Annotated in this window: 217 protein-coding genes and 2 tRNA genes (1 of these 219 cut by a window edge); 74 read left to right on the forward strand and 145 right to left on the reverse strand. The window is 32.6% G+C overall.

From position 1 onward, the window contains the following. From DMB71_RS18985 to DMB71_RS18995, 3 genes are all read left to right on the forward strand, one after another. The coding region (locus DMB71_RS18985; RefSeq protein ID WP_204251806.1) for a tail fiber domain-containing protein at positions 1–1,829 on the forward strand (1,829 nt) is incomplete at its 5' end. Positions 1,830–2,464: 635 nt separating this feature from the next. Then, positions 2,465–5,749 carry a tail fiber domain-containing protein gene (locus DMB71_RS18990; protein ID WP_111368951.1) on the forward strand — a complete coding sequence of 1,095 codons (3,285 nt, stop codon included), beginning with the start codon at positions 2,465–2,467 and terminating at the stop codon, positions 5,747–5,749. A gap of 6 nt (positions 5,750–5,755) precedes the next feature. Continuing rightward, the gene (locus tag DMB71_RS18995; protein WP_111368953.1) at positions 5,756–6,988 is read left to right on the forward strand and encodes a gliding motility-associated C-terminal domain-containing protein; all 1,233 of its coding nucleotides are present in this window, start codon (positions 5,756–5,758) and stop codon (positions 6,986–6,988) included. Between the two features lie 67 nt (positions 6,989–7,055). Here DMB71_RS18995 and DMB71_RS19000 read toward each other — a convergent pair whose 3' ends face one another. From DMB71_RS19000 to DMB71_RS19010, 3 genes are read right to left on the reverse strand one after another with little or no spacing between them, the layout of a single operon-like run. Continuing rightward, complete coding sequence (locus tag DMB71_RS19000) at positions 7,056–7,583, reverse strand: ExbD/TolR family protein (RefSeq protein WP_111368955.1); 528 nt, start codon at positions 7,581–7,583, stop codon at positions 7,056–7,058. Between the two features lie 12 nt (positions 7,584–7,595). Then, positions 7,596–8,126, reverse strand: a complete 531-nt coding sequence (locus tag DMB71_RS19005; RefSeq protein ID WP_111368956.1) for an ExbD/TolR family protein — start codon at positions 8,124–8,126, stop codon at positions 7,596–7,598. A 23-nt stretch (positions 8,127–8,149) separates the two neighbouring features. Continuing rightward, positions 8,150–8,674 (reverse strand): ExbD/TolR family protein, encoded by a 525-nt coding sequence (locus tag DMB71_RS19010; RefSeq protein WP_111368958.1) that lies wholly within the window; start codon positions 8,672–8,674, stop codon positions 8,150–8,152. 212 nt (positions 8,675–8,886) lie between these two features. Here DMB71_RS19010 and DMB71_RS19015 point away from each other — a divergent pair, with 212 nt between their 5' ends. After that, entirely contained in the window at positions 8,887–9,441 is a 555-nt protein-coding gene (locus tag DMB71_RS19015; RefSeq protein WP_066034571.1) for a fasciclin domain-containing protein, read from the forward strand. Positions 9,442–9,526: 85 nt separating this feature from the next. On the opposite strand, the gene DMB71_RS19020 is transcribed toward DMB71_RS19015, so the two are convergent. The 7 genes from DMB71_RS19020 to DMB71_RS19050 all read right to left on the reverse strand — a co-directional run bounded on the left by DMB71_RS19020 (position 9,527) and on the right by DMB71_RS19050 (position 16,352). After that, positions 9,527–10,372: an EamA family transporter gene (locus DMB71_RS19020; RefSeq protein WP_111368961.1), complete on the reverse strand. Its 846-nt coding sequence runs from the start codon at positions 10,370–10,372 to the stop codon at positions 9,527–9,529. 63 nt (positions 10,373–10,435) lie between these two features. Next, positions 10,436–10,579, reverse strand: coding sequence for an SsrA-binding protein (locus DMB71_RS19025; protein ID WP_111368963.1), 144 nt, complete (start codon positions 10,577–10,579; stop codon positions 10,436–10,438). A gap of 141 nt (positions 10,580–10,720) precedes the next feature. Continuing rightward, complete coding sequence (locus DMB71_RS19030; RefSeq protein ID WP_111368965.1) at positions 10,721–12,580, reverse strand: M56 family metallopeptidase; 1,860 nt, start codon at positions 12,578–12,580, stop codon at positions 10,721–10,723. Positions 12,581–12,590: 10 nt separating this feature from the next. Next, positions 12,591–12,959, reverse strand: a complete 369-nt coding sequence (locus tag DMB71_RS19035) for a BlaI/MecI/CopY family transcriptional regulator (protein ID WP_111368968.1) — start codon at positions 12,957–12,959, stop codon at positions 12,591–12,593. Between the two features lie 27 nt (positions 12,960–12,986). Further along, the gene (locus tag DMB71_RS19040) at positions 12,987–14,591 is read right to left on the reverse strand and encodes a M56 family metallopeptidase (RefSeq protein ID WP_111368970.1); all 1,605 of its coding nucleotides are present in this window, start codon (positions 14,589–14,591) and stop codon (positions 12,987–12,989) included. Between the two features lie 8 nt (positions 14,592–14,599). Further along, the gene (locus DMB71_RS19045) at positions 14,600–14,968 is read right to left on the reverse strand and encodes a BlaI/MecI/CopY family transcriptional regulator (RefSeq protein ID WP_066034576.1); all 369 of its coding nucleotides are present in this window, start codon (positions 14,966–14,968) and stop codon (positions 14,600–14,602) included. A gap of 166 nt (positions 14,969–15,134) precedes the next feature. After that, the gene (locus tag DMB71_RS19050; RefSeq protein WP_111368973.1) at positions 15,135–16,352 is read right to left on the reverse strand and encodes an MDR family MFS transporter; all 1,218 of its coding nucleotides are present in this window, start codon (positions 16,350–16,352) and stop codon (positions 15,135–15,137) included. A gap of 99 nt (positions 16,353–16,451) precedes the next feature. On the opposite strand from DMB71_RS19050, the gene DMB71_RS19055 reads away from it, so the two are divergent. The 5 genes from DMB71_RS19055 (at position 16,452) to DMB71_RS19075 (ending at position 20,303) form a co-directional block, all read left to right on the forward strand. Continuing rightward, positions 16,452–17,051, forward strand: coding sequence for a DUF1684 domain-containing protein (locus DMB71_RS19055; protein WP_111368976.1), 600 nt, complete (start codon positions 16,452–16,454; stop codon positions 17,049–17,051). After that, positions 17,051–17,698: a TatD family hydrolase gene (locus tag DMB71_RS19060; protein WP_111368978.1), complete on the forward strand. Its 648-nt coding sequence runs from the start codon at positions 17,051–17,053 to the stop codon at positions 17,696–17,698. Before DMB71_RS19055 ends, DMB71_RS19060 begins: the two co-directional genes overlap by 1 nt. Positions 17,699–17,846: 148 nt before the next feature. Then, complete coding sequence (locus tag DMB71_RS19065) at positions 17,847–18,560, forward strand: tRNA threonylcarbamoyladenosine dehydratase (RefSeq protein ID WP_111368980.1); 714 nt, start codon at positions 17,847–17,849, stop codon at positions 18,558–18,560. Positions 18,561–18,727: 167 nt separating this feature from the next. Next, positions 18,728–19,390 (forward strand): HAD family hydrolase, encoded by a 663-nt coding sequence (locus DMB71_RS19070; RefSeq protein ID WP_111368983.1) that lies wholly within the window; start codon positions 18,728–18,730, stop codon positions 19,388–19,390. Between the two features lie 70 nt (positions 19,391–19,460). After that, positions 19,461–20,303 carry a DUF2911 domain-containing protein gene (locus tag DMB71_RS19075; protein WP_111368985.1) on the forward strand — a complete coding sequence of 281 codons (843 nt, stop codon included), beginning with the start codon at positions 19,461–19,463 and terminating at the stop codon, positions 20,301–20,303. Between the two features lie 228 nt (positions 20,304–20,531). Here the strand turns inward: DMB71_RS19075 and DMB71_RS19080 are convergent, their stop codons facing one another. The 14 genes from DMB71_RS19080 to DMB71_RS19145 form a co-directional block, all read right to left on the reverse strand. After that, positions 20,532–21,158, reverse strand: a complete 627-nt coding sequence (locus DMB71_RS19080; protein ID WP_111368987.1) for an MCP four helix bundle domain-containing protein — start codon at positions 21,156–21,158, stop codon at positions 20,532–20,534. Positions 21,159–21,182: 24 nt separating this feature from the next. Beyond that, positions 21,183–21,785 carry a hypothetical protein gene (locus DMB71_RS19085; RefSeq protein WP_162614850.1) on the reverse strand — a complete coding sequence of 201 codons (603 nt, stop codon included), beginning with the start codon at positions 21,783–21,785 and terminating at the stop codon, positions 21,183–21,185. A 109-nt stretch (positions 21,786–21,894) separates the two neighbouring features. Beyond that, a complete protein-coding gene (locus DMB71_RS19090; protein WP_111368991.1) occupies positions 21,895–22,428 on the reverse strand; it encodes a hypothetical protein in 534 nt (177 codons plus the stop codon). Positions 22,429–22,431: 3 nt separating this feature from the next. Beyond that, a complete protein-coding gene (locus DMB71_RS19095; protein ID WP_111368994.1) occupies positions 22,432–24,156 on the reverse strand; it encodes a sodium:solute symporter in 1,725 nt (574 codons plus the stop codon). Positions 24,157–24,270: 114 nt separating this feature from the next. Then, complete coding sequence (locus tag DMB71_RS19100; protein WP_111368997.1) at positions 24,271–26,802, reverse strand: PIG-L family deacetylase; 2,532 nt, start codon at positions 26,800–26,802, stop codon at positions 24,271–24,273. Positions 26,803–26,971: 169 nt separating this feature from the next. After that, a complete protein-coding gene (locus DMB71_RS19105; RefSeq protein ID WP_111368999.1) occupies positions 26,972–28,597 on the reverse strand; it encodes an LVIVD repeat-containing protein in 1,626 nt (541 codons plus the stop codon). Between the two features lie 209 nt (positions 28,598–28,806). Further along, entirely contained in the window at positions 28,807–29,322 is a 516-nt protein-coding gene (locus tag DMB71_RS19110) for a hypothetical protein (protein ID WP_111369001.1), read from the reverse strand. Between the two features lie 185 nt (positions 29,323–29,507). Then, on the reverse strand, positions 29,508–31,340 hold the full coding sequence (locus DMB71_RS19115; protein WP_111369003.1) for a BamA/TamA family outer membrane protein: 1,833 nt from the start codon (positions 31,338–31,340) through the stop codon (positions 29,508–29,510). Between the two features lie 78 nt (positions 31,341–31,418). Then, entirely contained in the window at positions 31,419–32,519 is a 1,101-nt protein-coding gene (locus DMB71_RS19120) for an AI-2E family transporter (RefSeq protein WP_111369005.1), read from the reverse strand. Positions 32,520–32,621: 102 nt separating this feature from the next. Beyond that, positions 32,622–33,152, reverse strand: coding sequence for a mechanosensitive ion channel domain-containing protein (locus DMB71_RS19125; protein ID WP_111369007.1), 531 nt, complete (start codon positions 33,150–33,152; stop codon positions 32,622–32,624). A 10-nt stretch (positions 33,153–33,162) separates the two neighbouring features. After that, positions 33,163–33,747: a Maf-like protein gene (locus tag DMB71_RS19130; protein ID WP_111369008.1), complete on the reverse strand. Its 585-nt coding sequence runs from the start codon at positions 33,745–33,747 to the stop codon at positions 33,163–33,165. After that, positions 33,740–34,666 (reverse strand): geranylgeranylglycerol-phosphate geranylgeranyltransferase, encoded by a 927-nt coding sequence (locus DMB71_RS19135; RefSeq protein ID WP_111369010.1) that lies wholly within the window; start codon positions 34,664–34,666, stop codon positions 33,740–33,742. The genes DMB71_RS19130 and DMB71_RS19135 overlap by 8 nt, the downstream gene beginning before the upstream one ends. An 86-nt stretch (positions 34,667–34,752) precedes the next feature. Then, positions 34,753–35,280: a KdsC family phosphatase gene (locus tag DMB71_RS19140; protein ID WP_111369012.1), complete on the reverse strand. Its 528-nt coding sequence runs from the start codon at positions 35,278–35,280 to the stop codon at positions 34,753–34,755. Further along, a complete protein-coding gene (locus DMB71_RS19145) occupies positions 35,264–36,025 on the reverse strand; it encodes a Rossmann-like and DUF2520 domain-containing protein (protein ID WP_111369014.1) in 762 nt (253 codons plus the stop codon). Before DMB71_RS19145 ends, DMB71_RS19140 begins: the two co-directional genes overlap by 17 nt. Before the next feature lie 288 nt (positions 36,026–36,313). Here DMB71_RS19145 and ccsA point away from each other — a divergent pair, with 288 nt between their 5' ends. Further along, positions 36,314–39,529 (forward strand): cytochrome c biogenesis protein CcsA, encoded by a 3,216-nt coding sequence (ccsA, locus tag DMB71_RS19150; RefSeq protein ID WP_111369015.1) that lies wholly within the window; start codon positions 36,314–36,316, stop codon positions 39,527–39,529. Positions 39,530–39,595: 66 nt separating this feature from the next. On the opposite strand, the gene DMB71_RS19155 is transcribed toward ccsA, so the two are convergent. The 4 genes from DMB71_RS19155 to DMB71_RS19170 all read right to left on the reverse strand — a co-directional run bounded on the left by DMB71_RS19155 (position 39,596) and on the right by DMB71_RS19170 (position 42,130). Beyond that, complete coding sequence (locus tag DMB71_RS19155) at positions 39,596–40,327, reverse strand: DUF3667 domain-containing protein (protein ID WP_111369017.1); 732 nt, start codon at positions 40,325–40,327, stop codon at positions 39,596–39,598. 18 nt (positions 40,328–40,345) lie between these two features. Then, the gene (locus DMB71_RS19160) at positions 40,346–40,732 is read right to left on the reverse strand and encodes a DoxX family protein (protein ID WP_111369019.1); all 387 of its coding nucleotides are present in this window, start codon (positions 40,730–40,732) and stop codon (positions 40,346–40,348) included. Between the two features lie 79 nt (positions 40,733–40,811). Then, a complete protein-coding gene (locus DMB71_RS19165) occupies positions 40,812–41,600 on the reverse strand; it encodes an anti-sigma factor (protein ID WP_111369021.1) in 789 nt (262 codons plus the stop codon). Further along, positions 41,600–42,130 (reverse strand): RNA polymerase sigma factor, encoded by a 531-nt coding sequence (locus DMB71_RS19170; RefSeq protein WP_111369022.1) that lies wholly within the window; start codon positions 42,128–42,130, stop codon positions 41,600–41,602. Before DMB71_RS19170 ends, DMB71_RS19165 begins: the two co-directional genes overlap by 1 nt. 775 nt (positions 42,131–42,905) lie before the next feature. On the opposite strand from DMB71_RS19170, the gene DMB71_RS19175 reads away from it, so the two are divergent. Beyond that, a complete protein-coding gene (locus DMB71_RS19175) occupies positions 42,906–43,493 on the forward strand; it encodes a glutathione peroxidase (protein WP_111369731.1) in 588 nt (195 codons plus the stop codon). Positions 43,494–43,626: 133 nt separating this feature from the next. Here the strand turns inward: DMB71_RS19175 and DMB71_RS19180 are convergent, their stop codons facing one another. Both DMB71_RS19180 and DMB71_RS19185 read right to left on the reverse strand, forming a co-directional pair. Then, a complete protein-coding gene (locus tag DMB71_RS19180; protein ID WP_111369024.1) occupies positions 43,627–44,124 on the reverse strand; it encodes a GNAT family N-acetyltransferase in 498 nt (165 codons plus the stop codon). 14 nt (positions 44,125–44,138) lie between these two features. Further along, complete coding sequence (locus tag DMB71_RS19185) at positions 44,139–45,314, reverse strand: thioredoxin family protein (protein ID WP_111369025.1); 1,176 nt, start codon at positions 45,312–45,314, stop codon at positions 44,139–44,141. 177 nt (positions 45,315–45,491) lie between these two features. On the opposite strand from DMB71_RS19185, the gene menD reads away from it, so the two are divergent. Both menD and DMB71_RS19195 read left to right on the forward strand, forming a co-directional pair. Next, on the forward strand, positions 45,492–47,153 hold the full coding sequence (menD, locus tag DMB71_RS19190) for a 2-succinyl-5-enolpyruvyl-6-hydroxy-3-cyclohexene-1-carboxylic-acid synthase (protein ID WP_111369027.1): 1,662 nt from the start codon (positions 45,492–45,494) through the stop codon (positions 47,151–47,153). Positions 47,154–47,239: 86 nt separating this feature from the next. After that, a complete protein-coding gene (locus DMB71_RS19195; protein ID WP_111369028.1) occupies positions 47,240–47,581 on the forward strand; it encodes a DUF2853 family protein in 342 nt (113 codons plus the stop codon). Positions 47,582–47,648: 67 nt separating this feature from the next. Here DMB71_RS19195 and DMB71_RS19200 read toward each other — a convergent pair whose 3' ends face one another. Then, on the reverse strand, positions 47,649–48,059 hold the full coding sequence (locus DMB71_RS19200; protein ID WP_111369030.1) for an immunity 70 family protein: 411 nt from the start codon (positions 48,057–48,059) through the stop codon (positions 47,649–47,651). A gap of 174 nt (positions 48,060–48,233) precedes the next feature. On the opposite strand from DMB71_RS19200, the gene DMB71_RS19205 reads away from it, so the two are divergent. The 6 genes from DMB71_RS19205 to DMB71_RS19230 all read left to right on the forward strand — a co-directional run bounded on the left by DMB71_RS19205 (position 48,234) and on the right by DMB71_RS19230 (position 55,067). Further along, positions 48,234–49,088, forward strand: coding sequence for a CvfB family protein (locus DMB71_RS19205; protein WP_111369032.1), 855 nt, complete (start codon positions 48,234–48,236; stop codon positions 49,086–49,088). Positions 49,089–49,889: 801 nt separating this feature from the next. Beyond that, on the forward strand, positions 49,890–50,723 hold the full coding sequence (locus DMB71_RS19210) for a 1,4-dihydroxy-2-naphthoyl-CoA synthase (protein WP_111369033.1): 834 nt from the start codon (positions 49,890–49,892) through the stop codon (positions 50,721–50,723). A gap of 85 nt (positions 50,724–50,808) precedes the next feature. Further along, positions 50,809–51,771, forward strand: a complete 963-nt coding sequence (gene menA / locus DMB71_RS19215; protein WP_111369035.1) for a 1,4-dihydroxy-2-naphthoate octaprenyltransferase — start codon at positions 50,809–50,811, stop codon at positions 51,769–51,771. A 33-nt stretch (positions 51,772–51,804) separates the two neighbouring features. Next, positions 51,805–52,482, forward strand: coding sequence for a metal-dependent hydrolase (locus tag DMB71_RS19220; protein ID WP_111369037.1), 678 nt, complete (start codon positions 51,805–51,807; stop codon positions 52,480–52,482). A 212-nt stretch (positions 52,483–52,694) separates the two neighbouring features. Further along, on the forward strand, positions 52,695–53,933 hold the full coding sequence (locus DMB71_RS19225; RefSeq protein WP_111369038.1) for a tetratricopeptide repeat protein: 1,239 nt from the start codon (positions 52,695–52,697) through the stop codon (positions 53,931–53,933). A gap of 81 nt (positions 53,934–54,014) precedes the next feature. Then, positions 54,015–55,067, forward strand: a complete 1,053-nt coding sequence (locus DMB71_RS19230; RefSeq protein WP_111369040.1) for an o-succinylbenzoate synthase — start codon at positions 54,015–54,017, stop codon at positions 55,065–55,067. Positions 55,068–55,111: 44 nt separating this feature from the next. On the opposite strand, the gene DMB71_RS19235 is transcribed toward DMB71_RS19230, so the two are convergent. Continuing rightward, on the reverse strand, positions 55,112–55,636 hold the full coding sequence (locus DMB71_RS19235) for a hypothetical protein (RefSeq protein WP_111369041.1): 525 nt from the start codon (positions 55,634–55,636) through the stop codon (positions 55,112–55,114). 258 nt (positions 55,637–55,894) lie between these two features. Between DMB71_RS19235 and DMB71_RS19240 the strand changes: the two genes are divergently transcribed. Both DMB71_RS19240 and DMB71_RS19245 read left to right on the forward strand, forming a co-directional pair. After that, entirely contained in the window at positions 55,895–56,368 is a 474-nt protein-coding gene (locus tag DMB71_RS19240) for a CYTH domain-containing protein (RefSeq protein WP_111369043.1), read from the forward strand. 1 nt (position 56,369) lies between these two features. Next, positions 56,370–57,338 (forward strand): YpdA family putative bacillithiol disulfide reductase, encoded by a 969-nt coding sequence (locus tag DMB71_RS19245; protein WP_111369045.1) that lies wholly within the window; start codon positions 56,370–56,372, stop codon positions 57,336–57,338. A gap of 72 nt (positions 57,339–57,410) precedes the next feature. Here the strand turns inward: DMB71_RS19245 and DMB71_RS19250 are convergent, their stop codons facing one another. Together DMB71_RS19250 and msrA are read right to left on the reverse strand one after the other, a co-directional pair. Next, entirely contained in the window at positions 57,411–58,979 is a 1,569-nt protein-coding gene (locus DMB71_RS19250) for a protein adenylyltransferase SelO (RefSeq protein WP_111369046.1), read from the reverse strand. Positions 58,980–59,067: 88 nt separating this feature from the next. Then, a complete protein-coding gene (msrA, locus tag DMB71_RS19255; RefSeq protein ID WP_111369048.1) occupies positions 59,068–59,601 on the reverse strand; it encodes a peptide-methionine (S)-S-oxide reductase MsrA in 534 nt (177 codons plus the stop codon). A 184-nt stretch (positions 59,602–59,785) separates the two neighbouring features. Between msrA and DMB71_RS19260 the strand changes: the two genes are divergently transcribed. Further along, positions 59,786–61,273: an aminotransferase class V-fold PLP-dependent enzyme gene (locus DMB71_RS19260; RefSeq protein ID WP_111369049.1), complete on the forward strand. Its 1,488-nt coding sequence runs from the start codon at positions 59,786–59,788 to the stop codon at positions 61,271–61,273. A 210-nt stretch (positions 61,274–61,483) separates the two neighbouring features. On the opposite strand, the gene DMB71_RS19265 is transcribed toward DMB71_RS19260, so the two are convergent. From DMB71_RS19265 to DMB71_RS19285, 5 genes are read right to left on the reverse strand one after another with little or no spacing between them, the layout of a single operon-like run. Beyond that, positions 61,484–61,951 carry a nuclear transport factor 2 family protein gene (locus tag DMB71_RS19265; RefSeq protein ID WP_111369051.1) on the reverse strand — a complete coding sequence of 156 codons (468 nt, stop codon included), beginning with the start codon at positions 61,949–61,951 and terminating at the stop codon, positions 61,484–61,486. A gap of 47 nt (positions 61,952–61,998) precedes the next feature. Beyond that, on the reverse strand, positions 61,999–62,523 hold the full coding sequence (locus DMB71_RS19270) for a hypothetical protein (protein WP_111369053.1): 525 nt from the start codon (positions 62,521–62,523) through the stop codon (positions 61,999–62,001). An 11-nt stretch (positions 62,524–62,534) separates the two neighbouring features. Further along, positions 62,535–63,011, reverse strand: a complete 477-nt coding sequence (locus DMB71_RS19275; protein WP_111369054.1) for a hypothetical protein — start codon at positions 63,009–63,011, stop codon at positions 62,535–62,537. Between the two features lie 6 nt (positions 63,012–63,017). After that, positions 63,018–63,695, reverse strand: a complete 678-nt coding sequence (locus tag DMB71_RS19280) for a peptidoglycan DD-metalloendopeptidase family protein (protein WP_111369056.1) — start codon at positions 63,693–63,695, stop codon at positions 63,018–63,020. A 3-nt stretch (positions 63,696–63,698) separates the two neighbouring features. After that, a complete protein-coding gene (locus DMB71_RS19285; RefSeq protein ID WP_111369057.1) occupies positions 63,699–64,364 on the reverse strand; it encodes a spermidine synthase in 666 nt (221 codons plus the stop codon). Between the two features lie 64 nt (positions 64,365–64,428). Between DMB71_RS19285 and DMB71_RS19290 the strand changes: the two genes are divergently transcribed. Continuing rightward, positions 64,429–64,980, forward strand: coding sequence for a 1-acyl-sn-glycerol-3-phosphate acyltransferase (locus tag DMB71_RS19290; RefSeq protein WP_111369059.1), 552 nt, complete (start codon positions 64,429–64,431; stop codon positions 64,978–64,980). Between the two features lie 84 nt (positions 64,981–65,064). On the opposite strand, the gene DMB71_RS19295 is transcribed toward DMB71_RS19290, so the two are convergent. Then, positions 65,065–65,520: a helix-turn-helix domain-containing protein gene (locus tag DMB71_RS19295; RefSeq protein ID WP_111369061.1), complete on the reverse strand. Its 456-nt coding sequence runs from the start codon at positions 65,518–65,520 to the stop codon at positions 65,065–65,067. Positions 65,521–65,832: 312 nt separating this feature from the next. Here DMB71_RS19295 and DMB71_RS19300 point away from each other — a divergent pair, with 312 nt between their 5' ends. The 5 genes from DMB71_RS19300 (at position 65,833) to DMB71_RS19320 (ending at position 72,108) form a co-directional block, all read left to right on the forward strand. Continuing rightward, positions 65,833–66,987, forward strand: a complete 1,155-nt coding sequence (locus DMB71_RS19300; protein WP_111369062.1) for a M14 family metallopeptidase — start codon at positions 65,833–65,835, stop codon at positions 66,985–66,987. A gap of 77 nt (positions 66,988–67,064) precedes the next feature. Then, positions 67,065–67,544, forward strand: coding sequence for an Lrp/AsnC family transcriptional regulator (locus DMB71_RS19305; protein WP_008468989.1), 480 nt, complete (start codon positions 67,065–67,067; stop codon positions 67,542–67,544). A gap of 92 nt (positions 67,545–67,636) precedes the next feature. Continuing rightward, positions 67,637–70,222: a phosphoenolpyruvate carboxylase gene (locus tag DMB71_RS19310; RefSeq protein ID WP_111369064.1), complete on the forward strand. Its 2,586-nt coding sequence runs from the start codon at positions 67,637–67,639 to the stop codon at positions 70,220–70,222. 9 nt (positions 70,223–70,231) lie between these two features. Continuing rightward, positions 70,232–70,747: a DinB family protein gene (locus DMB71_RS19315; RefSeq protein ID WP_111369065.1), complete on the forward strand. Its 516-nt coding sequence runs from the start codon at positions 70,232–70,234 to the stop codon at positions 70,745–70,747. Between the two features lie 239 nt (positions 70,748–70,986). After that, a complete protein-coding gene (locus DMB71_RS19320; protein ID WP_162614851.1) occupies positions 70,987–72,108 on the forward strand; it encodes a hypothetical protein in 1,122 nt (373 codons plus the stop codon). 22 nt (positions 72,109–72,130) lie between these two features. Here DMB71_RS19320 and recQ read toward each other — a convergent pair whose 3' ends face one another. The 6 genes from recQ to DMB71_RS19350 all read right to left on the reverse strand — a co-directional run bounded on the left by recQ (position 72,131) and on the right by DMB71_RS19350 (position 81,116). Continuing rightward, positions 72,131–74,245 (reverse strand): DNA helicase RecQ, encoded by a 2,115-nt coding sequence (recQ, locus tag DMB71_RS19325; RefSeq protein ID WP_111369068.1) that lies wholly within the window; start codon positions 74,243–74,245, stop codon positions 72,131–72,133. A 138-nt stretch (positions 74,246–74,383) separates the two neighbouring features. Continuing rightward, positions 74,384–74,797 carry a DNA primase gene (locus DMB71_RS22015; RefSeq protein WP_162614852.1) on the reverse strand — a complete coding sequence of 138 codons (414 nt, stop codon included), beginning with the start codon at positions 74,795–74,797 and terminating at the stop codon, positions 74,384–74,386. Between the two features lie 8 nt (positions 74,798–74,805). Beyond that, positions 74,806–75,774 (reverse strand): deoxyhypusine synthase family protein, encoded by a 969-nt coding sequence (locus DMB71_RS19335; RefSeq protein WP_111369070.1) that lies wholly within the window; start codon positions 75,772–75,774, stop codon positions 74,806–74,808. A gap of 100 nt (positions 75,775–75,874) precedes the next feature. Next, positions 75,875–77,278, reverse strand: a complete 1,404-nt coding sequence (locus DMB71_RS19340; protein ID WP_111369071.1) for a type III PLP-dependent enzyme domain-containing protein — start codon at positions 77,276–77,278, stop codon at positions 75,875–75,877. A 304-nt stretch (positions 77,279–77,582) separates the two neighbouring features. Beyond that, positions 77,583–78,650: a 3-dehydroquinate synthase gene (gene aroB / locus DMB71_RS19345; RefSeq protein ID WP_111369073.1), complete on the reverse strand. Its 1,068-nt coding sequence runs from the start codon at positions 78,648–78,650 to the stop codon at positions 77,583–77,585. A gap of 129 nt (positions 78,651–78,779) precedes the next feature. Then, the gene (locus tag DMB71_RS19350) at positions 78,780–81,116 is read right to left on the reverse strand and encodes an O-antigen ligase family protein (protein ID WP_111369074.1); all 2,337 of its coding nucleotides are present in this window, start codon (positions 81,114–81,116) and stop codon (positions 78,780–78,782) included. A gap of 160 nt (positions 81,117–81,276) precedes the next feature. Between DMB71_RS19350 and DMB71_RS19355 the strand changes: the two genes are divergently transcribed. After that, positions 81,277–82,446, forward strand: a complete 1,170-nt coding sequence (locus tag DMB71_RS19355; RefSeq protein ID WP_111369076.1) for a proline dehydrogenase family protein — start codon at positions 81,277–81,279, stop codon at positions 82,444–82,446. 177 nt (positions 82,447–82,623) lie between these two features. On the opposite strand, the gene DMB71_RS19360 is transcribed toward DMB71_RS19355, so the two are convergent. After that, the gene (locus DMB71_RS19360; protein ID WP_111369077.1) at positions 82,624–84,408 is read right to left on the reverse strand and encodes an ABC transporter ATP-binding protein; all 1,785 of its coding nucleotides are present in this window, start codon (positions 84,406–84,408) and stop codon (positions 82,624–82,626) included. Positions 84,409–84,675: 267 nt separating this feature from the next. Here DMB71_RS19360 and DMB71_RS19365 point away from each other — a divergent pair. Together DMB71_RS19365 and DMB71_RS19370 are read left to right on the forward strand one after the other, a co-directional pair. After that, positions 84,676–84,750: transfer RNA gene (locus DMB71_RS19365), tRNA-Val, on the forward strand. A 79-nt stretch (positions 84,751–84,829) separates the two neighbouring features. Then, positions 84,830–84,910, forward strand: a tRNA-Tyr gene (locus DMB71_RS19370). A gap of 44 nt (positions 84,911–84,954) precedes the next feature. On the opposite strand, the gene DMB71_RS19375 is transcribed toward DMB71_RS19370, so the two are convergent. Next, complete coding sequence (locus DMB71_RS19375; protein ID WP_111369079.1) at positions 84,955–85,446, reverse strand: hypothetical protein; 492 nt, start codon at positions 85,444–85,446, stop codon at positions 84,955–84,957. Between the two features lie 210 nt (positions 85,447–85,656). Here DMB71_RS19375 and DMB71_RS19380 point away from each other — a divergent pair, with 210 nt between their 5' ends. Together DMB71_RS19380 and DMB71_RS19385 are read left to right on the forward strand one after the other, a co-directional pair. Continuing rightward, the gene (locus DMB71_RS19380; RefSeq protein WP_111369732.1) at positions 85,657–86,232 is read left to right on the forward strand and encodes an HD domain-containing protein; all 576 of its coding nucleotides are present in this window, start codon (positions 85,657–85,659) and stop codon (positions 86,230–86,232) included. Positions 86,233–86,402: 170 nt separating this feature from the next. After that, positions 86,403–86,987 carry an RNA polymerase sigma factor gene (locus DMB71_RS19385; RefSeq protein WP_111369080.1) on the forward strand — a complete coding sequence of 195 codons (585 nt, stop codon included), beginning with the start codon at positions 86,403–86,405 and terminating at the stop codon, positions 86,985–86,987. Here DMB71_RS19385 and DMB71_RS19390 read toward each other — a convergent pair. Further along, positions 86,984–87,487, reverse strand: a complete 504-nt coding sequence (locus DMB71_RS19390) for an endonuclease V (protein ID WP_111369082.1) — start codon at positions 87,485–87,487, stop codon at positions 86,984–86,986. The genes DMB71_RS19385 and DMB71_RS19390 overlap by 4 nt on opposite strands. Positions 87,488–87,668: 181 nt before the next feature. Between DMB71_RS19390 and DMB71_RS19395 the strand changes: the two genes are divergently transcribed. The 3 genes from DMB71_RS19395 (at position 87,669) to DMB71_RS19405 (ending at position 89,567) form a co-directional block, all read left to right on the forward strand. Further along, positions 87,669–88,511, forward strand: coding sequence for a chromate resistance protein ChrB domain-containing protein (locus tag DMB71_RS19395; protein ID WP_111369083.1), 843 nt, complete (start codon positions 87,669–87,671; stop codon positions 88,509–88,511). Positions 88,512–88,595: 84 nt separating this feature from the next. After that, the gene (locus DMB71_RS19400) at positions 88,596–89,093 is read left to right on the forward strand and encodes a hypothetical protein (protein WP_111369085.1); all 498 of its coding nucleotides are present in this window, start codon (positions 88,596–88,598) and stop codon (positions 89,091–89,093) included. A 78-nt stretch (positions 89,094–89,171) separates the two neighbouring features. Further along, positions 89,172–89,567, forward strand: a complete 396-nt coding sequence (locus DMB71_RS19405) for a VOC family protein (RefSeq protein ID WP_111369087.1) — start codon at positions 89,172–89,174, stop codon at positions 89,565–89,567. Here DMB71_RS19405 and DMB71_RS19410 read toward each other — a convergent pair whose 3' ends face one another. Further along, complete coding sequence (locus DMB71_RS19410) at positions 89,568–90,089, reverse strand: serine O-acetyltransferase (protein ID WP_111369088.1); 522 nt, start codon at positions 90,087–90,089, stop codon at positions 89,568–89,570. Between the two features lie 52 nt (positions 90,090–90,141). Next, complete coding sequence (locus DMB71_RS19415; protein WP_111369090.1) at positions 90,142–90,540, reverse strand: VOC family protein; 399 nt, start codon at positions 90,538–90,540, stop codon at positions 90,142–90,144. A gap of 119 nt (positions 90,541–90,659) precedes the next feature. Here DMB71_RS19415 and DMB71_RS19420 point away from each other — a divergent pair, with 119 nt between their 5' ends. Beyond that, positions 90,660–91,010, forward strand: coding sequence for a DUF2200 domain-containing protein (locus DMB71_RS19420; RefSeq protein ID WP_111369092.1), 351 nt, complete (start codon positions 90,660–90,662; stop codon positions 91,008–91,010). A gap of 167 nt (positions 91,011–91,177) precedes the next feature. Here DMB71_RS19420 and DMB71_RS19425 read toward each other — a convergent pair whose 3' ends face one another. The 15 genes from DMB71_RS19425 to DMB71_RS19495 form a co-directional block, all read right to left on the reverse strand. Beyond that, on the reverse strand, positions 91,178–91,735 hold the full coding sequence (locus tag DMB71_RS19425; protein ID WP_111369093.1) for a DUF4256 domain-containing protein: 558 nt from the start codon (positions 91,733–91,735) through the stop codon (positions 91,178–91,180). Between the two features lie 12 nt (positions 91,736–91,747). Continuing rightward, positions 91,748–92,125 carry a DoxX family protein gene (locus tag DMB71_RS19430; protein ID WP_111369095.1) on the reverse strand — a complete coding sequence of 126 codons (378 nt, stop codon included), beginning with the start codon at positions 92,123–92,125 and terminating at the stop codon, positions 91,748–91,750. A gap of 5 nt (positions 92,126–92,130) precedes the next feature. Beyond that, complete coding sequence (locus tag DMB71_RS19435; RefSeq protein WP_111369096.1) at positions 92,131–92,598, reverse strand: SRPBCC domain-containing protein; 468 nt, start codon at positions 92,596–92,598, stop codon at positions 92,131–92,133. 3 nt (positions 92,599–92,601) lie between these two features. Then, positions 92,602–92,919 carry an ArsR/SmtB family transcription factor gene (locus tag DMB71_RS19440; RefSeq protein ID WP_111369098.1) on the reverse strand — a complete coding sequence of 106 codons (318 nt, stop codon included), beginning with the start codon at positions 92,917–92,919 and terminating at the stop codon, positions 92,602–92,604. A gap of 138 nt (positions 92,920–93,057) precedes the next feature. Then, on the reverse strand, positions 93,058–94,110 hold the full coding sequence (locus DMB71_RS19445) for a linear amide C-N hydrolase (protein WP_111369100.1): 1,053 nt from the start codon (positions 94,108–94,110) through the stop codon (positions 93,058–93,060). 145 nt (positions 94,111–94,255) lie between these two features. Beyond that, on the reverse strand, positions 94,256–95,842 hold the full coding sequence (gene abc-f / locus DMB71_RS19450; RefSeq protein WP_111369102.1) for a ribosomal protection-like ABC-F family protein: 1,587 nt from the start codon (positions 95,840–95,842) through the stop codon (positions 94,256–94,258). A 208-nt stretch (positions 95,843–96,050) separates the two neighbouring features. Beyond that, on the reverse strand, positions 96,051–96,416 hold the full coding sequence (locus tag DMB71_RS19455) for a hypothetical protein (RefSeq protein ID WP_204251807.1): 366 nt from the start codon (positions 96,414–96,416) through the stop codon (positions 96,051–96,053). A 216-nt stretch (positions 96,417–96,632) separates the two neighbouring features. Next, positions 96,633–97,565, reverse strand: a complete 933-nt coding sequence (locus DMB71_RS19460) for a hypothetical protein (protein ID WP_035691036.1) — start codon at positions 97,563–97,565, stop codon at positions 96,633–96,635. An 18-nt stretch (positions 97,566–97,583) separates the two neighbouring features. Beyond that, positions 97,584–98,435 (reverse strand): substrate-binding domain-containing protein, encoded by an 852-nt coding sequence (locus DMB71_RS19465; protein WP_111369104.1) that lies wholly within the window; start codon positions 98,433–98,435, stop codon positions 97,584–97,586. A 67-nt stretch (positions 98,436–98,502) separates the two neighbouring features. Further along, a complete protein-coding gene (locus tag DMB71_RS19470) occupies positions 98,503–98,979 on the reverse strand; it encodes a DUF4265 domain-containing protein (RefSeq protein WP_111369106.1) in 477 nt (158 codons plus the stop codon). After that, complete coding sequence (locus DMB71_RS19475) at positions 98,979–99,371, reverse strand: VOC family protein (RefSeq protein ID WP_111369108.1); 393 nt, start codon at positions 99,369–99,371, stop codon at positions 98,979–98,981. The genes DMB71_RS19470 and DMB71_RS19475 overlap by 1 nt, the downstream gene beginning before the upstream one ends. Before the next feature lie 3 nt (positions 99,372–99,374). Then, positions 99,375–99,815, reverse strand: a complete 441-nt coding sequence (locus DMB71_RS19480) for a DinB family protein (protein ID WP_111369110.1) — start codon at positions 99,813–99,815, stop codon at positions 99,375–99,377. An 11-nt stretch (positions 99,816–99,826) separates the two neighbouring features. After that, positions 99,827–100,696, reverse strand: a complete 870-nt coding sequence (locus tag DMB71_RS19485; RefSeq protein ID WP_111369111.1) for a nucleoside phosphorylase — start codon at positions 100,694–100,696, stop codon at positions 99,827–99,829. A 103-nt stretch (positions 100,697–100,799) separates the two neighbouring features. Continuing rightward, positions 100,800–101,132 (reverse strand): translation initiation factor, encoded by a 333-nt coding sequence (locus DMB71_RS19490; RefSeq protein ID WP_008464140.1) that lies wholly within the window; start codon positions 101,130–101,132, stop codon positions 100,800–100,802. Positions 101,133–101,244: 112 nt separating this feature from the next. After that, positions 101,245–102,195 (reverse strand): isopenicillin N synthase family dioxygenase, encoded by a 951-nt coding sequence (locus DMB71_RS19495; protein ID WP_111369113.1) that lies wholly within the window; start codon positions 102,193–102,195, stop codon positions 101,245–101,247. 189 nt (positions 102,196–102,384) lie between these two features. Here DMB71_RS19495 and DMB71_RS19500 point away from each other — a divergent pair, with 189 nt between their 5' ends. Further along, positions 102,385–104,361 (forward strand): alpha-ketoacid dehydrogenase subunit alpha/beta, encoded by a 1,977-nt coding sequence (locus DMB71_RS19500; RefSeq protein ID WP_111369114.1) that lies wholly within the window; start codon positions 102,385–102,387, stop codon positions 104,359–104,361. Between the two features lie 83 nt (positions 104,362–104,444). Here DMB71_RS19500 and DMB71_RS19505 read toward each other — a convergent pair whose 3' ends face one another. From DMB71_RS19505 to DMB71_RS19520, 4 genes are all read right to left on the reverse strand, one after another. Next, positions 104,445–105,416 carry a quinone oxidoreductase family protein gene (locus DMB71_RS19505; RefSeq protein WP_111369116.1) on the reverse strand — a complete coding sequence of 324 codons (972 nt, stop codon included), beginning with the start codon at positions 105,414–105,416 and terminating at the stop codon, positions 104,445–104,447. Positions 105,417–105,541: 125 nt separating this feature from the next. Continuing rightward, a complete protein-coding gene (locus tag DMB71_RS19510) occupies positions 105,542–106,117 on the reverse strand; it encodes a Crp/Fnr family transcriptional regulator (protein ID WP_111369117.1) in 576 nt (191 codons plus the stop codon). 27 nt (positions 106,118–106,144) lie between these two features. After that, entirely contained in the window at positions 106,145–106,612 is a 468-nt protein-coding gene (locus DMB71_RS19515; RefSeq protein ID WP_111369119.1) for a hypothetical protein, read from the reverse strand. 5 nt (positions 106,613–106,617) lie between these two features. Then, positions 106,618–107,025, reverse strand: a complete 408-nt coding sequence (locus DMB71_RS19520) for a glyoxalase (RefSeq protein ID WP_111369121.1) — start codon at positions 107,023–107,025, stop codon at positions 106,618–106,620. Between the two features lie 82 nt (positions 107,026–107,107). Between DMB71_RS19520 and DMB71_RS19525 the strand changes: the two genes are divergently transcribed. Further along, entirely contained in the window at positions 107,108–107,521 is a 414-nt protein-coding gene (locus DMB71_RS19525) for a hypothetical protein (RefSeq protein WP_111369123.1), read from the forward strand. A gap of 156 nt (positions 107,522–107,677) precedes the next feature. On the opposite strand, the gene DMB71_RS19530 is transcribed toward DMB71_RS19525, so the two are convergent. Both DMB71_RS19530 and DMB71_RS19535 read right to left on the reverse strand, forming a co-directional pair. Next, positions 107,678–108,925, reverse strand: a complete 1,248-nt coding sequence (locus DMB71_RS19530; RefSeq protein WP_111369125.1) for a mechanosensitive ion channel family protein — start codon at positions 108,923–108,925, stop codon at positions 107,678–107,680. Further along, complete coding sequence (locus DMB71_RS19535; RefSeq protein WP_111369126.1) at positions 108,918–109,211, reverse strand: DUF3817 domain-containing protein; 294 nt, start codon at positions 109,209–109,211, stop codon at positions 108,918–108,920. The genes DMB71_RS19530 and DMB71_RS19535 overlap by 8 nt, the downstream gene beginning before the upstream one ends. A 141-nt stretch (positions 109,212–109,352) precedes the next feature. Here DMB71_RS19535 and DMB71_RS19540 point away from each other — a divergent pair, with 141 nt between their 5' ends. The 4 genes from DMB71_RS19540 (at position 109,353) to DMB71_RS19555 (ending at position 114,416) form a co-directional block, all read left to right on the forward strand. Next, on the forward strand, positions 109,353–109,886 hold the full coding sequence (locus DMB71_RS19540; RefSeq protein ID WP_111369128.1) for a DUF6155 family protein: 534 nt from the start codon (positions 109,353–109,355) through the stop codon (positions 109,884–109,886). Between the two features lie 109 nt (positions 109,887–109,995). After that, positions 109,996–111,531 carry a DEAD/DEAH box helicase gene (locus tag DMB71_RS19545; RefSeq protein ID WP_111369130.1) on the forward strand — a complete coding sequence of 512 codons (1,536 nt, stop codon included), beginning with the start codon at positions 109,996–109,998 and terminating at the stop codon, positions 111,529–111,531. Between the two features lie 204 nt (positions 111,532–111,735). After that, entirely contained in the window at positions 111,736–113,070 is a 1,335-nt protein-coding gene (locus DMB71_RS19550; protein ID WP_111369131.1) for a DEAD/DEAH box helicase, read from the forward strand. An 80-nt stretch (positions 113,071–113,150) separates the two neighbouring features. Then, positions 113,151–114,416, forward strand: a complete 1,266-nt coding sequence (locus DMB71_RS19555; protein ID WP_111369133.1) for an NAD(P)/FAD-dependent oxidoreductase — start codon at positions 113,151–113,153, stop codon at positions 114,414–114,416. A gap of 141 nt (positions 114,417–114,557) precedes the next feature. On the opposite strand, the gene DMB71_RS19560 is transcribed toward DMB71_RS19555, so the two are convergent. Beyond that, positions 114,558–114,857 carry a DUF4242 domain-containing protein gene (locus DMB71_RS19560; protein WP_239453000.1) on the reverse strand — a complete coding sequence of 100 codons (300 nt, stop codon included), beginning with the start codon at positions 114,855–114,857 and terminating at the stop codon, positions 114,558–114,560. A 131-nt stretch (positions 114,858–114,988) separates the two neighbouring features. Beyond that, positions 114,989–116,218 carry a multidrug effflux MFS transporter gene (locus DMB71_RS19565; RefSeq protein ID WP_111369134.1) on the reverse strand — a complete coding sequence of 410 codons (1,230 nt, stop codon included), beginning with the start codon at positions 116,216–116,218 and terminating at the stop codon, positions 114,989–114,991. Positions 116,219–116,363: 145 nt separating this feature from the next. Here DMB71_RS19565 and DMB71_RS19570 point away from each other — a divergent pair, with 145 nt between their 5' ends. Together DMB71_RS19570 and DMB71_RS19575 are read left to right on the forward strand one after the other, a co-directional pair. Next, on the forward strand, positions 116,364–116,780 hold the full coding sequence (locus DMB71_RS19570; RefSeq protein ID WP_111369136.1) for a hypothetical protein: 417 nt from the start codon (positions 116,364–116,366) through the stop codon (positions 116,778–116,780). Positions 116,781–116,868: 88 nt separating this feature from the next. Next, positions 116,869–117,252 carry a hypothetical protein gene (locus tag DMB71_RS19575; RefSeq protein WP_111369735.1) on the forward strand — a complete coding sequence of 128 codons (384 nt, stop codon included), beginning with the start codon at positions 116,869–116,871 and terminating at the stop codon, positions 117,250–117,252. A gap of 191 nt (positions 117,253–117,443) precedes the next feature. Here the strand turns inward: DMB71_RS19575 and DMB71_RS19580 are convergent, their stop codons facing one another. Beyond that, a complete protein-coding gene (locus tag DMB71_RS19580; RefSeq protein WP_111369137.1) occupies positions 117,444–117,887 on the reverse strand; it encodes a hypothetical protein in 444 nt (147 codons plus the stop codon). Positions 117,888–118,018: 131 nt separating this feature from the next. On the opposite strand from DMB71_RS19580, the gene DMB71_RS19585 reads away from it, so the two are divergent. Both DMB71_RS19585 and DMB71_RS19590 read left to right on the forward strand, forming a co-directional pair. Next, positions 118,019–118,501, forward strand: coding sequence for a hypothetical protein (locus tag DMB71_RS19585; RefSeq protein WP_111369139.1), 483 nt, complete (start codon positions 118,019–118,021; stop codon positions 118,499–118,501). 116 nt (positions 118,502–118,617) lie between these two features. Next, entirely contained in the window at positions 118,618–118,827 is a 210-nt protein-coding gene (locus tag DMB71_RS19590) for a hypothetical protein (RefSeq protein ID WP_111369141.1), read from the forward strand. A gap of 235 nt (positions 118,828–119,062) precedes the next feature. Here DMB71_RS19590 and DMB71_RS19595 read toward each other — a convergent pair whose 3' ends face one another. From DMB71_RS19595 to DMB71_RS19635, 9 genes are all read right to left on the reverse strand, one after another. Then, positions 119,063–119,914, reverse strand: coding sequence for a hypothetical protein (locus DMB71_RS19595; protein WP_111369142.1), 852 nt, complete (start codon positions 119,912–119,914; stop codon positions 119,063–119,065). Between the two features lie 6 nt (positions 119,915–119,920). Further along, positions 119,921–120,442 carry a hypothetical protein gene (locus tag DMB71_RS19600; RefSeq protein ID WP_111369144.1) on the reverse strand — a complete coding sequence of 174 codons (522 nt, stop codon included), beginning with the start codon at positions 120,440–120,442 and terminating at the stop codon, positions 119,921–119,923. 157 nt (positions 120,443–120,599) lie between these two features. Then, positions 120,600–121,145 (reverse strand): hypothetical protein, encoded by a 546-nt coding sequence (locus tag DMB71_RS19605; protein WP_204251808.1) that lies wholly within the window; start codon positions 121,143–121,145, stop codon positions 120,600–120,602. Continuing rightward, the gene (locus DMB71_RS22020) at positions 121,138–121,314 is read right to left on the reverse strand and encodes a hypothetical protein (protein WP_162614853.1); all 177 of its coding nucleotides are present in this window, start codon (positions 121,312–121,314) and stop codon (positions 121,138–121,140) included. The genes DMB71_RS19605 and DMB71_RS22020 overlap by 8 nt, the downstream gene beginning before the upstream one ends. A gap of 101 nt (positions 121,315–121,415) precedes the next feature. After that, positions 121,416–121,811, reverse strand: coding sequence for a hypothetical protein (locus tag DMB71_RS19610; protein WP_111369146.1), 396 nt, complete (start codon positions 121,809–121,811; stop codon positions 121,416–121,418). Between the two features lie 111 nt (positions 121,812–121,922). Next, positions 121,923–122,402: a hypothetical protein gene (locus DMB71_RS19615; protein ID WP_111369148.1), complete on the reverse strand. Its 480-nt coding sequence runs from the start codon at positions 122,400–122,402 to the stop codon at positions 121,923–121,925. 3 nt (positions 122,403–122,405) lie between these two features. Then, positions 122,406–123,125, reverse strand: a complete 720-nt coding sequence (locus DMB71_RS19620) for a hypothetical protein (RefSeq protein WP_111369149.1) — start codon at positions 123,123–123,125, stop codon at positions 122,406–122,408. Positions 123,126–123,402: 277 nt separating this feature from the next. Further along, a complete protein-coding gene (locus tag DMB71_RS19625) occupies positions 123,403–124,596 on the reverse strand; it encodes a hypothetical protein (protein ID WP_111369150.1) in 1,194 nt (397 codons plus the stop codon). Positions 124,597–124,888: 292 nt separating this feature from the next. Continuing rightward, complete coding sequence (locus tag DMB71_RS19635; RefSeq protein ID WP_111369152.1) at positions 124,889–125,215, reverse strand: hypothetical protein; 327 nt, start codon at positions 125,213–125,215, stop codon at positions 124,889–124,891. A 960-nt stretch (positions 125,216–126,175) separates the two neighbouring features. Here DMB71_RS19635 and DMB71_RS19640 point away from each other — a divergent pair. The 3 genes from DMB71_RS19640 to DMB71_RS19650 all read left to right on the forward strand — a co-directional run bounded on the left by DMB71_RS19640 (position 126,176) and on the right by DMB71_RS19650 (position 129,254). Next, positions 126,176–128,092 (forward strand): DUF294 nucleotidyltransferase-like domain-containing protein, encoded by a 1,917-nt coding sequence (locus DMB71_RS19640; RefSeq protein WP_111369153.1) that lies wholly within the window; start codon positions 126,176–126,178, stop codon positions 128,090–128,092. A 3-nt stretch (positions 128,093–128,095) separates the two neighbouring features. After that, positions 128,096–128,692 carry a 3'-5' exonuclease gene (locus DMB71_RS19645; RefSeq protein WP_111369154.1) on the forward strand — a complete coding sequence of 199 codons (597 nt, stop codon included), beginning with the start codon at positions 128,096–128,098 and terminating at the stop codon, positions 128,690–128,692. Positions 128,693–128,855: 163 nt separating this feature from the next. Then, a complete protein-coding gene (locus DMB71_RS19650) occupies positions 128,856–129,254 on the forward strand; it encodes a hypothetical protein (RefSeq protein ID WP_111369736.1) in 399 nt (132 codons plus the stop codon). A 60-nt stretch (positions 129,255–129,314) separates the two neighbouring features. Here DMB71_RS19650 and acs read toward each other — a convergent pair whose 3' ends face one another. The 7 genes from acs to DMB71_RS19685 all read right to left on the reverse strand — a co-directional run bounded on the left by acs (position 129,315) and on the right by DMB71_RS19685 (position 140,004). Next, positions 129,315–131,225 (reverse strand): acetate--CoA ligase, encoded by a 1,911-nt coding sequence (gene acs, locus DMB71_RS19655; RefSeq protein ID WP_111369155.1) that lies wholly within the window; start codon positions 131,223–131,225, stop codon positions 129,315–129,317. Between the two features lie 495 nt (positions 131,226–131,720). Next, positions 131,721–133,190 carry a ketol-acid reductoisomerase gene (ilvC, locus tag DMB71_RS19660; protein ID WP_111369156.1) on the reverse strand — a complete coding sequence of 490 codons (1,470 nt, stop codon included), beginning with the start codon at positions 133,188–133,190 and terminating at the stop codon, positions 131,721–131,723. 60 nt (positions 133,191–133,250) lie between these two features. Then, positions 133,251–133,772, reverse strand: coding sequence for an acetolactate synthase small subunit (gene ilvN, locus DMB71_RS19665; protein ID WP_095929307.1), 522 nt, complete (start codon positions 133,770–133,772; stop codon positions 133,251–133,253). An 89-nt stretch (positions 133,773–133,861) separates the two neighbouring features. Next, entirely contained in the window at positions 133,862–135,550 is a 1,689-nt protein-coding gene (gene ilvB, locus DMB71_RS19670) for a biosynthetic-type acetolactate synthase large subunit (protein ID WP_111369157.1), read from the reverse strand. A 172-nt stretch (positions 135,551–135,722) separates the two neighbouring features. Continuing rightward, positions 135,723–137,396, reverse strand: a complete 1,674-nt coding sequence (gene ilvD, locus DMB71_RS19675) for a dihydroxy-acid dehydratase (protein WP_111369159.1) — start codon at positions 137,394–137,396, stop codon at positions 135,723–135,725. A gap of 269 nt (positions 137,397–137,665) precedes the next feature. Next, positions 137,666–138,784 (reverse strand): 3-isopropylmalate dehydrogenase, encoded by a 1,119-nt coding sequence (leuB, locus tag DMB71_RS19680; RefSeq protein WP_111369160.1) that lies wholly within the window; start codon positions 138,782–138,784, stop codon positions 137,666–137,668. 53 nt (positions 138,785–138,837) lie between these two features. Further along, the gene (locus tag DMB71_RS19685; RefSeq protein WP_111369737.1) at positions 138,838–140,004 is read right to left on the reverse strand and encodes a 2-isopropylmalate synthase; all 1,167 of its coding nucleotides are present in this window, start codon (positions 140,002–140,004) and stop codon (positions 138,838–138,840) included. A 155-nt stretch (positions 140,005–140,159) separates the two neighbouring features. Between DMB71_RS19685 and DMB71_RS19690 the strand changes: the two genes are divergently transcribed. After that, entirely contained in the window at positions 140,160–141,704 is a 1,545-nt protein-coding gene (locus DMB71_RS19690; protein ID WP_111369162.1) for a hypothetical protein, read from the forward strand. 104 nt (positions 141,705–141,808) lie between these two features. Here the strand turns inward: DMB71_RS19690 and DMB71_RS19695 are convergent, their stop codons facing one another. Continuing rightward, positions 141,809–142,663: a penicillin-binding transpeptidase domain-containing protein gene (locus DMB71_RS19695; protein WP_111369164.1), complete on the reverse strand. Its 855-nt coding sequence runs from the start codon at positions 142,661–142,663 to the stop codon at positions 141,809–141,811. Positions 142,664–142,690: 27 nt separating this feature from the next. After that, complete coding sequence (locus tag DMB71_RS19700; RefSeq protein ID WP_111369165.1) at positions 142,691–144,346, reverse strand: M1 family metallopeptidase; 1,656 nt, start codon at positions 144,344–144,346, stop codon at positions 142,691–142,693. 169 nt (positions 144,347–144,515) lie between these two features. Here DMB71_RS19700 and DMB71_RS19705 point away from each other — a divergent pair, with 169 nt between their 5' ends. Then, positions 144,516–145,214, forward strand: a complete 699-nt coding sequence (locus DMB71_RS19705; protein WP_111369167.1) for a carbohydrate-binding family 9-like protein — start codon at positions 144,516–144,518, stop codon at positions 145,212–145,214. Between the two features lie 68 nt (positions 145,215–145,282). Here DMB71_RS19705 and hisIE read toward each other — a convergent pair whose 3' ends face one another. From hisIE to DMB71_RS19760, 11 genes are all read right to left on the reverse strand, one after another. After that, positions 145,283–145,885, reverse strand: a complete 603-nt coding sequence (gene hisIE / locus DMB71_RS19710) for a bifunctional phosphoribosyl-AMP cyclohydrolase/phosphoribosyl-ATP diphosphatase HisIE (RefSeq protein ID WP_317048401.1) — start codon at positions 145,883–145,885, stop codon at positions 145,283–145,285. A gap of 107 nt (positions 145,886–145,992) precedes the next feature. Next, entirely contained in the window at positions 145,993–146,748 is a 756-nt protein-coding gene (gene hisF, locus DMB71_RS19715) for an imidazole glycerol phosphate synthase subunit HisF (protein WP_111369170.1), read from the reverse strand. A gap of 81 nt (positions 146,749–146,829) precedes the next feature. After that, positions 146,830–147,555 carry a 1-(5-phosphoribosyl)-5-[(5-phosphoribosylamino)methylideneamino]imidazole-4-carboxamide isomerase gene (gene hisA, locus DMB71_RS19720; protein ID WP_111369171.1) on the reverse strand — a complete coding sequence of 242 codons (726 nt, stop codon included), beginning with the start codon at positions 147,553–147,555 and terminating at the stop codon, positions 146,830–146,832. A gap of 85 nt (positions 147,556–147,640) precedes the next feature. Beyond that, a complete protein-coding gene (hisH, locus tag DMB71_RS19725) occupies positions 147,641–148,222 on the reverse strand; it encodes an imidazole glycerol phosphate synthase subunit HisH (protein WP_111369738.1) in 582 nt (193 codons plus the stop codon). Positions 148,223–148,321: 99 nt separating this feature from the next. Beyond that, positions 148,322–148,672, reverse strand: coding sequence for a nuclear transport factor 2 family protein (locus DMB71_RS19730; protein WP_111369739.1), 351 nt, complete (start codon positions 148,670–148,672; stop codon positions 148,322–148,324). Between the two features lie 94 nt (positions 148,673–148,766). Then, complete coding sequence (gene hisB / locus DMB71_RS19735) at positions 148,767–149,903, reverse strand: bifunctional histidinol-phosphatase/imidazoleglycerol-phosphate dehydratase HisB (RefSeq protein WP_111369173.1); 1,137 nt, start codon at positions 149,901–149,903, stop codon at positions 148,767–148,769. 153 nt (positions 149,904–150,056) lie between these two features. Then, positions 150,057–151,106, reverse strand: coding sequence for a histidinol-phosphate transaminase (hisC, locus tag DMB71_RS19740; protein WP_111369174.1), 1,050 nt, complete (start codon positions 151,104–151,106; stop codon positions 150,057–150,059). Between the two features lie 98 nt (positions 151,107–151,204). Next, complete coding sequence (gene hisD / locus DMB71_RS19745; protein WP_111369176.1) at positions 151,205–152,488, reverse strand: histidinol dehydrogenase; 1,284 nt, start codon at positions 152,486–152,488, stop codon at positions 151,205–151,207. Positions 152,489–152,608: 120 nt separating this feature from the next. Beyond that, positions 152,609–153,466 carry an ATP phosphoribosyltransferase gene (hisG, locus tag DMB71_RS19750; protein WP_111369177.1) on the reverse strand — a complete coding sequence of 286 codons (858 nt, stop codon included), beginning with the start codon at positions 153,464–153,466 and terminating at the stop codon, positions 152,609–152,611. A gap of 312 nt (positions 153,467–153,778) precedes the next feature. Further along, entirely contained in the window at positions 153,779–155,179 is a 1,401-nt protein-coding gene (locus DMB71_RS19755) for a sensor histidine kinase (protein ID WP_111369179.1), read from the reverse strand. A 3-nt stretch (positions 155,180–155,182) separates the two neighbouring features. Next, positions 155,183–155,845 carry a response regulator transcription factor gene (locus tag DMB71_RS19760; RefSeq protein ID WP_111369180.1) on the reverse strand — a complete coding sequence of 221 codons (663 nt, stop codon included), beginning with the start codon at positions 155,843–155,845 and terminating at the stop codon, positions 155,183–155,185. 199 nt (positions 155,846–156,044) lie between these two features. Between DMB71_RS19760 and DMB71_RS19765 the strand changes: the two genes are divergently transcribed. Then, positions 156,045–158,189: an LTA synthase family protein gene (locus DMB71_RS19765; RefSeq protein WP_111369182.1), complete on the forward strand. Its 2,145-nt coding sequence runs from the start codon at positions 156,045–156,047 to the stop codon at positions 158,187–158,189. A gap of 65 nt (positions 158,190–158,254) precedes the next feature. Here DMB71_RS19765 and DMB71_RS19770 read toward each other — a convergent pair whose 3' ends face one another. Next, positions 158,255–159,250, reverse strand: a complete 996-nt coding sequence (locus tag DMB71_RS19770; protein WP_111369183.1) for a zinc dependent phospholipase C family protein — start codon at positions 159,248–159,250, stop codon at positions 158,255–158,257. Between the two features lie 175 nt (positions 159,251–159,425). On the opposite strand from DMB71_RS19770, the gene DMB71_RS19775 reads away from it, so the two are divergent. Continuing rightward, the gene (locus tag DMB71_RS19775; protein ID WP_111369185.1) at positions 159,426–160,376 is read left to right on the forward strand and encodes a hypothetical protein; all 951 of its coding nucleotides are present in this window, start codon (positions 159,426–159,428) and stop codon (positions 160,374–160,376) included. A 169-nt stretch (positions 160,377–160,545) separates the two neighbouring features. On the opposite strand, the gene DMB71_RS19780 is transcribed toward DMB71_RS19775, so the two are convergent. The 20 genes from DMB71_RS19780 to DMB71_RS19875 all read right to left on the reverse strand — a co-directional run bounded on the left by DMB71_RS19780 (position 160,546) and on the right by DMB71_RS19875 (position 185,885). Beyond that, positions 160,546–161,511 (reverse strand): YeiH family protein, encoded by a 966-nt coding sequence (locus DMB71_RS19780; RefSeq protein ID WP_111369187.1) that lies wholly within the window; start codon positions 161,509–161,511, stop codon positions 160,546–160,548. A 75-nt stretch (positions 161,512–161,586) separates the two neighbouring features. Continuing rightward, positions 161,587–162,483, reverse strand: a complete 897-nt coding sequence (locus tag DMB71_RS19785; protein WP_111369189.1) for a LysR family transcriptional regulator — start codon at positions 162,481–162,483, stop codon at positions 161,587–161,589. After that, on the reverse strand, positions 162,484–164,313 hold the full coding sequence (locus DMB71_RS19790; RefSeq protein WP_111369190.1) for an AAA family ATPase: 1,830 nt from the start codon (positions 164,311–164,313) through the stop codon (positions 162,484–162,486). It abuts the gene before it with no gap. Positions 164,314–164,334: 21 nt separating this feature from the next. Then, positions 164,335–166,362, reverse strand: coding sequence for a hypothetical protein (locus DMB71_RS19795; protein WP_111369192.1), 2,028 nt, complete (start codon positions 166,360–166,362; stop codon positions 164,335–164,337). Positions 166,363–166,501: 139 nt separating this feature from the next. After that, positions 166,502–167,248, reverse strand: coding sequence for a 3-oxoacyl-[acyl-carrier-protein] reductase (gene fabG, locus DMB71_RS19800; protein ID WP_111369193.1), 747 nt, complete (start codon positions 167,246–167,248; stop codon positions 166,502–166,504). Positions 167,249–167,589: 341 nt separating this feature from the next. Beyond that, positions 167,590–168,951 (reverse strand): DUF4302 domain-containing protein, encoded by a 1,362-nt coding sequence (locus tag DMB71_RS19805; RefSeq protein ID WP_111369195.1) that lies wholly within the window; start codon positions 168,949–168,951, stop codon positions 167,590–167,592. 30 nt (positions 168,952–168,981) lie between these two features. Then, positions 168,982–169,839, reverse strand: a complete 858-nt coding sequence (locus tag DMB71_RS19810) for a zinc-binding metallopeptidase (RefSeq protein ID WP_111369196.1) — start codon at positions 169,837–169,839, stop codon at positions 168,982–168,984. Positions 169,840–169,858: 19 nt separating this feature from the next. Continuing rightward, positions 169,859–171,346, reverse strand: coding sequence for a RagB/SusD family nutrient uptake outer membrane protein (locus DMB71_RS19815; RefSeq protein ID WP_111369198.1), 1,488 nt, complete (start codon positions 171,344–171,346; stop codon positions 169,859–169,861). Between the two features lie 13 nt (positions 171,347–171,359). After that, positions 171,360–175,070: a SusC/RagA family TonB-linked outer membrane protein gene (locus tag DMB71_RS19820; protein ID WP_111369199.1), complete on the reverse strand. Its 3,711-nt coding sequence runs from the start codon at positions 175,068–175,070 to the stop codon at positions 171,360–171,362. Between the two features lie 231 nt (positions 175,071–175,301). Next, on the reverse strand, positions 175,302–176,417 hold the full coding sequence (locus DMB71_RS19825) for a FecR family protein (protein WP_111369201.1): 1,116 nt from the start codon (positions 176,415–176,417) through the stop codon (positions 175,302–175,304). Between the two features lie 90 nt (positions 176,418–176,507). Beyond that, positions 176,508–177,113, reverse strand: coding sequence for an RNA polymerase sigma factor (locus DMB71_RS19830; RefSeq protein WP_111369203.1), 606 nt, complete (start codon positions 177,111–177,113; stop codon positions 176,508–176,510). Positions 177,114–177,623: 510 nt separating this feature from the next. Further along, the gene (locus DMB71_RS19835) at positions 177,624–178,052 is read right to left on the reverse strand and encodes a hypothetical protein (RefSeq protein WP_111369204.1); all 429 of its coding nucleotides are present in this window, start codon (positions 178,050–178,052) and stop codon (positions 177,624–177,626) included. 150 nt (positions 178,053–178,202) lie between these two features. Further along, entirely contained in the window at positions 178,203–179,075 is an 873-nt protein-coding gene (sucD, locus tag DMB71_RS19840) for a succinate--CoA ligase subunit alpha (protein WP_057118027.1), read from the reverse strand. Between the two features lie 86 nt (positions 179,076–179,161). Then, positions 179,162–179,524: a nuclear transport factor 2 family protein gene (locus tag DMB71_RS19845; protein WP_008464044.1), complete on the reverse strand. Its 363-nt coding sequence runs from the start codon at positions 179,522–179,524 to the stop codon at positions 179,162–179,164. 1 nt (position 179,525) lies between these two features. Beyond that, positions 179,526–180,455: a UDP-3-O-(3-hydroxymyristoyl)glucosamine N-acyltransferase gene (locus tag DMB71_RS19850; RefSeq protein WP_111369206.1), complete on the reverse strand. Its 930-nt coding sequence runs from the start codon at positions 180,453–180,455 to the stop codon at positions 179,526–179,528. Positions 180,456–180,679: 224 nt separating this feature from the next. After that, the gene (gene efp / locus DMB71_RS19855; protein ID WP_111369208.1) at positions 180,680–181,246 is read right to left on the reverse strand and encodes an elongation factor P; all 567 of its coding nucleotides are present in this window, start codon (positions 181,244–181,246) and stop codon (positions 180,680–180,682) included. Positions 181,247–181,331: 85 nt separating this feature from the next. Beyond that, on the reverse strand, positions 181,332–182,117 hold the full coding sequence (lpxA, locus tag DMB71_RS19860) for an acyl-ACP--UDP-N-acetylglucosamine O-acyltransferase (RefSeq protein ID WP_091497682.1): 786 nt from the start codon (positions 182,115–182,117) through the stop codon (positions 181,332–181,334). Between the two features lie 74 nt (positions 182,118–182,191). After that, positions 182,192–183,580, reverse strand: a complete 1,389-nt coding sequence (locus DMB71_RS19865; RefSeq protein WP_111369740.1) for a bifunctional UDP-3-O-[3-hydroxymyristoyl] N-acetylglucosamine deacetylase/3-hydroxyacyl-ACP dehydratase — start codon at positions 183,578–183,580, stop codon at positions 182,192–182,194. After that, on the reverse strand, positions 183,573–184,616 hold the full coding sequence (gene lpxD, locus DMB71_RS19870; RefSeq protein WP_111369210.1) for a UDP-3-O-(3-hydroxymyristoyl)glucosamine N-acyltransferase: 1,044 nt from the start codon (positions 184,614–184,616) through the stop codon (positions 183,573–183,575). The genes DMB71_RS19865 and lpxD overlap by 8 nt, the downstream gene beginning before the upstream one ends. A 39-nt stretch (positions 184,617–184,655) precedes the next feature. After that, positions 184,656–185,885, reverse strand: a complete 1,230-nt coding sequence (locus DMB71_RS19875; protein ID WP_111369212.1) for an HD domain-containing protein — start codon at positions 185,883–185,885, stop codon at positions 184,656–184,658. A 223-nt stretch (positions 185,886–186,108) separates the two neighbouring features. On the opposite strand from DMB71_RS19875, the gene porX reads away from it, so the two are divergent. The 4 genes from porX to DMB71_RS19895 all read left to right on the forward strand — a co-directional run bounded on the left by porX (position 186,109) and on the right by DMB71_RS19895 (position 189,998). After that, complete coding sequence (gene porX / locus DMB71_RS19880; protein ID WP_111369214.1) at positions 186,109–187,662, forward strand: T9SS response regulator signal transducer PorX; 1,554 nt, start codon at positions 186,109–186,111, stop codon at positions 187,660–187,662. A 177-nt stretch (positions 187,663–187,839) separates the two neighbouring features. Beyond that, positions 187,840–188,247, forward strand: a complete 408-nt coding sequence (gene tsaE / locus DMB71_RS19885) for a tRNA (adenosine(37)-N6)-threonylcarbamoyltransferase complex ATPase subunit type 1 TsaE (RefSeq protein ID WP_111369216.1) — start codon at positions 187,840–187,842, stop codon at positions 188,245–188,247. Positions 188,248–188,387: 140 nt separating this feature from the next. After that, positions 188,388–189,587: an alanine dehydrogenase gene (locus tag DMB71_RS19890; RefSeq protein ID WP_162614854.1), complete on the forward strand. Its 1,200-nt coding sequence runs from the start codon at positions 188,388–188,390 to the stop codon at positions 189,585–189,587. A 36-nt stretch (positions 189,588–189,623) separates the two neighbouring features. Then, entirely contained in the window at positions 189,624–189,998 is a 375-nt protein-coding gene (locus tag DMB71_RS19895) for a DUF4258 domain-containing protein (protein WP_111369218.1), read from the forward strand. Between the two features lie 143 nt (positions 189,999–190,141). Here the strand turns inward: DMB71_RS19895 and DMB71_RS19900 are convergent, their stop codons facing one another. Next, positions 190,142–190,807: a uracil-DNA glycosylase gene (locus DMB71_RS19900; RefSeq protein WP_111369220.1), complete on the reverse strand. Its 666-nt coding sequence runs from the start codon at positions 190,805–190,807 to the stop codon at positions 190,142–190,144. 154 nt (positions 190,808–190,961) lie between these two features. On the opposite strand from DMB71_RS19900, the gene DMB71_RS19905 reads away from it, so the two are divergent. Further along, a complete protein-coding gene (locus DMB71_RS19905) occupies positions 190,962–193,127 on the forward strand; it encodes an endonuclease MutS2 (protein WP_111369222.1) in 2,166 nt (721 codons plus the stop codon). A 263-nt stretch (positions 193,128–193,390) separates the two neighbouring features. Then, complete coding sequence (locus DMB71_RS19910; RefSeq protein ID WP_111369224.1) at positions 193,391–193,804, forward strand: thiol-disulfide oxidoreductase DCC family protein; 414 nt, start codon at positions 193,391–193,393, stop codon at positions 193,802–193,804. A 241-nt stretch (positions 193,805–194,045) separates the two neighbouring features. Here the strand turns inward: DMB71_RS19910 and ettA are convergent, their stop codons facing one another. From ettA to holA, 3 genes are all read right to left on the reverse strand, one after another. After that, the gene (gene ettA / locus DMB71_RS19915) at positions 194,046–195,737 is read right to left on the reverse strand and encodes an energy-dependent translational throttle protein EttA (protein WP_111369226.1); all 1,692 of its coding nucleotides are present in this window, start codon (positions 195,735–195,737) and stop codon (positions 194,046–194,048) included. Positions 195,738–195,806: 69 nt separating this feature from the next. Beyond that, the gene (locus DMB71_RS19920; protein ID WP_035643908.1) at positions 195,807–195,989 is read right to left on the reverse strand and encodes a CAL67264 family membrane protein; all 183 of its coding nucleotides are present in this window, start codon (positions 195,987–195,989) and stop codon (positions 195,807–195,809) included. Positions 195,990–196,050: 61 nt separating this feature from the next. Continuing rightward, the gene (holA, locus tag DMB71_RS19925; RefSeq protein WP_111369228.1) at positions 196,051–197,055 is read right to left on the reverse strand and encodes a DNA polymerase III subunit delta; all 1,005 of its coding nucleotides are present in this window, start codon (positions 197,053–197,055) and stop codon (positions 196,051–196,053) included. Between the two features lie 68 nt (positions 197,056–197,123). Between holA and DMB71_RS19930 the strand changes: the two genes are divergently transcribed. From DMB71_RS19930 to DMB71_RS19940, 3 genes are read left to right on the forward strand one after another with little or no spacing between them, the layout of a single operon-like run. After that, a complete protein-coding gene (locus DMB71_RS19930; protein ID WP_111369229.1) occupies positions 197,124–197,576 on the forward strand; it encodes a type I restriction enzyme HsdR N-terminal domain-containing protein in 453 nt (150 codons plus the stop codon). Between the two features lie 25 nt (positions 197,577–197,601). Beyond that, a complete protein-coding gene (locus DMB71_RS19935; RefSeq protein ID WP_111369231.1) occupies positions 197,602–198,621 on the forward strand; it encodes a glycosyltransferase family 2 protein in 1,020 nt (339 codons plus the stop codon). Positions 198,622–198,653: 32 nt separating this feature from the next. After that, positions 198,654–199,487, forward strand: a complete 834-nt coding sequence (locus tag DMB71_RS19940; protein WP_111369233.1) for an OmpA/MotB family protein — start codon at positions 198,654–198,656, stop codon at positions 199,485–199,487. A gap of 178 nt (positions 199,488–199,665) precedes the next feature. Here the strand turns inward: DMB71_RS19940 and DMB71_RS19945 are convergent, their stop codons facing one another. The 4 genes from DMB71_RS19945 to DMB71_RS19955 all read right to left on the reverse strand — a co-directional run bounded on the left by DMB71_RS19945 (position 199,666) and on the right by DMB71_RS19955 (position 204,098). After that, entirely contained in the window at positions 199,666–200,286 is a 621-nt protein-coding gene (locus DMB71_RS19945; protein ID WP_111369235.1) for an L-threonylcarbamoyladenylate synthase, read from the reverse strand. An 84-nt stretch (positions 200,287–200,370) separates the two neighbouring features. Beyond that, the gene (locus DMB71_RS19950; protein WP_111369237.1) at positions 200,371–202,707 is read right to left on the reverse strand and encodes an ATP-dependent helicase; all 2,337 of its coding nucleotides are present in this window, start codon (positions 202,705–202,707) and stop codon (positions 200,371–200,373) included. A gap of 234 nt (positions 202,708–202,941) precedes the next feature. After that, on the reverse strand, positions 202,942–203,100 hold the full coding sequence (locus DMB71_RS22025; protein ID WP_162614855.1) for a hypothetical protein: 159 nt from the start codon (positions 203,098–203,100) through the stop codon (positions 202,942–202,944). A 230-nt stretch (positions 203,101–203,330) separates the two neighbouring features. Then, positions 203,331–204,098, reverse strand: a complete 768-nt coding sequence (locus tag DMB71_RS19955) for a sulfite exporter TauE/SafE family protein (RefSeq protein WP_111369239.1) — start codon at positions 204,096–204,098, stop codon at positions 203,331–203,333. Between the two features lie 124 nt (positions 204,099–204,222). Here DMB71_RS19955 and DMB71_RS19960 point away from each other — a divergent pair, with 124 nt between their 5' ends. Continuing rightward, positions 204,223–204,747, forward strand: coding sequence for a DUF7935 family protein (locus tag DMB71_RS19960; protein ID WP_111369742.1), 525 nt, complete (start codon positions 204,223–204,225; stop codon positions 204,745–204,747). Positions 204,748–204,805: 58 nt separating this feature from the next. Here DMB71_RS19960 and DMB71_RS19965 read toward each other — a convergent pair whose 3' ends face one another. Both DMB71_RS19965 and DMB71_RS19970 read right to left on the reverse strand, forming a co-directional pair. Continuing rightward, positions 204,806–205,714, reverse strand: a complete 909-nt coding sequence (locus tag DMB71_RS19965) for a patatin-like phospholipase family protein (protein ID WP_111369241.1) — start codon at positions 205,712–205,714, stop codon at positions 204,806–204,808. 136 nt (positions 205,715–205,850) lie between these two features. Beyond that, positions 205,851–207,911 (reverse strand): M1 family metallopeptidase, encoded by a 2,061-nt coding sequence (locus DMB71_RS19970; RefSeq protein ID WP_111369243.1) that lies wholly within the window; start codon positions 207,909–207,911, stop codon positions 205,851–205,853. A gap of 95 nt (positions 207,912–208,006) precedes the next feature. Between DMB71_RS19970 and DMB71_RS19975 the strand changes: the two genes are divergently transcribed. Genes DMB71_RS19975 through DMB71_RS19985 form a run of 3 tightly spaced genes read left to right on the forward strand, consistent with a single transcriptional unit; the run spans position 208,007 to position 209,637 of the window. Beyond that, positions 208,007–208,750 (forward strand): Dph6-related ATP pyrophosphatase, encoded by a 744-nt coding sequence (locus DMB71_RS19975; protein ID WP_111369244.1) that lies wholly within the window; start codon positions 208,007–208,009, stop codon positions 208,748–208,750. Continuing rightward, complete coding sequence (locus DMB71_RS19980) at positions 208,751–209,131, forward strand: hypothetical protein (protein ID WP_111369246.1); 381 nt, start codon at positions 208,751–208,753, stop codon at positions 209,129–209,131. A 2-nt stretch (positions 209,132–209,133) separates the two neighbouring features. Continuing rightward, positions 209,134–209,637, forward strand: coding sequence for a hypothetical protein (locus DMB71_RS19985; protein ID WP_111369247.1), 504 nt, complete (start codon positions 209,134–209,136; stop codon positions 209,635–209,637). 2 nt (positions 209,638–209,639) lie between these two features. Here DMB71_RS19985 and DMB71_RS19990 read toward each other — a convergent pair whose 3' ends face one another. The 4 genes from DMB71_RS19990 to DMB71_RS20005 form a co-directional block, all read right to left on the reverse strand. Next, complete coding sequence (locus tag DMB71_RS19990; protein WP_111369249.1) at positions 209,640–210,041, reverse strand: DUF4348 domain-containing protein; 402 nt, start codon at positions 210,039–210,041, stop codon at positions 209,640–209,642. Beyond that, positions 210,041–210,580, reverse strand: a complete 540-nt coding sequence (locus tag DMB71_RS19995) for a DUF1697 domain-containing protein (protein WP_111369251.1) — start codon at positions 210,578–210,580, stop codon at positions 210,041–210,043. The genes DMB71_RS19990 and DMB71_RS19995 overlap by 1 nt, the downstream gene beginning before the upstream one ends. Positions 210,581–210,610: 30 nt before the next feature. Then, positions 210,611–212,377, reverse strand: a complete 1,767-nt coding sequence (locus DMB71_RS20000; protein ID WP_239453001.1) for a hypothetical protein — start codon at positions 212,375–212,377, stop codon at positions 210,611–210,613. A gap of 136 nt (positions 212,378–212,513) precedes the next feature. Further along, a complete protein-coding gene (locus DMB71_RS20005) occupies positions 212,514–212,945 on the reverse strand; it encodes a hypothetical protein (protein WP_111369253.1) in 432 nt (143 codons plus the stop codon). 256 nt (positions 212,946–213,201) lie between these two features. Here DMB71_RS20005 and recG point away from each other — a divergent pair, with 256 nt between their 5' ends. Beyond that, on the forward strand, positions 213,202–215,310 hold the full coding sequence (gene recG, locus DMB71_RS20010) for an ATP-dependent DNA helicase RecG (protein ID WP_111369255.1): 2,109 nt from the start codon (positions 213,202–213,204) through the stop codon (positions 215,308–215,310). A 200-nt stretch (positions 215,311–215,510) separates the two neighbouring features. Here recG and DMB71_RS20015 read toward each other — a convergent pair whose 3' ends face one another. The 4 genes from DMB71_RS20015 to DMB71_RS20030 all read right to left on the reverse strand — a co-directional run bounded on the left by DMB71_RS20015 (position 215,511) and on the right by DMB71_RS20030 (position 218,060). Beyond that, complete coding sequence (locus DMB71_RS20015; protein ID WP_111369257.1) at positions 215,511–216,116, reverse strand: PAS domain-containing protein; 606 nt, start codon at positions 216,114–216,116, stop codon at positions 215,511–215,513. A gap of 62 nt (positions 216,117–216,178) precedes the next feature. Further along, complete coding sequence (locus tag DMB71_RS20020; RefSeq protein ID WP_111369259.1) at positions 216,179–216,523, reverse strand: hypothetical protein; 345 nt, start codon at positions 216,521–216,523, stop codon at positions 216,179–216,181. A gap of 50 nt (positions 216,524–216,573) precedes the next feature. After that, positions 216,574–217,428, reverse strand: a complete 855-nt coding sequence (locus DMB71_RS20025; protein ID WP_111369261.1) for a hypothetical protein — start codon at positions 217,426–217,428, stop codon at positions 216,574–216,576. Positions 217,429–217,460: 32 nt separating this feature from the next. Then, positions 217,461–218,060, reverse strand: coding sequence for a DUF6436 domain-containing protein (locus tag DMB71_RS20030; protein ID WP_111369263.1), 600 nt, complete (start codon positions 218,058–218,060; stop codon positions 217,461–217,463). A 475-nt stretch (positions 218,061–218,535) separates the two neighbouring features. On the opposite strand from DMB71_RS20030, the gene DMB71_RS20035 reads away from it, so the two are divergent. The 5 genes from DMB71_RS20035 to DMB71_RS20055 all read left to right on the forward strand — a co-directional run bounded on the left by DMB71_RS20035 (position 218,536) and on the right by DMB71_RS20055 (position 226,151). Continuing rightward, positions 218,536–219,594 carry an efflux RND transporter periplasmic adaptor subunit gene (locus tag DMB71_RS20035; RefSeq protein ID WP_111369265.1) on the forward strand — a complete coding sequence of 353 codons (1,059 nt, stop codon included), beginning with the start codon at positions 218,536–218,538 and terminating at the stop codon, positions 219,592–219,594. A 97-nt stretch (positions 219,595–219,691) separates the two neighbouring features. Next, positions 219,692–222,790: an efflux RND transporter permease subunit gene (locus DMB71_RS20040; protein ID WP_111369267.1), complete on the forward strand. Its 3,099-nt coding sequence runs from the start codon at positions 219,692–219,694 to the stop codon at positions 222,788–222,790. Positions 222,791–222,826: 36 nt separating this feature from the next. Next, complete coding sequence (locus DMB71_RS20045) at positions 222,827–224,137, forward strand: TolC family protein (protein WP_111369269.1); 1,311 nt, start codon at positions 222,827–222,829, stop codon at positions 224,135–224,137. A gap of 155 nt (positions 224,138–224,292) precedes the next feature. Next, on the forward strand, positions 224,293–225,156 hold the full coding sequence (locus tag DMB71_RS20050; RefSeq protein WP_111369271.1) for a bestrophin family protein: 864 nt from the start codon (positions 224,293–224,295) through the stop codon (positions 225,154–225,156). Positions 225,157–225,227: 71 nt separating this feature from the next. Further along, on the forward strand, positions 225,228–226,151 hold the full coding sequence (locus DMB71_RS20055) for an AraC family transcriptional regulator (protein ID WP_111369273.1): 924 nt from the start codon (positions 225,228–225,230) through the stop codon (positions 226,149–226,151). 74 nt (positions 226,152–226,225) lie between these two features. On the opposite strand, the gene DMB71_RS20060 is transcribed toward DMB71_RS20055, so the two are convergent. Beyond that, positions 226,226–226,597 (reverse strand): DUF779 domain-containing protein, encoded by a 372-nt coding sequence (locus DMB71_RS20060; RefSeq protein ID WP_111369275.1) that lies wholly within the window; start codon positions 226,595–226,597, stop codon positions 226,226–226,228. A gap of 228 nt (positions 226,598–226,825) precedes the next feature. Next, positions 226,826–228,331 carry an aldehyde dehydrogenase family protein gene (locus DMB71_RS20065; RefSeq protein WP_111369744.1) on the reverse strand — a complete coding sequence of 502 codons (1,506 nt, stop codon included), beginning with the start codon at positions 228,329–228,331 and terminating at the stop codon, positions 226,826–226,828. A 274-nt stretch (positions 228,332–228,605) separates the two neighbouring features. Here DMB71_RS20065 and pheT point away from each other — a divergent pair, with 274 nt between their 5' ends. Next, on the forward strand, positions 228,606–230,686 hold the 5' portion of the coding sequence (gene pheT, locus DMB71_RS20070) for a phenylalanine--tRNA ligase subunit beta (protein WP_111369277.1). It continues 340 nt past the right edge of the window; 2,081 of the gene's 2,421 nt are visible here — the first part of the coding sequence; it begins with the start codon at positions 228,606–228,608; its stop codon lies off the right edge, out of view.

Raw genomic sequence — 230,686 nt, forward strand, 5'->3', positions numbered from 1 at the left:
AGAATTTAATTACTGCAGGAACCGACGGAGGAAGCTTTGTTGACCATGCGGCAGTTACGGCAAATGAAACCGTTACCACAATTACTCCTGCTGTCACTGCAGGAAATGCAATAGCAAGCTATTCAAACGAGAAAGGTATCCCAGTTTCAATTCAGGAAACGATAACGGCACAGTCCCAAAATCCTGCTACGGGAGATATATCTTACACAAATGAAGCGGGAAAAGTTTCGACATCAAAAGTTATAAGCGCTGATGCAGGGAATTTAATTACTGCAGGAACCGACGGAGGAAGCTTTGTTGACCATGTGGCAGTTACGGCAAACGAAACCGTTACGTCTGTAACTCCTGTTGTCACTGCAGGAAATGCAATAGCAAGCTATTCTAACGAGGAAGGGATTCCGGTTTCAATTCAGGAAACAGTAACATCTCTGTCTTACGATCCAACAACTAGTTCATTAAGTTATAGTAGCGAAAATGGAACTACAACTCCCTTTGATTTAAGTGGGCTAAAATCTTTAGTAACTGCTGGAGCTAATGTTACAATTACTGGTGATGGTAAAACAGGAACTCCATACATCATAAACTCTCCAGTTGAAACTGCATTATTGACACCTAGTACACCTATTGTAGCATCTGCGACAACAATTGCGGTACCTTCTACTAATGTGCAAGGGGCTATTGGAGATTTAGCTACAGAATTAAAGCAAAAATGGGATATTAGAGGTAATTTAGGTACAAATGCAAATACAAATTTTATTGGAACAAGAGATGACAATGATTTAGTTTTTAGACGCAATAATGTTAGAAGTGGTTTGTTGAGCTTATATAACACTTCTTTCGGAGTTAATGCTTTAAACCCATCATCTACCGGTGCTAATAATACAGCATTTGGTTCTAGTGCTTTGAATCTTAATACTACTGGATCATTAAATACTGCAATTGGGGCAGAAGCACTAAAAAGTAATACTACAGGACAATGGAATACAGCAATTGGTTATGGAGCTTTAGCTTTTAATACAAACGGGCAGCAAAATATAGCAGTAGGAACAAAAGTTCTATTTAATAATGGTTCAGGTTCTGCTAATATTGGTATTGGTATAAATACAATGAATGCGAATGTTTCTGGGAATGATAATATTGGCGTTGGAAATTATGCAACGAACTTAAATAAAACTGGGAGCGGTAACATTGCATTTGGGACTAATGCATTAAGATATTCAGATGTTGGAAATAACAACATTGCCATTGGAACAAACAGTGGGGCGTTCATTGGCGTATCTGGAGGTGCTCTTGCAACTTTAGTAGATAACTCTATTTTTATTGGTATAAATACATTAGTTAATGCTGATGGAAATACTAATCAAATTGTGATAGGAAATAACGCGGTGAGTAGAGGGAGCAATACTATTCAGTTAGGAAATGCTCAAGTAACTGGTGTATATACAAGTGGTTCAATGACAGCTAGCGCATTTTTGACAAGCTCAGACAAACGTCTTAAGAATAATATAAATGACAGTTCTTTTGGTTTGAATTTTATAAACAAATTGCGACCTGTAACGTATTTTATGAATAATGAAAGTACTAATCTGAGGTCTGGTTTTATTGCTCAAGAAGTTGAAGCAGCGGCAAATAGTTTAAACTATGAATTTAGTGGTGTTTCTAAACCAGCTAATGCAAATGATTTTTATAGCCTAAATTACGCAACTTTTGTCGTTCCTTTAGTAAAAGCAGTTCAAGAACAACAAAATATTATTGAGGATCAATATAAAAAAATCAATGATTTAGAGAGCAGATTAAAACGATTAGAAACATTATTAGATAAACAATAAGTACTAATAAATTTCTGAATGATTTTTTAATTTATAGATTAAAAAGAGGAATTCAACTTCCTCTTTTTTATTTTCTGCACATACAAACATACCAACTACTACTTTAGGTGACAACAATAATCTATTGGCTGCTTTAAAAGCTAAAATGGAAAAAACTGAGAAAAATAATTATTAAGTTTTTATAAATAGAAAGTTCCATAGTAATGTGAGACTTTTATTTTATATTAAAAAATATTGCTGGATTTTTCAATTTCTGGCATCAATGTATTATATTTTTTTTGTAAGTTTATAGTATTGAAAAACAATTAGTTATGTTTTTTTTTTTTATGATAAACTGCTTGAATGATCTGATTTTATATATTTTATAGATAATTCATTCAATGTTTTTCTGAATTAACTTATTGGGTAGCTTTGTTATTTAGGTTCAATTAAATCAATATTAATCTTGTCATTAACAAAAATAATTACATTTTAAGAAACTCACTATTTATGCCTATAAACATCTAATTATATCTCCCTTTAAAAATTCCAGTTTTTTGATTTCTGTATTTCTTTTATGAATATGTAATTAATATTTTGATTATGATATTATAAAATTTTCTCCTGTTTTATTTTATTAATTTAAATCAAAATCTATGAAAATTAAACTTTTACTTTTATTCATTATTTTTAGAGGTTTATGTAATGCACAAGTTGGAATTGGAACTCCTTTACCAAATAATTCTTCTCAACTGGATGTCGTTGCTGCTAATAGGGGAATTTTAATTACGAGAGTTCAGCTGCAAAGTACAACTAGCATGAGTCCAATTATTAATGCAGGTTCGTTACCATCAAGTCTTTTGGTTTTTAATGAAGCAACAGCTGGTACATCGCCATTAAATGTTACTCCAGGTTATTACTATTGGTTTAATAATAAATGGAACAGGGTAGTGATTTCTTCTGAGACTACAATTCCAGAAGGATCAGTGATTTATAATCCTGTTACGAACACATTTTCTTATATTGATCAAAATGGAAATCAGCAGACAATTAATTTTCAGGATATAGTAAAAGATAGTGAGACGATTACAACTCTGGTTAATGCTGTAGATGGCAAACATACCTACACCAATGAAAATAATACAGTAACTGTAATCGACGTAGTGAGCGATGTAACCAATAATGCCTCTACTATATTTAATAATCCAGCGGTTGTAACCGAGCTGACAAACATCATTAAAAACGATGAAACTTTGACCAGTCTGGTTTATGATGCTACGGGAAATACACTTACTTATACTCCAGAAAATGGAGTGCCTACTGTTGTGAATTTATTAAATTTAGTTCAGGGTGCCGAAACTCAGACAAGTTTGATATACGATTCAACAGCTCAAACGCTTACTTATAATCCGGAAAATGGAATTCCGACAATAATAAATTTATCCAATCTGGTAAAAGGTTCAGAAACGATTACAACTTTGTCCAACGCTACTGACGGTAAGCATACCTACACCAATGAAAATAATACAGTAACTGTAATCGACGTAGTGGGTGATGTAACAAATAATGCTTCTACTATATTTAATAATCCAGCGGTTGTAACCGAGCTGACAAACATCATTAAAAACGATGAAACTTTGACCAGTCTGGTTTATGATGCTACGGGAAATACACTTACTTATACTCCAGAAAATGGAGTGCCTACTGTTGTGAACTTATTAAATTTAGTTCAGGGTGCCGAAACTCAGACCAGTTTGATATACGATTCAACAGCTCAAACGCTTACTTATAATCCGGAAAATGGAATTCCGACAATAATAAATTTATCCAATCTGGTAAAAGGTTCAGAAACGATTACAGCCGTAACTCCTGTTGTTACCACTGGAAATACAATAGCAAATTATTCTAACGAAGTGGGAACTTCAGTTGCAATTCAGGAAACAATAACTACACAATCTCAAAATCTTACCACTGGAGATATAAGCTATACAAACGAAGCAGGAACAATTTCTGCATCAAAAATTGTAAGTGCTAATTCAGGCAATTTAATCACAGTTGGAACCGACGGAGGAAGTTTTATTGATAATGCTGCAATTGTGGCAAATCAAACAGTTACGACAATAACTCCAATTATAACTGCAGGAAATGTAATAGCCCAGTATGTTAATGAAGCTGGAGGAACACCAGTAGATATAAGAGAGACCACAACCAAAATTACTCCAGTCGTACTAAGTGGAAATATAATTGCTAATTATTATAATGAAGAAGGTTTACAAGAGAATATTCAGGAAACGCTAACATCTTTATCTTATGACTCAGCAACTAGCACATTAAGCTATAGTAATGAAAATGGTACAGCAACTCCTCTTGATTTAAGTGGTTTAAAATCTTCAATCACAGCTGGAGACAATGTTACAATTACTGGAAATGGAGAAACAGCGACTCCATATACAATTAATTCTCCTATTGAAACAGCGTTACTAACACCTAGTACAGCTATTATAGCCTCTGCAACAACGGTTGCTGTTCCTTCGACAAATGTGCAAGGGGCAGTAGAAGATTTAGCAACAGAATTAAAACAAAAATGGGATATAAGAGGAAATTCAGCCACAGTAGCTGGTATAAATTTTCTAGGTACTACAGATAATGTTGATTTAGTTTTTAAACGAAACAACATTCAAAGTGGTCTTTTAAGCACAAACAATACTTCTTTTGGAGTTGGAGCTAATCAGGATTCGGGAGGAAATTCAAATGTTGCAATTGGAACTTCAAGTTTAAATTTAAATAATAGAGGAAATTATAATACTGTATTAGGTTATAATGCGTTAGCAAAAAGTGTTAGCGGAAGTTTTAATGTTGCCATTGGAACTAATTCATTATCAAATAGTACTGTTAATAATAATACAGCAATAGGTTATAGTGCACTAATTGAAAATACTATAGGAACTAGGAATGTGGCAATTGGAGTTTTGACTCTTTCTTCAAATACAACAGGGAGCAATAATATTTCAATTGCAGATTTTTCTCTTGGTGCTAATACAACAGGAAGTAATAATATAGCATCAGGACTTAATGCACTTGAATCAAATACAACTGGGAATTACAATATAGCCACTGGTGTAGAAGCTATGATAGCCAATCAGACAGGGAGCTTAAATGTTGCAATTGGTTATCGAGCCTTGGCAAATAATTCAGTAGGGAACAATAATACGGGCATAGGAAATAGTGCTGGTAATAGTGGTAGCACAGGAAGCAATAATACAGCCTTAGGAGATTCTGCATTATATTCAAATTTTTCAGGAGGCAATAATACAGTTATGGGAGCTAATGCTTTATATGGTAATGCAAATGGCTCAGGAAACGTAGCAATCGGGTTTGAAAGCGGAAGATATTTTGGTGCTTCGGGAACGAATAATTTAAACACAGTTAATAATTCTGTTTATGTGGGCAATCAGATAAGAGCACTTAACAATTTTGCTACTAATGAAGTTGTTATTGGTTACGCAGCTCTTGGTAGAGGAAATAATACTGTACAGATAGGAAATGATGTTATGACAAGCATTGGTGGTCAGGTGGCATGGTCCAATCCTTCAGATTTACGTTTAAAAAAAGATATAAAAACGAGTTCTTTTGGTATAAATTTCATCAATAAACTTCGTCCTGTTACCTATCATCTTAAAAAAGGAACAACCGATTTGCAATCGGGGTTTATTGCTCAAGAGGTAGAGTCTGCAGCGAATTCTATTGGTTACGAATTTAGTGGAATTGTTAAGCCTGCAACTGATAAAGATTTTTATAGTCTTCGTTACTCAGAATTTGTTGTTCCGCTTGTAAAAGCTGTACAAGAACAGCAGTTGGTAATTGAAAAACAAAGTCAAAAAATTACTGATCTTGAAACTCGTTTACAACGTTTAGAAGAAGTAGTTAATAAATTAAAGTAAGAAATTATGAATAAAATAGTAATATACTTGCTTGTATTATCAATATGCTGCATAGAGAAAATAAATTCGCAGACTTCAAACATAGGTGAGTTAACAGTTGCATCAAATACGATACTATCTACGATACAATCTTTTGATAATAAAACAACAGGAAATTTTGTAAACGACGGAACTTTTTATGTTTATGCTGATTTCAATAATGATGGGTTGGTGACTTTTTCTCAAAATTTGACTACAGGATTAACTTATTTTAAAGGAAGCTCTGCGGCACAAACTATTTCTGGAGAATCATTGAGCGAATTATATAATGTAAGATTCGAAAATAATTTTATTCAGCCAGCCTTTTTATTGTCTGGAGATATTAGTGTTTTTGGCAATTCTGATTTCTTTTATGGAATTGTAGATAATGTAAGTCAGCCTGGGAATTTTTTGTTTGAAGAAAAAGCCATACATAAAAATACAAGCAATAATAGTTATGTTGCGGGTTACGTAGAAAGAAATAAAAATAATCAGTTTGAATTTCCTATCGGTGATGGAGGTTTTTTTAGACCTTCTGCGATAAGTCAAAGCAATTCGTCTACTAATTTTTTTAGCAGTAGGTATTATCTAAAAGATTCAAATGCTTTACATCCTCACAATCAGAAAGATCCCTTAATTCAGATTATTGATCAACCTGAATATTGGAGCTTCGAAAGCAATCAGAATCCTGTAGATATTGCACTCACTTTATCTTGGAATGAAGAAACAACTCCAGACCAAATCATTAATGGCGCTTCTGGAACGCAATTAGCAATTGTAAGATGGGATGAAACGGCAAATAAATGGATGTTTTATGCAACTGCTGTAGATGAAAGCAATAAAATAGCAACTGCATCTATTGATAATGATGGGATATTTACTCTTGGGCGAATTTTATCTAATTCTTCTAACGATATTATAGTACACAACGCCATCTCTGCAAACGAGGATGGTAAAAATGATTATTTGCAAATAGACGGAATTTCTAATTTTCCTAATAATAAACTCGAAATATATAATCGTTGGGGCGTAAAAGTATTTTCAACAACAGGTTATGGAATTGATAATAATTTCTTTTACGGATATTCTGATGGAAGGGCAACAGTAAAAAAATCCAGTATATTGCCAGACGGAACTTATTTTTACATACTTAGTTATGAGGCTGCAAATGCTGTTTGGAAAGAAAAGGCAGGGTACCTTTATCTTACTTCATCTAATTAAATTTGGTTGTTTTAATTTTGAATGTTTTGAATAAAAGAATTCATATACAACTAAATATTTTAATGCACTATCTTGAAGCTAATAATTTTGATTCTTCTGGTGTAAACTGAGGAACAATTGCATACGAAGTTATATTAGCCATTTTTATCTCATCTAATATATCTACAAGATTTCCATAATTAGATTTTTCTGTTGGTTTTATAATGACTGTAACTCCTCTTCCTGGTCTACCAAGTCTTGCTGAATATTCTAAAACCATTTTATTTTTTTCTATTAGCTCTTTTCGTATTCCATTTTTCTCATAGTTAACTTCTTTAGGGGCTTGTATAGGAAATGCTAGTAGTCCATGGTAAGTTATTATTTTGTCGTTTTTATCAAGTAATAAAGTTAAAACAATATTTTCGTCGGGTTTGTTACATTCAGGCTCAGGACCGCAACCTCCTCTTCCAGAATATAGTTCCATAAGTTTTGGCTTCGATAATTCCCCAACAACCATAAAAAATATAATCAATAAAAAGGAAACGCTAACCATTGGAGTTAAATCTACTTTTGAGTTTAACTTTTTGCTTCTGACTTTTTGGGGTAAGTTTTTCATAAGGCTTTGATATTAATTTGAAGCTAATAATTTAGATTCTTCCGGACTGAAATCACTTACAATCGCATAAGTATCTATTTTTGCAATAGCCATTTCGTCTAAAATGTCAATTAGATTTTTAAAATTACTTTTTTTGCTTGGTTTAATAATAACAATAACTCCGCTTTTGGGTTTGCCAAGAGAACTCATATATTCACTCACTTCCTTCTTTTTACGAAATACTTCTTTACGAATAACATTATTTTCAAATTTCATTTTTTTTAGAGTACTTATATCGTATTCTAGTATTCCAGAATACGTTATTATTTTGTCATCTTTATCGAGTAAAATTGTATATAAACGACTTCCTTTAATATGTCCACAAGAAAAATTTTTACATCCTGGGTCTTTATCTGGTAAACTCAAATCCATTACTTTGGATTTTGACAATTCCCCAACAACCATAAAAAATATAATCAGCAAAAAAGAAACACTGACCATTGCAGTCAAATCAACTCTTGAGTTTAACTTTCTGCTCCTAACTTTTTGAGGCAAATTTTTCATATAATTTTGATTACTAAGTGAGACTAATTAGAGGCCAATAATTTTGATTCTTCAGCAGTAAAATCGTCAACTATTGAATAGGTTTCAATATTGGCAATTTTCATTTCATTCACTATATTTACTAAACTGCCATAGTTTGAATACTTGCTTGGTTTTATAATAACGACAACACCACTCATTGGCTCTCCTTCAGAAATCATATAATCTTTAATTTCTTTCTTTTTGCGAAAAACTTCTCGTCTTATATCATTTTTTTGAAATTTAAACTCTTTTGGTTTGTCTAATGGAAATTCTAACAGACCTGAATAAGTAATCATTTTACCATTTTTATCTAATAATATTGTAAACATTTGATCAGCTTTGACACATCCAATATTTTCTAGACAAGCATATTTCTCTGGCAGATACAAATTCATTTTTGGAGGTTTTGATAATTCGTTAACAATCATAAAAAATGCAATAAGTAAAAAAGAAATACTAACCATTGCAGTTAAATCAACTCCTGATTTTAATTTTCTATCTCTGAATTTTTGAGCTAAATTTTTCATAATTGATGATTTTTGTTTTTAAATTTAACAATAAAAGAAATGCAAAAATCAAATATTTTAAATTTTTTAAAGAAAAATTAAATTAAGTTAATGCCTTGTTTTGCTGGAAATTTAAAAGAGAATCTGCGCTTTTTTACATAAGATTAGTTTCATGTGAAAACCAAAACAAGTTTATAACCGTAAATGAGCTTATAACTTAAAATCATTTAAATATGAAAACTAGAAAATTTTTAGCCCTTGCAGTTTTAGCTTTAGGATTTGCATTTACATCAAATGCACAAAAATCAGTAATGGTTGGTGGTGCAGCGATGTATCCAAACAAAAATATTATTGAAAACGCTGTAAATTCAAAAGATCATACAACATTAGTTGCAGCTGTTAAAGCCGCCGATTTAGTTGAGACTTTAAAAGGAAAAGGCCCTTTTACCGTTTTTGCTCCAACAAATGAAGCCTTTGATAAATTGCCAAAAGGAACCGTAGAAACATTGTTAAAACCAGAGAATAAAAAGCAACTTCAAAACATTTTGACTTATCATGTTGCTGCTGGAAAATGGAATGCTTCTGATATTGCAAAAGCAATAAAAGAAGGTAAAGGAAAAGCTACTATAAAAGCGGTAAATGGCGGAACCCTAACAGCTTGGATGAAAGGAAAAGACTTATACATTACGGATGAAAATGGTAATAAAGCAAAAGTTACTATCGCAGATGTAAATCAATCAAATGGGGTAATTCACGTTGTTGATGCAGTACTGCTTCCTAAAAAATAAGTAGGCTTAAATTCCAAAAATTAAAATTCCAAACTCCAATTTTTGCATTGGAATTTGGAATTTTAATTTTAGAAGTTTTCTAAACTTATTTTTTAGCCGTTAGTGTACTTCCTGCAGAAGCAATTACAACGCATATTACGGCTAGAATTTCATAAAAATTCAAACTTTCTTTAAGGAAAATAAACGCGCAAATAGAAGCTGCTGCTGGTTCTAAACTCATTAAAATGCTAAAAGTACGAGGCGGAAGTTTTCCTAAAGCATTCATTTCTAATGTAAACGGAATTGCACTCGATAAAAGAGCAAGAGCAACACCCATTCCGAATAGTTTTGGCGTTAGATTGCTTAATCCGTTTTCTAGGAAACCAAAAGGTAAAACTAGAAGAGCTGCAAATAACATTCCTGTAGCCACAGCATCACCATCATTCATTATTTTTGAAACTTTTCCGCCTAAAACAATGTAAGCACTCCAAAAAGCTCCAGCCAAAAGAGCACATATAATTCCCAAAGGATCTAAACGGTCATTTGTCCAAGGTGCAATTAACAAGATGCCAATTGCGGCTAGTAATACCCAACAATAATCGACTAAACGTTTAGAGCCAGCTATTGCAAGCAATAAAGGTCCAACAAATTCTAAGGTTACTGCCAACCCAATTGGAATTCTTTCTATAGCGAGGTAGTAAATTAAATTCATAGCCCCAAGTGATAAGCCGTAAGGAATTACCACCTTCCATTGTTTTGGAGTTATGGTTTTTAAATTGGTTCGATAAGCTAATAATAAAATTATTGCCGAAATGCCAATACGCATGGATGCTGTGCCTGCTGCTCCGATTGTTGGAAAAAGTGTCTTTGCAATCGCGGCTCCGAATTGCACACTGATAATTGCTAATAATACTGCTGGAACAGGAGATAAGCTGATGTCTCTGTTTTTCATAAAAAGTATGACAGAATCATAAAAAGATTTGCTTCTGTCGGGATAAAAAAAATGTATTCTAAATTAATTGCCTAAAGCTTTTTTTGTTACATAGGCGCGATAACCAATAATTGCCATTTGCCATTTCTTTGCTTTAGAAATATCTAAACCTTGTTTGGTAAAGCTTGGCAAAAGTAATTTATTTAGTTTAGCTAATAATTTATACATAGTAGATTTGTTTCGGCAAAGATACAAAAAAAAGACTTTGTGTTTGAAGCAAAGTCTTTTAGTAGTAAAATGTGAAAGTATTTAAATTCTGAAAAACCAGCGTTTTGAGCGCTGGTTTTTCTATATTTCAAAATAATGCAATTATGCTTTTTTGTTTTGTTTTTCCATTTCTTTCATGTCTTTTTCATGCTGTTTCATATCTTTCTCATGTTGTTTCATGTCTTTCGCATGTTGCTTCATGTCTTTTGCATGCTGTTTCATATCAAGCTCATACTGTTTCATGTCTTGTTCGTATTGCTTCATATTGCTTTCGTACTCTTGAGAATCTTCTCCAAAGTTAAATTTAAAGTCATAGTTAAATTTTCCCATTTGAGCATTGAATTTTTCCATTGCAACTTGGTATTTCTCCATTTCCTTTTCATAAATAGCTTCACGTTTAGACATGATTTCGCTAACAGCATCTCCATAAGCAGACATAGCATCAATGTTTGGTTGGAATTTTTCCATTTTCTTTTCAAATTCTTCCATTTCTTTCTCAAACTTCTGCATAGCTACCTTGTCCTTTGGATTTCTAGGAGCAACTGGAGGTTTTGGCATTTTTGACATGTCAACTGCAGGAGCAGGAGGTAGTGGTCCTGAAGGAAATGCTGGTGGCGTTGGCGGTGTTGGAGGAGCGATATCTCCATTACGAACAATAACTCTTTCGTTTCTAATTATTACAGGTACTTTAAAGTTTTTGTCTGTGTTAATGTTGATCGATTTTGCTCCATTTTCGTCTGTTCCAATGGCCAGTTCGCAATCTTTTATAGCTTGGTCTCCGTCAATTTTGATAGTTTGTTTTTTTCCAGAATCTGATTTTACTTTGATCTGAATTGCAGTTAATTCTTCTTTGGTATTTCTTTTTACATCCGAAATCTCAACGTCAAGATTATGATTTGCTTTTAACTTTCCAGGAAGTTCGTTTAATTCCTTGTCAGTTGTATTTTTTGTTATTTTAATTGTTTCATCAGAATCTTTGATGGTATCTCTTTGAATAGCAGCTTCATTTTGTTTCTTTTCTTGGGCAATGGTCTTTATTTGGAATAAAAGGACAAATGCCCCAAGAGCAGGAATTACTGCCGAATATTTCCAGTAGTTTCTTTTCTTTGATTGATTTTTGTTTAACATGACAATTCGTTTTTTGATTAATGATTGATAAAAATGATTGGTGATTGCAACACAAGTTTCATGCGTTGTGATTTTTAAAAGTGTGTACTGATAGGCTTTCTTGTCTGCAATTTTTTTAGAAGCTTCGCTGTCTGCAATAAATTCTAGATTTTGCAAAATTGCTTTTTTGTAAAGCCAAACAATTGGATTAAACCAAAATAGGATACAGAAGATTCTCGAAATCAAAACATCTACAGTGTGTTTTTGATCGCTGTGTACTTTTTCATGTTCCAGAATATTCTCCAATTCTGCAGCTGTATATAGTGATGAGTTATATACAATATAATCGAAATAGGAGAAGGGAGCTATGTTTTCATCCACATCTATGAATTTAAAATCATTTTGCTGTTCAATTTTCTTTCCTTTCAAAACAGCGTTTAAGCTGTAAAAATCAAGAGCAAATTTGATCATGAAAGCCAAGAAGCCAATTCCGTAAACTACAGCCAGCACTAAATTCCAGTTGATTACAAAATTTTCTTCTTCAACAACAGTAACCGTTGTTGGTTTATATTGAGGTGTGTAAGCAATGACATCTTGACTTGAAACTGGAATGTTTTTTACAGCATTTTCTGTAGTTGTAATAATTGGAGCAGGAGAAAGCGCAGGCGGTGCTTCGACCCAAATTACTTTGGTGTAAACTACAAAAGGAAGTACAACAGAAGTAATTAAACCAGCAATTAAAAACCAACGGCTGCTGTTGAAAAAAGTCTCTTTGCGAAGTAAAAAAATGTAAGCAAAATAAAACATTGCCAATAATCCGCTTGATTTTAGGATAAAAATGAAAAGTGCTTCCATACTATTTTGATTATTTATCTTCTTTTGGATTTTCGATCATATTTAGGATTTCACGTAATTCGTCTGCCGAAATTTTTTCTTCTTTGGCAAAAAATGAAACCATACTTTTATAAGAACTATTGAAATAATTGTCAATAGCAGTGCTCATAAAGCCTTTTCTGTAATCTTCAATGCTTACTGCTGGATAATACTGATGTGTATTTCCAAAGGCATTGTGCGCTACATAACCTTTCTCTTCCAGATTACGAACAATGGTAGACAAAGTATTGTAATGTGGCTGATCTTCTAAAATCTCTGCTTGGATCTCTTTTACAAAAGCCTTTTTTAGCTTCCATAAAATATGCATGATTTCTTCTTCTTTGTTGGTTAGTTTTTGCATTTTTTCTATTTAAAAATTAGAAACGAATTATTTCTTGGTTACAATTTCGATTACTCCGTTTGAAGCTTTATCTCCATATTGTCCAGTTGCATTAACTCCATCTAAAACATTTACAGATTCAATATCAGTTGGTTTAATGCTATTGTAATCATAATTAGAAGGCATTTCTTCTCCATCAACAATTATAAGTGGGCTAGATGCTTTAACATTCTTTTTTGTGCCATTTGAAACAGCGACAGTTGCGCCTCCAGTTGTAATAACTTTAGTGTTATTATCTTTATTTATAATTACAGTAGTGCTAATATTTGAATTAGTATCACTGTCAGTTTTTGTACTAGTAATAGAATTAGTGTTAACATGGGTTTCTGTATTAGTAATTGTATTTTTAATTTCTGTAGCGTTTTTAGCATTGTCATTTACTGTAACTTTTTTTCTGATAGTGATTTTTTCATCAGAAGTTTGAATGCCAGCTTTCTTAGCGCCAGTTTCATCTGTAGTCACAATTATTCCAAAATCTTTGATAGCTTCTTTTCCGCCTGTTTGGATAGATTGAGATTTTTCTTTCCCGTTAATTAAATCAACTTTAATTGAAGTTAATTCATTTTCTGAGTTTCTTTTTAAGTTAGAAACTTCAAAATTAATGTTGTGCAGTTTTTTTAACTTTTCTTTGATCTCTTTAAGCTCAGCATCTGTTGAGTTTTTCCAGATTTTGTAAACATCAACAGATTTAATTTCATTCGATGCTGATTTTAAAGTTTGAGGCCTTTCTTTTGCAATTACTTCAATTTGAAATAATAGTACAAATGCTGCAAGAGCTGGGATTACAGCATAATACTTCCAAGAGTTTCTTTTTTTTGATTGACTTTTGTTTAACATGACAATTCGTTTTTTGATTAATGATTGATAAAAATGATTGGTGATTGCAACACAATTTTCGTGTGTTGTTATTTTTAAAAGCGTGTATTGGTACGCTTTTTTGTCTTGTAGTTTTTTTGCGGCCTCGCTGTCGGCAATAAACTCTAGGTTTTGAGTTATCGCTTTTTTGTAAAACCAAACAATCGGATTGAACCAGAAAATAATGCTAAATACTCTCGAAATCAAGACATCAAATGTGTGATTTTGATCGCTGTGCACTTTTTCGTGTTCAATTATGCTTTCCAATTCTGAAGCTGTGTACAGTGATGAGTTGTATACGATATATTCAAAATAGGAGAAAGGCGCAATGTTTTCGTTTATATCTATGAATTTGAAATCGGCCTGCTGTTTGATTTTTTTTCCTTTAATAATGGAATTCAAACTATAAAAATCAATTGCCAATTTTATTAAGAATATCAAAAGGCCAATGGCGTAAAAAACAAGTACGAAATAATTCCAATTAAATTCAGAAGATTCGTTTTGAGATGTGTTCGATATAATATTCTGAAAATCGGTATTAAATTCGGGAGCAGCATTTATCCATATTATCTTTGTATAAGTCAATAATGGCAGAATTGCCGATACAATTAAACCTGACAAAAGAAACCATCTGTTGCTGTTAAAGAATGTCTCTTTGCGCAACAAGAAAAAGTATGCGCAATAAAACAAAAACATTAAACTGCTTGATTTGATAGTATAGATGAAAAGTGCTTCCATAACCCGAATTATTTATCTTCTTTTTTATTTTCGATCATCGATAAAATTTCACGCAATTCATCAGCAGAAATTTTTTCTTCTTTCGCAAAAAAGGAAACCATGCTCTTATAAGAACTATTAAAGTAATTATCGATAGCGGTTTTCATAAATCCTTTTCTGTAATCTTCAATCGGCACAATCGGAAAGTATTGGTGTGTATTTCCAAAAGCATTGTGCCCAACATATCCTTTCTCTTCCAAATTACGCACAATAGTAGATAATGTGTTGTAATGCGGCTGATCTTCTGTGATTTCGGCTTGAATTTCTTTTACAAAAGCTTTCTTTAGCTTCCATAAAATCATCATAATTTCTTCTTCTTTGTTTGTTAACTTCTGCATCTTCTCTAATTTTAATTCAAACCTACAACTATTTTTTTAGTTATGCAACTATAAAAATAGTTATTTAACTAAAAATTAAGTTTGCTTTCGGTTTAAGACGCAAAAAAGCTATTCAAATTTAATGGTAATAAATTGAATTATAATGATTTAAAAAGTTAAAAGTTGTTTATGAAGCTTTTTTGTTGATTAAAGCATTTTTTATCCAAATGCAGCATCCAGTTGCGACAACACCAATGCAAGCCATGAAAAGCCAGTTAATTTGATAGCCGAATCTGGTAATAATTTCAAAACCAAGTTTAGAACTCACAATGTGAGCAAGACTAAAACTCATGGTATAAAGTGCCATATAGCGGCCTTCTTGTCCGCGCGGTGCACGGCTCAGTGCAAATGCATTGGAAAACGGGAAAGTAAGAACTTCGCCAATAGAAATGCAAACCATGCTAACAACCAGTATTCCTGCCCAGAAATTAATAAGCAACAAAAAGAAACTGGACGCCATTACAAAAGAACCGACTATTATAATTCTAATTTTAGGAAAAGCTTTTCGTTCTAAAAACCCAACAGTTGGCATTTCGAGAGAGAAGATTAAAAGACCGTTTAAAGTCATTAAAAGACCAGTTTGAAATTCGCTTAAGCCAAATTTTTCATTATGATATAAAGGAAGAGTTGTAAAAAGCTGGAAGAAAATCATAGCTGTAATGAAACTTACAAACAAGAAAACCCAGAAAATCTTATCATGAAAAACCGATTTCACATCAGAAGCACTTTCTGCTTTATCATCGTGAGTGGCCTTTTTCTTTTCTTTTACCAATAAAGCAAAAATGGAGATTGAAATGATACATGAAGCTCCATCAACCCAAAACAAACCAGAATAACCCATTCCCATAATAATCAAGCCACCTAAAGCTGGCCCTGCAGCAAAACCTAAATTTACGGCAAGACGTACCAATGTTAGGGCACGAGTTCTGTTTTCTGGTTTGGCATAAGCTCCTAGAGATACGAACATGGCGGGGCGAAACATATCTGCAATTGTCATAAGAATGAACATAGCAACACAAAGCGCCCAGAAAGTAGTAATATATTGTACAAAGAAAAGAGAAACTCCACTGGTAAATAAGCTAAAAATCATGATTTTATAGAATCCTATTTTATCTGATAGTTTACCTCCTAACCAAGAGCCGAGCATTGACCCAAAACCAAAAGCCACCATAATCCATCCAACTTGATTGTAAGTAAAATGTAAGTCTTCTTTTAAATATTTTGATAAAAAAGGAAGAACCATTGTTCCAGCGCGGTTGATAAAAGTAATGATAGCAAGAATCCAAACTTCTCTGGTAAAACCTCGAAAGTTGTTGATGTAGTGGGTTAGGGCGTTTTTAAGCATTTTGTGTGATAGATTATCGTCACAAAGTTAGCAAACTTTGTCTCGTTAAGTGGTTGTTGTTTTGTTACTTTTGAACTATTTTTGCAGAAAATTTCTAAGATGAAAACTATAAACGCCCTAGCTTTATTGTTGGTTTTTAATTTTGGCTTTGCACAAAAAAAGTTTAGTAAAACTGATGTTCAGAAGTTTCAAAAGAAAATCAACTCCGAATTTGCTGATCCTAAGACAAGTCCGTTAATGGCTGAAGATTTAAAAACTTTTAAAAGCTTAGATTTTTTTCCTATTTCTGAAACTTATTTTGTGAACGCCACTTTGGTAAAAGCCAAAGGCGGAAAAGTTTTTGAAATGAAAACTTCTGGAAAATATACTCCAAAGTATATTAAATACGGAACTTTAAACTTCAAAATAAACGGAAAAGCTTTTCAGCTTGCTGTTTATCAAAGTTTAGAGCTTATAGTTCAGGAAAAGTATAAAAATCATCTTTTCTTGCCTTTCTCAGATTTAACAAGTGGTAAAGAAAGTTACATTGGCGGTCGTTATATTGATTTAGAAATTCCGAAAGGAAATACTATAGCTGTCGATTTCAATCAAGCTTATAATCCGTATTGTGCTTATAACTACAAATATTCTTGTCCGCTTGTACCGCAGGAAAACGATTTGAAAATCGAAATCAAAGCTGGTGTAAAGACTTTTCATTAATGGAATATTTTAATTTTCATACCCATCAATTTACCAATCAATCAGATGTTTTAGAATTGGTTAATCAATATCCAAAAGATTTTGATGCGTCAATTCCGTTTTATTCGATAGGAATTCATCCTTGGTATATTGACGAAAGTCGGCTTGATGAAGATTTAAAAATTATTGAAGAAAAACTGCAAACCCAAAATTGTTTGGCAATAGGCGAATGTGGGTTAGATAAAAGAATAGAAGTTCCGTTTGATTTACAAGTTTCTGTTTTTGAAAAGCAATTGGAACTAGCGGAAAAATTTAAAAAACCTTTGGTAATTCATTGCGTTGCTGCTTTTCAGGAAGTCATGGCAATCAAAAAGAAAATGAAGATAAGTGTCCCAATGATTATTCATGGTTTTTCAAAAAATAATCAATTGGCAGAACAATTAATCAACGCTGGATTTTATCTTTCATTTGGAAAATATTTATTAAAAAATCCAGATTTGAAATCGGTTTTTCAAAATGTTCCAAATGATCGTTTTTTCTTAGAAACAGATACTATTGAAGAATCAATTAAGCAAGTTTACGAATTAGCTTCTGAGTATAAAGGATTAAATTTAAAAGAATTAGAAAGTATTATTTCAAGCAATTATAGAAGTGTGTTTGGATTGTAAAATGTCAACTGTGAGAAATGAAATATTGATTTATAAGTCGTAAATCTTGCCAATTGGAGCGCCCTTCTACTTCGCTCAGGGTGACAACAAAAAAAAATTGAAACATTAAACTTGAAACAAAAAGAATAAAAACAACAAAAAAGAATATATGGCAGAATGGACAGAAAGAGCTGAGCTTTTGTTTACTAAAGAAGGATTAGAAAATTTGCAAAAATCTAATGTTTTAGTCGTAGGACTAGGAGGAGTTGGATCTTTTGCAGCTGAATTTTTAGCAAGAGCAGGAGTAGGGAATATGACAATTGTAGACGGAGACGTTGTGGATATCACCAATATTAACCGTCAATTACCAGCTTTACATTCAACAGTTGGTCAGCCGAAAATTAAAATTGTAGGTGATCGTTTAATGGATATTAATCCAGAATTAAATTTAACACGTGTTCAGGAATTTCTTTCTCCAGAGCGTGCTTTTGAGATTGTTTCTCCAGAATTTGATTATGTTTTGGACTGCATCGATAGTATTACTCCGAAATTAAATTTGATTATTGCTGCAAAACGCAAAAGAGTAAAAATCATCAGCAGTATGGGTGCTGGAGGAAAAATGTTGGCTTCTAAAGTAAAAGTAGCGGATATTTCAAAAACAATTAATTGCTATTTCTCAAAAACAATTCGTAAGCGTTTAAAAGAAGTAAAAATCAATAAATTGAAAGTCGTTTTCTCTTCTGAAATTCAAGATGAAAAAAGCTTAAAATTAACAGACGGTAAAAACTTCAAAAAGTCATTCTACGGAACAAACAGCTATATGCCAGGATTATTTGGTTTGCACGCTGCTGAAACGGTGATTAGATATTTGCTTAAAAAATAAGGTTCTAAGATGCTAAGATTCTAAGCTACTAAGGTTTTTGTAGCTGAAAAGCAGAATCTTAGTTTTTTGAACTTAAAAAAAAGTTAAAAGAACTTTGTCAAAGTAAAACACAAAATAAGCAGACCTTTGAACCTTTGTCCCTTAGAATCTTAGTACCTTAAAAAATAATGATTAAAACAGTAATTTTTGATATGGACGGCGTAATCGTTGACACGGAACCCGTTCATCGTTATGCATATTATTTACAATTTTCAGAACTGAATATTGAAGTTCCTGAAGAAATGTATACCACATTTACAGGATTTTCAACTCGAAATACATTTCAAACTCTAAAAAGTTATTTCCCGACTGTAGAACAGGAAGTTGAAGATCTGATTCAGAGAAAAAGAACAATTTTTAATGATGCTTTTGATACTAAGGAAGATTTATATCTTTTAGACGGTGTTGAAGATCTGATTAAAGATTTGTACAACAATGGAATACAATTGATTTTAGCTTCATCAGCTTCAAAAGTTACTATCGATCGCGTTTTTACAAGATTTAATCTTCATCAGTATTTCACGCATATTGTAAGCGGCGAAGATTTTCCGCAATCAAAACCAAATCCAGCCATTTTTATTCATGCGGCTTCCTTGTCGATTGCGCCAAAAGAAGAATGCATCATTATTGAAGACAGTACAAATGGTGTGAAAGCGGCAAAGGGTGCCGGAATTTATTGTGTAGGATATAATAGCGAACATTCTCATCTTCAAGATTTGTCTGAGGCTGATCTAGTTATAGAACATTTTAATGAATTAAATGCTGAGAAAATATCACAGCTTAAGCCTTGAATTATATAAAATTTAACATTTGTTAGCTGATTGAATTTGTAAATTTGAAATAAAATAAAAACGTAAAATAATGAAGAAACTACTTATTGCTTTAGCTCTGATTATAGCTCCGTTAGCATCAGAAGCGCAAGTAAAAACTCCGCAAGCAAGTCCAAAAGGATATATTAAACAAACTGTTGGTTTAACCGATGTTGAAGTTACGTATTCAAGACCGGGAGCAAGAGGAAGAGCTGTGTTTGGAAATTTAGTTCCGTTTGGGAAACTATGGAGAACTGGAGCAAACGAAAATACTATCATTAACTTCAGCGACGATGTTATTATTGACGGAAAAACGCTAAAGAAAGGAAAATATGCAATTTATACAGTTCCTAGAATTGAAAGCTGGGATATCATTTTTTATCTTTCTACAGATAATTGGGGATTGCCAGAAAATTGGAGCGATGCTTATGTAGCACTGAAAACTACAGTAAAAGAAGAGGCATTGCCAACTCCTGTTGAAACCTTTACAATCGGAATTAATGGTTTAGATCCAAATTTTGGATATTTAGATATTTCTTGGGAAAACTCTCATGTAGCCTTAAAATTTGAAGTTCCGACTGCAAAAATCGCTACAGCAAGTATCGATAAAGCTTTAGCTGGTCCAACTTGGAATGATTATTTTGCAGCATCTCAATATTTATTTCAATCAAACGGAAATATCGAAACTGCTAGAAATTATGTAGATAAAGCACTTGACTTGAGTTCAGATAAACCATATTATGTAACAAGATTGAAGTCTCAAATTCAAGCAAAACAAGGTGATAAAAAAGGTGCAATCGAAACTGCAAAAGCTTCTTTAGCATCTGCTGAAGCTGCAAACAATGCTGATTACGTAAAATTGAATAAAGACAGTATCGCTGAGTGGAGCAGATAATAATTCTTTCAAATTATAAATTCCGATTTTATAAAATTCCAAATTCCAAAGCTCTCGGGTTTTGGATTTTTTTTTGTGCTTTTAATTTAACCGCAAAGAACGCAAGTTTTTTTGATTAGCTGGATTCATTAAATGCGCAAAGTTCGCAAAGCCTTATCTGAAATAAACTTTGCGAACTTTGTGTTCCCGATAGCTATCGGGAGTGCATCCTTTGCGGTTAAATGATTTTTAATTTAAACTTGGCGGTTCAGGAATCTTCACTGTTTTTTTGATTTTCTTTATCAAAAGATAAAAAGTAATCCCTCCTAAAATAATGAGCAATGCAATCTGCAGCTGACCAAGAGCATTGTTCCTATTATACATTGCATTTGCAGCAGCAAGTTTTGCTTTTCCTTCTTCAATTTGAATTTCTGAAAGGGATTCAAGCGTTTTTAAGGCTTGAGCACTAGAATTGGCTATTTTGTCCCAATTTTTACTTTCAACCTGTTTATTTATTTCTTTACAGGAAAGCAAAAACGCATCAAAATACTGTTTCTCTTTGTTTGTTAAAACTGTTTTAGCATATAAATCGTCAATATTATGAATAATATCAAGAGTTTGAATAATTTCATCTTTTTTGATGTTGTCGCTCAAATTCAATTTTTCAGCTTCTGATTTTATAAAATGCAACTCTTTTGAATATTGAAAAATATAATGTGCAACAACCAATCTATCTTTATAAATCGCATTGATATTATCGTTTACGTTTTTGGAGTTTCGTAGCGTATTAAAATTTCCAAGCAGAATGATAAGCATTACGATAAGTAATATAAAAGCAGCTTTGGTTTTGTTGCTATATCTTTTTTGATCTTTCATGACGTTTTTTTGGAAACTAGAATTTTAATCAATCATTTTGTTTTCTACCAGCGCAATGTTTTTTATGGATGCCAAAGGAGTAATTTTTATTTTTTTGTCTCCTTTAACAAGATAGAAATAGTACAAACTATTATTTCCAATAATAAAAACATTTTTAGATTCGCCTTCGTTAAAATCAAGCTGATAGCTGTAATCCAATCTGTTTTCTTTTAGCTTTTTGGTAGTAAAGTAGCCACCAGCAAGTCCGTAGCCTAAAAAAAAGGACAATAGAAAAACTACAAGAGATTTTATGGCAATACCATTATAATAGCTTTTAGTTTCTTCTGGAGATAATTCATCAGTCGATTTTAATTCGAAAGATTTTTTTACAAATGGTAAATCTTTATTCTTAGCCAAGAAGGAAGGAAGATAAAAATGAGCTAAAAAAAGAATAGTGATTGCTGCTAAAATAATCGGGTTCGAAGTAAATTCAGCGATTGGACTAATTAAGATATCCATTATTGTGGAATACCTCAATATATTGATTCCGAATTGGTAGTAAAATATGCTATCCTTTAGTATTCCCATTAATATTAGAAATAGATATCCAAATGGCAATAGCTTTTCTAAATCGTCTGAAATCTTCATGAAACTAATTTTTATCTAAAATAGTATTTTAGTTTAAATTTTCAAGAAGTTTTATAAAGGAGCACAAAAATATTTTTTAGAATACGAAAAAAAATAATTATTTTTTAGTTTATAAAGTTTTTTGAAATTTATCTCCAAGATAAATAAAAAATAGGCCAAAAAGCAATAAAAAAAATGTTGTTATTTGAGACCTAAAACGTTTGCCTTTATAATTATATTCATTTCTTCCATCGATATCAATTTTAAAAATTTCAGGAGTAATTTCTTTCTTATCTAATCCTTTTATCCAAACAGTTATATTTTTTGATCCTTCTAAATATGAAGAAATCTTATCATTTTCTGTATTGCCATTGTACAAAGGACTAGGAGCCCCGCTTTCTAAAATAAAAGTTTTATTGTATTCATTTAAAGTGAAAATTAAAGTTGAGTTTCTACTCAATCTTTGATTACCAAATCTTTCTTTGTGTGAAACTATTTCAGAAGAAGAATTAGCTGATTTAATAGTGCCTTCAAGAGGGATTAACATATCATCAAATGTCAATGCTAATGGTAAAAATAAAAATAAAGCAACTAAAATCATTCCTGTTCCTAATGATGAAACTTTATTTTGATATAATAATTTTAATTTTGAAAAGAATAGCATTTATTATTCTAAAATTAATTCATTATCATCTGATTTTCCTCTAAAAAACAAAAAATGCAATAAAAGCGCCAGTACAATTGTCAAGATTGCTCCAATGAAATTAAGCCATAAATAACCCAGTTTTTCCTGTCTGTAAATCATAAAGTAATAGATTACAAAAATAGTAAGCTGACTTATGATAGCACTAATAAACATTGGCTTTGCTTGAACTCTCTTTGTATAAAAAGCTACAAGGAAAATCCCTAAAACAGTTCCGTAGAAAATAGAGCCAATAATATTTACAAGCTGAATTAAATTTTCGAATAATGTGCCGACACAAGCAAAAAGTATTGCTACAAGTCCCCAAAAAAGGGTGAAAAACTTAGTAACATGCAAATAATGTTTCTCAGATTTTTCTTCGGTCTGATTTCGTTTATAAATATCAATTGCCGTTGTAGAAGCCAAAGCTGTTAGTCCAGAAGCTGTAGATGACATAGCTGCCGAAAGAATAACGGCCAATAGCAATCCGATGAGACCTTTTGGCAAATAATGCAGAATGAAATGAAAGAATACATAATCTTTGTCATTCGTTTCTGAATTGCTATCGGCTCTCGAAATGATTTCTTTGGCTTTATCACGAAGATCTTTTTCTTTATTAGATAAAGCAACTAATTCTTTACGTAAAATTGGATTATCATAATCTTGGTTTAGCTGATCGATATATAATAAGTTTATAACTTTTTTATCTTCTGAAAGCTTTACTAGCTTTTCTTCTAAAACATGGTATTCTTGTTTAAAAGCAGATTTTTCAATAGCAATTTTATTATTCGGATTAAAATTTAGCGGTACTGGATTGAATTGAAAAAATACAAAAACCATAACTCCCGTTAAAAGTATAAAGAATTGCATTGGTACTTTAAGCAAGCCATTCATAATTAATCCCATCTGACTTTCACGAACTGATTTTCCAGATAAATAACGTCCAACTTGTGATTGATCTGTGCCAAAATAGGCCAGAGCCAGAAAGAAACCTCCTGTAATACCGCTCCAAAAAGTATATTTTTCTTCTGGATCAAAAGAAAAATCAACAATATTCATTTTATCATTTGCACCAGCAATATGCAAGGCGCTATTAAAAGTCATATCGTTTGGAAGATAATGCAGAATCAGAAAAAATGTAATAAACATTCCAGACATGATAACAAACATCTGCTGTTTTTGCGTAACGTTAACTGCTTTTGTACCACCAGAAAAAGTATAGATAATTACCATAACTCCAATAATGATATTCATTACTGTTAAATTCCATCCTAGAAGTGCAGACAAAATAATGGCTGGAGCATAAATAGTCAAACCAGTTCCTAAACCTCTTTGAACTAGAAATAAAATTGCGGCAAGTGAACGTGTTTTAACATCAAATCTTCTTTCTAAGAATTCGTATGCGGTAAAAACTTTACTTTTATGATAAAGCGGAATAAAAGTCAAACAAATGACAATCATGGCAATTGGCAATCCAAAATAGAATTGAACAAAGCCCATTCCGTCATGATAAGCTTGTCCAGGCGTAGATAAGAAGGTAATCGCACTGGCTTGCGTCGCCATTACAGAAAGTCCTACAGTATACCAAGGCGTTTCATTATTTCCTAAAATGAAATCTTCTACGTTTTTACTGCCTCGGGTTTTCCAAGAGCCATAACCAACAATAAATAATAATGTTACAATAAGTACGATCCAGTCAAATAGCTGCATAGGTTAGGAATATAATTGCATGATTAAAAGAAAAATAGCTATGTAAATCGCATTAACGATCAAGACATAAGTATAGCTTTTTTTCCATTTTTTTGTTTTTTTGGCTTCCATATTTTATTGCTTTAAATCTGGTTTTGGAGCTTCAATTGGCTGTTTTAGAGATATAATATTCGACAATAATCTATATGCTCCAGAAACACCTTCTGGCAATTCTCTAAAGAAACTTAAACCAGTGTAAATATAATATCCTTTTCCGTAAGGCGCTACAAGTAAAGCTCCGTCTTTTGCAGATTCGCCTTTATCATGCGACGAGATAATAGGAGTGAAGGCAGGATCGTATTCGTTCGGATAATATAAACCTTGTTCTTGTGTCCAACCTTGAAAATCTTTTTCAGAGATTTTATTTGGTGTATTCAAAACAGGATGATTTGGTGCTAAGAATGTAATTTTGGCGTTTTCTTCTGTCACGCGATCATTTGATAGTTTTAGCGGATATGGTGCAATTTTATCAGTAACCAGTTTACCATTTGTATTGTACTGTACAATCATGTTTTTACCGCTTTTTACAAAATTGAAAAGTATATTTTGTTTGTTTGCTAAAGCGTTTACAGTATTGTAAGCACGAACTCCTGTAATTACAGTATTGAAAGAATCTAGTTTTTGAGGCGTAATTTCTTCTGGTTTCAGAATCGAAACTTTATATCCCATTTGGGTTAAACTTTCTGGAACTTCGTCGCCTGCACCCATAATATATGCAATGGCATCACCAGAAATTTTCAAATCAATTCTTATGCATTTTGATTCTGCAGGTTTCAGAACCATTTGTTTGGTAATATGAGGAAAATCAATGATCGTTTGGTCTTTATCAAAACGTTTATTGTCAGCAATAGCAACACTTTTTGCTATAACTTCTTCTGGATTTACTGGCGGCGTTACTTCAAAGTAAAAGATTTGTTCTGTGCCTTTTTTGTCTAAAGCAAACGGAATTTCTTTTGGGGAAACTGTCCAGCTTTTTGGTAATTCTAATTGCAGATTTCCTTTTACATCATCTTTTCCAGCACGAACTTTTACTGGAACCATTTTGCTTTTGGTGTTTCCGAAAATCAAAACCCTTTCTAATATCGAAGTAGTAACTTCTGGCACAATATCAAGGAAATTATACATTTCGCCTTTTACGCCATCATTATATTTGTAGACAACAGTTCGTTCAAACGGAATTTCAACATCATTAATTTTTACGTTAAAAACTACTTTTGTGTCGCGTATAATATCTGGAATGCCAATGTTTTCTTGATTAGAAACCGTGTACATTCCAACTGTAGCTTTTTCTTTAAGCCAATATGGTTGTGTGTATTCAATATCGTTAGGAAGCTGTAATTGCAGATTGATTTTATTATCGTTATTATTTTTTAAAACAATGTTCTGAATCGTTGTTTTATGATCTGGAAGGGTGGTTACACTCATCAATTCCATTCCTACAGAGCATCTGTTAATAGCTTCAAGACTTAGTTTAATAGTGCTTCCCGGAGTTGCTTCCTGTTCGTTGGCAACAGCTTCAAGATACAAACCAGAACAAGATGCGATAATGTTTTTTATGGTTGCCGATTTAATTTCTTTCCAATGCGTATCATCTAAAGCTTGAATCATGGTATAAGCTTTAACTAAATCTGGAATACTTGCAGAAGGATGGTTGAAATCGTATTTTAAAATTATTGAAGAAATTAAATCGCCAACTGGTTTTCCGTTTTTAACACGGTTCCAGCTTGTATCTATTCCGTCAAATAAATTATCGCGTTCTTTTGGAGTTTCGCCATTTATAAGTTCCAAATACTCAGTTTCTTCACCTCGAACGCCTGTGCTTCCAAATCCTTGCGATTGGTGACGGCTTCGGCTTAAAGCAGCAATTTCTTGATTTGATTTTCCGATTCCTGTGTAGTAAACACCGGTTTCAAGTTTTGTGAATTTAGATTTATTAGCAGCATCAAATTTTTCTTGGCTTCCGTAAAACCACCAAGACGGATTGAAGAATTGACGTTTTACCTGCCAAGGCGAAACGTATTTTAATTGTTCAGGATAAACTTTTGGATCGTTTGTTAATTTGAAGCTTTCAACACTCAGCATTGCAGATGATGTATGATGTCCATGTGTTGTACCAGGCGAACGATGGTCAAAGCGATTGATGATAATATCTGGCTGGAATTTTCTGATTGTCCAAACGACATCGGCAAGGACTTTATCTTTGTCCCAAATATCTAAAGTTTCGTCTGGATTTTTAGAAAAACCGAAATCATTTGCTCTTGAGAAAAATTGTTCTCCGCCATCAATTTTTCTAGCTTCAATTAATTCCTGAGTTCTTATTACGCCAAGTAATTCACGCAATTGCGGGCCAATTAAGTTTTGCCCTCCATCACCGCGAGTCAATGATAAATAACCAGTTCTGGCATTCATATCATTGGCCAAATACGAAATCATTCTAGTATTTTCATCATCAGGATGTGCGGCAATATACAACACAGAACCTAAAAAGTTTAACTTTTTGATTTGATTGTAAATTTCAACTGAATTTGGTTTTTGTGGCTGCTGTGCAAATGAAACCTGAAAACCGATAAAAAATAAAAGAAAGATCTGAATCTGTATTTTTCGCATGGTGAATGTTAGGTGTTTTTTGAAATCATTCCAAAAATAGTAATTATTTTATGTAAGATTATTTAAATGAATTGTTAACGCGCAATAATTATACCTTTCTTCAATCTGATGCAACAAAAAAAGCTGTTAGAAACTAATCTAACAGCTTTTATGTAAGAGGTTTGAAATTTTATTTCAACTTGTTTTCAGTGTCTTTGTAAGTTCCTGTAATGATTACGTTACTTCCTTTGGTAACTTTTCCGTAGATTGTTATAGAAGAATTATTTCCGATAAAATTAATCTTAGCGCCGCTATTTAATCTTAAATCTCCCCAGATTACAACAGAACCTTCAATTTGTAGAAGCGAATTGTTATTAATAATTAATTCTGTCGGATTAGATTGCTGGTATTTACCTTGAGACAAACTTCCTGTCATGTTGAAAGTGCCACCACTATTTAAAGTTAAGTTATTAAGAATTGCAATTGAACCGCAATGTGTTAAAACAGCACCAGAATTAACAATTGCCGAATTAATAGCAGTTGCTCCTTGGTACGATTTTATTTCGTTTGAATTCAAAATCAAATCCTTCCCTTGATTGTAAATGCTGTAAGATGTGCAATTTGCAAAAGTAGTATTTGGTTTTTCCATTTTAATGATTTTCAAACCACCTGTTCCGCTTGCTACATAAATATAATTGCCGCTTGATTTTACATAGTTTGAAGAACCTGCAATTCCAACAGAACCTAATAAATTAAGTTGTGTTGCAGATTGGTACACATTCAATCCAAGAGCACCGTTTGCCACAAAAGCATAACCATCATTAAAAGAAACAGCATTTGTTACATTATCTTCTCCAGCTGTTGCAATTGCAATGCTTTGTAATTTAGATCCGCTGTTGATATCGTAAACGCCAAGACCGTTTGGACCTTCAGAAACAAAAAGTTTTGTTCCGTCAATATCCATTGTTCTTTTTGCGCCACTTACATCTGTTGATGTTGTAAAGCTTTTTTGCAGAGCAAGAGTCGATTGATTGTAAACATTAACGCCTTTTGTACCGCTTAAAGTTACCACTTTGTCGCTTGTTAAAGCAATAGAACGTAAATCGGTTGCAGCAACTTTTCCTGTAATTTCTTTTGTAGAACTGCTTAGTTTAAATAAACTTCCGTTGTCTCCCGTTACAGCAAAATAATAAGAAGTATTAGCCGCAACATCTGTTGTAACTCTATTTTCTAAATAATTGGTTTTGAATTTATCTGCAAGCATTCCTGAACTTAATTCCATGTTAAGAACAATGGCAGGATTTGTAGTCAGAAGCGGATCTTTATCTACATCTTTTGCCGCTCCGATAATTAAATTTGATCCAGAAAAAGTAAGAGATGTAATATCTGTATTAGGAATTAAGGCAGAGGTAACCAATTTTGGTTTATACGGATCTGAAACATCAATCACATCAATTGCCCCAGAATACGCGTCACCCCTCATGATATAGGAAACATAAGCATAATTTCCGTTTACTGTAACATGACTTGCCTGCAATGTTCTTCCGCTGGCGTCAACTGGTGGTTTGACTTCAGCAATTTGAACCAAAGGAAATGAAGTGTTGGCAGTCTCTGCAGCTTTTCCTGTTAAAGAACCATTTTCGATCGAAATTACCCCTGAATTAGTTAAGTCAAGCCTTTGATTTAAAGCAGATTGATCTGAGGTAATAGTAATGTTATTTGACGATTGTCCATCGTTTTTGTTGTCATTGTTATCGTCACAACCAATTAACAGTGACATTGCTAAAAATGAAAGCAAATAAACATTCTTTTTCATAAGATTTTAATTTGGGTTTTGAAAATTCGGTGCAAATATATATCATAATCACATTAAACAAAGGTTAATTTTACTAAAACTATCTGTTTTACAGTGATTTATATACAAATTACAAATTTTTAACAAAACTTCAAAGTTAAATTATCATAAAAAAAGAGAGTATCATTTTTTTTGATACTCTCTTGTGTTGATTACTAATAATTTAGCATTTATCTTCTTCCATGTCCGTGATCGTGGTGATCATCATGATCGTGGCGATCGTGTTTGTCATGGTGTTTATCGTAGTGTTTATCATGTTTGTCGTAACGTTTGTAATCTCTACGATCATTGTATCCATATACAGGTCTTGGTTTGTATGGTCTTTGTGGACCTCCATGATATCCTTTATAGTATTTTACTCTATGACGATCAAAGTATGTATATGGAGTTCTACCGTGATAATCTGTCAAAACTACTTTATAACCTCCATACAAATCATAGTTTCTATATTGTCTTGGCAAGTAAGTTGTTCTTACCCATCTTCCACCTCCGAAATAGATAAATTGAGCAGCACGAACATCGTAGTAAGCTTCAATATCAGGAAGATAGTAATATTCCATTTCTGTATATCCGACTGGTCCCCAAGCAGGTGGAGCACCTATATTTACATTTACTGATACTTGGGCTTGTGTGGCGTTTGCAACCATTAGAAATAATCCGGCGATTGCTAATTTTATCGTTTTCATCTTTTTGTTTTTTTTAATGTTAATCTTGAATAGGGATATTCATATACTGTGCCAAAAAAAATAAAGAGATGCATTTTGTCGAATAAAAATGCATTTCGTCGAATAAATTAAAATTAAAATATATTTAATTTGTTGATATGTAGTAGTTTGTGTGTTTTTTGAATTTCTTAAAAAAATAAAAAAAATTACTTGTAATTGACAATTCTTGGTTTTGCAAGTTCAAAACTTTGCAGTCCATAATCGGTAGTTTCAAAAGTGTTTGTTTTGAAAACATTATCTCCCTGTTGCGGAATACTTGGGTAATATGATAAAGAAAGCTGGAACGAGCTGAAAACCAAGTAGTCATTACTAATCAATAATCCTATAGTCAATTTAGAATAAGGCTTGTTTTTTGTCATTGCAATTTCTGGGCTTCCCAATACTGCAATTGAGTAATTGAAAAATGGATTTAAACGGAATCCTAATAAAGAATGAGGAGAATATGTCTGAGTTTGTAGCGATAAAACTGCTTTACTAGTTCCGTACAAATAAGCGTTAAATCCTGCGAGTCCGTTCTGTTCATTTATATTTAATTGATCGCCAATAATATCATCCCGATTTATTCCAATTACAACTTTCGGATTTACGAATTGTCTAATTTTCCAATTCCCTATGCTGTATAATTTTGTGAAATAGTTTGACTCGAACAAAAATGAGGTTTGATAGGTTTTGGATTGATGAAAAAAAGTTCCAGCTTCAAAATTCATACTCAAAAAACCTAGACGGTAATAATTTCCAAAAGAGAATTGCGCACCAACATAAGGCCTCCAAAACGTGTTTTTATATTGATATCCAAAAGTTACCCCATAAATTCGTCCTATTGGAACGTCTTCTGTTTGTCCATTTCTAAAAATATAACTGTCTTTGATAAATTTTCTTGTATTCAATCCGATTCCGCTGAGAATTAGTTTTTCAGAAGAATAAAAATGATTTGGATCATAAAGATCTGAAGGCGATTCGCTATAATTTACATTTAAAAACCTCGCTGTAGTAACAAGATTTGTTATCGCTTTGTTAGTATCTTCAAAGACTTTAAAAGCATGTCCAACCCAAACATCCTGAGACGTATATTTTTTAGGCTGATACGCAAATGTAGAATCAGGAGCCTGAAGCGTGTCTTTTCTAAAACTTTCATCGATATAGAATCCGCCAGCCCATTTGGTCAGAGGAGAGTAGAAGTCTCGTTCAATATCTATACTTTTAATATAGTTATTATCCAAATCCATATTGTAATGCAAGACCGTACCAACATAAGTATTTTTAATATTTGGAACGGTATAAGTTGCTTCATTACCATTTCGCCCATCATCAAAACGATTGGTAAAACGATATTCTAATTGCTGTCCTGTTCCAAAAAAGTCTTTTTCTTTAAAACCAATCGACATTTGATTGCTTGAAATTGAAAATCTAGGAATGGTACTCCAAGAATCTAAAACTCGTATGGTAACATCTACAGAATCTGAAGCTTGCCCCACACTTTGATTGGAAATTCTAACTGCTGTGACATAACGTTGTGCACGAATTAAACGCTCAGACTCCAATACTTTATAAGTATTGTAAGGTGTATTTTTCTTAAAAAGCAATAAATTGTAAATAGCAAATTTTTTAGTTTTCAAGTGAAGTCGATTTCCCATTCTTTCTCCCCAGTTTCTGGGCATTTGTGTGGTATCGGCAACAGAATGCCCAAAAGGATCTAAAGTAATAATATTGATTTTTCGAATAATTTTCCCTTCATAATTTGTTGAATCAATAGGAACAAGCAATTCGTCTTTTTTCTTCGGTTTCTTAGATCTAAAAAATAATTTATGCATGGTTTGCGTAAACTTATTTTTTTTAGAATAATTCCTAATTTTAGTATAGATTTCCGTGGTGTCTTTTTCCTTTTTAGGATCTTTTTTATTTTGATCTACCTGAGCATGTCCGCTTTGTAAATAAAAGCAAAGCAAAATAAAAAACAGTATTTTGTTGTTTAGAGACATTCGGTAGTTTTCTGCTAATAGTTTTAAGCTTTATAATATTAAGGAATAAATAAATGCTATGCTAGCATAACGCTTTTTTTAATTTTCTGTTGTAATTTTTCTTTTTCTCCAGACAAAATTTCTTGGAACGTGGTTTCCCATCAAATATCCCCAAGCCGAGAGTGATTCAATTCGGTCAAAGATGATTTTAAGAATTGCTAATAGAGGAATTGCTAAAAACATTCCCGCGATTCCGGCAGCGGCGCCTCCAACAATAATTCCCATAATCGAAACAAAGGCGTTTATTTCGACTTTAGAATTAATGATTAATGGCACAAGCAGATTATTATCTATAAATTGAACTATAATATTTACGATAAGAATTCCGAGAATTACAGATATTTCTCCAGATCCGGTTAACGATGCGAGAACAGTAATAACTCCAGCGATAAAAATTCCAATGTATGGAATAAGATTCAGAATTCCTGTAATTAATCCGAGAAGGATAAAATATTTTACACCAATAATCCATAAACCTAGACTGGTCAATACCGAAACAACAATCATTTCGATAATTAAACTCACTATATAATTGTTGATCGAAACTTTTATCTGAGACAAAATATCCTGCAAAACAGCATGATTTTCCTGTTTGATTAATTTGGCAAAAAACAGTTTAAAATGTTCTTTATAAATAAGAAATAAAAAGGTGTAAATAATCATAATCGTACTATCTAGAAGAACATCGCTTATAGAAATTATAAACGAGCCTAGTTTTGCCTGACCTGTTTTTACAGAATCTTTTGTCACAGAATCCAGATATTTTTTCTGTTCTCCAATGCTTACCTCAAAATTTTCTCTTATAAATTTATGAATTTCAAGAATAAATGAGTTTGCGTTTTTCTTTATGGTTTCAAAATCATTTGCCATATAAGTGACTTGATAGGAGATAAAAACCAAAATCCCTACAATAATTGAGATGAAAATAGCAAGACAGATTATTGCTGCAAGATGCCTTGGAAATTTAAGCTTTGTATTTAGAAAAGTAAAAATTGGAAGCAATAAAACGGCAAATAAAAATGCCATTAAAATAGGGGTAAGGATATCTTTTCCGATGCAAAAAATAAATGCAAAACAAATTAAAGTAACAAGAATAAAAGAAAGTTTTGCATAAAAGGGTAATGTTACGGGCCGAGTCATTTTTTATTTTATTTAGCTGAATTTATAAAACAAATATTACACTTTATTTGTCCTTTTGCGTTCCAGCTTTTTGACTGCCCGTTATAAAATTCCCATTATATTTTAGTCGAAAAACTCACGCTCTTCATACTTTGCAGGTATTATTGAAATTCCTTTTTGAAGTAATAAATTATTAGGAAAAACTATTTTTTCTCCTTCTTTTGTTTTTAAACTTACATGAAAGGTGTTTATATCTTCAATTTCAGCTTCGATAGGGAAATCTTTATCATGAATTTTAATCGTATCACCAATTCTAAAAGGAAAAGAAAAGAATAAAACCATTCCGGAAGTAATGTTGCTTAAAATGGACCATTGGGCAAACATCGCAACCCCAATTACAGTTGCAATAGAAGAAATAGTAATAAAAATATCTTCTGTTTGAACTCCCCAAATTACTATTAAAGTAGTTACAACCAATATATTCATTAAAATATTAATATACTTGATAACTAGGTTTGTGCGGTGTTCAAATAATTGGCTTGTAGCGGCAAAACGTCTTATTAGTTTAGCGATTACCATTCGCAGAACAATCAAAATTGCGATAAGAATGATTGTTGCTATTATTTCTCGACTATACTCTTTAAAAGAAAACATAGATAAATTTTTACACTAATGTAGTCAAAAATTCATAAACTTTGGCTGTTGGAAGTCCCATAACATTGGTATAAGAGCCTTCTACTTTTGCAACTGCCATAAAACCAAACCATTCCTGTATGCCATAAGCACCAGCTTTATCGTAAGGTTTATAGTTTTCAATGTAATATAAAATAGCTTCGTCTGACAAATCATTAATAGTTACTTTTGTAATATCGTGCAAAAGAGTTGAAGAGTCTTTCGTTTTAAAACAAACTGAAGTAATTACTTCATGCGTTGCATTAGACATTGATTTTATCATAGCAAAAGCTTCCTCAGCATTTTTTGGCTTGCCTAAAGCTTTATTCTGATGCCATACAATCGTGTCACTTGTAACTAGAATTTCATTTGCTGCCAGTTCGCCTTCAAATGCATTCGCTTTTAATTCAGCAAGATAATCGGTGATTTCCACTGCTTTTAATTCTGGCGGATAAATTTCTTCAACATCTTTTAAACGAATTTCAAAATCAAGATCTAAATCCTTAAAAAACTGTTGTCTACGAGGAGAACCCGAAGCTAAAATGATTTTATATTTTTTTAATTTTTCTTTAAGCATTGTATTGAATGTTTAAGGCAATAACCAGGATTGATAAAATTCCGAAGAATAAAATAAGTTTTAAAATAGTGCTTAAATGATGGAAATCTTTCTGAGATTTGGCACTAAATATCTTTACAATAAAATAAAGCAAAGGCGCCAAAACAGTTGCAAAAGTGTAAAATACAGCAATGTAAAGTTTGTTTTGCATGAAGTAAGTATTGCAGTAAAGACCTGAGAGAATAAACGCAATAACAGCAAAACCTAAAGCTATTTTTGCTGCTCGGCTAACTCCAATTGCTACTGGTAACGTATTCATTCCCATATTGTAATCGCCGTTTACATCCTCAATGTCTTTTACAATTTCTCGAATAAAATTGATCATGAAAGCAAACAAGGCATAATCTGTTAAAATAGAAAAAAGACTCGCCATTTGTGCTTGATTTTCGCCTGTAGTGGCAGGAAAAAGATCAAAAACTCCAATAATTAAAACGCTAAAAGCCAAAAGCAATGCCACAACAAAATTGCCTAAAATCATAATCTGTTTCAGAGTTGTTGCGTAAAAATACAACAACGATGCTATCAAAATAAAAAGCGAAGCAAAAGTTGGCCTCATAATGATATTAGACAGAATAAAACCAATTGCAACTCCGGAAATATTCAGACCAATATAAATGTTATAAGCGGCAGTTTCTGTAATTCCTTTTCCAACGACAACATCATTTGGTTTGTTGATGCTATCAGTTCCTACATCGTAAATGTTATTGATAACGTAACCTGCAGCAGCCAGCAAAACAGTGCTTAAAACTAATAAACCGTATTGCCAATCAGCCAATGCCAGTGGAACTTGCTGTTGTTTTAAAAAAGCATAACGGAATAAGAGCTGCATAAAAGCAAGCATTAATAGGTTTTTATAACGAATGAGTTTTAAGAATTTCATTTTTTTTCTAAGGTTCTAAGGGGCTAAGATTCTAAGATGCTAAGTTTTTTCAGTTAACAATTTATAATTAACAATTCACAATTAAATTAATCGTGTTGTCCGTTAAAGTACTCCATCCATTTCCCTTGCACTTTCATTACTTGCTCGATAACATCTCTTACAGCGCCGCGTCCGCCTTTTACGTGTGAAATGTATCGGCAGATATTCTTGATTTCTGGACTTGCATCTTGAGGACAAGTAGGAAGACCAACTAATTTCATGACATGAAAATCTGGAATATCGTCTCCCATATACAGCACATTCTCAGGTTTAATATTATGAGTTTCTGTGTAAGCTTTAAAAGTTTTAACCTTGTCAGGAGTTGCTAAATGAATGTCATTAACGCCTAGATTTTGAAGACGAATGCGAACACCTTCATTGCTTCCGCCAGAAATAATGCAAACATGATAACCGCTTTCGATTGCAGCTTTCATTGCAAAACCATCACGAATATTCATTGTTCTCAACATTTCACCTTCATTGGTTACAAAAACAGAACTGTCTGTAAGTACGCCGTCTACATCAAAAACAAAGGTTGTGATGTCATTCATTATTTCTTTATAACTTTTTGCCATTATGCTGTATAGATTGTGTTAGGATTTTATAGATATTTTTTTTGTTTTCGTCTTGTAAAAAAGCCAGATGTGCGTCAATCGTATTTGAATCGCGGCGAATGGCTGGCCCCGTTTGGGCATCAATAGGATCAAGCGTATTGATTTTATCAGCAGTTTCTTGAATTAAAGGTTTTAAAACAGAAAAAGGAACTTGATTTTCTTCACAGATTTCTTGTCCCATTTGATACAAATGATTCGTAAAATTGCTAACAAATACCGCTGCTACATGAAGCGCTTTTCGTTGTTCTGAACTAATAGGGTAAACTGCTGTTGAGATACTTTTGGCAACAGTTTCCAAAAGTTTAAAATCAGCTGTGTTTTCTGCTTCTAAGCAAAAGGGAACTACAGAATAATCTAATTCTTTACTCTTAGAGAATGTCTGAAGCGGATAAAAAACGCCGCGTCGATTCTTCGGATTCAAAAGTTCTATTGAAGATGTACCAGATGTATGAACCACCAGCTGATTGTTAAACGGAATTTGTTCTGAAACTTCTGAAATAGCATTGTCAGAAACTGAAATAATATATAAATCGGTTGGTTCTAATGCTGCAAAATCGGTTGCAATCTTTTCAGAATCAATCAAATGAAGCAAGGATTCTTTCTTTCTCGAAAAAACCTGTTTTATTTCAACAATTTTGCTGGCAGAAAAAGCCTTTATCAAATGCTGTGCAACGTTGCCGGAACCGATTATTGTTATCTGAATCATGAAAGCAAAATTAGTATTATTTTTTTTAATGCAGGAACCTATTGGATATTGATAATGCTTTTTTGAAGTTTTTATTGTCTTCTGTTTTTTATTAGAATTCTTATGCTTTTTCGTTAAACGGAACTATCCAAAAAATACATTGCTGTTTTGTAGGTTTAAACTTTCTCTATTATCAATTCGTTTAAAAAATAGTCTTTATTTTTGGTTTTTATTAACAAAAGGCAAAGCCTGCTAATCAACATTTTTAAGTACTTTTGTCGCACTTTTATACAATGTAATCCCTAAGAAATGGATAAAAAAATATTCTCTTTTTTGTTTTCTACACGATTAATGGCCGTTCTTTTTTTAACATTTGCAATTGCAATGGGTGTTGGAACTTTTATCGAAAGTAAATACAATACCGATACAGCCAGAATACTAATTTACAATACTTGGTGGTTTGAAGCGATTATGGCCATCTTTATGATCAATTTCTTCGGAAATATCAAAAAATACCAATTGCATAAAAAAGAAAAATGGGCAACGCTGTTACTGCATCTTGCCTTTGTTTTTATCATTTTAGGGGCTTTTATTACTCGTTATATTAGTTACGAAGGAATGATGCCAATTCGCGAAGGCGCGGCAGAAAACCAAGTGTACTCAGATAAAACCTTCTTAACTATTTTCGCTGATGGTGAGTATAAAGGTGAAATGAAAAGAAGAGTTTTTGAAAAAAGCCTTTTACTTTCTCCTGCTACCAATAATGATTTTAGTATTTCAGGAAAATTTGACGAAACTCCTTTTGAAGTTACCTATTCAAACTATATCATGGGAGCTAAGGAAGTGGTTAAACCAGATCCAAACGGAACCTTATATCTTAAATTAGTTGAAGCTGGTGCTGGCGGACGTGAAGAACATTATCTTAAAGAAGGTGAAGTTCAGAACATTCACAACGTTTTATTTGCTTTAAATAAGCCGACAGACGGAGCTATTAATATTAATACAACTGGAAAGGAATATACGATTCAAACCCCTTTTGAAGGTGAGTTTATGCGAATGGCAGATCAGTTTAAAGGAAAAGTTACAAAAGATAATGTACAGCCTTTAATGATGCGTTCTTTATACAGCATTGGAGATATTAGAATTGTATTTCCAGAACCTCCATTGAAAGGAAAGGTTGACTACGAATCTAATAATGATTTTAAAGCAAAATCTCATACTGATGCTTTGGTCGTAAAAGTAAAAGCAGAAGGACAAGAAAAAGAAGTAATGCTTTTTGGTTCTAAAGGACAAATTGGAGAACCAAAAACAGTGAAAATCGGCAAGATTGAATATTCTTTATTCTACGGAAGTAAAGCTTATGTTTTACCATTTAAAATTCGCTTAAACGATTTTATTGCAGATAAATACCCGGGAACAGAAAAAAGTTATTCTGCTTTTAAAAGTAAAGTAACTGTTCAGGATTCTACAGAAACTTTTGATGCAGATATTTTTATGAATCATGTTTTGGATCATAAAGGCTACCGTTTCTTCCAGTCTTCATTTGATCCAGACGAAAAAGGAACTGTTTTGTCTGTAAATCACGATTTTTGGGGAACTAATATTACTTACTTAGGTTATTTCCTACTATACATTGGTTTAATGGCTATTATGTTTACTAAACATTCTCGTTTTGGTGATTTGAAACGTAAGCTTGATGCTATTCAAAAGAAAAAAGAAAAATTAATTACAATTCTTGTTCTTATGATTAGTTTGAGCGGTTTTGCGCAACAAACGCCTCATGTACATTCACATGATCATAATCACGCACATTCTACAGATCCAAATGATCATGCGAATCACGTTACAGCACCGCCTAGCCAAAAACAGCTGGATTCTTTATTGAATATTTATAAAGCGCCAGAAGCTCACGCTGCAAAATTCGGTCGTTTGATTATTCAGGATGCTGGAGGTAGAATGAAGCCAATTAATACGTTTTCTTCTGAATTGCTTAGAAAAGTAAGTCATAATGATACGTACAACGGAATGAATTCTGATCAAGTATTCTTATCTATGACGCAATATGCTCAGGTTTGGATTCAGATTCCATTAATTTATATTAAATCAGGAAACGATAGTATTCGTAAAATTATCGGAATTGATTCAAAAGACCAGTATGCTCCATTTGTGAAATTCTTTGATGAGCAAGGAAATTATAAATTATCGCCTTATTTGGACGAAGCTTACAAAGCAGCAAATCCGAATAATTTTGAGAAAGATTTTGTTGAAACAGACAAAAAGGTTAATTTGATGGAGTCTGCATTGAGTGGACGTATTTTAAAAATATTTCCTGTTCCAAATGATCCTGGAAATAAATGGGTTTCTTATTTAGAACGCGATAACGCAGGTTTTAAAGGAATGGATTCAACTTATGTGCAGCAAATTTTGCCATTATATTTTAGTGCTTTAAATAACGGTTCTATTGAGAAAAACTTTAGTACAGCCGATAATTTAGTAGAAAGCATTAATGGTTTTCAAAAGAAATTTGGTGCTAAAGTAAGACCAAGTGAAGATAAAATTGATGCTGAGATTGCTTATAATAAGTATGATGTTTTTAAAGTGTTGCCTTACTGGTACATTACAGCGTCTATTCTTATGTTGATATTTACTATTCTTAATATCTTCTTTGAGAAAAAGTGGCTTAGAATAACTGTAAATGGTTTCCATATTATTGTCGGATTATTATTTGTAATTCATACTTTAGGATTAATTGCGCGTTGGTATATTTCTGGTCATGCACCGTGGAGTAATGCTTACGAATCGATTGTTTATGTGGCTTGGTCAACAATGTTCTTCGGATTGGCTTTTGACAGAAAATCGAAACTTACAGTAGCTTCGTCAGCATTCGTAACAGCAATGATTTTAATGGCCGCTTACATGAACTGGATCGATCCAGAAATTGCAAACTTACAGCCGGTTCTTAATTCTTATTGGTTAATGATTCACGTTGCAGTAATTGTGGCTAGTTACGGTCCAACTGCATTAGGAATGATTTTAGGTTTCGTTGCTTTACTATTGATTTTCTTTACGAATGATAAAAACAAAGCCAAAATGGATTTGCATATCAAAGAAGTAAGTTACATTAACGAAATGGCATTGACAATCGGTCTTATCATGTTGACGATTGGAAACTTCTTAGGAGGACAATGGGCAAATGAAAGCTGGGGACGCTACTGGGGATGGGATCCAAAAGAAACTTGGGCTTTAATCTCGATTATGGTTTATGCATTTGTAATTCACGCCCGTTTTGTTCCAGCTTTAAGAGGAAAATGGTTCTTTAACTTAATGAGTATGTATGCTTTTGTTTCTATTTTGTTTACCTATTACGGAGTAAACTTCCACTTAGTTGGTTTACACTCTTACGCAAGTGGTGAAGCACATTCGTTAAATTGGATTTATTATTGCCTAATCACAATTTCTGTAATTGGAGCTATTACTTATCCAAAATATAGAAAGTACTATAAAACGAAAAAAGTAAAAAAATAATCAAGTTGATTGATAAAAAAAGGGTTCAAAATTTGAGCCCTTTTTTATTGCCTAAAAATTTATTTCTTAAGAGAACTTTCCGCTTAATAAAAAAACAATCGTTATGAAAGTAAAAAATGAAATGAAAAATATTATGTGACTTAAAATAGACAATAGAAAAGCCTTTGTTTTTGACATTTTATTAAAAAATTGAACATTGGTCCAGAATATCAATATTAAGCCGATAGCATAAGTTATGCTTGAAAATTGCTGTAAATGATCTGTTTTGTTTAGATATAGTAAAACTGGAAACATTAAAATTTGAACAAAAAGTCTTTGAGACGCCTTAAATGTATTGAGCACAAAAAACTCTACAAAATTGTATCCTTGATTTCTAAAAACGGCATAAGTTCCTATAGTATAAAACGGAATTGTAGCGATTGTGACCCAAGAAAAATGAGTGGCAAACCATTCATTCAAATGATTATAATCTAAATATTCACTAGATGAGTTTTTGAAAAAATTAATTTCAAAATAATGGCACATAAATCCGTAAAGTGTCGCGAGTAGAACGACTAATGATAACGGTTTAAAGTGACGAACTCTTTTTCCTTCAATAAACTCACGGATAGAATGTCCAGGCCTAGTAAATAATTGTTTCAGAGAATACAAAATTCCTTTGTCAAAATGCAATAAGCCATGCTGAATATCATGCCATAAAAAATGCACATTTATTTTATGCGTTTCTGCAGACTGTCCGCAATTGTTACAGTAATGACCTCTAAAGACTTGATGGCAGTTTTTGCACATTATTTCCATTTAGTTCGAAATTTGAATTTATGAATTGTTTTTTCTTGAAATTCCATTCGGATACATAATTGCTAATAGAACTATAATCAATAGAAAATTATATTCCACACCATTTCTTCCTCCGCCCACAACAAACCAGCCTTCTTGAAAATGAACCAGAATTATTCCCATAATAAGAATAAAGATGGTGATAAAACCTGCTGGTTTAACATATTTATTTGCTAATAATAAAATAGCGGCAATGATATGCGAAATCTTAATTGACCAAGCTAGAAAGATGCCAAAAGGAGCAAAGCCTATCTGATTTAAGTATAGATTTCCAAAATCATTAATTCCCCCATTAAACATTCCAAAAACAGAATGTGTAAGTAATATAATAGCTGTGGCAATTCTTAAAAGTAAAGTTCCGTTCATGATTATGAATATTAGTTTATAAAAAAAGCGCATACTAAATTAATTAATAGGCGCTTAAAATTTGTAATTAAGTTTATCTTTAAACTTTTCCTAAAGTATAAAGTTGTTCCATTGTTGGAGTTGGGCTTCCGCCGGCTGGCTCCAAAGTAATTCCGAAAGCTTCAGCCGAATCGGTTTGCTCTACAGCAAAGATTTTTTGTTTATTTCCTTCAAAATTATCCAATAAACCAATGCTTGTCGGAGTAAGAACTGGACTTAATTTCAAAGACCAAACCTGATAAACCATTCCTTTTGGAGGTGTTGGCAGACCTACCGCATCGATATAAGTAGTTTTAGTCTGCTGATTCCAGTATACTTTAGCAAAAGAAGCTGGCGAAACGGCCTGACCACCAAGAGTTACTCCAGTATTCTTGATGTCTCTTACAATGCTTAAGTTTTTCTCAGTCTGCTTATTCTGCTGATCTAAAAACGCATATTCTCGTTGAATCTTATTCTTTTCATTTCCAACAGTAGAAATTGCCTCTTTTGTTTTTGTTAATTCTAAAGTCTGATATCCTAAACCTAACAATAAAAGCACTGCCGCAGCCCAACCCACATATTGCGACCAGTTTGAAGCTGGTTTGATATCGACAACTTTTCCATGTTTAAGTTCAAGACGAGCTTTAATTTTTTCGAAATTTTCCACAGAATGGAAAGGAGAGAAGCTCGAAGAAAGCGCAATTATTGCTTTTTCTATCGAAATAATTTCCTGATCCATTTCGGGATTCTTTTTTGCCATTTCGGCAATTTCTAAATTTTCTTTTTCACTTAGCAAGCCATAAACGTACAGCTCTAAAATTCCTGATTCTATATATTCTTGTGCTTCCATTATATCTTCAAATAATTGCGTAAATCGTTAATACAGTTTCTGTTTTGTGTTTTGATAGTTCCCAGTGGCAGTGCCAATTCTTCTGAAGCTTCTTGCTGGGTATATCCTTTAAAGAACAATAAATTGATTATTTCGATACATTTTGGTTTTAGTTTTTTTACAAATTCCTGAATTCCAATTGCATCAAGTTTATGGCTCAATTTATTGCTCTCGTCTAAGAGATTTACGAAATTATCTGATGAAAGGTTTTTTTGGCTGTTGTTGTAGTCTTTAGAACGAAGTTTATCAATCGAAGTATTTCGAGCGATATTAAGGATCCAAGTGTAAAATCGTCCTTTGCTCTCGTTGTAAGAATCGATGTTTTTCCAGATTTTGACGAAAACATCTTGAAGCACATCTTCTGCTTCTTCGCGATTTTTGATTAGGACGTGAATAACAGAAAATAAACTTTTGGAGTACATGTCGTACAAATGTGTAAAAGCTTTTTCGTCCTTTTTGTAAATTAAAACTAGCAGTTCTTCTTGACTCATAGATTTGGATTTTTAAGTTTAAACATTAAAAGCTAAGGAATTAGATACTTATCTTTTATAAAGTTAATTTATTTTTTCTTCATTTTTATATTTTTTTTAGTAGCTAAAAACCTAAGAAAACATAGGGCTCAGAAAAAAAAGGCATTTTTTTTTCATTTTTTTAAAACCAAAAACAATCCAATTACGTAAATGAAATTAATAAGGTGAGAAAGATCTTATTTTCCAGTCATAAAAAATAAAAACTGTTGTTAGAACATTATTAGAGACTTATGGATAGCAAAATAATAGTTAGAATATTAATAGTTGGATTAACAACAGTTTTATCATTGACCATTTTTACTGAAAACGATTTTGTAAAAAATGCTTTGTCAACTGGTATAAATGTGAATGATTGAAGATTTGTGATTGAACAAGATTTAATTATAAAAGAAACATAAATATTGTATAGTTGATGTGCTCGGACTTCCAGACTGAAGATTTTTTTAGTATGTCTCGACTTAATTAGGATTTTAATTTTACATCAATACAAGCCATTTAAAGATTTTTTTAAAAGACGTTTGACATATGGGGGATAAACGAATTTTCGACATAACCGAGTCATCAACTATAATTTATAAAAGATTGCATAATAATTAATTCATGGTTTGATTTGTTTGTATGGGGGGAAGCCTAACGTCTGATTAACGTTAGGCTTCATTTTTTTATTTAACTTTTGATTGGCAAAAAAAAAGTTTTTAGAAAGTGGATTTTAGCTAATTTTATAAAAAATTATCAGATGAAAAAAATACTTTTAATGCTATTTGGAGCGACTGTTTTGTCAGCAACAGGATTAAATGCTCAAACTAATACAAACAAATTATCTAAAAAAGATAAAGCCATGGCTAAAGAAACAATTTATCAATTTAAAGTAGAAGACTTGTCAGGAGATACTTTTGATTTTGCGTCTTTGAAAGGCAAAAAAATCATGATTGTAAACACAGCTTCAAAATGTGGTTTAACTCCACAATACAAAGATTTAGAAGCAGTTTACAAAGAGTATAAAGATAAAGGTTTTGTAATTGTTGGTTTTCCTGCAAATAATTTTGCTTCTCAAGAGCCAGGAACTGCTAAAGAAATCGAAACTTTCTGCCAGCAGAATTACGGTGTAACTTTCCCGATGATGAACAAAGTTTCTGTTAAAGGAAGTGATATGTGCGACGTTTATAAATTCTTGACTGAAAAATCAAGAAACGGTTTACAAGATTCTGAAGTTGAGTGGAATTTTCAAAAATACCTAATCAACGAAAAAGGAGAATTAGTTAAAGTAATTAAACCTAAAACTTTAGTAACAGAACCTGAAGTTATCAATTGGATTAAAAGCTAAATTACTCAAAAAGACTCAAATTTGAAATTTCAAATTTGAGTCTTTTTTTTTAGGTTTCAAGGTGCAAAGAGGCAAAGGGGCAGAGTTTTTAAATACTTTGCGAGCTTTACGCAATTCTTCGCGTCCTTTGCGGTTAAACCAAAATAAGCTGCATAAACACCAAATCTAGCCAGTGATCAAATTTGTAGCCTACTTCGCGAATTGTTCCTGTAGCGACAAATCCGAATTTTTCATGAAATGCAATGCTTCCCGCATTATCAGCATCAATCGCGCCAATCATAACATGGTAGCCTTGTTCTTTCGCTAAACGGATTAATTCTGTCAAAAGTTTAGAGCCAATTCCTTTTCCTATTATATTATCAATCACATAAACAGAATGCTCAACAGTATATTGATAGCCTATTTTTTCTCTAAATTGTCCGTAACTCCCAAAACCAACCACTTCACCATCTAAATCGGCTACAATTACAGGTAAATTTTTAGATTTTTTATCTTCAAACCATTTTGTTTGAACATCCAAAGTCTGGATTTCATAACTATAATTGGCTGTAGTATGTAAAATGGAATGATTTACAATTTCTAGGATTTTTGGCAAATCGTTTGTTGTTGCAGGTCTTAAAATAATGCTCATTGGTAATATTACAGTTATTTGGTATTCAGTTCAGCTAATAAAGTGTCCACTTCTTTGGAATTCCAGTCCATTTCTTTGGCTATCGCTTTGGCATTTTTGGCATATTCTAAAGCTTTCTTTTTGTCTTTTATTTTATTGTAAAGCTTCGCTTCAAGTAAATTTCCGTCATACGAATCATTTAATTCTAAAGAGCGATCTACCCAAAAAATAGCCTTTTTTAAACTCTCTTTATCATTAATATGTTTAAAATAAGTGTTTCCGATATCTTTTAAAAAGCTCGCATCATTCCAAACCAATTTCTGAGTGTCTTCGACTGTTACTTTTTTATAGAAGTCCCATTTTTCAGTTCTTTCGGCCAATGTCAAATCATATTTAAAAACCAAAGAATCTGTTTTTTGCAAGCGGATTGATTTGGCAACTTCTCTTTGTTTGTAATAGTTTATTGTATCTAAATTGTCAACCAAAGGACGGAGCAACTCGTTTACAATACTTTCGATTTTACGGTCAACTCGATTTTGAGAAGCAACAGCAGCAAACTCTTTCTGATGGTTTAAAACGTATTGAAATTCTCTAGATTTAATATCAGTTACTCCATTTGCTATAACACGCCAGTTTACTTCGCTAACCAATTGTTTATCAGATTGTGTATTTAAGTAGACATGTGTTGGCATAGATAATTCCGTTCTGTCTTTTCCTTTTTTTAAAGTATTCAAATAAGTAAAGAATTTATCAGAATTACTCGGGTCGGCAAGGAATTCTTTTTCTAAATATGGCAATTGCATTTTTGGATTTAAAGCATAACGAAGTTCGTTTTGAAATTCTGCTTTTTTCATTTCGCCTTTCAATGCGTAAATCAAAGTTTCATTATTATCAAGAAATAAAAAAGTAGGAAGCGATTTGGTATTGAATTTATTTTTTAAAGCAATTCCTTCTTCTTTTTCAATGTTTTTATAAGTGCACACAAAATTTTTATTCAAAAAGTCCATAACATTAGGATCGCTCAAAACTTCAGCTTTCATTAAATTACAATGCGGGCACCAATCTGCATAAAGCATAACAAAAAGCGGTTTTCCTTCTTTTTTAGCATTTTCTAAAGCCATTTTATAAGGAACATCAACAGGAACAAATTGATTCTGAGAAGTTACGGTGTGAAAAGTAATAGATAAAAAAAGTATAAATAAGAAACGCATATTGTATCAGGCTTTTATTAATTATTCGATTTTACAAATATATTCCCTTTTTCGTGAAAGAGCCTTAATATATTCCTAATTATACTATAAATCAAGTGCGAAGTTTGTAACTTTGTAAACAAGATGAAGAAAAATCAGAACAAAAGATTTTCTTTAAAATAGTAATACACGACCGGAATGATTTACCCCAAAATAGCGCTTGCACAAAGCATTATCAAAATTTTATCTGCCAAAGGCATTTTCAATATTATAATTTCTCCAGGATCTAGAAACGCACCGTTAACCATTGGATTTGCTCAAAATCCAAACTTCACCTGTTATAGCATTGCAGACGAGCGTTGTGCTGCTTTTTTTGCCTTAGGAATTGCTCAGCAAACCAAACAGCCAACTGCTATAGTTTGCACTTCAGGATCAGCTTTATTAAATTACTATCCTGCTTTAGCGGAAGCATTCTACAGTCAGATTCCATTGATTGTCATTTCTGCTGACCGTCCGCAGAGTAAAATTGATATTGGTGACGGACAAACCATTCGCCAGGAAAATGTTTTTGCTAATCATTCTGTTTTTAATGCCAATTTAACCGAAGAAGCATCAGAAGAGAATGATCTGAAAATCAATTTAGCTATCGAAACGGCAATTCTTAAAAAAGGTCCAGTTCATATCAACGCTCCTTTTGAAGAACCGCTTTACGAAACTACAGAAGAGCTTTCAGTACAGCCAAAAATTACAAATCTAGAACTTGAAAATTTTTCAAAAACTATAGAAAATAGCGAAGAATTTATTTCTGTTTGGAATACTGCAAAACGAAAACTAATCTTAGTTGGAGTTAACGAAGCGAATACAATTGATAAAGAAGTTATTGAAAATTTAGCTTCAGATCCGTCGGTTGTAGTGCTTACAGAAACGACTTCAAATCTTCATCACGAGAGTTTTATTAATTCAATAGATACTTTAATTACGCCTTTTGATGATTTTGATTTTAAGAAGTTTAACCCAGAAGTATTAGTTACTTTTGGTGGAATGGTAGTTTCAAAAAGAATAAAAGGATTTCTGCGAAAATACAAACCGAAACATCATTGGCATATAGACACTTTACGTGCTTATGATACATTTGGAGCCTTGACAAAACATTTTGAGATGAAACCTAATGATTTCTTTAAAGACTTGGTTTCAAAAACATCTTTTGTGAAAAGTAATTATTTTAATAATGTAAATGCTGTTTACCAAACAAGATTAGAGAGAAGAAAAGAGTATTTAAATAAAATCGAATTTTCAGATTTTAAAGTTTTTGAAAAAGTAATCGAATCATTGCCAAAAAACAGCATGCTTCAAATTAGCAACAGTTCTGCTATTCGTTATGCACAGCTTATTGATATTGATAATTCTATCGAAGTTTTTTGCAATCGAGGAACAAGCGGAATTGACGGAAGCACTTCTACAGCAATCGGCGCAGCGGTTGGAAATGAAAAACAAACCATTTTTGTTACTGGAGATATAAGTTTCTTATATGACAGCAACGCTCTGTGGAACTCTTATATTCCTAAAAACTTCAAGATTATTTTAGTGAATAATGGAGGAGGAGGAATCTTTAGAATTCTTCCAGGACATCAGGAAAAACCTGTTTTCAATACTTATTTCGAAACATCGCATAAATTGACTGCCGAACATTTGGCGAAAATGTATGGTTTAAATTATTTTACTGCTCAGGATATTCAATCGCTGGATCATGGAATACAATCTTTATATAATTCTAATGATGCACCTTGTATTCTAGAAATTTTTACGCCAACAGCTGAAAATGATCTTATACTAAAACAGTACTTTAAATATCTTTATTAAAAATGAAAGAAAATATTTGTTAAAAATATTGTTTTGTAGTTTTCTTAATTATACATTTGGTTTATTATTCACCAAATTATATAATTATGAGCAAGAGAGAAGAATTAATTAAAAAGTACACAACTGATTTAAAAGAGAAATGCGGTATTACAGCTGACGCAGATTTATTGACAAAGATTACAATTGCTTGCGGTCCGTCAATTTATAACGATGATGCTTCTACAGTGGCTTCTTCGCAGCAATCAGAATTAGATACAGTAAAAAATAACTTTTTAATAAAAAAATTAGGTTTAAAAGATGGTCCAGATTTAGACAAAGGAATTGATACTGTTATGGAAAAGTATGGAAAATCAAATAAACACAAATATAGAGCAGTAGTGTATTATTTACTGACTGTACATTTTAAGAAAGAAAGTGTTTTCAAATAATTGTTTGAAATTAAAAAGAAAGTGCCTCTTTATAAAGGCACTTTCTTATTTCTATTATTTTTTAAACTTACTGAATTATAAGATTAACTTTTTCTTCATTGGCTTTTGATAAGGCTTCGAAAAATATTTCGAATAAATTATTCCCGTCGCTCGTTACAAAATAATTAGATAAATCTGTTATTTCTGGACTAATGTTGTTTCCCCAAGGAGGAGTTAAACTTAAATTTTCAATATCCCAAATTATCTTTGAAGGAGGTATTTTTTCAAAATCAAATTGTATCTTTTTTAATTCAATGATTGCTTTGTCAATATTTTTATGTTTTAATTCCCCTTGATAAAGTTCATTCATTAGAATAGGGTATTTATTTCCCCAGTTTTCCTTTTCCAGATGATAAGCAATATTTGAAAAGAAGCAATGAAAAAAATCTCCAGTTCCTATTTCATACCAATCATTTTTTACTTGAAATCCTATAGCCATTATTGTAAATTTTAAATACTTGTGTAAAAGTATAAAAAGTAAGAAAAAACACATATTAAAGTGTGTTAAAATTTAAATTGGCTATAAATTACTTTTTTAAATTTAGTACTTTCAAACTTCGTACCTTTGCGCTTCAGAAACTTAGTTGCTTTTGCAACTTAGAAAAATTTTAAAATGCTAGAAATAGGAAAATACAATACGCTAACTATATTACGTGATACCAAAGTTGGTTTATTTTTAGGAGATCCAGAAAATGATCCAGATGGAGTTCACGACGTTTTGCTCCCAAATAAATATGTGCCAAAAGTATTTGAAATTGGCGAAGAATTAATCGTTTTTGTTTATTTAGACCATGAACAGCGACCAGTTGCTACGACTTTGGTTCCGTATATTTTATTGAATGAATTTGCTCTTTTACGTGTAAATTATATCAATAATGTAGGTGCTTTCATGGATTGGGGAATGGAGAAAGATATTCTTGTTCCGTTCAAAGAACAGGCGCGCCCAATGGAAAAAGGAAAACGCTACTTGGTTTATTTATATATGGATAAACAAACGAATCGTTTAGTCGCTTCAAGCAAAACGAATCAATTTTTGAGCAATGATAAACTGACGGTTGAAAAAGGCGAAGAAGTTGATTTAATCGTTTCTCATATTACCGATATGGGAATCAATGTTATTATAAACGAACGCCACAAAGGCCTTTTATACAAAGATGAAGTTTACGATGATTCGATAAGAACTGGAGACAGAATGCGCGGTTACATTAAAAACATCCGTCCAGATAATAAAATTGATGTAGCGCTTCAGGCTCAGGGTTTTGAAAGCATTGAACCAAATGCTGAGAAAATATTGACTGAACTGCGTGCTAGCCGAGGCTTTCTTAGATTAAATGACAATTCGCATCCAGAAGACATTAAAACGGTTTTGAAAATGAGTAAAAAATCATTCAAAAAAGCAATCGGAGCTTTATACAAAGAAAAGCTGATTGAAATAAAAGATGACGGAATTTATCTTGTGAAAGAATAAAAATCTAGAAATTTCAATATTAAAATTCCAAAATTCCAATTGATACTTGGAATTTGGAATTTTTATTTTTTGGAATTTATTTTGCGTGAGCAAAATTATTACAATACAAAAGGCTGCTCATTACAAGCAGCCTTTCGCTTTTTATTCAGTTTTAAAAAAAATTGTAATTAAAAAAAAACAGAAATAAAATAATTCGAGTCCATCTCAGAACAATAGCTTTACGAATTTTAGAAATTATTCCATTGATGGGTATGTCTTTTAAATGATTTGATGCATCTATTTTAACAGCAAAAAAAGAATTTCACGGCTCATCCATTGGTTTTATAAAATAACTTTTAGAAAGTATGAACTAGTACTTTTTCATCTTTTATCGTTATCACTCCTCATACTAATTATAGATACAATTCTAACATTTAACCTTAGGTGTTACTTTTTTCTTTTTGAAGTTTCGACAAACACACAAATCATTTGCTCTTTTAATTGAGGTTTGTTCGTAAAAACCCTAAAAAAATGAGCGACAAATTTTTTAAATTTTCTCAAAAAAATCATTTTTTAGGTTAATAAATCAGTGAAAGAAAATCAATCTGAAATCTTTAAAATATTTTGTATCTCATTGATTTCTAGGTTGTAAAATTAATTATTAATTTTCTAAACTAATGTTAAAAAATGTTATTTTTTGTAAGTAAATACTAATTGTTAACATTGGGAGTCAATTTAGTAAAGACTTAAGACGGATTGAGTAGGTAAAATAGTAAAAATGCGTTATTTTTACCGTATAATTATTTTAAACAAAAAATCAAAATGGATTGGATTACAGCCAGAGAATTTGAAGATATAACTTACAAAAAATGCAACGGAGTAGCAAGGATAGCATTTAACAGACCAAATGTTAGAAATGCATTCCGTCCTAAAACTACTTCAGAATTATACCAAGCTTTTTACGATGCACAAGAAGATACTTCAATTGGAGTTGTTTTACTTTCTGCTGAAGGACCATCAACAAAAGATGGGGTTTACTCTTTCTGTAGTGGTGGAGATCAAAATGCACGCGGACACCAAGGATATGTTGGAGATGATGGTCAGCACCGTTTAAATATTTTAGAAGTGCAGCGTTTAATTCGTTTTATGCCAAAAGTGGTTATTGCTGTTGTTCCAGGTTGGGCTGTAGGTGGCGGACACAGTTTGCATGTAGTGTGCGATATGACGCTTGCAAGTAAAGAACATGCTATTTTTAAACAAACTGACGCAGACGTAACAAGTTTTGATGGAGGTTACGGATCGGCTTATTTAGCTAAAATGGTAGGTCAGAAAAAAGCTCGTGAAATCTTTTTCTTAGGAAGAAATTATTCCGCACAAGAAGCTTTTGAAATGGGAATGGTAAATGCTGTAATTCCTCATGACGAGTTAGAAGCTACTGCTTATGAGTGGGCTCAAGAAATCCTTCAAAAATCACCAACTTCTATCAAAATGCTAAAATTTGCAATGAACCTTACAGATGACGGAATGGTTGGACAGCAGGTATTTGCAGGAGAAGCAACCCGTTTGGCTTACATGACTGAAGAAGCGAAAGAAGGAAGAAACGCCTTCTTAGAAAAGAGAAAACCAAACTTTGGTGAAAATAAATGGATACCATAAATAAGTTATAAAATAGTTTCAAGTTTCAGGTTTCAAGTTAGGAACCTGAAACTTGAAACCTGAAACTAAACAAACAAAACAAATAATGAAACATTGGATTGAAGCCGCTAGATTGCGCACATTACCTTTATCAGTTTCCGGAATTATAGTTGGAAGTATTTATGCTTTGTCAAATCCAACAGAAACTATCAATACGCCAACTGAAGTATTCAGCTGGAAAGTTTTTGGTTTTGCCTTATTGACAACGTTAGGATTACAGGTTTTATCCAATTTTGCAAACGATTATGGTGACGGAGTAAAAGGTACCGATAATGCAGACAGAGTAGGACCGCAACGTGCTATTCAGAGTGGCGTCATTACGCCTCAGGCAATGAAAAAAGCCATTATTATCACTTCTTTTTTGACTTTACTTTCTGCAATTATTTTGATTTACTTTGCTTTTGGAAAAGACAATTTTGGATATTCTATCTTTTTTCTATTACTAGGAATCGCAGCTATTGTATCTGCAATTAAATATACTGTAGGTAATTCTGCTTATGGATATAGAGGATTGGGAGATTTATTTGTTTTCATTTTCTTCGGATTAGTGAGTACTTTGGGCGTAAACTTTTTATACGCAAAAGAAGTTGATCCGCTTTTAATTCTTCCTGCTGTAGCAATTGGATTATTGAGCGTTGGGGTTTTAAACCTAAACAATATGCGCGATCAGGAATCAGATAGAAAAGCAGGTAAAAAGACAATTGTAGTGCAAATGGGAGCTGAAAAAGCTAAAAATTATCACTTTTTCCTAATTATTACAGCAATGGTTTTAGTAGTTGTATTTGCTATTTTAAGCGATTATAACTTTGATCAATACTTGTTTGTATTAGCTTACATTCCGTTGACAAAACATTTAATCACGGTTTACAAAAACCAAGATCCAAAATTATTAGACCCAGAATTAAAAAAACTGGCATTAAGTACATTTTTACTTTCTATATTACTTACAGTGTGTATGATTTCGCTGATTTCTGACATTATTGTAAACCTTTTTTTGGGAGGAAGATAATAAACAAATGTTTAATTTTAAAAAGGCAACAAAATGAAAATTACATACTACGGACACGCTTCATTAGGAATTGAAGTAGGAGGAAAACACATTATTGTGGATCCATTTATTACCGGAAATCCACAAGCGGCATCAATCAACCTTAGCACAATAAAAGCCGATTATATTTTGCTAACGCACGCACACGCTGATCATGTTCTAGATGTTGAAGCAATTGCTAAAAATACAAATGCAGTTATCGTTTCTAATGCTGAAATTGCAAGTTACTATGCCAAAAAAGGATTCAATTCACACCCAATGAATCATGGCGGAAGCTGGAAATTTGATTTTGGAAAAGTAAAATATGTAAACGCCATTCACTCAAGCAGCTTTCCTGATGGTTCTTACGGAGGAAATCCTGGAGGTTTTGTAATCGAAGGAGAGCACAAAAACATCTATATTGCTGGAGATACGGCATTAACATATGATATGAAATTGATTCCGCTTCGTACAAAACTGGATTTAGCAATTCTTCCAATCGGAAACAACTTTACTATGGATGTTGAAGACGCCATTATTGCATCAGATTTTGTAGAATGCGACAAAGTTTTAGGATATCACTACGATACTTTTGGTTATATCGAAATCAATCATGAAGAAGCAATTCGCAAATTCTTCGAAAAAGGCAAAGATTTAATGCTTTTACCAATCGGAGATTCTATCGAATTGTAATTGTCATCCTGAGCGGAGTCAAAGGAAGAAGCTAATCCCGCTTTCGGCTAAATTCCCGATTAACAAAAACTACGACTGAAAAAGTCTTGTCTTTCTAAATCGGGAGATACCGCCTCTATCGGGGCTAGGGCACTCAATTCCATAAGAAAGTTATTTGGCATAATCTATGTTAATTGAATTTTGAGTTTTAAAAGTAAAAATCATTTTAATCTGTGAAATCTGTGGCAATTAAAGCATCATCACAAAATACAACTTTCAAACAAATCCTTTTATTACTATTTATCGCAGTTTCTTCTAGCACGTTTGCACAAAAAGACGGTTATTGGGACAAAGAACGCGCTACAACTAGGGAAATTATGGTTCCCGCGCGCGATAGAATTTCTATACCAACAGAAGATTTACCAGTTGGAACTACAGAAATTGTATATAGAATCACACTTTTGGATAAAAATCAGGAAATGGCCAATAGTTTGGTTTCCTTATTAAAAGCAATTCCAGATCCGACGGGCGTTAGCCAAGGTTCTGCAGGAGCTGTTTTCTTGATGTCAAAAATTTCAGGTGATGACGAATGTACATATTCGATTTTTACCTCTAATGAAAACGCAAAAAAGTATGTTGCAGATGGTAAAATAGATAAAGCTTGTTATTCTCAGGCAGAACCTGTGAGCAAAGATGCAAAACGTTTATCTATAAATAAATCATCTTGCCTAAAAGAAAACGTTGGTACAATCTGGTTTGGATTTGAAAGTAAAAATTGGATTTTAAGTCAAAAAGTTGTTTTAGAAGTAGTGCCTTGGGTTGATACAAAATTGAGTCGTGGCTGGAATCAAGACAATAAAAATGAAATTATAAGTTTGTGCAAAACTTCTACAATGGCACAAAAAATGGCCAATTCAGATGATTTCTGTGTTTGTATTTTAAATAAAATCATGAAACAATATCGTTATGATGAGTTTCAAAAATTATTGGCTGTAGAAAAAACAAAAGTGTATAAAGATTTTGGAAACAGCTGTTACAAAGATGCTGATATTTCTAAAAATGTATTCAACGATTTAAGAACACAAGTCGCGTCTTTAATTAAAACTCAAAAGTATAACGAAGCAATTCCGAAATTAAATACAATTGTAAACGAAGGCAAAGCAACTGCAATAGATTACGCCTCACTGGGCTATTGCTACATTTTGACCAAACAATATGCAAAAGCATTAAAAGTGCTTCAAGAAGGCGAAAAGCTGGATGATACAGAATTATTAGTCAAACTAAATTTAGCGCATACTTATTTAGTGAGCGATGATTATAGTGCAGCCAAAGCGATTTACAAAAAATATCAGACTCAAAATGTAACGGATAGTTTAAGCTGGATTGCAAAAACGAGACTAGATTTTCAGGCTTTTGAAAAAGCAGGTTTGCCGTCAAAAGATTTCGAAAAAATTTTAAAATTATATAACTAAGTCTCTTAGGGGTGAAGTGTTTTTAAAGTCTTTTTAAAACTTAGCACCTCAGTAACTTAGCATCTTACTACCTTAAAAAAAATGAACGCATCCTATCACAAATATTTACTAGAATTTAAACGTCCATCTGGAACTTCTAGAGGGATAATGACCGAGAAAGAAACTTGGTTTATAACGTTGGAAGAAAATGGAAAAAAAGGGATAGGAGAGTGCGGAATACTGCGTGGTTTAAGCGCGGACGATCGTCCAGATTACGAAGAAAAACTAAAATGGGCGTGCGAAAATATTCATTTAGGAGAAAAGGCGCTTTGGGAAGCATTATTAGAATTTCCGTCGATCCAATTTGGAATAGAAATGGCTTTTTTATCTCTTAAAAGCGAAAATCCATATCTTTTATTTCCATCTAATTTCACCAACCATACAAGCTCGATTCCTATAAATGGATTAGTTTGGATGGGCGAATCTGCATTTATGAAACAGCAGATAGAAGAGAAATTAGCTGACGGTTTTAGCTGCATTAAACTTAAAATTGGAGCTATTGATTTCAATAAAGAATTAGAATTACTGCAATTTATCAGAAGTCATTTTTCTCCAGAAGAAATAGAAATCAGAGTAGATGCCAATGGTGCTTTTTCTTCAATAGAAGCTTTAAGTAAGTTAAACCAATTAAAGCAATTTCAACTTCATAGCATAGAACAACCCATTAAAAAAGGACAGATTCCTGAAATGGCTGAATTATGTAAACAAACGCCATTTCCTATTGCTTTAGATGAAGAACTCATTGGTGTGTTTTTGTTTGAAGAAAAAGAAAAATTGCTTCAGGATATTAAGCCTCAATATATCATTTTAAAACCAAGTTTTGTTGGTGGATTTCGTGGCACACAAGAATGGATCACTCTAGCAGAAAAATATAATGTCGGCTGGTGGATTACATCAGCACTAGAAAGCAATATAGGATTGAATGCCATTGCACAATGGACATTTACATTAAATTCAAATATGCCTCAAGGTTTAGGAACCGGAGCATTATATACTAATAATATAGATTGCCCGCTTGAAGTAAAAAAAGGACAACTTTGTTACAATGCTTCTAAAGGCTGGGAAAGTTTCAAAGGAAAAAAGTTACAAAGGTAAAAAACTCTGAACCTTTGTAACTTTGTTCCTTTGAAACTAAGTTCTCACTCTTTTCCTCCCAACAAACTATCTTGCCAATCTTTCAATTCCTTCCATTTTCCCTGATAAGCCATTAATGCTTGTCTAGCCCAAGTACTCGGATTATGCATAGCATAGTTTTCTCCGCCTGCATCCAAAATAGCTCGCAATTTTTCTGTGGAAGCTTGCGAAAGGTTTTGCCACGTTTTTATTCCTGCTTCGATAAATAAAGATTCTATTTTTGGACCAATTCCTTCGACTATTTTAAGGTCATTTTCCATTATTTTTTTTCCTAAAGCGTTTGAAGCTAATGTAGGCTCAAAAGGAATTATTTCAGGAACTACTGTTTTGCTTTTTGCAGCAAGTTCAGCTTCTAATTTTAAGATTCTTGCATTTAAATTTTTTGTATGCGCTTTGCAAACATCTAGATCGGCTTGAAGAGATGCTGAAAGTGAATTATCATTTTTAAAAGTTATTTTACCTAGTATGTAACCTAAAATCCCGCAGATTACACCTAGTGCTATTGGTATTACAACATAAGGTACATTCATGATCGTTCTATTTTAGAGTTTAAATTGTAGTAAGTCTTTTAGTTATACTAAAAAAATGTTTTAGATTGATAACTGTTTGATGAGGAATGGATTCTATCAAAATTACTTAAAATAATAATTGTAAGATGTTAATAATCAGTTATTTTGATGAAAATGATTTGTGATAAAAAGTAACAAATTAACATATTTTTCATTTTATGCAAGCTCAAAGGCTTGATTAAAATGAGTAACTTGCATAAAAAATAATCTAGAATTAAGATGGTTGAAATAGAAAGAAAGTTTCTTGTAAAATCTGACGTTTATAAGAATCAAGCTTTTACTCAGAATAAAATTGCTCAAGGCTATTTGAGTTCTGCTCCCGAACGTACAGTTAGGGTTAGGATTAAAGGGCATAAAGGCTTTATAACCATTAAAGGGATAAGCCATGGCGGCGGTATGTCTCGCTTTGAATGGGAAAATGAAATTCCGCTTGATGAAGCTCAAGAATTATTAAAATTATGCGAAAAAGGTAAAATTGAAAAAACGCGTTACGAAATACAATCTGGAGAGCATGTGTTTGAAGTTGATGAATTTTATGGTGAAAATGAAGGCTTAGTAATGGCTGAAATTGAACTAGATTCTGAGGATGAAGTTTTTGAAAAACCTGAATGGCTTGGAGAAGAAGTTACAAACGACGAAAGATATTACAATGCTTATTTAAGCAAAAATCCTTATAAAGACTGGCAAAAATAAAATGACAGAATCAATATATGACCTTATTATCGTAGGCGGCGGACCAATTGGTCTTGCTTGCGCAATAGAAGCTGAAAAGAAAAATTTAAAATATGTAATTATAGAAAAAGGGGCAATAGTGAATAGTATTTTCAACTATCCGCTATATATGACTTTTTTCTCAACCGCAGAAAGATTAGAAATTGGCGGAATTCCCTTTAATTGTCTGGCGCCAAAACCAGGGCGACAGGAAGCTTTAGAATATTATCGAAATATTCATCGTTACTTTAAATTCAATATCAATTTATTTGAAAAAGTAATTGATGTGCAGAAAAATCAAGAAAATTTCAAGATTACAACGAATAAGAATAATTATGAATCAAAGAATGTTATAATCGCAACCGGCTTTTATGACATTCCAATTGAAATTAATGTTTTGGGCGAAAATCTTCCAAAAGTTCGTCATTATTATAAAGAAGCACACGAATATGCTTTTAGAAAAGTTTTAGTCGTTGGAGCTAATAATTCTTCTGTAGATGCAGCGCTGGAATGCTGGAGAAAAGGAGCAGAGGTTACCATGGTTATTCGTAAAAATGAGATTAATAACCGTGTAAAATATTGGGTAAAACCTGATATTGAAAACCGAATTGCCGAAGGAAGCATTAAAGCCTATTTTGAATCTAACATTACTGAAATTCGTGAAGATGAAGTAGAAATTCAAACACCAAACGGAAAAGTTACAATAGAAAATGATTTTGTTTTGGCATTGACTGGCTACAAACCAGATTTGAATTTTCTAAAAAAAATCGGAATCGAGCTTTCAAATGATGAACTGAAAATTCCTGCTTACAACCCAGAAACGATGGAAACTAATGTAGAAGGATTATTTCTCGCTGGTGTTGTGTGCGGAGGAATGCAAACGCATAAATGGTTTATAGAAAACTCTAGAATCCATGCTAGCATGATTGTAGATTATATTACTACGAAATAAAAAGTTTGCCACAGATTAAAAGGATTTTTAGGATTAATCATTTAAATCTTTTTAATCTGTGGCAAAAAACTTTTAAGAACTGCAAGAAAGCATTGAACAGCCAACCTTAGTTCTAGCCCAATCTGGGCGTTTTGCGAACCATTTTTCAGATTCAGGCTGCTCGTCATAAGGTTTTTTCAGAAGCTGAAATAACTCGTCAACTAGAGAATAATCTTCTTTATCTGCGGCATCAATTGCCAATTGTGCCATATAATTTCGAAGGACGTATTTTGGATTAATTTGATTCATTTTTTCAGCACGTTCTTCATCCGAAAGCTCTTCTGCATTTAATCTTTTCAGATAAACCGCAAACCATTTTTGCCAAGCATCAAGAATGTTTTCTCTTATTTCTTCAGGAATATAAAATGCATATTCTATCTTTTCGAATGCTTGTTCTACAGAATCCTCTTTTTTAATCTTACTAAGATTTCTAAAAAAGATAGTCATATCCGTTTCTGATAACTGCAAAATTTCCTCCAAACCTTTAGTGATTTTATCATCAGCTTCACTTGAAGTAAATATTCCTAATTTACTTAAAAACATCACTTTGTAGTCTTTTTCAAAATCGGCTATAAATGAATCTAATATTTTTTCCAAAGGTGGAGCTTCATTAATTAACGGATAAAGTGCATTTGCCAGTTGAAATAAATTCCATTGCGCTACTTGTGGCTGATTTCCGAAACGATATCTTCTGTTTTGACTGTCGGTTGTATTTGGAGTCCAATCTGGATCATAATTTTCCAACCAACCATAAGGTCCGTAATCTATCGTAATTCCATGAATTGACATATTATCAGTATTCATTACGCCGTGAACAAATCCGACGCGTTGCCAATGCAAGATCATTTCACGTGTTGTATCAGCCACTTTTTGGAAGAACTGTAGATATTGTTCTTTTGGTTCTCCTTTAATTTCTGGAAAATAGTGCTTAATCGTAAAATCTACAAATTGTTTAAGGTTTTTAAGCTCGTTTCTAGCCGTAAGCATTTCGTAGCTTCCAAAACGAATAAAAGAAGGAGCCACACGGCAAACTACAGCACCTTTTTCATAAGCTGGATTTCCGTTATACAAAATATCCCTTAAAACTTGATCTCCTGAGAGAGCAAGTGAAAGCGATCGAGTAGTAGGAACACCCAAATAATGCATTGCTTCGGCACATAAATACTCTCTTATCGAAGAACGCAAAACAGCCAAACCATCAGCAGTTCTAGAGTATGGAGTTTTTCCTGCGCCTTTTAATTGAAGTGTATAAAATTGATTGTTGCTTTCAACTTCTGTTAAATTGATTGCTCGGCCATCACCTAATTGCCCAGCCCAATTTCCAAACTGATGCCCTGCATAACACATGGCATAAGGTTGCGTTTCTGGTAGAATTTCTTTTCCAGAAAAAACATTTAAAAATTCCTCTGATTGGATTTCGTCTTTAGAAATACCAACCAATTCGGCTACTTCCTCAGAAGCGTGAATCAATTTTGGATTAGATGGTTTTGTCGGATTTACATAAGAAAACAGTGTGTTCTTAACTTGACGAACTTCATTTGTCAAATCTGGATCTGCTGGTAATTCGGCAGTAAATCGATTATTTATTTTAAGATTTTTCATTTTGTGTCTTTCTTATTTTTGCCACAGATTAAAAGGATTATTTAGATTTCTTTTTTTTAAAATCACTTTAATCTGTGGCAAAAAACTTTTATCCAATCAATCGGTCAGCGTACATTTTTTTTAGTTTCTGAATTTTAGGATCAATTACCACTTGGCAATATCCCGCTTCTTGATTTTCATTGTAATAGTTTTGATGATAATCTTCGGCTTCGTAAAAAACTTCAAAAGGTTTTAATTGCGTTACAATCGGATCTGCATAAGCAGGTTGCACTTCTTCGAAGACTTTTTCTGCAATTTCTTTTTGCACGTCATCGTGATATAAAATTATCGAGCGGTACTGAGTTCCGCTATCGCCACCTTGACGATTTAAAGTTGTCGGATCATGACTTGTCATGAAAATAAAAATTAAGTCATGATATGAAATTATGTCAGGGTTGAAAGTCACCTGAATCACTTCGGCATGTCCTGTTCTTCCTGTACACACTTCACGATAAGCAGGATTCTTTATAAATCCGTCTGAATAACCCGATTTTATTGATTCTACACCTTTTAAACGCTGAATTACAGCTTCTATACACCAAAAACATCCGCCACCAAAGGTAGCTACAGATAAATTCCCCATAAATAATACTTTCTTTAAATTTAATGCCTATTAATTCGATAGGATATTATGATAATTTATTAAAAAAAAGTTCTTTTAACTAAAAATACTAAACGGTAATGTAGTGTTTGAAGTTTGCTATTGATAAATTCGCAATTTTATAAAAAAACTATATATATTTGCAGTCAAACACAAGGCACAACTAATGAATAGCAAAAATAGTACCATGACACTGGAAACTTATTTTCAGGAATTTAGAAAGAATATTGTCGGTATAAATCAAGAATTTACTTCGCCTTATGGCAGAAAATCAATAATTTACACAGATTGGACTGCCAGCGGAAGACTATATCGTCCGATTGAGGAAAAACTATTAAATCAGTTTGGGCCTTTTGTCGCTAATACACATACTGAAACTACTGTATCTGGTACTGCTATGACAAAAGCATACCATCATGCTAGACATATCATTAAGCGTCATGCCAATGCAAATAATGACGATGTTTTAATTACGGATGGAACCGGAATGACAGGAGTTATCAATAAGTTCCAGCGCATTTTAGGATTAAAAGTTCCTGAAAACCTAAAGAGTTTTACCAATGTTCCTGCAGATAAAAAACCTATTGTTTTTATTTCTCATATGGAACACCATTCTAACCAGACTTCATGGTTGGAAACTATTGCCGATGTTGAGATTATTCCGTCTTGCGAAAAAGGGCTTTTTAATTTAGAAAACCTTGAAGCTTTATTAGAAAAATATAAAGATAGAACCATAAAAATTGCTTCTATTACGGCTTGTTCGAATGTTACAGGTCTAAGAACTCCTTTTCACGAAGCTGCAAAATTAATGCATAAATATAATGGTGTATGTTTTGTTGATTTTGCTTGTTCGGGTCCTTATGTAGAAATTGATATGCACCCTGCAGATCCAGAAGCTTATTTGGACGCAGTTTTTATGTCTCCACATAAATTCCTTGGAGGTCCTGGAACTTCTGGTGTTTTAATTTTCAATAAGAAATTATATAACAACATGATTCCTGATTGTCCAGGCGGAGGAACAGTAAGCTGGACAAATCCGTGGGGAGAGCATAAATATATTGATAATATTGAAGATCGTGAAGATGGAGGAACTCCAGGTTTTCTTCAAGTTATCAAAACTGCGTTAGCAATTGAGCTAAAAGAGGAAATGGGAATTGAAAACATTATGGAGCGTGAACACGAAATTGTCGATTATGTTTTCTCTGAATTAGAACCGATTTCGAATATTAAGATTTTAGCTGGACAGCACAAAGAACGTCTTGGTGTGATTTCGTTTTTTATTGATGATCTTCATTTTAATTTAGGGGTTAAAATTTTAAACGATCGTTTTGGAATTCAGACCAGAGGAGGATGCAGTTGTGCAGGAACTTATGGTCATTATTTATTGCATGTTGATCAGGAAACTTCAAATAAATTGGTTAACGAAATTACAATTGGTGATTTAATCAAAAAACCAGGATGGATTAGAATGTCTATTCACCCAACAACAACTGATGAAGAAATTGCTTTTGTTTGTAAAAGCATTAAAGAATTAGCAGCCAATCACAAAGTTTGGGCTTTAGATTATTCTTATGATAAAAACCGCAATGAGTTTATTCATAAAGACGCCACTTCGTTTGAAGATGAATTGGTAGAAAGCTGGTTTAAATCTTAGATTTTCAAAAAAAAAACAATAAAGATTTTTTAGCCACAGATTATACTGATTAACGCAGATTTTTTTTTAATCCTTTTAATCTTTATAATCTGTGGCTAATTTTTTTAACGCAGGGAGCGCTAAGTTTTTTTTAAACTTTGTGGTTATCTATGTGGTTATAGAGGTCGCAAAGTTATAAACGCGACAGGTTTTTAAATTTTTAAAAGGAAATTAAATGTTTTGAAACTGTTTCAGAGCGGAAAGAGCTTGCGATTGTACTTTTTTCTGAAAGAAACCAGTCCAGCCTAATAAATAACCGGTAAGACCAAAGGCTTGTTTTGACCATTTCCAGACATCAAAATTATCGGTATGTTTGATAATTAAGCCATCTTGGAATATAAATTCTGCAGATATTTTATTAATGACTTTTCTGTTTGTTTTGCTAAAATTGTAAGTAGCTATCCAATTTGCAGAACCAGTAGAATCGTCTGCTTTTACATTTGAAAATTCAATTTTTAAATTGCCTTTACTTTTTAAAAGCAGCATTTCCCACATTTTAGAAACTTCTTCTTCTTTTAATAAACCAAAAGCTGGATCTATAAAATGAACTTTCGGATGATAGCATTCGCTCATTGTTTTGGCGTCAGCATTCGCGAAAGCGGTATAAAATTTTGTAATCAGGGCTTCATTTGAGTTCATAAAAAAATATTTATGTTAAATATAAGATTTATTATATTAAAAAATCACTACAAAACACTAATTTCTTTAGCTGTATCAAATGTTTTTTTACTCTTATCAAATGCTGTAGAGAAGTATTTTACTTTGCTGTACGCTGTAAAATGCCCAGTTAGATTTCCTGAAATATCTGGTCCGCCAGCTACAATGAATCTTATAGCATAAATATCTGTCTTTTTTAGCTTCAGCCATTCTGATGGTGTAAAATAATAATAAGCAGTTGTTTTGCCGTCTGCAGATTCTTTTACATTTTTGTCTGTGCAAGCAATTACATCGGCATTTGTTAAATCGACATAAACGCCTCCAACAATTTTAGCTTTATCACTTGCTGTAGAAATGGTTAATTTTAAAATACCGCCTTTGTCTGTTTTGGCTATCTGTACATTTATTTCACCAGAATAAGCATATTTTTCGCAGATGAAAGTATATTCTTGAGTTGCGGGATAAGGTGCAGAACCTTTTACACTCATAGTTTGCTGTGCAGAAGCAAATGTTGAAACAAATAATAAAAGAAGAAGCGGTAGTTTAAAATTCATAAGTATATAATTTATTGATCGGCTAATTTGGCATCAAATTTTTCATCCCAATCCATAGATTTTATGGCAGAAATGAGATTGTCTTCATTTACAAAGATGCGCAGTTCTTTATTGGCAACTTTCTTTGTGTACAAAGCATGATAGCGATAAATGACTTCATGTTTGGTTTTGTAAACTCCATCTAATTTTAAATCTATAAAACTTCCATAGTATTGTCTAAATCTTTGGCAGGTTTTGGTTAAACGCTCTTCTGTTGTGTTTTCCATAACCGTTTTAGTTACTTCAGTTTCATTAAAAGGTTTAAATTTTGAAGTATTACAAGTTTCTAAAACTCTCTTTCCTAAATCATACGCTTTACGCTGCTGATTTGCATTTACATCTGCTCCAGAAACTTTTTTAATTTTCAAATCTTCTGTATCTCTGCTAACGGTTTTAGATTTACATCCGATTAATAACAACAAACATATAATCAATCCTGCTTTCTTCATAACTATTTAAGTAATTTTTAATAATAAGTTAGGGTCGGGACAATTTTCGATATAGAAGTTTAGGTCTTTTGTGTTGCAGACTCCAGGATAGTCTCCCCAATAATCTCCAATGTTGTGGATAATCTGAAAATGGACATGAGGTGCATAATCGCCATTTACAGAGGCTTTTCCTAAGGTTGCAATTTTTTCTCCTTTCTTAAAATTGTCTCCGACATTTAAATTCTCTATACTTTCTAACGATAAATGCCCGTATAAAGTATAAAACTTCTCATTTTCTACTTCATGTTCCAATATAATAGTAGGACCGTAGTCGCCTAAACCAATATTATTTTTAAAACTATGAACTGTTCCGTCAAGTGCAGCCAGTACATCAGTTCCAGCTTCTGCCCACAAATCTAATCCGATGTGAATATTGCGTTCAGGTTTTGAGGCATCTAAGAAAATGGGACTTCTTTGATATAAAAATCTGCCTTCTATATAACCGCCAAATGCAACTTTGGCGTTGTTTTCTTTTAAGAAATTTGAAATATACTTTTCAAAATCTTCCGAAGTATCTAATTTCTGATTTACCAATTCTTGATTCGAAACCGATAGGTTTAACGGCGTATATTCAGAAAGATTAATTGAGGCATCAATAACTTTAGTAGGTGGTAAGGCGTTTAAGATTGAGGAAAGGGGTTTCATAAATTAAGCTACTTTATTTATTATTATTAATTCGTTATGTACTTCAATGCGGGGCAACATCTTTGTTTTAAACATTTTCGGATTCACTTCTGCAACATATTTTCTGTTTCGGACATTGTGAGCTTCATCTAATATCATGGTGTTGAATAAAACAAAACCATTGTCTTTTAAAATAGTGCAGACTCTATCGACAAAAAACTTTTCAAACAAAAAATTTGGCATATGTGTATCTTCAAAAATGTCTATAATAATGAGATCGTATTTGTCTTTCGTTTTCAGCACAAATTCAAAAGCATCATCAATAACAACTTCTAACTGTTTAATTTGATTAAGGTTGAAATACTCATTGGCAATTTGAATCATATCGGGATCTATTTCAACTCCAGTAATTTTTTCTTTGTAGGCAATCTCGTCTACTAATGTTTTAACTACGCTTCCGCCGGCAACTCCCAATAGCAGAATATGTTCCATTTCTAAGATTTTATCGTAACCAATATTTCGTAGTCCATACCTTAATATGCGCTGCAGACTTCCGTATGAATAATTTGTGTTTTCAGTATCCAATACTAATTCGCCATTTGCCCATGTAACTTCTATCATTTTGCTTCTGGCTGATTTTTTCTTAAATATTTTTATTGGAATTATATAACTGAAAAATTTTCGAATCATTTTTTATGCTTTTACTCAAATTTACCATTAAATCTTTTATTTTGCACCAAATATTAAATCTTTCATGAAAAAACTATTATACAAATTCATCTTTTATAGGCTAATGGGCTGGAAGATAGTAGGAATGGAGAATGCTGAAGTAAAAAAATGTGTATTAGTAGTAATGCCACACACCAGTAATCATGACTTTTATATAGGTCTTTTGACTCGTGGCATATCTGGTTTGCAGATGAATTTTGTAGCAAAGAAGGAGTTATTTCGATTTCCCTTTGGCTTTTACTTCAGAAATGTGGGCGGAGAACCGCTAGACCGTACTGGAGGATTGAATAAAGTGGATGCAATTGCTTCTATTTTTGATAGAAAAGAAATCTTTCGTTTGGCTGTTGCTCCAGAAGGAACCAGAAAAAAAGTAAACGAAATAAAAACTGGATTTTACTTTATTGCGCTTAAAGCGAAAGTGCCAATTATTCCTGTAGCTTTTGATTGGGGCAAAAAAGAAGTGAATATCGGTAAACCAATTTATCCGACTGGAAATTACGAAGCCGATTATGAAATTTTGAAAAAACATTATGACGGCGTTGAAGGCAAAATTCCTGAAAATGGCATAAAATTGTAATTTCTGAGAATTTTTCCAAACGCGTGAGAATCGCGTATTTGAAAATTTTCTGGACAAAGAGTCAAATACTCGCTAATTTTTACATTATGGAGAATAGGCCTTAAAAGTACCATTTTTATAGAACAAGACGATTTTTTCAATTTCGTCATCTTCCAAATTGAAATTTTCATTTTTTACAACAGGAGATTTTTTAATTTCTCTTTTTTCTTCTTCCGAATTTATTTCTATAGCCGAAAATAAATCATTCCCTATATTCTGATTTGATAGAATAGGAGAAGAGTTTTTTTGAATTTCAGGCACTTCTTCATTATTGCTTTTTGGAAAAGTTCCTCTTCCTATTAAAATCCAATATAAATCTATATCTGGAAAAACTTCTAGAATTTTCATTACAAAATCTAAACTTGGCTTATTTCTGCCTGATAAAAGATGGGACATGCTAGAACGTTGCACACCAATTTTATCGGCAAAAGCAGAGGCATTTAAACCATAATATTCTAATACAGATTCAAGTCTTTTTACAAAATCATCTATGTTTACCATTGTAAATTCCTGCTTTAAATTCTATCATTTACAAATGTAAACAAAAAGAAACAGTATTTGAATATTATTGTTGTAATTTTAAGCAGAGTTCATTTTTATGTTAAATTTAAAATTTAAATAGATAAATATAATTAACTGAAATATATTAATTTAGATAATTATATTTAATTTAAAAAGCTCAATTAAAACAACTTATATATAGTTATCCCAAATCCTCCTCAAAACTGTTTACAATTCTAAATTATTAATATTTCCTACAGTTTACAATTGTAAAAATAAAGATGTTTACTTTTGTAAACTAATCGAAACACAATGAATTTAGAACAGCTTTTTATACAGTACAAGGAACAGTCAATCTCTGGTAGATATCTCACTTTAGACCATATTAAACCAATTTTAGATAAATTAAATACAAATGCTCAAGTACAGATTATTGGAACATCTGTTCTAGACGAACCTATATATAGTTATCAAATTGGAACTGGAAAAATACGCGCTTATCTATGGTCGCAAATGCACGGAAACGAAAGCACAACAACAAAAGCTTTATTTGATTTCATCAATTTGCTGAATGACGATACCGATTTTGCAAAACAAATGCTAGATACCTTCACATTTTACTGCATTCCGATGCTTAATCCTGATGGAGCAAGACTGTATACTAGAGCAAACGCAAACGAAATTGATCTAAATCGTGATTCGCAAGATTTGAGCCAAACTGAAAGTAAAGTTTTACGCGAAGTATTTGAGAAGTTTAAACCTGATTTTTGCTTTAACCTGCACGATCAGCGTACCATATTCGGGGCAGGAACAACAGGAAAACCTGCAACGGTATCTTTTTTAGCTCCTTCTTATAACGAGGAAAGAGAAGTAAACGAAAACAGATTAAAAGCCATAAATATCATTGCAGGAATCAATGAAGAGCTTCAAAAATACATTCCTGGACAAGTTGGGCGTTTTGATGACTCCTTCAATATTAATTGTATAGGAGACACTTTTCAGTTTTTAGGCGTTCCAACTATCTTATTTGAGGCAGGACACTTTCCAGAGGATTACGAGCGAGAGATTACGAGGAAATTCATATTTTTCGCGTTAATTCAGAGCTTCAAACTAATATCCGAAAACGATTTAGTTGACAATAGATTTTCCGAATATTTGAATATTTCACAAAATAATGTGGTTTTTTATGATTTTATGTATAAAAATGTCAAAATAAATTATGATGGTATCGAAATTATTACGAATTTTGTCGCACAATACAAAGAGGAATTAATCGAAAATAAGATTCATTTTAACGCTTACATAGTTGAAGTAGGCGAGTTGGAAAATTATTTTGGTCATTACGAATACGACGCAAAATGTGCAGAATATTCGGACGATTTCCAAAACTTTCCTAAAACGGGTCAAAAAGCAAATTTTTATTTAAATAAAAATGTTAAATTTGTTAACGGATTAATAAAAAGTTAATTTTTATGTGAATTTGTTGTTTTTTATATATAATTTTATACTTTGTAATAGCAATTAGTAATATTAATTAAACAATTATGAGTAAATTTCGTTTAGATGAAGTAGATCACCAGATTTTAGATATGTTAATAGACAATACGAGAGTTCCGTTTACTGACATTGCAAAAAAACTATTGATATCTGCTGGTACAGTACACGTTAGAGTTAAAAAGATGGAAGATGCCGGTATCATCATGGGATCTTCATTAGCCTTAGATTACGATAAATTAGGTTATTCATTTATTGCTTATGTAGGGGTTTTTCTTAATAATACATCTCAAACTAAATTTGTATTAGAGAGAATCAATCAAATTCCATTCGTAACTGTAGCTTCTGTAACTACAGGAAAATTCAACATCTTTTGCAAAATTAGAGCAAAAGACACTAAGCACGCAAAAGAAGTTATCTTTATGATTGACGATATTGATGGTGTTTACAGAACAGAAACAATGATTTCATTAGAGGAAAGTATAAACGATAAGAAGCGTTTGATGCATACTATTTTCAAAAATATGTAAGAACTTTTCTTGAATGCTATATTAAAATATAACCTCAAGTTTATTCTTGGGGTTTTTTTATGACTAATTAACCAACCAACTATAACACGATTATGTATACGTTGCCAAAAATTGAGCGTTTTAATCAAGACGTTCTCTCAAAATACCACATTTATAATAGTGTTTTTATAACATTACCCTTTGATTCTATAGATAATACAGGGGTTTTACTTCCTTTATTTACAGAAACTTGCGAAACAGGCTTTAAAAAACAAGAAACACCAAAAGAAATTGTAGATTTCTTCTCAAATAAATTCTTAAACAACGCTTCTGAAGAAGAAAAAATCGATCTTATGTTTCGATTTATTCAATATATAGAGCGCCAGATTGTACTGTTTGATGCTATTGAAGACGCAGCTTTTCCAGAAGTAAACAACATGGAAGGACGCGGATCTCTTCGTGATATCAAAGAAAAATCTGATGCTAAAGAAAAAGATGAAGAATTAAGTGAATTTTTAGAAAGTTTTAATGTTCGTACCGTTTTAACAGCGCATCCAACGCAGTTTTATCCTGGTCCTGTATTAGGAATTATAAATGATTTGACAGAAGCAATTCGTCAAAATGATTTGTTGAAAATTAAACAATTACTGGCTCAGCTTGGAAAAACACCTTTCATTCAGAAGGAAAAACCAAATCCTTACGATGAAGCTGTAAGTTTAATTTGGTACCTTGAAAATGTATTTTATGCTACAGCAGGAGAAATTGTACATTACCTGCAAAAGAATATTTTGGAAGGAAACCCAATTCACAACCAGTTGATTAAACTTGGTTTCTGGCCAGGAGGTGATCGTGACGGAAATCCTTTTGTTACTACAGACATTACTCTTAAAGTTGCTGATCGTTTACGTACGTCAATTTTAAAGTGCTATTATGTAGAAATGAGAAATTTAAAACGAAAGCTAACTTTTTCAGGAGTAGATGATTTAGTAGCTGAACTTGAACATAAACTTTACCGTTCTGTGTTTTATTCTAAAGGAGATATTTTTATCACATTAGATGAATTATTAACGCAGTTATACAAAATTCGAGCTATAATTATTGAGAAACATCAATCTTTATATTTGGACGAATTAGATGCGCTTTTGGTAAAAGTTAATTTATTCGGATTCCATTTTGCAACTTTAGATATTCGTCAGAATAGTAAAATTCACAATGCAGTTTTCAAAGATGTTGTAAATTATTATTTGAATTCTGGTTCAGATATTTTCCCGAAAAATTACTACGAATTGACAGAAGATCAAAAAATTGATGTTTTATCAAAAGTTAAAGGAAATCTGAATCCAAGTGATTTTGAAAATGAAATTACGAGATATACTTTAGAATCTGTACAAGCCATTAAAATGATTCAGCAAAATAATGGCGAAGAAGGAGCAAACCGTTACATCATAAGTAACAACGAAAGTGCTTTGAACGTTATGGAAACTTTTGCCATGATTCGTTTGAATAATTGGGAAAAGCCAACTGTAGATATCATTCCCCTTTTTGAGTCTGTAGACGATTTACAAAATGCACATACTATTATGGAGCAATTGTACACGAATCCAGAATATGCTAAACATTTGAAATCTAGAGGAAACAAGCAGACTATCATGCTTGGATTCTCTGACGGAACTAAAGATGGTGGATATTTAATGGCTAACTGGAGTATCTATCAAGCTAAAATTTCGTTGACTAAAATTTCTAGAGAATACGGAATTAAGGCGATTTTCTTTGACGGACGTGGCGGACCTCCAGCGCGTGGTGGCGGAAAAACACATAAATTTTATGCATCTCTTGGACCAAAAATTGAAAACAACGAAATTCAGATAACGGTTCAAGGTCAGACAATTAGCTCTAATTTTGGAACTTTAGATTCTTGCCGTTATAATATTGAAAATTTATTGAGTGCTGGTGTTACAAACCAAGTATTTAGTAAAGAGAAAAACGAATTGACTGCAGAAGAAACTCAAATCTTGACTGATTTGGCCAATTTGGGTTATGATAAATATTTAAGCTTCAAAAATCATCCGAAGTTTATTCCGTACTTAGAAAAAATGAGTACGCTGAAATATTACTCAAAAACTAACATTGGAAGCCGTCCTTCTAAAAGAAGCAAATCCGAATCATTAGATTTTGCAGATTTAAGAGCGATTCCGTTTGTAGGTTCATGGAGCCAGTTAAAACAAAACGTTCCCGGATTCTTTGGAGTAGGTTCGGCATTGAGACATTTTGAAGAAACTGGACAATGGGACAAAGTAAGTGATTTGTATCATAATTCATTATTTTTCAAAACATTGCTAGAAAACAGTATGATGTCATTGGCAAAATCATTCTTGCCATTAACAGCTTATATGAAAAATGATCCTGAGTTTGGTGAATTCTGGCAGATTATCTATGATGAATTCTCAGAAACAAAACGCCTTTTATTGAAAATTGCCGGGCATAAAACATTGATGGAAAATTATCCTGATGGTATTGCATCAATTCAGATTAGAGAGCGCATTGTTTTACCGTTGTTGACTATTCAGCAATATGCATTATTGAGAATTAATGAGTTAAACAAAGCGGAAAAGCCAAACGAAGAATTGGTAAAAGTTTATGAGAAAATCGTAACAAGATCATTATTTGGAAATACTAACGCAAGTAGAAACTCAGCTTAAAATATAAAAATGAGAGCAACAGAATTATTAGACAATGAATATTCAGGTCATTTTGGAACTTATATCAAAGCGGCAGGCGATGGGATTTTAATTGAAGAATTAGAAATTTCTCTTCACGAGTTTATCCGATTTGTGCAAAATATTCCAATGGATAAATTTGATTATCGTTATGCAGAAGGAAAATGGACGATCAAAGACATTATTCAGCATGTCATTGATACAGAACGAATTTTTGCTTATCGCGCTTTACGTTTTTCAAGAAATGATAAAACGCCTTTGCCAAGTTTTGAAGAAAATGATTATGCAGATAATACTGATTCAAACAAGAGAAGCATTCAAGATTTGCTAACCGAATTTTCGGCTGTAAGACATTCAACTTTATTGTTTTACAAAAGCTTATCTGAAGAACAGCTAAAGCGAATTGGAACTGCATCTAATAATCCTATTTCTGTTCGCGCTTTAGGTTTTGTCATGATCGGACATCAAAAACACCATCAGAAAGTTTTTGAAGAGAGATATTTATAGATCTATCTTAGGATAAAAAAGCATCTCAAATTGAGATGCTTTTTTATTTTAGAACGACTTTAATAGGATTGATATAAATTTCTTATTCTTTTTCCAACACAAACACTGTATAGCAACATATTAAATAATTTTAATTTTTTTTAAATTTAAATACAATATTTCTTACAAAAATACGTTTGTAAGTTTATGATTAACAATTAAAACTTAAAAAAATGAAAAAGTTATTATTTTTCGCTTCAATGCTTTTAATAGTGTCATGTAGTGAAGACAAAGTTGAAACAAGTGGAAATCAGGGAGCCCTAGAAAAGAAAATGTATTTATGTACGACAAAGGAATTTGATACTATCGTGTCAAATCCAACTGGGCGTGTTTCTTTAAAAGGATCTTATTGGAAAACAGGACAAACCATTCGTGTTAAATTCCTTAATGGTGACACTAGCCAACGAAATTATGTAATATGGTTTGCGTCACAATGGGCTTGTTATGCAAACTTAAAATTTATTTTTGTAGATGACAACCAAACGGGAGATATAAAAGTTAGGTTTAACGCAAACAGTAGTTCTTCACCGTCAGTTATTGGAACGCAAGCATTACAAATACCCCAAAATAATCCTTCATTGCAAATCGGATATTATTCTAATACAACAGTTCAAGAATATGGAAGAGCAATAATGCATGAATTTGGCCATGCTCTTGGTTTATTACATGAACATCAAAATCCATTATCACCAATTCAATGGAATGCATCAGCACTTTATGCAGAATATACAAAATCTGGATGGACAAAAGCAGATGTAGATAGTAATATTATAAATAAACTTTCAACCACTCAAGTTGATTATAGCAATTTTGATATTAATTCAATTATGTTGTATCCAATTTCAGCAAGTTTAACATTGAATAATTATAGTACGCCTTGGAATACAGAGATTTCATTTGATGATAAAGTAGGAATAACAAGATTATATCCTTTCCCAGCAGTGTCAACTGCTGTCACATCAATGCAGACAGCATCGTGGTTATATGGTAATTTGGAGGTTTATTCTCTTAATAGAAGATATAAATTAGTCATGATGAGTGATGGAAATTTAGTTATCTGGGACATTTTAAATGGTGGAGCTAAAGCAATTTGGGTTAGTGGAACTAACGTAAGATGCGCAGGATCAAGATTGGTCTGGCGAGGCGATGGAGATTTGGTTATGTATGATTTAAAAAATAGAGCAGTTTGGCATACAAATACGTTAAATAATGTTGGAGGTACTTTACTGTTGGATAATGATGGAATCTTAAAAGTTTATTCTGCAAATCGTGCACTTTTATGGGATTCTGCGTCAGGCAAATCCTTTCCTATATATTATTAAAAAAGAGAAAACCATGTCTATATCAAGACATGGTTTTTTTTCGTTCTATAAACGCCAATCCAAATCGAATTTTATCATACGATATTTTTTCTTCAAAATAATCAAAATAAGGTTTTAGAGCGTTGGGATTTTCTAATTCTATCTGGGCCTTTTTAATTCTTTCAATTTCTTCTTCAGAAACGAATTGGCTTAAATCTAAATTATATCCATCAACATATAATTTTGCTAAATGTGAAATTACTGTCGTCTGACTGATATTTCTTCTTTCTGCAATTTCTTCAACAGAAATACCGTTTTCATATAATTCTAAAGTTTTTTTATAAGTACTGTCTTTTTTCTCTTTTTTGACAACTGACTTGTTTCTTTGAAATTCAATAATTGCATTTATAAATTCAGATCCATATTTTTCTAGTTTTACTTTTCCAACTCCTTCAACAGCAAGAAATTCATCTTCATTCATAGGTCGCATAATCTCCATTTGTCTTAATGCCGCATCACTGAAAATAACGTATGCTGGAACTTCTTCTTCCTTTGCAATTTCATAACGTAATTTTCGCAATGTTTCAAAAAGAGAATTTTTAGCCACTTTAGTTTTTTCTTGTGTGATTTCATTTTTGTCAATTACTTTTTTGACAACAGTCGTAAGCTTTACTTTTTCACCTTCAAATAAAACTTTCTTTGCAAAAGGAGTGAGAAGGATTTTATTATGCTGGTGAAAAGCAATTTCACAATATCCTAAATTAATTAGCTGAATAAGATATTGATTCCAGTCGTACCAAGAAACATCAGCGCCAATTCCATACGTTTTTAGCTCTTGATAATTTTTTTCGTAGATATATGCATTTTTTGAGCCTCTTAAAAAATCGACAATTACAGCCAAAGGTTCTGATTCTTGTAAACGTGTAATTGCTGATAATGCTTTTTGCGCGAGAATCGTACCATCGAAAAAAGTTGGCGGATTTTTACAAATATCGCAGTTTCCGCAATTCTCAGTAACCAATTCGCCAAAATAAGATAAAAGTATTTTTCTTCGGCAACTTACAGCATCAGCGTATTGTTTCATACGATCTAATTTTGCAAGCTGAATGTCAGAGTTCAATCCTTCAGATGCAAATTTTTGCAATTGAATGACATCAGCATAACTTTCAAACAAAACGGTTTCGGCAGGAAGACCGTCACGTCCGGCGCGCCCAATTTCCTGGTAATAGCCTTCAATATTTTTTGGAAGATTATAATGAATAACCCAACGCACATTCGATTTGTCAATTCCCATTCCAAAAGCAATGGTGGCGCAAACTACTTGGCAGTCATCATTTATAAATTGATCCTGAGTTTTAGCACGAGTTTCGTTGTCCAAACCAGCATGATACGCTTTAGCCGAAATACCGTTCTTTTTTAATTTCTCAGCAAGTTCTTCTGTTGTTTTACGGCTCAAACAATAAATTATTCCTGATTCATTGGGTTTATTTTCAATAAAATCTATTATTTGTTTCACACGATCTAAAGCAGGACGAACTTCTAAACTTAAATTTTTACGATCAAAAGAAGCAATGAATGTTTTGGGATTCTTTAGATTCAATTGCTTAGATATGTCAGTACGTGTTGCTTTATCTGCTGTAGCTGTCAAAGCTAAGATTGGAGTAGAAGGGAAGCGGCTTTTTAAATATCCTAAATTGGTATAAGCAGGTCTAAAGTCATGCCCCCAAGATGAAATACAGTGCGCTTCGTCTATTGCGATCAAACTAATATTCAGCTCGTTAAAAGCCATGTCTAAATAAGAAAGACTTTCGGGAGCGATATAAACTAATTTAAAATGATTTGACTTTAAATTATCTATATAGTATTGCTGTTCTTGTGATGATTGAGAACTATTAATGTAACAAGCAGATATTCCATTGGTTTTTAAACTGTCAACCTGATCTTTCATTAAAGCAATCAACGGCGATATTACAACTGTAATTCCGGGTAAAATTAATGCCGGAAGCTGGAAGCATATAGATTTTCCTCCACCCGTTGGCATAATAGCCAATGTATCTTGTCCAGATAGGATAGTATTAATTATGGTTTCCTGATTGGGTCTGAATTTTTCAAAACCAAAATTTTCTTTTAGTTTAGTATGTAAAATTTCTGAAGTCATAGGCATATATTTTTCTTTACAAGTTTAAATGTAAAAATAATCTTATAAAAGCAAAAATATAATTTAATTAAGCATTGCTTTGTTACAAAAAAAGGAACTCAAGTTGAGTTCCTTTTTATTTATTGAAAAGAAAATGAATTAATCTTCATCATCTTCGTCTTCTTCGTCATAATCAGTATCTGCTTTGTCATCGTCATCATCATCGTCATCATCGCCACCATCAGTATCTGGTTTGTCAACGTTGTCATCTTCATCATCATCGTCACTAATATCATCATCAAGATCCATACCTTTAACTGGTGCAATTGCATCTACATCAACATCTAAATCGTCATCTTCATCATAGTTTTCAATTCTGTCAGCAAGTTTAGTACTAATTTTTACCAAGTAAATTGTATCTTCAGTACGAACTTCTACAGCTTCAACCAATTCGTTTTTAGCATTTCTAAAACGGATTACATCCGAATCATCATAACCATCAGGAAATTTTTCAACCAAAAGGTTTAAAATTTCATTGGTAAGTTTGGCGTAGTCTACTATAACTCTTTTCATAAATTATCTTATAAATCTAATAAGTATGCAAAAATTAACGGAGCAACAATTGTAGCATCCGATTCAATAATAAATTTAGGGGTTTTGATGTCTAATTTACCCCAAGTGATTTTTTCATTTGGAACTGCCCCAGAATAAGAACCATAACTAGTTGTTGAATCTGAGATTTGGCAGAAATAGCTCCAAAATGGAACATCGTGCATTTCCATATCTTGATATAGCATAGGAACTACACAGATAGGGAAGTCACCCGCGATACCACCACCGATTTGGAAGAATCCAATTCCGTTTGAACTGTTTTTAGAATACCAATCCGCAAGGAAAGTCATGTATTCAATTCCAGATTTCATGGTAGATGCTTTTAAATCTCCTTTAATTACGTATGAAGCAAAGATGTTACCCATTGTACTATCTTCCCATCCAGGAACGATAATTGGTAAATTTTTCTCTGCAGCTGCATACATCCAGCTATCTTTTAGATCAATCTCGTAATATTCTTCTAAAACGCCAGACAACAACATTTTGTACATAAATTCGTGTGGGAAGTAACGCTCACCTTTGTCGTCAGCATCTTTCCAAATTTTGTAAATGTGTTTTTGTAAACGACGGAAAGCTTCATGTTCAGGAATACAAGTGTCAGTAACACGGTTTAATCCTTTTTCTAATAAAGCCCATTCGTCTTCTGGTGTCAAATCACGGTAGTTAGGAACTCTCTCGTAGTGAGAATGAGCTACTAAATTCATGATATCTTCTTCTAAGTTTGCTCCAGTACATGAAATAATATGTACTTTGTTTTGTCTGATTACTTCGGCAAAAATTTTACCAATTTCTGCTGTACTCATTGCGCCAGCCATACTTACCAGCATCTTTGCGCCATCAGCTAATTGCTGTTCGTATGCTTTTGCAGCATCTACTAATGAAGCAGAATTAAAATGCAAATAATGTTTTTCAATAAACTGACTGATTGGTCCTTTCATTTTTTTGTTTTTTTTTTTGAATTAAAAAGTCTAACCTTTTTGGATGTTAATGCAAATTAAGAATTTTTTAAGAAAAATTATAACTTAATCTGCCGTTTTTTTACACCTTTTTTTTGTAGCCCAAAATCTTTAGTACATCGTCTGAAGTCTGCTGTTCTGAGAACACTTCGGTTGCTAGAATTCCATTTTCATCACGATCAATTAAGATGTGTTTTGGCTGCGGAATCAAACAGTGGTGTAGACCACCGTATCCTCCAATTGTTTCTTGATAAGCGCCAGTATTAAAGAATCCGATATATAAAGGCTTCTCTTTATTATATTTAGGCAAATAAATGGCGTTCATGTTTTGTTCAGAATTGTAATAGTCGTCACTATCACAAGTAAGACCTCCTAGCAGAACCCGCTCGTAAGTATCATTCCAGCGGTTGATAGCCAGCATGATAAAACGTTTATTTATAGCCCAAGTATCTGGTAAAGTGGTAATGAAAGATGAATCGATCATATTCCATTTCTCTCTATCATTTTGTTGTTTTTGATACAAAATCTGATAGATTGCACCACCGCTTTCGCCTACTGTAAACGAACCAAATTCCGTAAAAATATTTGGAACATCAACTTCAGCTTCATCACAAGCAATTTTAATTTGATTGATGATTTCATCAATCATATATTGATAATCATATTCAAAAGCAAGCGAGTTTTTAATAGGGAAACCACCGCCTATGTTTAGTCCGTCTAGTGTAGGACATTCTTTTTTAAGAGCAATGTATACTTTGATACATTTTACAAGCTCATTCCAGTAGTATGATGTATCGTTAATTCCAGTATTAATGAAAAAGTGAAGCATTTTCAGCTCTAACTTATCATTCTCTTGGATTTGTTTTTTATAGAACGAAACTATGTTTTTATAACCAATACCTAATCTAGAAGTATAAAACTCAAATTTAGGTTCTTCTTCAGCAGCAATACGAATTCCGATTTTGAATTTTCCTTTAATTTCTGCCTGAAGCAAATCTAACTCTTCGTAATTATCAATAATCGGAATAGTATTTTTATGTCCGTTGTTGATTAATCTACCAATGTTAGTAATGTACTCGTCTCTTTTAAAACCATTACAAATTACATAAGTGCTTTTGTTGATTTTTCCATTTTCCAATAAATTCTCAACAATATTAACATCAAAAGCAGATGAAGTCTCGATGTGAATGTTATTCTTGAAAGCTTCATTCATAATATATTCAAAATGAGAGCTTTTCGTGCAATAACAATAGTAATATTTTGCGTCGTATTTATTCTTTTCCATCGATTTTCTGAACCAAGCTTTTGCTTTATTGATGTTTTCAGAAATCTGAGGAAGATAAGTAAACTTTAATGGCGTACCGTATTGCTCAACCAATTTCATCAAATCGATATTATGAAACAATAGGTTGTCTTTGTTTAGTTTAAATTCCTCTTGCGGAAAGTAGTATGTTTGGTTTATTAGATCAGAATATTTTGTATTCATTTATTTGTCAAAGTTTAGAGATTGTAATTATAATTTAATTTTAGGTTTTTGGGGACTTAATCTTAAATTCAAACTCTAATATTGGCAAATATAATAGGCAGTTTTTCATGCTCTGCTTTTGTACATTGGAACACATCAAAACAGAAAGGGCTTTTACTATTATAGAAACGGTCCAGCATTCTTAATAAAGAACTGTTGAGTCTGTTTCTGTAAGAGCTGAAGTGCCTTTGCTGATTGTTTGTTTTCATGGCGCAAATGTAAAAAATAATATATACCAAATGCAATGCTTTTGATTAAAAAAAGTTTAAGATTTATAATCCTCAAACGCTTCTAGAATCAATTTATTTTCAACGGATTGGTTAATTTTTATTTTTCCGATTCCTTCAATTAATGCAAATTGAATTAAACCGTATTCATTTTTTTTGTCGTGAATTAACAATTCTAAGATCGGATCAATGTCTTTTTCTTCAAAAATTACATCGTCATAGATATCTTTTATCACAGCTTTTATTTCACGATATTCTTCTGCTGAAATCAATCCTTTTTGAAGAGAAATATAACTTTCTAGAATCATTCCAACAGCAATAGCTTCTCCATGCAGTAAAGTAGTTTTTTCTTCGCTTTCTAAGAAGTAACCTTCAATAGCGTGTCCTAAAGTATGTCCAAAATTTAGAGCCTTACGAATGTTTTTCTCAGTTGGATCCTGAATAACGATTTCATTTTTAATTTCAACAGAACGATAAATCAATTGATCTAATTCGTCAAAAACAATCGATTTCAAATCTGAAAACTGCCTCCAATATGGAGCATCATATATTAAACCATGTTTTAGCATTTCTGCCAAACCAGAACGCATTTCACTTTGCGGTAAAGTTTCTAAATACTGTGTATCGACTAACACCATTTGCGGAACATTGATAACTCCGATTTGGTTTTTAAGGTTTCCTAAATCAACTCCTGTTTTTCCTCCAACAGAAGCATCAACCATAGATAATAGAGTAGTAGGAATATTGATAAAATCTACACCTCTTTTAAACGTAGAAGCAACAAAACCTCCTAAATCGGTTACAACACCTCCTCCTAAATTAATAATAAGCGATTTTCTATCAGCCCCAAGTTCTGTCAAGATATTCCAGATCTCAATACAAGTCTCAATGTTTTTATTCGCTTCCCCGGCTTCAAACTCTATGATTTCGATTGCCAAATCAGTCTCTAAAAGCGGAATAAATTTAGACAAACAATGCTCATTGGTCTGATCATCAACAATAATAAATATATTAGAATATTTACTTTCTCTTAAATGTTTATTTAAAGCTTCGTAAGCATTCTCATTAAAATGTACGAGATAATTATTGGCTTGAATAGATTGCATAATTGTGTAGTTAATTTAAACAACAAAATAAGCAATTTTATAGCACATAATATTCAAACTTTGAGGCTAATTTGTTTTAAAAAGAATCTTTCTATTTAAAATCTTCATTAAAAGTAAAATTGAAAAATTCTATTTTTGACAAGTCTCTTCAATTAATTGTTGCGGAAAATCATACTTTTTGTCTTTTGCGATTTTTAGATATTTACAAGCGCTCTTATTGTCGTTTACCTTTAAATAGGAAATAGCCAAAAAGAATTCTGTTTTTCCACCATTGAGACCTGGGTATTTCAATGCTTTCAATAAGTAAGGTATGGCTTTTTCTGGCTGAGCTCTCTTTAAATAGAAAAAACCAATATTTTGTGAGGCATAAATATTTTCGTTGTCAATTTTTAAGGCTTTTCGATAAGAATCTATTGCCTGATCAAATTTGGATTCGTTTTCGAAATTTTGACCTTCTGTTATATAGGTTGCAACTAAATCATCTTTATTTTGATGCAAAATATTGATTCTCTCATTTTTTAAAATGCTATCTTTTGGAAATAGTTTTAACCCCTTGTCAATAAATTTACTTAAATTTTTATGGTTGTACCCTGAGTTTTTAAGCCCTTCATATGCAACAAGCCATGTTTCAGGCATAGGTCTGTAGAGCGAAAACAACTTATGTTCTTTGAGTATTTCTGCAGTATCCTTTTTACGGATAGCAAAATTAATTGCGACATTGTATATTTCGTAATTCCTTGGGCGCAAATAAAAAGCTTGTTTTGAGTAAATATATGCACTGTCAATATTTCCTTTGTTTTTAGAAATTACATATTTATAAAATTCTATACGTCCGCTATATGGGTTGATTTTGCTAGCTTTAGAAAAACATTTTAAAGCTTTGTCATAATTTTTTTCACGTGTATAATATATTCCTGCGTATTCATAAAATGATTCCGAACTGCTAAAAACGTTAGGATACGCCTTTATATTATCGACTACTTCATTACCGGTTAGAATACCTTTGTCTTTCATATTAATGTCATCTCTGACAATTAGATATTCTAGATGCGATGCTTTGTATATTATAAACGAAGAGTAACTTGTAATTAATGTAATAACTATTAAAAGAATAAATATTACTTTAAATGAGGCATTGTGTGAAGGCATAACTTTATTAGCCACATTGATTAGGCTAAGAGCAACTAATAAGCTAAAGAATATCGACATTGTTGGCCTATACATAGGAAAATTGAAGAAAGCATCTATTCCATATACAATAAGCAGCATTAAAGTTAATAACGCGATCATTTTTCTTTCCTTATGTTGCGATTTAATTATCTTTTTTAAATTAATGATTAAAAGAGATATAAAAAGAGAAAGGTAAATCAGTCCATTTAATACTCCCGTTTCGGCCAATATTTCAAGAAAATCATTATGGGCATGTAATGATACATTTGAATCATTAGCAGTTGTTTTTTCATATGGAATAGATTCAATTTGATAGTTACCTAAGCCAATTCCCAAAAGCGGTGACTTTTTACTCATTTCAAAAACATTACCCCAAAATATTAGCCTCGCTTTAGAAGATGCATCTTCTGCATTAATTCTTTGCACTCGATTTTCTAATGAAACATATCTTTCTTTATCTTTTGATTTTTCAAAAATGGAGTTCGAAAATACCACTGCAATTAGCAACGGAATGATTAATAACGAAGCTTTAAAAAAAGTTGATTTTTCAAAAGAGTGTTCTTTAAAAAGATATGTTATAAATGCAGTATAAATAAAAAATAAATTAATCAGAGGTGTTCTTGCTCCTGTTAAAAATATAACAGTCGTTACAGAAAATAGAGTAACAATTAAAAGCCATTTTGTATACTTAGAAAAATGAATTATGCCAATTAATATAAAGGGAACTTTAATAGTTAGACTAGCAGCTAATATATTGATGTTGCCAGTGTTACCTTTCATATTTGTTAACAGATCTATAATAGAAGCATGCTTAGGCATAATTAAAAAATGACAAAGTTGTTGCCATGACTGTACCAAGGCAGCAATGCTTACAATAAAAGTTATTTTATAAAGGAGATTTAATTTGTTTCTAAGTAAAATAGAAAGATTTATAAATAAGCAAAACACTATTATGATTTGCGTCAATTTTGTATAAACAAGTGATGTGTTTCTTGCAGTAAGAAAGGATAATGCACAGAAGAAAATAAAAGTTAAATATAGCTTAAAAACATAACTGCACTTAAATAGAGGAAATATGTCTGGAGAAATTAATCTAGAATTGAAAAAAAAATATATTGCCATCACCAAATTCAAAAGGGATAAATAGAGAAATTGAGGATTGATTATCTCGTGGCTTTCAAAATATGGAAAAAAATCTATGATTAAGATTAAGGATATAAAGGAAAATACAATAAAATTTGGTATTGATAGCTTTCCTTTCGTTTCATTTAATATATTCTCAATTGTGTAATTCATCTTTCATTTATTTTTTTGCAAATATAACAAAAATAAGTAAAATCCTACTTTACGGACATGTCTTTGAAGATTTCTTGTTATTGACGATACTTAAAAAAACAATCTTATTTTTTGAACAATATTCAAAACACTCTCTATATTTGCATAAAAATAAATTTTAATGGAAAAGATATTCGATAACACGCAAGTTGCATTTTCACTAAAGAGTGACACGGAACTTGATAGAGCTTATTTTCTTTTCAAAATGATTGACAGCGAGCCTTTAGTAAGAATTGGAACTGCTGTTACTAATTTTGCAATTAAAGCTCATTTACCAGTAGAGGGATTAATTCGTGCAACTGTTTTTGATCACTTTTGTGGTGGTGTAAACGAAAACGACTGTCTTACTGTTGTAGACAAAATGTTTACAAAAGGCGTTTCGTCTGTTTTGGATTATTCTGTTGAAGGAAAAGAAGAAGAAGAGCAGTTTGATGCAGCTTTAGAAATGACTTTAAGAACAGTAGATTTTGCTAAAGAGCGTTTAGCAATTCCGTTTGCTGTTTTCAAGCCAACAGGTTTAGGGCGTTTTGAATTGTATGAAAAATTAGGAGAAAAACAAATTTTAAATCCGGCTGAACAAGCAGAATGGGATAGAGTTGTAGCTCGTTTTGACAAAATATGTAGTGAAGCGCACAAAAAAGATGTTGCCTTATTAATTGATGGTGAAGAAAGCTGGATGCAAGATGCAGCTGATGAGTTGGTGACAAATATGATGCGTAAATACAATAAAGAAAAAGCGATTGTATTTAACACTTTACAAATGTACCGTTGGGATCGTTTAGATTACTTGAAAAAACTTCATGAAGTTGCTAAAACTGAAGGTTTCTATATTGGAATGAAATTGGTTCGTGGAGCTTACATGGAAAAAGAGAACAAAAGAGCCGAAGAAAAAGGCTATGTTTCTCCAATCTGTGTTTCTAAAGAAGCTACCGACGTAAATTACGACAATGCTGTACAATACATGTTAGAGCATATCGACAAAATGGCCATTTTTGCTGGAACTCACAACGAATTGAGCTCATACAAACTAATGGAAATGATGGCACAGAAAGGAATCGCCAAAAACGATCCTAGAATCTGGTTCGGTCAATTGTACGGAATGAGCGATAATATTAGCTATAACTTGGCTGAAAACGGTTATAACGTTGCTAAATACTTGCCATTTGGACCAGTAAAAGATGTTATGCCATACTTGATTCGTCGTGCAGAAGAAAACACTTCTGTAGCAGGTCAAACAAGCCGCGAATTGTCTATGATTAAAACTGAACGTAAACGCAGAAAAGGGAAATAATTTTTAGTTTTCAGTTTTCTGTCTCAGTTTACAGTTTTTATAAATACAGAACCCGACAAGTTTTAAAAAACTGTCAGGTTTTCTTTTTTGTAAAATATTTTAAATAAAAAAGCTCCGATTATAAAATTGGAGCTTTTTTATTGGAATTTGGAATTTATAAAATTTGGAATTTTACATTTAAGAGTTACTAAACTGCAAGTTACTTAAATTCTTATAAATTCCGTTTTCTAAGTTTATTAATTCTTGGTGTGTTCCTTCTTCAGAAATTTTTCCGTTATCGAGAACTAAAATCTTGTCTGCATTTCTAATTGTAGAAAGGCGATGAGCAATAATAATACTTGTTCTTCCTTCCATTAAGACTTCTAGGGCTTCTTGAACTAGTTTTTCGCTTTCGCTGTCTAGAGATGATGTAGCTTCGTCTAAAATCAAAATGCTTGGGTTTTTAAGCAACGCTCTCGCAATCGCAATACGCTGGCGCTGTCCTCCAGAAAGTTTAACACCGCGTTCTCCAACCAAAGTTTCAAATTTTTCAGGGAAACCGTCCACAAAATTGAAAGCATTGGCCTGTTTAGCAGCTTGCATAATTTCTTCATCTGTAGCATCTGGTTTTCCGTAGGCAATGTTTTCTCTAATTGTTCCTCCAAATAAAATTACATCCTGAGGCACAATGCTCATGTTTCCGCGAAGATTTTCTAAATCGTAATCATAAATATTTTTTCCGTCAACAGTAATTTCACCTGAAGTAATATCGTAGAAACGAAGCAGAAGGGAAGAAATAGTCGATTTTCCTGCTCCACTAGGACCTACAATCGCAATTTTCTGTCCGAATTCTGCCGAGAAGTTCACATCTTTCAGAACTTGAATTTCCTGGCGTGTTGGGTAACTGAATGCTACATTTTTGAAAGTAACATTTCCTTTAATTTTTTCTTGATTTTTGTTTGAATCAGAATTGATTTTCTCTGGATTTTCGTCTAATAATTCAAAAACACGTTCTGTCGCGCCAATTGCTTTCTGGATTTGTGCATATAATTCGGCAATTCCACCAAAAGAAGCTCCTACGAAAGTCGAATACAATACGAATGAAATTAATTGACCAACGCTCATTTCACCAGCAATACTCAAACGAACTCCATACCAAACTACAGCAACGATTGCACCAAATAGACAAAAAATGATAAACGAAGCAAAATAACCGCGATATTTACCGCCTTTAATGGCCAATTTTACCACTTCGCTGATTTTTCCTTTATAACGTGCAATTTCGTACCATTCGTTGGCAAAAGCTTTCACGATACTAATTCCTTGCATCGTTTCTTCAACAATTACTTGGCTTTCGGCAACCTGATCTTGCACTTTTTTAGAATATTTTCTAATGAATCTTCCAAAAACAACCGCTGCAATTGCTACTAACGGAACTACAGAAAGCATTAATAAAGTCAATTTGAAACTTTCTGTTGCCAAAAGGATAACTCCACCAATAATTAAGATAAACTGGCGTAGGAACTCTGCAATTGTAGTTGTTAATGTATCTTGAATTTGTGTAATATCGGCACTAATACGGCTGTTTAATTCTCCAACTCTTTTTTGAGAAAAGAAAGTCATCGGTAATTTTACCAAATTAGTATATAAAGCCAGACGTAAGTTTGCCAATGTATTTTCGGTAAAGTTTACAAACAATGAAAGTCTGAAGAATGAAAAGAAAGATTGCAAAAATAAAATTACTATTAATCCTAGAGCTATTGTATTCGCCTCGTCATTGTCTTTATTTTTTACACAATCAACAAGCATTCCCATTAATTTAGGAAAGGCAAGGGCAGTGGCACCAGTAAGCAAAAGAAAAATCAAACCAATGAAGAATTTCCATTTGTGATGTCCTGCGTATGTAAAAATTGTTTTTGCTTTATTAAGTGAAGTAGCCGTTATTTTTGATTTTGGTAAATCATTTTCTTTAAATCGTGCCATTAGATTTTACTGTTTTTAGGTTTACAAATGTATAACTAAGTCGAATTACTACAAAGGAATATTAAGAATTAGAACTCTAAATTTGGCTTTTTAACGAAATTATAAGAAAAGGACAAAAAAACTTTATTTTTTAAAGGTTTGAAAAATAGCTTTCTAAATAAAAAAACGAAAAAATATTTCATTTTTTTTCTAAAAAGGCTTGCAAATACAAAATCTAGCTGTAAATTTGCACTCGCAATCACAAAATGATAGCTGCCTAGTAAAATAGGGCGATTAGCTCAGCTGGTTCAGAGCACCTCGTTTACACCGAGGGGGTCGGGGGTTCGAACCCCTCATCGCCCACAAAAAACTCCTTAAGCAATTAAGGATTTTTTTTTTTTTGACTTTCCTGAATGTAATGATTTAATTTACACTCAGATTTGGGGAGATACTCAAGCGGCCAACGAGGGCAGACTGTAAATCTGCTGTGTGAACTTCGCAGGTTCGAATCCTGCTCTCCCCACGAAAAAATTAAAGCCTGTAAATCTTTCGATTTGTAGGCTTTTTTCATTTTCCTGCTAAACAGTTTCTAAAATTAAATATGTTAGACAAAAACTCTTTTTGTTTATCTTCTAAAATTAATAAACTATTAAAGTAAGTTGTTTTAAATCGATCACTTTCCAAAAACAGGTATTTTAATCTATAATTATATTCTAATTCTTTTTGAATGCTAGCAATTATACCTAAAGATTCAGCTTCTTCAATTTTAAGCCATTCGTTAATTTCAATTGGCTTTCCAAAATTGCAAAGCATTCCAATATCTTTATTTAGTCTTTTAAAGAGATTCAAGCAGAAATGATAAACCGCTTCTTCTGGAACTAAAACCGTCTTTTCAGCCAAATGCAAATTATATGTCACTTTAAAATTAGCATCATCTTCTTTCTCAATTCTAATTTTGTTTACTTCATTCACAAAAATTGCTGAGTTTGAGAACACATCAAAATTGTGTTTGAAGTTTTCTGATAAAATTTTTAAATTTTCAACTATTGTTTCAGCCATTATATAAGGATTGATTTCTTATTCATATCTGTCAAGAAATAATTCTGAGATTGTTTTCCTACAGAAATTATATCAAACAATTAATATTTGTAAATGCTAATATAAATGAAATCCTTTTACATTCATTGCAATAAAGTTTCAATTTGACTATTGCAAATATTCATTAAAAACCATATATTACAATCAATCAAAAAAATCATTATGCAAAATATGAAACAGCAAAAAGACTGGTCAATAGACGAAATACAAAATGTTTGGCAATTAGTTTCTAAACTTCATGACGGCCAAAAATATGGTGGAAGCAATGAAGGCGAAAGAGTAGAATATATCAATCATATTGGAAGTGTCGTTTTTGAGGTTTTAAATGCCAGTCGGCTAACACAAGACATGAATTCTGATTTAGCTATTAAATGTGCAATGCTTCACGATACTATTGAAGATACAGCATTTAATTACGAAAGAGTGAATGATTTATTTGGAACTGAAGTAGCGTCTGGCGTTTTAGCATTAACCAAAAATGATAATATTGAAGATTCTCATGAAAAAATGCTTGATAGCTTAAACAGAATCAAGCAACAGCCGAGAGAAGTCTGGGCAGTAAAAATGGCTGACAGAATATGCAACTTATACCAACCTCCGTATTATTGGAACGATGAAAAGAAGCTAAAATACATCGCTGAAGCAGAAATTATACATAATGAGCTTAAGGATGGAAATGTCTATTTAGCAGAAAGATTAAAGAATAAAATTCAAGAGTATTATCGATTTCTTAGCACTTCTAACTAATTATAATTACAAAAACTCTTTAAGAAATTGAAGAATCTTTTTTTTAAGTTATACAAGAAAAAAATTACCACAATCAAAAAGCTTATTTTGATGGTTTAAAGTCCTCTATAGGCAAAAGCGCATTCGAGTCAGCATTATTTTTGCATCCTCAAAATTAAAAATTTGATGCTATGATTGATTTGACTATTCCTGACTCTTTGCTTATAGAGAAATATTTAGAAGGCAATGAAGAGGCGCTCTCTACATTAATTAAAAGACATGAGTCGAGAATATATAGTTTTATATACTCAAAGGTTAAAGATAAAGATATCTCAAATGATATTTTTCAAGACACTTTTATTAAAATAATCAAAACTTTTAAAGGTAACTCATATAAAGAAGAAGAAAAATTTCTTTCTTGGATATTAAGGATATCCCACAACTTGGTCATAGATCATTTTCGAAAAATAAACCGCATGCCAATGCAAAGGGAAACTGAAGATTTTTCTGTTTTTTCTATCATGCAGAGTGACTGTCAAAACATTGAAGATCAAACAATCACAAATCAAATTCAAACTGATATTAAGAATCTCATTGAAGAGCTTGCAGATGATCAAAAAGAAATAGTAATAATGCGGATGTATCAGAACATGAGTTTTAAGGAAATATCTGAAGAGAAAGAAATTAGCATAAACACAGCATTAGGAAGGATGCGTTATGCTATAAACAATCTGAGAAAAATTATAGAAAAAAATAAAATTACTTTAGACTATTAATTTTCTTTCGTTAATCTATCCAATTCTTTTAGCAAAGTTGGCATTCTGAATTCCCCATGCATACCTTCTATTTTTTTAAACGCTTCATCCAAATCGATTCCGATAGAAGTAATATACAGCGGTTTCTTGCTGTCACCTCTAAATAGCGCTTTTTTACTCTTTTCTATAGAAGCAAAATTTGTTTTAGCAACGCCAATAATTGGAACTTTTATATTCAGTTTTTCGTACAAATAACCGCCTAAACCGTATTTCTGTTCATCATTTAAGTAAACAAAACCATCAACAACGATTGCCTCAACTGCAGATAAATCAATTTGATTTAACAAACTCAAAATGCATGGCAATTCTCTTTTATAAAATTCTCCAGGAATATATTCTGCTACATTCTCTATTGTTTCAGAATGAATTTTAAAGTTTTTATCTTCATTCCATTCTTCAAATTCAAGACAGATTGTTTTTGCTTTTTGGTCAAAATAGTAAGTGTCAAAGGCTAGAATCATGTTTATTACTATAAAATATTTAGAGTCTAAAAATAGAAAAAGCTTTACGAAAGAATTACTACTCTCTAGAAAAACAACAAATCTTTTTTTAAGCGAATCTTTAAAGTTTAAAAATCAAGCTTTTGAAAAAATCCTAAATAAAATGTAGCTTAGCTAAAATTTTAAGAAAACATTATTTCAAATGAAATGGATCACCAGAGAAAGACCCAAAATAGACCGAATCGCTTGTCCGTGGCTAATTCGAAAGTTTGTTGATCCTGAATCTGAATTCATTTATGTTCCTTTTGATGATGTCATCACAAAAGCAAAAGAACTTGATGCTATTCCGTTTGATATTCCAAATGTTGAGTTTACACATTACAATGAAGAATGCACTTTTGATTACATTGTAAAGAAATACGAAATTAAAGATCCAGCAGTTAAAATTATTGCAGGAATAGTGCGTGGCGCAGATACTGACAGGCATGAAATTGCAAAAGAATCGGCTGGACTTTGGGCTATTTCTGCGGGACTGTCTTATAATATTACTGATGATTACGAGCTGTTAGAAAAAGGTATGATTCTATACGATGCTTTGTATAGCTGGGCTACGCATTTGTATCAGCAAAATCATCTTCAGAATAGTCCCTTTGAGAAACTGCTTCATGAGGTTTATGATAAGTTTCTTAAAGACAAAAAAGCATCAGGAAAAACTCCTTCATGGGTAAAAGATCTAAAAGATATCATTCAAGATCAGATTGATACACAGTTTGCTTTTGATTTAAAGAAAATTTCTAGCGAATTAGATTTAAATCCGTCGTATTTGTCTCGAGAATTTTCGAAACATTTTGAAGACTTAAATTTTGGCGAATATGTTAGAAAACTTCGCATTGAAAAAGCAATCAATCTTATTGAAAATTCTTCTCATAATTTGACCGAAATTGCTTATATGACAGGCTTTTCAGACCAAAGTCATTTTACTAGAATTTTTAAGCTTCATACAGGAAAGAATCCTTCTGAATATCGAAAAAAGTCAAAAAAGTAAACCAGATACAAAAGGTAAATTGAGTTCTATTTTTTGACGCTTAATGCTTTTAGTTTTGTTCTAACGAATTAAAAACTAGAAATAATGTCATTCAAGAACACTTTCTTTATTACCGTATTACTTACAGGTTTTACAGCTTTTTCACAAACTACTTATCCAAAAGTAACAGGATATTTTGGCATCATGCATCCTATTGTAACATTTAACAGTGATGAAACTACTGTAAACTTCAGAGATTATTATGCCGTAGGCTTTCCCACAGGAATAAATATATGGAAAAATGAAAAAATCGGATTTTCTTTTGAAATGGTTCCAAACATTAAAGACGATCAAGGAACAAGCAAAGTGACTAATTTATTATTTCATCCTGGAGTTTTGGTTGCTTTAGGAAAAGGCTACACATTTGCTGGAAGAGCTGCTTTTGAAAGTAGTGGTAGATACGGATTTACACCTGTTTTTAATAAAACTATTATAAAAAATAGCAGTTGCAGTTATTATGTTGCCGTTCCTTTACCCGTACGTTTTGGCAACGATCATCCTGCTAGTTTTACAGTAGGTTTTCAGTTTGGAATTGCTTTTTAGTAAATTCTATATTAAAATTTTTATTTAGTTTTAATTGATTATCATTAACTTAGTCATAATCAATTAAAACTAAAGTTTATGAAAACTAAAATGATATGGGCCAACTTTGTTTCAAACGATTTGCAAAAAACAATTCAATTTTATACCAATTTAGGCTTTAAACAAAACGGACAAAACACAGAAGAAATTGTAAGTTTTTCTATTGCGGAGAATAATTTTATAATCAACTTTTTTACAACTGATAGATTTAAAACGGCTTTAAAAGGTAATTTAGTCAATGCAAAAAATGAGAATGAAATTATCTTTTCGCTTTCTGCAGAGAGCAGAGAAGAAGTAGATCTTTGGTATGATAAAGTTAAAGAAATCGGTGGAACTATTTTCTCTGAACCGGAAAACTATCAATTGGGCTATACTTTTGGTTTTGCTGATCCAGATGGCCATAAATTCAATTTTTTATATTGGCCGGGAATGTGATTAATTCCGTTGATTAAAATCAGCTACCAGTTTTTTATTTGCATGTATTATTTCCTGGGGATTAATCATATTCGGATTAAATATCAAATCATAGTTTTTATCCTTAGGTTTAAACTGATTCACGCCATAAGCCACACTATTTGCAGGTATATTTTTGGTTATAATTGCTCCCGCGCCAATTACCGAATTTTCACCAATAACTATTGGACCTAAAATTTTGGCGCCATCAGCAATGATAACATTTTTACCAATGATAGGATTTCCGACGTTTTCCCATTCATCATTAATTTTATTGTACTTCAAATTGGCTCCAATGGACACGTTCTGAAAAATAACCACATTCTCGCAGATTTTAGACGCGACGATTGTACATCCGCGTCCGTGATGTGCAAACAAAACAGATCTATCCATTTCTGCACAGTTTATTTCGCAGCAATATAATTTCTCTAATAAATTGCCTGCAATCAGTTTTAAAAACTTATTTTTTGAATGACAATTGATTTTAACTAATGTATTAAACATATTGTTTTTAAACGTTTAGCAATAATTCATAATTCATAACTCACAACTCAATCTATGGTTCCCAAAGCTCAATTTTATTGCCTTCTGTATCCATAATGTGCACAAACTTGCCATATTCGTATGTTTCGATGTCATCTAGAATCGTAACTCCGTTTGTTTTTAGTTTTTCTACAAGTCCTTCAATATTCTGAACACGATAGTTTACCATAAATTCTTTTTTAGACGGAGAAAAATATTCATCTCCTTTCTTAAAAGGACACCATTGCGTAGATTCTATCTCTTCTGGATTTTCTAGATTTCTAGACTCAAAACTTGCAGAACCCCATTCATTAATTTCTAATCCTAAATTTTTAGCATACCATTCTTTGGTTTCTTTCGGATTATCCATAAAAAAGAAAATACCGCCAAGTCCCGTCACTTTTGGTGTTGCATCGTTTGAATTATTTTCCATATGAGAGTTTTTAAGATTATTTTTCGGGAATCTAAGATATTAAATATTGCTTGCATTTTTATACTATCTGCTTTTGAATTATATTTACATAAACGTATTTCGATCTAAATCTAACTAAAATGAAAACGGAAAGAATTTACAAAATCCTATTTTCTAGCGTATATCCTTTATACATTCAAAAAGTGGAGAAAAAGGGTAGAACCAAAGAAGAACTAGACACTGTAATCAAATGGCTTACAGGATATACTGATGATCAAATTAAAGAACAGATTGAAAAGAAAGTAGATTTTCAAACATTCTTTGCCGAAGCTCCAGAAATTAATCCGAATGCTTCTAAAATTACGGGAGTAATTTGTGGTTATCGTGTAGAAGAGATTGAAGATCCATTAATTCAAAAGATGCGATATCTAGACAAATTAATCGATGAAATCGCCAAAGGAAGAAAGATGGAAAAGATTTTAAGAGAATAAAAAAAGAGGCTTTTAAATAGCCTCTTTTTATGATATTTTAAACATAGCCTGTGGTTTCAACTACTGGAACACAATCAAAAAATATTCCAGATCCTGTGGTTGAAACCACAGGCTATGTTTTCAAAACATTTATTTAATAGCTCATAATTTAATTCTGTACAATTATCTTAAACTCTTAACAAACCGCGAAAACCTCTCGCAGCGTAATAAGAATCAGCTCCATTGTGATACACAAAAACGGTATTATATCTGAAATCTGAGAAAATCGCACCACCTAATTTCCTAATCTCTGGCGGAGTCAAAATCCAGCTTGAAGTTTTGGCATCAAATTTTCCTAATTTTTGCAACTCTTTGTATTGCTCTTCATTTAAGATTTCAATTCCCATTTGTTCAGCCATGTTTATTGCGCTGTCAGCTGGTTTATGTTCTTTTCTTTTTTCGAGCGCTTCATGATCGTAACAGATACTTCTACGACCCTTCGGACTTTCAGCAGAACAATCCACAAAAAGATATTCATCTGTTTTAGCATCATATCCAATTACGTCTGGTTCGCCTTCCGTTCTTTCCATTTCGTCAAGAGACCATAATTTTGATGGATTAGTTTTTAGTTTGGCTTCAATTTTTTCCCAATCTAAATTCTCGTGACGGTTTTTATTCTTTTCAAAACGTTTTTCGAGTATGCTCAATAATTCGTTTTGTTCGTTTATTGTCAATTGCTTTTTCATTTTCTTAAGTTTTTAATTAGAACTGCATCTTCTAGTTTCAGGTCTGAAATACCAAGAAGTTACAGTTAAAACAATTAATAATGTTGGTCCAAAAAGTGCTGATGCTTCATCTTTTACAACCAAATGAGAAACTACAGCTCCAGACATTGCAAAAAAGAAACCTGCATAAGCCCATTCTTTTAACAAACCGAATTTAGGAATCAGAATTGCAATTACTCCCAAAAGCTTCCAAACTCCTAAAAGGGTTAAAAAATAAAGCGGATATCCTAAATGTTGTATCATTTCAGCTTCTTCTTTTACAGGTATCAGCTGTACAATTCCTGTTGCCGTCATACCTAAAGCCAACCATAGAGTGGCAACCCAGTAGATAATTTTTTTTTTTTTGCTCATGATTCTTATTTTAATTTAGTTACAATTTCTTCCAATCGATTATGCGCCATATTCAATCCTTGTGCAAACGGCAATTTTAACTGCGTTGTTCTGTGCTCAATAGATTTATAGATAATCTGCATCGTTAATTTACTCGTATCTTCAGTTAATTTTTCAAACTCTAAAAATTCTAATTGAGGTGCAAAATTGACATTGTCCATTTCAAAAGTGCGCACAATTTTTTGATTCGGAACAAAATCATGAAAAACACCATTTGCTTTAAAAACTACATTCCCATTAGGATCGCTGGTTTCGTATTCCCATCCGCCATATTTTTTGCTTTCCAGTTTCAAGACTTTTGTACCCATCCATTGCGCAACAATTTCAGGCTCGGTGTGAGCTTTAAATAATAATTCAACTGGCAGATCAAATTCTCTCGTAATAACAAGATCTAATCTGTCATCTTCGGCGTGAATTTTTGTTTTCTTTTCCATGGTTTATTTTTTATAGTTTTTCATAATTGCTTCTAACTTATTAAAACGATCGTCCCACATTTTTCTGAATGGTTCGATAAACTTGTCAATTTCTTTCATTTTTTCTGGATTTAAATGATAATAAATTTCTCTTCCGTTTTGTGTTTGATGTAATAGTTCACATTCGTTCAAAATCTGAATATGTTTTGAAATAGTCTGTCTTGACGAATTAAAATTCTCGGCAATTGCTCCAGGCGTCATAGCTTGAATAGCAACTAAACTTAAAATAGCTCTTCGGGTAGGATCGGCTATAGCTTGAAAAACATCTCTTCTAATTTCCATTATGCAGTTATTTGACTGCAAATATAACGAAGTCATTTGACTGCGCAATGTTTTTTTAGATTTTTTTTCAAAAAGAAAACCTTCAAACTTTTCAATTTGAAGGTTTTATGATGTTTGTTTTATTTAGAATAAGCACCTTTAATCTAATCCAGCGAATTGAAAAGGCTTTGTTTCCTTGAAATTAATCAAAGATTCACCTGAATAATTCTCATTATTAGCTAAACTTAATTTTTTGATTTTTCCTTTTTCGCTAAAATCAATTTTGCTGAATTCAACCCAAATCACATTCGGATTCAAAACATTGTCAAAATAATAAACCAGATTTTTTTGATCAGCAACTGTTCTCCAGCGAGTAGAGGAGATGTTTGGTTCCGTTTCTGAGGAAATTCCTAAAGGAACAGAACAGTTTCTAATGACACCAAAAACACTAGACAAAGCTGTTCTGATATTATCTGTCTTCGGAATAGCATCAATATAATAAGAAGCTCTTACAAAGCGATCTGCGGCACGATTCGTTCCTGGAAGCATAATTGTTCCCGGAATTCCTTTCCAATACGCATTGATGGCCAATTGCTGATCAAAAATAGGCGAATTGGTCATCGCTACATATTTTCTATCATGATGAATAACCAATTTGCCATTTATATATTCGAAAATAGCATTATCGCCACTTGCGTCAGAAATAGACAAATGCACTGTTGCAAAAATATTCGTTCCTGGAATGTGTGACGAAGTAATAACAAAATCATTCTTTTCTAATGCAGAAACGGTCTCAGCAACGGTAGAAAAATTATCTAAAACATATTGAAGCCATAAAGAGACAGCCAAACCTTTTACTTTTCCGTTTTTTTCAAATGCAGGATATTGTGATTCTACCAACCATAAAAGATTACCCACGAGCCCTTTTTCGTTCATTCCGTCAGAAGAAGCAATGTCCCACGAACTGGTAATTACGCTTCCGTATTTAGATTTCCATTTAATCGAACTGGTTCCAACTTCTCCAGCTCTTTCAATTCCGCGCGGGAAAATCCATAAATTGGCTGGAATTTCTCCTCGCCAATCCATCGATCGGGCAGTAATAATTGTTCCGTTTAGGCCTTCGTAAACTATCCTTGTACAAGGAAGTACAGTTTCGGTTATTAATAATGTAAAAGCAAGCAGGGCAGAAAAAATTCTGTTTTTGGATTTCATAAAATTTTAGATTTTAATTAAACGTGAACTTGAATTTACCAGTTTTTACTGCAATTTACGGAATTTTTACTTTAATTATTTGAAAATGAAATTAATACTAAAAGAAAAGCGCCAAGATATTTCCTCAGCGCTGATCCTTTTTATTTTAAAGTGAAATACTTTTCTCTATATTGATTTGTTCTAAAAATGATTGATCATGCGAAATCACAATCAAAGTTCCTTTATATTCATTGATTGCAGCAGTTAGTATTTCAATGTTTTGAATATCGAGATTATTGGTTGGCTCATCTAGAATGATAATCTCAGGCGATTCGTTGCTAATAGTTAGACAGCAAAGCATTAAGCGCATTCTTTCGCCTCCGCTTAATGCGCTACAAGGTTTATCCCAATCGTTTCTAGAAAACAGAAAGCGATTCAGTCTCATTTTTATTTCATGCTCTTCTAAACCGCAGTCATTAAAAGCCTGAGCCTGTTCATAAATTTTAAGATTCTGATTCAATAATGAATAATCCTGATCAATATAAATTGCTTTTTTTGCTAATGAAGTAGCTTGACCTTGTGTTGGAATCAATTCTCCAAGAATAATTCTGATTAAAGTTGTTTTTCCAGATCCGTTCAGCCCTTTTATGGCAAAACGTTCTCCAGAAAGAATTTCAAAATTGAGATTTTCATTCCAAAGAAATTTATCTCCATAAGCATAATTCATATCTGAAGCCTTAAAAAGTGTTTTTCCTTTGAGAAAAGAAGTGTTTTCAAATCCAAATTTCATTTGATCAATAGCAGGAAGAGAAGAACGCAACTGTCTCAAATCCTCAGAAATTCCGCTAATTTTTTCGGCGTGAACGTCTTTGAGTTTAGAACTGCTGTTTTCAGCTTTATTACGAAGCGTATTCATCATAATTCTGGCAACCCCTGATTTCTCTTGCTTTTTTTTGCCTCTAGAATCTAGTTTGTTTTGGCGTTCAGCACTTTCTCTTTCTTTTTCTTTGGCTTTTTTCAATGCCTTTTCTTTACTCTGAACATCTTGTTCTAAAGCATTATTTTCTATTTTCTTCTGTTCGCTATAAAAATCATAATTACCGCCATAGACCGAAACTTCATTTTTCGTCATTTCTAAAGTCTTATTCAAAAGATTAAGCAGTATTCTGTCGTGACTAACCACTAAAAGTGTACTAGAAGTAGATTTTATAAAATCATACAATAATGTTCTACCAGCAAAATCTAAATGATTGCTAGGTTCGTCCAGTAAAACTAAATCGGGTTCATGAATCATAATACCGGCCAAAAAGACTTTTGTTTTCTGGCCTCCGCTTAAAGTTTCCATTTTTTGGTTCAAATCCAAATCATGGAGTTTCCAATAGGACAAAGCTTCACTACAGCGTTCCTCAATTGTCCAGTCGTCATTTAAAAGCTGAAGATTTTCTTCGGTTACAATACCTTCAAGTATTTCTTTAAGTGAAGTTATTCTTTCCTTTATCTGCAAAGCTTCAGCAATAGTCAAATCATTAAATTGTCCGAATAATTGCGGAACAAAGTAAGGTTTAGAATCATGCATGATCTGCCCTGAAAAAGACTGCAATTCATCTGCGATAATCTTTAATAAAGTAGATTTTCCAACACCATTATTCCCAACCAAAGCGGTTTTATCGTGATGGTTTAGCGTAAAACTTATGTTTTGAAACAGCATGTCTTTATTCTCATGCTGATATGAGATATTTTGAAGAATAAGCATAATTCCTTTCTTTTATAGATAAATAATCTAGCAGCCACAAAAGAGTGGTTGCCTACTAAATTTTCCTGAAAGAAATTATTTTTCACATAGAGCAGTGCTTATTTTAAGAACTGCAAAGATATTTATTTTAGTTTTAAAAATCAAAAAACCATTCTTAACGATAGAAAAGAATGGTTTTTTAACATTGAATTACGTTGTAATTCTATATTTAAATTTTACTAAATGTCAGTTTGGCTTCTTTGGTATCTAGGATTAATTGATCATCTGTTATTGTGCTCACACATTCATAAGGTGTACCAACTTCATCTTTTATAACAAGTTTTTTACCTTTTTGTGTTAACGCATAAGTTCCGTCAGTTATTTCACGAAGTAGATATCCTGTTACATGCCCATCTTCCGTAAAAGTAAGCATACCGTTGGCTAAAATAGCGTTTTTTGTAGAATCAGAAACAGCTTCTTTTGGTTCTACAGCAGTAACTTTCCATGAATTCACAAGCTTGTCTCTTTTAAGATGGCATGAAACTATTACGACAGCAATTGCAATTACGAGGGTAAATAATTTAAAGTTTTTCATGATTTTGTGATTAAAAGTTAAACAGGAAAAAGTTACAAAAAAAAATGATATTAAAATATTCGAAATCAAATATTTATAAAGATTTTTTTTACTTCTTTAAATGAATTGCTTTTAATGCAGAAAGTCATTATTTTCGGCACTTTTGCTGATAACCAACTGTTTATAAAAAGACTATTTTAGTAGTAGGAATTAGTTGGAATAGCTTTTTGGGGTAAACTAATTTAAGGTTAAAGCTCCTAAAATTTCCTCGTACATAAACGGTCCACCAGGATAAGTTGCCGTATAGTCTAAGTTCATCCAGACTTGACCGCGTTCGTCTATATGATAATGCAGTTTTTTGCCATAGCTTTCTTTCACAAAAAGAACATTCTTAATCAGATAATTGACTTTTTCTAAATCAATCATCGAACCAATTAAGATTTCGGGATAAATATGCCCTTTTGTATGAATAAGACGCGGAGTTCCGCCAATAGAGCGCACAGCTGCCGCCATTAAAATAGAGTGATCATCGCAATCGCCAGAGAAATATTCTAAAGATTCGCTGGCGGTTGCAATATAATCACCATCTTTTGGATCGTTTACATAGTTCCATCTACTGTTTATTTCTTTAAAAACAGCAAAACACTGAATTATGGTTCGATAATCTGAATAGCCTCGAATACCTTTAAAATGCTTTGAAGTTGCCATAATAGCAAAATTTCGCACTTTCGGATTCTGGTATTCTATAGCATTGATAATCTTAGTTTTATTTGGAAACGGAAGCAGTTTTGCCACAATAATATCCTGCGGATATGGATTGTCAGACATGGTGTAAATCATGGAATTATAATCTTCTGAGATTTCATTAAAACCATAATTTCCAATCACAGATCCATAAAACAGAATTAATAAATAAACCGCAACGCACAGAATAATAATTGTTCTGAGATACATCAGAAGAAAAAATATTGCTGCAAAAACAAAAATAAAGATAAATATGCGATCTAGATTGAATGCCCATTCCAGATCGATTAAATTTTGATGCAGTATGATGAAAATCGGAATGGTAATTAAAAGACTTAAAATCGAAATAATAATCCTGTCCCACGGTGATTTCACCTGTAGTTTGGATTTTAATCGCGGTAAGTCAATTTTAGGGAATTTCATCATACGAATCAAAAAGCAGTATTACAATGCTTTTACTGTTTCTACAAAAATACTTTTTTTATCAATAATTCCCAGATCAAATAATTGATTTTGAATTTTATTAAAAGATTTTTCTGTCAAATTTTTCTGTGACCACTGAGTCAATTTCAACCATTCTTTAATATCTTCTGCTTTTTGATTAAACAGTTTAGATAATTTCTTGTCAATCTCTGGAATCTCTTTAAAGTCAACCGTTGTTTTGTTGATTATTTTAAGAATCGTTTCTACCGTTTTAGGATTCTTTTTTAAGAATTCATCTCGTCCTACAATAATAAATGAAGGCCATGGAGTAGGGCAGTCGTCAATACGTCTAAAAACACCTTTATCTACAAGAGGTTTCGTCATAAAACGTTCCCACATAAAATAATCAGCTTTTTTATTGGTTAGAGCATCTACAGCGCCATCAATTGTATTTACAATTTCAAATTCAAGATCATCCATTTCCCAGCCTTGCTCATTTGCATTTACATAAGCCATTAATTGTGATCCAGAACCAATTCTAGAAATCGCTGCTTTTTTATTCTTAAGATCTTTCAGCGTTTGAAAATCTGATTTTGCATCAACGTGAATTCCCCAAATTAGAGGAGATTGCACATAAACCTGAACAATTTTACTCGGATTTCCGGCCGCAATATCTTTAAGAATCCCTTCGGTTAGAATAACAGCCAAATCTGTTTCTCCGTCACGAAGCATTTGACACATTTTCCCGGTTCCTTCGGGAACATTTGTCCATTTTAAGTCGATGTTCTCTTCTTCAAATTCGCCGTTTTCAATACATAGATGCCACGGCAAATTGAAGTGTTCCGGAACACCCACAATTTTGACAGTTTTCATTTATTTTAAGTTTAAGTTAAGTTGCTTGGTATGCGTATGCGTAATCTTATGGTTAAATTTGGTTAGTTTAGTTTTTTAATAAATCTGCTCTATGTTTTTCTGAAAGGCAAGGTTCTGCAAATTCTATAATTTCTTTTGATTCATATTCATTGAGAAGACTTCTCACCAAAGAATAATCTATGTCTTTGGCTATTTCAGCCGCAAAAAAAGTTTCGTTTAATCCCTCAGAAAGGCAATTAAGCGCTTTTAGTTTTTCTCTGATGATTTCCTTATCAAAACCTTTTTCTAAAACAGCTACCTGAATAATCGAATTTCCAGAATTCTGAATCGTTTTTCTATGCATAAAACGCTCTTCCGTCTCATCATATTCTGCATAAAAAATGTCATCTGTAGCAATCAAAGGACCAAAAAACGGAATATTGTCCAGCTTGAAAAGACCTTTTTCTAGATCTATAATTTCCGCCCACATGGTTTCAGAAACGACTTCATCTAGATAGTCACTATAGTATTTAAATAATATTTTTTTATGAGTTTCCTGTTCCATTATTCAATTTCGCTAATTACAGCTTTTAAAGGTGATATTACGATTCTATAACCATCTGGATCCTGAATCATTTTTCCGTTTTCATTCCAGAACGGATTCAGCGATGGTATAACTGCAATATTTTGCTGCGTTAATTTATTCACTAATTTATCGTAATCTGCAATAGTTTTTGGGTATAAGACCATAACATCGTCTTCATCAAAAGTATGTTGGGCTTTAACATCAGATTGAGTAAACTCAAAATGCCAGTCTAAACCCGGTTTTCCGATAAAAACACCATCATAATTATTGTGATGTTCAAATCCACCTAGGCGTTCAAATCCGAGGACATCAACATAAAAATTTTCAATTTTTTCTAAATCATTCGTATGTCTGGCCACTCTCAAAAACATAATTTATGCTCTTATTTGATTAATATGATGTTCTAAATGATCTATATAATCGGTCATTAAAAACCTTAAATCTATTTCAGATTCGTCGGCCAAAATGATTTTGTAATCTAAAGCTTTTTCATCAACAGATTTCATCAATCTCACCAGCTGCTTGTTTATGGTAAACCATAGCTGCGTAAGTTCCTGAATATCTATTTTCTGATACTGATTTAAATTTACTAAATCCATTTGATTATACGGTCTGTGGCGATATGGTTTTTCTGCATAATTAATCTCCGTAAAACGAACCAAATTATGAATTGCAGAATCGACTAAATGTCCCAAAATCTCTTTTTTAGACCATTTACCAGGATTTTTTACTTCTAAAATTTCATTGTTTATTGTTGGAATATAATTGACATTTTCGTTCAATAACTGTTCAAATTTAAGAATAGCGTCTTGCATAAAATCTCTAATTAATTACCTGCTAATTTATTCAATGTATAAGCAATCAACTCATCAACAGCTTTGTACGGATCTGCACTGAAAGTTCCAGAAGCACGATTGGCAATAATTGCGTTTAACGATAAAGCATTGTGCCCTAAAAGAGCAGAAAGTCCGTAGATTGCTGCTGTTTCCATTTCTAAATTAGTGATTTTAGTTTCGTTAAAACTAAAATTATCCATTTTATTGTTTAATTCTTCGTCTTGAATATTCAGACGCAAAACTCTTCCTTGCGGACCGTAGAATCCTCCAGCAGTTGCTGTAATTCCTTTAAAAATTCGATCAGATTCAATTAATTTTTCTAATGTTTCAGAACATTGCGTCACATAAGGTTTTCCTTTTTTAGGATCCCAATTGGTATGCTGTACAAATGCATCTTCAATTTCTGTAATCGAAACATCATCGATTAAATAGGAGCGAAGCATATTGTCTAATCCCAAACCAAATTTTGACATTACAAAACTATCCACTGGAATATCTTCTTGCAGAGAACCAGAAGTTCCAATTCTAATAATATTCAACGAGGTCAGTTTTTCTTTTGGCTGACGCGTTTCTAAATCAATATTGACTAAAGCATCTAATTCGTTTAGTACGATATCAATATTATCAGGGCCAATTCCTGTAGAAACAACAGAAATTCTTTTGCCTTTATAAATACCAGTTTGGGTTTTAAATTCTCTTTTTTGAGCAGAATATTCGATTGAATCGAAAAATTGAGTGATTTTTTCTACTCTGTTTTGGTCACCAACAAAAATAATGTCGTGTGCTATATGTTCAGGACGAAGGTTTAAATGGTAAACACTTCCGTCTGGATTAAGTATTAATTCTGATGATTGTATCATTTTTTTTTAAAGTTGCTAAGGTTCTGAGGTGCTATCCCGATAGCTATCGGGACTAAGTTTTTCAACTTGGAATTTGGAATTTTAAAAATGGAATTTTATTATTCTAGCCACCAACACGTTTGGTTTTGAATCCTTTTTCTTTTAAGATTGCCATTATTTTATCTCGGTAATCGCCTTGAATTATAATCGAATCGTCTTTGAAAGTTCCGCCAACGCTCAGTTTGGTTTTGATTTCTTTGGCTAAGATTTTAAAATCTTCATCAGAACCTTCATAACCTTCAATAATAGTGGTTGGTTTTCCTTTTCTCTTTTCAAATTTACAAATCATAGGTTCCTTCTGAACGTAAAGAACGTGTTCTTGTTCTTCAACTTGTTCAGGCTCATTTGATTCAACATGATCTGGAAACAGATTCTTTAATTGATCTTTTAAGTCCATATTTTTTTTATTCTAAAAATAAATTTCAAGCATAAAGATATCTAAAAATTAAATTCCAAACCCCAAGAAAAACTTGGAATTTGGAATTTTTATATCTAGAAAATATTTAAGCTTATTTTTTGATTAAGCCTAATTCTACTAAACGTTCGTATAAGAACTCTCCAGCTGAAATATCTTCGTATTTTTTTGGATTTTCTTCATCAATGCAATTTTCAAGGCAATCCAAACGCATATCGCTTACTGGGTGCATGAAAAACGGAATTGAATAACGTGAAGTTCCCCACAATTCTCTTGGCGGATTTACCACTTGGTGAATTGTAGATTTTAATTTGTTGTTAGTGTGTCTAGACAACATATCACCAACATTGATTACCAATTCGTCATCCTCAGCAATGGCATCAATCCAATCGCCATTGTGGTTTTGAACCTGCAATCCTTTACCTTGAGCTCCCATCAACAATGTAATCAAGTTGATATCACCGTGAGCTGCCGCACGAATTGCATTTTCTGGCTCAGAAGTAATAGGAGGGTAGTGGATTGGTCTTAAAATTGAGTTTCCTTCTTTTGCATAATTATCAAAATAAAACTCATCTAGACCTAAATGTAAAGCCAAAGCTCTTAAAACATAAACACCCGTTTTTTCCAATTTTTGGTACGCTTCTTTACCAACCGCATTAAAACGAGGTAATTCGGTAACTTCAACATTGTCTGGGTATTCAGAAGCCCATCTTGAATCTTTGTCAACGTATTGGCCAAAATGCCAAAATTCTTTTAAATCTCCTTCTTTGCGTCCTTTAGCATGTTCTTTTCCAAAAGAAACATAACCTCTTTGTCCGCCGATTCCAGGAATTTCATATTTATGCTTAGTTTCTATTGGCAAGGCGAAGAAGTTTCTAATTTCACCATAAAGTTCGTCTACCAATTGGTCATCAAGAAAATGACCTTTTAAGGCTACGAAGCCAATGTTTTCAAATGCACTGCCGATTTCATTTACAAATTTTTGTTTACGTTTCGGGTCGTCCGAAAGGAAATCACGTAAGTCTACACTAGGAATGTTTTGCATACTTTACATTTTTTATTTTAAAGAAGAAAGGTGTCATAAGTACCTTTCGCTAACAAAGGTAAATAATATTTTAGAAAATAATCTTAAGCTCAGGCATTAAAAGCAAATTTCTTATTAAAAATTTATTTAGTATTCTAATAAAACAACCACAATTTGTTATATTTGAAACACTAAAAAATAAAAAAATACATGATCTTTTACCGCCAAAACCTGACTGACGCGCAATTATTAGATTTATATAAAAAAATATTAAAACCCAGATTGATCGAAGAAAAGATGCTCATCTTGATTCGACAAGGAAAAGTTTCCAAATGGTTTTCTGGAATAGGACAAGAAGCTATTGCTGTTGGAGTTACTGCAGTTTTAGATCAATCTGAATACGTATTGCCAATGCACCGAAATCTTGGTGTATTTACTACAAGAGAAGTTCCGCTTCACCGTTTGTTTTCGCAATGGCAAGGAAAAGCAAATGGTTTTACAAAAGGCCGAGATAGAAGTTTCCACTTTGGAACTCAAGAATATAATATTATAGGAATGATTTCGCATTTGGGTCCGCAGCTAGGAATCGCTGACGGAATCGCTCTTGCAAACAGACTTCAAGACAATAAAAAAATCACTGCCGTTTTTACCGGAGAAGGCGCTACAAGTGAAGGCGATTTTCACGAAGCTCTAAATATTGCAGCGGTTTGGAAACTGCCTGTAATGTTTATCATTGAAAATAATGGTTACGGACTTTCTACACCAACCAACGAACAATATGCTTGTGAAAACCTTGCAGACAAAGGAATTGGTTACGGAATTGAAAGCTGGATTATTGACGGAAATAATATTGTAGAAATCTACAATAAACTGTCTCAGTTAAAGAGAGAAATGCAAGAAGATCCGCGTCCGATTTTGTTAGAGTTTAAGACTTTCAGAATGCGCGGGCACGAAGAGGCGAGTGGCACAAAATATGTTCCTCAGGATTTAATGGATCAATGGGAACTGAGAGATCCTGTTACAAATTACAAAAAATATTTGACTGAAAACGGAATTCTGACCGCTGAATTAGACGAACAATTTCGTACCGAAATCAAACAGGAAATCGATGAAAATTGGGCAATTGCAAATGCAGAACCTGAAATTGAACCAACTTACAGCGGAGAATTAGATGATGTTTATGAAGAATTTCAATATGAGGAATATAGCCATAATTCAGAATCAGAAAATATTCGGTTTATAGATGCCATTAGAAATAGTTTAGAGCAGTCTATGTGGCGCCATAAAAACCTTGTGATTATGGGTCAAGATATTGCTGAATATGGCGGAGCTTTTAAAATTACAGAAGGCTTTGTTGATGCTTTTGGAAAAGACAGAATACGCAATACGCCAATTTGCGAAAGTGGGGTAATTTCAACCGGAATGGGACTTTCTATAAATGGTTATAAAGCGATTGTAGAAATGCAATTTGCTGATTTTGTTTCGTCTGGATTTAATCCGATTGTCAATCTTTTGGCTAAATCTCATTACCGCTGGGGCGAAAAAGCCGATGTTGTTGTTCGTATGCCTTGCGGTGGAGGAACTCAGGCTGGGCCATTTCACTCTCAGACCAATGAGGCTTGGTTTACCAAAACTCCAGGTTTAAAAGTTGTTTATCCAGCATTTCCTTATGATGCAAAAGGACTTTTGAATACTGCAATTAATGACCCGAATCCTGTTTTATTCTTCGAACATAAATTATTGTATCGCAGTATTTATCAAGATGTTCCGAAAGACTATTATACTATTCCTTTAGGTAAAGCAGCTTTGGTAAAAGAAGGAAAATCGGTAACGATTATTGCTTTTGGAGCAACTATTCATTGGGCTTTAGACACTTTAGCGCAACATCCAGAAATAGATGCCGATTTAATTGATTTAAGAACTTTACAGCCTTTAGATACTGAAACGATTTTTGCTTCGGTTAAAAAAACGGGAAAAGCCATAATCTACCAAGAAGACACTATGTTTGGCGGAATCGCAAGTGATATTTCGGCTTTAATTATGGAAAATTGTTTCGAATATCTAGATGCTCCTGTAAAACGTGTAGCAAGTTTAGATTCGCCAATTCCGTTTACAAAAGCATTAGAAGATCAGTTTTTACCTAAAAGTAGATTTGAGGAAGTTTTACTTGAAATTCTAAGATACTAAGCTTCTAAGATGCTAAGGTTCTGATTCTAAAAAAAACTTAACCCCGATAGCTATCGGGGTAGCAACTTAGAACCTTAGAAACTTTAAATAAGAACTACTAAACGTTTCCCGTCTGGAACTTCTGCGTTCCACATTTTTTCTATCTCTGATAAATTCACTGTTTCAATATTTACTTTTAGTATATTTTTTGAAGCTAAAAGAAACATTTCTGGAAGGATTTCAGAAAATAAGAGTTTGACTTCTTCTTTTGACCAGCTTCCTAATCCTGAACCTGATAATTGAAGATCTACACTTCTCAAAATTTGAGCAGATAATTGAATCGTATCTCCAGACATTGAGCCAACAGAAACATATCGGGTTTTATGCGTAAAATTTCCGTTTCCTTTTAAAACTGACAAAATAAGCTCTGCCGAATGCCCCCACAAATAGTCTATTACGATATCAATTGGAGTATTTTTATGGATTTCTCTTAGCTGAGAAACAAAAGATTCATCATTCTGTTTTAGAGAAACAATTTTGTCGGCGCCCAATTCTAAAAGACTTTCAAGCGCTTTTTCATTTCTTCCCGTAACAATTATTCTTTTAGCTCCATAATGTTTTGCAATTTGAACCGCCATTTGTCCTGTAAAACCAGTTGCACCATTTATCAAAACCGTTTCTTCAGGTTTTATTCTCGCTCTAAAGCGAAGTGCCATCGCCGAACCTGCAACCGCATTTGGCATCGCCGCGGCTGTTGCATCATCAATTCCGTCTGGTAACGCTACCATTCGGTTTTTCTCTACAAGTGCTTTTTCAGCGATTGTACCAGAGATTCCGCGGGCGTAAACTCTTGTTCCGTTTTCTAGAACTGCGATTCCGTCGCTTCCAACTATAAATCCGTTTTGATTTTCTTTTTCTGAAGAATAATGTTCTCCGCTGGCAATTCCTTTGTCCAAATTGGTAATGGCTACGGCTTTTACCGAAACCAAAATTTCGTTTTCATTTGATGCAATTGGTTCTGCAAATTCTGCATACTTTGGCAATTCGCCCTTTTTATAAACTACTGCTGCTTTCATAATTATTAAATTTTATGAAGCAAAATTACAGAGCTGTTTATGGGCAGACGATAACATTTGTTATCAAATTTTTCTTTAAACCATATAAGTTATATAAGCTAATTTGAGTTTGGCTTAAAAGTCAATTATTCTTTACTTAATAGTTTACTTTTTAGTCTGCTTAGATGCACAGTAGTTATTCCTAAATAAGAAGCGATATAATGTTGTGGAACACGTAATATAATTTGAGGTCTTTCTTTAATTAGATTAGTGTAACGCTCTACAGGGGAATCTTTTATAAATGAAACAAAATATTTCATGTAATCAAAAGTACGCTCAAAAAGCTTATTGATGAAACTATCCCTCAATTCTGGTATTTCTTTGATTTCTTCGAGAATTTTATCCAGATCATTTTTATGAATCCACCATAAAACCGAAGGTTCAATCGTTTCTATATTTGTCGGACTCGGAAGTTTCTTCATAAAACTTTCGATAGAAGCAACGCTCTCATTTTCAAAAAAGAATTGCGTAGTTAAATCTTTTCCGTTATTGTTAAACCAAACCCGAATACAGCCTTTTTCTATGATATAAAGTTTCTTTGAAACTTCGCCTTCTTCTAAAAGCGTAGTTTTTGCAGGAACTTCAAGACGATTGAAATAACCGATATATTCGTTCCATTTTGCATCGGTTAAAGGGAATTTGTTTCGGAATTGATTGAACATTGATTTATTCTAAAATTTTAAATTGTTTTAATCAGAACTACATCCTGCTTCTGTTGCTAAAATATGAAAGAGTACTAGATTTAAAAATTCTAGGGTTTCATCATTTATACTTAAAAATATCTTTGGATTTGAAACCCAACTTTTCTGTTTTAATTGAGAAATTCTAGTTTCTTTAAAATAGTAGGAAAAATTTCCGTCTATAGCGATAAAATAATCTTGTTTTGTATATAATCTTTTGTCAGTATCAAAAACTATTCTCGTGTCTGTTATTTCTACTATTTCCTCCTTAACCAATTCATTTTGAAATAAAATCTTATAAGAAGATTTTATTAGAGTCATTTTATATTTCACCTCTAAAAGCAAAATATCATCATGATTGTAAATTTCTGTAACCTTGTTTGTCCAGTTGGATTTTACCTTAGAATAAAATAACAATTCATTATTTTTATAAACGTATAAACTTCGTTTTTTATCTTGAAGAATTTCTATTTCCATTAAAATCACTTAGAATCCGATTCCACTTCAAATAATTGCACTTGATTTTTCAATCGGTCAATCAGCAAATTCATCATACGTTTATTCAAATCAGAAGAGTTTTGGATATAAGTATTGTATTCATCAACTGTAAAAAGCGCCATTACAATTCCTTTTAAAGAGTTTCTGAATTTAATATCTTTTTGAATGGAATTTTCGATTGTTTGGAGTTTCTTTTCAACCGAGTAAGAATAAAAATCGGGTTTGTTTTTGTTTACATAATTGATAAAAACGGCAATGAATAAGTCGTTCTGAAGTTTTAAAATAGGCCTGATGGTCTGGTTTTGAAAGATCTCATCTGCTGAAGATTGAGCACTTACGGTTCCTAAAGTTTCGCCTCTGAATTCTTTTAAAAAAGTGTCTCTATCTTCCATGGGGTTTTGTTTTTAGTTTTCTTTAAAGTTAAAGAAATAATCCCACAGTAAAAACCTATTTTTGTTTTTCTAAAAATAAATTATGCGATTATTTCTGTTTCTGTGCTTATTATTAGCTTCTTGCAATTCAAAAGAAGATAAAGAAAAATATAACCGTCAATTATATCGTGCTGTAAACAATAAAGACACAGCCGTTCTAGATATTCACATCAATAATAAACGTTTTTACGGACGCTACGAAATTAATCACTACGGAACCGGAAAAGATTCTGGCGATGTGCGAGGTGATCTAAGGGGAGATACGCTGAGAGGCGATTATCATTATATTTCTTTTGGCGGAGCTTGGAAAAGAGTTCCTTTAGCACTTTTAAAGAAAGATGGAAAGCTTTATTTAGGAAAAGGAGTAATCGGGACTTATTTTAATCTTCCGTGTTACGTTCCAGAAGTTCCTATTGAATATAATAATCCTGAGTTTCTTTTTGAAAGGATAGAGTAGGAATAATTAAAATTCCAAACTGAAATGGCTTGTGTGTTTTACCGCAAAGCACGCAAAGTCTTTTGATATACTAAACCTATAAAAACGCAAAGTTCGCAAAGCTTTGTGTAAAACTTTGCGAACTTTGCGTATTTCTTAGCGCTCCTTGCGGTTAAACTATCTCAATGTAGAAGGTAATTCAAAAATTTCTAAATCAAAATATTGAACTGACGCCATTACATGATCAAAAATATCAGCCATAATGTATTCGTAATTTGCCCAGCGTTTGTCACTTGAAAACACATAAATCTCCAACGGAACTCCGTGTGCGGTCGATTGCAGCTGTCTACACATAATATGCATATTTTTGTTCAATCCCGGATGGTCATGTAAATATTGCATAATGTATTTTCTAAACAATCCTAAATTGGTCATGTTTCGGCCATTTAGCGAAAGCGTTTTATCAACTCCTCTAAGATCGTTGTATTTATCAATTTCCGCTTGACGGCTGTCAATATACGAAGTTATAAGCTGTACTTTTCGCAATTGATGCAAATCTTCATCGTTTAAAAAACGAATTGTACTGCTTTTTATCAAAACGTGTCTTTTAATACGTCTTCCATCAGATTTTTGCATTCCGCGCCAGTTCTGAAACGAATCTGAACTTAAAGCATAAGTTGGAATTGTGGTAATCGTGTTGTCAAAATTTCGAACTTTTACCGTTGTCAAATTGATTTCGATAACATCTCCATCTGCACCAAATTTGTCCATTGTAATCCAGTCGCCAATACGAACCATGTCATTTATCGCAACCTGAACACTCGAAACAAATCCAAGAATCGTATCTCTGAAAATTAAGATGATAATTGCCGAAAGTGTTCCTAGAATAGTTAAAAGTTCTCCTTTTTTAATTCCAAATAAAGTCGAAATAATCATGGCAACTCCAAAAATCCAGAGCACAATCATAATAACCTGGACAAAACTGTCAATTGGTTTGTCGCTGTATTCTGGTTTTTGTTTTAAATAATCGCGTAACGAATTAAAAACAGTTCGAACAATCCATAATCCAAGCAATACAATATAGATTCCGACAATTTTTCCGAAAATCGATTCCCAATATTCGTATTTATCTAGAATAACAGGAACTGCTTTATAAATAAAGAAAAACGGAATTAAATAAGCGGTATATCTAGTGGTTTTGTTTTGAATTAAATAATCGTCAAATTTTGTTTTGGTACGTTGAGCGAAAACAGCAGTTAAAGTAACCAAAATAAATTTGGCTGCGTAATAAATTACATAAGCCAATGCTATTAAAATAGCAATATTAAAGATTAGACTGGTATAAGACGCCACATTACGGCTCATTCCCCAATCTCTAAAAACAGGATATAAAAAATTAAATATTTTCTCCAAAAACTTATGCATTTGCTTGAGTTTCTAAATATTTTTTCTCAATGTAAAAAGTTCCAAAAGGAATAAGAGAAGCGACTAGAATGATTGCAAAAGTTTTTAAATCCCAATTCATTGATTTTTTCAATAAAAAAGCTAAAAGAATGTATCCAATAAATAGAACACCGTGCGTCATTCCTAACGGACGTAATAATGTATGGTAAAGTTCAGGATTTGTATTTTGAACGATGAACATATTGGCAAACAATACTAAATAAGAGATTCCCTCTAAAATGGCAGTAACTTTGAAAATCTTGAGCATGTATATATTTTTTAAGTTTTATGCCAGCAAAATTAAGGATTCTGGATTGATTTTAGAATTTAAAAACTCACAAATTAAATCAATCCGATAGGCTAAAAATTGGAATTTGGAATTTAAAATTTTGAAAATTATCTTTACTCAATGAGTAAAAGAGATTTAAAAAAATATTTAGGTGAATTAACCAAAGAGCAATTAGAAGAACAATTGATAGAATTGTACGAAAAATTTGCTCCAGTAAAAGTATATTATGACTTTGTTTTTAATCCAAAAGAAGACAAATTGCTTCAAGAAGCTAAGGTTAAAATCTCTCATGAATATTTTCCGATTAAAAAGCCTGGTGCAAAATGGCGTCCGAAAGCCAAAATGAGAAGATCGGTTGCTCAAAAATTAATAAAACACTTTATGATTTTGGGCGTAGACTCGTATGTTGTGGCTGATATTATGCTTTACAATATAGAAATTGCGCAAACGTTTTCTTCACAAAATTTCATCAAGCAAGAATTGTTTTACAAAAGCCTCTTTAATTCTTTTGAACAGGCAGTAAATTATATTGTTTCAAACGGAATTTTTACTGATTTTAAATTACGAATTAATGCCGTTTTGGAGGAAACTTTAAATCAAAAATGGAAAAACAGATACGAATTTGAGGCAATTTTAGAGAAAATCGACTACTAAAAGCCTTTCTCATAAAAAATCTTTATTCAAAAAAAATATTTATTTTAGGTTAAAAGAGGATGAATAACTGTTTTTTCGATGTATTTTTGCAAAAATCCAAAAATAAACAATGTCTCAAACTTTAGAAATACAAAGAGAAGATAAAAAAGAACTGTATGCATACCAAAAAGGCGATATTGACGCTATTTTTGACCGTTTAGATAATGCTCCTCCGAAACACCACTTACTGTATCAGCTTCCAACTGGAGGAGGAAAAACAGTAATATTTTCTGAAATCGTACGCCGCTATTTGTCTAATAATGACAAAAAAGTGGTGGTTTTGACGCACCGTATTGAACTTTGTAAACAAACTTCAAAAATGTTGACAGGTTTTGGCGTTACAAACAAAATAATCAATAGTAAAGTAAAGGAATTGCCAGATCAGAATGATTTTTCATGTTTCGTGGCAATGGTTGAAACTTTAAAAAACCGTATCAATGATGAAAAACTTCATCTAGACAATATTGGTTTAGTTATTATTGATGAGGCACACTACAACTCATTTAGAAAATTATTAAACTCTTTTAAAAATGCTTTTATCCTTGGAGTAACTGCAACACCTTTGAGTTCTAATATAAAATTGCCAATGCACCAAAGCTACAACGAACTTATCGTTGGTGATACAATTGGTTCATTAATCGAAAAAGGCTTCTTGGCAAAAGCAACAACTTACAGCTATGATGTAGGTTTGACTTCGTTAAAAGTGGGTATCAATGGAGATTATACTGTAAAATCTTCAGATGATTTATATACGAATACTTTGATGCAAGAAAAACTGCTTCATGCATATACAGAACGTTCTTTAGGAAAGAAAACCTTGATTTTCAATAATGGTATTCATACTTCATTATATGTATATGAAACGTTTAGAGAAGCAGGTTACGACATCAGACACTTAGATAATACAAGTAGTTCTGAAGAGCGTAAAGACATTTTGCAATGGTTTAAAAAGACTCCAGACGCGATTTTGACTTCAGTCGGAATTTTGACAACTGGTTTTGACGAACCAACTGTAGAGACGATTATTTTAAATAGAGCAACAAAATCGTTGACATTATATTTCCAAATGATTGGTCGTGGTTCTCGTAAATTACCTGGAAAAGATGAATTTACAGTTATCGATTTAGGTAACAATGCCGCTCGTTTTGGTTTATGGAGTGATCCTGTAAACTGGCAGCACATTTTTAAATCGCCAGAGTTTTATTTGGAAAACTTACGTGATGACCATGAAATCGAGATGTTCTTTAAATACAGCATGCCACCAGAATTGCGTGCAAAATTCAGTAAAACTGCCGATGTTAGTTTTGATGTAGATGAAGAACACAAATTAATCATCAAACAGAATCTTCGTTCTAAAGTCGTTTTAGACAAATCTCTAGATCAGCATGCTGGAATGTGTGTTGATAATACAGAAACGCTTCAAGAAGCAAAAATGCTAGCTAAAGAATTAGAAGATGATATTGAAGACCGTATCAAACGCTATTCTAAATGTTTGAGCCAATGCAGTAAAAACTACCGCGAATGGCTGGTTGACGATTACAAACAAAGATTAACTTTATTAATTGGTAAAAAATATCGTGAGAAAATCATGAATGAGCCGGATTGATAATTTAAAAGTTCAATTGTTTCAAGTTTCATGTTTGCTTCGCCTGTTCGGCTTTTAGCCTCGGGTCAAGTTGTTGGAATCTAAAACAGTATTATAATATATAAAAGGAGAAATAGCATTTCATAGTAAATGTAATTTCTCCTTTCAACTTATTAAGTTTTTGGTGTAACTTGAAACCTGAAACTTTAAACAAAATTAAAAAACATGTCTAAACCATTCTCAACATTAGGAATTTCGGCTCCAATTTTAAAAGCTTTAAGCGAATTAAAAATTGTTGAACCTACAGAAATTCAGCAAAGAACAATTCCGTTATTTTTGAGCGAAACCCATGATATTGTTGGTTTAGCCAAAACAGGAACAGGAAAAACAGCCGCTTTTGGATTGCCTTTATTGCAATTGGTAAATGCAGAATCAACAACAGTTCAGGCTGTTATTTTAGTTCCAACGAGAGAATTGGGACAGCAGATTTTTAGAAACTTAGAAAGTTTTTCAAAATATATTCCTAATATATCTATTGCTTCCATTTGCGGTGGAACTCCAATAAAACCCCAAATCGAGAGATTAAAAGAAGGCGCCCAAATCGTTGTGGCAACTCCAGGTCGTTTAATCGATTTGATTCAGCGAAAAGCTATTGACATTAAAAAAGCTGAGTATTTGGTTTTGGATGAAGCTGATGAAATGGTTGCGATTCTTAAAGAAAGTTTAGACGAAATTATCACCGAATTACCTAAAAAACATCGCACTTTATTATTTTCAGCAACACTTCCTGGAACGATAAAACAGTTGATTCAGAATTATTTGAATAAAAATGTAGTTCAAGTAAGCGCCAACATGGAAACAATTGGAAACGAAGGAATTGATCACGAATATATTGTAGTTGATCCTATTGAAAAACTGGAAGTTTTAATGCATTTCTTAAATTCTAGAGACGGAGAACGAGGCATTATTTTCTGTAAAACGAAAGCTGCCGTTAATAAACTAGCCAAAAATCTGGCAATCAATAAATTTTCTTCGGGAGCGCTTCATGGAAGTTTGACACAAGGAATTCGCGATCGTATTATGGAACAATTTCGTGAAGGACACATTAATATCTTAGTCGCAACAGATTTGGCAGCTAGAGGAATTGACGTAAAAGAAATCTCGTATGTGATAAACTACCACCTTCCTGACACTTACGAAAATTACGTTCACCGAAGCGGAAGAACCGCAAGGGCAGGGGCAAAAGGACTTTCTTTGACCGTTCTACAGCAAGAAGAAGTTTTTGAAATTGCTGACTTTGAGAGAGAATTAGGAATTCAGTTCTCAGAATTCAAAAAGCCTACGGCTGCTAGTGTAGAAGAAAATAATATGCTTTTGTGGGCAAGACAAATCTTCAAAACAAAGCCAAATCACGAACTTTCAGCAGATTTAAAAACAAAAGTAAAAACTGTTTTTCATCATTTAACGAAAGATGAATTAATCGAAAAATTAATGGCCAGTTATGTCCTACAGAACAAAATCGATGTAGTTGAAAAAACAGTTAAAAAATTCAAAAAGTAATAAATATGACAATTGTCATTGCATATTAAAGTTGTATATTTATAAGGAATTATTTTATAATCCTACTTAATACAACATATATGAAAATAGTCATTATTGGAGGTGGATTTGCAGGAATTAATCTGGCAAAAGAGCTTGTAAATCAGCCTCAAATACAAGTAACGCTTGTAGACAAGAATAATTATAACTTTTTCCCACCACTTATATATCAAGTTGCTACGGCATTTTTAGAACCATCGAGCATTAGTTATCCGTTTAGAAAATTCTTTGCTGGCAAAAGGAATCTACAATTTCGTTTAGGCGAATTATTATCGGTTTCACCGGCAGAAAAGAAAATTACTTTAAGTAATGGTGAATTAGAATACGATTATCTTGTTTTTGCAACTGGAGCAGAAACAAGCTATTTTGGTATGGAAAACGTGATGAAAAACGCTATTCCGATGAAAACTTTAAATGATGCCATCGTAATGCGTAATACATTGCTTAAAAATCTTGAAAAAGCTGCTATTTGCAAAGATATTCGCAAACGTCGTAAATTACTAACGATCGTTGTCGCTGGAGGTGGACCAACTGGAGTTGAAGTTTCGGGAATGTTTGCCGAAATGAGAAAAAATATTTTACTAAAGGAATATCCAGAATTAGAAACATCTGCAAGTAATGTTTATTTAGTCGATGGAGGAGATGCTCTATTGGCACCAATGAGTAAAGAATCGCAAAAAGATACTCTAGAAGCACTTACAAAACTTGGTGTTGTCGTAAAACTGCATACTCGTGTTGTTGATTATGTTGACGATACGGTACATTTTGAAAACGGAGAAACCATCAAAACCAAAAACTTAATTTGGGCCGCGGGAGTTTCTGCCAAAATTTTCGAAGGAATGCCAAAAGAAAGTTATGGACGCGGCCGCAGAATGGCAACCGATGAATTCAACAAAGTAAATGGTGTAGATCATATTTTTGCCATTGGTGACACAGCGATTTCTTCTGGAGATAAAAATTTCCCTGACGGACATCCGCAAGTGGCGCAGGTAGCTATTCAGCAAGGTTTGAATCTGGCTAAGAATTTTAAAGCTATGGTTGCCAATAAACCTCTTAAACCTTTTGCTTACAAAGACAAAGGATCTATGGCAATTATCGGAAAAGCAAAAGCGGTTGTAGATTTACCAAGTCCAAAATGGCATTTTAAAGGTTTCTTTGCTTGGATCATCTGGCTGTTTATTCACTTAATTTCACTGATAACTTATAGAAACCGATTAAATACTTTCTGGAATTGGATGGTAGCGTATTTCGCAAAAGATCAATCACTTAGAATGATTATCAGACCAGATAAAAAGACACAAAACTAAAATTATAAAATTCCAATTTTAAAAACCCATATTCCAAAATTGGAAGCTTTAAATACTAAAAGCCAAAAACACTTTGTTTTTGGCTTTTCTATTTTTCAATAGATTGGAATTTGGAATTTTAAAAAATTGGAATTTAATTATTTATTCAGCAGTAGTTGGGTCGATTATTCCTGTAACCTGATTTACAGAATTGGCTGGAAAACCACCTAATTTAGCGTGTTCATAAACCATTTCTTCATTTGGTGCTATATAAATGCAATACAGTTTATCGTTTGTAATATAGCTGTTGACCCACTGAATTTGAGTTCCTAGTTGATTAAGTACACCACAGGAAGCCTGTGAAATGCTTTTTAATTGATCAGATGTAAGTTTACCGGCATTTGGGATTTCTCTTTCAATAACATATTTAGGCATAATATTTAGAAATTTATTCCTACTCATGTGGCTTTTCGGTTTCGCCCCGTTTTTAAAATGGTTTCTGGATTCCATTCCATTTTTTAGCCCTATAAAATTACTGAAATAAAAGCGCAAAATCAATTATTATGTTTTGATTTTTAATCACTTACAATCTATCAATGAACAGAAGAAATGCTGTCATCTGCAGACAATTCCACTTTTTGTTTGATAAATCGTTTACCGATATTTAAAATTATAAATGCTGTAATAGTTGTTGTTGTCATGATTGCAATCATTGGAGTTACTGAATCCTTCACAAAAACACCAACTGCAAACGAAGCCAAAGCGCCGATTCCAAGCTGAATTGCTCCCATTAATGCAGAAGCGCTTCCTGTGTTTTTAGCAAAAGGAGCAAGCGTTAATCCAGCAGTATTTGGATTTGAAATTCCTAAACAAGCCAAGAACAAAAATAGCATTCCGATAGTTTGGTACAATCCTAAAAGATCATTTAAAGCCAAAATCAAGAATATTACACTTATAACAGATTGAGAAATCAAAGCTCCAAAAATCATCTGTTCGCTTGAAAATCGCTTCAATAGCATAGAATTCAACTGACTTGAACCTATAAAACTAACAGACATAAGCGCGAAAATCCATCCGTAAGTTTTAGCATCGACTTTATAAATATCCATAAAAACCAGAGGGGAAGCCGCTACATAAGAAAACAATCCTGAAAAAGCTATCGCACCTGTAAAAGCATAGGTATAAAATTGGGGCTCTTTTATAACCAAAAGAAAATTAGATAGAATCGGTTTTGGTTTTAATGAAATGGAAGTATCTGGTTTATATGTATTTGGAAGCCCAATTTGTGAAGCTATTAAAATCACGATTCCCATACACATTAGTATAAAAAAGACAGCGTGCCAGCCTAAATCTTCGGTAACATAACCGCCAATTGTTGGCGCCAACATTGGAGAAAGTCCAACAACGAGCATTAAAAGTGAAAATACTTTTGGAATATCTTTTACAGGAAATAAATCACGAACCATTGCTACGGAAGCTACAGTTGCGGCACAGCTACCAATCGCTTGTACAAAACGAAGCATTATAAAAGCATCAATATCAGCAACATAAATACATCCTAAAGAAGCAAGAATATAAATTAGAAGTCCAACAAACAAAGGTTTTTTACGTCCAAAACGATCTAATAAAGGTCCATAAAGCAATTGTCCAGCAGAAATTCCGATGAAATAACTGGATAAACTCATCGAAACCTTAGCAACAGAAGTGTTTAAATCTTTTGCAATTCCCGAAAAACCAGGTAGATACATGTCGATTGAAAAAGGACCGAGAGCAGTCAACGAACCTAAAATCAGGATGAGCTGAATATAATTTTTTGTTGTCATTATCTTAAAAAGTGGCTTATAATTTTTTGCAAAGGTAAAGATTTCATACCTTGTAGTATAACTTGAAAAAGTTTATAACAATAAATTAAAGTAATTGCCAACATTATTTAGTGTAACTATTTATTAATCTTTAAATTAAAAATTTATGAAAAAGTACCTTTTACTAGCAGCAGTTTTATTCACAACGATTTCATTTGCGCAAACTATTACATCTAAACAAGAAGAAGCTAGTGTTGAACAATACGAACTCCTGAAAAAAGTAAACCAATATTATCCGGATATTTCCTTAAGCAAATCGGTTACAAATTTTTACGCTGATGGAAAAATTATCGATTCGCAGCAGGATTTTGATTTAAGAGGAACAAAATTTTCAAGTTATAAAATAGGCATCGAGCCAGGAAACAAAAAAGTAAAATTTGATTATACATCTAGTGAAGCTGGCCATGTGTACGGCGACGTTACTATTTTTAATGGAAATGCTTTGCGAACTACGTTTAACGAAAAAACAAATCAAGTTGATGTGTCATTAAATGGAAAATCGGTTTATTTGAAAAAATTATAGATTTAAGAAAATTTTAGAAAAAGCATCACAAATTTGTGATGCTTTTTTTGGTTTATATTTGGTTCAGATTTTAATAAAACAAACTACAATGAAAAAATTTCTTTTCCTGGCATTTTTAGTTTCCATACAAGCATTCTCACAGCAAAACAAATTCTCAGGAACTTGGGGAAGCCAAAAATGCAAAGACTGCAAGAAAGAATATATTTTTACGATTACAATAGCTCAGTCAAATTATAAGATTTTTGGAACCGCTGAAGTTACGAGCGAATACAAAGATTTAAATTCAGGAATTCTGGAAGTTTCCGGACATGTTTATCCGCATGGCGATAAAGCGCAAATAAAACTGAAAGACAAAAACGGAGTTACAGCTAGCGCAGTTTTATTTGTAAATGACAACGTAATCCAATTCAATAAAAATGGCGGAGGCGATGTTGTACCAAAAGAAATGATTTTGAATAAATTATACGAATAAGCTCCTTGTCGGAGTTATTCAAATTTGAACTATAATTTATAGTATGATTTGCAGTATGTCCAAGAAGATGTTAACAACTTTATTAACAGTATAAAAAAGCCCTATTTTTGAAGAAATCTAATATATAAAAATTCGGAACATAAAAAAAGCCCCGTTTTATTGGGGCTTATTTATTGGATTTATTTGTAAAATTATCCTTTTACTTCATTTATCAATTTACCGTCGACAAAATATTGCATTAAAGAATTTGCACCTGATAAACGATATAATGTTCGAACTGTCTTACCATCAAATATTCTAACATCACCATAGGTTAAAATATCATCATTTGATAAAAAGGTATAAGTTAAATGTCTTTTATCCATGATTGTAACATTGTAAAGTTTAAACTTACTGCTATTTGGATAAATCAATTCAGCAGATAGAAATTCGTTAACTTTTAAATTATTCTTATAATTTGATTTAACTTCTTTTGAAATCAGAATGTCGGGATAAAAGATATTTACTTGTTTAATCAAATCGTATTGGTCGACATTAATAGATTCTCTTTTCTCTAAAAAGATTTTCATGTCTGAATCCTGAGAAAAAGCAGGAATTGAAAATAATATAAGAAGTAATAAAGTAATTTTTTTCATGTGGTATTGTTTTGTGAGTTTATAATTACTAAAGATTTCCAAATATAGTGCCAATATTTTAAACTTACTTTGTCAATTGCTATAAAAGAATAAATAATTAACTTTGATAGACCAACCTTTAAATATAAATTATGAACCAAAATCACTTCGTTATTTTTGATACAGTATTAAAGTATCTAGCTATTAATTCTCATAAATCGATAACGTTTAAAGATTTAGCAGAAAATGCGCTTCCAACATCAAAAAACACTCACGAATACTTAAAATCATTTAAAAATTTTGTGTTCAAAAGAAAAAAAGAACGTCAATTCGATAGTTTTATTGAAGACATATTTAAAGACAATAATAATGAAGAATTAATATCTAACGCCTTGTACTATTTGAAAGGAGATGGTTTAGTTAATTACACTCCACTAAAACAACGAGAATATATATCTGTAGAAATAACAGCTAAAGGTTTAAACAAAATAAATACTGGTGGCTTCAAAAGAGAATATAGAAGAGCTAATTCTAATTACTGGGTTGACAGAATTACTAAAATAGCTTCACCAATTATAGCAATACTGTCACTTTGCTTAACTTATTACATTTATACCCATCCTAACTGCAAATAAGAATATTTAAATTTTAATTTTAATTCACTTTGTCAATTGCTATAAAAGAATAAATAATTATACCTTTTAAATAATTTTCTTACATTAGATGCATTATTAACTTTAACCAAAATACAATGGCATACATTCTAGTAACTCTTGTCAATGACAGTCAACCAGTAATTATTGTTAAAGAGCATATAGTTGCTTTTTACAAAGTACCAAATCAACCAAGTACTAATCATAGCGCAATTAAAACTACAGGAGGTCATGAATTCTTAGTTTATGAAACTTTAGAAGAATTATCGACTAAACTGGGTGTTACTTCAAATTGGTTTGTCGTTTAAAAAAAAAGCCTTTGTAAATTAATACAAAGGCTTATCTATTATATATTCATTGAAATATTGTCGAGAAATGTATCTTCCAGTTTTTCGATTATAAATATTAATATAATGGTAATCGAATTTGATATTCTTACACCAGTTATGCAAATAAAATATTGATTTACAAAACTCAACTTTTATTGGTCTTATAGATTTATCTTTATTAAAGATTGTACAGCTATAAGGAGTAGGAGTAGTATTAGCCATAAATCGTACTGATTTGTATTTCTACATCTTGAAGTAGATTTTTAATTTTAAATCCACCGTTTACACAAACAAAAGTTGAAATATCAAATTCTCCTTTTTTGATTATACTCGTACCTTGTTCAATGTAATTTGTTAAAATCCAAAATTCGTTAGTTCTTATATCCGTAAAAATATAAACTCTCAATCCGTAAGGATATGAAGTTTTACCAGTTGTCATTTTTACGTAAAAATCTCCAAACTGAACAATACCACCGTTATTTTGAACAGGGAACGACGTAACCAAATCATAACCATTTCGAATATAATTTGGAGTTTCACCCTGAAATTCAATCGTATCTACGTGAGTAGAATTTGGATAAGTATCATAATTACCAATGTAAAATTTGTTATCTCCCTGAATTGTTCCAAGGTTTAGCATTGAATAAACCCTACGATCAAATGTATAACCTGAGCCTTGAGAAAATCTGCCATCAATACGAAATTGCGGTAGCTTATATTCTTTAAGGTATCTCAAAGGTTTTTTCTGAAAATCACTAAAATTTGAAATTTCTACACTTGACGAACTACTACCATTAGGAATGAGAAAATAAATTTCTGTAAATGCAGTAGCAAAGTAATTTTCTGGAATAACATTTAAATCGACATTGCCTAAATCATTAATAACTGATAACATAGGCAAACTATCGTAATTCAAAAAATCTACTCCCTGAACACGTTTATTGTCGACAAATACAGATAAAATGAAAAATGGCGTTTGAATTCCTCTAATTAAATATCCCTCAGAAGATTCAATCTCTTTAACTTTGACAGCGTAAGTGTCATCTATATATTGAATAAAATTCATACTGGATTAATTAAATAACGGAACTTTTTTCAAGTCCGAAGTTGATAAATATTTTTTCAAATCAGCTTTTAAATCACGTCTTGTAATAACATAATAACAGCCAATTACTAATGGAACAGTTGTAACTTGTTTTACTTTTAATAACTCATTAATCGTCTCTTTTTCATTTTCGAAATTAGACATCGGTTCAGTTATCCAAGTGTACCAAGGAGCGTCTTTCGTCTGCTTATTTGTTCCTAACCAAACCGCTAAAGATTCTGCTATATTATGAACTTCTTTACGAAGTGTAATTTTGTTCAATTCGATTTCTTTCGTCATTGGGTTAGAAACAGCAATTTTTAAATCTTTTTCTGCATCTTCTAAAGCTTTTTCCTCAGCATCTTGTGTAAATTTTGCATACCATTTTTTCAATAACGGATAACACACAATGATACCAACACACAAAAGCCAGTATTTTTGCAGAAAATCAAAGAGCCAAACAGTATTGGCTTGGCTCTTTGTTCTATTAACTATCTCTCTTTGAGCCATAATTATTTTTTCTTGAATAATTTATAAGCTAAAAATCCTGCTAAAGCAACTAATACAACATTTGCAATAGTCTTATTGTTTGCGTAAAAAAGTTTGATTTTATCTAACATCTTGTTTAAATTTTGAATTAATAATTTTTATCGTTTTCGGCGTTTGTTTAGACTGTAACGCTGTAAACAGTATAAAAAAAAAGCAGTACGGGAATAATCAAATAATTGAATCTGAATTTCTTTTTAGCATTTACGGTAACGCTTGCGAGATTGTAATCTCCCATAATATCGATTGCATCCTGAATATCAGAATCATAAATTAAATTATGATCGGGAGCGCATTCGTGCTTAATAATTGCCCGTGCAATAACCATGTAAAACTTTGCATCTACAATTTTGATTGTTTGGTCAGGGTCTAAGCCGACGGCTTTTGAAATAACCTCAATATACTTTTGCGTATCATTTTCAAATGGCGGTGCATATTCAGTTATAAGCTTTCTTACGGTATTTTTTCCTTTGTCAATGTCGTTTGTCAAATCTCGCAACATGGCACGAATACCGTATTTTACTTCGGTAAACTGCTCAAAATGTTTGTCGGTATTTTGGGCATTTGGTATTTTTCCCTGCCAAGCAATATTTGTCAAAACCAAGTTACCCGGATTATTATTTCGAATACCTCGTGTTAAGTCCTTTCTACCTAAAAAATTACTCATTTTCTTCTACAATTTGAGGTTTAGCAGAGGTTTCAGGCTCGTCTTTTCCGAAATCAAGTTTACTTAATTCATCAGAAACAACCTGAATACCTTTTAAAATAGCAGTAACAACCGCACCATATTTTACGATAATACCGATTATCGAAACAATTCCTTTTAAATTTTTCATAACCTATTTTTTTAATTGTTTTCTTTTTTCTAAATGCTCTTTGAGTAAATCCACCCCCTCGTGAAGTATAAGAGGGAGGAACTTTAAAATAAACCTAAACATTAGTTCGAACGAATAAATGTTCCTGCATAACCACCGTTTTTTGCACGTGGATTAATTACAAACGCCATACTGTCAATTACAACCTTACCGCCGTTTTTCTGCATTGTTCCCCAATGAAAAGATTGAACACCAGTTTTAGTATTAGTAAAAGTGCATGCCACCGAACCAAACCAACCTTTGTCTGAAAGATTTGACTTTGTTGTTGTCACACATTTAATTGCAATCAATTCTCCTTTAGCTAATCTCCAACCAGTTGTTAGATGCTGTTCAACACCTTTATTTGGACCCGAAACAGGGGTGTAAGTAGTGTACTTTGCGCCTGAATGCTTTACTTTTTGCTTATTATTGTTATAATTCTGATTATTGTAATTATAACTTTTTCTATTTTGTGCCATTACTTTATAATGTGTTTAATTAATAATATGATTTCAGCCAGTTTTTTAATTATGATTACTGCCGAATCTATCAGAAATACAATAAGATAGATTCGATAGTAATTTTTCGGCTTACGATCTTTTTCGAGCAACTCTTTTTCCTGAATTATTGCTATCACGTCTTAAAAACCAAATCAATGCAATAAGACCAGCGACAGCACCTAAGACAATTTTCCAGTTTCTTTCGAACCAAACCTTAATAGTTGAACTAACCACAGTAGCGCCAACCTGACCTGAACCCTGAACAAAACCAGTACTTAAACCGTCATTTATTCCAGTTGTTACAGCTTTTGCAAAAATCTGAGAACCTGCATTTGCTACAGCACCAACCGTTTGACTTGCAGTATTTAATGCCAGTTGTTTGTTGTATTCTTCCTCAGCTTGTTTGTTTGCCTTTTTAGCTTCGTGAGCATCTTGCAAATTCTGCGATATATTTTGAACAGTTCCGCCAACGAAAGGAATTGCGCCCATAATTGGAGTAGCAACCTTTACCAAATTTTTGAACGAAACGTTTTTCTTAATCGCTGTTCCAATTTTTTTGAAAAATCCCATAGCTTACACAGTTTTTAAACATCTTACGACGAAATTAATAATCGAGCCTTGAGACTTATTAATCTCAATTCCAACGACAGCCACCAAAGGCAGGGTTAATCTATCCGCTAAACCTTGAACAACTTTTCCGTCTGAAAGCACAGCTTGGATTGGGTCAATATCACGGCTTAAAGTCTGCAATTCAAAAGGAAGATATTTAACTACTTGACCGTTTGAATATTGGTAAGACAAATCACTTACTGAATTATCTACAGTCATAACAGCCAAATCAAAGCCTTGAACATCGATTTTTTTGTTGAACTCCTCAGAAGCAACAGATTTTTGTTCAAAGAAATACAAATTGTTTGTTTGCTGTGGTTCTTCAATACCGTGCAAATCATAGCGTTTACCTGCAATTAAATCTTCAAGAGTAATTTTAATACTCTCTTTATCTGCAAGATAAATCGAACCTTCGTCAGCCAATTCACACAATGCAATCAAAGCATTATCTTCATCCGACTGTGTACATTCAGTTCCGTAAGTACTTGCTAAAATGAAATCTTTAAGCAAAACTTTATTTGCTAAAATGACATTCGAGCCATTTCCACGTTCAATGTAAATACTAATTTTTTCAGTAGTTAAGCCTGATAATGGCAGGTCACTTGAAAGAATTAAAGCACCGATTGCTTTTGTTACTTGTAATTCTGGCGATTTTGTAACGCCTGTAATAGTTGCAATTTTCATTTGTTATAAATTTTATTTGTTTAAATTTCTTTCACAAAGGTTATTGCAACTATTATTTGACGTTCCCTAAAATTCCCTATAATTCCACAATTTTCCCTAATTTTCCCTATAATATGCCGTACTTAATTAGGTCTTGGACAGTTAAATAACTCCTTTTTAATTCCAAGGAATCGAGTATAACTTGATATTCTTTGCAAGCCGTTTTATAGCTTAATTCAAGAATATGCATTAACTGGGTTTTAGTTACTTTTTGGCTTGTATTCTGTGTTTTCATGGCTTATAAAAATAAAAGTTGGTGTTCGTGGAATAATTCAAAATCAAAATCATTTACTAATTTCTCCTTTGTTCTAAACTCATGCATATAGAAATGTAATTTGTTTCTGAACCAATTTATAAGTGGTTTTTCGGTAATCATGTCTAAATCTTCAAGTAAAAGATTTAAAGCAACGATGTAAGATATATCCTGATTACTTGCGTAATACTCTCTAAACAAAGATTTTGCAAGACGTTTTTTAATGGTTGTAGAAGAAAGAACAACCTTTTTCAAGCGTTTTATTATAGGATTGAATTTGGTAATTTGGGATTGTAAAAAATCAAAATCAAACAAAACAATTAGCTTTTCTTTATTGATTTGGCTTTTACCAGTATTCTCACGAAGTTCAAAAAAACCTTTATTTGCAATCTTCAACAATTCATAAAGGTTAGCTTTATCAAAAATACCCCAAGTCATTGATTGACTAACTTTTATATCTCCTTTGGAATGTTCGTTAAGACCTCTAAAAAACGCAGAATTTAACTGATATTCAAAACGCCAAACATTCTCATTTTTCAAACCGTTGTTTGCGTAATATTCATTTATATAAGGTTTCTCAGTTAGCTGTAAAGACAGCGTTTTGTTATAGCATCGTATTATTTTATCTGATGTTCTTTTTCCTATTTGGAAACCGTTAAGAATTGATTTTCCTTTGTAAGTTTCAAAATAGCTTTGTAGATTTTTCGGGCGCCCTGAAATAAGGTAGTTACCTGCAACCACATTACTATATAAATTACGGTAAGAATTGTTGATATCAGACTTGTCAAGACATATATCCAGTCTATTAACAGACTTAAATAAGTAGTTCGTTTCATCGCAAAATGCATTTATAACACCTTTTAAGGCATCGTTAGATAATGTATAAAATAGATTGTTTTCAAATTGAAGCTGTGCAAATTGTTCGCTCATAATCGCAGAACGAGGTTTTGCAGTATAAACACCGATTTTTAAATCTTCATAATATAAGTCTGCTCTAATCTCAAAAATCTTAGTTCCGTATTCGTATGGTTTTAAACGAAATTTCGAATCTTCTGGAAATTCTCCGAACGGCTGACCCTCGAGATTAATAATTAAATAGTCTATATTTATAAGAGTAGGTTTTAAATTATTGTTTCTAAATTTAGTTTGAGCTTGATGCCTTTCTTTATATGAAATCATTATTTTTAGTAGGTTTTGAGTGAGTTAGTTGCCGTTATACCCAACGGCAACGCTAATAGATTGAACTAATATTTATTTGATTCATTTTTGACCCAATCTAAAAAGGTGAAAAATGTATCTTTAATGTATTGGGGGAGTCCTATAGTTTTAATTTCATAACAGTAAAATAATTTCCCGTCCTGCGTATGTGATTTGTATTTGAATTTTAAAAAACACAAATTCTCAGTCGCTATATCTTTTAATACTTCGTAATGAAGTTTTCTATAAATTTTTACTTCCATAAATTATTTATTTAAGAGGTTACGTTTTGCCACAGCGAATAATGATTTTTTGGTAAATCATTGACAGTAAACTGCTTTTTAGAAATTGCTTCCGAAATTTTCTTTTCAAATTCTAAGAACTTAGTTTTATAATGGGTTATCTGAGAATTAGACAAAACATTTATTTTTTGCGCAATCTGTTGAATTTCTCTAATTAAAAAATCATGCTGATATTTTAAACCAATTAAGTCTACAGTTTCCACAGGATTTTTTGAATATTCATTCAAATCAAAATTTAAACTGGCTAATTCAAAGATTAAATTTTCTCGTTTTTGAATTAATTTTAGAATTTCAGACATATATTAAGGTATTAGCAGATTATGTTTAAGAAGTTTTGAAATCAGGGTTTTCATAGAATTGCAGTAAAAAATAAATTCATGAACACAAAAAGATTGAGTTACTATAAAGCAATCCGTACAAACTTTAATTGTAATTCCTATATTTGAACCACGGATTCTTAGAAATAATGTTTTAAACTTTAAGTGTGAAGTTTTGCAAAAGGGGCGCATCTTTTTCAAGAATGTTTTAGCATTGAAATTTGTGTGACGCATTTTGTTTAATTCTACAAGTAATAGAGTGTAATTCTCTAAAGATGTTCGTTTTAAGGCCATGTGGTATATGTTAATTAGTTATACCACAAATGAACTATAATTTATATTATGTAAAATAGAATATTTTAGAAACTGCCCTGTATACGTGCTGTATGCTTTTTGTTTCAAAATTTTTTCACATATTGAAATTTCGTTTCCTTACTTCTCACTTGTTATTCTCCAAGAATTTCTCTTTAAAAAAACAGAAATTTTTAAATTCATATAAATACGCTGTACAGTTTTTAATTAGAATATTTTCATTCAAAACTCAAATTGATCATAAATGCGCTATATGATTTTAAAATTATTTTTTTTTAAATATTCAAAATTCAGGCTGCTTGATTTATGAACTTATGCATCAATTTAGCCGATTTTTTACTAAATTGAATTCGATTATAATTGCGCCATATAATTTTTAAAAAAAATTGTTTTCAAATATCGCAAAATCATCAAGCTTGTTTTTGGGCATTTAGTTTTTAATAAATGAAATGTCTTTTCTCAAAATCGGAAATGTTCAATTTTTTAAAACATAAAAACTTTTTCAAGCCTTATAACTATTATCTTTTAACATTTCCTTAAAATAATTAGTTTATACTCAAGAACCTTTCATTGTAAGACTTTATTTTACTATTTTTACATTCGATACTTTAAAAATAAATTATCACGTATATGAATACAGTTGCTGAGCATATTGCAGATTTTTTAAAAGAATACAAACCGTTTGATAACCTAACTTTCCAGGAATTATCAGATATCGCCACGAATATTCGTGTCATCAATTTAGAAAAACATGCGGTATTATTTCAAAATAACGATCCGCTTCATGAAAGTTTTTATGTTGTAGCTTCTGGTGTCATTAATCTAACGACTATTGCAGACGCTGAAGAAACCATTATAAACAAATGTCATGAAGGCGATATTTTTGGTTTACGCCCGTTTTTTGCGAAAAATAACTACATGATGACGGCCAAAGCACGTGAGGAAAGCATTATTTATGCTATTCCAATCGCTGTTTTTAGACCATTTGTAGCCAATAATTCTGATGTATTGAACTTCTTGTTGGAAAGTTTTGCTGTAAATTCACGCCACACAAAAGATAGCGTAAGCTCTAATGGCAAGCTAATTTCTGATACTGACTACATTGATCAGCAGACAGAAATGCAATATATTCAGTCACTTAACTATAATAATTCGCCTCTAACTACTCAGGCTAATTCTATAATTAAGGATGTTGCGATTTTAATGACCGATTCTATGGTAGATAATATCATAATCTGTGGCGAGAAAAACCATCCAATTGGTATTGTTACCAATGCTGATTTATCTTCAAAAATTGCGACTGGACGCTATCCTATTACTGAAACCATCGATAAAATTATGTCGTCTCCGGTTGTAACAGTTTTAGAAAATGTGTCTTTGGCCGAAGCGCAATTGTTAATGCTAAAACACAATGTAACTCATCTATGTGTTACAAAAGACGGAACTAGTAAATCTGTTGTAAAAGGAATTATTTCTGAACACGATCTTATTGTTGCTCAGGCTAGTAACCCAGGTGTATTAATTAAAGAAATTAAGCGTTCTCAGCTTCCAAAAGATTTAAAACAAATACGTGATCGTCTATCTGATTTGATTCAGAATTCGATACAGAAAAATATTCCGATTTCACATGTTAGCAATATTGCAAGTGAGATTAACTTAGCTATTATTAAGAGAGCAGTCGAATTATCTATTTTAGATTTAGGCTCCCCTCCTGCACGTTTTGCGTGGTTAAGTATTGGTAGTCAAGGACGTAAGGAACAATTATTGCTTACAGATCAGGACAGCATTTTGATTTTTGAAGATGTTACTCCTGAGAAATACAGAGAAGTAAAAGATTATTTCTTGAGATTGGCAAAACGCGCTACTTCTATATTAGAAAAAGTGGGCTATGATTATTGTCCAAACGGACATATGGCAAGCAATATGCTTTGGTGCAAATCATTGAGTGACTGGACAAAACAATACAATAGCTGGATGAATACTCCAGGTGAAAATAGTAATGATTTGAGCAGTATTTTCTTTGATTATGAAATTGTTTTTGGAGAACCAAAAATCGAAGAAGCGATTGAAAACGTAATATTTAAAAATGCCGTTAACAACACTTTATTCTTCGACTTTTTAGGAAATGATGCTTTAAAGAGAAATTCTCCTTTAAGTTTCTTCAAGAAATTTATAACAGAAGAAGATGGTCCAAACAAAGACAAATTTGACATCAAGACAAGAGCTTTGATGCCTTTAATTGATGGTGCACGTTTATTAATATTAAATGCTAACATAAAAGGAATTCAAAATACTTATCTTAGATTCAAACAATTAGCCATTACAGATTCTAAAAACGCTGAGATTTATCTAAGCTGTGCGGAAGCATTCTTGACTCTTTCTAAATTTAGAACTGTTGAAGGATTAAAAAATGACGACTCTGGCCAATATATTAATTTAAGAGAAATGTCAAAATCTGACAAAGAGAAATTAAAAAACGCATTGTCCCCAATGAAAGACCTGGAGGAACTGATTAAGAGTAAATTTCAATTGACACAATTCTCATAAAATATGCTAGACTGGCTGAAAAATATCAATAAAGACTATCCAGATTTCTGGAAAGACTATTTAACTAAATTCGAAACTAAACCTAATAAGTTTGTTGTATTGTCAACTGAAACTTCTGGCTTAAATCCGGATAAGGATGTTATATTATCTCTTGGAGCCTTTTCAGTTATTGATGACAGCATTGTTATTAAAGAAAATTTCGAAACCGTTTTATTGCAGTACAAGTATCTTCAAGACAACGGACTTTCTAATGAATTTATCATTGAAAGTAAAATGATGAAAATGCCTGAACCTGACGCACTTGAAGCTTTTGTAAATTTTATTGGAAATTCTATTTTGGTTGGACATCATATCAATTTTGATATCGAAATGCTAAATGCATCCTTGGAGCGCCTAAATTGTGGAAGACTAAAAAATGAAGCTTTAGATGTTGATGTAATGTACAGAAAATTGACTGATATAAATGACAAGCAGTTTTCTCTAGATGATTTATGCGGAATTTATAAAATTCCGAAAAGCGATAGAAATTCTTCTTCTGAAGATGCGTACAGAATTGGACTTCTTTTCTTGAAATTAAAATCTAGATTGGGAATCAAATAAATCCTTGAAATTTTAAAATATAAAAATTTCAATTTTTGGAATAAAAATGCTTCTTACTTATTTAAGAGGCATTTTTTTATTAACAGAAATTTACAAACTCTCTTATTTTTCAAATTAAGTAAAATTGTAATTTTATAGTTGAATATTTATTAAAATGGAAACTATGAAAAACTTATTATTTCTATTGCTATTACTGTTTTCAGGATCAGCAATTTTTGCACAAGATCAAGATCCTTCTTCCAAACGTATTCTTGGAAATTGGTATTCAAACACAAACCGAAATACAAAATGGAGTTTTACTCAAGATGGTAAAGTTTATAATTATGTCAATAACCAAATGAAAGTAATGTATAAATATACTATCTCACACAGTTGCCAAAACTTTTCAGATGACACCGCTGAATTTGTAACCTTTAGAGATAAAGATGGAAATGAGTTTTGTTTTAAAATAAATGGAATTAATGAAAATAAAAATGGAATCCTGTCGCTTACAAACTTAAGCAATATGGAGCAACTTACATTTATAAATGATGCAAGTTTAAAAAAAACACAACAGCAATAAATACCATAAAAAAAGCCTCTCACAGATAAGAGGCTTTTTTATGCTTATATTTTTTTTCAATTAGGAAATTTTTCCTTTGATGATTTCATCTACAATTTCCGGATTTAATAATGTTGAAGTATCACCAAAATTAGAATTATCTCCTTCTGCAATTTTACGTAAAATTCTACGCATAATTTTTCCAGAACGAGTTTTTGGCAAACCAGAAACGAATTGAATTTTATCCAATTTTGCAATTGGCCCGATGTGGTCAGAAATATACTGATTAATCTCTTTTGTTAAGTTATTTCTATCTCTAACTTCTCCTGTTTCTTTTAGAATAACGTAACCGTATAAAGCGTTACCTTTAATATCATGAGGAAATCCAACAATCGCAGATTCTGCAACCGCTGGGTGTTCGTTGATCGCATCTTCAATTGGCGCAGTTCCTAAGTTATGTCCAGAAACAATTACAACATCATCTACTCTACCCGTGATTCTGTAGTAACCTACTTCGTCTCTTAAAGCACCGTCTCCTGTAAAATATTTCCCAGGGAAAGCAGAGAAATAAGTTTCCTTGTAACGATCGTGATTATTCCAAATTGTTCTAGCGATTCCAGGCCAAGGGAATTTAATGCATAAACTTCCAACTACCTGATTTCCTTCAATTTCATTACGTTTTTCATCCATCAAAACTGGCTGAATTCCAGGCAATGGCAAAGTTGCATAAGTTGGTTTTGTTGGCGTAACGAAAGCAATTGGCGAAATCATGATTCCTCCTGTTTCTGTCTGCCACCAAGTATCTACAACCGGACATCTCTTATCTCCCACGTGGTCATTAAACCAGTGCCAAGCTTCTTCGTTGATTGGTTCTCCAACAGATCCAATAACTTTAAGTGATTTAAGAGGATATTTTTGAATATAATCTAAACTTTCTTTTGCTAACGAACGGATTGCAGTTGGCGCAGTATAGAACTGAGTAATTTTATGTTTTTCGATAATATCCCAAAAACGACTAAAATCTGGGTAAGAAGGAACTCCTTCAAAAATTACGGTTGTAGCTCCATTCAATAACGGTCCGTATAAAATATAAGAGTGACCTGTGATCCATCCGATATCGGCAGTACACCAGAAAATATCATTATCTTCGTAATTGAAAACATTTTTAAAAGTATACGCCGTGTAAACCATATAACCAGCAGTAGTATGAACCATTCCTTTTGGCTTTCCTGTTGATCCTGAAGTATATAAAATAAACAACGGATCTTCGGCATCCATAATTTCAGCAACACTATTATCTAAAGCCGCGTCTAATAATGGCTGTAACCAAATATCACGACCTTCTTTCATTTTAACATTAGTATTAGTTCTTTTTGCTACTAAAACTTTTGTAACAGAAGGGCAAGTTTCTAGAGCTTCATCAACAATTCCTTTAAGGTCAATTGTTTTGTTTCCTCTGTACCCCCCATCTGATGTAATTACCATTTTACATTCGCAATCGTTGATTCTTGCAGAAACTGCAGAAGCAGAAAATCCAGCAAAAACAACTGAGTGAATTGCTCCTATTCTAGCACAAGCTAAAACAGAAACAGCCAATTCTGGAATCATTGGCAAATAAATGCAAACTCTGTCTCCTTTACGAACACCTTGCTCGCGAAGAACGTTTGCCATTTTTGAAACTCTTTCGTATAATTCGTTATATGTTATATGTAAAGCTTCTTCAGAAGGGTCGTTTGGTTCAAAAATAATTGCCGTCTTCTCTCCTCTTTTGCTTAAATGTCTGTCAATACAGTTTTTGGTAATGTTAACTTTAGCATCTGTAAACCATTTTACTTCCGCTTCAGCCATATTAAAATCAACAACTTTTTCCCATTGCTGGTACCATGTGAAATTCTCCTCTGCTATTTTTCCCCAAAATTTTCTTGGCTCTCTTATTGACTTATTGTAATGTTTAAAGTATTGTTCTAAATTTTCAATTTTGTAATAGCTCATCGTTTGTTGAATTTTTTTATAAATGTATTAAATCTGAACGTATCCGTGAAATAATTTAATTCATAAATTTTATTAAAAAGAAACATTTATTTAATAAAATATGATAATTATCTGAAATTATTTTAAAACTTTATTTTCTATTATTACTTAAGGGCAAAAAAGGCATAATAAATAGATATTATGCCTTTTTTAATTTAACAAATTTCAATAACAATTAATTTTGTAACCGCACTGCGTGACTTTTTTCTATTTTGAAAATAGCAGCATCTTTATTAATTAAAACAGAAATTTCAACAAGTATATTTTTTAGCAAAATATACCCCATTTTAGGGATCCGCTTCACTTAACTTACTCACTCTCTGAAGTTAAGTGAATGCAATATGCATCTATATCTTTTTTCTTAATAAGTGCTTACTAATTCAAAATATTACAAATCATTGATACAGTGCAAATTCCGCAGAAAGAAATCCGTTCTGCGGAAGTTCCCAAATTTTATTATCCAATTTTTTTCATTGCTGTCATAGACTCTCTCAACCAAGCTCCTACTTCTTCGATAGGGTGCTGACGGATTTCTCTGTTTACAGCGATAAGTACTGCATTATCTACTCCGTTTGAAGTTGAAAATGGTTTACCAATAATATTAGTTTCTACTTTTTTCATGAATTCAGTCAATAATGGCTTGCATGCATGATCAAATAAGTAACATCCGTACTCAGCAGTATCAGAAATTACACGGTTCATTTCGAATAATTTCTTTCTTGCGATTGTGTTTGCAATTAATGGCAATTCGTGTAATGATTCATAGTAAGCTGATTCTTCGATGATTCCAGCTTCAGTCATTGTTTCAAAAGCTAACTCAACACCAGCTTTTACCATAGCAATCATTAATACTCCATTATCAAAATATTCTTGCTCTGAGATTGGAGCTTCTTGTGGAGCTGTTTTTTCGAAGTTAGTTTCTCCTGTTGCAGCTCTCCATTTTAATAAGTTAACATCGTCATTAGCCCAGTCAATCATCATAGTTCTAGAGAATTCTCCAGAAATGATATCGTCTTGGTGTTTTTGGAATAATGGACGCATGATATCTTTCAATTCTTCAGCTAACTCATAAGCTTCAATTTTTGAAGGATTGTTTAAACGATCCATCATATTTGTAATACCACCGTGTTTTAAAGCTTCAGTGATAGTTTCCCATCCGTATTGGATTAATTTTGAAGCGTATGCAGCATCAATTCCTTTTTCAACCATTTTATCGAAACATAAAATAGATCCAGTTTGCAATAATCCGCAAAGAATTGTCTGCTCACCCATTAAATCTGATTTTACTTCAGCTACGAAAGAAGATCTTAAAACTCCCGCTCTGTGTCCTCCAGTTGCTACAGCGTAAGCTTTTGCTTGATCTAAACCAAATCCGTTTGGATCGTTTTCTGGGTGAACAGCGATAAGAGTTGGAACTCCAAATCCTCTTTTGTACTCTTCACGTACTTCAGAACCTGGACATTTAGGCGCACACATAATAACAGTAATGTCTTTACGAATTTGCATTCCTTCCTCTACAATGTTGAATCCGTGAGAATAAGACAAAGTAGAACCTTGTTTCATTAATGGCATAATAGCAGTTACCACAGCTGTGTGCTGTTTGTCTGGTGTAAGGTTGCAAACTAAATCTGCAGTTGGAATCAATTCTTCGTAAGTTCCTACTTTGAAACCATTTTCAGTTGCATTCTTATAAGAAGCTCTTTTTTCTGCAATTGCATCTGCACGCAATGCATAAGAAATGTCTAAACCAGAATCTCTCATGTTTAAACCTTGATTCAAACCTTGTGCTCCACAACCAACAATTACAACTTTTTTTCCAGCCAATGCTGCAATTCCGTCTGCAAATTCTGATTGCTCCATAAATTCGCAAACTCCTAATTGTTCTAATTGTAATCTAAGTGGTAATGTATTGAAATAATTTGCCATTTTTGTTTTAATATTTAATGAAATGAAATTTAATATTGATTATATATAACTAAGATTTTATTATTTAAAGGATTCTAATAATGTAGAAATCTCCATTTTTTGTTTAGAAACCGATATTCTTCCCGAACGTACAAACTGCATAATTCCGTATGGTTTGAACTTTTGGTATAATTCTTCAATTTCAGAACGTCTTCCTGATTTTGAAATCACGAAGAAATCTCTAGAAACCGTTACAATTGTAGACTGGCTTTCTTTGATGATATTCTGAATTTGCTTTTCGTCGAATAACAAACTTGAAGCGATTTTAAACAAAGCATTTTCTAAGAAAATCGTTTCTTCATCTGTGTGATAAAATGCTTTTATAACTTCAATTTGTTTCTCGATTTGTCCAACAATATTCTGAACCCATTTTTCAGTAGTATTTACTACAATGATAAATCTTGAAACATTCTCTATTTCTGATTCTGAAACATTTAGACTTAATATATTAATGTGGCGCTTTAAGAATATTCCAGATATTCTATTTAATAAACCCACATTATTTTCTGAATATACCGATATGGTAAATGTTTTATCTTCCATGATGTTTTTTAGTTTTGTTTTGTCTCACGTTTCAAGTTTCACGTTCTCAACAGAACTTGAAACCTGAAACTTAAAACTTGAAACTTTTTTTAACTTAATCTAATTTCTGATACACAAGCTCCTGTTGGAATCATTGGGAAAACGTTGTTTTCTTTTTCGACTACAACTTCTAAGAAGTATGAATCTTTTGAAGCCAGCATCTCAGCGACTGCAGCATCTAAATCTTCGCGTTGTGTAACTTTTTTAGATTTGATATGATATCCTTCAGCAATTGCAATGAAATTTGGATTAATCATTTTTGTTGAAGCATATCTGTTATCAAAGAATAATTCTTGCCATTGGCGAACCATTCCTAAGAATTCGTTGTTTAAAACCACAATTTTTACTGGAACTTCTGTTTGAAAAATTGTTCCAAGTTCCTGAATTGTCATCTGGAAACCTCCATCACCAATAATTGCCACTACTTCACGCTGTGGTTTACCCATTTTTGCACCAATCGCCGCTGGCAATGCAAATCCCATAGTTCCTAAACCTCCAGAAGTAATGTTACTTTTAGTTGAATTGAATTTTGCATAACGGCAAGCAAACATCTGGTGCTGACCAACATCTGAAACGATAATAGCATCACCTTTTGAGTGTTTGTTGATCATTTCGATAGTTTCTCCCATCGAAATTCCTTTGCCGTTTGTTGGATTTAATTCTTCTTTAATTACTGAATCGTATTCAACTTTGCTTAACTCTTTAAATTCATTATGCCAAGCATCGTGAGATTTAGCATCTAATAATGGTAATAAAGCAGCTAAAGATTCTTTTACATCTCCTAAAACAGCAATTTCTGTTTTAACGTTTTTATCAATCTCAGCAGGATCAATTTCGAAGTGAACAACTTTTGCTTGCTTTGCATAGGTACTTAACTTCCCTGTAACACGGTCGTCAAAACGCATTCCGAAAGCAATTAAAACGTCGCATTCGTTTGTTAGTAAATTTGGCGCATAATTTCCATGCATTCCAAGCATACCAACATTTAGAGGATGATCTGTTGGAAGAGCTGATAAACCTAAGATTGTCCATGCAGCTGGAATTCCAGCTTTTTCTACCACTGCTTTAAACTCAGCTTCTGCCTGACCTAAGATAATTCCTTGACCAAAAACAATAAGCGGTTTTTTTGCACTATTGATTAAAGCTGCAGCCTCAGCAACTTTATCTAAATTTAATTTCGGAACAGGAACATAACTTCTGATTCCTGTGCATTTTTCGTAGCTAAAATCTAACTCATCAAATTGAGCGTTTTTAGTAATATCAACCAAAACTGGCCCCGGACGTCCAGAACGAGCAATGTAAAACGCTTTTGCAATAATTTCAGGAATCTGAGAAGCCTCAGTTACCTGAAAATTCCATTTTGTAACTGGAGTTGAAATTCCGATAATATCTGTTTCCTGAAATGCATCAGATCCCAATAAATGTCTTCCAACCTGTCCAGTAATACACACTAACGGAGTTGAATCGATTTGAGCATCTGCAATACCAGTTACTAAATTTGTAGCTCCTGGCCCAGAAGTAGCAATTGCCACCCCTACTTTTCCTGTAGCTCTTGCATAACCTTGAGCTGCATGTGTTGCACCTTGTTCGTGACGAACTAAAACGTGGTGCAATTGATCTTGAAATTTATATAATTCGTCGTAAACTGGCATTATAGCTCCACCTGGGTAACCATAAATTAAATCTACTCCTTCTGCTAACAAACATCTTATAACGGCTTCTGCCCCTGATATTTTCATAGTATATTGTTTTTTCAATGTCAAAATTCAATGTCAAAATTCAATTTCAAGATTCAATGGCAATAAGAAAACTCAATTTCAATTATAAATTTTAAATTGATTTTTAATGTATTGCTATTTGATTTTTGATATTGTCATTAATATTGATTTTTGATATTGTTATTTTTTTTAATTAATTATCGGTAACACATCCTGTAGATGCACTCGAAACCGACTTAGCGTATTTAAGTAAAACCCCTCTGTCAACTTTTAAAGCCGGCTGAACCCAAGCCGCTTTTCTTGCTGCAAATTCTTCGTCAGATATCTTCAGGTCGATTGTATTTTTCACTGCATCAATAGCGATTAAATCTCCATCTTTTACTAATGCAATACCACCACCGTCATATGCTTCTGGTGTAACGTGTCCTACCACGAAACCGTGCGAACCGCCCGAGAATCTACCGTCTGTAATTAGTGCACAGCTGCTTCCTAATCCAGCACCAATAATAGCAGATGTAGGCTTCAGCATTTCAGGCATTCCCGGACCACCTTTTGGTCCACAACCCCTGATGACGACTACATTACCTGGTTTAATTTTTCCGGCTTGAAGACCTGGAATTACTTCAAATTCGCCTTCAAATACAACAGCTGGCCCTTCGAAATATTCTCCTTCTTTTCCGCTGATTTTTGCTACAGCACCTTCAGAAGCAAGATTTCCGTACAATACCTGAATATTTCCTGTTGGTTTTAATGCTTTTTGAATTTCATGAATTACTTCTTGTCCGTCTTGTAAATCTGGAGTTGAAGCTAAGTTTTCTGCTACTGTTTTTCCTGTTACTGTTAAACAGTCTCCGTGGATAAGTCCTACTTTTAGCAAGTATTTCATAACTGCAGGAATACCTCCTACTTCATGAATATCTTCCATCATGTATTTACCGCTTGGCTTCATATCTGCCAATACTGGAGTTCTGTCGTTAATAGCTTGGAAATCATCTAAAGTAATTGTGATTCCAACTGAGTGAGCCATTGCAATTAAGTGCATTACAGCATTTGTAGAACCACCTAAAACAGCTACAATTGTAATAGCATTTTCAAAAGCCTTGCGAGTCATAATGTCTCTTGGCTTAATATCTTTTTCTAATAATATTTTGATTGCTTTTCCAGCTTCAAGACATTCGTCTCTTTTCTCTTGGCTTAAAGCAGGGTTTGAAGAACTATAAGGTAAGCTCATCCCTAATGCTTCAATGGCAGAAGACATTGTATTTGCAGTGTACATACCACCGCAAGCACCAGCACCTGGGCAAGCATTTTGAATTACACCTTTAAAATCTTCTGGAGTAATTTCGCCTTTTACTTTCTTTCCTAAAGCTTCAAAAGCAGAAACAATATTAAGAGATTCTCCTTTCCATTTTCCAGAGTGGATAGAACCTCCGTAAATCATCATTGACGGACGGTTTAATCTTCCCATTGCGATTAATGCACCAGGCATATTTTTATCGCAACCAGGAATTGCGATGATACTGTCGTACCACTGCGCTCCAGCAACAGTTTCGATAGAATCTGCAATTACATCACGAGAAACCAGTGAGTAACGCATCCCTTCAGTCCCGTTAGAAATACCGTCACTGACACCAATGGTATTAAAAATAAGTCCGACAAGATCTGCATCCCAAACACCTTTTTTAACATCTTTTGCTAAATCGTTCAAGTGCATGTTACAAGTGTTACCATCGTAACCCATGCTCACAATTCCAACTTGTGCTTTTTTTAAATCTTCTTCAGTTAAACCAATTCCGTACAACATCGCTTGCGCCGCTGGCTGTGTTTGATCTTGTGTGATGGTCTTGCTGTACTTATTTAATTCCATTATTGTTTATATTAATTTTTAATTTTTATTCAAAAAAAAACCTTCCAGTATTTGGAAGGTTTGTAATATAGTCTTTCAATTATATTTATAACATTCCCGATGCAGATGTGTGAATCACATTGACAACAACGACAGAAGTAATAATAATTGAGATTTGCATCATTTATTTTTTAGTGTTACAAAAGTAAATAAACTTCTGGAAGTAAAAAAATAAAATCTCAACATTTACAATACTTCTTGTGATTATCTTCACATTTTAACAAAAAATATTAAACAATTGTAGATTGTCCAATACTTACATTATCATTATTAAAATACAGCAAATCGTCTTTACTGAAAATAAAATTAGAAACGAACTCTCCTACTTCGTTTGTTCCGAATTTTGAATCTGGTTTTAAATCAACTGTAACGACTTTGTATTCAATTGCTTTTTCTACCGCTTTATAAATTACATGAGCTTCTTTAGTTAATCCAAAATGTTCTAACAAAAGCGCTGCCGCTAAAATCGAAGCAATCGGATTAGCAATATTTTTTCCCTTTGCTTGCGGATATGATCCGTGAATTGGTTCAAACAAGGCACTTTTTTCTCCTAAAGATACCGAAGGCAATAAACCAATAGAACCAGTAATTACACTAGCTTCATCAGATAAAATATCTCCAAACAAGTTCTCTGTCAAAATCACATCAAACTGTTTTGGATTTAAGATTAACTGCATTGCTGCATTATCCACAAATAAGAAATCAAGTTTAACATCTGAATACTCTTCGCTCACTTTCTGAACTACTTTTCTCCACAATCTTGAAGTCTCCAAAACATTAGCTTTATCTACCAATGTTAGTTTTTTACGTCTTTTTTGCGCCGATTTAAAAGCTAAATGTGCAATTCTAGTGATTTCTTCTTCTGAATATTCACATAAATCTGAAGCATGTGTTCCTTCTTCATTAAGTGTTTTAGTTCCAAAATAAGCTCCACCTGTTAATTCTCTAAAAATGGTAAAATCAGCTCCTTCAATGATTTCTCTTTTTAAAGGAGAAGATTCTATTAAGGCTTTATAAGGTTTTATAGGACGAATATTAGCAAATAATCCTAATTCTTTTCGCAATTTCAGCAATCCTTGCTCTGGACGAACTTTTGCACTTGGGTTATTATCGTATTTAGGATCTCCTATTGCACCAAGCAAAACTGCATCTGTATTTAAACACAGATTGAGAGTTTGTTCTGGCAAAGGATTTCCTGTTTTATCGATAGCAACCGCTCCCATCAGCGCTTCTTCAAAAACAAATTCATGATTATACACTTCGCCAATGGCGTACAAAGCTTTCTTAGCTTGTAAAATTACTTCAGGACCAATTCCATCTCCTGGTAAAACTGCAATTTTTAAATTCATAATCTCTCGCTCTTTATGTCTTTAAATCCTTATTGTTCCTAGTTTCTTTTTTTTTAAATATTAACTTCTATTTTAGAAGCTTCAATAATTTGATGAATATCTGCGTCTACAACTTCTTTTTTAATATCAGCGAATTTCAAGAATTCGATGTAAACGATATCTAATTGTGTTTTTGTTAATTCGTAACCTACTTTTTTAGCACGGTAAGCCAAAGCTGCTCTTCCGCTTCTTGCTGTCAAAATGATTGAAGATTCATTTACACCCACATCTAACGGATCCATGATCTCATAAGTCGCTCTATTTTTGATTACACCGTCCTGATGAATTCCAGAACTGTGTGCAAAAGCATTTGCTCCAACGATCGCTTTGTTTGGCTGAACGATCATTCCCATACTTTCAGAAACTAAACGGCTCATTTCGTTTAATTCTCTTGTATTAATGTTTGTATCTAAATTTAAGTAAGGGTGCTGTTTGAAAATCATTACCACTTCTTCAAGTGCAGTGTTTCCAGCTCTTTCACCAATACCATTAATTGTACATTCAATTTGTCTTGCTCCATTTATAGCTCCCGCGATTGAATTTGCAGTTGCCATTCCTAAATCATTATGACAGTGGCATGAAAGGATTACGTTTTCGATTCCTTTTACGTTTTCTTTTAAGTATTTAATTTTTGCTCCGTATTCTTCAGGAAGGCAATATCCCGTAGTATCAGGAATATTCAATACAGTAGCTCCAGATTTGATAACCTCTTCACAAACTTTTGCAAGGAAAGCATTGTCTGTTCTACCAGCATCTTCAGCGTAGAATTCAACATCTTCTACATAAGATTTAGCGTGTGATACAGCAAATTTTGCTCTTGCAATAATATCTTCAGGCGTAGTTTGTAATTTGTGGAGTATATGAGATTCCGAAGTTCCGATTCCAGTATGGATTCTAGGTTTCTTAGCGTGCTTTAAAGCAGCTGCAGCAACATCAATGTCATTTTTTACGGCTCTTGTTAGTCCGCAGACAGTTGCATTTTCTACAATTTTACAAATCTCAGAGACCGATAAAAAATCGCCCGGACTTGACACTGGAAAGCCTGCTTCGATAATGTCAACTCCCATTTTGTCTAGTCGTTCTGCGATAACTAATTTCTGTTTAGTATCTAACTTACATCCTGGAACTTGTTCACCATCTCGCAATGTGGTGTCAAAAATTTGAACTTTCTCTCTATTCATATTCATTAATTTAATGTAATTTCACATCTTGATAACAAATATATATTGTACTATTACGGTACGAAATTCATTTTAATGAAATTATACTGTTTATAAAACGTTTTATACCATATTAACTAACTTATAATCAATAAGTTACATTATTATTTTTTACAATGGCTAACCATCAAAAAGATTTCTTATTTGTTCTAATCAAATCACTTTCGAAATCAGAAAAAAGACAGTTTAAAATTTTTGCAAGCCGATTAGAAACGAGTTCAAATACAAAATTTATCGAATTATTTAATATTCTAGATAAATCTGAAGTTTACGATGAAAAACTTATTCTAAAGAGCGGTGTTATCCAAAAAGTACAGTTATCTAATTTAAAATCATACTTATACAAACAAATCTTAGTGAGTATAAGATTAAATATTCCTAGCCAAAACATACGCTATCAGCTTCGCGAGCAAATGGATTTTGCAGTTATTCTTTATAATAAAGGTTTATACAAGCAGAGTTTAAAAATTTTAGATAAAACCAAACAGCAGGCTTTAGAGAATGACGAAAAATATATGGCCTATGAAATTGTAGAGTTCGAAAAACTAATCGAATCTCAATATATTACACGAAGTATCCAAGGTCGCGCCGACGAACTGGTCATTCAAGCCAAAGAGTTAAATTACAGAAATACAATTTCAAGTAAATTATCTAATTTATCTCTTCAGCTATACGGAATCATGCTAAAAACTGGTTACGTAAAAAATGATGAAGAGTACCGATATATTGATGATTATTTCAATAAACATATTTCTAAGCTTGATGAAAGCAAATTTGGGTTCCGTGAAAAATACTGGTTTTACAATGCCAATCTTTGGCGAAGCTTTCTAGTGCAAGATTTCTTGGCGAGCTATAAATTTGCCTATAAATGGGTGCAGCTTTTCTATGATAATCCAAACATGATTTATCTAAATCCTGTATTCTTCTTAAAAGGAAATCATTATTTCTTAGAATCGCTTTATATGCTAAAATATACATCGAACTTCAAGAAATACCTAAATCTTCTGGAAGAAACCATTGCAGATCCTAAATTTCCTGTAAATGACAATATTGCTTCTTTATCGTTTCTTTATGTTTATAACAATAAGTTAAATCTCCATATTTTAGAAGGTACTTTTGCAGAAAGCGAATACTTAATTCCTGAGATTTTAGAAAAATTAAAACTGCATAGTGAACATCTTGATGAACATCACGAAATGTTATTCTTCTATAAGTTTGCTTCTATTTATTTCGGAAACGAAAAATATAACGAATGCATCAATTATTTAGATAAAATCATCAACAATAAAAACTTGACGATGCGCGAGGATTTAATGTGTTTTGCGAGATTATTATCACTGATTGCTCATTATGAACTTGGAAAAGATTATTATTTAGAAAATCATTTGAAAAGCACTTATAAGTTCTTATTGAAAATGAACGATTTGCACGAAGTCCAAAAAGAAATCATCAAGTTTTTGAGAAACTTAAACAACTTCTACCCTGCTGATATCAAAAAGGAATTCAAGAAAATGCATACTCGTTTTGTTGAGCTTGAAAAGAATACTTACGAAAAAAGAGCTTTCCTGTATCTTGATATTATCTCGTGGCTTGAAAGTAAAATTGAAAATAGAAAAATTGCTGATATTATTAAGGAGAAAGCGAAGCTTAATAATAGATAACACTTTTTAAATTCCAATTTTAAAAAATCCAAATTCCAATAAAAAAGCAAACCCGACAGGTTTTTAAAACCTGTCGGGTTTGCTTTTAAATTAAACTCTAGAAATTAGAAATTTATTTGCAACTCTTTAAATACCTCTTTAGTTATATCCTTTCGGCAATTTCCGAAATCGGCTCTATTATTATTTCGATTTTGCAAAAGTCTTGTAGCAAAGAAATAAGTTCCATTTTCTTTTTCAACATAACCTACCCACCAACCAATATTAAAACCTTTCTCTCTTGTCCATCCGGTTTTTGAATAAATTTTATAGTCTGAACCTTTTTCGCTAAGCATTACATTTTTTACAATCTGCATATTTCTCTTCGAAAAAGGCAACTTTTCTTCATACAACTTTTTTACAAATTCGACTTGATTGATAGGTGAAATGGCAAAATCGCCAAAGTTCCAAAAATCAGTGTCCTTCTGAGAAAGATTAACATTTCCGTAATGGCATAATTTTAAATACTTTTCATAATTCTTTTTACCAATTTTCTTTGCTAATTCAACGAATACCCAGCCTGCAGAAACTTCAAAAGCTTCTTTTACTGTCATATCATGATAAATTTCAGGTCTATAACCATACTTTACAGTATCCGTTTTTCCTACCCATTTTACTATATCATTTTCACTGCTAATTGTTTTAGTCTCAAGTGCAATGAGAAGATTTGCAATCTTAAAGGTGGAAGCAGGCAATGTTTGAAAATTAGCATCAATTGTATCTGACAAAATCCATTTATGATTTACATTATCATAAATGACAATTGAACCTTTAACACCACAAGAATCAAAATATTTTTTAAAATCCTGACGGACAACAACTGAATCTTTCTTATCTAGTAAAACATCATTTGTTTTTTTTGTATTGGAAATACAAGAAATTAAAATTATGCCTATTAGTACTAAAAACAATTTACGAATCATTCGTCAGGGCTTTTAAAGAATTTAAATTTATTCAACGATATTAGAAGTCGTTACATAGAAGTTTTTATCTACTTCTAGCTTTCTGTCCTCATTTTCCGTTTTTATGGATTGCCATTCTGTTGTTGGTTTTAACCAAGTTTCTACGCCATTAATTTTAACTTTAACTGGCATATCAAATTTAGACACGCAATTTGTCCAATGATATCCGAAAGTTCCGTTTTTAAATATGTATTCAAATACAGGAATTTGAGTTGTAGTTAAATATTGAGCAAATACTCTATTAAAGTTAATTCCCGACTGCTCATTCATATAGTCTTGAATCTGTTTTCCTGTAACAGTTTGATGATAAAAAGTCTTATTCATACCTCTTAAAATGGATTTCCACTTAGCATCATCATTAATTATTTGACGAATTGTATGAAGCATATTGGCTCCTTTTGGATACATATCTCCAGATCCTTCATTGTTCACGTCATAATGACCAATAATTGGTTTATCGTTTTGAATATTTTTTCTGCATCCAATTACATATTCAGCACCAGCGTCTTTTCCGTAATAATATTCTACAAAAAGACTTTCAGAATAATTGGTAAAACTCTCGTGAACCCACATATCTGCAATATCTTTGTAGGTAATATTGTTAGCGTACCATTCGTGTCCAGATTCATGAATGATGATAAAATCAAATTTTAATCCCCAGCCAGTTCCGCTTAAATCTTTTCCTAAATAACCTTGCTTATATTGGTTTCCATAAGTTACAGAACTTTGGTGCTCCATTCCTAAATAAGGAACTTCGACCAATTTATAACTATCTTCATAAAACGGATAAGGTCCAAACCAATTTTCAAAAGCTTTCAGCATTTTTGGAGCATCTTTAAAATGTTCTTTAGCCAAAGCTAAATTATCTCTCAGGACATAGTAATTACAGTCTAAATTTCCTTTTTCACCTTTAAATACCTCAGAGAAATTTACATAATCGCCAATATTGATATTTACGCCGTAATTGTTGATCGGATTTGAAACGTACCAGTTGAAAGTTTTAGTGCCGTCTTTTTCTTTTTTAACGCTTTTCAATCTTCCGTTAGAAACCTCCGTCAAATCGCCAGGAACATTAACGCTGATTAACATATTTTCTACTTCATCGTACATATGATCTTTACAAGGCCACCAAACACTTGCTCCTAAACCTTGACAAGATGTAGCGATAAAATCTTTTCCGTTTTTATCTTTCTTCCAAGAAAATCCGCCATCCCAAGGAGCTCTAACTGCTTCTTTTGGTTTTCCTTCAAAAAAGACTATTATTTCTTTTACATCACCAACTTTCTGCTTTTCATTCAAAGTAATAAAAAACGCATTTCCGTCTCTTTCAAACTTTAATTCCTTTCCGTTTTGTGTTACTTTGGTAATGTTCATTGGCTGCTGCAAATCGATCTGCATACGATTGTTTTCTGTTAAAACAGTATAACGAACCGTATTTGAACCTGAAATTGATTTTTCTTTTGGATTCACTTTTACATCAAGGTGATAGTATTTTAAATCCCACCAAGCTCTTTCCTTTGTAATGCTTCCGCGTAAAGTATCCTGATGTGTAAAAACGGTTTCAGACTTATTTAAAAGTCCCTGAGCATTGGCAGTAAAACCAATTAGAAAGGCGAAAACTACGCCACCAAAGTATTTTTTCATTATTTATAAATTTGAAATAATTAGGCAATTAAACCAGCTTAATCTTCAACAAATGTAAACATTCAAATCAAGCTTTTTAGAAAATTATGATTTGAACACAAATAAACAGCAACCAAAATTCATTATTCTTCTCTATTTTAGTGCTCTTAAAATTTAAGCTTTCATAAATATGAGATTAACTACACTTGTTTTCCATTTTATTATAATGTTTTCGACAGTTGTTAATGCACAAACAATCCCGATTCATAAAACAAACATGCAAGTAACAATTGACGGAAACTTATCTGATTGGAACAGACCGTTCTTAGGACCATTTCTAATTCATAATTCTGGAGAAAAAGCTTTGCAAAATACTTTTGTTTCACTTTCGTGGAATAATGAAAACTTATACTTAGCTTACAAATGCAATGATTCTCAGATTATTGGAACACCACAAAGAAAAGATTCTCAGATATTTAATACAGATGATTTAGTCGAAATTTTTATCGATCCAGATGGAGACAGCCAAAATTATATCGAAATTGGAGTAAATGCATTTTCTACAAATTACGATCTACTTTTAAAATGCATTTCGCCAGAATGTGGCGGATGGAATACAGCAATGGGCTTTGATATTAAAGGCTTAGAGTCTTTGAGTAAAATAACTCCTGAAGGTTATGTAGTAGAAATTAAAATTCCTTTTTCTAGTCTTGAAAAAATTGAAAATGGAGGTTTTAAAAAACCAAAAACAGGAACAAAATGGCGAGGAAACGCTTTTAGAATTGATTACGGTAACACAACCGAATATCTTGCATTACAGTCGTATAAAACTTCAGTTTTCGGATTTCATCAACCAACAGAATTTGCTGTTTTTGAGTTTGTAGAATAAATTTGTTTCAGGTTTCACGTTTCAAGTTCTGTGAGCAACTTGAAACCTGAAACCTGAAACAATAAAACTTATTTCTGGCGTTTTTTCAAAACTTCAACAACATCATTCAATTGATATCCTTTTGCTTGAAGCAGAATTAAATAATGAAATAGTAAATCTGCGCTTTCGCTAAGGAACAAATCGTTGTTATTGTCTTTTGCTTCGATTACCACTTCTACAGCCTCTTCGCCCACTTTCTGAGCAATTTTATTGATCCCTTTTTCGAATAAAGAAGCCACATAACTTTTTTCAGAATCTGCATTTTCTTTGCGCGTTTTGATTGTATTTTCTAATTGCGAAATAAAACCATAATTAGCATCATTTGGTTCTTGCCAACAAGTATCTGCGCCCGTGTGGCATGTTGGGCCAACAGGTTTTGCTTGAATTAAAAGCGTATCGCCATCGCAGTCGTTTTTAATGCTTACTAAGTTTAAAAAGTTACCGCTCTCCTCGCCTTTCGTCCAAAGTCTTTGTTTGGAACGACTAAAGAAAGTCACCTTTTGCGTTTCTATTGTTTTTTGAAGCGATTCTTCGTTCATATAACCCAGCATCAGAACATTTTTTGTTTCTGAATCCTGAATGATCGCTGGAATTAATCCGTGTGCGCTTTTTATATCTATGTCCATGTCTATTTTAGATTTTAGATTTCAGATTTTAGATTCTAAAAACTGAAAATTTATTTTTTTTGATTTTTTGATATTTCTATTGTTTGGAATTTGGCGCTTCAAAAATTGGAATTTCATAACCTTACTTCTATATTGTTATTTCTTAATTCTTGTTTTAAAGCTTTGATTTCAATTTCTTTAAAATGAAAAACACTTGCCGCTAAAGCCGCGTCAGCTTTTCCTTTTTGAAACGAATCTACAAAATGCTGAATATTTCCAGCTCCTCCAGAAGCAATAATTGGAATATTTACTAATTCTGAAAGTTTAGCCAAAGCTTCGTTTGCAAATCCATTTTTGGTTCCGTCATTATCCATTGAAGTGAATAGAATTTCTCCTGCACCACGTTCGGCGACTTCAACAGCCCAATCGAATAAATTTAGTTCAGTCGGTACTTTTCCGCCAACTAAATGCACAATCCATTGTCCGCCAATTTGTTTCGCATCAATTGCCACTACAACACATTGGCTTCCAAATTTCTGAGCTAAATCGTTTATCAATTGTGGATTTTTAACTGCCGATGAATTGATTGAAACTTTATCAGCTCCGTTATTAAGCAGAATATCAACATCTTCAACAGATGAAATTCCACCGCCAACCGTAAACGGAATATTGATTTTTTCTGCCACGCTTCGCACCATATTTACCAGCGTTTTACGTCTTTCTTCTGTTGCTGAAATATCCAGAAAAACCAATTCGTCTGCGCCTTCAGCTGAATAAATCGCAGCCAATTCCACAGGATCTCCTGCATCGCGCAAGTCAACGAAATTAACGCCTTTTACGGTTCTTCCGTTTTTTATATCTAAGCAAGGTATGATTCTTTTTGCTAACATTTATCTAATGTGTTAATTAGAGAATTAGTCAATTAGATAATTACTTCACATACTGTGTAAATATCTAATTATCAAATTTTCTCATTTTCTAATTATAAAATCCTCAAGTTGCTTTAGTGTAATTCTGCCTTCATAAATTGCTTTTCCGATAATGGTTCCTTCACAACCTAATTCAGTTAATTTTGGCAATTCGTCGAAGGTCGAAATTCCACCTGAAGCTATTAATTTTATGCCTTTTACTTCCGCTAAAATTTTGCTGTACAAATCAAAACTTGGGCCTTGAAGCATTCCATCTTTTGCAATATCCGTGCAAATAACATACTGAATTCCTTTTGATTGATAATCTTGAACAAACGGAACTAAATCTTCATTTGATTCTTCTAACCAACCAGAAACAGCTATTTTTTCATCTTTTGCATCAGCGCCTAGAATGATTTTCTCTGAACCATATTCTGAAATCCATTTTTCGAAAATGGCTCTATTTTTTACGGCAATACTTCCACCAGTAATTTGATTTGCACCACTTTCAAAAGCAATTCTCAAATCGTCATCTGATTTTAATCCGCCTCCAAAATCAATTTTTAAACTGGTTTGTGTTGCAATTTGTTCTAATATTTTATAATTGACAATTTTACTTGATTTTGCACCGTCTAAGTCTACTAAATGCAAATATTCAATTCCGTGCGCTTCAAATGATTTCGCTACTTCAAGCGGATTTTCATTGTAAATTATTTTGGTATCATAATCACCTTTGGACAAACGAACACATTTTCCTTCAATGATATCTATGGCTGGTATTATTCTCATTTTTATTATTTTAGATTTCTGATTTTAGATTTTAGATTCTAAAAATTGAAATTATTTTTTGATATTTTGATTGATATTGAAGTTCTTACATTTTTAAAAAATTACCTAGAATCTTTTCCCCAACATCCCCACTTTTTTCTGGGTGAAACTGAGTTCCGTAGAAATTATCTTTTTGTAAAGCCGATGCATATTCAACATCATAATTGGTTGTTGCAATCGATTCTGCGCAATTTGGCGCATAAAAACTATGAACCAAATACATAAATTCATTTTCAGAAATGCCTTTAAACAAATCCGATTTTAAATCATAAATTTTATTCCATCCCATTTGAGGCACTTTTACGTTGTTTGAAAATTTCAAAACATCAACATCAAAAATTCCTAAACCTTCTGTATTTCCTTCCTCTGTTTTATTGCACATTAACTGCATTCCGAGGCAAATGCCTAAAACAGGCTGTTTTAACTGCGGAATCAGGCTATCTAAACCGCTCTCGCGAAGTTTTGTCATAGCCGAACTCGCCTCGCCCACGCCAGGAAAAATCACTTTATCTGCCGATTTAATTTCTTCTGGATTATTACTCAGAACAGCTTTAAAACCCAATCTTTCAATAGCAAACATAATGCTTTGAATATTTCCTGCTCCGTAATTTATAATTACTATTTTCATTTTGTTTTTTGTTTGTTTTGTTTCAGGTTTCACGTTTCACGTTGCTTAACAGAACGTGAAACGTGAAACGTAAAACTTGAAACTTGAAAAATTTTTTATCTACAAATCTGTATAATGAGCAATCATCTTGTTCACCAATCCTTCTTCATTAAAAAACATTACTTCAACTGCTTTTTTATCCATTATCGATTTATAATACAATGCAACAGAATTTACACCCGAAGTAACATCAATCAATTCAAACTCTAAATCTGGAAATTTCGATAGGGCTTTACTCCAATAAGCTGCAACGTTCTCTTTTCCAGAAAGTGAACCGCTTTCAATTCCTCCAGCCAATTTGATCATTGGTGTTGTAATTTCAAGATCATCGGAATAATGACTCATAATATCATTTAAATCATGAGAATTCCAAGATTCTATCCAAGATTTAGCAAATTTTTCAGCGTTCATGTTTTCTAGTTTTTTAGTTTTTTTTGTTTCAGGTTTCAAGTTCCATGTTGCACGTTTTGTTGAGTAACTTGAAACGTGAAACTTGAAACAAATTTTAAAGCATTCCTTTCGTTGAAGGCAAAATCATCTTTTCTGTATCTCTTTTTACGGCTACTTTTATCGCTTTCGCGAAAGCTTTAAAAATGGCTTCGATTTTGTGATGCTCGTTGATTCCTTCTGCTTTGATGTTTAAGTTCGCTTTTGCACCATCTGTAAACGATTTAAAGAAGTGATAAAACATTTCAGTCGGCATTTTACCTACCATTTCACGTTTGAATTCAGTTTCCCAAATCAGCCAGTTTCTTCCGCCGAAATCAATTGCTGCTTGTGCTAAGCAATCATCCATTGGAAGACAGAATCCGTAACGTTCAATTCCTAATTTATTCCCTAACGCTTTTGCGAAAACTTCTCCTAAAGCAATAGCAGTGTCTTCAATTGTATGGTGTTCATCGACTTCTAAATCGCCTTTTACGGTAATTTCCAAATCCATTTGACCGTGACGTGATATTTGGTCTAACATGTGGTCGAAAAAGGCAATTCCGGTGTCGATTTTGCTTTTTCCAGTTCCATCAAGGTTTAGATTGATGTAAATATCTGTTTCGTTTGTTTTTCTTGTGATTGATGCCGAACGCGCTTCTAGTTTCAAAAACTCATAGATTTTCTTCCAATCCATTGTCTGCAAAACGATTGTCTTGTTTAATTCTTCACGTTTTGACGAAATTTCATTGCTTCCAATTCCATCCGTATCGTTCATGAAAATGGCTTTTGCTCCTAAGTTTTTAGCCAATTCAACATCAGTCAAACGATCTCCTAAAACAAAAGAATTTTCTAAATCATATTCTGGATTATTCAAATATTTCGTCAGCATTCCCGTTCTTGGTTTGCGAGTTGGCGCATTTTCTTCTGGAAAAGTTCTGTCTACGAAGATTTCATCAAAAACAACTCCTTCGTTTTCAAAAGCTTTTAAAATAAAATTCTGTGTTGGCCAAAATGTATCTTCTGGAAAACTATCCGTTCCTAGTCCGTCCTGATTGGTTACCATTGCTAACTCGTAATCCAATTCATTAGCAATTTTAGCTAAATATTGAAAAGCTTTTGGATAAAACTCTAGTTTATCTAAGCTGTCTAATTGATAATTTTCAGGTTCTAAAACAATCGTTCCGTCACGATCGATAAAAAGTACTTTTTTCATATTTTATGTTTTTTGCCACAGATTAAAAGGATTAAAATGATTTTCTTTTGCCACGAATTACACGAATTGAATTAGTGAAATTCGTGGCAAAAAATTAACCACAAACAGAATAAAAAATCCTTTTAATCTGTATAATCTGTGGCTATATTTTTTTTAGCTCAACAATTTTAATTCTCTAATTACAACAGCATTTTCTTCTTTTGTTCCAATTGTAAAACGAAGACAATTTTCGCATAAAGGCTGTGTTGTTCTGTTGCGAATAACGATTCCTTTTTCAATTAACTGATCGTATCTTTTGTTGGCATCATCCACTTTTGCTAGGATAAAATTAGCTTCTGTTGGATATACTTTCTTAACAAAATTTACTTCAAGTAAAACTTTAAGTAATTCTTCTCTTTGCTCAATAATAGAAGCAATTTCTTGTTTTATTTTATCTGAATCTTTTAAACGTTCTTTAGCTCTTTGCTGTGTTAATTCGTTAACGTTATAAGGCGGTTTTATTTTATTTAAAATTGAAATCACTTCTTCAGAAGCATAACAAACTCCCAAACGAATTCCAGCCAAACCATACGCTTTTGAAAGTGTTTGTGTAATCACTAAATTCGGATATTCGTCAATTTCTGTCAGCCAGCTTTCTTTATCCGAAAAATCAATATAAGCTTCATCAATCACTACTAAACCTTTAAAGTTCTGAAGAAGTTTAACCACGCTTTCATCAGAAAAAGAATTTCCAGTTGGATTGTTCGGCGAACATAAAAAGATAATTTTAGTATTCTCATCAACCGCCTCTAAAATCTTTTCAACCCGTGGCTGGAAATCGGTTGAAAGTAAAACTTCTCTATTTTCTACTGCATTAATGTTTGCTAGAACTCCGTACATACCATATGTTGGCGGAAGAGAAATAATATTGTCCTTATTAGGTTCGCAGAAAGCTCTGAAAAGTAAGTCTAAAACTTCGTCGCTCCCATTTCCTAACAGAATCTGACTTTGTTTTACCAAATTATTCTTAGCCAAAATCGCTTTAACCGAATTTTGTTGCGGATCTGGATAACGGTTCACGCCATTTTGAAACGGATTTTCATTGGCATCCAGAAAAATCATTTCTGCTGTATCAAAATCTTCAAACTCATCTCTCGCAGAAGAATAAGGTTTTAAAGATTTTACGTTTTCACGTGTTATTGTATTTATGTCGAACGTGTTCATTTGTTGTTGTTTTTTTTGACTATTAGAAGCAAGAGACAAGAGAAAAGACCTCTTATCTTACTTACTCAATATCTTTCTTCTTGCTTCTTTTCTCTTTCTTACTCTAAACTCTCCAATCTTAATGTTACGGCATTTTTATGTGCTTGCAAGCCTTCAGCTTCGGCCATTAATTCTATTGCTTTTCCAATACTCTGAATTCCTTTTTGTGAAATTTTCTGGAATGTCATTGATTTCATAAAACTATCCAGATTTACACCGCTGTAATTCTTCGCATAACCATTTGTTGGCAAAGTATGATTGGTTCCAGAAGCATAATCTCCAGCGCTTTCTGGAGTATAATTACCTATGAAGACAGAACCCGCATTTACAATTCCGTTGCAATAGAAATCATCGTATTCTGAGCAGATTATAAAGTGTTCTGGCCCATATTCATTGATTAAATCTAAAGCAATCTGATCATTTTCAACATAAATCAATTTTGAATTTTCAATTGCCTTTTCTGCTATAGCTTTTCTTGGAAGCACTTCTAATTGTGATTGAACTTCTTTTTCTACTTCTGTGATCAATTTTCTTGAAGTCGAAACTAAAATCACCTGACTGTCAGTTCCGTGTTCTGCTTGAGATAATAAATCTGACGCTACAAAAGCTGGAACCGCTGTATCATCAGCAACAATTAACAGTTCTGAAGGCCCAGCAGGCATATCAATTGCAACGCCAAATTGAGTTGCCAATTGTTTAGCTACAGTTACAAACTGATTTCCAGGACCAAAAATTTTATATACTTTCGGGATGGATTGTGTTCCAAAAGTCATTCCTGCAATCGCTTGAATTCCGCCAACTTTTAGAATTTTAGTTACTCCGCATAAATTAGCGGCATATAAAATTGCTGGATTAATTTTTCCTTTTTTATCCGGTGGAGAACACAATACAATTTCTTTACAGCCTGCAATTTCTGCTGGAACTGCCAACATTAAAACAGTCGAAAACAAAGGAGCTGTTCCTCCAGGAATATACAATCCAATTTTTTGAATTGGTCTTTTTTCTTGCCAGCAATTTACTCCTTCGATCGTTTCAACAGAAACACGATCTGTTTTTTGAGCGCTGTGAAATTTATAAATATTGTTTTTTGCTAGTTCAATAGCTTCTTTTAATTCGCTTGGAATCAAAGCAATTGCTTCATTGATTTCTTCTACAGAAACTTCATAATTGTCTTGTGAAATTCCGTCAAATATTGAAGTATATTTAGCAACAGCTTCATCTCCTTTTCTTTGAACTTCTTTGAAGATTTCTTTTACCGTAACTTCAATATCACCAACAGTTTTAGTTGGTCTTTTTAATATTTCTGACCAGATTTCTGGTTTTGGATTATCTATCTTATTCATGCCTTTATTTTTTTAACCGCAAAGGGTGCAAGGTTTTATTATTCTCTTTGTCTTGAAAAAACGCTAAGTTCGCAAAGCTGCATCCGCAACTTGGAATTTGGAATTTGGAATTTCTATTTTTTATAGTACCATTTTTTCAATTGGGCAAACTAAAATCCCTTCTGCTCCTACTTCTTTTAACTGATCTATTACATCCCAGAAAGTATCTTTATCAATTACAGAGTGAACACTGCTCCAACCTTCTTCCGCCAACGGAAGAACCGTTAAACTTCTTAAAACTGGAAGGATTTTTCCAACGGCTTCAATTTTGTCATTTGGAACATTCATTAAAATATATTTTGAATTTCTAGCTCTTAAAACAGCTTGAATTCTAAATTTTAAAGTGTCAATGTGTTTTTGGATTTCAGGAGAAACTTTTGGAGAAACTGCTAAAACCGCCTCACTTTTCAAGATAACTTCAACTTCTTTTAAGTTATTTTTGAATAAAGTGCTTCCGCTTGAAACAATATCAACAATTGCGTCAGCAAGACCAATATTTGGGGCAATTTCTACAGAACCAGAGATTTGGTGAATGTCTACAGTTAGACCAAATTTATTAAAATATTCTGTAACTGTATTTGGATAAGAGGTAGCAATTCGAAGATTGGCTAAATCTTGTACCGAATTGTATTCGAAGGTTTTAGGAACAGCTACAGAAACTTTGCATTTTGAGAATCCTAATTTCTGAACCACTTCGATTCCTTTTCCTTTTTCTACCAAAAGATTATCGCCAACGATAGCTAAATCTACCACTCCGTCAATTAAATATTGTGGAATATCTGAATTTCTCAGGTATAATACTTCAAGAGGAAAATTTGAAGCTTCGGCTTTTAATTGATCGATTCCGTTGTTGATTGAAATACCGCAATCTTTTAGAATTTGAATGCTATCTTCGTTTAAACGACCTGATTTTTGAATTGCAATTTTTAAAGTACTCATTTTTTTAGTTGTTTGTTGAATTAATAGTTTGAGTACAAAGAGAGCTAGAATTAAAAAACCCGTTTGATGTACTCAAACGGGTTTTAAAATATGATGATTTACACGCATACCATTAACACATCGCTTGAGAGCAATAATGTAAATGATGATGATGTAATTGAATTGAAATCATGATTTGTTTTGTTTTTTACTTCTTTGATTCGGTTGCAAATATACTAGATAAAATAATTAAAAAGCAATTTTTATTTTAACTTAACGATAGTTTATTGTTAAAAATCGTTGCAGATGGTATTATGCTTAAGAATTTTTAAATTACTTTAACGAATTATCATATTCGTCAAAAACCAATAATACTTTAGTTCCAATCCCAATTTCACTTTCAATTTTAAACTTAATATGAAGCAGATCAGTCATTCGTTTTACAATAAATAATCCAAGACCAGTTCCTTTAATTTCAGAATGATTTAGCGAATCTGATCTGAAAAACGGATTCAAAATTGACTCTAGATCTTTTTTGGCAATTCCAATTCCATGATCCAAAATATTGCAAATTATTTTCTGATTTTCTCTTGATAATGAGACCGTAACTTCGCTATCTGGTTTTGAATATTTTACTGCATTTGAAATGATGTTTCGAAGAATTGTTACTGTCAAATAATTATCTGAATAAATATAAAACTCTTCCGAAGCATCTAAAATTACATTTAATCTTCCCGACTTAATTTTCTCAGTATTTAATTTCAGAACATCTAAAATGACAGCATTTAAATAAACTTTTTCTTTAAGAATATTCTGTTTTTGATTTTCAAAGCGAGCCATCATAAGCAACTGATCAACAAGAGAATTTAGATGGTCAACTTCATTAATGCAATAGTTTATTTTTTCCTCGTATTCCTTATTATCTCTAGGTTTGCGTATCAACACTTCAAGTGTCCCTTTAATAACAGTAAGCGGTGTTCTTAATTCATGTGAGGCATCTGAAGTGAACTGTTTTTCGCGTTCAATTGCGTCTTCAATTCGGTTTAATAAATTATTGATAGTTTTAGAAAGTGTAAACAATTCGTCCCTTGTTTTAGGCAACGGAATGCGCGCTTTAAGATTATCTTTAGTAATGATTTTTGAGGTCTGAATAATGTTATTTATTGGATTGATGCTTCGTCCTGCATAAAATCTCGCTAAGAAAAACAGAATTAGCAAAATGATTGGGAAAGTAATCAATAAAGCATCCATTAGATTATCCAAAACTTTTGAAGAATCAGAAAGAGACATGGCAATAATTAAATAACCCACTTTTTTAGATTCTATATGAAGCGGAACCTGAATCTGACGAATTTTATTTCCTAATAATTTCGTGTCGAAAGGATGAAAATGCTCCTTGCCTTCCTTGAAGAGGAGTTTTTCATTTTTTAAATTAGGAGACTTTTCAATGATTTTTTTGTTTATATCTAAAAACTGGACAAAAATAGGATTCACGTCGACAGAGTTATGTTCTCTTTCCTCCCATTCTTCGACATCCATAAAGACTACACCCCCTTTTTCTATTTTCAGCTCTTTTAAATGATCCTGAATTTCTATGTTCAAATTCTCATCTATATGATTGTAAACTGTCAGTTTTACAATAAAATAAATAGCAGAGAAGACCGCTAAAACTAACAGTCCTGTTCCTACAATATAATTTAACGCTATTCTGTCTTTAAAAGATAATGATGTCATTTGTTAATCATTGGCAATATATCCAATGCCTCGGATTGTTTTGATATAATCTTCCTCAATTTTAAGGTTCAGTTTTTTTCTAATTGCATTCATAAAAACATCTATAACGCCAGTATCATATTCAAAATTGATTTCCCAGACATCTCTTAAAATCTGGTTTCTAGTACAGACTTTCCCTTTGTGCTGAATCAAATACGCTAAAAGCTCAAATTCTCTCTGTGTCAATGAAATTTCTTCATCTCCTTTCAATACAATATGCCTGGACAGGTCCATCGTAATATTTCCGAGAGTCAAGGTTTCTGTTTGTTTTTTATTTCTAAAGTGAACTTTAATTCGTTCCACCAGTTCCTCAAAACTGAAAGGCTTTTTAATATAATCGTTTGCACCAGCTTTAAGACCTTCAATAGTTTCCTGAACCGTGTCTTTTGCTGTCAAAAAAATAATTGGAGTATCTTGATCTTTAATTCGAATGGCTTTACACAAATCAAGACCATTAATTTTTGGCAACATCCAATCTAAAAGGATTAAGTCAAATTTTTGTTCTTGAACCAGTTCAAAACCTTTAGAACCCTCACCAGCAGTGGTAATTTGATAGCCTTCTTCTTGTAAACCTTGCTTTAGAAATTGAACAATTCCTACTTCGTCTTCAACTATTAAAATGTGCATTTATTGTATCTGATTAAATTTGAATTTCATTTTTGCCATTCAAAGATAGATAATTTACATCTCATAGATAATCCACTACATCAATAAATAAAGAAAACCAGCATCTTAAGCAAATATTAAGTTAATGTTAAGTAAGGTAAAAGTTGAACTTAATCTGGCATTAATCATTCGAAAGTAATTTTGTAAAAAAATAAAACTGATGAATTTTTACAAAAAACTTTCGCCTTTCTACAATCTTGCGTTACTGTATTTTATTGTAAGTTTTACACTTAGAATGGTATTGCTTTTTCATCCCATTACTCAAAGTTCGTTTACATTTGCAGAAAGCTTAAAAATATTTTCATTTGGTTTGCTGTCAGACTCTTTTGTTTTTATACTAGCATCAGGCTTTCTATGGCTCTATCTTATTTTTATTTCTAATTCAAAATACAACAAGCCTTACGGATATATTATTCTAGCGGTTTTTTTAGCGCTTTTACTTTATACTGCTTCAGGAAAAAGCATTTTTGATGAATACGGCGGCGCTCTACCAAGAATTGTTTTGATTTTTGTTTCGCTAAAAACACTTTTGTTTGCGCTTTTTCTTTTTCTTCCAAAACATAGAGATAAAATAAGATTTTGGCTTTTTGCTTTTGTAATCTTTTTATACGTTTTGGTAATTCTTCAAAATGCGATAAGTGAATTCTTCTTCTGGAACGAATTTGGAGTAAAATACAACTTCATTGCTGTTAATTATCTGATTTACACTAACGAAGTCATTGGAAACATCATGCAGTCTTATCCTGTAGTTCCTATATTTTCTGCTTTATTTATCGTTACAGGAACTATCACATATTTCATTATCAAGAAGTCACGAAATTATATCGATGAGATTCCGAGTTTTAGTGAGAAAATAAAAATTACAGCTCTTTATGCAGTTCTATTCTTCGCGTCTTTAATAGCTGTACCAGGGTTAGCCAAAACAGAAAATTCAAAAAATGTCTTTGTTAATGAGTTGCAATCAAACGGAATCTATAAATTCTATCTGGCTTTTCAGAATAACAAATTGGATTATTTTAAATTCTACAAAACAATTCCAAACGAAAAAGCTTTTGCTTTGCTAAAACAAGATTTGCCTTCTATTTCAGGAAAAAATACATTACGTGAAATAAAAGAAGATTCTTTGGAACAGCACAAAAATGTGGTATTAATTACAATTGAAAGTCTAAGTGCCGATTTCATGAAAATGTACGGAAACGAGCAAAACATCACTCCTTTCTTAGACAGTTTAGCTCAAAAAAGCCTACTCTTTACGAATGTGTATGCTGCAGGAAACCGCACAGTTCGCGGACTAGAAGCTGTAACTTTATGTTTGCCTCCAACAGCGGGTGAAAGCGTAGTAAAAAGAGAAGACAATAAGAATAAATTCTCTACAGGATCGGTTTTCCTTAAAAAAGGTTACAATGTGAAATTCATGTACGGTGGAGATGCCTTTTTTGATAATATGCAGGACTTTTATTCTGGAAACGGCTATCAGATTCTTGATAAATCTAGTTTTGCCGAAAATGAAGTTACTTTTTCTAATGTTTGGGGAGTTTGCGATGAAGACATGTACAACAAAGCAATCAAAGTTATGAGTGCTGAGGCCAAACAAAATAAGCCTTTCTTCAATCATATTATGACCGTTAGCAATCACAGACCTTTTACTTATCCTAACAATAAAATTGATATTCCTGGAAACATCAAATCTCGTGATGGAGGTGTAAAATATACTGATTATGCGCTAAAACAATTTTTCAAACAAGCTGAAAAACAGCCTTGGTTTAAGAATACCGTATTTGTAATTATAGCCGATCACTGTGCTTCTAGTGCAGGAAAAACAGAGCTTCCTTTAGACAAATACAGAATTCCGGCTTTAATTTATACTCCAGGTATGAAGCCTGAAAAATACAACAAATTAATGTCGCAGATTGATATAATGCCAACATTGTTCGGATTATTGAACTTTGATTATGAAAGCAAATTCTTTGGACAAGATGTATTTCAACCAAATTATCAGCCACGAGCTTTTATAGCAACTTATCAGGATCTTGGTTTAATAAAAGACAATGTTCTGACGATTTTATCTCCAAAACAGCAGATAAAACAGTTTCAATTAAAGCTTAATGAGAAAGCTGGAATTTCTCCTGAATTTCAAATCTATTACGATGAAATTCCACTGAAAACCGAAAACAAAAATTTAGTTGATGAAACTATTTCTTATTATCAATCAGCATCGTATGTTTTGAAAGAGAAAGAATATCAATTTAAAGATTTGACCGGAAAAAATGCTAAACTTTATGCAAACGAAGTTAAGCACGAATAAATAAAAAAAGCCGCAAACTTCTTCTTCAGTTTGCGGCTTTTTTATGCTCAACTTGAAACAAAACATTAGTCGTTTTGATTCTTCATTCCGAATAAATCTCCTTTTTGGAATAATTTTAAATCATCCTGCAAAAATTGGTAGTTTCTTTGTGTTACCGCTGGCGAATCTAAATCACTTAAATCTGGTTTACCTGCATTTACCCAAGCAGTGTACCAAAAACTTGCCGTTGCAGCAATTGCTTTTCTCATTTGGCTCTCAACCATCCCGTTCAACTGCTCATGAAGCATTTTAGCATAATCATCCGAGAAAACAGGTGTATTGTATTTGCTTTTTAACACTTTCCCGTCAGCATCTAATTTAAAAACTTTGTCTTCTGCGGTACCTAATCTTAATTTCTTGTCGATATCCAATAAAGGCTGTGCTAAAGTATGAGTATCATTAATCATGTCCCAAATTGCTTTATGAACATCTGGATAATATTGTGCCTCTGGAACATTTAATTTGTAGTTTTTAACGAATAATTCTGGCAATCTGCTTTCCCAAAGAGAATGAATTCCTTTTTGATCAGTCAATTGGCCATCGTGATTTTTAGAAGTATGCAGAGGCATGTGCGCATCACCTATATAATGTCCTAAATCTGCAGAAAGAAATAAGATTTCAGCTCTATTTTTTTCTTTAAAAGCTTTAGTCAATTTTGCCATCATATCTTCGATATACCAAGGCAAAATTCCATTATCGCTTAAAAATTTAGCATCATATTTTTGTTTTGCTTCTTCTAATGTCTGTGGATAAGTGTCAGTACCAAAGTTTTCCATGTCGAAATAATGCCTTGGGCCTTCTTCTTTATAATTTAAAGCATACTTGCGGATATCTGGAACCGAAGCTTCTTGTGTAATAAAATCAATGTGATTGTAAAAAAAGATCTGTAATTGTTTTGGTAAAGCCATTACAGCTGCTTTGTTAATACGCTCATGGCCAACATTTCCCCATGATAGCATAATAAACCCAATAACTAAAGCTCCGAAAGCAATTAGTTTTGGTCTCATTTGGATTTTCTTCATTTGTTTTTTTATTAGAGGGAGCAAATTTAGCTTTAATTAAAGAATACGCAAAAAATACTGTAATTAAGATTCTCATATTTTATCATTTTGATATTTTTCGCACGAAAATCGACAAGAAGTCCATATTAACAATAATTTTCTTTATACCTTTGATTTTGTAAACAAATACCATTTTATGCGCCAGATTACTTTAAATCTCTTTATTTTATTCTCCTCTTTCTGCCTTGCACAAGAAACTGATTTACAGCTAAAAAACATCAGTGATACTATATTAAACCCAAAGCGAACTCTTAAAGTTTCTGAACCTTTTGACGGCATCAAAACGATGCAAAAATTGTTTCCTGGTAATTTGTATCATCTTGCAGATAAAAACACGTTTATAAGCTGGAAATGTAAATCTTGCAAACCTGCTCCTTTTCTGGATGTAAATGGCACTGAAGGCGATCAGTTATTTCCGTACACCGAAGGTGTTGCAACTAGACTTTTAGCAAACATTGACTATTCTGATTCAAAAGGAAACCAATTTAAAATATTAGCTTTTAATCATTCTGTTCATGATGAGGACGGACTTCAGACAGGACGTTTTTCTGGAGGATTACTTGGTTTGGCAAAATTTGCGAAAAATGGCAATTCTTGGGATATGAGATCTTTTCAGCCCGCAGTTGCCGCTTTCGGATCTTTTGCTCAATGTCCGACTCCAAAATTGGTCGAAATTGGAGAAGATCAGTTTGCGTTTACATTATTGCATGTTAACGGTGGCGCAGGCGGTCCTTTTGAAGGATGGCTTTATTTAGTTGCCGGTTTTGATGGAAAATATCAGCCTATAATGGAAGTTGAAAATTATCAGCTTACCAATGTTCAAAGCATAAATTTGTCTGGAAGTTATACGGTTGTAAATGACAACACTAAAAAACATTTTAGAGATATAATTATCAAAACAACTGGAACATTTAATAAAGCTCTAAAAAGCCAAGACGAATTTGAAACAAAAGTTCCTGAAGAAATTGCAGCGATGGCTAAAGCAAAAAAGTCATTTAATTTTGAAATTGAAAGACGTTATGCTTTCAAAGGAAAATTTTACAAAATGATTGATAAACCAGTTGTAAAATTCTCCAATGTAAAGTAATAGCTATAAAACTTTGAGTATAGTTTTACCGCAAAGAACGCAAAGATTTTTTTAGGATTGATAATACAAACGCAAAGTTCGCAAAGCTTTATCTATATAACTTTGCGAACTTTGCGTTTGTATTTAGTCTTTTAGGTAAGAATCTTGCGCTCTTTGCGGTTAAAAAATACTAACCAAAATAAAGAATTGACAACAAAGCTAAAACGGCTATAAAAATCCAAAGAAAAACACCTTGCAATAAAGGCTTTACTCCTACTGTTTTTAAAGTGACGAAATTTAAAGTTGCTCCAATCAAGAACAAAGTTATCGTTAAACCAATTTTTGCAATTCCAACAAGATGACCAGTAAAAATGGCTGTAGAAGGAACATAGGTATTTACCAACATTGCTAAAACAAATAAACCAATAAAGTAAGGAACTTTGATTTTTGAATTTTTGCTTTTAAAAAGAAAAGCGGTCAAGATTGAAATTGGAATAATCCATAAAGCTCTCGCCAGTTTTACTGTTGTAGCAACTTGCAATGCTTCTGCACCATATTTATTGGCCGCGCCAACTACAGAACTCGTATCGTGAATTGCAATAGCACACCAAAGACCAAAATCTTTTTGTGACAAATCTAATTGATGCCCAATAAACGGAAAAACAAATAAAGCAATTGAATTTAGTATAAAAATAACTCCCAAAGCAATTGAAGTCTGATTTTCGTTTGATTTGATCACGGGAGAAATGGCCGCAATGGCGCTTCCTCCGCAAATTGCTGTTCCGCAAGAAATTAAATGAGACGTTTTTCTTTCTGTTTTAAGCCATTTTCCTAACAATAATCCGAAAAGCAAAGTGCTAAAGATTGAAAAAACAGTTAGAACAAATCCTTCTTTTCCTGCAGAAACTGCACTATTAGCGTTCATTCCGAATCCTAAGCCAACAACCGAAAACTGCAATAAAAAGGTTATTGCTTTATGATTAAATTCTACAAATGGATTCCCGAAAAGATTCACAATTAAAACTCCTAATAAAAGTGCAATTGGAGGTGAAATGATTGAAAATAAACATAAAAGAATTACAGCAAGAAAAAGTATTTGCTGTACTGATTGATTAATTTCAAATAATTGTGCTGATGTTTGTTCTTTTGTTTTCAAAATAAATGGGTATTGATATTATGTTGCAAAGTTCCGCCGTTTATATTGAAAACACCAATCGTAAATTACAATTGGCTATAACTTCAAGTTATAGTGCAATGCTAGATTTTGAATGAACAGTTCGGATAACGAATCTGATTTTCCTTGTAAAGTCGCAATGTAAAAATATCTTTCTACAGATAATTTCTCTACATCTAAAACAATCAATTCTTTATTTTTCAACTCTTTACGCACGGCGTGAATCGACATAAAAGCAAAACAATCTGAGTTCAATAAATACGATTTTATACTTTCTGTACTTCCCAACTGCATTTCGATTTGCAAATCTGAAAATTTTAAACCTGCTTTTTTCAAAGCAAATTCTATAACTTCAAGTGTTCCAGATCCGCGCTCACGGGTAATGAACTTCATTGATTTTAAATCATTTACCGAAATTTCATTTTGTTTCACTAAAGGATTATTGCTATTGCATACCAAAACCAATTCGTCTTTTAGAAACGGAATGTATTTAATGGATTGATTTTTAGAATGCCCTTCTACAATCCCAATTTCGATTTCTTTATTGATTAAAGCGTTTTCGATTTGTTCTGTATTTCCATTCAGCAAATTGACTTTTATGTCTTTTTGTTTCTGATGAAAACTAGCCAAAACCGGAGAAATAATATATTGCGAAATGGTTGTACTAGCTCCTAATCGCAGTAAACCTTGGCGTTCTGCATTAAACGAACTCATTTCGAAATCTATTTCGCGATAAATATCAAAAATACTTTTAGTATATTTTAGGAGAATTTTTCCTGCTGGAGTCAAAGCGATTTTAGAACCATTTCGTTCAAAGAGTTTGGTTTTATAAGTTTCTTCTAATTCTTGAATATGTTTAGAAACTGCCGGCTGTGTAATATACAATTCGGTTGCCGCCTTAGTAAAATTAAGGCGGAGCGCAACGGTGTAAAATACTTTTAGCCTGAAGTCCATTTAACTTTGCGTTCCTAGTATTGCAGAAATTTGATCAAAAATATGCCTAAAATTATTCCAACTTTCTTCGCTAATATTAATTACCCCTTCAAATATTGCTTGTGCAAATTTTTCTTTTGAAAGAGCTATATTTTCTCCACTTCTGTTATAAACATCCGTTTCAATAATAACTCTTTTACCAGCCTTGTTTATATTTGAAGAATCCCCACCAAGAGTAATTAAAGGATCTTGAAGATGGATTTTATTTCTTTCACCAAATTCATTACCTATATATAATCGTCTTTCATTAACTAACGATTTTATTTCCTCATCATTAAATAGTAATTCTGTTGAAATATTATTTGGTTCAATTTTAAAAGAATAAACATTTGTACTTGAATCACTAATTATAGAAATATTCGTATCTGAGTCAAAAATACCAAATCTAATTTTTCGATCATTAACATCAATTTTTCTTGATTCAATGAGAAAGTTTAAATAATTTTTCAACTTGGATTCGCTCAAATCATTAACATTATCTGTTCCACAAATTCCTGATTCAACATCACTATCCGAACCAAATTTATAAAAAAAATCTTCTTGGATATTTTCAAATTCATTTCTACTATGAAAAAATCTCAATCCAGCAATGAAATACTTCCAATCAGTTTTCCCTTCTGTTACAATTAAAATATCTTCATTAGAAGAAATTTTCTTTTCCAATTCTAGTATTCTATTTTCTTGGTCACCAATTTTATCATAAAATTTTTTATTAGCAATTAAAAGCTCAGAATATTCACTGGGTGAAATTTCAAGAATTCGATTTCCTGTCTTATTAGGCTTAAATACCTCATAAAATTTAGAATAACTTGGTGATAATGAAATTATTGTTGAAGAATGAGTAGATAAAACAACTAAAATATTCTGTTTTAAAAAAAACTCTTCAATAACTCTAAAAAACATCTCTATAAGAGACGGATTTAAAACAGAATCAATCTCATCAAGTAATAATATTTTTTTTCCATACTTTGTATTATCAACTAAACTACCAAAGCAAAGAGATATAATTGTTTTTTCTCCGTCAGATAAATCTTTTAAATTTCTAAAATCCTCTTCATTTAAACTTCCATCATCCTTTATAGGATACAATCTAGGCTGTTCATTGATTTCAACACCTTTTAATTCGTAATTATCTTTAAATCTATAATCAAAATTCAAACTACTAAATAAATCATTTAATTTGGTCCATGGAGCAACATCGATGGTTTTTGGATCAAAATGTTGCCTTCCGACTTCCACCATCTTCTCATTAACTTTTAAAGCATGCAAGAAAAAGATCTCCCCAACTATATTAGAAAATTTATCACCTTTTTTCCATATAAAATTTGCATCACGTAAAGTCTTTTTAAATTCTTCCTCATTTATAGCTTTCTTATTGTAATCTTCTTGAGTATACTTACCTAAAATTATATCTTTAGCTTCTCCAATCGATTCTAAATATTGCTCCTTATCATATGCCGTTATTCCTCCTCCTCCATAAAACTTCCATGCTTCATTAGCTGAATTAAATAAAACTTGAGATGTAGTAGAAGTAATTTCTGCGATTCCTATATTTTCCTTGAAAGAGCGAAAATCAATATCTTCTACTTCCAAATCTACACCATCAATTTTTACATTCGCCGCAATTTTCTTTTTTAAAAGTCTATCAAATCTCATCAATATATTCAATAATTGAGATTTTCCAGCACCATTAACTCCTGAAAGAATAATTAAATCTCCATCAAGATTTGATGTAAAACCTTTTTTAAATGACTTATAATCCTCATTTAATTCAAACTCAATTTTCTTCATAATCTAGAGATCTCAGTATTACTATAATAACCCATTATATTTTCTAATAAACCATTCTACAGTCAATAAAGCAACAATCAAAATCAATAACCAAACCCAATCAATAATTGGCGTTTTACTTGAAACATTTTTCTCGATTGATTTGTATTCTTTATTTTCTAAAAGCGTGTTAATCAATTGACCAGCTTGATCTTCGAAAAAAGCTTTTCCACCAGTCTGCTGTGCCAATTGCTGTAATTTGACAACATCTGGATTTACAAATTGCTTTTCGATATCAAAATCCAAAATTTCAAAATGGCTTGCGTATGAAGTATTCGAATTTAATTCTTTTACTGTAAAGTTATATTTTCCCGCAGGAAGTCCTTCCAAATTAGCTGAGAAAGAATTGCTTCCTTTTAGTAAATCGTAATTTTTAGTTTGTTTGGTGGCTGCATTTACAACACTAATTGTAAGTCTTGCTTTTTCGTCAAACTCATAATTTTTGTTGAAATATTGCGCATTAATGATAATCTCTTCTCCAGAGTTATAAAAACTTTCATGTGTTACTACCAATGATTTCTTTGAAGTCGATGATGCTAAATATTGAACTATTTTATCAATAAAAACATCATACTTTTCAAAAGACTGATTGTCAACATGACTTTGCAAACGCCACTTCCAGCTATTTTCTCCTAAAAGAAAAGCGGTTCTTTTTCCTTGATTTTCGGCGAAAGCTAATAATGGAGCATTCGTAGATACGTTTCTGATTTTTGAAGAAAGTAAAACAGAAACATTTCCGTTTGTGCTAATATTTCCAAATGGATTCTGCAAAGGCGGGAAATTTTCAAAACCAATATCATCGATGGCAAAAAGATTAAAATCAGAATGGAATTCGCTTAAGAAGTCTTCTCTCTGATTACTCATTTTAAAAATCAGATTGTTTTGCTGCTGATTTAAAAAATTGAAATCGGTATTGTTTCCTGTTATAATAAAGGCGTTTGTTCCTTTTAATTTATTGTTGTCAAATATCGGTTTGAAAGCTGTTGTGGGCTGATACAAAACCAAAACAGAAATATCTTGTAAGTCACTAATCTGATTTGGTTTAACTAATATCACTTTACGCTGAGCATTAACCTCAATCGAGCGTTTCAAAGCAGCAATATCTGGGTGATTTATTGCTGAAACAATAGCAATTGTAGACTTTTGGTCAATAATTTCAACTGCAAAATTCTTGATATTGTTGTAGCCATTTTTTTCTTTTGCCGAAGATTGAATACTAGCTTTATAAATTTGCAATCCTACTTTATCTGCGGGTAACAATAAATTTAAAGAAGCCGTTTTCTTTGATGGCGAAAACGAAAGTTTTTCTTTTGCTACAACAGTATTTCCTTGCGAAATGGTAAATTCTGCATTGGCAGTTTTGGTACCAGCATATTGCAGAAAAACTTCGACAGGAAATTTATTTTTATGAAAAGCGTATTTATTTACGTTAAGCTGATTGATTTTTAAATCGAAAAAAGTGGTTGTATCTCCCACAACCAAAGGATAAACTTTATTGACAGGATCGAATCTATAGACATAGTCGTTTCCTGTAGTTTGATTTCCGTCTGTAATAATTACAGTTGGAAAAATCAGTTTTTTGTTGATGCTTTTTAAATTCTTTGCCGCTTCATCCAAATTAGTTTGATTCCCTTTGAAATCAAATTTATCTGAAGTTTTAAAATCGTTGTCAAACTGATAAGACTGAATTTCAAATTTTTCCTTCAAAGCAGGATTTGAAACTAGTTTTTGATATAATTCGACTGCTTTTTTATCAGATTTTAAAGCAGCGATTGAGCTTGAATTGTCTACCACAATTGCCAAAGGCGTTTTGGTAATTTCCAAAGAATTTTTAGAAATTATCGGATTGATTAATAAAACCAATAATCCGAAAATGGCTAGAAAACGTAAAAAAGCCAAAAGTATCATCACATTGGATTTACTTTTGGCTTTGAAAAAATATTGAAAGTACGATAAACCACCAGCGATTACTAAAGAAAGCAATAATAAAAGAATCGTGTTTGTCGTCATATTTATTTAGTATTCAGTATCAGTTTACAGTCATCAGATTTAAAAAGTCAATTACTTGACTAAAGTGTTCAGCTATCTAGAATCAGAATAGACTGAATACTAAAACCTTTGAACCTTTGCAACTTAGTACCTCAGTACCTTATGTTAGCATTCCTCCGCAAACATTAAGAACTTGTCCTGTAATGTATCCGCTCATGTCTGAAGCAAGGAATAAACAAGCATTTGCAACGTCTTCTGGAGTTCCTCCGCGTTTCAACGGAATACCTTCTCTCCATCCTTTTACCACATCTTCTGATAATTTTGCAGTCATTTCAGTTTCTATAAAACCTGGAGCGATTGCATTGCAACGAATATTACGAGAACCTAACTCAAGCGCTACAGATTTAGTAAATCCGATTGCACCAGCTTTAGACGCTGCGTAGTTTGTTTGACCAGCGTTTCCAGAAACTCCAACAACAGAGCTAATATTAATGATAGATCCAGCTCTTTGTTTTAAGAAAGTTTTCTGAATCGCTTTTGTCATATTGAAAACCGATTTCAAGTTTACATCAATTACTTGGTCAAAATCTGCCTCAGACATACGCATTAATAGGTTGTCTTTTGTAATTCCAGCATTATTGATTAAGATATCTACAGTTCCAAAATCTGCTAAAACAGCATCAACAAAGGTTTGAGCTTCGTTAAAATCTGCTGCGTTAGATTGGTATCCTTTCGCTTTTACTCCTAAACTATTTAATTCTGCTTCTAAAGCTTCTGCAGATGCTGCAGATGAGCTGTATGTAAAAGCAACGTTTGCTCCATGTTTAGCAAAAACTTCAGCAATTCCTTTTCCAATTCCACGGCTTGCACCAGTAATAATTGCAACTTTTCCTTCTAGTAATTTCATATTAAGGTATTCGTTTTATTTTTTGAATTACAAATATAGATTATTTGGTCGTTTAATAAAATTTGTAATCCAAAAATTGGCTTAAGAATTTTGGATGCAGTTAAAACAAAAAAAACAGCTCATAAAAATGAGCTGTTTTCCCCCAAAATAAAAAAACAAAACTAAAAAAGTTTAAATGTGATTTGTTTCGTTATAAAAAATACAATGATCATGAGTACTGCCATAAATAGCATTCTGAAAATCGTAGATCTCAATTATTTTGTTTCTTCTATTTATCATTCTTTCATTGTTTTGATAAGATTCCAAAACATAAGAGAGAAAATTATGATAATAGATAATCGTTAATTAATAATATATGCCGTCATTCTAAAACTACTAGAAGCACTAGTAAACGTATAGATAACATTGCTATAAGTAATTTTAAAGTTTTCTTTTTTCACATATAATCCTTTTGGATTTGTAAACTGATCATCAATTTCTTTTAAAAATGCTGGAGCAGCTATTCCCCCTGCCCAAAAATCATGTGTAAGGATTATAGTTTTATTTACAGCATCTTCTGATGATTTTACAACGTGATTGATAGCGGCTTTACCTCCATTGAAATTGTAACTTATATAAGTCTGATTTGCAGCTGTATTAAAATATAAATAAATACTTGCAATTGATTGGTTTGCTGGTAATGCTGCATTTGCTTTCGCTACTAAATATCTAAAATAATCGCTCGTTGTTGGAGCATTACTTAAATTAGCTGGAATGTAACCGAAATATTTATAAGGGTTTCCTTTTCCACTTAAAAACAATTTATAGTCATCTGTTACTATTGGTGGTGCATTAGTATATTTAATTGTTGCACTTACTCCGTTTGTTCCAGTTGCTTTAAAAGTGTTGTTTGAACTGTCATATAGAAAATTTGTAAGTTTTTGCCCTTTAATCTCTAACGGAATTTTTGATACAGCACCAACAGGTGTAAACGCGAAACCTAAATCGTAGCTTTCATTAACAGAAGGATCTAGAGATGTAGCTGTACCAAAACGAGCGCTAGTATTATAACTAAAATCGTAATTTTTAATTTTTGTTCCATCATTTACTTCTAACAATCTAAATAATGGACTTGTCATGTCACCTGTGATAGCTTTGATAATTGGAACATTTCCTGCTAAATCAGCCCAATCTTTTGGTGTAGCTTTTACAAAACGTAGAAAATGACTATTTCTATTTGTTCTGAAAATAATGTCACCATTTTTTTGTCCATAGTAATAAAACTGAAAATCTCCTAAATATCCTTTTGCAAGAAGTGCTGCCGTTGGGTAATTATTTGCATCTGATAAAAGATGGATTCTATTTTGTGTACTAAAAACTAAACTCACGGTACTTCCTACCTGAAGGTCATATTGGCTTTGGTACGTTTTCGTGTCAATTTGACCATCTTTACCTGTAAAATCTGATGCCATATCTACTTTCTTATTTGGCAAAAATTTAAACAGATGTGTCCATCCTCCTAGCTGCGTACTATCAGTATAATAAACTGCTTTCCAACCATCTGCTGATGAAAGCAATAAATCGTTTAATTCTTTTTGACGTCCACTTAATCTATCAGTAGCATTTTGATCAAATTTTGCATCAACTTCTGGGCTAGAACATGATCCCAAAAGCAAAGCTGCAAAAGCGATCGTTAAGCACTTATATATATTTTTTACTTTCATAATATTGAATTTTATAAAAATTTAATGTCCTTAATTATTTATTACAGCATCTGTATTTTTTTGAGCTTCATCTCTTAATGCGTAAAAGTCTATATTGAAAGAATCTTTATAATATTTAACTACCAAAGCTTCTTTTGCTTTGATATTAGCTTTTGCATTAGCGTCTGTTATACTTGCTAAAATTGCATCATATTCCGCTTTAGAACTTGTTAAGATTGTAGCTGCAGTTTCTGCGAAATCTTCGTATATGTTTAATCTCGCATAACTTGTAATAAAACCTAAAGATCTAGAAGTTGCAATTGCTTCATTATACCATGTAGTGGTATATCCAGAAGGTGTCAATTTTGCCCAAGCTTGCTCATCAAAAGGTTTGGTTTGGTTCAAAATGTGTACGTATTCGTGCTGAATAGTATGAATAAATTGTGTTACGCTAGATCTGCTCTTTTTATTAAGGTTATCAACCTGAAAAAGAGACACTCTTTGACCAGCTTCTGCAAGTCCAAGTGTAACAGTACCATTTGTATTTAAGTTGACTCCACCAACAAGAACAAATTCTCTTGGAGCAATTTTTTTAACAAAATCCTTTCCTCCAATAGTGCTATAACTATCGATCCAGATTTTCTTTACAACTTCCATTGCTGGCTGCACTTTAGCTCCCTGCGGAGGGTATAAGTATTTGTTTTCGTCTACCAAATTTTGGTTCCATTCGTAATACACATTGATATTGTATGGACTTAAGAAATTTGCACCAATCCAATTGTCTAATTCTGTTTTTTGCGGTGTAGAAAAATCTAACTGACTTTCTTTTGGCTGATCTTCGTGTGCACATGACGCAAGCAATAAGGCGCCCGCAATAACTACTGTTTTATATGTTTTGAATATCTTCATAATACTTTCTAATTAAAATTTACCTAGGATTTTTTTCAATACCATTATCTGAAGCTCTAAGCGGTATCTGTAACGCTCTTCTTTTATCATCCTTTGCCAAAATGTTGTTTTTTACTACTTTCCCAAATTCAAGAGTATTATGCGTCACAACAAGATTAAAACGTTTGATATCAAACCATCTAAGACCTTCGCGGATAAAATCTCTTCTTCTTGCTTCTGCAATTGCTTTGATATACGATTTTTGAAGATCTGTTAATGCATAAAATGGCGTAAATTCATCTGCAATTGGCGGATATTTAGCAGTAACAACCGCTTCATTTAATATATCTGTTGCTGCATTGTATCCTGAAGTTCTAGTTCCTAAGAAATATCCTAATTCAGTATTCACTTCGGCAAATCTATTTTTCATTACTAATGCTTCAATACGGTTTAAATACATTTCATCATTACTAAACAATACAGAACCAGTATAAGGCTCACCTGTACGAGATGTTAAATTGGTGTATTTGAAATACTCATAAAGCTTTGGAACAAATACGTTTGTACCTCCAAAATACTGGCCATTTGCTCTAATTAAATGCGGTTTTGACCACATATTGGTTTGTGTCCCTAATATTTCATCAGATTTATTTCCTGGAAGCGCAAATCTGTATGCTGCTGATCTGTTAGCAATTGAGTTTGGATAAGATACCAATAAATTAGTTTCTTGTTCAACTCTTGAATATTCAATTGGCATTTGAGCAAAAGCTACAGCATTAAAAGCTGTATAGTTTCTGATTTTTGTTGGTTTAGAACCAAGTCCTTCAGAATATTCCAATACCTTATCCCAATCTCCTTTTATTAGGTAAAAACGACAAGCAAATGCTTTTGCTGCATCTACATTGAAGTGATATTTAGGCTCTTTATATTCACTTGTGATATATTTCATTCCTTCATTGATGTCTTGCTCAATAAAATCGAATACTTCTTTCACACTATTACGCTTATACTTTGCTAATAATTCAGTTTCTGGCTTAGTTATATAAGGCACCCCTAAATCTGTAGCTGCAGTAGCCGGATTATAACGATTTGCCCATAATGAAACCAACATGAAATGATTGTAAGCTCTTGCTATTAACGCTTCTCCTTTTAATGGGTTAAGAGTTTCTTTGCCTCCCAGCTTTTCTATAGCATCTAGAGCCTGATTCGCAGCAGCAATTGCCTCATAAGATCCGATCCAGAATGAATTTTCACTGTCGGTTCCAATTTGACTTTGCATTTCCCAGTTGAAGCTCTCCTCGTTAATTATACTCACAGATTGTAATGATTCAGTATCAAAAACGTTATCTGACATTACCTCTGCAATTGGAAAGTATGAACTACTTGGATAAGCTGTTACTAATAATTCTGATATTTTTTCTGGCGTATCTATCTGTGTTCTATTATCTGGCACCTCTGAAAGAAAATCATCACAGCTGCTGATAGTAACCAGTAATAATAATGATAGTGCTATTTTTATATTTTTCATAATCAATTTAGTATTAGAATGAAATATTAATTGCAAAAGTATATTGTGCCGTAATTGGGAAAGCTACTCCTCCTGTGTTACGGAACTCAGGATCTTGTCCGTTTAATTTTTTATCTGAATAAATCAGCCAAGGATTAACCGCTGAACCTTTCAAGGTGAAAGTTGACAATCCTAATTTTCTCTTATAATCGCTTGGGAATTCCCAGCTTAAAGAGATATTTTTTAAACGTACGAAATCACCGCTTGCAATTCTAACATCAGAGAAATTATAAGTGTTGTAAGCAATCTGTAAGTCACTTGCTCCATAATTTCTATTCATTAATTTATCTGCAATAACAGGAACATTAGTATAATTTTCGTCTCCTGGATTGATCCATCTGTTCGCAAAATCTTTTGTAAATACTGTCTGATCTGTATATCTGTTGCTATACACAGGGTTTAATCTTACTTTGTTTCCTCCAGATCCAACTACGAATACATAAAGCGACCAGTTTTTGTATGTGAATGTGTTAGCGAAACCGATAGATTTGTTAGGTTCTACAGATCCTTCATATTTCAAATATTTAGTTACATCTTTTGTATCTTGGAAATTAGCATCTGTTATATTGTTTTCTGCTCCATCTTGCAAAATAAAAGTTGGAAGTCCTTCATTATTTAAACCTGTAAATTGATAAGAATATAATGAGTTTCTAGGATGCCCTACTGTATTTCCTCCGTTTGTAGCAATCAAATCAAATACAGCTGGTTTGTTAGCCAATTTTGTAATTTTTTGATCATAAACAGAGAAGTTTACTGTAGTAGACCATTTAAAATCTTTTGAAACAATGTTTTGAGTTGTAAAACCAACTTCAAGACCTTTCGTTTCCATGTCTGCATTGTTACCTTGCTTGATAGATTGTCCTCCTACTCCAGATGTAATCACGTAATCGATCAAATCGAATGCTTTACGACGATAAATATCTGTTGTTAACTGTACTCTATTTCTAAACATTCCAAGATCTACTCCAATATTTGTTTCATATTGTTTTTCCCAAGTCAAATCTTTGTTCTGTAAATCTTCTATACGAATTGCGTTTTCTCTATCACCAACAGCAAAACGGTCTGTGATAAAACTTTTATAAATTGCCAATGAGTTTGTTGCTGGTCCAGCAGTTGCTGTTAAACCATAAGAAGCTCTAAGTGCCAATGTATTAATAGGCTCAACATCTTTCATAAAGTTTTCCTCTTTAATGTTCCATTTACCACTCACAGTATAAGTTGGCAACCATCTAGAAGAACCAACATCTCCTTGTCTATTTGAACCATCATAACGACCTGTTAAAGAAGCCGTATAACGACGATCGTAAGTATATCCTACTTTACCAAAGAAACCAACAGTACGCTCTCTTTCTGCTCCAAACGCATAGTAAGAGTTTCCTTCATTTACCAATTTTTCAATCAATTTAGGGTCAACAAAAGAAGTAAGACCTTTTTCGAACTGAATACCAGCAGCAGTAAAATTGTCATTATTTCTATCTACAGATCTAAACTCTGTACCAACGAATGCTTCTAATTCATGTTTTTCATTAAATATATTTCTGTATGTAACACTATTTCTAACATTGTACGAAGTCATGTCGTTAGTAAACTTTCTTAAGAATCCTCCATTTGGCAATACTGAAACTTTTGGTGCTGTCAAATCATTTGGATTCTGATATAAAAACACGTTGTCTTTCTGAATTTGAGTATTCAAAGTTGCACCAACTCCAGCGTTGTAAGCTCCCACTACGTTTGAATCTTCGTAGATTTTGTGTTCTCTTGAAGTATTAGCGTAACGTGCTGATGCTGTAAGGTTATAAGATAAATTTTTATTGATTTTATAATCTAAATCAGCTTGAAAACGAATATCATTTACTTTGATATCTAAAGTATTATTTTCCAATTCGTTAAGAATATTCATTGGCGCCCAGTTATTTTGATAATATTCAAGATTGCCATTCTCATCATAAGGTCTTAACGTTCTGCTTGTACTCAATACATAGTTGAATGGGTTGATATCAAAATCTCTAGTTACTTTACCAAAAACTAAATCATTTTTGCTATCATAAGCACCTGGAGCTTCCTGATCACGCATTGATCCTAAAGTCGATAACGTAATGTTTAATTTGTCGTTAATGTAGAATGTACCTTTAATGTTAGCAGACAATTGTTTTACATTATCTGCTACAGTCCATCCTGGATCTGTATAATATCCTAAAGAAGCATAAAAAGTATTGTTTTTTCCACCACCAGAAAAACTTAAAGAGTGATTTTGAGTAATTGACGGTCTAAATAAAACTTTAAACCAATCTGTATTTGCTAATTCGTATTTTTTCAAAAATTGATTAATATATGGTTGCTCATTTCTAACTCCGAATTGACCATTTGAACTGTCATATAAATTAATCTGTTTTGCCAAAATACCGTAAACACCACTAAATCTCGCTGTTAACGAAGAGCTTTGATCCAAATATCCTTTTGCTCTCATCTCTTGAAAAACGCTCATAGATTCTTGAGAATTTAAGATATCAAACTGAGTGTAGCTTGGTACTGTTCTAACGGTATTTTCTACAGAATAATTAATTTTTAAAGGAGAATCTCTACGGCCTTGTTTTGTGGTAACAACAACAACTCCATTTAAAGATCTTGAACCATAGATTGAGGTAGCAGATGCATCTTTAAGAATTTCAATGCTTTGAATATCATTTGCATTTAAACCTGCAACTGCAGAACTTAACAATGTAGCTGAGTTTCCAGATGCTAAATCTGCAAATGTTACATTGATAATATCTTCTTGAACTACACCATCAATAACCCATAAAGGTTTTGTATCACCAAAGATAGAAGAAGATCCACGAACTGTAATTTTTGGAGTAGCACCAAAAGATCCGGTTACGTTTTGTACAGTAACCCCCGCAGCTTTACCTTCAATCATTCTACTAACATCTACAACACCATCAACTTTTAACTCAGCACCAGAAATTTTACTGATTGCTCCAGTAAATGTTCTTTTTGACGTTTTCTCATATCCAGTTGTAACTACAACTTCTTTAAGATTTTGTCCTGCTTCAGTTAAAACCACAGTTGGCGTAGGATTGCTAATTCCGATTTCTTTTGTCTCCATACCTACATAAGAAATAACCAAACGATCTACGTTTGCAGGCATTTCGATAGAGAAATTTCCATCAAAATCTGTCAGTACAGCAGTTTTTGTTCCTTTTGCCATTACAGTAGCTCCCGGAAGTGGCGACCCGCTTTGATCTGTTACTTTTCCTTTGATGATTGGTCCGAAAGTCAAAATTTCAAACAAAGAATCGTGATTATTTGTATTAGAAAAAGAAACAGCACTTTTTTGAAGCACAATCTGATTACTCACTTCAGAAAAAGTAATATTAAAAGGAACCAGCACTCTGCTCAAAATACTAGCCAGAGTTTCCTGATTTGCTTCTATACTTACTTTCTCTCCAAGCTGAGGAAGTCTTGAGTTATAGGAAAATTTTACATGAGCAGACTTTTCGATTTTCGATAAAGCATTGTCTAAAGTTAGGTTATCAACTGTAATCGTAACTTTAGTATCTAATTTTTTCTGCCCATTTACATTATTTGCGAGAGTAACGCTTGAAAACACAAGCGCTAACACAAACTGAAACAGCGTTATTTTCATGATTTGGTGAAGTAATCGTTGCTTGACAACAGGTTTTTTCATAATTTTGGTTTGTTTTGATTAATACTATTCGAGTGTATTTTAAGAAACATCATAAATTGCCCTTTACAGAGAGTAATTTATTCAGATTTAAGTGTCGTTAATGTTACAGCATTCTCGGCACTTTTTTTTATGTATTTGTTTTTTACATAGGCAGTTATAAATTATTTTTTAGTTTTTAATTAGTTTAATTTTGGTTTTATTTTATTTCGATTTTTAATTGAATTAAGAATTCTAGTTACAGCCAGAACTCGTAATTACAATTTGATTTCCGTTCATTTCGTAATTAGTATCATTACCAATACTTTTACAGATTATTTTCAGCTTTTCGGCAAGCGGCTGATCGCTTAATGAAGTGGTTAATCGACAATCTTTCAATTTTTCGTGCGGAAAATCAATATCTACCAAATAAGCCTGCTCAATAGTTTCAAGAATTTGCGCAACAGGAATGTCGTTAAATTCAAAGCTTAACTGTTCTATATTCCTAACACTGCTCACCAAAATCGGATCTTGAGTGATATTGGTTATTTTATTAAAAACTAATTCTTTACGAGCAAAACGCAATGCTTGATTAGGAAGAAGAACAATTTCCTTGTTTTCAACATCATGAACTAAATTGTTAGATTTTACCTTAACTTTACCGGTGCGAACAAGAACTTCGACATTTTGCTGGTCTGGATAAGCCTTTATCCTAAAGCTTGTTCCAACAACGCGAGTTACAATTTCGTTAGCATAAACAAAAAAAGGCTTTTTAGGATTTTTACTAATTTCAAAGAAACCTTCGCCGGATAAATACACCTTTCTTTCGTTTCCGGTAAAGATTTTAGGGTAACTTAATTTACTATTGGGCTGTAATAAAACTGAACTTCCATCAGATAAAGTAACTATCTGTGATTTTTCAGAATTATTGGTTTGTTCTACCAAACCTTCATCATTATCCTGAATAAGTTCATTGTACGTTACGACATTGTCGTTTGGCAATATATCATTTTTAAAAAACCATAAAGAAAACATTCCTACTAAAACAGCCGCCGCAACGCCGCTAATCCAGTATCTCTGTATTTTTAGTTTTTTAATTTTTGAAGTCTCTTGAGAAAGTTCCTCTCTATGTTCAATTTTTCGCCAAGTTTGCTGCAGGGCTTCGTGAACTTCGTTTGAAGACAAATGAGATTTTGGAACTCTCATTGCTAGCAACACAAGTCTAGCATCTTCGACAAGTTTGGCTCTTTGAAGATTTTCTAAAGTCCATTCTTCCCAGCCTTGCTCATCAATTTTAGATAAAATCCATAATTGAAAAGATTCATCGGCCAAGAAGTCTTCTATTTCGGTATAATTGTTACGTTTTTGCATCTTACTATTAAGGTTACAAAAACATAGAGGACAGTTTTTTTATTATATACTCACCTATTTAAGATTTTTTTTTGATTTTTTCTTAAATTTTTAAAAAACCCCTGAAGATATAAGGACTAGAAGCGGAATACAACCTTTCCATTCCTTACGAAGATTTAACAAACCACGATGAAGAAGATTACTCGCAGACTGATAATTCATCTCCAATAAATCGGCAATTTGATCTACGCTCAAACCTTGGTGATAACGTAAATACAGCGCCTCTTTCTGGCGTCCAGGCAAATCATTTAATAATTTATTCAAAAGAAGAACACGTTCAGCCGTGACTTCATCTTCAACTAAATCATTTTCTATAGAAAAGTCAAAAAGAAATTCCAAAGCATCTGTAGTGGTGGCTTTTCTAAATACATGATCTCTTTCATGTAAACGGGCAATTCTCTTTCTAACGCTAGAAAGCAGATATGCTTTCACTATAACATTATCTTGAAGAGAATCTCGATAAAGCCAAATATCAGCAAAAACATCTTGAATACAATCTTGCACCTTTTCAGCATAGGGACAAAGTGAATTGCCATAACTGATTAAGTCTCTATAATATTTTTCAAAAAGTAAAGAAAAAGACTTCTCATTACCGTTTTTTAAATTGTTCCATAGAATAAAATCGTCTAAAACCTTGTTCTTTAAAATTTGGCTCATACAAAAATACTTAGGGGCGCAAAAAATCGAATCAATTTAAACTAATTGTAAAAAGGAGGACTAATTGCAAGGGGTTAATATTGCTTTTAAAATTTGACTCTTTAAAGATTATTGGCTTTGTAATAAACTATAATTTAACATAAATTAAACAAGTGTCTTACATTTTTCCAAATATCCTCTATCACAAATGAATCGAATTTTAACATTATTTTTTGTTTTTGTGTGATAAATATATAAAAGCAAATGATTAAAACCCAATAATTCGCTAAAATTTACCACTTTTTTTAAATTCATCAATATTTCCCCTACTTTTTTGATTAAACTTAAAATTTACGATAATTTAAATTTTAATTAACAAAACTAAACCATAAGGATTTTATTTCTGAATCCTCAAATATTATTTATTTTCCTCTTACAAAACTTAGACTATTCCATTATTCAATTTTACTATTAAAAAACAAAAAAGCCTTACTGAAAACAGTAAGGCTTTAATCAAGACTTTTTATTTGCTTAAAAAGCAACGTTCCATCTTGGCAGTTTTCCATTTTCATCTAAGAAATTTTGCAAAACCTGCCCTTCAATAGCAGTTGGAATTGCTTTTACATCTCCAGCAAAAGTTTCGTACCATACTACTTCTAATGCTTCAATGTTCTCTAATTTCATTTGAGCTGGCCAAGAATATTTTCTTCCTGTTTTAGCAAATTGATGCCCGTTTACGATTTTGTCGTAAAGTCCACCGTTTTTACTTTTTAACGTTCCATCATTCTGAACAGTTCCTGTAGAACCAACCATAATTAGTTCTTTTGCATCACCTTCAACAGCATACACAACAAAGATTCCAGCGCTTCCTTCTGGCGCGTTGCAAGCCTCTTCAAGACTATCATTTACAGTAAAAGTAAAACTGTTTGTTGCTTTAAATTTTTCTAATTCTTTATACATATTTTCTTTTTAAGCTTCTAAGATACTGTCCCAATAGCTATCGGGATCGATGCTGAGTTTTTTTATTTACGCCTCAGCCTTTAAAATGTAAAAAAGTCTCAACAGGATAATTGAGACTTTTTTGGAATTTATTATTTTGAGACTTGAAGATTATCCAAGTACTTCTTTTACTTTTTTACCAATTTCAGCTGGCGAATCAACAACGTGAATTCCGTTGTCTCTCATGATTTGTTTTTTAGCAGCAGCTGTATCATCAGAACCACCAACAATTGCACCTGCGTGCCCCATTGTTCTACCAGCAGGAGCAGTTTCTCCAGCGATAAATCCAATAACTGGTTTACGGTTACCATCAGCTTTTACCCATCTTGCAGCATCAGCTTCAAGTTGACCACCGATTTCACCAATCATAATGATAGCTTCAGTTTCTGGATCGTTCATTAATAATTCAACAGCTTCTTTAGTTGTAGTTCCAATGATTGGATCTCCACCAATACCAATTGCAGTTGTGATACCTAAACCTTGTTTTACAACTTGGTCAGCAGCTTCGTAAGTTAAAGTTCCTGATTTAGAAACGATACCAACTGTTCCTTTTTTGAAAACGAAACCTGGCATAATACCAACTTTAGCTTCACCTGGAGTAATTACACCTGGACAGTTTGGACCAATTAATCTTGAATTTCTTTCTTTAACATAATTATTTGCTTTAATCATATCTGCTACAGGAATTCCTTCTGTAATAGCAATAATTACTTTAATTCCAGCATCAGCAGCTTCCATAATTGCATCAGCAGCAAAAGCTGGCGGAACAAAAATGATAGAAGTATCAGCACCAGCTTGGTCAACAGCATCTTTTACTGTGTTAAAAACTGGACGATCTAAATGGCTAGTACCACCTTTTCCTGGAGTAACACCTCCAACAACATTAGTACCATACTCAATCATTTGAGAAGCGTGGAAAGTACCTTCGCTCCCTGTAAATCCCTGAACAATTATTTTGGAATCTTTATTAACTAAAACACTCATGATATATATTTTATGTAGTTTTTAAATTTGTGTTGCAAAAATAAGGTTTTGTAATGTATTTTGACTCTTTTATTGTCAAAAAAATATTAAGAAAATTGACTCATCTGATAACCTCTATAAAGTTTATCATCTTTTATTTGCCAAATGGTTGCAAAATGTGCTAAAAGCATCTCTTCTCTCGGATTCTCGATTGTTTTCACAAAATGAGAGTAACGCACTGATACTAAATCATCTTCGCTAATAATATGGCTAATTCTAACCTTAGAACGCACGTAAGCACGGCTAAGTTCATTGGCCATTTCAATTATCGAATCATAATCCATCTGAATAAAACCTTTACTACTGTTCCATTCAAGCGTAACATCAGGATGCAGATATGTTTTTAAAATTTCGCTATCAATTAGGGCATCTGACTTATAAAATTTCTGAACAAATTCTTTAATAGACATATTACTTCAATTTACTTAAAATTTCAGGAATCTTCTTGATATTGGCTAATTGTTTCAATTTCTCTCTAGACTCTTCAATTGGAGTACCAAAATACGATTTTCCTCCTTCTACCGATTTAGTAACGCCTGTCTGTCCCATTACAACTGCTTTTGAGCCAATTGTAATACCGCTAGTTGTACCAACTTGTCCCCACATTGTTACTTCGTCTTCAATAATTACACAGCCGGCGATACCAGTTTGAGAAGCAATCAGACACTTTTTTCCAATTACGGTATCATGTCCAACATGTACTTGATTGTCTAATTTAGTTCCTGCCCCGATTGTTGTATCCCCAGTAACACCTTTATCGATTGTGCACAAAGCACCAATTCCAACATTATCTTCAATAACTACTCTTCCACCAGAAACTAACTGATCAAAACCTTCGGGACGTTTTTTATAATAAAAAGCATCAGCCCCTAAAATAGTACCAGCATGAATAATTACATTATCGCCAATTATGGTATGATCGTAAATAGAAACATTTGAATGAATTAGACAGTTTTTACCAATTTTCACATGGTTTCCAACAAATGTATTGGGTTGAATTATAGTTCCCTCTCCTATTTTTGCCGACGGTGCAATAGCCACGTTAGCAAACTGAAATGGTTTAAAATGCTTAGTAAGAATATTAAAATCTCTAAACGGGTCATCAGAGATTAAAAGAGCTTTACCTTCTGGGCATTCTACTTCTTTGTTTATTAAAACAATTGTAGCTGCAGATTGCAAAGCTTTATCATAATATTTTGGGTGGTCAACAAAAACAATATCTCCAGGCTCAACAACGTGTATCTCGTTCATACCTAAAACTTGAAAGTCTTTGTCTCCGATAAATTTGCAATTAAGCAAATTGGCAATTTCTTGTAAAGAATGACTCTTTGGAAATTTCATATAGTGTAATTAGAAAACTTGTAAATTAGAAAATGAGTCAATTAGAAAATGAGTCAATTAGAAAATTAATATTCAAAATTATGCTGATCCAAAAATTATCTACTTGACTCATTGTCATATTATCTCAATTAGAAAATGAGTCAATTAGAATGTGAATATACAAAATTATGTCGACTCACTTATTATCTAATTGACTCATTGTCAAATTATCTTAATTAAAATAACTATTCTTTAACACGCTCCATGTAAGAACCTGTAGCTGTATCAATTTTAATTTTGTCTCCTTCATTGATAAACAAAGGGACGTTGATATTTGCTCCTGTTTCTACTGTAGCATTTTTAGTAGCATTTGTCGCTGTATTTCCTTTTACACCTGGCTCAGCATAAGTAACTTCAAGAATTACAGAAGCTGGCATATCTACTGATAATGGCAAATCTGTCTCTGTATTAATCTGAACCATAACATTTGTTCCTTCTTTTAACAAATCTGGAGCATCCAAAATGTTTTTGTTTAAAGAAATTTGCTCAAACGTTTCAGCATTCATGAAGTGAAATTCATCTCCTTCTGGATATAAATATTGAAATGTATGTGTTTCAACACGAATAACGTCAATTTTATGACCTGCTGAAAAAGTATTGTCTAATACTTTACCAGAAGTTAAACTTTTCAATTTTGTTCTTACGAAAGCTGGACCTTTTCCAGGTTTTACGTGAAGAAATTCAATAATTTTATAGATATCGTGATTAAATTTAATACACAATCCGTTTCTAATATCTGATGTAGATGCCATTGCTGTTTGTTTATTATATATTGTTAAATCGTTTAACCGTTTATCTGTCTAAATAAAAAACAAATAAACGGCTAAATTTTTCTTTTTAATAGTTCCCTGAGTAACCTTTCATAATCCCTCTAGATGAATTTCTAATAAAATCAAGAATTTCATCTCTTTCTGGAGTTGCTTCCATTTCAGCCTCAATGATGCTTAACGCTTGAGTTGTATTGTAATTCTTTTGGTATAAAATTCTATAGATTTCCTGAATTTCTCTAATTTTTTCAGTTGTAAATCCTCTTCTTCTTAAACCTACAGAGTTAATTCCAACATAAGACAAAGGTTCTTTTGCTGCTTTTGTAAACGGAGGAACGTCTTTTCTAACTAATGATCCTCCAGAAATCATAGCATGATCTCCAATATGAATGAACTGGTGAATTGCAGCTAAACCTCCAATAACAGCATGATTACCAACAACTACGTGACCTGCCAGCGCTACACCATTTACAATAATTGCATTATTTCCAATCTCACAGTCGTGTGCAATATGAGCATAAGCCATTACTAAACAATTGTTACCAATTACAGTTTGGCCAGAAGCAATTGTTCCTCTATTTATAGTTACACATTCTCTAATTGTACAATTATCACCGATAATCGCAAGAGAATCTTCACCTCCGAATTTTAAATCTTGTGGCACCGCAGAAATTACAGCTCCTGGAAAAATATTACAATTTTTTCCAATTCGAGCACCTTCCATAATGGTCACGTTTGAACCAATCCAAGTACCATCACCAATAACAACATTATTGTGAATTGTTGTAAATGGCTCTATTACAACGTTTTTAGCGATTTTAGCGCCTGGATGAACATATGCTAATGGTTGATTCATCTGTATGTTTTATATTTTTAATTAAAATATTCTAATTTGAAGCAACAAACCTAAACAATAAATTTGATAATTTATTATTGTTTTCTTGCTATTTGCGCCATCAATTCTGCTTCAGTTACTAATTTACCATTTGCATAAGCGTTTGCCTGCATATGACAAATCCCTCTTCTGATAGGAGATATTAACTCACATTTAAAGATTAAAGTATCACCTGGCAATACTTTGTGTTTAAATTTAACATTATCAATTTTCATGAAATATGTCAAATAATTTTCAGGATCCGGAACAGTGCTTAACACTAAAATTCCTCCTGTTTGCGCCATTGCTTCTACAATTAATACACCTGGCATAACTGGAGCTTCTGGGAAGTGACCTACAAAGAAATTCTCATTCATAGTAACATTTTTCAATCCTACTACATGACGATCAGACATTTCGATAATTCTGTCGATTAACAAGAATGGCGGTCTGTGAGGAAGCATAGACATAATTTTATGAATATCCATCAATGGTTCTTGATGCAAATCATAAGTAGGAACATGATTTCTCTGCTCTATTTTGATAATTTTTGCCAATTTCTTTGCAAATTGAGTATTTACAAAGTGTCCTGGTTTATTAGCAATAATTTTTCCTTGAATACGAACTCCAATTAAAGACAAATCTCCAATTACATCAAGCAATTTGTGTCTTGCAGCTTCGTTTGGATAGTGTAAAGTCAAGTTATCTAAAACGCCGTTTGGTTTTACAGAAATCTCTTCTTTACCAAACGCTTTCTTCAAATTCTCCATTGTAGACTCAGAGATTTCTTTATCTACATAAACAATTGCATTATTTAAATCTCCACCTTTAATAAGGCCATGTTCTAATAATGACTCTAATTCATGAAGGAAACTAAATGTTCTAGAACTTGCAATTTCAGATTTAAAATCTGACAAACTTTTAAGAGTAGCATTTTGAGTACCTAAAACTTTTGTACCAAAATCTACCATAGTTGTAACTTGATATTCATCGCTTGGCATAACAAGGATTTCGCTTCCTGTAGCTTCGTCTGTAAAAGAGATTACTTCTTTTACTACGTAAACATTACGTTGCGCGTCTTGCTCTTCGATACCAGCTTTTTCAATAGCTTCAACAAAATATTTTGATGAACCATCCATAATTGGAAGTTCAGAGGCATTCAATTCAATAATAATATTATCCAAATCGCATCCAACTACTGCCGCTAAAACGTGCTCTGGTGTCTGAATTTTCACACCAAGTTTCTCAAGATTTGTTCCTCTTTGAGTATTAACAACATAATTAGCATCAGCCTCAATGACTGGTTGACCTTGCAAATCTACTCTTACAAAAGTGAAACCATTATTAACGGGTGCAGGTTTAAAAGTCATTGTAACTTCTTTTCCAGTGTGTAAACCAACTCCTGTTAGCGAAATTTCATTTTTGATGGTCTTCTGTTTAACCATTATTTCCATTTTTTGGGTTTATTATTTGTTTCTTTAATTCTTCAACTTCAGCCACAATCTTAGGCAGATTCTTAAAATGAACATACGATTTATTAAAATCTGTATATCCAAGAGATGGAGTTCCTTGCAGAACTTCATCATCTTTAATGTTTCTGGCTACACCTGATTGCGCTTGAAGCCTAACATTATTTCCTATTATTAAGTGACCTGCAATACCTACCTGTCCTCCAATCATACAGTTTTCGCCAATTTTTGTAGAACCTGCCACACCACTTTGAGCTGCTATCACAGTATTTTTCCCAATTTCTACATTATGCGCAATCTGAATCTGATTGTCTAATTTAACTCCCTTTCTAATTATCGTAGAACCAAGAGTTGCTCTATCAATTGTAGTATTAGCACCAATATCTACATTATCTTCAATAATAACATTTCCAATCTGAGGCACTTTACTGTATTCTCCGTTTTCGTTTGGAGCAAAACCAAAACCATCTGCACCTATAATAACGCCAGAATGAACCGTACAATTATTACCAATTACAGTTTCAGAATAGATTTTCGCACCAGCAAAAATAAATACATTATCTCCAATAGTAACATTGTCTCCAATAAAGCTATTTGGGTAAATTTTTACATTATTCCCTAAAACCACATTTTGTCCGATATAACTAAAACTGCCTAAATATAGATTCTCTCCATATTTCGTGCCTTCAGACATAAAAGACTGAGGCTCGATACCGTTTTTGTTTAATTTTACCTGATTATAAAAATGCAAAAGTTTAGAAAAAGCCGCATAAGCATCTTCTACTTTTATAAGTGTAGTATTAATTTCCTGTTCAGGAATAAAGCTATCATTAACAATTGTTACTGTCGCTTTTGTAGTGTATATGTAATTGATATACTTTGGGTTAGCCAAAAAAGTAAGAGAACCTTCCTCTCCTTCTTCGATTTTAGAAAGCTTAGAAACTTCTGCATTGGGATTCCCAACAACTTCTCCTTCTAAAATTCCTGCTATTTGTTCTGCTGTAAATTTCATCGCGACAAAAATATAAAAAATAGGTTTTAAATGTTAATTTTATATAAGTTGTTTTGGAAAACAGATATAATATTTTGTTACCAATTTAGATAACGATTTCAAATTCAGCTGATCAGAAGCTTCAACAACATCTTCAATTGTTTTATCTTTTTTCAAAATACGAATAGGTTCTGCTTCTTTGCTGTAAGCTTGGTTTTTAATTTTTCCTCTAAAAATAAAATATCCTGCATCTACTGCAGAAATTTGATGCGCTTCTGCAAACTCCTCTTTTAAAGATTGTGATTCTTCCATCGGAATTTTTTCTGCACTTAGCTTAATCTTCAACAAATCTCTGTTAATGATCATCTTACTTAAAGTAGAAAGTATAAAATCATTGTGCCTTTGCCAAGCTTTTAATGCGCTTATAATATCAAAATCATCTAATTGTGAAAACAAGTCTAATTTCTCTGCATCAAAATCTTCAAGCGTAATTTTATTTTGCATGAAATACATTAGAGGTTCACTGCAAGGTAGTTTAACACTTTTTAGAGTCAGCTCTTTTGCTCTTTTTAAAACTTTCATTAAAATTAATTCTGCCACCAAGCTTGTTTTATGCAAGTAAGCCTGCCAGTACATTAATCTTCTGGAAAGCAGAAATTTCTCGACAGAATAAATTCCTTTTTCTTCAATGACCAAAACATCGTTTTCTACGTTCATCATCTGAATCAATCGTTCAGAATTTACATTTCCTTCTGCAACACCTGTATAAAAACTATCTCGTTTTAAATAATCCATTCGATCCATATCCAATTGACTTGAAATCAATTGCAACATGAATTTTCTGTGATATTCTCCTTTAAATACCTGAATCGCCAAACTTAATCTTCCGCCAAATTCTTCGTTAAGCTGATTCATAAATAATAGTGAAATCGCCTCATGATGGACATCTTCGACAATACTTTTTTCCATTGCATGCGAAAATGGCCCGTGACCAATATCATGAAGTAAAATAGCTATCAAAAGTGCATTTTCTTCTTCATCAGAAATAATGACATCTTTAAAACGAAGCGTGTCAATTGCCTTCTTCATTAAATGCATACATCCTAATGCATGATGAAAACGGGTATGATTGGCTCCTGGGTATACCAGATACGATAATCCCATCTGTGAAATACGGCGTAAACGCTGAAAATATGGATGCTGAATTAAGTCGTAAACTAGCTCATTGGGAATCGTAATGAAGCCATATATAGGATCGTTGAATATTTTTAATTTATTGATCTGAGTCACAGTGTGGTCATTTTTTAGGTCAACAAATATAAGTAAATAAGTATAAAGAGCTTGGTGTTTTTTATTTAAAAATCACAATTGAAATTGTAATGATTATCAATAAAATACATTAAAAAATGTTAAATTTCAAAATAAAATCATGCCTCATCTTTGGTAATTTTATACTATTTTTAATACTTTTTAAGTTCTATAACTTTAAATTGCAGTAAAATTAAATTGATTTATGGATAAGATAAAAATACTTTGGGTCGATGATGAAATCGATCTTTTAAAGCCTCACATATTATTTCTAGAAAAAAAGAATTACGAAGTTACAACTTGCAATAACGGACTCGATGCGATTGCGTTATTTGAAGAAGATAATTTTGATATTGTTTTTCTGGACGAAAACATGCCTGGAATGAGCGGACTGGAAACACTTTCTGAAATGAAAGAGAAAAAATCAGCTATCCCGATGATCATGATTACCAAAAGCGAGGAAGAATATATTATGGAAGAAGCCATTGGTTCCAAAATCGCTGATTACTTGATTAAACCTGTAAATCCGAATCAGATTCTGTTGAGTTTGAAAAAAAATCTAGATGATTCGAGATTAATTACAGAAAAAACAACTTTAGATTATCAGAAAGAATTCAGAAAAATTTCGATGGAATTAGCAATGGTTAATTCGTACGAAGACTGGATTGAATTGTATAAAAAGCTGCTATTTTGGGAATTAAAACTAGAAGACATCAATGATACAGCAATGATCGAAATTCTAGAATCTCAAAAAGTTGAAGCTAATTCTCAATTCGGAAAATATATTGAGAGAAATTACGAAGACTGGTTTGCGCCAAAGGCAGACAAGCCTATACAGTCTAACACTTTATTCAAAGAATTAGTAGTTCCAGAAATTAAAAAGAAAGACAAACCGATTCTTTTTGTTGTAATTGACAATCTTCGTTACGACCAATGGAAGGCTTTTGAAGGTGTAATTTCAAACTATTACAAACTGGAAAAAGAAGTTCCGTACTACTCTATTCTTCCAACAGCCACACAATATGCCAGAAACTCTATTTTCTCTGGTTTAATGCCATTAGAAATGGAAAAACAATTTCCTGAATATTGGAAAAATGATGTTGAAGATGGCGGAAAAAACCTTTATGAAGCAGAATTTTTATCGGCTCAATTAAAAAGATTGGGTTTAAACATTAAGGAAGATTATTTTAAAATCACCAATTATGCAGGTGGAAAAAAACTGGCAGAAAACTTCAAAGCTTTAAAAGGAAATGACTTAGTTACCGTAGTTTACAACTTTGTAGATATGCTTTCGCACGCTAAAACTGAGATGGAAGTCGTAAAAGAATTAGCTTCAGATGACAAAGCATACCGTTCTTTAACTTTAAGTTGGTTCAAAAATTCTCCTTTGTTAGAAATCATTCAGCAGGCACAACTTTTAGGTTTCAAACTGATTTTAACCACAGACCACGGAACTATTAATGTAAAAAATCCGTCGAAAGTTGTGGGTGATAAAAATACAAGTCTGAATCTGCGTTACAAAACCGGACGTAGCTTAACATACGAGCAAAAAGACGTTTATGTAGTTAAAGAACCTAAAACAATTGGTCTGCCAGCTATAAATATGAGTAGTTCGTTTATTTTTGCCAAAAATGATTTTTTCTTGGCATATGTAAACAACTACAATCATTATGTGAGTTATTACAAAAACACCTACCAGCACGGGGGAATTTCATTAGAAGAAATGATTATTCCGTTCTTGGTATTTAATCCGAAATAAAAGTTTACAGTCTCAATTTTCAGTTTTCAGCAGTGAGCACAATTAAATAAAAATATCTTTTGCCACAGATTTCACAGATTATCACTGATTAAAAAATCCTTTTTAATCTTTTAATCTGTGGCATTAAAAAATAATTCGCGGAAATTTGCGAAATTCGTGGCAAAAATAAACACAACAATGAACATCGTTTTTTCATTAGATCAAATTCAAGAAGTTGCGGATCAGATTATAGCTTCAAATCCTAATAAAATTATCCTTTTTAATGGAGAAATGGGAGTTGGAAAAACAACTTTGATCAAACAGCTATGCAAAAGTCTTGGAATTACTGACGCAACTAGCAGTCCTACTTTTTCTTTAGTAAACGAATATCAAATTCCAAACGGAAAAAAAGTCTATCATTTTGACTTTTACAGAATAAAACAAGAAACCGAAGCGCTAGATATGGGAGTTGATGATTACCTGTATTCTGGAAATTGGTGTTTTATTGAATGGTCTGAAAAAATTGCAAATTTAATTCCTGAAGAACATTCTACTATAAATATCGAATTGCTTTCTGACGGAAAAAGAGAACTAGAGTTAGTTTAAAATATCTTCAAAAAGAAAAATCTGTTCTTTATTGATAGTTATTAGAGTTTCTTAACTTTTGACCTTCAGTATTAGCAGAATTTTTACACTAATTTTAAAACTTTTTACGTAATTTGTACTCTTAATTTTTTGCACTATCCATGTCAATCACGTTAACTCCATTTACAAAACAACAATTAATACCGCAGGAAGAAAAACTTGAGGTTGGTCGTTTTAAAAGAGAACTTTTTATAGGAATCCCTAAAGAAACAAGTTATCAGGAACGTCGTATCTGTCTTACGCCCGATGCAGTCGCTTCTTTAACTTATGAAGGCCATCGCGTTATGATTGAATCTGGCGCTGGAGAAAGTTCAAGTTATAGTGATAAAGAATATGCTGATGCCGGTGCAGAAATCACAAAAGATGCCAAAAGAGTTTTTGGTTGTCCGTTTCTATTAAAAGTAGAGCCGCCAACTTTAACCGAAATCGAAATGATCAATCCTGAAACGGTTATCATTTCTGCTATTCAGCTAAAAACCAAAAAGAAAGAATACTTTGAAGCTTTAGCAAAAAAGAAAATCACTGCCTTAGCTTTTGAATATATTAAAGATGAAGACGGCTCTTATCCAGCAGTAAAATCTCTAAGCGAAATTGCAGGAACAGCTTCAATCTTAATTGCTGCCGAATTAATGATTACAAATGAGTTCGGAAAAGGGCTTTTATTTGGAAACATAACAGGCGTTCCTCCTACTGAAGTTGTAATTCTTGGTGCTGGAACTGTAGGCGAATTTGCTGCTAAAACCGCAATCGGCTTAGGTGCAAACGTAAAAGTTTTTGATAACTCTATTACTAAACTACGTCGTTTACAGAACAATTTAAATCAAAGAATTTTTACTTCAACCATACAGCAAAAAGGTTTATTAAAAGCTTTAAGACGTTGTGATGTTGCAATTGGTGCGATGCGCGGTAAAGAACGTTGCCCGATTGTAGTTAACGAAACAATGGTTGAACATATGAAAAAAGGCGCTGTAATTGTTGACGTTAGCATTGATACCGGAGGTTGTTTTGAAACATCTGAAGTAACAACTCACGAAAAGCCAACATTCATAAAAAATAACGTTTTACACTATTGCGTACCTAATATTCCGTCACGTTATTCTAAAACTGCTTCATTATCAATCAGTAACATCTTGACTCCTTACTTACATCAGATAGCCGAAGATGGTGGTATTGAAAGTGCCATTCGTTGCAACAAAGGCCTTAAAAACGGAATTTATCTTTATCACGGAATTTTAACAAATAAAGCCATTGGCGACTGGTTTGATCTTCCAGATAACGATATTAATTTACTTGTATTTTAAGGGAACTTTAATGTACCTTTGCAAAAATTTTATTTCATGAAGTTCGTACATCGTTTTGCATATTACCTGATTGGTCTCGTTATGGGATGTTTTATTGTATCAGGATTTTTTATCGGAAAAGACACTCGTTGCAATTATTTTCCAAATGCCCGAGTTTTAAACAATCTTAGAACAAAACCTTTTCAATATTCTCCAAAAGCTGTTCAGACTTTAAACGAAAAATGGGTCGATACGGCAGATATCAAAAACACATTGACTTACGGTGATGTAGATTTTGATCAAAGTAATGTTCCTACAAAAGGAGGAAAATTATACATCATTGAAGGAAAAACGATAAAAAATCAAGAAATTATTCTAAAAGTGATTAATTACGAAAACAAAGCCGTTTTAGAAGAAATCGCAAAAAAATAAAAGAAAACCCAATAACATTAAAACAGTTATTGGGTTTTCTTTTATAAAAAGCATATATACATATATCATGATAAAATCAAAAAGACACAAAGTTTTTTCCCTTTGTCACTTTGCAACTCTGAACCTTTGAAACTTAAAAAAAATCACCATTCAATTTCTTTTAATCCTTTAGATTTCAAGAAATCATTGGTTTGGCTAAAATGTTTGTTTCCAAACCAGAATCCTCTATTGGCACTTAGAGGCGAAGGATGGCCTGATTTTAGAATATGATGTTTTGAAGCGTCAATCAAAGCAGCTTTCTTCTGGGCAAAACCTCCCCACAGCAAAAAGACAACATTTTCTTTCTCCTCAGAAATTTTCTTAATAACTGCATCTGTAAATTTTTCCCAGCCTTTTCCCTGGTGACTTCCAGCTTCAGATTGTCTAACGGTCAAAGTAGCATTTAAAAGAAAAACACCTTGATCTGCCCAACGTTCTAGATTTCCAGTTTTCGGAAGCGGTTTTCCCAAATCGGTTTCGATTTCTTTAAAAATATTATATAAAGAAGGCGGAAAAGGAATTCCGTCATTCACAGAAAAACACAAACCATTTGCTTGATTTGGCCCATGATAAGGATCTTGCCCAATAATAACCACCTTTACTTCATCAAAATGACAATGATCAAAAGCAGAAAAAATCTGATTCCCTTTTGGGTAACAAACTTTTGTTGCGTATTCAGATTTTACAAATTCTATTAAATCGTTGAAATATGGTTTTTCGAATTCTTCATTCAAAACAGGCTTCCAAGAAGAATGCATTTTCACGTCCATAATTTTTTTTATGCGAATTTCAGAAATTAATACTTAAAATCAAAAAAGTAAAAAGCTCAAAGTCGAAAGTTAAGCAAACTAAAAACTCATAATTCATAACTCATAATTCATTATTGTTTTCGTACTTTTGTCTTTGCTTTCATAAAGAAATTAAATGATCAGTATTACCGAAAAAACGTTACAAGACTTACAATTTCCAACCGTTCTCGAAACCATTTCTGATGGTTGCAATACCGATATTGGAAAAGAAAAGGCTTTACAAATAAAACCATTTAGAGATAAAGAAGAATTAATGCAAGCTTTGATGCAAACATCTGAGTATGTATCTTCTTTTCAAAATAATAACGCCATTCCGAATCACGGATTTGACGCCATAACGCATGAAATTAAATTTCTTGCAATCGAAGACAGTTTTCTTGAAGTGGGAAGTTTTAGAAAAATTGCTAATCTTTCTGCAACTACAAATGTCTTATTGAATTTCTTAAAAAAGTTTGATGATTATTATCCAAACTTAAATGCTAGGGCTTCTCGCGTAGAGCTAACCAAAGATATCATAACTGCAATTGATGCAATTGTAGACAAATATGGAGAAATAAAAGACAATGCTTCTCCTGCTCTAGCTGGAATTAGACAAAACATGAACTTGGTTCGCGGAAAAGTGAATCAAAGTTTTGGTGTGGCTCTAACTCAATACAATAGCCTTGGTTATTTGGATGATATCAAGGAAAGCTTTGTGCAAAACCGTAGAGTTTTAGCAGTCTTAGCAATGTACCGTCGTAAAGTAAAAGGTTCTATTTTAGGAAGTTCCAAAACTGGGAGTATTGCTTATATTGAACCTGAAGCTACTTTGAAATATTCTAGAGAATTAGCCAATTTAGAATACGAAGAGAAAGAAGAAATTACAAGAATTCTAAAGAATCTATCAAATGTAATTCGTCCTTATCTTTCTTTATTAATTGAATATCAAGACTTTTTAAGTGATATTGATGTTGTTGCAGGTAAAGCTAAATACGCAAATCGAATTAACGGAATTCTGCCAACCATTACAGAAGAAAGAAGATTATTCTTTAGAGAAGCGTATCATCCGATTTTGTATCTGAACAATAAACAGAAAAAGGAAGTTACGCATCCTCAGACAATTGAGTTAAAACAAGAAAACAGAATTATTGTAATTTCGGGACCAAATGCCGGAGGAAAAACGATTTCTTTAAAAACGGTTGGATTATTACAATTAATGCTGCAATCGGGAATTTTGATTCCTGTTCACGAAAGAAGTGAAACTTTCTTGTTCGATAGAATTTTAACTGACATTGGAGATAACCAATCTATTGAAAATCACCTAAGTACTTATTCGTATCGCTTGAAAAACATGAATTACTTTTTAAAGAAATGTAATCGAAAAACCATGTTTTTGATTGACGAATTTGGTACTGGTTCTGATCCTGAATTGGGTGGAGCTTTGGCTGAAATTTTCTTGGAAGAATTTTATCATCGTGAAGCTTTCGGAATTATCACAACGCATTATTCGAATTTAAAAATTTTGGCAAACGAATTGCCTTATGCTACAAATGCAAATATGATGTTCGATGAAAAGTCACTTGAACCAATGTACAAACTGGCTTTGGGACAAGCAGGAAGTTCGTTTACTTTTGAAGTCGCTCAAAAAAATGGAATCCCGTTTGGATTGATCAATCGTGCGAAAAAGAAAATCGAAGTCGGAAAGGTTCGTTTTGATAAAACCATTGCAACACTTCAGAAAGAGAGATCGAAGCTTGAAAAAACTTCCCTTAATTTAAAAGAAGAAGAAACTCGTGCTCGTGAAGAAAGTAAAAAGATGGAAAACATCAATACCAGAATCCAACAAAAATTGGAAAGCTATCAAGAATTATATGATAGTAATCAAAAGATAATTTACATTGGACAAAAAATTGATGATATAGCTGAGAAGTATTTCAACAACAAAAACAAAAAGGAACTTATTGGCGAATTTTTGAAAATTGTTGAAATTGAAAATTCTAAACGTAAAAAAGCAACTCCAAAAGAAGTCAAAGCAAAAGTTGAAAAACAAAAAGAAATCATTGCTGAAGTTCAGGTAAAAGTAGAAGAAATTCGAAAAGAGAAAAAAGAGAAAAAACTTAAACCTGTAGTAGAAAAACCAAAACCAATTTTAAAAGTTGGCGACCGAGTAAGAATGCTTGACGGAAGATCTGTTGGAAGCATCGATTTAATCGAAAAAAATAAAGCAACTGTAAATTATGGAATTTTTACTTCGAAAGTGAGTTTGGATGAACTCGAATTAGTAGAAGCTATTAAGAAATAAAGTTTTAGTGGCAGTTTTCAGTAAAAAAAATGATCAAACAAGACTAAAATTAAAATAAAGCGATTTAAGAAACGTTTTCTTTTTAAAAGTAAATTATGATCACTTATTTTTTAAATTCGATCTAAATTGATTTATGAAAGCTGTTTTTGATTTGAAAATTTTATTCAAAACAAAAAATCAATAGATAAAACTAATTTACTTTATATGCATTTTAGCTTTGTCAAAGTTTCAAACTTTGACAAAGCTTTACTTAAATAAAAAAAATGGAAAATCTTCCAAAAAATAAAAAAATAATTCTTTTTGACGGAGTTTGTAATCTCTGCAGTTCGGCGGTTCAATACATTATCAAACACGACAAGAAAGATATTTTTAGATTTGTTGCGTTACAATCTGATTTAGGGATTTCAATTTGCAAACATCTGGGAATCAGTTTTTCAAAAATGGACAGTATTATTTTATACGATCCTGGAACAGCTTATTTTTATAAATCTTCAGCAGTAATTGAAATAGCTAAAAATTTTGGAGGTTTATGGAGACTCAGTCCAATTTTTAGAATTGTTCCCATTTTTATTAGTGACAAAATTTATGATTATGTCGCAAAAAACAGATACAATTGGTATGGCAAAAAAGAAAGCTGTATGATTCCTACTCCTGAATTGAAAGCTAAGTTTCTTTAAGAGAAATTCCGATTTTTGAAATTCCAAATTTCAACAGTAAAACTTCAATCTCCGCAATATTGTCATTTCGACGAAGGAGAAATCTCCACGAGAAGCTCGACAAAGATTGGATTTTCGTTATAGAGTTACTTGCGAAGATTTCTCCTTCGTCGAAATGACAAACTAGATGGTAAAATAAAAAATCCCAAATTCATATCAATTGGAATTTGGGATTTTTTTATTTGAAATTTATTAGAAAGAATTATCTAATTAATTTTCTATATTTCAAACGTTTAGGAGTTAAATCACCACCAAGACGTTTCTTTTTGTTTTCTTCATAATCAGAGAAACTTCCTTCGAAGAAATAAACTTCAGAATCTCCTTCAAACGCTAAGATGTGTGTACAAATTCTATCCAAGAACCATCTGTCGTGAGAAATAATTACAGCACAACCAGCAAAATTCTCCAAACCTTCTTCAAGTGCTCGAAGTGTATTAACATCAAGGTCGTTCGTAGGCTCATCCAGTAAAAGTACGTTTCCTTCTTCTTTCAAAGTCATGGCTAAGTGTAAACGGTTACGTTCTCCACCAGAAAGCATTGATACTTTTTTGTTTTGCTCTCCTCCACCAAAATTAAAACGAGATAAATAAGCTCTTGAGTTAACTTGCTTTCCACCCATCATAATCAACTCTTGACCATCTGCAAAGTTTTCCCAGATTGATTTATTAGGATCAATGTTCGAGTGTGATTGATCTACATAAGCAATTTTCACTGTATCACCAACTGAAAATTCTCCGCTATCAGTTTGCTGTTCTCCCATAATCATTTTGAAAATAGTAGATTTACCAGCACCGTTTGGTCCGATAATTCCAACAATACCTGCTTGTGGCAAAGTAAAATTCAAATTATCGTATAATAATTTATCTCCAAATGCTTTTGCAACATTTTTAGCTTCAATAACATTTGTTCCTAAACGAGGGCCATTCGGGATATAAATCTCTAATTTTTCGTCTAGTTGTTTTTGATCTTCATTTAATAATTTGTCGTAGTTCTGTAAACGCGCTTTTTGTTTGGTCTGACGACCTTTTGCACCTTGGCGAACCCATTCCAACTCACGCTCTAAAGTTTTTCTACGTTTAGAAGCTACTTTTTCTTCTTGAGCCAAACGGTTTGATTTTTGATCTAACCAAGAAGAATAGTTTCCTTTCCATGGAATACCTTCTCCTCTATCCAACTCAAGAATCCATCCAGCCACATTATCCAAGAAATAACGGTCGTGCGTTACAGCAATTACAGTACCTGAATATTGCGCTAAATGCTGCTCTAACCACAGAACTGACTCAGCATCAAGGTGGTTGGTAGGCTCATCTAATAACAATACATCTGGCTGTTGTAACAACAAACGACATAAAGCTACACGACGACGCTCACCTCCTGAAAGGTTTTTAATTGGCGTATCACCTTCTGGAGTACGCAATGCATCCATTGCGATTTCTAGTTTTGTATCGATTTCCCAAGCACCAAGAGCATCAATTTTGTCTTGTAATGCCGCTTGACGTTCCATCAATTTATCCATTTTATCTGGATCTGAATAATTTTCTTCCAGACCAAATAAATCATTGATTTTATTGTATTCTTCTAAAACCGCCATTGTTTCGGCAGCTCCTTCACGAACAATTTCTATAACTGTTTTAGAATCATCAAGAATTGGTTCTTGCTCCAAGTATCCAACCGTATAGCCTGGCTGAAAAACTACATCTCCCTGATAATTTTTATCAACTCCTGCAATAATTTTTAAAAGTGAAGATTTTCCAGAACCGTTAAGTCCCAAAATACCAATCTTAGCTCCATAAAAGAAACTAAGGTAAATATTCTTAAGAACTGGTTTGTCTGCTCCTTGATAGGTTTTACTCAATTTCTGCATTGAGAAAATTACTTTCTTATCGTCTGACATTTTTTATTTTTAATTTTAATTATTTATTTTTCTATCTACTGAAATTGCAATTATCATTGCCATTGACTATTAAACTCTTCCTTTTAAAGCATTGAACACCCAGGCATTTGCAAAAAAACCAACTCCAACAGCAGCAAATCCCCAGCCTGAAACATCACTGTACCTAAAGATTCCAAGACCTATAAGCAACAATCCCATAAGCACCATTATTAAAGTAGCCCATCCTAAAATGGTATTTTTATTCATTCCCATAGTTTTATAAATATTTTAATGCAAAATTTTTAGAAAGGCAAATATCGTGAATTTTAACGGCTTAATTAAAAATTTTATACAGCATTTCTTTTAACAAATCAGATTGTGGTAAAGCATTGGCTCCCACACCTTTACTTTTGATATCAATATCACGTAAAGCTGCAACAATCTGACTTACTTTTCGCATTGGATAATTTTTTACTGCCAGATCATATTCTTTTAAGAAATACGGATTTACCCCAAGTGCTGACGCGACATTTTTAGGGCTTTTATCTTTTAATCCGTGATATTTTAAAAGCTGGACAAAAAAACCGAACACCAAACCAGTCGTCATAACCAAAGGATATTCTTTTGGATTATGAGCAAAGTTTTCCGCTATTTTATACGCTTTCAATTGATTACGCTCTCCAATTGCTTTTCGTAGTTCAAAAACATTGTAATCTTTACTAAAACCAATATTTTCCTCAATATGTTCTGCTGTAATCATGGTGCCTTTAGGTAAAATAATCTGCAGTTTTTCTAGTTCGTTATTAATTTTACTTAAATCCGTACCTAAAAATTCTACAAGCATGGCATTAGCCTTTGGATCAATAGTATATTTTTTTCCAGCCAAAACACGTTTAATCCAATCACCAACCTGATTTTCGTAAAGTTTTTTACTTTCGTATACTAAACCATTTTGTGCCAATACTTTAGTAACTTTTTTACGTTTATCTAAAGTTTTGTATTTGTAGCAAAAAACCAAAACCGTCGTTTCCATTGGATTATTGGCATACGCTTCCAATTTATCAATATTTCTAGACAAATCTTGTGCTTCTTTCACAATAACAACCTGACGATCAGCCATCATAGGATAGCGCTTGGCCGTTGAAACAATATCTTCTACAGATACATCTCTTCCATATAAAACTGTCTGATTAAAACCTCTTTCTTCTTCAGCCAAAACATTCTCCTCAATATATTCGGACAACTTATCTATATAATAAGGTTCTTCACCCATTAAAAAATAAATCGGTTTAATATCTCCGGCTTTAATATCGTTAACAATTTTTACTACCTCGTCCATTTATACTTGTTTCAAGTTTAAAGTTTCAAGTTACTTTGAAACAAAAAACTATTTTATATTTTTGCTTTATGCTTAAACTTAATTTCCCTGCTTATAGTTTCCGATTCAAAAATAGCGAAAATAAAGTGTCTATTTTTGATGAGATCAGGAAAAAATTTATAATTCTTACGCCAGAAGAATGGGTTCGTCAGCACGTTGTTCATTTTTTAATGCACGAAAAAAAATATCCCAAATCACTCATTAACGTAGAGAAAGTTTTAACTGTCAACGGATTACGAAAACGATACGATGTTGTTGTATTTAATCCAGATGGTTCTATACATATATTAGTAGAGTGTAAAGCGCCAGAAGTTAAAATATCTCAGGCAACTTTTGATCAAATTGCTCGTTACAATATGACAATGCAGGCACGGTTTTTGAATGTCACAAACGGACTAAACCATTTTTACTGTCAAATGGATTTTGAAAACGAAAAATATGAGTTTTTGAGAAACCTGCCTGACTATAAAGAAAACCATTAAACAAATAATAAAGAATTAAGAACTTTTGGATAAGATAGCAGTTGTCATTTTAAATTGGAACGGAGTAAAATTGCTAGAGCAGTTTTTACCATCTGTTATTCAGTTTTCAGAAGGCGCAGCAATTTATGTTGCTGACAATGATTCTACGGATAATTCTGTCGCATTTGTTACAGAGAAATTCCCTACGGTAAGAATTGTAAAAAACTCAGGCAATCATGGCTTTGCAAAAGGCTACAATGATGCTCTACAACATATTGATGCAGAAATTTACGCTTTAGTAAATTCAGACATTGAAGTAACTGAAAATTGGCTTAAACCAATTCTTGATACTTTCGAAAAAGAAAAGCAAACTGCCATTATTCAGCCTAAAATTCTGGATTTTAAAAATAAGGAATATTTTGAATATGCAGGAGCTGCCGGCGGTTTCATTGATAAATATGGCTTTCCTTTCTGTAGAGGAAGAGTATTTGATACAGTCGAAAAAGATAACGGACAATATAATGACAACATTGAATTGTTCTGGGCTTCGGGCGCATGTTTCTTTATACGAAAAAATGTTTACCACGAATTAGGCGGATTTGATGAAAGCTTCTTTGCGCATCAGGAAGAAATTGATTTATGCTGGCGAGCGGCTAACGAAGGACATATTATTAAATACAATTCGCAGTCTGTTGTCTACCATGTTGGAGGCGCAACATTACAGCAAGGAAACCCGAAGAAAACCTATTTGAATTTTAGAAATTCATTATTAATGCTGGTCAAAAACCTTCCAAAAAGAGGATTGTTTTGGGTGATTTTCTTCCGTATGGTTTTGGACGGAATTGCTGGTATCCGTTTTCTTACACAGGGCAAAATCGGACACACTTTAGCTATTTTAAAGGCACATTTTTCATTTTATTGCTTATCTTTAAAATATCTCGGAAAACGAAAAGAATTTCAGATTCAGCAATACTATATGGTAAAAAGCGTCGTTTTCCTTTACTATATACGAAAATTGACCTTATTTAAAGAAATCTTTAACAGTATTCAAAATATTAAAAACTAAATTTGTAATCAAGTCTAATTAAAATTAAATTTATGAGAAAAATAGTTATCGCACTATCAGTATTAATGGCCCTAACATCATGTGTTTCTAAAAAGAAATATGCTGAGTTGGAAGCTAAAAACAAAGAGACTCAAGATTTGTTAAACTCATGTACTGTAAAATTAAATACGTGCTTAGAAGAAAAAGCTGGATTAGCTGCTACAGCTGAAAGCTACAAACAACATAATCAAGATTTAATCAATAGTTCTAAAGATTTAACTATCTTAACTACTAAAGGTGCTGAAAACCTTGAAAAATCTCTTGAAAGTTTAAAAGAAAAAGATTTAAAAATTGCTAGACTTCAAGACGCTTTAACTAAAAAAGACAGTGTTACTTTAGCATTAGTTACAAGCTTGAAAGGCGCTGTAGGTATCAACGATCCAGACATCGAAATCAATGTTGAAAAAGGAGTTGTATTTATCTCTATCGCTGATAAATTATTATTCAAAAGCGGAAGCTACGACGTAAGTGATAAAGCTAAATCTGTATTAGCTAAAGTTGCTAAAGTTGTAAATGACAAACCTGATTTTGAATGTATGGTTGAAGGACACACAGATGACGTTCCTTACAAAAGCAACGGAATTATCTTAGACAACTGGGATTTAAGTGTTAAACGTTCTACTTCTATCGTTCGTGTATTAACAAACGATCTTGGTGTTAACCCAGCTAAATTAATTGCCGCTGGTAGAAGCTCTTATGTGCCATTAGTTGCTAATGATTCTGCTGAGAACAAAGCTCGTAACAGAAGAACTCGTATCGTAGTTATGCCAAAAATCGATCAATTCTATGATATGATTGAAAAAGAAATGAAAAAACAAGCTAAATAATTCTTGTTATACATACTTATAAAAACAGAAAAGCAGGTTGTTTGACCTGCTTTTTGCTTTTGTATTCTTATTTTTTTTACACAAATTAAGAATAGCATTATCTTTAAGTAACTAACTAAATTTTAACATAATAAAGTTAGTCATTATTTTTTGTATTTTATGCTTTTAGTGTATTTTTTTACAAAATATCAATATCACCCTTACCTTCCCTTACGATAACTGGCTCATGTTCAGAAAGATCAATAATTGTTGACCCTATATTATCTCCGTAACCTCCATCAATTACCATATCTACAAGATGCTGCCATTTTTCAAAAATTAATTCCGGATCTGTAGTATATTCGATTACATCATCTTCATCACGAATAGAAGTTGAAACTACAGGATTTCCTAACTGACGAACAATTTCTAAAATGATATTATTATCAGGAACACGAATACCAACTGTTGTTTTCTTTTTAAATTCTTTTGGTAAATTATTATTTCCAGGTAAAATAAAAGTATAGGGCCCAGGAAGAGCTCTCTTTAGTATTTTAAAAGTTGAAGTATCTATCTGGCGCACATAATCTGATAAATTACTCAAATCATGGCAGATAAAAGAAAAATTGGCTTTCTCTAATTTTACTCCCTTTATTCTAGCAATTTTTTCTAATGCGCGCGAATTGGTAATATCGCAACCTAAACCATAAACAGTATCTGTCGGATAAATTACCAAACCTCCATTCTGAAGCACTTTTACAACTTTTGCAATTGCAGCTTCACTAGGTTTATCTGGGTATATTTTTATAAATTCTGCCATTATGTTTTATGTTTAAAGTTTTGTTTGTTTCAGGTTTCAAGTTATTCAACAACAACTTGAAACCTGAAACTTGAAACAATATTTTTATCCTACGACATCTAATTTAGCAAATCTTAACAACAATTTCTTAATTCCGCCCACTTCAAATTTAATTTCAGCTTTTCGGTCTGCTCCAACGCCTTCAAGATTAATCACTTCACCTTTTCCAAAACGCTCGTGCATAACGACATTTCCAACAGTAAGTTTACTGTCAAACAAATTCGAATTTCCATTACTTGGCGCATTTCCAGAAACTGGTTTTAATTTTCTAATATTCAAATCAGGCTTCGGACTGTTGTCTGTAATATGTTTTGGAGGAGTTCCTCCAACTGGTTTGTTTAGTCTTAATTTTGATTTATCTACGTCACCAAAAATATCACCATCAATAGGAGATTTATAGCGATAATTGGTTTCAGATGGCGTTAAATATTCTAAATACTGATCTTCAATTTCTTCAATAAAACGAGATGGTTCACTGTCAGTAAGTTTTCCCCAACGATAACGAGATTGAGCATAAGTCAAATACGCCTGATGTTCTGCACGAGTCAAGGCAACGTAGAATAAGCGGCGTTCTTCTTCCAATTCGCTTCTAGTACTCATACTCATAGCACTTGGAAATAAATCTTCTTCCATTCCCACTACAAATACATGCGGAAACTCCAATCCCTTTGCCAAGTGAATAGTCATCAAAGCGACACGATCTTCATCATTCGTATCTTTATCCAAATCTGTCGCCAGAGCTACATCTTCCATAAATTCAGAAAGTGCTCCTCTTGCGCCGTCAATTTCTCGTTGACCTTCTGTAAAATCCTTAATACCGTTTAAAAGTTCTTCGATATTCTGAATTTTTGCCATTCCTTCTGGAGTAGCATCTTTCTTCAATTCCTGAACCAAACCAGTCTTTTTTGCAACATGGTCTGTCAAATAAAAAGCATCCTGATTCTGATCGATAACCTGAAAACTCTGAATCATTGTTACAAAGTCTTTCAATTTATTTTTCGTACCAGCATTCAATTTCAAATCGATTTTATCGATATTCACCATTACTTCCCAAATCGAACGCTTGTAATGATTTGCCGCAATAGTCAGTTTTTCTACAGTTGTATCTCCAATTCCTCGAGCAGGATAATTGATCACACGAATCAATGCCTCTTCATCTTTTGGATTCAGAACCAAACGCAAATAACATAAAACGTCTTTAATCTCTTTACGTTGATAGAATGACAATCCGCCATAAATTCGATACGGAATATCACGTTTTCTCAATGCATCCTCCATCGCACGTGACTGCGCGTTGGTTCTATATAAAATTGCAAAAGCGCCATTATGAAGCTGATTCTGCATTTTCTGTTCAAAAATTGTACTCGCTACAAAACGGCCTTCTTCAGCATCAGTCAAACTTCGATGCACTTTAATTCTCGGACCAAATTCATTGGCCGTCCAAACCACTTTATCCAGTTTGGTTTTATTATGCTCCATAACCGTATTTGCGGCTTCCACAATATTACGGGTCGAACGGTAATTTTGTTCTAGACGATACATCACAACTCCTTCATAATCTTTCTGGAAATTCAAGATGTTATTAATATTCGCTCCACGGAAAGCATAAATACTCTGCGCATCATCACCAACCACACAAATATTCTGAAATTTATCAGACAAAGCCCTAACAATCAAATACTGAGAATGGTTCGTATCTTGGTACTCATCAACCAGAATGTAGCGGAAACGATTTTGATATTTTGCCAAAACCTCCGGAAAACGAGTCAATAATTCATTGGTTTTCAACAACAAATCATCAAAATCCATTGCTCCGGCTTTAAAACAGCGCTCCACATATTGCTGATAGATTTCTCCTAATCTAGGCTTTTTAGCCATTGCATCGGCCTCCTGCAATTCAGGATTATTAAAATAGGCTTTTACCGTAATCAAGCTATTCTTATAACTTGATATACGCCCTAAAACCTGTTTTGGTTTATAAATATCGCGATCCAGCTGCATTTCTTTGATAATCGAAGAAATTAAACGCGCCGAATCCTGAGAATCGTAAATGGTAAAATTGGAAGGATAACCTAAAAGTTCAGATTCTGCACGAAGAATACGCGCAAATATCGAGTGAAAAGTCCCCATCCAAAGATTTTTAGCTTCAGATGCCCCTACAATATCCGAAATTCTGTGCTTCATTTCTCTTGCCGCTTTATTGGTAAAAGTCAGCGACAAAATATTAAACGCATCAATTCCCTGATACATCAAATAAGCAATTCTAATTGTTAAAACACGGGTCTTTCCCGAACCTGCACCAGCAATAATAATCATTGGCCCGTCTTTTTGTAAAACAGGCGCTCTCTGCGCTTCGTTGAGCTGGTCAATATATTTCTGCATGTAATTTTCTCCTTTTAGGCAAAAATAAGAATTAATACTTTAAATAGCTACTAAGATACTGAGGTTGTAAGATGCTAAGTTTTTTGTTTTTTTTGAAGCCAAACAAAAGGCATTTTTTTCAGACATGGTTTCCCGCTTTCGGCTATATCTCTCCGCTCCGCTACGAGGATACCGCCTCAATCGGGGCTAAGAAACAAACAATAGGTTTCCTTTAAATATTTTGAGAAATTCAAATTAGATATTATACTTCTTTTTTAATTTTTCTTTAAAATCTGAAAAAGAAATAACTCTTCCATCTTTAATATCATCCATACTTTTTTGAAGTTCTTTATTTAAATCTTCATCGATAACATTGTCTAAAAAAAAATCGTCATCTTTTATAATTTCATCCATTTTTAATATTTTCTAATTTTTAATATTTCATTACTCCAATTATTATACATTACAGATTTGAATAGCCGTTGGTTTTAACCAACGGTTAAATTTTTAAAATATAATCAGACTTTAGCCAAAATCGCAAAGTTTGGCTAAAGCCTTGTCATTTTAATCTCAAAGAACCGTTGGTTAAAACCAACGGCAAGTCAAAAAAACTTAGAACCTTAGAATCTTAGCAACTCAGAACCTTACTTAAAAAACACATCATAAGCAAATCGAATCAATGTTCCAACAACCACAATTAAAAAGAAAATCCTAATAAATCCGTTGCCTTTATTGATTGCTAATTTCGCTCCAAGCCAACCTCCAAGTCCGTTGCTGATTGCCATCGGAATTGCGATTGCCCAAATGATTTTTCCTTTTATCATAAACAGACAAATCGAACCGAAATTGGTTGCCAGATTTACCATTTTAGCATTTGCGGAAGCGTGAAGAAAATCGAAACCCAAAAGTGCAATAAAAGCCACTACAAAGAAACTTCCTGTTCCCGGACCAATAAATCCGTCATAAAATCCCACAATCATACTGATTACGACTGCATAAAATATTTGAGTTGTTTCTGAATGATCTTTTGCTTCATGTTGTCCAAAGTTTTTCTTGGCGTAAGTATATACAAACAGCAAAGATAAAACCACCAATAAAAGTGGTTTCATAAAATCGTTGCTTACAAGTGTCAAAATTGTTGAACCAAGAAATGCTGACGGAACAGCCAAACACATCATAATAATCAAGAGCTTCCACTGAATAACTACTTTTTTTAAGTATTGAAAAGCGGCAAAAGCAGTTCCACTAAAAGCGGGAATTTTTAATGTTCCAACCACTGTAGAAACTGGAAGATTTGGCAATAAAATCAATCCCATTGGTGTCTGGATTAATCCGCCGCCGCCAACAATTGCATCAATAAAACCGGCGGCAAAAGCCGCTAAACAAAGAAAAAGTATTATGTATGAATCCATTAAAAAGATATTTCAGTCTCGGTAAAAAACAAGTTGCAAAAATACAGCTTCCTTTTTGTTTATTACCATAAATTTAAAGTTGATTTTTGATCAAAAAGTATATTTTTGCTTAAAAATTATTCCAATGGATTACAACAAAATAATAGAACTTGCAAGTTATACTTTACCAGCCTTAGTTACAGGAGTTGTAGCGTATCGTTTCTTTGAATTACACATTAAAAACAACGACAGAAAACGAGCTTTTCTACTAAACAAACAAGCTCACAAAGAATCTCTTCCTGTGCGTTTACAAGCATATGAACGTATGACTTTGTTTTTAGAGCGTATTAATTTGACAAAGTTGCTTATTAGACTTTCTCCTATTTCTCAGAATAAACACGATTACGAAAATTACGTAATTGACCAAATCGAACAGGAATTTGAGCACAATCTGACACAGCAGATTTATATGTCTGAAGAATGTTGGACGATCATTACCACCGCAAAAAATGCAACAATCCAAATGATTCGTAAAGCAGCTATGAGCGACAAAGTAGAAAATGCAGATAAACTTCGCGAAGTAATCTTAAATGATTTATTAGAAAAACAATCACCAAGTAATGCTGCTTTGAGCTTTATTAAATCTGAAGTTGCTGAGCTTTGGTATTAAATAATATTGCAGATTTTAGATTTTACAACATTCAATCTAAAATCTGCAATCTAAAATTTTAAATCAATATCTTATTATCGCTCATTACTTCAGATTTATTCTGAGCATATTCATAACCTTGTTCCCACCATTCTTTCATTACTTCTTTATTAAAAATCAAAGCATTATCGGTTAGTTTTATTGGCGTGTAATATAAATTTAATTTCACATTTTTATTATTTGCCATAAGTTTTCCTATAGCAATATCATGTTTTTCTACTTGATCTAAAGCGATTCGGAACAAATCAATCATTAATGAAAACGGATTCTTTCCAATTACTGTTTTCGTTGTATTCACCTCAGTTTCAAGGATAATTACATCTATTTCAGTTGCTCCTCTGTTGATTGCTTCACGAATTGGAACCAAACTTGAAAATCCTCCATCGCCATATTCGCAGTTGTTTTTTTCAACCAAACTCATAAAAGGAACATAATTGCTGGATATCCAAGACCACTCACAAAATTCCTCGTATGTACAGTCTTTTACCGATTTATATTCTGATTCGTTTTTAGTAAAATTTGTTACCGTAACAATAACATCAGTTTTTAGCTTTTTAAGCTTATTAAAATCAGAAAGAGAAAAATTATTCTGAATATACTTTTTCAGTCCTTTGCTTTCTCCAAAAGTACGTTTCCCTTTAAAAAACTGACGCAATACATTAAAGTGATTAATGGTTACAATATCAACTCCATCTTTCGTTTTTACCACAAATGGGCAAATATTAAAAATGCTTGACATGGTAACATTAGTATAAACAGAATGGATTTTTTTGATATGGCCGAGAGCTAAATGCGGAATCAATAAACTTCCCGTAGAAGTTCCTAAAAACAAATCGTATTCGTGTTTTTTTTCTTCTATTAAATATTGGGCAACACCGCCAGCAAATGCGCCTTTACTGCCACCACCTGAAATAACCAATGCTCTCATAAATTGTAATGTAGGTTTTGTTTTTTGGGATATTTTTTTTTGACTTGATAGAGAAAAGAAGCAAGAAGAAAGATCTTTTATATTCTTTGCTACTAATTCTTGACTCTTGCTTCTTTTATCTATCCGTTCTTAATATTTACTCTTTCAACAAACGATTCAATTGTAACTGTTCATCGGGTGTCAAATTAGGTAAAATTCTATTAAAAGAAGCACGCATTTCAGGATTTTTTAACAGAAGTCTTATCGTATCTCTACCAAATTTCGAAAATTGCCACATATGGTGCGTTGTAGCTCCAACTAAATTACTCAAAACCTGATCGTTAATAATTTTAAAAGCGATCAGTTTTTCTAAAGCATTTTGCCTTGTTGTAGCTTCATATTTTGTAGACGAAAATGCAATCAGCTCGTTTACCAAAGGATCTTTCTCATTTGTATAATTTGGCGTTGACAATGCAAGAGAAAGCCACAAAGTTCTAAGATTATAATCGTTGAAGCCAATCCAAGTTTTAGACTTATCCAAATATTCTGTTCTATGATCTGGAAAATTTCGCCACAGCCAATAAAGTGCTATTTCTTGTGTCTGATATGATTTATCATCTAAAAGTGTTTCGTAATTCATCCTGAAATCTTCTGGAATTTGGGTTAAAGAACCAGCTAGGTTTTGACGCACTCTAATACTATTAGTTTGCAAGGCCAAAAGCAAAAGTGGCTTTTTAGCTTCATATTTCTCATTTTCCAATTGATCGACAACTGCTTCTTTTACCGATTGATAAACATCAGATTCCAAAGTTGTTTTCAAAACATCTTTTTTCTCTGCAAAAGGAGTTTTTTTCAATTTATCGATTTCTAGTCGCTTTTGAATTGTTTTGTTTTTGCTTAATAATGCATTTGCAGTCGGTGTATCAAAAGCTGTCGATTCCAGCCAAGTTTTCTGAAACTTATCCAGATCAAAATCAGAAACTTTTTTAATTTCGTCGAAGAAGTTTTGTGTGTTTACCGTTTGATAAGCATATTTATTCAAATAACTTTTTATTGCTTTTTTGAACGCTTTATCACCAATTGATTCATGCAAAACAAACAATGCCCAAGCGCCTTTTTCGTAAAATGTAAGTGAACTTGCTTTTGCATTTAAAACAGGAATCGTGTCCGTTCGAGACGCAAACTTTATTTGTTGTGCTGTATCGTATAATTTAGAGTAAAAATAATCTTCTCCGTAAATATCTTTTTCTGCAAGCAACGCAAAATAGGTTGCAAAACCTTCTTGTAGCCAATGATGAGTACTACTTTGAGCGGTAATAAGATCTCCAAACCAATGATGTGCCAATTCATGTGCGTCTACATTGGTATAATTTCGGTCACAGAAACCAGTTGAATCTACTACATAACGGGTTGCAAAAAGAGTTGAAGTAGTGTTCTCCATTCCCGCGTACAAAAAGTCTCTTACCGGAATCTGTCTGTTGATTTTCCAAGGATATTTTACGCCGATTTCTTTTTCAAGGAAATCAAAAATGCGTTTCGAGTAACGATACGTTGGCTCAAAACGATCTGCGTCTTTGGGTTCGTAATAATATTCTAATGGAATTCTGCTTTTAGATTTAAATTCTTTTTTATCAAATTTACCTATTGCCAGCATTAACAAATAGGAACTCATTGGTTTTTCCATTTCAAACTGCCAGTGATTCAGATTTCCATTCGCCGTTTTTTCTTTTAAAACTCCGTTAGAAACTACCTGATAATCTTTATCAAAAGAGATCCCTAGATTGAAAATCAATTTTTCATTTACATCATCAAAACTCGGAAACCAATTGCTTGTATATCTTCCCTGCCCCTGTGTCCAGATTTGCACTTCATCATTTCCCATGTCAACAAAATAAAGCGCTTGTTTTGGTTTTGCTGTGTAATTGAATGTCAAATGATTCTGTCCTTTTTTAAACGGAAAAACTAACTTTAATTCTTTATTAGTATTAACAAACATGATTTCATTTTCATTGACTTTCACATCAGAAAATGCCATATTTTTAGCATCAAGCGAAATCGTATCAGTATCTTTCAATACCTCAAATTGAAAATCAACAGTTCCAGAAATTATTTTATCTTTTGGGTTTACAGACAATTGTCCTGAAACGGATTTAAAATCAACATATTGAGTTTGCTGGGCAAATAGAAAACTGGTGAATAATAAAAGAATGTATTTCATTGAAACAAATTTAAAAGGCAAATTCCCAAAGTTACAAAGGTTTCCTTTACAAATAGAACGAATTTTGTAAGTTTACCAGATAAAACAAATCCATCGTGTCTACACCTCAAAAAGCCTTATTTAACTGGAGCAGCGGAAAAGATTCTGCTCTTGCCTTATATAAAACATTACAAAATAGTGATTTTAAAATCGAATGTTTGCTGACCAGCGTAAACCAACAATATCAGCGCATTTCTATGCATGGAATTCGTGTTGAATTATTAGAAGAACAAGCCGAAAGCATCGGAATCCCGTTAAATATTCTAGAAGTGCCTGAAATGCCTACAATGGAAGTTTACGAAAAAGTAATGACTGAAACTTTAACCGAACTAAAGCGAAAAGGCATAACACATTCTATTTTTGGAGATATTTTTCTGGAAGATTTACGTCAATATCGTAAAAATCAATTGGCAAAAATCGGATTAACTGGAGTTTTCCCAATCTGGAAAATTCCAACCCAAGATTTAATTCAAGAATTTATTTCATTGGGATTCAAAACAATTGTAGTTTGTGTAAACGAAAAATATCTGGATAAAAGTTTTGTCGGCAGAATTATCGATCAGGATTTTATAAATGATTTACCTGAGAATGTTGATGTCTGTGGTGAAAACGGTGAATTTCATACTTTTACATTTGATGGACCAATTTTCTCAAAACCTATTGATTTTAAAATTGGAGAAATTGTTTATCGAAAATATGAAAAACCCGAAAAACAAGACTCATCAAATACAGCCTGTGATACTAATGATGAAACTGCTTTTGATTTTGGGTTTTGGTATTGTGATTTAATTAAAAAATAAATGAAGTTTTTCTTTAAATTATTTTTACTAATCCTTGTTACTTTATCTCTTCAAAGCTGTTTAGTAAATAGATGCAAGAGACCTCAAATAACGGGATACATTTATGATGCAGAAACGAAACTGCCTATTGAAAATTGTAAAGTTGGTGAGACTTTAAGTCAGTCTAACGGCTATTTTTCATTAAAAGAAAAGCGGTATCTTCAATTTACTTTTTTTGGTTTTGAAGCGCCAACTTTGGCTGTAAATGAAGTTATTGAAAAAGAAAATTATAAGTCTCAAAATATACAATTCATGCAGCCTTTTGGCGGTGGAATGAAAAAAGGAGCTTTTCATAATGCAGATACTATTTATATCAAGAAAAACATTTTAAAAACGAACTGATTATGGATTTAAAAGAAAATGATGAAGTAAAAAAAATAATATTCTTTTTGAAAGATATCGGTATTGATATTATTGAAAAACAGCTTGGAGAAACCTTTTTACCCGGATTAGATTTAGGTCCTAACTGCATTTATATTGATTATAATAAATTATTATATCCCGGCGACATTTTGCATGAAGCTGGACATCTTGCTGTAACGGTTCCAGCGGAAAGAAAACTAATCGGTACAGCGGAAATTTCTCAAGACTGGCCAAATCAAGGTGACGAAATTGCGGCGCTTTTATGGTCTTATGCAGCGTTACACCATTTACAGCTTTCACCCGAATTTGTATTTCATCCGCATGGTTATAAAGGTAGTTCTGAATGGTTTATTTCAAATTTTACTTCAGGAAATTATATGGGATTGCCCCTTTTAGAATGGATGGGATTATGTCTAGGAAACGAAAAAGCTGAAAAAGAACAAAAAATGCCTTTTCCAGCTATGCAAAAATGGATACGGGACTAACATTAAGTCGATTGATCAACCAATGTTTTCAAGAACCATTTGTTATCTTTTAATTCAAAAACATAATCAATATAAATTCCGTTATCGAGTCCGCGCTGTTCAAGAGTGGTTTTATTCTTCTTTACTAATAATGTGCGTTTTAAATATTTCTCATCAGCTTTATTATTGAGATGAAGAACTTTATATCCTTCTTTTGTCATTATATAATCTGATAATTCAAAATCGTCATTGTTCGCTTTGTACTTTAGAGGAAAAATAACTCTGCTAACTTGAAATTTAGTATCTGAATTGAACTTCTTAAAAAACTCATTAAAGTCTTCGGAGGCTGTTTTTGTATTTTGAGCATACACAACTGAATTTAAGCTCATTGCAAAAACAAAAAATATAAAAAAAAACTTTTTCATTACTCATTATACATTTTAAGCAAGTTCGTAACCGTATTCCAGTTTCGAATTGTTGCCGTTACATTTAATTTTTTCTCGATATATTTTTGGTCAAAACGGGTTTTTCCAGCACCAACGGCATATTTAATAAAAATTCTGTTTTCATCAATACTAGCTTCGTCTGGTTTGAATTGGCTTATTTTCAAATCGTTTATATTTTCTTTTTTCAATGTCGTTGAAACAAAAGCCACATAAAGTTTTTTCATATCGAGATCCTTCTCTTTCAAAAATGCATTATTAGCAAAACAAGATTCCAAGTTTTCTTTTGTAATCATCACAACTGGAACTTCGTGTCCGAAAACTTTAAAGATTTCTTGCTTGATCATAAAACCAACTTTTGAAGCGTCTTCTTCACTATCCACAAAAACATTTCCAGATTGCAGATACGTTCTTACATTTTGAAAACCAAGATTTTCCAGCATTGCTTTCAACGCTTCCATTTTCATCATATTGTGCCCAGAAACGTTGATTCCGCGTAAAAGCGCTAAATGTGTTTTCATTCTTTTAATTTTTTTCAAAGATAAAAAACACTATTCATCTTCCTCACTGATTTCAATGCCAAACTTTATTAAAAAGTCGTTAAACTTTTGTTTATATTTTCTCTGTGCCTCTTCTACAATCTCATCTGCTTCTTCGTTGGTTTCTACTGCATTGAGATTAAATTCTTCTTTTACCCATTCACGAAATTCTTCCTTATTTTCGCTTTCTTCGTAATATTCTTCGTCTTGATAAAAATAAGCTTTATCATAATCAACTGAAATTTCAGTGTCTAATGTTAGAAGCTGAATCAGTTTTTGAGTATTTTCTGCTACAACGTGAACTCCGCCTTCGTCTCCAAAAACAACTATAGGGCAATTATTCAAATCTTTATCAATAATCCAATAAGCATAAGAACTTCCTGAACCGTTTGCTCCTGCAAATTCGATAAAACTGTTATAGAATTCTTCTTCTTCAGACCATGTTTTTATACCTGTTTTCTCTTCAGTTATAGTTAGTCCAAAACATTCTGAATACGTTTCTACACCATATTCCTGCTCAAATTCAAATAGCTTCACTAAATCTTCTGGCATTTTGCAATCGCCAAACTGAAAAGCATATTCTTCTAATGAAAATCTATTATTAGAGTCTGAATATTCTGTTTCATCTTCTTCGTTATTATCCTCAACAACTTCAGCCGTCAATATTTCAAAAGTTTTCATCACAGCATTTTTCACACAGAAAAGTTCAATTCCTGGAGCATTTTCGTCATTCATCCATTGGTATTTTGGATCTCCGTTTTCGTCAAGATATTCCAAAATAAGCATAATTTCTTGGTCTTCATGACACCATAAAGCGCGCATTCTGATCCCAAAACCATTCGAAATTTCTTCTGAAATCTGACTGTATTTCTTCCCTTCATAATCAAAAGGAATAAACAAATAAGTTGTTCCTGAGATGTGTCTAACAATTTTTCCATTTTCCTTCTGCTCTTCAGTTTCAGACAAAACTTCGACCATATTAATAAACTGATTTCTAAAATCAGCATACATATATTTATCCTTTTTATCGTAATTTAAGATGGAAAGTCCTTCTTTAAAAACATCTAAATAGTTATTGCCTAATATTTCTTCGTTATAATCTGTATTTTCGACAAAAGAATCTTCTACAATATCAGACAATTTATGGGTTGAAGGCAGATAATTTTCAACAGTTATGATAGATCCGTCGGTATCTTGAACATTGCTACAAATTAGAATATCGGGTCTGTTGGCACTGATAATTGCCTGAACATCTGTAAAGCGCTCAAAATGAAATAGCATATCGTCACTATAAATCAGCCAAGCGGTAAGATCTCCTTTTACAAAAAGTTCACCGTGATTGTATTCTCCAGCAAGCGTGTCGCATTGTAGACCACCGCCCAAATAATGAACACTTCCAAACAAATTAATATTTACTGTTGTAGTTTTTCCTAAAACAATCAAAGCAGGAGAATTATCAGTATCATAAGAACTGATCAGTTTTGTAACCGTCAGATTTCCTTTAAAAATAAAACCTAAAATAAAAATATCAGGATGTTCTTCGGTACTGAAATCCATCTCAAATAAATCCATTTCGACATCATTTTCTGCTAACAGAAATATTGGGTTTTCTTCGTAATCTGGAAAACGCCAAGTGTCTTCAAAAACATTGTAGATTTTCTGATTCTTGAAATCGGTAAGATCTCCAATGATATTATGCGCTTCATGTCGGTTAATTACTTTGAATGTAATACCAGAAAATATCATTGTCTTAAAAGGAACTTTTTCTTCTTTAATCATAACGGGGGCTAGTATCTTAATGGTGAAACAAATCTAACAATTATCTTTATTTAATAAAATAATACTGACTATAAAATATAAAACTCCGTCAAAAACGGAGCTTCAAAACAATCTGAATTAGTAAGCATTCAAAAAATTATTTCTTTTTATCATATACTAGCCTTGGACCATCGCATATACTCCACGTTCCATACAATTTTCCGAAATTATTAATGATATATAAATTTTCCTTTTTCTTAGAAGTACAAGATGCCACTATATCGCTCTCTGCAGTATAACTTAGTTCAAACTGAGTTTGATCTGTCGTTTTCACTACAGAATAAGTTCCTGAAATGGTTGCAATTTTACCATCTTTCTTTCTTGTTTTAGAGAATGTGTTATTAGAATTAAAAGTATACGATTCCTCCCATTCTAAAACATCAATCGAATTTACTGCAGGATTACTGTTGCCCATTGCTGTAAGGATCCATTTTCCGTGATAACTTTCAGTTGGTTTATTGTCATTGTCATCATTAGAGCAAGAAACAAGCGAAAAAATCATTATAATTAAAAGTCCGATTTTTTTCATTTTTATAGTTTTTGTTGGTTAACTATTATTAAGATTTTACTTTCTTAAAATGGTTGCGTCTAAACTTTAGAACTTAACGATAAATTAATATTCAAGCGCTTGAAAATGATAATTCATTTTCAAAATTCCTAATTAAAATCTATCTTCGCTTTCTAAAGATAAAAGAGCCAAAAATCAAGAAATATTGAATATACTTTGTCTTTTTTCTTTCTTCTTGGCTCTTTTATTTTCGACTCTATAAAATCTAAATCTTCGAATGTCTAATAATCTTCTTGAAACTCCAATTGAATACTTAAAAGGCGTTGGTCCGAGTCGTGGTCAATTGCTTCGTAAGGAATTGGGCATTCATAAATATGGAGATTTAGTCAATCTTTTTCCAAATCGATATATTGACAGAACGCGTTATTATAAGATTAACGAATTGCAGAATACGGGTTCTGAAGTTCAGATTATCGGCAAAATAATCAACATTAAAACCGTTGAATTTGCTAAAAATAAAAAACGTCTTGTAGCTTCTTTTGTTGATGATACAGGGCAAATTGATTTAAACTGGTTTCAAGGCCATAAATGGATTCGCGAAAGTTTAAAACTCAATGAACCTTTGGTGATTTTTGGAAAATGTTCCCTTTACGGAAGCCAGTTTAGTATGGCGCATCCTGAAATTGAATTGTTGAGCGAGCATGAAAGAAGTTTACGTTCGGCCATGCAGCCTGTTTATCCTTCAACAGAAGCTTTGGCTAATAAAGGCATTTCAAACCGAACGATTAACAAATTGATGGAACAGCTTTTTTTGGAAACACAAGCGCTGTTTACTGAAACTTTTCCTCCATTTTTAATCGAAGAATTAAGGCTGATCCCAAAACGTGCTGCATTATTCAATATTCATTTTCCGAAAAGCGCAGAAATTTTAGCGAAAGCTCAATTCAGACTCAAGTTTGAAGAATTGTTCTTTATTCAGCTACAGTTAATTACGAAAAATCTCATTCGAAAACATAAAATAAAAGGGCATCCATTTGATAAAGTGGGCGAACTTTTTAATGAATTTTATAAAAACCATCTTCCTTTTGATTTAACGAATGCTCAAAAAAGAGTAATCAAAGAAATCAGGACTGATATGGGAAGTAATGCCCAAATGAATCGTTTACTTCAAGGTGACGTAGGTTCTGGAAAAACGATTGTGGCTTTTATGAGCATGCTTTTGGCTATTGACAATGGTTTTCAGGCTTGTCTGATGGCGCCGACGGAAATCTTGGCAAATCAGCATTTTCTTGGTCTGTCTGAATTTGCTAAAACCTTAAATATCAATATCCGAATATTAACAGGTTCTACCAAAACTTCTGAAAGAAAAATTATTCATGAAGAACTAGAAAGCGGAGAACTTAAAATTCTAATTGGAACTCACGCTTTGTTGGAAGATAAAGTGCAGTTTCAGAACTTAGGTTTAGCTGTGATTGATGAACAGCATCGTTTTGGTGTGGAACAAAGATCGAAGTTGTGGAAGAAAAATGATATTCCGCCACACGTTTTAGTGATGACCGCCACTCCTATTCCTAGAACATTGGCAATGAGTTTGTACGGTGATTTGGATATTTCAGTTATTGACGAATTGCCGCCCGGAAGAAAACCTATTCAAACTGTGCATCGTTATGATACCAATCGCTTGAAAGTATGGAAATTTCTTCGTGATGAAATTGCAAAAGGAAGACAGATTTACATCGTTTATCCGTTAATTCAGGAATCTGAAAAAATGGATCATAAGGATTTAATGGACGGTTACGAAAGTATTTCTCGCGATTTTCCGTTGCCTCAATATTCAATTTCAATTCTTCACGGGAAAATGAAACCGGCCGATAAAGATTCTGAAATGAAACGTTTCTCTGAAGGAAAAACCGATATTATGGTGGCAACAACCGTAATTGAAGTTGGTGTAAACGTACCAAATGCCAGTGTAATGATTATAGAAAGCGCCGAAAGATTTGGGCTTTCGCAATTGCACCAGCTACGCGGACGTGTAGGTCGGGGCGCCGAACAGAGTTATTGCATCTTAATGACGGGACATAAATTAAGCTCTGACAGTAAAACCAGAATGGAAACTATGGTTCAAACCAATGACGGTTTTGAAATTGCCGAAGTTGACTTAAAACTTCGTGGCCCAGGCGATATGATGGGGACACAGCAAAGTGGTGTTTTAAACTTGCAGATTGCAGATATTGTAAAAGATAGAGAAATTCTTTCTCTAGCTCGAAATTATGCCATGAAAATCTTAAAAGAAGACTCGGCTCTCCAAAAACCTGAACATGCCGTTTTAAGAAATATCTTCATAGAGTTAACGAAGAAGAAAAATATTTGGAATTATATTAGTTAAGGTGCAAAGGTACAGAGATGCAAAGGCTCAAAGGTTTTAAAGATTCAAGTTTAAACTTTGAACCTTTGCTCCTTTGAGCCTTTGAACCTAAAATAAACATATACTCCATTGCGCCATATTCATTCAGGTGATTTAGTTTTGTTGGGGGACAAATTTAAAGGGGTGAATATTGTATTGAACACAATGAAGTATATAGTTGATTATTTCTTTTTCACATCATTCTTTTTTTCGAAAAAACCACTGAACAAACCTTTGCTTATTTTGTTTTTATCATCTTTTCCAGTTGCAATCAAATGATCGATATATTCCATGTAGGTTTTCTTTCTTTCTTCTAGAAAACCTACTAGATACTCTTCAGATGCATGCATACCGCTGGTTTCTTCTATCTGCAAAAGTTTCTTGTATAAAGGCTCAATAAATTTCACAATAATCTCATTTGGAACCGATTTTCTGGTGCCAAAATAACCAACAATCTCACCATCTGTATCGGCAATGATTTTAAAATCGGTTACAACCCAATAATAACGTCCAGTTTTAGCCATGTTTTTTATGATAACATGAATATTTTCACTGGATTTAATACTGTCCCATAAAAATTTAAAAATAACCTTTGGCATATCTGGATGGCGAATTATATTATGTGGCTGGCCCACAAGCTCAAATTCATCATAACCAGAAACATCTATAAAGTCTTCATTGGCATATAAAATGGTTCCCTTTTTGTCAGTTTTACTAAGCAGTACTTTATTCTTATTCCAGTCCACTTCTCTATCAGAAGGTGTCGGACGGTGAAATCTGGTATCCATATATTTTACATTTAAATTAATTTACAATTCAATAAGTATAAAATGAATCCTTTAAACCATTTTTAATTTGACTCGATCTCCAAAACAAGGAGAATATTTCTGATTTTGCGAAAAACTGTCTCCAATTCGTTTTCCAGCCATTCTGGAATCTCGTTATTAACCGCAAGATTTAGCTGGCGAATATCATTCATAATCTGAATTAGTTTTTTATACTGAAAATCAAGATCGTAAACATGTGAGCTGGTTTGATAATTTTTAAAAATCTCCCTTATTTCTATTTCAAAATCAGATTGGACTTTCATTTTTTCAATCGAATCCAATGTTATGCTTTCATTTAAAAAATCTTCGATTATTTTTTTAAGATTATGCAGCGTAGGGACTGCCGTTGGTAAATCATACTTAAACATACAATTGGTTTAAAAAATATTACTATTGTTTTTGGGGCTTGGTTTGAATTCTAATGCTTACTGTTTGTTGATTTTACATGAATATCATTAACTAAATCATCAATTTTTTTAGCGCTTTCTCTCATCATTTCAAGATAGGTTAGCAATTTATCATTGTCTGTGTGCCCTTTCGATACATCAATAAGCTTTAAAACTGAATTTACAGGCAATTTCAAATCTAAAGTAGTTCTATGAATAAAATCATTGTAATCTTTTGTAGCCGACATCGAACTGTATTTTGCCGAAGCCAACTTCATATTTTCCAATTCATATTCATCTGAAATTTTTGAGATATGATTCTCACTATGTTCTTTAAAATAATATGCCCAATAGCCATTCATAAAAAATACTACAGCAGCCAAAACAGTATGAATGATCAAAGTTTCAAGATCAAAATTTACTTGCGAAAAATAAACCTGAAGTCCGTTGGCATCATTGTAAATATAATTTTGAAGATAAGCCAGTCCCGCATGATGCAATACAACCAGCAAAGTAAGCGGAATTTGAAGTTTCCAATTTTGATAGATAATTAAAATCGTACTGGCAATAAATACCGTAAAATGCATTTCGAACATTCCGTGCATCTGATAAATGTACTGCGCCATAAAAATAGCCAGAACAACAGACAAAACATACTGGTAAAATTTAGAGTTTTTCATGAAAAATTTTGCCGAGTAGTACAACAAAAGATTTAGCGTTCCAACGCCAACACCGATTTCGAAAGTATCATACTTAAAAGCAAGTCCGATACCCAGCAGAAAATATACTGCAAGTACATAATTGATAATTGTATCTGATTTTTGTGTCATAGTAGACATAAAACTGTGCAGATAATCTTGTTCGTTTAAGCTAGCTTTTGCTTTCATAGGTTATTAGATTTAGGTTTTTGGAAAAATAGTTATTTAGTACATTTTGGTAATGAGCATCCGTAAGCTCTAAGAGCTAAAGCATTAAAAGAAGGATTGTCCTTTCTGCTAAGGAGAGAATCAATCGCCATTTGGGCATAATTGCTTTTTGTATCTGTGCAATATCTTGTTTTATTGTAATTGCCTCGATAGTACAAATTATGGGACTGATCTAGTAAAACCGCCTGAGGAGTTGAGATAACACCACAATTTTTAGCAATTGACTCATCAAAATAAACAGGGATTTTGGCATCAAACTTTTCCTGGATTTCATCAATTGTAAATTTTTTCTGTTTGTTTAACACTACAATTTTAAAATTGATCTGATCTCCGTACTTTTTTATCAAACTGCTAACATGTGGCACATTGAACCGCGAACAAGGGCATTCGGGATTAAAAAAATGTATAAAAATGGGTTTATTATCAAATGCACAACATGGACCAAGTTCTACTTTAGATCCCATTGCAATAGCGTGATAATTTTTTGGAATAGGAGTTGGAAGACTGTATTTAAACTCATTCTGCCAAAACAGATACCCAATTGAAAGTAGTAAAAATGTAAACCATAAAGCTAGAAGTAATTTTTTCTTCATAAATTATTTTTTTTATATTATTCAACAATAAAGAATAAACACTTGTTAATATAATTATTCATTATATATAACCAAAACCAAAAAAAACAACTTCTACATAGAGATTTTAACATAAAAAACAAACACAACCGTTAGCGTTTATGCAAAATCTTTTCATTTTGTTTAACATATCAATGATACAAATAAAATCGATAAAGTGCAAAAAAAATCAGACAAAAAGATTAAAATTTTCTTCATGGCAGAAACAATGGACACTTCAGCAGATGAAAAAGCAGACTCTATTTGGAATTTTGTTAGTTTTTCTTGAAAAAATTTAATATTTAATTAAACCTTTTTGCATGCCTATAGTCTAAATGCAAACCTTTGTACATACAAATGTTAAATAAACGCTAACAGCTTTCGATTTCATGCCAAAAAGTTAAATTTGTAAGCTTACTAAAAACACAAACCTAAAATCTATATTCACCTCAATTTTATGAAAGTAAAACACCTCATTTACACCATTTTAATTATTACAATTGGAGGCTTTATAACCTACAGAATCGTCTCTAATAAGGGTAAAAACGAAGATTCTAAAAAATTTAACGATAAAAAATCTCCAACAACTGTTAACGGACTTGTAATAAAAACAGCAACTTTTGACAATAATTTAGCATTGTCTGGATCTATTGAAGCAAACGAACAAGTAGAAATTCATAGCGAGGTTTCAGGAATTGTTGAAGGAATATTTTTTAATGAAGGTTCAAACGTCACTAAAGGACAAGTACTTCTTAAAGTAAATGATATTGAACTAAAAGCGCAATTAAGACAGGCTTTAACAAGAGAAGATTTGGCTGCTGAAAATGCAAGAAGAGCAAAATTGCTATTGCAAAAAGAAGCAATTAGTCAGGAAGAAGCTGATGTTGCAAAAGCTGATCTAGCTTCTGCTCAAGCTCAAAGCCAATTAATTAGAGCACAAATTTCTAAAACATCTGTAAGAGCTCCATTTTCAGGAAAAATCGGTTTACGTAACATTTCTCCGGGAACTTACATTACTCCTACTGTTTTAGTAGCAAAATTGGTAAATACTAGCAAATTAAAAATTACTTTTTCAATTCCAGAAAAATATGCCGCAGAAGTAAAATCGGGATCTGTTATCGATTTTAAAGTTTCTGGATCTGACAAAACATACAATGCAAAAATTTATGCCATTGAACCAGAAGTAGCCGTAGCAACACGTACGCTTCAAATTCGTGCACTTGCTGATAATATTGATGGAAAACTTTTTCCTGGAACTTTTGCAGATATCAAATTGCCTTTAAATATTATTAAAGATGCTATAGTTGTTCCTTCTCAAGCAATTGTGCCTATTCAAGACGGTAAAAAAGTGTATATCGCCAATAACGGTCAAGCAAAAGAAGTGATGGTTGACGCAACAACAAGAACAGATTCTTCAATTTTAATTTTAGCAGGATTAAAACCTGGAGATACTTTAATTACAAGCGGTGTAATGTCTTTAAAAGACGAAGCTCCAATTAAAGTTAAAGTAAAATAATTTTAAAGTTATGAGTTAAGAGTTTTGAATTATGAGTTGTAAAATCATAAACACATTCCATAATCTAAAATCTAAACTCTAAAATCTACAATCACACATGAGTTTATCAACTACAAGTATTAGAAGACCTGTTTTAACCATAGTGCTGAATCTATTAATTATATTATTCGGTTTTATTGGTTATACTTTTTTAGGTGTTCGAGAATTCCCTTCTATTGACCCTGCTCAGGTATCTATTCGTACCAATTATACGGGTGCCAATGCCGATATTATCGAATCGCAAATTACAGAACCCCTTGAAAAAGCCGTAAATGCTATTGACGGAATTAGAAATATCACATCTTCAAGCAATCAAGGAAGTAGTAATATAACAATAGAGTTCAACCTAGATAAAGATTTGGAAGAAGCCGCAAACGATGTTCGTGACAAAGTTTCGCAAGCCACTAGAAATCTTCCTCAAGATATTGATGCTCCGCCAGTGGTATCGAAGGCAGATGCTGATAGCGATGCTATTATTTCGATGACTGTTCAGAGTGATTCACGTAATTCTTTAGAATTAAGTGATTATGCAGAAAATGTTATTTCTCAGCGTTTAGAGACTATCCCGGGTGTGAGTGGCGTGCAGATCTGGGGACAGAAACGTTACGCAATGCGTTTATGGATAGATCCTGTAAAACTTACGGCTTATGGCTGTACAGTTTCAGATGTGCGTGCAGCATTAAATGCACAGAATGTTGAGCTTCCATCAGGAAAATTGACAGGTAACAATACCGAACTTACAGTAAAAACTATAGGAAATCTTTCTAAAGCAGAAGAGTTTAACAACATTATTATTCGAACAGACGGCGATAAGATTGTTCGTTTAAGCGATGTTGGAGGTGCCGAATTAGGTCCAGAAAATATTGAAACCAAATTAAGCCAGTCTGGCCTGCCAATGATTGGTTTAGCAATTGTGCCAATGCCAGGTGCAAACTATCTAGATATTTCAAAAGAGTTCTATAAAAAATATGAAGCCTTAAAGAAAGATCTTCCAAAAGATATTAAACTAAATATTGCGCTTGATAATACAATTTTCGTAAAAAAATCAGTATTAGAAGTTGCTGAAACATTAGGGATTTCGGTAATACTGGTAATCATTATTATCTATTTATTCTTTAGAGACTGGGCAATTGCTTTTAGACCTTTAATTGATATTCCTGTTTCCTTAATTGCTACATTCTTCATTATGTGGTTATTTGGATTCTCAATCAACGTATTGACTCTATTGGCAATTGTACTGGCAACAGGACTTGTGGTAGATGACGGTATCGTTGTAACCGAAAATATCTTCAAAAAAGTAGAAGAAGGGATGTCACCAATTGAAGCTGCTATTAAAGGTTCTAATGAGATTTTTTATGCCGTAATTTCGATTTCGGTAACATTGGCCGCAGTATTTTTACCAGTAATCTTCCTTGAAGGTTTCGTTGGACGATTATTTAGGGAATTTGGGGTTGTAATTGGTGCGGCGGTATTAATCTCGGCATTCGTTTCGCTGACTTTAACACCAATGCTAAACGCTTATTTAATGAAAGGTGGAGAACAGAAAAAATCGAAATTCTATATTAAAACTGAACCGTTTTTTGAAAAAATGAACAGTAGTTATGCAGAAGCACTGACTAAATTCATGGATAAAAAATGGATCAGTTTCCCTATTCTTATTGCTTGTTTCGGATTGATTTATTTATTCTTTACCATTCTTCCAAAAGAAACAGCTCCTTACGACGACAGAAGTTCTGTAACCATGCGTATGACTACTCCAGAAGGATCTTCATACGAATATACAGACCGTTTTATGCAAGAAATTTCAAAATTAGTTGATGATTCTATTCCTGAAAAAAAAGTAAGTTTGGTTATTACAGCGCCTGGTTTTGGAGCTTCGGCAACTAATACCGGATTTATTAGGCTTTCGTTAAAAGAACCAGATGAAAGAACTGTGTCTCAAAAAGAAATTGCAGACAAATTAACAAAATGGACAAAAAACTATCCAGATGCTAAAACTGCTGTAATTCAACAGCCTACAATTGCTGTAAACAGACGTGGTGGTTTGCCAATTCAATACATTATTCAGGCTCCTAATTTTGATAAATTAAGAGAAAAAATTCCTCTTTTTATGAATGAGGTGAATAAAAGTGATGTTTTTTCTACGACAGATGTAAACTTGAAATTCAATAAACCCGAAATCAATGTTACAATCGACCGTGAAAAAGCAGAAAGTTTAGGAATATCAATTATCGATATTGCACAAACTTTACAGCTTTCTTTAAGCGGACAGCGTTTTGGTTATTTCATTAGAAATGGAAAACAATATCAAGTAATTGGACAGTTTGACCAAAAAGACCGATCTAAACCTTTGGATTTGACTTCTATGTTTGTAAAAAACAGAAAAGGCGAATTGATTCAGATGGATAATGTTGTGAAAGTTTACGAGCAAAGTAATCCTCCTCAATTATTCCACAACAACCGATATATGTCGGCAACTGTTTCTGCTGGTTTAGCTCCAGGAAAAAGTATCAGCGATGGTATTCAGGAAATGGATAGAATTAAAGCAAAAGTTTTAGATGAAAGTTTCACGACAGATTTAGCTGGTGAATCGCGAGATTTCGTAGAAAGTAGTTCTAATACTTCTTTTGCATTCGGATTGGCTTTATTATTAATCTTCTTGATTCTTGCTGCACAATTTGAAAGTTTTATTGATCCGTTTATTATCATTTTAACGGTTCCAATGGCGGTTGCTGGAGCTTTATTCTCATTATGGTTATTCAATCAGACGTGGAATATTTTCAGCCAGATTGGTACGGTAATGCTAATTGGTCTTGTAACCAAAAACGGTATTTTGATTGTAGAATTTGCCAATCAGTTACGAGAACAAGGCAAACCTAAACTAGAAGCTATTTTAGAAGCTTCGGAAGCACGTTTACGTCCAATTTTAATGACGAGTTTAGCCATTGCATTGGGAGCACTTCCAATTGCGATGTCGCTTGGAGCTGCATCTACGAGTAGAATTGGTATGGGAGTTGTAATTGTGGGTGGAACTATTTTCTCATTGGCTTTAACGCTTTTTGTAATTCCAGCCATTTATTTTATGTGGTCTAAAGCGAGAAAACATTATCCTGAATTTGACCATATTGACGAATACGAAAGAGACAGCATTAAATAGAAACCGAAAATCGATTTTTGGTTAAAGAAAACGAATATGAATATCAAAAAAATATACTGTACAGCACTTATTCTTTTCCTTTGCACTTTCCAGTCAAAGGCACAGGAAGTTCTTACTATTGAACAGGCTATGACTATAGCTCTGGAAAATAATTTTGAAATTAAAATTGCTAAAAATAATTCCAAAATAAACGAAACAAACGTAACAATAGGAAATGCAGGAATGCTGCCTACAGCAACGGCAAATATTACCGATAACAACAGCATTACAAATTCTACGCAAGTAAGACAGGACGGAACATCGACTTCGTTAGACAATGCAAAAAACAATAGTTTAACTTATGGTGTTAGTTTAGGTTGGACTGTTTTTGACGGAATGAAAATGTTCGCAAAACTTGATCAACTGAAAGAACTTCAAAAACTTGGAGATGCAGAACTTAAAAGAACTATCTTAGTCAAAATTGCTCAAGTAAATTCTGCTTATTACGATCTAGTGCAAATGCAACAGCAATTAGCTGCATTGGACACTACAATTGTAATTTCAAATCAAAGATTAACTTTGGCTAAAAACCGTTTCAGCATTGGTAAAGCATCAAAATTGGAAGTTTTAAACGCACAAGTAGATTTAAACTCAGATCAAGTTGCTTTATTGAGACAAAAAGAAGCCTACGCTAATGGCAAAATTTTATTGAATCAGCATTTGGCGCGCGACCCAAAAATTGATTTCAAGGTTACAGATGAAGTAAAAGTGGATAATAAATTAGTTCTAGCCGATTTAATGGATTTAGCCCAAAAACAGAATCCAGGTTTAGAGGCGCAAATTATCAATAAACGTATTGCCGAATTACAGCTCAAGCAAGTAAAAGCCGATCGTTACCCAACATTAAGATTAACTTCAGGATACAATTTTTCTGAAAGCCAATCGAGTTTAGGTTTTACCAGTGAAACTTCTAATAGAGGTTTTAATTATGGCTTTAATGCTTCTATGAACATCTTTGATGGTTTCAATCAGCATCGAAATGAGAAAGTAGCCAAATTACAGATTGAGAATTCGCAGATTGCTATAGAACAACAAAACACTGTTCTAAATACGCAGTTGAGTACTGCTTTTCAAACGTATTTAACCAATCTGGAGTTAATTCATTTAGAAGAAAACAATGAAGCTATTGCAAGACAAAATTTAGAAATTACACTAGACAAATTTAAAATCGGAACTATTACAACTCTCGATTTTAGAACCGCTCAGTTAAATTACGTCAATGCAAAAGTACGTTACAGCAACGCGCAATATGAAGCGAAATTATCTGAAATAGCTCTAAAAGAATTAGCTGGAAATATTAATTTTTAATTTTCCCTTTAATAATCAAATATTATCTGCCAAATCTGCTAAATCTGCGAGAGAAAAATAGCTCGTAGATTTAGCAGATTTGGCAGATTTTTTTTTTCTATTTTACACACAGCAGAATATTTTTTTAATTTAAATTTGTTTCAAAACATACTTCAATGATTACATACAATACCAAAGACTGGTTCACCTTTATTTTTCATTTTCATAAATCAGATACGGTTCGAAAACTGTTTACGATTATGATTGCAATTGGAATCTATGCTGCCATTGTATGTTATCTCGAGCTTCAGTATTTTAAAGTAACCAAAAACGATTATATCCATAACATTCCCATTATGCACGGAATGCTTGGATTTGTGATTTCGCTTTTGCTTGTTTTTAGAACCAATACTGCTTACGACAGATGGTGGGAAGGCCGCAAACTTTGGGGCGGACTGGTAAATAATAGTCGTAATCTTGCCATAAAACTTTCTGCCATTTTAAAAGATGAAAATGATCGAAAGTTTTTTAGAAAATATATTCCTATGTACGCTGATATTCTGCATCAGCATTTAAAAGATGAAGACACCAGCAAACAGCTTTTTGAAGATGTTGATTTGGAAATTGACCATCACAAACACAAACCAAATCAGCTGAAAAGAATCATGTATCATAAAATCAATGATTTGTATGATGCAGGAAAAATAACTGGAGAACAATTAATCACTATTAATGATGAATTAGTTGCTTTTACAGATATATGTGGCGCATGCGAGCGTATCAAAAACACGCCTATTCCCTACTCTTACAGCGCTTTTATAAAGAAATTCATCTTCTTTTACACCATGACACTCCCTTTTGGGTATTCAGTAAGTTTAGGCTATCTCGTGGCTCCTGTAGTCGTTTTCATATTTTATGTATTGGCCAGTTTGGAGCTAATTGCAGAAGAAATTGAAGATCCATTTGGAAATGATGAAAATGATCTTCCTACGAGAAAAATCTCAGAAAACATTAAAAAACATGTTGAAGAACTGATTTAATAAAACGTTAAATCTGCCGTTTATATTTTTATTTTCATTAAATTTAAAGTCTTCACCAAAAATTAAATTTAATGAACAATCAACGATTTTTAGTCAATCCGCTTCAATTATCGCAAGAGAAATCATTAAAAACTCTTGTAGAAAATAGAACTATTTACAACCTTAATAATTGTGAATTAAATCTATTTGAAACTTACGAATCGACTCAAAAAGTTCCATTGAAATTTAATGATTTGGTGGTGACCAGCATGCTACGCGGTAAAAAAATCATGCACCTTTTTGATGATCCTGAATTTGTATATCTTCCAGGCGAAACTGTAATTGTTCCTTCTAATGTAGAAATGAAAATTGATTTCCCCGAAGCTTCAAAAAACAACCCTACACAATGTTTGGCTTTGGCCATTGATCAGGATAAAATTATTGAAATATTAAACTTCTTAAATGAACAATATCCGAAAGAAGGAACTAATATGTACTGGCAGTTAAATTATCAAAACTACTTCTTTTACAATAATATCGAAATGGCCACAACAATCAATAAACTCATAAAAGAATGTATGAGCACTTCTGTAGCCAAAGACATTTTTGCAGATTTGACTTTAAAAGAATTATTGATTAGAATTATCCAGACTCAAACGGTAAAATCTATTGACGAAGGGAAATTTCTAGATGTAAATAATCCTATAAATGAAGTTACAGAATACATCAAACAAAATCTGAAAGAAAATATAAGTTTAAAATCGCTTAGCGAAAAAGCGTGTATGAGCACAACTTCATTCTATCGTTTCTTTAAACGCGAACTCGGAATGAGTCCGATTGAGTATATTTTGAATGAGAAAATAAAATGTGCCAAGAATCTTTTGAAGAATCCAACACTACAAATTAACGAAGTCTGTTATTTGGCTGGCTTTGAAGATGCCAATTATTTCATTAGATTATTTAAGAAATACGAAGGAATTACACCGAAACAGTATCAGTTACTTTTTATAAATTAGGCACAAAGGTTCAGAGGCACATAGGTTCAAAGTTTTTAAAACCTTTGCCCCTTTGTAACTTTGCCTCTTTGAACCTAAAAAAAAGTTACTGGTTCTAAATTTAGCTCTTCTTCGGGAGTAAAAATTCTGTATTCGATTTTAAAAGTTTTCTTTAATGGAGTTTCTAAAGAAAAACCTCCTACTCCAAATGCGTCAATTACAGTTAACGTAAAATGAGCGTGTTTCCAATATTCGAATAAATCTTTGTCCACCCAAAATTCCGTATCTTCAATGGTTCCAATGCAAACATCTCCTGTTCGCTGATAATAACTGCCTTTTTCAAAACACTGTGGCTGCGTGCCTTCACAACATCCGCCTGCCTGATAAAACATCAAGTCGCCGTGTTTTTCTTTTAGAACTTTAATCAGTTCAACTGCTTTTTCTGTGGCATCAATTCGTTTAATCATCGTTTATCTACTAAAATTTAAAAGCAGCAAACTCTATAAAGAAATTTACCGCTTAACATAACCAACTTTTTTACATTTCTTTCAATCAAAGAATAATTCCTGTCTTGAACAAATATTAAAAATCAAAATTGCCTGGAGGAAGTTTATTTCATGTCATCAGATTTTTAAATCTAACGCCCCATACATTCCACAACTTCTTTTAGTACTCCAGGATTTTGATATTTGAATTTAAAAGAATCCTAATTTCTTTTTATCATAAGAAATCAGCATGTTTTTGGTTTGGCGATACTGGCTCAACATCATTTTATGGTTTTCACGACCAATTCCAGATTGTTTGTAACCTCCAAACGGAGCGCCAGCAGGATAAGAATGATATTGATTAATCCAAATACGACCTGACTGAATTGCTCTCGGAACCTGATAAATTTCATGTGCATCACGTGTCCAAACTCCCGCGCCTAAACCGTACATGGTATCATTGGCAATTTCGATGGCTTCTTCGGTAGTTTTAAAAGTGGTAACCGCCAAAACAGGCCCGAAAATCTCTTCTTGAAAAATTCTCATTTTGTTATGCCCTTTAAACAATGTTGGTTTAATGTAATAACCGCCTTCTAAATCCCCACCCAATTTATTTTCATCACCTCCTGTCAATAATTCTGCACCTTCTTCTTTTCCTAATTTGATATAAGACATGATTTTCTCTTTCTGAACAATCGAAGTCTGAGCACCAATCATAGTCGATTTATCCAACGGATTTCCAGCAATAATGGCTTCAGTTCTTTCGATTACTTTTTTAATGAACTTGTCGTAAATATCTTCGTGAATTAGTAATCGAGAAGGACAAGTACAGATTTCACCTTGATTTAAAGCAAATAAAACTGCACCTTCTACCGCTTTATCAAAGAAATCATCATCGTGATCTGCTACAGAAGGGAAGAAAATATTTGGTGATTTTCCGCCTAACTCTAAGGTTACTGGAATAATATTTTCTGTTGCATATTGCATTACCAAACGTCCTGTAGTGGTAGAACCTGTAAATGCAGCTTTTGATACTTTTTTATTAGTTACTAACGGACGTCCCAATTCGGCTCCAAATCCGTTTACAATATTTAGAACTCCAGGAGGAAGAATATCTCCAATTAATTCCATTAAAACTATAATAGAAACTGGTGTGCTTTCAGCTGGTTTTAAGACGATTGTGTTTCCTGCTGCAAGAGCTGGAGCAATTTTCCAAACTGCCATTAAAATCGGGAAATTCCACGGAATAATCTGAGCTACAACTCCAAGAGGTTCGCTCAAAGCAATAGAAACCGTCTGTGAATCCAATTCTGAAATCGCGCTTTCTTCTGCACGAATTACACCTGCAAAATATCTAAAGTGGTCAATTGCCAATGGAATATCAGCCGCAAGGGTTTCACGGATTGGTTTTCCGTTGTCTACTGTTTCTACTGCGGCAATATATTCTAAATTGTCTTCAATTTTCTGTGCAATCTTATTTAATAAAATACTCCTTTCGGTTACAGAAGTTTTTCCCCACGTTTTAAATGCTTCATAAGCAGTATCAACAGCCAATTCAAGATCTTCTTTTCCAGAATGCGCTGCTTTTGTAAATACTTTTCCATCAATAGGAGAAACTACATCAAAGTATTCTCCTGTAATTGGCGCTACAAATTTTCCACCAATATAGTTATCGTATTTTGCCTTAAATTCAGGTCTTTTTACTGCGGTACTCATAATATTCTTTTTTTGATTTACTCCAAATTTAGTTTCATAAAAAGAAACAGAATAGCACTTTTCATTCATCTTGTAGCACAAAAATTACACATTCAGTTTTTTTAGTCTTTTATAATAATCATTTGGCAAAATATTAATCCTTAAATTGCTAAATAATTAGTAGGCAGCATTTTTCGGTCAATTAAAAACAAAAAGAAAAAACTACTCAATTTTTTCCTACTCCAACGCGCAATCCTTATATTTGTAACCTCATACAAAGAATTAAAGAACTACAATGAAAATATCTTACAACTGGTTAAAACAATTTATTAAAACAGATTGGACATCTGAGCAGACTTCTGAATTACTAACAGATTTAGGTTTAGAGGTTGAAGTTGTCGAAAAATACGAATCAATAAAAGGAGGTTTGTCAGGCGTTGTTGTTGGACATGTTCTAACATGCGAAAAACATCCTGATGCTGATAGATTGAAAGTTACTACAGTTAACATTGGCTTAGAAGCTCCTGTACAAATTGTATGTGGTGCTGCAAATGTGGCTGCAGGACAAAAAGTACCAGTTGCAACAATTGGAACTGTTTTATACGATAAAGATGGTGCAGAGTTTACCATTAAAAAGGGAAAAATCCGCGGACAGGAAAGTCACGGAATGATCTGTGCTGAAGATGAATTAGGTTTGGGAACTAGCCATGACGGAATTATGGTTTTGGCAGAAGATTTAGTTCCTGGAACTCCTGCATCTGAAGTTTTCCAAATTGCAAATGATGAAGTTTTCGAAATCGGATTGACACCAAACCGTGCCGATGCCATGAGCCATTTTGGAACTGCACGTGATTTGAGAGCAGGAATGCTGCAACGCGGAGTAAACGTAGAATTGATTACGCCTTCTGTAAGCAATTTTAGAGTAGACATGCGTACGCTAAAAATTGACGTAAATGTTGAAGATAATCATTTGGCTCCAAGATATTGCGGTGTTACTATTTCTGGAATTTCGGTTCACGAATCTCCAAGCTGGCTACAAGACCGTTTGAAAGCTATTGGATTAACTCCAAAAAATAATATTGTAGACGTTACTAATTATGTTTTACATGAATTAGGACAGCCTTTACACGCTTTTGACGCTGCAAAAATCAACGGAAAAGTGATTGTAAAAACAGTTGAAGAGGGAACTAAATTTGTAACTCTTGACGATGTTGAAAGAACACTTCATAAAGAAGATTTAATGATTTGTGACGAAAAAGGTCCGCTTTGTATTGCTGGTGTTTTTGGAGGTAAAAAATCTGGAGTTACTGAAGGAACAACCTCTATTTTCTTGGAAAGTGCTTATTTTGATCCAGTAAGCATTCGTAAAACAGCAAAAAGACATCAATTGAGTACAGATGCTTCTTTCAGATTTGAAAGAGGAATTGACCCAACAATAACAGAATATGCTTTAAAACGTGCAGCACTTTTAATTCAAGAAGTAGCTGGCGGAAAAATCACTTCTGATGTTGTGGAAGTGTATCCTAAAAAAGTTGAAGATTACTCTGTTTTATTGAATTTCAGCCATGTTTCTAAAATCATTGGACAAGAAATTCCGAAAGATACCATCAAAAAGATCTTGGTTTCTTTAGACATTAAAGTAAATAGCGTTTCTGATACAGGTTTAGGCTTAACGATTCCTGCATATCGTGTAGACGTTCAGCGTGAAATTGACGTAATCGAAGAGATCTTGAGAGTTTACGGTTATAACAACATTAATTTCTCTAAGAAATTTAATGCTACTGTAGCAAATTCGCCAAGAACAGAAGATTATAAAGTACAGAATGTAATTGCTTCTCAGTTGAATTCTCAAGGATTCCACGAAATGATGGCCAATTCATTGACAACGGCAGCTTACGCGAAATTATCTGCTTCATTAAAAGAGGAACATAATGTTTCAATGCTGAACCCGTTGAGTAGTGATTTAGCAACACTTCGCCAGTCTTTATTGTTTTCTGGTTTAGAAGCGGTTTCATATAACATTAACAGAAAAAATTCGGATTTGAAATTATTTGAATTCGGAAAAACCTATCATAAGTATTTAAACGGATACGAAGAGCACAAACATCTTTCTTTATTGATTTCTGGAAATAGAAACAAAGAAAGCTGGACTAATCCGCAGAAAACAACAGATTTCTTCTTGTTGAAAGGATATGTAAAAGCAATTTTATCTCGTTTAGGAATTGAAAAAATTTCAAACGCGCCTGTTCAATCTGATATTTATTCTGAAGGAACTGCGATTACTTACAATAATGATATTTTGGTTGAAATGGGTGTTATTAAAAAGCCTATTTTGAAGCATTTCGGTATTAAACAAGATGTTTATTACGCTGATTT

It is taken from the genome of Flavobacterium tistrianum, from assembly GCF_003254545.1.
GTDB classification, from domain to species: domain Bacteria; phylum Bacteroidota; class Bacteroidia; order Flavobacteriales; family Flavobacteriaceae; genus Flavobacterium; species Flavobacterium tistrianum.

Excerpts from the sequence above, each read along its gene's own strand:
- DMB71_RS18990 (WP_111368951.1), top strand. The coding sequence starts at position 2,465 with ATGAAAATTAAACTTTTACTTTTATTCATTATTTTTAGAGGTTTATGT.
- DMB71_RS18995 (WP_111368953.1), top strand. The coding sequence starts at position 5,756 with ATGAATAAAATAGTAATATACTTGCTTGTATTATCAATATGCTGCATA.
- DMB71_RS19000 (WP_111368955.1), bottom strand. The coding sequence starts at position 7,583 with ATGAAAAACTTACCCCAAAAAGTCAGAAGCAAAAAGTTAAACTCAAAA.
- DMB71_RS19005 (WP_111368956.1), bottom strand. The coding sequence starts at position 8,126 with ATGAAAAATTTGCCTCAAAAAGTTAGGAGCAGAAAGTTAAACTCAAGA.
- DMB71_RS19010 (WP_111368958.1), bottom strand. The coding sequence starts at position 8,674 with ATGAAAAATTTAGCTCAAAAATTCAGAGATAGAAAATTAAAATCAGGA.
- DMB71_RS19015 (WP_066034571.1), top strand. The coding sequence starts at position 8,887 with ATGAAAACTAGAAAATTTTTAGCCCTTGCAGTTTTAGCTTTAGGATTT.
- DMB71_RS19020 (WP_111368961.1), bottom strand. The coding sequence starts at position 10,372 with ATGAAAAACAGAGACATCAGCTTATCTCCTGTTCCAGCAGTATTATTA.
- DMB71_RS19025 (WP_111368963.1), bottom strand. The coding sequence starts at position 10,579 with ATGTATAAATTATTAGCTAAACTAAATAAATTACTTTTGCCAAGCTTT.
- DMB71_RS19030 (WP_111368965.1), bottom strand. The coding sequence starts at position 12,580 with ATGGAAGCACTTTTCATTTTTATCCTAAAATCAAGCGGATTATTGGCA.
- DMB71_RS19035 (WP_111368968.1), bottom strand. The coding sequence starts at position 12,959 with ATGCAAAAACTAACCAACAAAGAAGAAGAAATCATGCATATTTTATGG.
- DMB71_RS19040 (WP_111368970.1), bottom strand. The coding sequence starts at position 14,591 with ATGGAAGCACTTTTCATCTATACTATCAAATCAAGCAGTTTAATGTTT.
- DMB71_RS19045 (WP_066034576.1), bottom strand. The coding sequence starts at position 14,968 with ATGCAGAAGTTAACAAACAAAGAAGAAGAAATTATGATGATTTTATGG.
- DMB71_RS19050 (WP_111368973.1), bottom strand. The coding sequence starts at position 16,352 with ATGCTTAAAAACGCCCTAACCCACTACATCAACAACTTTCGAGGTTTT.
- DMB71_RS19055 (WP_111368976.1), top strand. The coding sequence starts at position 16,452 with ATGAAAACTATAAACGCCCTAGCTTTATTGTTGGTTTTTAATTTTGGC.
- DMB71_RS19060 (WP_111368978.1), top strand. The coding sequence starts at position 17,051 with ATGGAATATTTTAATTTTCATACCCATCAATTTACCAATCAATCAGAT.
- DMB71_RS19065 (WP_111368980.1), top strand. The coding sequence starts at position 17,847 with ATGGCAGAATGGACAGAAAGAGCTGAGCTTTTGTTTACTAAAGAAGGA.
- DMB71_RS19070 (WP_111368983.1), top strand. The coding sequence starts at position 18,728 with ATGATTAAAACAGTAATTTTTGATATGGACGGCGTAATCGTTGACACG.
- DMB71_RS19075 (WP_111368985.1), top strand. The coding sequence starts at position 19,461 with ATGAAGAAACTACTTATTGCTTTAGCTCTGATTATAGCTCCGTTAGCA.
- DMB71_RS19080 (WP_111368987.1), bottom strand. The coding sequence starts at position 21,158 with ATGAAAGATCAAAAAAGATATAGCAACAAAACCAAAGCTGCTTTTATA.
- DMB71_RS19085 (WP_162614850.1), bottom strand. The coding sequence starts at position 21,785 with ATGAAGATTTCAGACGATTTAGAAAAGCTATTGCCATTTGGATATCTA.
- DMB71_RS19090 (WP_111368991.1), bottom strand. The coding sequence starts at position 22,428 with ATGCTATTCTTTTCAAAATTAAAATTATTATATCAAAATAAAGTTTCA.
- DMB71_RS19095 (WP_111368994.1), bottom strand. The coding sequence starts at position 24,156 with ATGCAGCTATTTGACTGGATCGTACTTATTGTAACATTATTATTTATT.
- DMB71_RS19100 (WP_111368997.1), bottom strand. The coding sequence starts at position 26,802 with ATGCGAAAAATACAGATTCAGATCTTTCTTTTATTTTTTATCGGTTTT.
- DMB71_RS19105 (WP_111368999.1), bottom strand. The coding sequence starts at position 28,597 with ATGAAAAAGAATGTTTATTTGCTTTCATTTTTAGCAATGTCACTGTTA.
- DMB71_RS19110 (WP_111369001.1), bottom strand. The coding sequence starts at position 29,322 with ATGAAAACGATAAAATTAGCAATCGCCGGATTATTTCTAATGGTTGCA.
- DMB71_RS19115 (WP_111369003.1), bottom strand. The coding sequence starts at position 31,340 with ATGTCTCTAAACAACAAAATACTGTTTTTTATTTTGCTTTGCTTTTAT.
- DMB71_RS19120 (WP_111369005.1), bottom strand. The coding sequence starts at position 32,519 with ATGACTCGGCCCGTAACATTACCCTTTTATGCAAAACTTTCTTTTATT.
- DMB71_RS19125 (WP_111369007.1), bottom strand. The coding sequence starts at position 33,152 with ATGTTTTCTTTTAAAGAGTATAGTCGAGAAATAATAGCAACAATCATT.
- DMB71_RS19130 (WP_111369008.1), bottom strand. The coding sequence starts at position 33,747 with ATGCTTAAAGAAAAATTAAAAAAATATAAAATCATTTTAGCTTCGGGT.
- DMB71_RS19135 (WP_111369010.1), bottom strand. The coding sequence starts at position 34,666 with ATGAAATTCTTAAAACTCATTCGTTATAAAAACCTATTAATGCTTGCT.
- DMB71_RS19140 (WP_111369012.1), bottom strand. The coding sequence starts at position 35,280 with ATGGCAAAAAGTTATAAAGAAATAATGAATGACATCACAACCTTTGTT.
- DMB71_RS19145 (WP_111369014.1), bottom strand. The coding sequence starts at position 36,025 with ATGATTCAGATAACAATAATCGGTTCCGGCAACGTTGCACAGCATTTG.
- ccsA (WP_111369015.1), top strand. The coding sequence starts at position 36,314 with ATGGATAAAAAAATATTCTCTTTTTTGTTTTCTACACGATTAATGGCC.
- DMB71_RS19155 (WP_111369017.1), bottom strand. The coding sequence starts at position 40,327 with ATGGAAATAATGTGCAAAAACTGCCATCAAGTCTTTAGAGGTCATTAC.
- DMB71_RS19160 (WP_111369019.1), bottom strand. The coding sequence starts at position 40,732 with ATGAACGGAACTTTACTTTTAAGAATTGCCACAGCTATTATATTACTT.
- DMB71_RS19165 (WP_111369021.1), bottom strand. The coding sequence starts at position 41,600 with ATGGAAGCACAAGAATATATAGAATCAGGAATTTTAGAGCTGTACGTT.
- DMB71_RS19170 (WP_111369022.1), bottom strand. The coding sequence starts at position 42,130 with ATGAGTCAAGAAGAACTGCTAGTTTTAATTTACAAAAAGGACGAAAAA.
- DMB71_RS19175 (WP_111369731.1), top strand. The coding sequence starts at position 42,906 with ATGAAAAAAATACTTTTAATGCTATTTGGAGCGACTGTTTTGTCAGCA.
- DMB71_RS19180 (WP_111369024.1), bottom strand. The coding sequence starts at position 44,124 with ATGAGCATTATTTTAAGACCTGCAACAACAAACGATTTGCCAAAAATC.
- DMB71_RS19185 (WP_111369025.1), bottom strand. The coding sequence starts at position 45,314 with ATGCGTTTCTTATTTATACTTTTTTTATCTATTACTTTTCACACCGTA.
- menD (WP_111369027.1), top strand. The coding sequence starts at position 45,492 with ATGATTTACCCCAAAATAGCGCTTGCACAAAGCATTATCAAAATTTTA.
- DMB71_RS19195 (WP_111369028.1), top strand. The coding sequence starts at position 47,240 with ATGAGCAAGAGAGAAGAATTAATTAAAAAGTACACAACTGATTTAAAA.
- DMB71_RS19200 (WP_111369030.1), bottom strand. The coding sequence starts at position 48,059 with ATGGCTATAGGATTTCAAGTAAAAAATGATTGGTATGAAATAGGAACT.
- DMB71_RS19205 (WP_111369032.1), top strand. The coding sequence starts at position 48,234 with ATGCTAGAAATAGGAAAATACAATACGCTAACTATATTACGTGATACC.
- DMB71_RS19210 (WP_111369033.1), top strand. The coding sequence starts at position 49,890 with ATGGATTGGATTACAGCCAGAGAATTTGAAGATATAACTTACAAAAAA.
- menA (WP_111369035.1), top strand. The coding sequence starts at position 50,809 with ATGAAACATTGGATTGAAGCCGCTAGATTGCGCACATTACCTTTATCA.
- DMB71_RS19220 (WP_111369037.1), top strand. The coding sequence starts at position 51,805 with ATGAAAATTACATACTACGGACACGCTTCATTAGGAATTGAAGTAGGA.
- DMB71_RS19230 (WP_111369040.1), top strand. The coding sequence starts at position 54,015 with ATGAACGCATCCTATCACAAATATTTACTAGAATTTAAACGTCCATCT.
- DMB71_RS19235 (WP_111369041.1), bottom strand. The coding sequence starts at position 55,636 with ATGAATGTACCTTATGTTGTAATACCAATAGCACTAGGTGTAATCTGC.
- DMB71_RS19240 (WP_111369043.1), top strand. The coding sequence starts at position 55,895 with ATGGTTGAAATAGAAAGAAAGTTTCTTGTAAAATCTGACGTTTATAAG.
- DMB71_RS19245 (WP_111369045.1), top strand. The coding sequence starts at position 56,370 with ATGACAGAATCAATATATGACCTTATTATCGTAGGCGGCGGACCAATT.
- DMB71_RS19250 (WP_111369046.1), bottom strand. The coding sequence starts at position 58,979 with ATGAAAAATCTTAAAATAAATAATCGATTTACTGCCGAATTACCAGCA.
- msrA (WP_111369048.1), bottom strand. The coding sequence starts at position 59,601 with ATGGGGAATTTATCTGTAGCTACCTTTGGTGGCGGATGTTTTTGGTGT.
- DMB71_RS19260 (WP_111369049.1), top strand. The coding sequence starts at position 59,786 with ATGAATAGCAAAAATAGTACCATGACACTGGAAACTTATTTTCAGGAA.
- DMB71_RS19265 (WP_111369051.1), bottom strand. The coding sequence starts at position 61,951 with ATGAACTCAAATGAAGCCCTGATTACAAAATTTTATACCGCTTTCGCG.
- DMB71_RS19270 (WP_111369053.1), bottom strand. The coding sequence starts at position 62,523 with ATGAATTTTAAACTACCGCTTCTTCTTTTATTATTTGTTTCAACATTT.
- DMB71_RS19275 (WP_111369054.1), bottom strand. The coding sequence starts at position 63,011 with ATGAAGAAAGCAGGATTGATTATATGTTTGTTGTTATTAATCGGATGT.
- DMB71_RS19280 (WP_111369056.1), bottom strand. The coding sequence starts at position 63,695 with ATGAAACCCCTTTCCTCAATCTTAAACGCCTTACCACCTACTAAAGTT.
- DMB71_RS19285 (WP_111369057.1), bottom strand. The coding sequence starts at position 64,364 with ATGATTCGAAAATTTTTCAGTTATATAATTCCAATAAAAATATTTAAG.
- DMB71_RS19290 (WP_111369059.1), top strand. The coding sequence starts at position 64,429 with ATGAAAAAACTATTATACAAATTCATCTTTTATAGGCTAATGGGCTGG.
- DMB71_RS19295 (WP_111369061.1), bottom strand. The coding sequence starts at position 65,520 with ATGGTAAACATAGATGATTTTGTAAAAAGACTTGAATCTGTATTAGAA.
- DMB71_RS19300 (WP_111369062.1), top strand. The coding sequence starts at position 65,833 with ATGAATTTAGAACAGCTTTTTATACAGTACAAGGAACAGTCAATCTCT.
- DMB71_RS19305 (WP_008468989.1), top strand. The coding sequence starts at position 67,065 with ATGAGTAAATTTCGTTTAGATGAAGTAGATCACCAGATTTTAGATATG.
- DMB71_RS19310 (WP_111369064.1), top strand. The coding sequence starts at position 67,637 with ATGTATACGTTGCCAAAAATTGAGCGTTTTAATCAAGACGTTCTCTCA.
- DMB71_RS19315 (WP_111369065.1), top strand. The coding sequence starts at position 70,232 with ATGAGAGCAACAGAATTATTAGACAATGAATATTCAGGTCATTTTGGA.
- DMB71_RS19320 (WP_162614851.1), top strand. The coding sequence starts at position 70,987 with ATGCTTTTAATAGTGTCATGTAGTGAAGACAAAGTTGAAACAAGTGGA.
- recQ (WP_111369068.1), bottom strand. The coding sequence starts at position 74,245 with ATGACTTCAGAAATTTTACATACTAAACTAAAAGAAAATTTTGGTTTT.
- DMB71_RS22015 (WP_162614852.1), bottom strand. The coding sequence starts at position 74,797 with ATGAAAAGAGTTATAGTAGACTACGCCAAACTTACCAATGAAATTTTA.
- DMB71_RS19335 (WP_111369070.1), bottom strand. The coding sequence starts at position 75,774 with ATGAAAGGACCAATCAGTCAGTTTATTGAAAAACATTATTTGCATTTT.
- DMB71_RS19340 (WP_111369071.1), bottom strand. The coding sequence starts at position 77,278 with ATGAATACAAAATATTCTGATCTAATAAACCAAACATACTACTTTCCG.
- aroB (WP_111369073.1), bottom strand. The coding sequence starts at position 78,650 with ATGCAATCTATTCAAGCCAATAATTATCTCGTACATTTTAATGAGAAT.
- DMB71_RS19350 (WP_111369074.1), bottom strand. The coding sequence starts at position 81,116 with ATGAATTACACAATTGAGAATATATTAAATGAAACGAAAGGAAAGCTA.
- DMB71_RS19355 (WP_111369076.1), top strand. The coding sequence starts at position 81,277 with ATGGAAAAGATATTCGATAACACGCAAGTTGCATTTTCACTAAAGAGT.
- DMB71_RS19360 (WP_111369077.1), bottom strand. The coding sequence starts at position 84,408 with ATGGCACGATTTAAAGAAAATGATTTACCAAAATCAAAAATAACGGCT.
- DMB71_RS19375 (WP_111369079.1), bottom strand. The coding sequence starts at position 85,446 with ATGGCTGAAACAATAGTTGAAAATTTAAAAATTTTATCAGAAAACTTC.
- DMB71_RS19380 (WP_111369732.1), top strand. The coding sequence starts at position 85,657 with ATGAAACAGCAAAAAGACTGGTCAATAGACGAAATACAAAATGTTTGG.
- DMB71_RS19385 (WP_111369080.1), top strand. The coding sequence starts at position 86,403 with ATGATTGATTTGACTATTCCTGACTCTTTGCTTATAGAGAAATATTTA.
- DMB71_RS19390 (WP_111369082.1), bottom strand. The coding sequence starts at position 87,487 with ATGATTCTAGCCTTTGACACTTACTATTTTGACCAAAAAGCAAAAACA.
- DMB71_RS19395 (WP_111369083.1), top strand. The coding sequence starts at position 87,669 with ATGAAATGGATCACCAGAGAAAGACCCAAAATAGACCGAATCGCTTGT.
- DMB71_RS19400 (WP_111369085.1), top strand. The coding sequence starts at position 88,596 with ATGTCATTCAAGAACACTTTCTTTATTACCGTATTACTTACAGGTTTT.
- DMB71_RS19405 (WP_111369087.1), top strand. The coding sequence starts at position 89,172 with ATGAAAACTAAAATGATATGGGCCAACTTTGTTTCAAACGATTTGCAA.
- DMB71_RS19410 (WP_111369088.1), bottom strand. The coding sequence starts at position 90,089 with ATGTTTAATACATTAGTTAAAATCAATTGTCATTCAAAAAATAAGTTT.
- DMB71_RS19415 (WP_111369090.1), bottom strand. The coding sequence starts at position 90,540 with ATGGAAAATAATTCAAACGATGCAACACCAAAAGTGACGGGACTTGGC.
- DMB71_RS19420 (WP_111369092.1), top strand. The coding sequence starts at position 90,660 with ATGAAAACGGAAAGAATTTACAAAATCCTATTTTCTAGCGTATATCCT.
- DMB71_RS19425 (WP_111369093.1), bottom strand. The coding sequence starts at position 91,735 with ATGAAAAAGCAATTGACAATAAACGAACAAAACGAATTATTGAGCATA.
- DMB71_RS19430 (WP_111369095.1), bottom strand. The coding sequence starts at position 92,125 with ATGAGCAAAAAAAAAAAAATTATCTACTGGGTTGCCACTCTATGGTTG.
- DMB71_RS19435 (WP_111369096.1), bottom strand. The coding sequence starts at position 92,598 with ATGGAAAAGAAAACAAAAATTCACGCCGAAGATGACAGATTAGATCTT.
- DMB71_RS19440 (WP_111369098.1), bottom strand. The coding sequence starts at position 92,919 with ATGGAAATTAGAAGAGATGTTTTTCAAGCTATAGCCGATCCTACCCGA.
- DMB71_RS19445 (WP_111369100.1), bottom strand. The coding sequence starts at position 94,110 with ATGAAATCCAAAAACAGAATTTTTTCTGCCCTGCTTGCTTTTACATTA.
- abc-f (WP_111369102.1), bottom strand. The coding sequence starts at position 95,842 with ATGCTTATTCTTCAAAATATCTCATATCAGCATGAGAATAAAGACATG.
- DMB71_RS19455 (WP_204251807.1), bottom strand. The coding sequence starts at position 96,416 with ATGAAAAACTTTAAATTATTTACCCTCGTAATTGCAATTGCTGTCGTA.
- DMB71_RS19460 (WP_035691036.1), bottom strand. The coding sequence starts at position 97,565 with ATGATGAAATTCCCTAAAATTGACTTACCGCGATTAAAATCCAAACTA.
- DMB71_RS19465 (WP_111369104.1), bottom strand. The coding sequence starts at position 98,435 with ATGAAAACTGTCAAAATTGTGGGTGTTCCGGAACACTTCAATTTGCCG.
- DMB71_RS19470 (WP_111369106.1), bottom strand. The coding sequence starts at position 98,979 with ATGGAACAGGAAACTCATAAAAAAATATTATTTAAATACTATAGTGAC.
- DMB71_RS19475 (WP_111369108.1), bottom strand. The coding sequence starts at position 99,371 with ATGTTTTTGAGAGTGGCCAGACATACGAATGATTTAGAAAAAATTGAA.
- DMB71_RS19480 (WP_111369110.1), bottom strand. The coding sequence starts at position 99,815 with ATGCAAGACGCTATTCTTAAATTTGAACAGTTATTGAACGAAAATGTC.
- DMB71_RS19485 (WP_111369111.1), bottom strand. The coding sequence starts at position 100,696 with ATGATACAATCATCAGAATTAATACTTAATCCAGACGGAAGTGTTTAC.
- DMB71_RS19490 (WP_008464140.1), bottom strand. The coding sequence starts at position 101,132 with ATGGACTTAAAAGATCAATTAAAGAATCTGTTTCCAGATCATGTTGAA.
- DMB71_RS19495 (WP_111369113.1), bottom strand. The coding sequence starts at position 102,195 with ATGCAAAACATTCCTAGTGTAGACTTACGTGATTTCCTTTCGGACGAC.
- DMB71_RS19500 (WP_111369114.1), top strand. The coding sequence starts at position 102,385 with ATGATCTTTTACCGCCAAAACCTGACTGACGCGCAATTATTAGATTTA.
- DMB71_RS19505 (WP_111369116.1), bottom strand. The coding sequence starts at position 105,416 with ATGAAAGCAGCAGTAGTTTATAAAAAGGGCGAATTGCCAAAGTATGCA.
- DMB71_RS19510 (WP_111369117.1), bottom strand. The coding sequence starts at position 106,117 with ATGTTCAATCAATTCCGAAACAAATTCCCTTTAACCGATGCAAAATGG.
- DMB71_RS19515 (WP_111369119.1), bottom strand. The coding sequence starts at position 106,612 with ATGGAAATAGAAATTCTTCAAGATAAAAAACGAAGTTTATACGTTTAT.
- DMB71_RS19520 (WP_111369121.1), bottom strand. The coding sequence starts at position 107,025 with ATGGAAGATAGAGACACTTTTTTAAAAGAATTCAGAGGCGAAACTTTA.
- DMB71_RS19525 (WP_111369123.1), top strand. The coding sequence starts at position 107,108 with ATGCGATTATTTCTGTTTCTGTGCTTATTATTAGCTTCTTGCAATTCA.
- DMB71_RS19530 (WP_111369125.1), bottom strand. The coding sequence starts at position 108,925 with ATGCATAAGTTTTTGGAGAAAATATTTAATTTTTTATATCCTGTTTTT.
- DMB71_RS19535 (WP_111369126.1), bottom strand. The coding sequence starts at position 109,211 with ATGCTCAAGATTTTCAAAGTTACTGCCATTTTAGAGGGAATCTCTTAT.
- DMB71_RS19540 (WP_111369128.1), top strand. The coding sequence starts at position 109,353 with ATGAGTAAAAGAGATTTAAAAAAATATTTAGGTGAATTAACCAAAGAG.
- DMB71_RS19545 (WP_111369130.1), top strand. The coding sequence starts at position 109,996 with ATGTCTCAAACTTTAGAAATACAAAGAGAAGATAAAAAAGAACTGTAT.
- DMB71_RS19550 (WP_111369131.1), top strand. The coding sequence starts at position 111,736 with ATGTCTAAACCATTCTCAACATTAGGAATTTCGGCTCCAATTTTAAAA.
- DMB71_RS19555 (WP_111369133.1), top strand. The coding sequence starts at position 113,151 with ATGAAAATAGTCATTATTGGAGGTGGATTTGCAGGAATTAATCTGGCA.
- DMB71_RS19560 (WP_239453000.1), bottom strand. The coding sequence starts at position 114,857 with ATGAGTAGGAATAAATTTCTAAATATTATGCCTAAATATGTTATTGAA.
- DMB71_RS19565 (WP_111369134.1), bottom strand. The coding sequence starts at position 116,218 with ATGACAACAAAAAATTATATTCAGCTCATCCTGATTTTAGGTTCGTTG.
- DMB71_RS19570 (WP_111369136.1), top strand. The coding sequence starts at position 116,364 with ATGAAAAAGTACCTTTTACTAGCAGCAGTTTTATTCACAACGATTTCA.
- DMB71_RS19575 (WP_111369735.1), top strand. The coding sequence starts at position 116,869 with ATGAAAAAATTTCTTTTCCTGGCATTTTTAGTTTCCATACAAGCATTC.
- DMB71_RS19580 (WP_111369137.1), bottom strand. The coding sequence starts at position 117,887 with ATGAAAAAAATTACTTTATTACTTCTTATATTATTTTCAATTCCTGCT.
- DMB71_RS19585 (WP_111369139.1), top strand. The coding sequence starts at position 118,019 with ATGAACCAAAATCACTTCGTTATTTTTGATACAGTATTAAAGTATCTA.
- DMB71_RS19590 (WP_111369141.1), top strand. The coding sequence starts at position 118,618 with ATGGCATACATTCTAGTAACTCTTGTCAATGACAGTCAACCAGTAATT.
- DMB71_RS19595 (WP_111369142.1), bottom strand. The coding sequence starts at position 119,914 with ATGAATTTTATTCAATATATAGATGACACTTACGCTGTCAAAGTTAAA.
- DMB71_RS19600 (WP_111369144.1), bottom strand. The coding sequence starts at position 120,442 with ATGGCTCAAAGAGAGATAGTTAATAGAACAAAGAGCCAAGCCAATACT.
- DMB71_RS19605 (WP_204251808.1), bottom strand. The coding sequence starts at position 121,145 with ATGAGTAATTTTTTAGGTAGAAAGGACTTAACACGAGGTATTCGAAAT.
- DMB71_RS22020 (WP_162614853.1), bottom strand. The coding sequence starts at position 121,314 with ATGAAAAATTTAAAAGGAATTGTTTCGATAATCGGTATTATCGTAAAA.
- DMB71_RS19610 (WP_111369146.1), bottom strand. The coding sequence starts at position 121,811 with ATGGCACAAAATAGAAAAAGTTATAATTACAATAATCAGAATTATAAC.
- DMB71_RS19615 (WP_111369148.1), bottom strand. The coding sequence starts at position 122,402 with ATGGGATTTTTCAAAAAAATTGGAACAGCGATTAAGAAAAACGTTTCG.
- DMB71_RS19620 (WP_111369149.1), bottom strand. The coding sequence starts at position 123,125 with ATGAAAATTGCAACTATTACAGGCGTTACAAAATCGCCAGAATTACAA.
- DMB71_RS19625 (WP_111369150.1), bottom strand. The coding sequence starts at position 124,596 with ATGATTTCATATAAAGAAAGGCATCAAGCTCAAACTAAATTTAGAAAC.
- DMB71_RS19635 (WP_111369152.1), bottom strand. The coding sequence starts at position 125,215 with ATGTCTGAAATTCTAAAATTAATTCAAAAACGAGAAAATTTAATCTTT.
- DMB71_RS19640 (WP_111369153.1), top strand. The coding sequence starts at position 126,176 with ATGAATACAGTTGCTGAGCATATTGCAGATTTTTTAAAAGAATACAAA.
- DMB71_RS19645 (WP_111369154.1), top strand. The coding sequence starts at position 128,096 with ATGCTAGACTGGCTGAAAAATATCAATAAAGACTATCCAGATTTCTGG.
- DMB71_RS19650 (WP_111369736.1), top strand. The coding sequence starts at position 128,856 with ATGAAAAACTTATTATTTCTATTGCTATTACTGTTTTCAGGATCAGCA.
- acs (WP_111369155.1), bottom strand. The coding sequence starts at position 131,225 with ATGAGCTATTACAAAATTGAAAATTTAGAACAATACTTTAAACATTAC.
- ilvC (WP_111369156.1), bottom strand. The coding sequence starts at position 133,190 with ATGGCAAATTATTTCAATACATTACCACTTAGATTACAATTAGAACAA.
- ilvN (WP_095929307.1), bottom strand. The coding sequence starts at position 133,772 with ATGGAAGATAAAACATTTACCATATCGGTATATTCAGAAAATAATGTG.
- ilvB (WP_111369157.1), bottom strand. The coding sequence starts at position 135,550 with ATGAAAATATCAGGGGCAGAAGCCGTTATAAGATGTTTGTTAGCAGAA.
- ilvD (WP_111369159.1), bottom strand. The coding sequence starts at position 137,396 with ATGGAATTAAATAAGTACAGCAAGACCATCACACAAGATCAAACACAG.
- leuB (WP_111369160.1), bottom strand. The coding sequence starts at position 138,784 with ATGAATTTAAAAATTGCAGTTTTACCAGGAGATGGAATTGGTCCTGAA.
- DMB71_RS19685 (WP_111369737.1), bottom strand. The coding sequence starts at position 140,004 with ATGAATAGAGAGAAAGTTCAAATTTTTGACACCACATTGCGAGATGGT.
- DMB71_RS19690 (WP_111369162.1), top strand. The coding sequence starts at position 140,160 with ATGGCTAACCATCAAAAAGATTTCTTATTTGTTCTAATCAAATCACTT.
- DMB71_RS19695 (WP_111369164.1), bottom strand. The coding sequence starts at position 142,663 with ATGATTCGTAAATTGTTTTTAGTACTAATAGGCATAATTTTAATTTCT.
- DMB71_RS19700 (WP_111369165.1), bottom strand. The coding sequence starts at position 144,346 with ATGAAAAAATACTTTGGTGGCGTAGTTTTCGCCTTTCTAATTGGTTTT.
- DMB71_RS19705 (WP_111369167.1), top strand. The coding sequence starts at position 144,516 with ATGAGATTAACTACACTTGTTTTCCATTTTATTATAATGTTTTCGACA.
- hisF (WP_111369170.1), bottom strand. The coding sequence starts at position 146,748 with ATGTTAGCAAAAAGAATCATACCTTGCTTAGATATAAAAAACGGAAGA.
- hisA (WP_111369171.1), bottom strand. The coding sequence starts at position 147,555 with ATGAGAATAATACCAGCCATAGATATCATTGAAGGAAAATGTGTTCGT.
- hisH (WP_111369738.1), bottom strand. The coding sequence starts at position 148,222 with ATGAAAATAGTAATTATAAATTACGGAGCAGGAAATATTCAAAGCATT.
- DMB71_RS19730 (WP_111369739.1), bottom strand. The coding sequence starts at position 148,672 with ATGAACGCTGAAAAATTTGCTAAATCTTGGATAGAATCTTGGAATTCT.
- hisB (WP_111369173.1), bottom strand. The coding sequence starts at position 149,903 with ATGAAAAAAGTACTTTTTATCGATCGTGACGGAACGATTGTTTTAGAA.
- hisC (WP_111369174.1), bottom strand. The coding sequence starts at position 151,106 with ATGAACACGTTCGACATAAATACAATAACACGTGAAAACGTAAAATCT.
- hisD (WP_111369176.1), bottom strand. The coding sequence starts at position 152,488 with ATGAATAAGATAGATAATCCAAAACCAGAAATCTGGTCAGAAATATTA.
- hisG (WP_111369177.1), bottom strand. The coding sequence starts at position 153,466 with ATGAGTACTTTAAAAATTGCAATTCAAAAATCAGGTCGTTTAAACGAA.
- DMB71_RS19755 (WP_111369179.1), bottom strand. The coding sequence starts at position 155,179 with ATGACATCATTATCTTTTAAAGACAGAATAGCGTTAAATTATATTGTA.
- DMB71_RS19760 (WP_111369180.1), bottom strand. The coding sequence starts at position 155,845 with ATGCACATTTTAATAGTTGAAGACGAAGTAGGAATTGTTCAATTTCTA.
- DMB71_RS19765 (WP_111369182.1), top strand. The coding sequence starts at position 156,045 with ATGAATTTTTACAAAAAACTTTCGCCTTTCTACAATCTTGCGTTACTG.
- DMB71_RS19770 (WP_111369183.1), bottom strand. The coding sequence starts at position 159,250 with ATGAAGAAAATCCAAATGAGACCAAAACTAATTGCTTTCGGAGCTTTA.
- DMB71_RS19775 (WP_111369185.1), top strand. The coding sequence starts at position 159,426 with ATGCGCCAGATTACTTTAAATCTCTTTATTTTATTCTCCTCTTTCTGC.
- DMB71_RS19785 (WP_111369189.1), bottom strand. The coding sequence starts at position 162,483 with ATGGACTTCAGGCTAAAAGTATTTTACACCGTTGCGCTCCGCCTTAAT.
- DMB71_RS19790 (WP_111369190.1), bottom strand. The coding sequence starts at position 164,313 with ATGAAGAAAATTGAGTTTGAATTAAATGAGGATTATAAGTCATTTAAA.
- DMB71_RS19795 (WP_111369192.1), bottom strand. The coding sequence starts at position 166,362 with ATGACGACAAACACGATTCTTTTATTATTGCTTTCTTTAGTAATCGCT.
- fabG (WP_111369193.1), bottom strand. The coding sequence starts at position 167,248 with ATGAAATTACTAGAAGGAAAAGTTGCAATTATTACTGGTGCAAGCCGT.
- DMB71_RS19805 (WP_111369195.1), bottom strand. The coding sequence starts at position 168,951 with ATGAAAGTAAAAAATATATATAAGTGCTTAACGATCGCTTTTGCAGCT.
- DMB71_RS19810 (WP_111369196.1), bottom strand. The coding sequence starts at position 169,839 with ATGAAGATATTCAAAACATATAAAACAGTAGTTATTGCGGGCGCCTTA.
- DMB71_RS19815 (WP_111369198.1), bottom strand. The coding sequence starts at position 171,346 with ATGAAAAATATAAAAATAGCACTATCATTATTATTACTGGTTACTATC.
- DMB71_RS19820 (WP_111369199.1), bottom strand. The coding sequence starts at position 175,070 with ATGAAAAAACCTGTTGTCAAGCAACGATTACTTCACCAAATCATGAAA.
- DMB71_RS19825 (WP_111369201.1), bottom strand. The coding sequence starts at position 176,417 with ATGCAAAAACGTAACAATTATACCGAAATAGAAGACTTCTTGGCCGAT.
- DMB71_RS19830 (WP_111369203.1), bottom strand. The coding sequence starts at position 177,113 with ATGAGCCAAATTTTAAAGAACAAGGTTTTAGACGATTTTATTCTATGG.
- DMB71_RS19835 (WP_111369204.1), bottom strand. The coding sequence starts at position 178,052 with ATGTATAAAGAATTAGAAAAATTTAAAGCAACAAACAGTTTTACTTTT.
- sucD (WP_057118027.1), bottom strand. The coding sequence starts at position 179,075 with ATGAGTGTTTTAGTTAATAAAGATTCCAAAATAATTGTTCAGGGATTT.
- DMB71_RS19845 (WP_008464044.1), bottom strand. The coding sequence starts at position 179,524 with ATGTCTATTAAAGAATTTGTTCAGAAATTTTATAAGTCAGATGCCCTA.
- DMB71_RS19850 (WP_111369206.1), bottom strand. The coding sequence starts at position 180,455 with ATGAAATTTCCAAAGAGTCATTCTTTACAAGAAATTGCCAATTTGCTT.
- efp (WP_111369208.1), bottom strand. The coding sequence starts at position 181,246 with ATGGCATCTACATCAGATATTAGAAACGGATTGTGTATTAAATTTAAT.
- lpxA (WP_091497682.1), bottom strand. The coding sequence starts at position 182,117 with ATGAATCAACCATTAGCATATGTTCATCCAGGCGCTAAAATCGCTAAA.
- DMB71_RS19865 (WP_111369740.1), bottom strand. The coding sequence starts at position 183,580 with ATGGTTAAACAGAAGACCATCAAAAATGAAATTTCGCTAACAGGAGTT.
- lpxD (WP_111369210.1), bottom strand. The coding sequence starts at position 184,616 with ATGAAATTTACAGCAGAACAAATAGCAGGAATTTTAGAAGGAGAAGTT.
- porX (WP_111369214.1), top strand. The coding sequence starts at position 186,109 with ATGGATAAGATAAAAATACTTTGGGTCGATGATGAAATCGATCTTTTA.
- tsaE (WP_111369216.1), top strand. The coding sequence starts at position 187,840 with ATGAACATCGTTTTTTCATTAGATCAAATTCAAGAAGTTGCGGATCAG.
- DMB71_RS19890 (WP_162614854.1), top strand. The coding sequence starts at position 188,388 with ATGTCAATCACGTTAACTCCATTTACAAAACAACAATTAATACCGCAG.
- DMB71_RS19895 (WP_111369218.1), top strand. The coding sequence starts at position 189,624 with ATGAAGTTCGTACATCGTTTTGCATATTACCTGATTGGTCTCGTTATG.
- DMB71_RS19900 (WP_111369220.1), bottom strand. The coding sequence starts at position 190,807 with ATGGACGTGAAAATGCATTCTTCTTGGAAGCCTGTTTTGAATGAAGAA.
- DMB71_RS19905 (WP_111369222.1), top strand. The coding sequence starts at position 190,962 with ATGATCAGTATTACCGAAAAAACGTTACAAGACTTACAATTTCCAACC.
- DMB71_RS19910 (WP_111369224.1), top strand. The coding sequence starts at position 193,391 with ATGGAAAATCTTCCAAAAAATAAAAAAATAATTCTTTTTGACGGAGTT.
- ettA (WP_111369226.1), bottom strand. The coding sequence starts at position 195,737 with ATGTCAGACGATAAGAAAGTAATTTTCTCAATGCAGAAATTGAGTAAA.
- DMB71_RS19920 (WP_035643908.1), bottom strand. The coding sequence starts at position 195,989 with ATGGGAATGAATAAAAATACCATTTTAGGATGGGCTACTTTAATAATG.
- holA (WP_111369228.1), bottom strand. The coding sequence starts at position 197,055 with ATGGACGAGGTAGTAAAAATTGTTAACGATATTAAAGCCGGAGATATT.
- DMB71_RS19930 (WP_111369229.1), top strand. The coding sequence starts at position 197,124 with ATGCTTAAACTTAATTTCCCTGCTTATAGTTTCCGATTCAAAAATAGC.
- DMB71_RS19940 (WP_111369233.1), top strand. The coding sequence starts at position 198,654 with ATGAGAAAAATAGTTATCGCACTATCAGTATTAATGGCCCTAACATCA.
- DMB71_RS19945 (WP_111369235.1), bottom strand. The coding sequence starts at position 200,286 with ATGGCAGAATTTATAAAAATATACCCAGATAAACCTAGTGAAGCTGCA.
- DMB71_RS19950 (WP_111369237.1), bottom strand. The coding sequence starts at position 202,707 with ATGCAGAAATATATTGACCAGCTCAACGAAGCGCAGAGAGCGCCTGTT.
- DMB71_RS22025 (WP_162614855.1), bottom strand. The coding sequence starts at position 203,100 with ATGGATGAAATTATAAAAGATGACGATTTTTTTTTAGACAATGTTATC.
- DMB71_RS19955 (WP_111369239.1), bottom strand. The coding sequence starts at position 204,098 with ATGGATTCATACATAATACTTTTTCTTTGTTTAGCGGCTTTTGCCGCC.
- DMB71_RS19960 (WP_111369742.1), top strand. The coding sequence starts at position 204,223 with ATGGATTACAACAAAATAATAGAACTTGCAAGTTATACTTTACCAGCC.
- DMB71_RS19965 (WP_111369241.1), bottom strand. The coding sequence starts at position 205,714 with ATGAGAGCATTGGTTATTTCAGGTGGTGGCAGTAAAGGCGCATTTGCT.
- DMB71_RS19970 (WP_111369243.1), bottom strand. The coding sequence starts at position 207,911 with ATGAAATACATTCTTTTATTATTCACCAGTTTTCTATTTGCCCAGCAA.
- DMB71_RS19980 (WP_111369246.1), top strand. The coding sequence starts at position 208,751 with ATGAAGTTTTTCTTTAAATTATTTTTACTAATCCTTGTTACTTTATCT.
- DMB71_RS19985 (WP_111369247.1), top strand. The coding sequence starts at position 209,134 with ATGGATTTAAAAGAAAATGATGAAGTAAAAAAAATAATATTCTTTTTG.
- DMB71_RS19990 (WP_111369249.1), bottom strand. The coding sequence starts at position 210,041 with ATGAAAAAGTTTTTTTTTATATTTTTTGTTTTTGCAATGAGCTTAAAT.
- DMB71_RS19995 (WP_111369251.1), bottom strand. The coding sequence starts at position 210,580 with ATGAAAACACATTTAGCGCTTTTACGCGGAATCAACGTTTCTGGGCAC.
- DMB71_RS20000 (WP_239453001.1), bottom strand. The coding sequence starts at position 212,377 with ATGATTAAAGAAGAAAAAGTTCCTTTTAAGACAATGATATTTTCTGGT.
- DMB71_RS20005 (WP_111369253.1), bottom strand. The coding sequence starts at position 212,945 with ATGAAAAAAATCGGACTTTTAATTATAATGATTTTTTCGCTTGTTTCT.
- recG (WP_111369255.1), top strand. The coding sequence starts at position 213,202 with ATGTCTAATAATCTTCTTGAAACTCCAATTGAATACTTAAAAGGCGTT.
- DMB71_RS20015 (WP_111369257.1), bottom strand. The coding sequence starts at position 216,116 with ATGGATACCAGATTTCACCGTCCGACACCTTCTGATAGAGAAGTGGAC.
- DMB71_RS20020 (WP_111369259.1), bottom strand. The coding sequence starts at position 216,523 with ATGTTTAAGTATGATTTACCAACGGCAGTCCCTACGCTGCATAATCTT.
- DMB71_RS20025 (WP_111369261.1), bottom strand. The coding sequence starts at position 217,428 with ATGAAAGCAAAAGCTAGCTTAAACGAACAAGATTATCTGCACAGTTTT.
- DMB71_RS20030 (WP_111369263.1), bottom strand. The coding sequence starts at position 218,060 with ATGAAGAAAAAATTACTTCTAGCTTTATGGTTTACATTTTTACTACTT.
- DMB71_RS20035 (WP_111369265.1), top strand. The coding sequence starts at position 218,536 with ATGAAAGTAAAACACCTCATTTACACCATTTTAATTATTACAATTGGA.
- DMB71_RS20040 (WP_111369267.1), top strand. The coding sequence starts at position 219,692 with ATGAGTTTATCAACTACAAGTATTAGAAGACCTGTTTTAACCATAGTG.
- DMB71_RS20045 (WP_111369269.1), top strand. The coding sequence starts at position 222,827 with ATGAATATCAAAAAAATATACTGTACAGCACTTATTCTTTTCCTTTGC.
- DMB71_RS20050 (WP_111369271.1), top strand. The coding sequence starts at position 224,293 with ATGATTACATACAATACCAAAGACTGGTTCACCTTTATTTTTCATTTT.
- DMB71_RS20055 (WP_111369273.1), top strand. The coding sequence starts at position 225,228 with ATGAACAATCAACGATTTTTAGTCAATCCGCTTCAATTATCGCAAGAG.
- DMB71_RS20060 (WP_111369275.1), bottom strand. The coding sequence starts at position 226,597 with ATGATTAAACGAATTGATGCCACAGAAAAAGCAGTTGAACTGATTAAA.
- DMB71_RS20065 (WP_111369744.1), bottom strand. The coding sequence starts at position 228,331 with ATGAGTACCGCAGTAAAAAGACCTGAATTTAAGGCAAAATACGATAAC.